The sequence below is a fragment of the Bradyrhizobium erythrophlei genome (assembly GCF_900129505.1).
GTDB classification, from domain to species: Bacteria; Pseudomonadota; Alphaproteobacteria; order Rhizobiales; family Xanthobacteraceae; genus Bradyrhizobium; species Bradyrhizobium erythrophlei_D.
On sequence record NZ_LT670818.1, the window covers coordinates 4,981,304 to 5,207,468 of the forward strand.

Annotated in this window: 217 protein-coding genes, 1 tRNA gene and 18 pseudogenes (2 of these 236 cut by a window edge); 145 read left to right on the top strand and 91 right to left on the bottom strand. The window is 59.4% G+C overall.

All coding sequences use genetic code 11. The annotated features are described in order from the left end of the window. Both B5525_RS22990 and B5525_RS22995 read right to left on the bottom strand, forming a co-directional pair. On the bottom strand, positions 1 to 259 hold the beginning of the coding sequence (locus B5525_RS22990) for an SDR family NAD(P)-dependent oxidoreductase (protein ID WP_079573689.1). 491 nt of this gene lie to the left of the window's left edge; the window shows 259 of its 750 coding nt (coding positions 1–259); the start codon lies at positions 257 to 259; its stop codon lies off the left edge, out of view. A gap of 377 nt (positions 260 to 636) precedes the next feature. Continuing rightward, on the bottom strand, positions 637 to 1,173 hold the full coding sequence (locus B5525_RS22995; RefSeq protein ID WP_079568050.1) for a carboxymuconolactone decarboxylase family protein: 537 nt from the start codon (positions 1,171 to 1,173) through the stop codon (positions 637 to 639). A gap of 131 nt (positions 1,174 to 1,304) precedes the next feature. On the opposite strand from B5525_RS22995, the gene B5525_RS23000 reads away from it, so the two are divergent. Continuing rightward, positions 1,305 to 2,372, top strand: coding sequence for an AraC family transcriptional regulator (locus B5525_RS23000; protein WP_079568051.1), 1,068 nt, complete (start codon positions 1,305 to 1,307; stop codon positions 2,370 to 2,372). Between the two features lie 12 nt (positions 2,373 to 2,384). Here the strand turns inward: B5525_RS23000 and B5525_RS23005 are convergent, their stop codons facing one another. Further along, positions 2,385 to 2,831, bottom strand: a complete 447-nt coding sequence (locus B5525_RS23005) for a hypothetical protein (protein WP_154073374.1) — start codon at positions 2,829 to 2,831, stop codon at positions 2,385 to 2,387. 619 nt (positions 2,832 to 3,450) lie between these two features. Here B5525_RS23005 and B5525_RS23010 point away from each other — a divergent pair. After that, positions 3,451 to 3,702, top strand: coding sequence for a hypothetical protein (locus B5525_RS23010; protein WP_154073375.1), 252 nt, complete (start codon positions 3,451 to 3,453; stop codon positions 3,700 to 3,702). Between the two features lie 196 nt (positions 3,703 to 3,898). Here B5525_RS23010 and B5525_RS23015 read toward each other — a convergent pair whose 3' ends face one another. After that, positions 3,899 to 4,567 carry a protocatechuate 3,4-dioxygenase gene (locus B5525_RS23015; protein WP_172899944.1) on the bottom strand — a complete coding sequence of 223 codons (669 nt, stop codon included), beginning with the start codon at positions 4,565 to 4,567 and terminating at the stop codon, positions 3,899 to 3,901. Positions 4,568 to 5,027: 460 nt separating this feature from the next. Between B5525_RS23015 and B5525_RS23020 the strand changes: the two genes are divergently transcribed. After that, positions 5,028 to 5,447: a hypothetical protein gene (locus B5525_RS23020; protein WP_079568054.1), complete on the top strand. Its 420-nt coding sequence runs from the start codon at positions 5,028 to 5,030 to the stop codon at positions 5,445 to 5,447. A gap of 144 nt (positions 5,448 to 5,591) precedes the next feature. On the opposite strand, the gene B5525_RS44230 is transcribed toward B5525_RS23020, so the two are convergent. Then, positions 5,592 to 5,750, bottom strand: coding sequence for a hypothetical protein (locus B5525_RS44230; protein ID WP_154073376.1), 159 nt, complete (start codon positions 5,748 to 5,750; stop codon positions 5,592 to 5,594). Between the two features lie 380 nt (positions 5,751 to 6,130). On the opposite strand from B5525_RS44230, the pseudogene B5525_RS23025 reads away from it, so the two are divergent. Together B5525_RS23025 and B5525_RS23030 are read left to right on the top strand one after the other, a co-directional pair. Next, a pseudogene (locus B5525_RS23025) lies at positions 6,131 to 7,355 on the top strand (ISL3 family transposase); the annotation flags it as partial. Between the two features lie 55 nt (positions 7,356 to 7,410). After that, a pseudogene (locus B5525_RS23030) lies at positions 7,411 to 7,588 on the top strand (SOS response-associated peptidase family protein); the annotation flags it as partial. Positions 7,589 to 8,040: 452 nt separating this feature from the next. On the opposite strand, the gene B5525_RS23035 reads toward B5525_RS23030, so the two are convergent. The 4 genes from B5525_RS23035 to B5525_RS46475 all read right to left on the bottom strand — a co-directional run bounded on the left by B5525_RS23035 (position 8,041) and on the right by B5525_RS46475 (position 9,716). Next, positions 8,041 to 8,220 carry a hypothetical protein gene (locus B5525_RS23035; RefSeq protein WP_079568055.1) on the bottom strand — a complete coding sequence of 60 codons (180 nt, stop codon included), beginning with the start codon at positions 8,218 to 8,220 and terminating at the stop codon, positions 8,041 to 8,043. Positions 8,221 to 8,567: 347 nt separating this feature from the next. Continuing rightward, a complete protein-coding gene (locus B5525_RS23040) occupies positions 8,568 to 9,101 on the bottom strand; it encodes a YkgB family protein (RefSeq protein WP_074281241.1) in 534 nt (177 codons plus the stop codon). Positions 9,102 to 9,294: 193 nt separating this feature from the next. Then, positions 9,295 to 9,420, bottom strand: a complete 126-nt coding sequence (locus B5525_RS47230) for a hypothetical protein (protein WP_276328788.1) — start codon at positions 9,418 to 9,420, stop codon at positions 9,295 to 9,297. 11 nt (positions 9,421 to 9,431) lie between these two features. Then, positions 9,432 to 9,716 (bottom strand): hypothetical protein, encoded by a 285-nt coding sequence (locus B5525_RS46475; protein ID WP_244567547.1) that lies wholly within the window; start codon positions 9,714 to 9,716, stop codon positions 9,432 to 9,434. Positions 9,717 to 9,732: 16 nt separating this feature from the next. Here B5525_RS46475 and B5525_RS46480 point away from each other — a divergent pair, with 16 nt between their 5' ends. The 14 genes from B5525_RS46480 to B5525_RS23115 all read left to right on the top strand — a co-directional run bounded on the left by B5525_RS46480 (position 9,733) and on the right by B5525_RS23115 (position 26,895). Then, positions 9,733 to 10,332 (top strand): helicase C-terminal domain-containing protein, encoded by a 600-nt coding sequence (locus tag B5525_RS46480; RefSeq protein ID WP_079568057.1) that lies wholly within the window; start codon positions 9,733 to 9,735, stop codon positions 10,330 to 10,332. A 374-nt stretch (positions 10,333 to 10,706) separates the two neighbouring features. Next, positions 10,707 to 11,303, top strand: a complete 597-nt coding sequence (locus tag B5525_RS23055; RefSeq protein WP_172899945.1) for an EthD domain-containing protein — start codon at positions 10,707 to 10,709, stop codon at positions 11,301 to 11,303. A gap of 153 nt (positions 11,304 to 11,456) precedes the next feature. Then, entirely contained in the window at positions 11,457 to 12,323 is an 867-nt protein-coding gene (locus B5525_RS23060; protein ID WP_172899946.1) for an FAD binding domain-containing protein, read from the top strand. Beyond that, positions 12,320 to 12,820: a (2Fe-2S)-binding protein gene (locus tag B5525_RS23065; RefSeq protein WP_079568060.1), complete on the top strand. Its 501-nt coding sequence runs from the start codon at positions 12,320 to 12,322 to the stop codon at positions 12,818 to 12,820. The genes B5525_RS23060 and B5525_RS23065 overlap by 4 nt, the downstream gene beginning before the upstream one ends. Beyond that, the gene (locus B5525_RS23070; RefSeq protein ID WP_079568061.1) at positions 12,817 to 15,255 is read left to right on the top strand and encodes a xanthine dehydrogenase family protein molybdopterin-binding subunit; all 2,439 of its coding nucleotides are present in this window, start codon (positions 12,817 to 12,819) and stop codon (positions 15,253 to 15,255) included. The genes B5525_RS23065 and B5525_RS23070 overlap by 4 nt, the downstream gene beginning before the upstream one ends. A gap of 77 nt (positions 15,256 to 15,332) precedes the next feature. Next, complete coding sequence (locus B5525_RS23075) at positions 15,333 to 15,752, top strand: SRPBCC family protein (protein ID WP_154073377.1); 420 nt, start codon at positions 15,333 to 15,335, stop codon at positions 15,750 to 15,752. A gap of 45 nt (positions 15,753 to 15,797) precedes the next feature. Further along, the gene (locus tag B5525_RS23080) at positions 15,798 to 16,586 is read left to right on the top strand and encodes a glucose 1-dehydrogenase (protein ID WP_079568063.1); all 789 of its coding nucleotides are present in this window, start codon (positions 15,798 to 15,800) and stop codon (positions 16,584 to 16,586) included. Positions 16,587 to 17,222: 636 nt separating this feature from the next. Further along, the gene (locus B5525_RS23085; protein WP_197687832.1) at positions 17,223 to 18,137 is read left to right on the top strand and encodes a haloalkane dehalogenase; all 915 of its coding nucleotides are present in this window, start codon (positions 17,223 to 17,225) and stop codon (positions 18,135 to 18,137) included. Next, positions 18,134 to 21,094 carry an FAD-binding and (Fe-S)-binding domain-containing protein gene (locus B5525_RS23090; protein WP_079568065.1) on the top strand — a complete coding sequence of 987 codons (2,961 nt, stop codon included), beginning with the start codon at positions 18,134 to 18,136 and terminating at the stop codon, positions 21,092 to 21,094. The genes B5525_RS23085 and B5525_RS23090 overlap by 4 nt, the downstream gene beginning before the upstream one ends. 18 nt (positions 21,095 to 21,112) lie before the next feature. Then, the gene (locus tag B5525_RS23095; protein WP_079568066.1) at positions 21,113 to 22,048 is read left to right on the top strand and encodes a dihydrodipicolinate synthase family protein; all 936 of its coding nucleotides are present in this window, start codon (positions 21,113 to 21,115) and stop codon (positions 22,046 to 22,048) included. A 36-nt stretch (positions 22,049 to 22,084) separates the two neighbouring features. Continuing rightward, positions 22,085 to 23,323, top strand: a complete 1,239-nt coding sequence (locus B5525_RS23100) for an MFS transporter (protein ID WP_079568067.1) — start codon at positions 22,085 to 22,087, stop codon at positions 23,321 to 23,323. 13 nt (positions 23,324 to 23,336) lie between these two features. Next, positions 23,337 to 24,578, top strand: coding sequence for an FAD binding domain-containing protein (locus tag B5525_RS23105; RefSeq protein WP_079568068.1), 1,242 nt, complete (start codon positions 23,337 to 23,339; stop codon positions 24,576 to 24,578). A 17-nt stretch (positions 24,579 to 24,595) separates the two neighbouring features. Continuing rightward, positions 24,596 to 25,855 carry an LVIVD repeat-containing protein gene (locus B5525_RS23110; RefSeq protein WP_079568069.1) on the top strand — a complete coding sequence of 420 codons (1,260 nt, stop codon included), beginning with the start codon at positions 24,596 to 24,598 and terminating at the stop codon, positions 25,853 to 25,855. After that, positions 25,852 to 26,895 (top strand): Gfo/Idh/MocA family protein, encoded by a 1,044-nt coding sequence (locus tag B5525_RS23115; protein ID WP_079568070.1) that lies wholly within the window; start codon positions 25,852 to 25,854, stop codon positions 26,893 to 26,895. Before B5525_RS23110 ends, B5525_RS23115 begins: the two co-directional genes overlap by 4 nt. Positions 26,896 to 27,104: 209 nt before the next feature. Here B5525_RS23115 and B5525_RS23120 read toward each other — a convergent pair whose 3' ends face one another. From B5525_RS23120 to B5525_RS23135, 4 genes are all read right to left on the bottom strand, one after another. Beyond that, positions 27,105 to 28,205, bottom strand: coding sequence for an alkene reductase (locus tag B5525_RS23120; RefSeq protein WP_079568071.1), 1,101 nt, complete (start codon positions 28,203 to 28,205; stop codon positions 27,105 to 27,107). A gap of 79 nt (positions 28,206 to 28,284) precedes the next feature. Next, positions 28,285 to 28,959: a peroxiredoxin-like family protein gene (locus B5525_RS23125; protein WP_079568072.1), complete on the bottom strand. Its 675-nt coding sequence runs from the start codon at positions 28,957 to 28,959 to the stop codon at positions 28,285 to 28,287. Positions 28,960 to 29,109: 150 nt separating this feature from the next. Beyond that, entirely contained in the window at positions 29,110 to 29,427 is a 318-nt protein-coding gene (locus B5525_RS23130) for a hypothetical protein (RefSeq protein ID WP_079568073.1), read from the bottom strand. A gap of 200 nt (positions 29,428 to 29,627) precedes the next feature. Beyond that, entirely contained in the window at positions 29,628 to 30,695 is a 1,068-nt protein-coding gene (locus tag B5525_RS23135) for a LysR family transcriptional regulator (protein ID WP_079568074.1), read from the bottom strand. 107 nt (positions 30,696 to 30,802) lie between these two features. Here B5525_RS23135 and B5525_RS23140 point away from each other — a divergent pair, with 107 nt between their 5' ends. Next, a complete protein-coding gene (locus B5525_RS23140; RefSeq protein ID WP_079568075.1) occupies positions 30,803 to 31,036 on the top strand; it encodes a hypothetical protein in 234 nt (77 codons plus the stop codon). A gap of 31 nt (positions 31,037 to 31,067) precedes the next feature. Beyond that, complete coding sequence (locus tag B5525_RS23145; protein ID WP_079568076.1) at positions 31,068 to 32,228, top strand: patatin-like phospholipase family protein; 1,161 nt, start codon at positions 31,068 to 31,070, stop codon at positions 32,226 to 32,228. A gap of 11 nt (positions 32,229 to 32,239) precedes the next feature. Here the strand turns inward: B5525_RS23145 and B5525_RS23150 are convergent, their stop codons facing one another. The 7 genes and pseudogenes from B5525_RS23150 to B5525_RS23175 form a co-directional block, all read right to left on the bottom strand. After that, entirely contained in the window at positions 32,240 to 32,641 is a 402-nt protein-coding gene (locus B5525_RS23150) for a hypothetical protein (RefSeq protein ID WP_079568077.1), read from the bottom strand. Further along, on the bottom strand, positions 32,638 to 33,090 hold the full coding sequence (locus tag B5525_RS23155) for a hypothetical protein (RefSeq protein WP_154073378.1): 453 nt from the start codon (positions 33,088 to 33,090) through the stop codon (positions 32,638 to 32,640). The genes B5525_RS23150 and B5525_RS23155 overlap by 4 nt, the downstream gene beginning before the upstream one ends. An 87-nt stretch (positions 33,091 to 33,177) precedes the next feature. After that, positions 33,178 to 33,249 (bottom strand): annotated as a pseudogene (locus tag B5525_RS47885) (hypothetical protein); the annotation flags it as partial. Between the two features lie 23 nt (positions 33,250 to 33,272). Continuing rightward, on the bottom strand, positions 33,273 to 33,560 hold the full coding sequence (locus B5525_RS23160; protein WP_079568079.1) for an alpha/beta fold hydrolase: 288 nt from the start codon (positions 33,558 to 33,560) through the stop codon (positions 33,273 to 33,275). A gap of 11 nt (positions 33,561 to 33,571) precedes the next feature. After that, positions 33,572 to 34,399, bottom strand: a complete 828-nt coding sequence (locus B5525_RS23165; RefSeq protein ID WP_079568080.1) for a hypothetical protein — start codon at positions 34,397 to 34,399, stop codon at positions 33,572 to 33,574. 21 nt (positions 34,400 to 34,420) lie between these two features. Beyond that, a complete protein-coding gene (locus B5525_RS23170; protein WP_079573693.1) occupies positions 34,421 to 35,608 on the bottom strand; it encodes a thiolase family protein in 1,188 nt (395 codons plus the stop codon). A gap of 619 nt (positions 35,609 to 36,227) precedes the next feature. Beyond that, a complete protein-coding gene (locus B5525_RS23175; RefSeq protein WP_079568081.1) occupies positions 36,228 to 37,211 on the bottom strand; it encodes an AraC family transcriptional regulator in 984 nt (327 codons plus the stop codon). 677 nt (positions 37,212 to 37,888) lie between these two features. On the opposite strand from B5525_RS23175, the gene B5525_RS23180 reads away from it, so the two are divergent. From B5525_RS23180 to B5525_RS23245, 15 genes are all read left to right on the top strand, one after another. Next, positions 37,889 to 38,425, top strand: coding sequence for a carboxymuconolactone decarboxylase family protein (locus B5525_RS23180; protein WP_079568082.1), 537 nt, complete (start codon positions 37,889 to 37,891; stop codon positions 38,423 to 38,425). 147 nt (positions 38,426 to 38,572) lie between these two features. After that, positions 38,573 to 38,965: a YkgB family protein gene (locus tag B5525_RS23185; protein WP_425305209.1), complete on the top strand. Its 393-nt coding sequence runs from the start codon at positions 38,573 to 38,575 to the stop codon at positions 38,963 to 38,965. A gap of 580 nt (positions 38,966 to 39,545) precedes the next feature. Then, positions 39,546 to 40,175, top strand: a complete 630-nt coding sequence (locus B5525_RS23190) for a response regulator transcription factor (RefSeq protein WP_079568084.1) — start codon at positions 39,546 to 39,548, stop codon at positions 40,173 to 40,175. Between the two features lie 113 nt (positions 40,176 to 40,288). Beyond that, complete coding sequence (locus B5525_RS23195) at positions 40,289 to 40,657, top strand: response regulator transcription factor (protein WP_079568085.1); 369 nt, start codon at positions 40,289 to 40,291, stop codon at positions 40,655 to 40,657. 290 nt (positions 40,658 to 40,947) lie between these two features. Beyond that, entirely contained in the window at positions 40,948 to 43,353 is a 2,406-nt protein-coding gene (locus B5525_RS23200; RefSeq protein ID WP_079568086.1) for an ATP-binding protein, read from the top strand. Positions 43,354 to 43,509: 156 nt separating this feature from the next. Beyond that, positions 43,510 to 44,352, top strand: a complete 843-nt coding sequence (locus B5525_RS23205) for a sensor histidine kinase (protein WP_154073379.1) — start codon at positions 43,510 to 43,512, stop codon at positions 44,350 to 44,352. 12 nt (positions 44,353 to 44,364) lie between these two features. Beyond that, positions 44,365 to 44,541, top strand: a complete 177-nt coding sequence (locus tag B5525_RS44245; RefSeq protein ID WP_154073380.1) for a hypothetical protein — start codon at positions 44,365 to 44,367, stop codon at positions 44,539 to 44,541. Then, positions 44,538 to 45,113, top strand: a complete 576-nt coding sequence (locus B5525_RS23210; protein ID WP_079568088.1) for a carboxymuconolactone decarboxylase family protein — start codon at positions 44,538 to 44,540, stop codon at positions 45,111 to 45,113. Before B5525_RS44245 ends, B5525_RS23210 begins: the two co-directional genes overlap by 4 nt. Before the next feature lie 121 nt (positions 45,114 to 45,234). Beyond that, positions 45,235 to 45,792, top strand: a complete 558-nt coding sequence (locus B5525_RS23215) for a YkgB family protein (protein ID WP_079568089.1) — start codon at positions 45,235 to 45,237, stop codon at positions 45,790 to 45,792. Positions 45,793 to 45,945: 153 nt separating this feature from the next. Further along, positions 45,946 to 46,650, top strand: coding sequence for a glutathione binding-like protein (locus tag B5525_RS23220; protein ID WP_079568090.1), 705 nt, complete (start codon positions 45,946 to 45,948; stop codon positions 46,648 to 46,650). 148 nt (positions 46,651 to 46,798) lie between these two features. Beyond that, on the top strand, positions 46,799 to 47,269 hold the full coding sequence (locus B5525_RS23225) for a 2,4'-dihydroxyacetophenone dioxygenase family protein (protein ID WP_244568068.1): 471 nt from the start codon (positions 46,799 to 46,801) through the stop codon (positions 47,267 to 47,269). Then, on the top strand, positions 47,266 to 48,093 hold the full coding sequence (locus tag B5525_RS23230) for an alpha/beta fold hydrolase (RefSeq protein ID WP_079568092.1): 828 nt from the start codon (positions 47,266 to 47,268) through the stop codon (positions 48,091 to 48,093). The genes B5525_RS23225 and B5525_RS23230 overlap by 4 nt, the downstream gene beginning before the upstream one ends. A 12-nt stretch (positions 48,094 to 48,105) precedes the next feature. Further along, positions 48,106 to 49,047, top strand: coding sequence for a D-2-hydroxyacid dehydrogenase family protein (locus tag B5525_RS23235; RefSeq protein ID WP_079568093.1), 942 nt, complete (start codon positions 48,106 to 48,108; stop codon positions 49,045 to 49,047). 53 nt (positions 49,048 to 49,100) lie between these two features. Beyond that, positions 49,101 to 50,210 carry an SDR family oxidoreductase gene (locus B5525_RS23240; RefSeq protein ID WP_079573695.1) on the top strand — a complete coding sequence of 370 codons (1,110 nt, stop codon included), beginning with the start codon at positions 49,101 to 49,103 and terminating at the stop codon, positions 50,208 to 50,210. 200 nt (positions 50,211 to 50,410) lie between these two features. Continuing rightward, positions 50,411 to 50,680 carry a hypothetical protein gene (locus B5525_RS23245; RefSeq protein ID WP_079568094.1) on the top strand — a complete coding sequence of 90 codons (270 nt, stop codon included), beginning with the start codon at positions 50,411 to 50,413 and terminating at the stop codon, positions 50,678 to 50,680. A 30-nt stretch (positions 50,681 to 50,710) separates the two neighbouring features. On the opposite strand, the gene B5525_RS44250 is transcribed toward B5525_RS23245, so the two are convergent. Then, on the bottom strand, positions 50,711 to 50,944 hold the full coding sequence (locus B5525_RS44250) for a hypothetical protein (RefSeq protein WP_154073381.1): 234 nt from the start codon (positions 50,942 to 50,944) through the stop codon (positions 50,711 to 50,713). A 125-nt stretch (positions 50,945 to 51,069) separates the two neighbouring features. On the opposite strand from B5525_RS44250, the gene B5525_RS23250 reads away from it, so the two are divergent. From B5525_RS23250 to B5525_RS23265, 4 genes are all read left to right on the top strand, one after another. Beyond that, positions 51,070 to 51,951, top strand: a complete 882-nt coding sequence (locus tag B5525_RS23250; RefSeq protein WP_079568095.1) for a LysR family transcriptional regulator — start codon at positions 51,070 to 51,072, stop codon at positions 51,949 to 51,951. Positions 51,952 to 52,107: 156 nt separating this feature from the next. Continuing rightward, positions 52,108 to 52,383 (top strand): hypothetical protein, encoded by a 276-nt coding sequence (locus B5525_RS23255; RefSeq protein WP_079568096.1) that lies wholly within the window; start codon positions 52,108 to 52,110, stop codon positions 52,381 to 52,383. A 127-nt stretch (positions 52,384 to 52,510) separates the two neighbouring features. Further along, complete coding sequence (locus tag B5525_RS23260) at positions 52,511 to 53,185, top strand: peroxiredoxin-like family protein (RefSeq protein ID WP_079568097.1); 675 nt, start codon at positions 52,511 to 52,513, stop codon at positions 53,183 to 53,185. 125 nt (positions 53,186 to 53,310) lie between these two features. After that, positions 53,311 to 54,420, top strand: coding sequence for an alkene reductase (locus tag B5525_RS23265; protein WP_079568098.1), 1,110 nt, complete (start codon positions 53,311 to 53,313; stop codon positions 54,418 to 54,420). Between the two features lie 616 nt (positions 54,421 to 55,036). Here B5525_RS23265 and B5525_RS46485 read toward each other — a convergent pair. Both B5525_RS46485 and B5525_RS46490 read right to left on the bottom strand, forming a co-directional pair. Further along, entirely contained in the window at positions 55,037 to 56,053 is a 1,017-nt protein-coding gene (locus B5525_RS46485) for an integrase core domain-containing protein (RefSeq protein ID WP_079568099.1), read from the bottom strand. 517 nt (positions 56,054 to 56,570) lie between these two features. Further along, complete coding sequence (locus B5525_RS46490; RefSeq protein ID WP_244567548.1) at positions 56,571 to 56,708, bottom strand: ester cyclase; 138 nt, start codon at positions 56,706 to 56,708, stop codon at positions 56,571 to 56,573. Between B5525_RS46490 and B5525_RS47890 the strand changes: the two are divergent. The 13 genes and pseudogenes from B5525_RS47890 (at position 56,673) to B5525_RS23340 (ending at position 68,101) form a co-directional block, all read left to right on the top strand. Continuing rightward, positions 56,673 to 57,257, top strand: a pseudogene (locus B5525_RS47890) (peptide deformylase). The gene B5525_RS46490 and the pseudogene B5525_RS47890 sit on opposite strands and share 36 nt — an antisense overlap. A 543-nt stretch (positions 57,258 to 57,800) precedes the next feature. Then, positions 57,801 to 57,947 (top strand): DUF1127 domain-containing protein, encoded by a 147-nt coding sequence (locus tag B5525_RS47895; RefSeq protein WP_172899947.1) that lies wholly within the window; start codon positions 57,801 to 57,803, stop codon positions 57,945 to 57,947. Between the two features lie 236 nt (positions 57,948 to 58,183). Then, positions 58,184 to 59,062, top strand: coding sequence for an alpha/beta fold hydrolase (locus tag B5525_RS23290; RefSeq protein WP_079568103.1), 879 nt, complete (start codon positions 58,184 to 58,186; stop codon positions 59,060 to 59,062). Positions 59,063 to 59,630: 568 nt separating this feature from the next. Next, entirely contained in the window at positions 59,631 to 61,244 is a 1,614-nt protein-coding gene (locus tag B5525_RS23295; RefSeq protein WP_079568104.1) for a class I adenylate-forming enzyme family protein, read from the top strand. A gap of 106 nt (positions 61,245 to 61,350) precedes the next feature. After that, complete coding sequence (locus B5525_RS23300; protein WP_079568105.1) at positions 61,351 to 61,641, top strand: hypothetical protein; 291 nt, start codon at positions 61,351 to 61,353, stop codon at positions 61,639 to 61,641. A 13-nt stretch (positions 61,642 to 61,654) separates the two neighbouring features. Next, positions 61,655 to 62,890, top strand: a complete 1,236-nt coding sequence (locus tag B5525_RS23305; RefSeq protein WP_079568106.1) for a condensation domain-containing protein — start codon at positions 61,655 to 61,657, stop codon at positions 62,888 to 62,890. Between the two features lie 206 nt (positions 62,891 to 63,096). Further along, positions 63,097 to 64,443, top strand: a complete 1,347-nt coding sequence (locus tag B5525_RS23310; RefSeq protein WP_079568107.1) for a glycosyltransferase — start codon at positions 63,097 to 63,099, stop codon at positions 64,441 to 64,443. A gap of 164 nt (positions 64,444 to 64,607) precedes the next feature. Beyond that, a complete protein-coding gene (locus B5525_RS23315) occupies positions 64,608 to 65,111 on the top strand; it encodes a hypothetical protein (protein WP_079568108.1) in 504 nt (167 codons plus the stop codon). Between the two features lie 650 nt (positions 65,112 to 65,761). Continuing rightward, positions 65,762 to 66,278, top strand: a pseudogene (locus tag B5525_RS23320) (winged helix-turn-helix domain-containing protein); the annotation flags it as partial. A gap of 129 nt (positions 66,279 to 66,407) precedes the next feature. Next, positions 66,408 to 66,557 (top strand): annotated as a pseudogene (locus B5525_RS23325) (cytochrome P450); the annotation flags it as partial. 30 nt (positions 66,558 to 66,587) lie between these two features. Continuing rightward, a complete protein-coding gene (locus tag B5525_RS23330; RefSeq protein ID WP_079568109.1) occupies positions 66,588 to 67,037 on the top strand; it encodes a thioesterase family protein in 450 nt (149 codons plus the stop codon). Between the two features lie 174 nt (positions 67,038 to 67,211). Further along, positions 67,212 to 67,526: pseudogene (locus B5525_RS46495) on the top strand (alpha/beta fold hydrolase); the annotation flags it as partial. A gap of 167 nt (positions 67,527 to 67,693) precedes the next feature. Beyond that, positions 67,694 to 68,101 (top strand): hypothetical protein, encoded by a 408-nt coding sequence (locus tag B5525_RS23340; protein WP_079568111.1) that lies wholly within the window; start codon positions 67,694 to 67,696, stop codon positions 68,099 to 68,101. Between the two features lie 896 nt (positions 68,102 to 68,997). Here the strand turns inward: B5525_RS23340 and B5525_RS23350 are convergent. Both B5525_RS23350 and B5525_RS23355 read right to left on the bottom strand, forming a co-directional pair. Further along, positions 68,998 to 70,035, bottom strand: a complete 1,038-nt coding sequence (locus B5525_RS23350; RefSeq protein WP_244567549.1) for an LLM class flavin-dependent oxidoreductase — start codon at positions 70,033 to 70,035, stop codon at positions 68,998 to 69,000. Between the two features lie 242 nt (positions 70,036 to 70,277). Further along, positions 70,278 to 71,111, bottom strand: coding sequence for an SDR family NAD(P)-dependent oxidoreductase (locus tag B5525_RS23355; RefSeq protein WP_079568113.1), 834 nt, complete (start codon positions 71,109 to 71,111; stop codon positions 70,278 to 70,280). Between the two features lie 139 nt (positions 71,112 to 71,250). Between B5525_RS23355 and B5525_RS23360 the strand changes: the two genes are divergently transcribed. Next, positions 71,251 to 71,583 carry a helix-turn-helix domain-containing protein gene (locus B5525_RS23360; RefSeq protein ID WP_338075075.1) on the top strand — a complete coding sequence of 111 codons (333 nt, stop codon included), beginning with the start codon at positions 71,251 to 71,253 and terminating at the stop codon, positions 71,581 to 71,583. Positions 71,584 to 71,792: 209 nt separating this feature from the next. Further along, entirely contained in the window at positions 71,793 to 72,236 is a 444-nt protein-coding gene (locus B5525_RS23365) for a TetR/AcrR family transcriptional regulator (protein WP_197687834.1), read from the top strand. A gap of 338 nt (positions 72,237 to 72,574) precedes the next feature. On the opposite strand, the gene B5525_RS23370 is transcribed toward B5525_RS23365, so the two are convergent. The 3 genes and pseudogenes from B5525_RS23370 to B5525_RS47900 all read right to left on the bottom strand — a co-directional run. Then, the gene (locus B5525_RS23370) at positions 72,575 to 73,294 is read right to left on the bottom strand and encodes an SDR family NAD(P)-dependent oxidoreductase (protein WP_079568115.1); all 720 of its coding nucleotides are present in this window, start codon (positions 73,292 to 73,294) and stop codon (positions 72,575 to 72,577) included. 75 nt (positions 73,295 to 73,369) lie between these two features. Continuing rightward, entirely contained in the window at positions 73,370 to 74,302 is a 933-nt protein-coding gene (locus tag B5525_RS23375; RefSeq protein WP_244568069.1) for an acyl-CoA dehydrogenase, read from the bottom strand. A gap of 6 nt (positions 74,303 to 74,308) precedes the next feature. After that, positions 74,309 to 74,614: pseudogene (locus tag B5525_RS47900) on the bottom strand (acyl-CoA dehydrogenase family protein); the annotation flags it as partial. 227 nt (positions 74,615 to 74,841) lie between these two features. On the opposite strand from B5525_RS47900, the pseudogene B5525_RS23380 reads away from it, so the two are divergent. Continuing rightward, positions 74,842 to 75,557: pseudogene (locus B5525_RS23380) on the top strand (IS5 family transposase). Positions 75,558 to 75,570: 13 nt separating this feature from the next. Here B5525_RS23380 and B5525_RS23385 read toward each other — a convergent pair. From B5525_RS23385 to B5525_RS23410, 6 genes are all read right to left on the bottom strand, one after another. After that, the gene (locus B5525_RS23385; protein WP_154073383.1) at positions 75,571 to 76,746 is read right to left on the bottom strand and encodes a helix-turn-helix domain-containing protein; all 1,176 of its coding nucleotides are present in this window, start codon (positions 76,744 to 76,746) and stop codon (positions 75,571 to 75,573) included. A 94-nt stretch (positions 76,747 to 76,840) separates the two neighbouring features. After that, positions 76,841 to 77,620, bottom strand: coding sequence for an alpha/beta fold hydrolase (locus B5525_RS23390; protein WP_079568118.1), 780 nt, complete (start codon positions 77,618 to 77,620; stop codon positions 76,841 to 76,843). A gap of 85 nt (positions 77,621 to 77,705) precedes the next feature. Further along, on the bottom strand, positions 77,706 to 78,494 hold the full coding sequence (gene mddA / locus B5525_RS23395) for a methanethiol S-methyltransferase (protein WP_079568119.1): 789 nt from the start codon (positions 78,492 to 78,494) through the stop codon (positions 77,706 to 77,708). Between the two features lie 385 nt (positions 78,495 to 78,879). Next, positions 78,880 to 79,809 carry a 5'-methylthioadenosine/S-adenosylhomocysteine nucleosidase gene (locus B5525_RS23400; RefSeq protein ID WP_079568120.1) on the bottom strand — a complete coding sequence of 310 codons (930 nt, stop codon included), beginning with the start codon at positions 79,807 to 79,809 and terminating at the stop codon, positions 78,880 to 78,882. A gap of 433 nt (positions 79,810 to 80,242) precedes the next feature. Next, the gene (gene blh / locus B5525_RS23405) at positions 80,243 to 81,538 is read right to left on the bottom strand and encodes a bifunctional sulfur transferase/dioxygenase Blh (protein ID WP_079568121.1); all 1,296 of its coding nucleotides are present in this window, start codon (positions 81,536 to 81,538) and stop codon (positions 80,243 to 80,245) included. 144 nt (positions 81,539 to 81,682) lie between these two features. Further along, complete coding sequence (locus tag B5525_RS23410; RefSeq protein ID WP_172899948.1) at positions 81,683 to 82,351, bottom strand: alpha/beta fold hydrolase; 669 nt, start codon at positions 82,349 to 82,351, stop codon at positions 81,683 to 81,685. Positions 82,352 to 82,548: 197 nt separating this feature from the next. Here B5525_RS23410 and B5525_RS23415 point away from each other — a divergent pair, with 197 nt between their 5' ends. Further along, entirely contained in the window at positions 82,549 to 83,205 is a 657-nt protein-coding gene (locus tag B5525_RS23415) for a winged helix-turn-helix transcriptional regulator (RefSeq protein WP_172899949.1), read from the top strand. Positions 83,206 to 83,510: 305 nt separating this feature from the next. On the opposite strand, the gene B5525_RS23420 is transcribed toward B5525_RS23415, so the two are convergent. Beyond that, on the bottom strand, positions 83,511 to 84,740 hold the full coding sequence (locus B5525_RS23420; RefSeq protein ID WP_079568123.1) for an acyl-CoA dehydrogenase family protein: 1,230 nt from the start codon (positions 84,738 to 84,740) through the stop codon (positions 83,511 to 83,513). An 892-nt stretch (positions 84,741 to 85,632) separates the two neighbouring features. Between B5525_RS23420 and B5525_RS23430 the strand changes: the two genes are divergently transcribed. The 8 genes from B5525_RS23430 to B5525_RS23465 all read left to right on the top strand — a co-directional run bounded on the left by B5525_RS23430 (position 85,633) and on the right by B5525_RS23465 (position 94,340). After that, positions 85,633 to 86,091 carry a DUF6130 family protein gene (locus tag B5525_RS23430; RefSeq protein ID WP_244567550.1) on the top strand — a complete coding sequence of 153 codons (459 nt, stop codon included), beginning with the start codon at positions 85,633 to 85,635 and terminating at the stop codon, positions 86,089 to 86,091. A gap of 58 nt (positions 86,092 to 86,149) precedes the next feature. Then, a complete protein-coding gene (locus B5525_RS23435; protein ID WP_079568126.1) occupies positions 86,150 to 87,196 on the top strand; it encodes an alpha/beta fold hydrolase in 1,047 nt (348 codons plus the stop codon). 349 nt (positions 87,197 to 87,545) lie between these two features. Beyond that, the gene (locus B5525_RS23440; protein WP_244567551.1) at positions 87,546 to 88,223 is read left to right on the top strand and encodes a winged helix-turn-helix domain-containing protein; all 678 of its coding nucleotides are present in this window, start codon (positions 87,546 to 87,548) and stop codon (positions 88,221 to 88,223) included. A 188-nt stretch (positions 88,224 to 88,411) separates the two neighbouring features. Then, on the top strand, positions 88,412 to 89,122 hold the full coding sequence (locus B5525_RS46505) for a DUF1127 domain-containing protein (protein WP_244567552.1): 711 nt from the start codon (positions 88,412 to 88,414) through the stop codon (positions 89,120 to 89,122). Next, positions 89,119 to 90,156, top strand: a complete 1,038-nt coding sequence (locus B5525_RS23450) for a cytochrome-c peroxidase (RefSeq protein WP_079568128.1) — start codon at positions 89,119 to 89,121, stop codon at positions 90,154 to 90,156. The genes B5525_RS46505 and B5525_RS23450 overlap by 4 nt, the downstream gene beginning before the upstream one ends. Next, complete coding sequence (locus B5525_RS23455; protein ID WP_079568129.1) at positions 90,153 to 92,654, top strand: two-component system VirA-like sensor kinase; 2,502 nt, start codon at positions 90,153 to 90,155, stop codon at positions 92,652 to 92,654. The genes B5525_RS23450 and B5525_RS23455 overlap by 4 nt, the downstream gene beginning before the upstream one ends. Positions 92,655 to 93,203: 549 nt before the next feature. Beyond that, the gene (locus tag B5525_RS23460; RefSeq protein ID WP_079568130.1) at positions 93,204 to 93,407 is read left to right on the top strand and encodes a hypothetical protein; all 204 of its coding nucleotides are present in this window, start codon (positions 93,204 to 93,206) and stop codon (positions 93,405 to 93,407) included. 114 nt (positions 93,408 to 93,521) lie between these two features. Further along, positions 93,522 to 94,340 carry an FAD-binding protein gene (locus B5525_RS23465; protein WP_425305322.1) on the top strand — a complete coding sequence of 273 codons (819 nt, stop codon included), beginning with the start codon at positions 93,522 to 93,524 and terminating at the stop codon, positions 94,338 to 94,340. 191 nt (positions 94,341 to 94,531) lie between these two features. Here B5525_RS23465 and B5525_RS23470 read toward each other — a convergent pair whose 3' ends face one another. Next, a complete protein-coding gene (locus B5525_RS23470) occupies positions 94,532 to 95,428 on the bottom strand; it encodes a LysR family transcriptional regulator (protein WP_079568132.1) in 897 nt (298 codons plus the stop codon). 98 nt (positions 95,429 to 95,526) lie between these two features. Between B5525_RS23470 and B5525_RS23475 the strand changes: the two genes are divergently transcribed. The 7 genes and pseudogenes from B5525_RS23475 to B5525_RS46510 all read left to right on the top strand — a co-directional run. Next, positions 95,527 to 96,366, top strand: a complete 840-nt coding sequence (locus tag B5525_RS23475) for an SDR family NAD(P)-dependent oxidoreductase (protein WP_079568133.1) — start codon at positions 95,527 to 95,529, stop codon at positions 96,364 to 96,366. A 48-nt stretch (positions 96,367 to 96,414) separates the two neighbouring features. Beyond that, a complete protein-coding gene (locus tag B5525_RS23480) occupies positions 96,415 to 96,675 on the top strand; it encodes a hypothetical protein (RefSeq protein WP_154073384.1) in 261 nt (86 codons plus the stop codon). 108 nt (positions 96,676 to 96,783) lie between these two features. After that, complete coding sequence (locus tag B5525_RS23485) at positions 96,784 to 97,410, top strand: flavin reductase family protein (RefSeq protein ID WP_079568135.1); 627 nt, start codon at positions 96,784 to 96,786, stop codon at positions 97,408 to 97,410. After that, positions 97,407 to 98,126, top strand: coding sequence for a hypothetical protein (locus tag B5525_RS23490; RefSeq protein WP_079568136.1), 720 nt, complete (start codon positions 97,407 to 97,409; stop codon positions 98,124 to 98,126). The genes B5525_RS23485 and B5525_RS23490 overlap by 4 nt, the downstream gene beginning before the upstream one ends. A gap of 260 nt (positions 98,127 to 98,386) precedes the next feature. Beyond that, positions 98,387 to 98,824 (top strand): DUF983 domain-containing protein, encoded by a 438-nt coding sequence (locus B5525_RS23495; RefSeq protein ID WP_079568137.1) that lies wholly within the window; start codon positions 98,387 to 98,389, stop codon positions 98,822 to 98,824. Further along, positions 98,821 to 100,039: pseudogene (gene hemA, locus B5525_RS23500) on the top strand (5-aminolevulinate synthase). Before B5525_RS23495 ends, hemA (B5525_RS23500) begins: the two are co-directional and overlap by 4 nt. Positions 100,040 to 101,089: 1,050 nt before the next feature. Then, positions 101,090 to 101,215: pseudogene (locus tag B5525_RS46510) on the top strand (LysR family transcriptional regulator); the annotation flags it as partial. Between the two features lie 11 nt (positions 101,216 to 101,226). Here the strand turns inward: B5525_RS46510 and B5525_RS23505 are convergent. Next, complete coding sequence (locus B5525_RS23505) at positions 101,227 to 101,934, bottom strand: TetR/AcrR family transcriptional regulator (RefSeq protein ID WP_172899950.1); 708 nt, start codon at positions 101,932 to 101,934, stop codon at positions 101,227 to 101,229. A gap of 216 nt (positions 101,935 to 102,150) precedes the next feature. Between B5525_RS23505 and B5525_RS23510 the strand changes: the two genes are divergently transcribed. Genes B5525_RS23510 through B5525_RS23530 form a run of 5 tightly spaced genes read left to right on the top strand, consistent with a single transcriptional unit; the run spans position 102,151 to position 107,057 of the window. Beyond that, positions 102,151 to 103,401, top strand: a complete 1,251-nt coding sequence (locus B5525_RS23510; RefSeq protein ID WP_079568138.1) for an FAD binding domain-containing protein — start codon at positions 102,151 to 102,153, stop codon at positions 103,399 to 103,401. A 29-nt stretch (positions 103,402 to 103,430) separates the two neighbouring features. Next, a complete protein-coding gene (locus tag B5525_RS23515) occupies positions 103,431 to 103,730 on the top strand; it encodes a DUF485 domain-containing protein (RefSeq protein WP_079568139.1) in 300 nt (99 codons plus the stop codon). Beyond that, the gene (actP, locus tag B5525_RS23520) at positions 103,727 to 105,385 is read left to right on the top strand and encodes a cation/acetate symporter ActP (protein ID WP_079568140.1); all 1,659 of its coding nucleotides are present in this window, start codon (positions 103,727 to 103,729) and stop codon (positions 105,383 to 105,385) included. Before B5525_RS23515 ends, actP begins: the two co-directional genes overlap by 4 nt. 37 nt (positions 105,386 to 105,422) lie before the next feature. Next, complete coding sequence (locus B5525_RS23525; protein WP_079568141.1) at positions 105,423 to 105,875, top strand: hypothetical protein; 453 nt, start codon at positions 105,423 to 105,425, stop codon at positions 105,873 to 105,875. A gap of 57 nt (positions 105,876 to 105,932) precedes the next feature. Beyond that, positions 105,933 to 107,057 carry an FAD-dependent monooxygenase gene (locus B5525_RS23530; protein ID WP_079568142.1) on the top strand — a complete coding sequence of 375 codons (1,125 nt, stop codon included), beginning with the start codon at positions 105,933 to 105,935 and terminating at the stop codon, positions 107,055 to 107,057. 168 nt (positions 107,058 to 107,225) lie between these two features. Here the strand turns inward: B5525_RS23530 and B5525_RS23535 are convergent, their stop codons facing one another. The 4 genes from B5525_RS23535 to B5525_RS23550 all read right to left on the bottom strand — a co-directional run bounded on the left by B5525_RS23535 (position 107,226) and on the right by B5525_RS23550 (position 110,869). After that, positions 107,226 to 107,720, bottom strand: a complete 495-nt coding sequence (locus tag B5525_RS23535; RefSeq protein WP_079568143.1) for a cupin domain-containing protein — start codon at positions 107,718 to 107,720, stop codon at positions 107,226 to 107,228. Positions 107,721 to 107,748: 28 nt separating this feature from the next. Continuing rightward, a complete protein-coding gene (locus tag B5525_RS23540; protein WP_079568144.1) occupies positions 107,749 to 109,185 on the bottom strand; it encodes an FAD-binding oxidoreductase in 1,437 nt (478 codons plus the stop codon). Beyond that, positions 109,185 to 109,661 carry a DUF1348 family protein gene (locus B5525_RS47510; RefSeq protein ID WP_079568145.1) on the bottom strand — a complete coding sequence of 159 codons (477 nt, stop codon included), beginning with the start codon at positions 109,659 to 109,661 and terminating at the stop codon, positions 109,185 to 109,187. The genes B5525_RS23540 and B5525_RS47510 overlap by 1 nt, the downstream gene beginning before the upstream one ends. A gap of 62 nt (positions 109,662 to 109,723) precedes the next feature. Next, on the bottom strand, positions 109,724 to 110,869 hold the full coding sequence (locus B5525_RS23550; protein ID WP_079568146.1) for a hypothetical protein: 1,146 nt from the start codon (positions 110,867 to 110,869) through the stop codon (positions 109,724 to 109,726). A 743-nt stretch (positions 110,870 to 111,612) separates the two neighbouring features. On the opposite strand from B5525_RS23550, the gene B5525_RS23555 reads away from it, so the two are divergent. The 3 genes from B5525_RS23555 to B5525_RS23565 all read left to right on the top strand — a co-directional run bounded on the left by B5525_RS23555 (position 111,613) and on the right by B5525_RS23565 (position 113,743). Beyond that, complete coding sequence (locus B5525_RS23555) at positions 111,613 to 112,080, top strand: DUF1348 family protein (RefSeq protein ID WP_079568147.1); 468 nt, start codon at positions 111,613 to 111,615, stop codon at positions 112,078 to 112,080. 30 nt (positions 112,081 to 112,110) lie between these two features. Continuing rightward, positions 112,111 to 112,674 (top strand): TetR/AcrR family transcriptional regulator, encoded by a 564-nt coding sequence (locus B5525_RS23560; RefSeq protein WP_079568148.1) that lies wholly within the window; start codon positions 112,111 to 112,113, stop codon positions 112,672 to 112,674. Positions 112,675 to 112,933: 259 nt separating this feature from the next. Then, a complete protein-coding gene (locus B5525_RS23565; RefSeq protein WP_079568149.1) occupies positions 112,934 to 113,743 on the top strand; it encodes an SDR family NAD(P)-dependent oxidoreductase in 810 nt (269 codons plus the stop codon). Positions 113,744 to 114,289: 546 nt separating this feature from the next. Here the strand turns inward: B5525_RS23565 and B5525_RS23570 are convergent. Then, positions 114,290 to 115,108, bottom strand: a complete 819-nt coding sequence (locus tag B5525_RS23570; RefSeq protein WP_079568150.1) for a winged helix-turn-helix transcriptional regulator — start codon at positions 115,106 to 115,108, stop codon at positions 114,290 to 114,292. A 168-nt stretch (positions 115,109 to 115,276) separates the two neighbouring features. Here B5525_RS23570 and B5525_RS23575 point away from each other — a divergent pair, with 168 nt between their 5' ends. The 3 genes from B5525_RS23575 (at position 115,277) to B5525_RS47905 (ending at position 117,787) form a co-directional block, all read left to right on the top strand. Beyond that, positions 115,277 to 115,978, top strand: a complete 702-nt coding sequence (locus B5525_RS23575) for an alpha/beta fold hydrolase (RefSeq protein ID WP_079568151.1) — start codon at positions 115,277 to 115,279, stop codon at positions 115,976 to 115,978. Positions 115,979 to 116,457: 479 nt separating this feature from the next. Continuing rightward, positions 116,458 to 117,396 carry a helix-turn-helix domain-containing protein gene (locus tag B5525_RS23580; RefSeq protein ID WP_079568152.1) on the top strand — a complete coding sequence of 313 codons (939 nt, stop codon included), beginning with the start codon at positions 116,458 to 116,460 and terminating at the stop codon, positions 117,394 to 117,396. A 244-nt stretch (positions 117,397 to 117,640) separates the two neighbouring features. Further along, complete coding sequence (locus B5525_RS47905) at positions 117,641 to 117,787, top strand: SDR family oxidoreductase (protein ID WP_154073385.1); 147 nt, start codon at positions 117,641 to 117,643, stop codon at positions 117,785 to 117,787. A gap of 49 nt (positions 117,788 to 117,836) precedes the next feature. Here the strand turns inward: B5525_RS47905 and B5525_RS44275 are convergent, their stop codons facing one another. The 5 genes and pseudogenes from B5525_RS44275 to B5525_RS47515 form a co-directional block, all read right to left on the bottom strand. Beyond that, positions 117,837 to 118,052 carry a hypothetical protein gene (locus tag B5525_RS44275; protein WP_154073386.1) on the bottom strand — a complete coding sequence of 72 codons (216 nt, stop codon included), beginning with the start codon at positions 118,050 to 118,052 and terminating at the stop codon, positions 117,837 to 117,839. After that, complete coding sequence (locus B5525_RS23590) at positions 118,045 to 118,602, bottom strand: cupin domain-containing protein (protein ID WP_079568154.1); 558 nt, start codon at positions 118,600 to 118,602, stop codon at positions 118,045 to 118,047. The genes B5525_RS44275 and B5525_RS23590 overlap by 8 nt, the downstream gene beginning before the upstream one ends. Before the next feature lie 270 nt (positions 118,603 to 118,872). Continuing rightward, positions 118,873 to 119,280 (bottom strand): hypothetical protein, encoded by a 408-nt coding sequence (locus B5525_RS23595; protein WP_079568155.1) that lies wholly within the window; start codon positions 119,278 to 119,280, stop codon positions 118,873 to 118,875. Further along, positions 119,277 to 119,411: a hypothetical protein gene (locus B5525_RS47235; RefSeq protein WP_276328789.1), complete on the bottom strand. Its 135-nt coding sequence runs from the start codon at positions 119,409 to 119,411 to the stop codon at positions 119,277 to 119,279. Before B5525_RS47235 ends, B5525_RS23595 begins: the two co-directional genes overlap by 4 nt. 98 nt (positions 119,412 to 119,509) lie before the next feature. Continuing rightward, positions 119,510 to 119,584 (bottom strand): annotated as a pseudogene (locus B5525_RS47515) (3-oxoacyl-ACP reductase); the annotation flags it as partial. Between the two features lie 841 nt (positions 119,585 to 120,425). Between B5525_RS47515 and B5525_RS23600 the strand changes: the two are divergent. Next, positions 120,426 to 121,304 carry a helix-turn-helix transcriptional regulator gene (locus B5525_RS23600; protein ID WP_172899951.1) on the top strand — a complete coding sequence of 293 codons (879 nt, stop codon included), beginning with the start codon at positions 120,426 to 120,428 and terminating at the stop codon, positions 121,302 to 121,304. Positions 121,305 to 121,331: 27 nt separating this feature from the next. Here the strand turns inward: B5525_RS23600 and B5525_RS44285 are convergent, their stop codons facing one another. The 3 genes from B5525_RS44285 to B5525_RS23615 form a co-directional block, all read right to left on the bottom strand. Then, complete coding sequence (locus tag B5525_RS44285; RefSeq protein WP_154073387.1) at positions 121,332 to 121,805, bottom strand: hypothetical protein; 474 nt, start codon at positions 121,803 to 121,805, stop codon at positions 121,332 to 121,334. 1,364 nt (positions 121,806 to 123,169) lie between these two features. Continuing rightward, positions 123,170 to 123,976, bottom strand: coding sequence for an N-acyl homoserine lactonase family protein (locus B5525_RS23610; RefSeq protein ID WP_079568158.1), 807 nt, complete (start codon positions 123,974 to 123,976; stop codon positions 123,170 to 123,172). Between the two features lie 26 nt (positions 123,977 to 124,002). After that, positions 124,003 to 124,950, bottom strand: a complete 948-nt coding sequence (locus B5525_RS23615; protein WP_172899952.1) for a crotonase/enoyl-CoA hydratase family protein — start codon at positions 124,948 to 124,950, stop codon at positions 124,003 to 124,005. A 202-nt stretch (positions 124,951 to 125,152) separates the two neighbouring features. Between B5525_RS23615 and B5525_RS23620 the strand changes: the two genes are divergently transcribed. The 4 genes and pseudogenes from B5525_RS23620 (at position 125,153) to B5525_RS23635 (ending at position 128,046) form a co-directional block, all read left to right on the top strand. After that, positions 125,153 to 125,704, top strand: coding sequence for a TetR/AcrR family transcriptional regulator (locus B5525_RS23620; RefSeq protein WP_172900112.1), 552 nt, complete (start codon positions 125,153 to 125,155; stop codon positions 125,702 to 125,704). A gap of 184 nt (positions 125,705 to 125,888) precedes the next feature. Next, positions 125,889 to 126,119 (top strand): annotated as a pseudogene (locus B5525_RS23625) (porin); the annotation flags it as partial. Between the two features lie 880 nt (positions 126,120 to 126,999). Next, positions 127,000 to 127,536 (top strand): peroxiredoxin-like family protein, encoded by a 537-nt coding sequence (locus B5525_RS23630; RefSeq protein ID WP_244567554.1) that lies wholly within the window; start codon positions 127,000 to 127,002, stop codon positions 127,534 to 127,536. 243 nt (positions 127,537 to 127,779) lie between these two features. Continuing rightward, positions 127,780 to 128,046 carry a pentapeptide MXKDX repeat protein gene (locus B5525_RS23635; RefSeq protein ID WP_079568162.1) on the top strand — a complete coding sequence of 89 codons (267 nt, stop codon included), beginning with the start codon at positions 127,780 to 127,782 and terminating at the stop codon, positions 128,044 to 128,046. Between the two features lie 1,010 nt (positions 128,047 to 129,056). On the opposite strand, the gene B5525_RS23640 is transcribed toward B5525_RS23635, so the two are convergent. Both B5525_RS23640 and B5525_RS23645 read right to left on the bottom strand, forming a co-directional pair. Further along, positions 129,057 to 129,614, bottom strand: coding sequence for a sigma-70 family RNA polymerase sigma factor (locus tag B5525_RS23640; RefSeq protein ID WP_079568163.1), 558 nt, complete (start codon positions 129,612 to 129,614; stop codon positions 129,057 to 129,059). Positions 129,615 to 129,821: 207 nt separating this feature from the next. Beyond that, positions 129,822 to 130,160 carry a phasin family protein gene (locus B5525_RS23645; protein WP_079568164.1) on the bottom strand — a complete coding sequence of 113 codons (339 nt, stop codon included), beginning with the start codon at positions 130,158 to 130,160 and terminating at the stop codon, positions 129,822 to 129,824. 350 nt (positions 130,161 to 130,510) lie between these two features. Between B5525_RS23645 and B5525_RS44290 the strand changes: the two genes are divergently transcribed. From B5525_RS44290 to B5525_RS23660, 4 genes are all read left to right on the top strand, one after another. Then, a complete protein-coding gene (locus tag B5525_RS44290) occupies positions 130,511 to 130,717 on the top strand; it encodes a hypothetical protein (protein WP_154073388.1) in 207 nt (68 codons plus the stop codon). A 104-nt stretch (positions 130,718 to 130,821) separates the two neighbouring features. Further along, entirely contained in the window at positions 130,822 to 131,172 is a 351-nt protein-coding gene (locus B5525_RS23650; RefSeq protein WP_244568071.1) for a thioredoxin family protein, read from the top strand. A gap of 7 nt (positions 131,173 to 131,179) precedes the next feature. Continuing rightward, complete coding sequence (locus B5525_RS23655; RefSeq protein ID WP_172899953.1) at positions 131,180 to 131,902, top strand: cytochrome c biogenesis CcdA family protein; 723 nt, start codon at positions 131,180 to 131,182, stop codon at positions 131,900 to 131,902. Between the two features lie 68 nt (positions 131,903 to 131,970). Further along, a complete protein-coding gene (locus B5525_RS23660; RefSeq protein WP_079568165.1) occupies positions 131,971 to 132,444 on the top strand; it encodes a DUF302 domain-containing protein in 474 nt (157 codons plus the stop codon). A gap of 84 nt (positions 132,445 to 132,528) precedes the next feature. Here the strand turns inward: B5525_RS23660 and B5525_RS23665 are convergent, their stop codons facing one another. Together B5525_RS23665 and B5525_RS23670 are read right to left on the bottom strand one after the other, a co-directional pair. Further along, the gene (locus B5525_RS23665) at positions 132,529 to 134,640 is read right to left on the bottom strand and encodes a protein-disulfide reductase DsbD family protein (protein ID WP_079568166.1); all 2,112 of its coding nucleotides are present in this window, start codon (positions 134,638 to 134,640) and stop codon (positions 132,529 to 132,531) included. Positions 134,641 to 134,771: 131 nt separating this feature from the next. Further along, entirely contained in the window at positions 134,772 to 135,476 is a 705-nt protein-coding gene (locus B5525_RS23670) for a DUF1223 domain-containing protein (RefSeq protein WP_079568167.1), read from the bottom strand. A gap of 295 nt (positions 135,477 to 135,771) precedes the next feature. Between B5525_RS23670 and B5525_RS23675 the strand changes: the two genes are divergently transcribed. Next, a complete protein-coding gene (locus tag B5525_RS23675) occupies positions 135,772 to 136,413 on the top strand; it encodes a TetR/AcrR family transcriptional regulator (protein ID WP_079568168.1) in 642 nt (213 codons plus the stop codon). 60 nt (positions 136,414 to 136,473) lie between these two features. Continuing rightward, positions 136,474 to 136,836 carry a hypothetical protein gene (locus tag B5525_RS23680; RefSeq protein WP_079573709.1) on the top strand — a complete coding sequence of 121 codons (363 nt, stop codon included), beginning with the start codon at positions 136,474 to 136,476 and terminating at the stop codon, positions 136,834 to 136,836. A 59-nt stretch (positions 136,837 to 136,895) separates the two neighbouring features. On the opposite strand, the gene B5525_RS23685 is transcribed toward B5525_RS23680, so the two are convergent. Both B5525_RS23685 and B5525_RS23690 read right to left on the bottom strand, forming a co-directional pair. Further along, the gene (locus tag B5525_RS23685; RefSeq protein ID WP_079568169.1) at positions 136,896 to 137,726 is read right to left on the bottom strand and encodes a hypothetical protein; all 831 of its coding nucleotides are present in this window, start codon (positions 137,724 to 137,726) and stop codon (positions 136,896 to 136,898) included. Between the two features lie 85 nt (positions 137,727 to 137,811). After that, positions 137,812 to 138,411 (bottom strand): TetR/AcrR family transcriptional regulator, encoded by a 600-nt coding sequence (locus B5525_RS23690; protein ID WP_338075091.1) that lies wholly within the window; start codon positions 138,409 to 138,411, stop codon positions 137,812 to 137,814. Between the two features lie 274 nt (positions 138,412 to 138,685). Here B5525_RS23690 and B5525_RS23695 point away from each other — a divergent pair, with 274 nt between their 5' ends. From B5525_RS23695 to B5525_RS23705, 3 genes are read left to right on the top strand one after another with little or no spacing between them, the layout of a single operon-like run. Further along, a complete protein-coding gene (locus B5525_RS23695; protein ID WP_079568170.1) occupies positions 138,686 to 139,393 on the top strand; it encodes a glutathione S-transferase family protein in 708 nt (235 codons plus the stop codon). A 52-nt stretch (positions 139,394 to 139,445) separates the two neighbouring features. Next, on the top strand, positions 139,446 to 140,252 hold the full coding sequence (locus tag B5525_RS23700; RefSeq protein ID WP_079568171.1) for an SDR family NAD(P)-dependent oxidoreductase: 807 nt from the start codon (positions 139,446 to 139,448) through the stop codon (positions 140,250 to 140,252). Beyond that, entirely contained in the window at positions 140,253 to 140,873 is a 621-nt protein-coding gene (locus B5525_RS23705) for a glutathione S-transferase family protein (RefSeq protein ID WP_079568172.1), read from the top strand. A gap of 80 nt (positions 140,874 to 140,953) precedes the next feature. Here B5525_RS23705 and B5525_RS23710 read toward each other — a convergent pair whose 3' ends face one another. From B5525_RS23710 to B5525_RS23725, 4 genes are all read right to left on the bottom strand, one after another. Beyond that, positions 140,954 to 141,715, bottom strand: a complete 762-nt coding sequence (locus B5525_RS23710) for a 2-keto-4-pentenoate hydratase (protein WP_079568173.1) — start codon at positions 141,713 to 141,715, stop codon at positions 140,954 to 140,956. A gap of 25 nt (positions 141,716 to 141,740) precedes the next feature. Then, positions 141,741 to 142,487: a haloacid dehalogenase type II gene (locus B5525_RS23715; RefSeq protein WP_079568174.1), complete on the bottom strand. Its 747-nt coding sequence runs from the start codon at positions 142,485 to 142,487 to the stop codon at positions 141,741 to 141,743. 91 nt (positions 142,488 to 142,578) lie between these two features. Beyond that, a complete protein-coding gene (locus tag B5525_RS23720) occupies positions 142,579 to 144,102 on the bottom strand; it encodes a solute symporter family protein (protein ID WP_079568175.1) in 1,524 nt (507 codons plus the stop codon). Between the two features lies 1 nt (position 144,103). After that, complete coding sequence (locus B5525_RS23725; protein WP_079568176.1) at positions 144,104 to 144,418, bottom strand: DUF485 domain-containing protein; 315 nt, start codon at positions 144,416 to 144,418, stop codon at positions 144,104 to 144,106. A gap of 230 nt (positions 144,419 to 144,648) precedes the next feature. Between B5525_RS23725 and B5525_RS23730 the strand changes: the two genes are divergently transcribed. Then, positions 144,649 to 145,539 (top strand): LysR substrate-binding domain-containing protein, encoded by an 891-nt coding sequence (locus B5525_RS23730; protein ID WP_079573713.1) that lies wholly within the window; start codon positions 144,649 to 144,651, stop codon positions 145,537 to 145,539. 163 nt (positions 145,540 to 145,702) lie between these two features. After that, a complete protein-coding gene (locus B5525_RS23735; protein ID WP_197687835.1) occupies positions 145,703 to 146,629 on the top strand; it encodes an Rv1681 family radical SAM protein in 927 nt (308 codons plus the stop codon). A 30-nt stretch (positions 146,630 to 146,659) separates the two neighbouring features. On the opposite strand, the gene B5525_RS23740 is transcribed toward B5525_RS23735, so the two are convergent. Together B5525_RS23740 and B5525_RS23745 are read right to left on the bottom strand one after the other, a co-directional pair. After that, entirely contained in the window at positions 146,660 to 147,505 is an 846-nt protein-coding gene (locus tag B5525_RS23740; protein WP_079568178.1) for a phosphate/phosphite/phosphonate ABC transporter substrate-binding protein, read from the bottom strand. Positions 147,506 to 147,588: 83 nt separating this feature from the next. After that, a complete protein-coding gene (locus tag B5525_RS23745) occupies positions 147,589 to 148,734 on the bottom strand; it encodes an acyl-CoA dehydrogenase family protein (RefSeq protein ID WP_079568179.1) in 1,146 nt (381 codons plus the stop codon). A 298-nt stretch (positions 148,735 to 149,032) separates the two neighbouring features. On the opposite strand from B5525_RS23745, the gene B5525_RS23750 reads away from it, so the two are divergent. From B5525_RS23750 to B5525_RS23770, 5 genes are all read left to right on the top strand, one after another. Further along, positions 149,033 to 149,881 carry a nucleoside phosphorylase gene (locus tag B5525_RS23750; protein WP_244567555.1) on the top strand — a complete coding sequence of 283 codons (849 nt, stop codon included), beginning with the start codon at positions 149,033 to 149,035 and terminating at the stop codon, positions 149,879 to 149,881. Further along, positions 149,878 to 150,582 carry a TIGR04282 family arsenosugar biosynthesis glycosyltransferase gene (locus B5525_RS23755; protein WP_079568181.1) on the top strand — a complete coding sequence of 235 codons (705 nt, stop codon included), beginning with the start codon at positions 149,878 to 149,880 and terminating at the stop codon, positions 150,580 to 150,582. Before B5525_RS23750 ends, B5525_RS23755 begins: the two co-directional genes overlap by 4 nt. 77 nt (positions 150,583 to 150,659) lie before the next feature. Next, complete coding sequence (locus tag B5525_RS23760) at positions 150,660 to 151,952, top strand: hypothetical protein (RefSeq protein WP_154073389.1); 1,293 nt, start codon at positions 150,660 to 150,662, stop codon at positions 151,950 to 151,952. Further along, positions 151,949 to 153,022: a radical SAM/SPASM domain-containing protein gene (locus tag B5525_RS23765; RefSeq protein WP_079568183.1), complete on the top strand. Its 1,074-nt coding sequence runs from the start codon at positions 151,949 to 151,951 to the stop codon at positions 153,020 to 153,022. Before B5525_RS23760 ends, B5525_RS23765 begins: the two co-directional genes overlap by 4 nt. Beyond that, complete coding sequence (locus B5525_RS23770; RefSeq protein ID WP_079568184.1) at positions 153,019 to 153,741, top strand: glycosyltransferase family 2 protein; 723 nt, start codon at positions 153,019 to 153,021, stop codon at positions 153,739 to 153,741. Before B5525_RS23765 ends, B5525_RS23770 begins: the two co-directional genes overlap by 4 nt. On the opposite strand, the gene B5525_RS23775 is transcribed toward B5525_RS23770, so the two are convergent. The 3 genes from B5525_RS23775 to B5525_RS23785 form a co-directional block, all read right to left on the bottom strand. Beyond that, positions 153,742 to 154,485 carry a class I SAM-dependent methyltransferase gene (locus tag B5525_RS23775; RefSeq protein ID WP_079568185.1) on the bottom strand — a complete coding sequence of 248 codons (744 nt, stop codon included), beginning with the start codon at positions 154,483 to 154,485 and terminating at the stop codon, positions 153,742 to 153,744. It abuts the gene before it with no gap. 150 nt (positions 154,486 to 154,635) lie between these two features. Next, entirely contained in the window at positions 154,636 to 155,292 is a 657-nt protein-coding gene (locus tag B5525_RS23780) for a TQO small subunit DoxD (protein ID WP_079568186.1), read from the bottom strand. A 216-nt stretch (positions 155,293 to 155,508) separates the two neighbouring features. Beyond that, positions 155,509 to 156,267, bottom strand: coding sequence for a hypothetical protein (locus B5525_RS23785; protein ID WP_079568187.1), 759 nt, complete (start codon positions 156,265 to 156,267; stop codon positions 155,509 to 155,511). Between the two features lie 375 nt (positions 156,268 to 156,642). On the opposite strand from B5525_RS23785, the gene B5525_RS44295 reads away from it, so the two are divergent. The 6 genes from B5525_RS44295 (at position 156,643) to B5525_RS23810 (ending at position 164,622) form a co-directional block, all read left to right on the top strand. Further along, positions 156,643 to 156,712: transfer RNA gene (locus tag B5525_RS44295), tRNA-Glu, on the top strand. Between the two features lie 777 nt (positions 156,713 to 157,489). Next, on the top strand, positions 157,490 to 157,981 hold the full coding sequence (locus B5525_RS23790) for a YkgB family protein (protein WP_244567556.1): 492 nt from the start codon (positions 157,490 to 157,492) through the stop codon (positions 157,979 to 157,981). A gap of 94 nt (positions 157,982 to 158,075) precedes the next feature. Beyond that, positions 158,076 to 160,028: an adenylate/guanylate cyclase domain-containing protein gene (locus B5525_RS23795; RefSeq protein WP_079568189.1), complete on the top strand. Its 1,953-nt coding sequence runs from the start codon at positions 158,076 to 158,078 to the stop codon at positions 160,026 to 160,028. A gap of 11 nt (positions 160,029 to 160,039) precedes the next feature. Then, a complete protein-coding gene (gene urtA, locus B5525_RS23800; RefSeq protein ID WP_079568190.1) occupies positions 160,040 to 161,314 on the top strand; it encodes an urea ABC transporter substrate-binding protein in 1,275 nt (424 codons plus the stop codon). A gap of 110 nt (positions 161,315 to 161,424) precedes the next feature. Continuing rightward, positions 161,425 to 161,925 (top strand): YkgB family protein, encoded by a 501-nt coding sequence (locus B5525_RS23805; RefSeq protein WP_079573715.1) that lies wholly within the window; start codon positions 161,425 to 161,427, stop codon positions 161,923 to 161,925. Between the two features lie 1,257 nt (positions 161,926 to 163,182). Then, positions 163,183 to 164,622 (top strand): DUF5107 domain-containing protein, encoded by a 1,440-nt coding sequence (locus B5525_RS23810; RefSeq protein WP_079568191.1) that lies wholly within the window; start codon positions 163,183 to 163,185, stop codon positions 164,620 to 164,622. Between the two features lie 286 nt (positions 164,623 to 164,908). Here B5525_RS23810 and B5525_RS23815 read toward each other — a convergent pair whose 3' ends face one another. From B5525_RS23815 to B5525_RS23825, 3 genes are all read right to left on the bottom strand, one after another. Continuing rightward, the gene (locus tag B5525_RS23815; RefSeq protein WP_079568192.1) at positions 164,909 to 165,514 is read right to left on the bottom strand and encodes a cytochrome b; all 606 of its coding nucleotides are present in this window, start codon (positions 165,512 to 165,514) and stop codon (positions 164,909 to 164,911) included. A 540-nt stretch (positions 165,515 to 166,054) separates the two neighbouring features. Beyond that, complete coding sequence (locus B5525_RS23820) at positions 166,055 to 166,309, bottom strand: hypothetical protein (protein ID WP_154073390.1); 255 nt, start codon at positions 166,307 to 166,309, stop codon at positions 166,055 to 166,057. 610 nt (positions 166,310 to 166,919) lie between these two features. After that, complete coding sequence (locus B5525_RS23825; RefSeq protein ID WP_079568194.1) at positions 166,920 to 172,439, bottom strand: trifunctional serine/threonine-protein kinase/ATP-binding protein/sensor histidine kinase; 5,520 nt, start codon at positions 172,437 to 172,439, stop codon at positions 166,920 to 166,922. A gap of 857 nt (positions 172,440 to 173,296) precedes the next feature. On the opposite strand from B5525_RS23825, the pseudogene B5525_RS23830 reads away from it, so the two are divergent. The 4 genes and pseudogenes from B5525_RS23830 (at position 173,297) to B5525_RS23845 (ending at position 177,171) form a co-directional block, all read left to right on the top strand. Next, positions 173,297 to 174,144 (top strand): annotated as a pseudogene (locus B5525_RS23830) (branched-chain amino acid ABC transporter permease). Continuing rightward, the gene (locus B5525_RS23835; RefSeq protein WP_079568195.1) at positions 174,141 to 175,385 is read left to right on the top strand and encodes a substrate-binding protein; all 1,245 of its coding nucleotides are present in this window, start codon (positions 174,141 to 174,143) and stop codon (positions 175,383 to 175,385) included. Before B5525_RS23830 ends, B5525_RS23835 begins: the two are co-directional and overlap by 4 nt. Positions 175,386 to 175,508: 123 nt before the next feature. Next, positions 175,509 to 176,490 (top strand): annotated as a pseudogene (locus B5525_RS47910) (ABC transporter permease subunit). Continuing rightward, positions 176,483 to 177,171: pseudogene (locus B5525_RS23845) on the top strand (ABC transporter ATP-binding protein). The pseudogenes B5525_RS47910 and B5525_RS23845 overlap by 8 nt, the downstream one beginning before the upstream one ends. 782 nt (positions 177,172 to 177,953) lie before the next feature. On the opposite strand, the gene B5525_RS23850 reads toward B5525_RS23845, so the two are convergent. Beyond that, the gene (locus B5525_RS23850; protein WP_244567559.1) at positions 177,954 to 178,352 is read right to left on the bottom strand and encodes a response regulator transcription factor; all 399 of its coding nucleotides are present in this window, start codon (positions 178,350 to 178,352) and stop codon (positions 177,954 to 177,956) included. A gap of 93 nt (positions 178,353 to 178,445) precedes the next feature. Further along, positions 178,446 to 179,105, bottom strand: coding sequence for a response regulator transcription factor (locus B5525_RS23855; protein ID WP_079568197.1), 660 nt, complete (start codon positions 179,103 to 179,105; stop codon positions 178,446 to 178,448). 1,297 nt (positions 179,106 to 180,402) lie between these two features. Between B5525_RS23855 and B5525_RS23865 the strand changes: the two genes are divergently transcribed. The 4 genes from B5525_RS23865 (at position 180,403) to B5525_RS23880 (ending at position 184,777) form a co-directional block, all read left to right on the top strand. Then, the gene (locus B5525_RS23865) at positions 180,403 to 182,607 is read left to right on the top strand and encodes a PAS domain S-box protein (RefSeq protein ID WP_079568199.1); all 2,205 of its coding nucleotides are present in this window, start codon (positions 180,403 to 180,405) and stop codon (positions 182,605 to 182,607) included. Next, positions 182,604 to 183,335: a response regulator transcription factor gene (locus B5525_RS23870; protein ID WP_079568200.1), complete on the top strand. Its 732-nt coding sequence runs from the start codon at positions 182,604 to 182,606 to the stop codon at positions 183,333 to 183,335. The genes B5525_RS23865 and B5525_RS23870 overlap by 4 nt, the downstream gene beginning before the upstream one ends. 379 nt (positions 183,336 to 183,714) lie before the next feature. Beyond that, complete coding sequence (locus B5525_RS23875; protein ID WP_154073391.1) at positions 183,715 to 184,143, top strand: response regulator transcription factor; 429 nt, start codon at positions 183,715 to 183,717, stop codon at positions 184,141 to 184,143. Then, positions 184,100 to 184,777: a response regulator transcription factor gene (locus tag B5525_RS23880; protein ID WP_079568202.1), complete on the top strand. Its 678-nt coding sequence runs from the start codon at positions 184,100 to 184,102 to the stop codon at positions 184,775 to 184,777. Before B5525_RS23875 ends, B5525_RS23880 begins: the two co-directional genes overlap by 44 nt. A gap of 329 nt (positions 184,778 to 185,106) precedes the next feature. On the opposite strand, the pseudogene B5525_RS47915 reads toward B5525_RS23880, so the two are convergent. Continuing rightward, positions 185,107 to 185,865 (bottom strand): annotated as a pseudogene (locus tag B5525_RS47915) (IS5 family transposase). Between the two features lie 159 nt (positions 185,866 to 186,024). On the opposite strand from B5525_RS47915, the gene B5525_RS23890 reads away from it, so the two are divergent. From B5525_RS23890 to B5525_RS23900, 3 genes are all read left to right on the top strand, one after another. After that, complete coding sequence (locus tag B5525_RS23890; protein WP_244567560.1) at positions 186,025 to 186,912, top strand: enoyl-CoA hydratase/isomerase family protein; 888 nt, start codon at positions 186,025 to 186,027, stop codon at positions 186,910 to 186,912. A 180-nt stretch (positions 186,913 to 187,092) separates the two neighbouring features. Then, positions 187,093 to 187,317: a 2Fe-2S iron-sulfur cluster-binding protein gene (locus tag B5525_RS47530; RefSeq protein ID WP_338075313.1), complete on the top strand. Its 225-nt coding sequence runs from the start codon at positions 187,093 to 187,095 to the stop codon at positions 187,315 to 187,317. 4 nt (positions 187,318 to 187,321) lie between these two features. Continuing rightward, a complete protein-coding gene (locus B5525_RS23900) occupies positions 187,322 to 187,774 on the top strand; it encodes a molybdopterin cofactor-binding domain-containing protein (protein WP_172899954.1) in 453 nt (150 codons plus the stop codon). 125 nt (positions 187,775 to 187,899) lie between these two features. Here B5525_RS23900 and B5525_RS23905 read toward each other — a convergent pair whose 3' ends face one another. The 5 genes from B5525_RS23905 to ccmI form a co-directional block, all read right to left on the bottom strand. After that, positions 187,900 to 188,133: a DUF6894 family protein gene (locus B5525_RS23905; RefSeq protein WP_079568206.1), complete on the bottom strand. Its 234-nt coding sequence runs from the start codon at positions 188,131 to 188,133 to the stop codon at positions 187,900 to 187,902. 521 nt (positions 188,134 to 188,654) lie between these two features. Further along, positions 188,655 to 189,137 (bottom strand): cytochrome c-type biogenesis protein, encoded by a 483-nt coding sequence (locus B5525_RS23910; RefSeq protein WP_079568207.1) that lies wholly within the window; start codon positions 189,135 to 189,137, stop codon positions 188,655 to 188,657. A gap of 75 nt (positions 189,138 to 189,212) precedes the next feature. Further along, positions 189,213 to 191,195: a heme lyase CcmF/NrfE family subunit gene (locus B5525_RS23915; protein ID WP_079566950.1), complete on the bottom strand. Its 1,983-nt coding sequence runs from the start codon at positions 191,193 to 191,195 to the stop codon at positions 189,213 to 189,215. 16 nt (positions 191,196 to 191,211) lie between these two features. Continuing rightward, entirely contained in the window at positions 191,212 to 191,673 is a 462-nt protein-coding gene (ccmE, locus tag B5525_RS23920; RefSeq protein ID WP_079568208.1) for a cytochrome c maturation protein CcmE, read from the bottom strand. Then, the gene (gene ccmI, locus B5525_RS23925; protein ID WP_079568209.1) at positions 191,673 to 193,127 is read right to left on the bottom strand and encodes a c-type cytochrome biogenesis protein CcmI; all 1,455 of its coding nucleotides are present in this window, start codon (positions 193,125 to 193,127) and stop codon (positions 191,673 to 191,675) included. The genes ccmE and ccmI overlap by 1 nt, the downstream gene beginning before the upstream one ends. 402 nt (positions 193,128 to 193,529) lie before the next feature. Here ccmI and B5525_RS46535 point away from each other — a divergent pair, with 402 nt between their 5' ends. From B5525_RS46535 to B5525_RS23950, 5 genes are all read left to right on the top strand, one after another. Further along, positions 193,530 to 193,676: an SDR family oxidoreductase gene (locus B5525_RS46535; RefSeq protein WP_244568073.1), complete on the top strand. Its 147-nt coding sequence runs from the start codon at positions 193,530 to 193,532 to the stop codon at positions 193,674 to 193,676. A 321-nt stretch (positions 193,677 to 193,997) separates the two neighbouring features. Continuing rightward, positions 193,998 to 195,284: a 5-aminolevulinate synthase gene (hemA, locus tag B5525_RS23935; protein ID WP_079568210.1), complete on the top strand. Its 1,287-nt coding sequence runs from the start codon at positions 193,998 to 194,000 to the stop codon at positions 195,282 to 195,284. A gap of 140 nt (positions 195,285 to 195,424) precedes the next feature. After that, positions 195,425 to 196,192, top strand: a complete 768-nt coding sequence (locus B5525_RS23940; protein ID WP_079568211.1) for a heme ABC transporter permease CcmC — start codon at positions 195,425 to 195,427, stop codon at positions 196,190 to 196,192. A 6-nt stretch (positions 196,193 to 196,198) separates the two neighbouring features. After that, the gene (gene ccmD / locus B5525_RS23945; protein ID WP_079568212.1) at positions 196,199 to 196,375 is read left to right on the top strand and encodes a heme exporter protein CcmD; all 177 of its coding nucleotides are present in this window, start codon (positions 196,199 to 196,201) and stop codon (positions 196,373 to 196,375) included. Next, positions 196,376 to 196,999: a DsbE family thiol:disulfide interchange protein gene (locus tag B5525_RS23950; protein ID WP_079568213.1), complete on the top strand. Its 624-nt coding sequence runs from the start codon at positions 196,376 to 196,378 to the stop codon at positions 196,997 to 196,999. It begins immediately after the preceding gene. Between the two features lie 469 nt (positions 197,000 to 197,468). On the opposite strand, the gene B5525_RS23960 is transcribed toward B5525_RS23950, so the two are convergent. The 5 genes from B5525_RS23960 to B5525_RS23975 form a co-directional block, all read right to left on the bottom strand. Further along, complete coding sequence (locus B5525_RS23960; RefSeq protein ID WP_079573717.1) at positions 197,469 to 197,723, bottom strand: DUF2171 domain-containing protein; 255 nt, start codon at positions 197,721 to 197,723, stop codon at positions 197,469 to 197,471. Between the two features lie 56 nt (positions 197,724 to 197,779). Next, positions 197,780 to 198,100 (bottom strand): hypothetical protein, encoded by a 321-nt coding sequence (locus B5525_RS45450; RefSeq protein WP_172899779.1) that lies wholly within the window; start codon positions 198,098 to 198,100, stop codon positions 197,780 to 197,782. Between the two features lie 102 nt (positions 198,101 to 198,202). After that, complete coding sequence (locus B5525_RS46540; RefSeq protein WP_079568215.1) at positions 198,203 to 198,469, bottom strand: DUF6510 family protein; 267 nt, start codon at positions 198,467 to 198,469, stop codon at positions 198,203 to 198,205. Positions 198,470 to 198,474: 5 nt separating this feature from the next. After that, entirely contained in the window at positions 198,475 to 199,236 is a 762-nt protein-coding gene (locus B5525_RS23970; protein ID WP_079568216.1) for a ferredoxin reductase, read from the bottom strand. Continuing rightward, positions 199,223 to 199,846: a molybdopterin-dependent oxidoreductase gene (locus B5525_RS23975; protein ID WP_079568217.1), complete on the bottom strand. Its 624-nt coding sequence runs from the start codon at positions 199,844 to 199,846 to the stop codon at positions 199,223 to 199,225. Before B5525_RS23975 ends, B5525_RS23970 begins: the two co-directional genes overlap by 14 nt. Before the next feature lie 274 nt (positions 199,847 to 200,120). On the opposite strand from B5525_RS23975, the gene B5525_RS23980 reads away from it, so the two are divergent. The 10 genes from B5525_RS23980 (at position 200,121) to ureG (ending at position 208,100) form a co-directional block, all read left to right on the top strand. After that, the gene (locus B5525_RS23980; protein ID WP_079568218.1) at positions 200,121 to 200,726 is read left to right on the top strand and encodes a cytochrome P460 family protein; all 606 of its coding nucleotides are present in this window, start codon (positions 200,121 to 200,123) and stop codon (positions 200,724 to 200,726) included. 90 nt (positions 200,727 to 200,816) lie between these two features. Beyond that, on the top strand, positions 200,817 to 201,353 hold the full coding sequence (locus tag B5525_RS23985; protein ID WP_244567561.1) for a cytochrome P460 family protein: 537 nt from the start codon (positions 200,817 to 200,819) through the stop codon (positions 201,351 to 201,353). Between the two features lie 64 nt (positions 201,354 to 201,417). After that, on the top strand, positions 201,418 to 202,695 hold the full coding sequence (locus tag B5525_RS23990) for a beta-propeller fold lactonase family protein (RefSeq protein WP_079568220.1): 1,278 nt from the start codon (positions 201,418 to 201,420) through the stop codon (positions 202,693 to 202,695). 116 nt (positions 202,696 to 202,811) lie between these two features. After that, positions 202,812 to 203,723 (top strand): urease accessory protein UreD, encoded by a 912-nt coding sequence (locus B5525_RS23995; RefSeq protein WP_079568221.1) that lies wholly within the window; start codon positions 202,812 to 202,814, stop codon positions 203,721 to 203,723. Between the two features lie 25 nt (positions 203,724 to 203,748). Continuing rightward, positions 203,749 to 204,051 carry an urease subunit gamma gene (locus B5525_RS24000; protein ID WP_079568222.1) on the top strand — a complete coding sequence of 101 codons (303 nt, stop codon included), beginning with the start codon at positions 203,749 to 203,751 and terminating at the stop codon, positions 204,049 to 204,051. Between the two features lie 9 nt (positions 204,052 to 204,060). After that, positions 204,061 to 204,636 (top strand): HupE/UreJ family protein, encoded by a 576-nt coding sequence (locus B5525_RS24005; RefSeq protein ID WP_079568223.1) that lies wholly within the window; start codon positions 204,061 to 204,063, stop codon positions 204,634 to 204,636. A gap of 1 nt (position 204,637) precedes the next feature. Then, positions 204,638 to 204,979 (top strand): urease subunit beta, encoded by a 342-nt coding sequence (locus B5525_RS24010; protein ID WP_079568224.1) that lies wholly within the window; start codon positions 204,638 to 204,640, stop codon positions 204,977 to 204,979. Between the two features lie 10 nt (positions 204,980 to 204,989). Next, the gene (gene ureC, locus B5525_RS24015) at positions 204,990 to 206,693 is read left to right on the top strand and encodes an urease subunit alpha (protein ID WP_079568225.1); all 1,704 of its coding nucleotides are present in this window, start codon (positions 204,990 to 204,992) and stop codon (positions 206,691 to 206,693) included. A 40-nt stretch (positions 206,694 to 206,733) separates the two neighbouring features. Next, complete coding sequence (locus B5525_RS24020) at positions 206,734 to 207,432, top strand: urease accessory protein UreF (protein ID WP_079573719.1); 699 nt, start codon at positions 206,734 to 206,736, stop codon at positions 207,430 to 207,432. Continuing rightward, positions 207,429 to 208,100 carry an urease accessory protein UreG gene (gene ureG / locus B5525_RS24025; RefSeq protein ID WP_079568226.1) on the top strand — a complete coding sequence of 224 codons (672 nt, stop codon included), beginning with the start codon at positions 207,429 to 207,431 and terminating at the stop codon, positions 208,098 to 208,100. Before B5525_RS24020 ends, ureG begins: the two co-directional genes overlap by 4 nt. A 70-nt stretch (positions 208,101 to 208,170) precedes the next feature. On the opposite strand, the gene B5525_RS24030 is transcribed toward ureG, so the two are convergent. Together B5525_RS24030 and B5525_RS24035 are read right to left on the bottom strand one after the other, a co-directional pair. After that, positions 208,171 to 208,521 carry a hypothetical protein gene (locus B5525_RS24030; protein ID WP_079568227.1) on the bottom strand — a complete coding sequence of 117 codons (351 nt, stop codon included), beginning with the start codon at positions 208,519 to 208,521 and terminating at the stop codon, positions 208,171 to 208,173. Positions 208,522 to 208,597: 76 nt separating this feature from the next. After that, positions 208,598 to 209,257 (bottom strand): sensor histidine kinase, encoded by a 660-nt coding sequence (locus tag B5525_RS24035; protein WP_079568228.1) that lies wholly within the window; start codon positions 209,255 to 209,257, stop codon positions 208,598 to 208,600. 517 nt (positions 209,258 to 209,774) lie between these two features. Between B5525_RS24035 and B5525_RS44305 the strand changes: the two genes are divergently transcribed. The 3 genes from B5525_RS44305 to B5525_RS24045 all read left to right on the top strand — a co-directional run bounded on the left by B5525_RS44305 (position 209,775) and on the right by B5525_RS24045 (position 212,363). Beyond that, on the top strand, positions 209,775 to 209,990 hold the full coding sequence (locus tag B5525_RS44305) for a hypothetical protein (protein WP_154073392.1): 216 nt from the start codon (positions 209,775 to 209,777) through the stop codon (positions 209,988 to 209,990). Positions 209,991 to 210,372: 382 nt separating this feature from the next. Continuing rightward, entirely contained in the window at positions 210,373 to 211,374 is a 1,002-nt protein-coding gene (locus tag B5525_RS24040; RefSeq protein WP_244567562.1) for a helix-turn-helix domain-containing protein, read from the top strand. A gap of 224 nt (positions 211,375 to 211,598) precedes the next feature. Next, complete coding sequence (locus B5525_RS24045; RefSeq protein ID WP_079573723.1) at positions 211,599 to 212,363, top strand: glutathione binding-like protein; 765 nt, start codon at positions 211,599 to 211,601, stop codon at positions 212,361 to 212,363. Here B5525_RS24045 and B5525_RS24050 read toward each other — a convergent pair. Next, positions 212,331 to 214,397 (bottom strand): annotated as a pseudogene (locus B5525_RS24050) (copper-translocating P-type ATPase). The gene B5525_RS24045 and the pseudogene B5525_RS24050 overlap by 33 nt on opposite strands. Before the next feature lie 662 nt (positions 214,398 to 215,059). Between B5525_RS24050 and B5525_RS24055 the strand changes: the two are divergent. From B5525_RS24055 to B5525_RS24080, 5 genes are all read left to right on the top strand, one after another. Continuing rightward, positions 215,060 to 216,304: an ammonium transporter gene (locus B5525_RS24055; protein WP_154073393.1), complete on the top strand. Its 1,245-nt coding sequence runs from the start codon at positions 215,060 to 215,062 to the stop codon at positions 216,302 to 216,304. Positions 216,305 to 216,773: 469 nt separating this feature from the next. After that, positions 216,774 to 217,574, top strand: a complete 801-nt coding sequence (locus B5525_RS24060; protein WP_079568229.1) for a YiiX/YebB-like N1pC/P60 family cysteine hydrolase — start codon at positions 216,774 to 216,776, stop codon at positions 217,572 to 217,574. Positions 217,575 to 218,452: 878 nt separating this feature from the next. Then, entirely contained in the window at positions 218,453 to 218,761 is a 309-nt protein-coding gene (locus tag B5525_RS47535) for a hypothetical protein (RefSeq protein WP_338075102.1), read from the top strand. 11 nt (positions 218,762 to 218,772) lie between these two features. Further along, positions 218,773 to 219,390, top strand: coding sequence for a hypothetical protein (locus tag B5525_RS24065; protein WP_338075104.1), 618 nt, complete (start codon positions 218,773 to 218,775; stop codon positions 219,388 to 219,390). Between the two features lie 1,054 nt (positions 219,391 to 220,444). Further along, positions 220,445 to 220,774, top strand: a complete 330-nt coding sequence (locus B5525_RS24080) for a DUF2285 domain-containing protein (protein ID WP_244567563.1) — start codon at positions 220,445 to 220,447, stop codon at positions 220,772 to 220,774. A 300-nt stretch (positions 220,775 to 221,074) separates the two neighbouring features. Here the strand turns inward: B5525_RS24080 and B5525_RS24085 are convergent, their stop codons facing one another. From B5525_RS24085 to B5525_RS44320, 7 genes are all read right to left on the bottom strand, one after another. Then, a complete protein-coding gene (locus tag B5525_RS24085; protein ID WP_079566770.1) occupies positions 221,075 to 221,302 on the bottom strand; it encodes a hypothetical protein in 228 nt (75 codons plus the stop codon). Between the two features lie 2,234 nt (positions 221,303 to 223,536). Continuing rightward, positions 223,537 to 223,755: a DUF6894 family protein gene (locus tag B5525_RS47920; RefSeq protein WP_425305210.1), complete on the bottom strand. Its 219-nt coding sequence runs from the start codon at positions 223,753 to 223,755 to the stop codon at positions 223,537 to 223,539. A 96-nt stretch (positions 223,756 to 223,851) separates the two neighbouring features. Further along, positions 223,852 to 224,031 (bottom strand): hypothetical protein, encoded by a 180-nt coding sequence (locus tag B5525_RS24095; RefSeq protein WP_079568233.1) that lies wholly within the window; start codon positions 224,029 to 224,031, stop codon positions 223,852 to 223,854. 74 nt (positions 224,032 to 224,105) lie between these two features. Further along, positions 224,106 to 224,405, bottom strand: coding sequence for a hypothetical protein (locus B5525_RS44315; RefSeq protein WP_154073394.1), 300 nt, complete (start codon positions 224,403 to 224,405; stop codon positions 224,106 to 224,108). A gap of 26 nt (positions 224,406 to 224,431) precedes the next feature. After that, positions 224,432 to 224,620: a hypothetical protein gene (locus B5525_RS24100; protein ID WP_079568234.1), complete on the bottom strand. Its 189-nt coding sequence runs from the start codon at positions 224,618 to 224,620 to the stop codon at positions 224,432 to 224,434. Positions 224,621 to 224,821: 201 nt separating this feature from the next. After that, positions 224,822 to 225,070: a hypothetical protein gene (locus B5525_RS24105; RefSeq protein ID WP_079568235.1), complete on the bottom strand. Its 249-nt coding sequence runs from the start codon at positions 225,068 to 225,070 to the stop codon at positions 224,822 to 224,824. A gap of 723 nt (positions 225,071 to 225,793) precedes the next feature. Next, positions 225,794 to 225,931: a hypothetical protein gene (locus B5525_RS44320; RefSeq protein WP_154073395.1), complete on the bottom strand. Its 138-nt coding sequence runs from the start codon at positions 225,929 to 225,931 to the stop codon at positions 225,794 to 225,796. 50 nt (positions 225,932 to 225,981) lie between these two features. Between B5525_RS44320 and B5525_RS44325 the strand changes: the two genes are divergently transcribed. Then, positions 225,982 to 226,165, top strand: partial view of a hypothetical protein gene (locus B5525_RS44325; protein ID WP_154073396.1) — the 5' portion only. Its footprint extends 272 nt past the window's final position; only the first 184 of its 456 coding nucleotides appear in the window; the start codon lies at positions 225,982 to 225,984; the stop codon falls past the right edge of the window.

Sequence of the window (226,165 nt, forward strand, 5' to 3'; positions counted from 1 at the left end):
TCGCGACCAAGATGTCGATCTTGCCTTGGTCCTCGCGAATTCTTGCGTAGAGTCGGTCGAGATCACGAGGGTCTTGCACGTCACCTTGAACGGTGGCGATGCGTTGTCCGATCAGAGCAGCCGCCATGTCGAGCTCGTTCTGCCGACGGCCGGTAATGTAGACAAATGCTCCTTCCCTTGTGAAGCGCTGCGCCATGGCCAATCCGATGCCACTGCTGCCGCCAGTGATAACTGCTAACTTGCCTTCCAACCTGGGCATGACGGTTCTCCAATCTGTAGTCGCCCTCACGGTGGTGACCATGCGGTTTGCGAGCGAGATAGGCCTGTCGACTATCCGATGTGGAATGAGACAGTCCGGCGATCCCCAGGGCGGACTAATCCTGAAGTTCGGGGCGCCCCCGGTTTCCTGCGGGCCCGACTCGGATTCGCATTCCCGAATGGGCAATCGCCGGCGAGCGGGAAGCTCGCCGACGACGCATCGCCATCGGCAGAGTGCCACCTTATTGCCGCGTCAGGCGAACAACGTCCTGCCTCAGGAGTGCAGCGCGCGCACAGGCGGATTTTGAGTGGTGTGGGTAATCGTGGTCATGGTCGTTATCCTTTCGGATCTGAGATCTTTGGGGGCGCATGGTCGCTTCACGCGACTGCAGGGAAGTCGATCTCGGTGTCGTTGATGCGGTTGAAGACGTTCGTGAAGGTGATGGTCGCGAAGGCCAGGCTGATCTCGACCAACTGGGCATCGCTGTAGCCGGCGGCCTTGATCGCGGCGAAATCCTCGTCGCTGACGGTGCCGCTTGACTGCGCAAGCTTGCGGACGAAGCTGACCAGCGCATCACGCTTGGGATCGCCGGTGGGTTGGCCCGCACGGATCTGCTTGAGCGCGTCCGGCCTCACGCCGGCGAGCTTGGCCAGATAATTGTGCGCGGCCACGCAGTAGTCACAGCCGGCGGCGCCGCTGATGACAAGCTTGATCACTTCCTGATCGCGCTTGGTCAGCGTGCCCGCAGCGAGAACCGTATCGACGGCGAGGACCGACTTGAGGGCGGCAGGGCCGTGGGCTGCAATGGCAGCGAATGTTTTCGGGACGCTGCCGATGGCCTTCTTGATCTGGGCATAGATCCGACCAGACGGGCCAGTGTCGGATTCGAGATTCGGGACTGAAAGACGGGACATAGTGGCACTCCTCGTTGGGGTTGGTGAACGATTGCCGAGTGACTCTATGGATCCGGGCTGAGACTTTGAACGTCGATGGGTCTCAACTATATGCTCCATCGTCTCAACTGGATTCCTTTCAGGAGGTCGCCATGGATTGGCTCAGCCGTCTGTTCGAAATGATGCCGGTACGCGGGCGCCTGGACTTGCGCTGCTCCTATGGCGCGCCCTGGCGCATCAATCAGGGGCCGGGCGAGGCGAACGAGATCCCGTACCACGCCGTGCTCGCCGGCTCCGCGATACTGGAGCACCCGGCTGCCGGTCGACCGTTGCAGCTGAAGCCCGGCGACGTCCTTCTGCTTCCCGGCAACCCACGGCACGTCATGCACGACGGCAGCGGCGCGCGAGCGAAGCCGGCGCGAAATCGCCAAGAGCTCAATCTCGTGATCAGTGAGAACGCTGGCAGGGGCGAGCGGCTCGATCTGCTCTGCGGACACTTCGCGATCGCGCCACCGCACGACCGACTTTTGCGCAGCTATCTGCCGCCACGTCTGGTCGTGCATGCGGGTGCAGCCGGCGAGCAGAAGGAGACCGCGGCGCAGCTCGCCGGCCTCGTCACCCTGATGCGCAGGGAATCGGCGGACGATCATCTGGGCGGTCGTGCGATGCTCAATGCGCTCTCGACGGCGATGTTCGCGCTTGTGCTACGGCTCGCCAGCGAGACCGAGAATGCGCCACGCGGCCTTCTTGCCCTGGCCGGTCATCCGCGCCTTGCGCCGGCGGTGGCCGCACTGTTCAACGAACCTGCGCGCGCCTTGTCACTGCCTGAGCTCGCGCAACGGTCCGGCATGTCGCGCGCCACGCTCGCCCGCCAGTTCCAGGAGAAGCTCGGGCGGTCGGCCAGCGACCTCCTGACCGACATCCGGATGACGATGGCAGCGAACGAACTGAGACGTTCATCCCTTTCAACCGGTGCGGTCGCTGAGGCGGTCGGGTATCAATCGGAAGCGGCCTTCCAGCGTGCCTTCAAGAGCCACATGGGCATTACGCCGGCGCAGTGGCGCAAGAAGCAGGAGGCGTCCGGCCGGGAGGTCTTCGCAAGGCCTGCGGGCGTAGCAGCCGACGCGAAGCCAGCGGAGACGCTTGAGGTGGATTCTCCGTCACGCGAGGGCCAGAAAGGGGCTCGGCGGTCCCCTCGAAGAGACCGCCGCGCCTTGTAAGCGTGCAGCTTGTCAGCATCCGCGGCAGATAATCAGCTTGCGGTCCAGCTCCTTGTTGAACTGCTGCTGCTGTCGCTCCCATTCCGAGACCCCTTCCGATTGAGGGACGTCGTCCCGCCGCGGTTGGAAATGACCGACCGGAGCACGCCAGGGCCGATGCGAAGTCAACGTGATCGATGCGTTCCTTGTAACAAGCGTCTTGACTTTGGCATGATCTGCGCTCGCGCTGACCGGAAGATCGGGATAGACGCTGACAGATTCGTGCTGATAGGCAGCGTGCGCAGGTGAAAGAGTTCCGACAAACATAAGACCTGCCCTTGCGGTGTTGATTGCGTGCTTCAGGACCGAGATCCGGGACATGGCGAACTCCTTTGGAGGAGGCTCGGGACGAGCAACTCCGTTGCCCGTCACCGTACTCATCCATCCAAAACGCTGAATGCCGACCGGGATCGAAGACATGCTCGTTCGTCTCGTGAGCTGGCTCCAGATCCGCTCATGGCCGCTGCGTTGGACTGTCTTTCGCTACGCTGAAGGTACACTGGAAAAAGTACAAACGCTCTCGCCTGGGCTGTCGCGCCCGGAAGGAAGAATCGCAAGTCAAGCGCAGCTAGACTGTATTCGAACAGGACCGCGGGGACGGTGCCCGATCGTAGTTCGGGAATGAACATCCGCTCCGACGCGAAGGTCGATCGCCGATGCGTCCGTTAATCGGTACGACCGACCCTAAAGAACTGATAGCGGATTTTATTTCGAGGATTTTCGGCATTGCCGAATGTCGGTAAGACCAGCTCCGTCAGTGAGCGGGCAAGTTCGCAGAGTATCGGAGTTGAGCGAGTGCGAGAGGCATACCTTCCTGGCTATCAGGGCGCCAAAGACTTACGCACAACGCTTTCGATCGACGATCTAGCCATTCCAACGCCGCGCGAAAAGGACGCTGCGCGTGCCAACCAAGCCAGGGTCCCCAACGGCCTCGCCTTGCTTGCCATCTCAGCGATTATTTAGAGGGCCGAGACCGCGGGTCAACCTGCGCCGTTGCGGTCAAGCCAGCGACCAGGCGTACGCCGCTAGGCTGAATGCCTTGAGGCGGTCCGAAAGCGCCTGCGGCAGCGTGATGTACAGGGTCTCGCCGGCGAACCTGACCTATGAGGCGCTCGGCGCCCGCGTCGCGGCCCTGGCCCGCCGGCTGCAGGCTGTCGGCGTCGGCCCGGAGACCGTCCGACATGCGCTGGAAACGCCGGAATTTCGCCTTTTGACCGATATTGTTGCAAAAGTCTTTTTGGGGTGGCGAACGAAAATTCTCCGACCCGTGGGTGCCGCGATTGAACAATGATGTGGGGGGCCACGTCGCCAAGCGCCAAACTCACAGGCGATTCTGGTAGCGTGTTTGAAGCCCTAATGATCGCGATTGTCGCTTGTTTCGTTCTTTGGCGGAAAATAAGCCGCTGCGCCTTTTGGGACTTTTGCAACAATATCTGCCAAACCGGAACTCGGTGCATCGCTGCAGCACTTGCCTTGTGCGGAACTAATTAGCCCGCGTACAGCACGATGTCGAATACCACCACTTTCGACTCTGGTTCGAACTCGGGAGGCGGCGGCAATAGCTTCGTGATGAGCAATTCCGTTCGCCCCGCACTTTGCAGAAAACGATCCGTACTGTTGTAAGGGTCGCCTTCGAAGTACATTTGGGTCACAAGTCGATCTTGCCGGCCATAAACTTCGAAGTGAATGTGCGCTGGCCGGATTGTGTTGGGACCGACAGGATACGCGGCTGGTTTGATAGTCTTGAAGCTATATCGACCCTCCAAGTCCGTGGTCAGAACGGCTGATCCTTCAAAGTTGGGATCGAGCGGCGCAGGGTTTGTATCGCTCGGATGAGTGTAGCGCCCATGAGCGTTGGCTTGCCAAATCTCGATTTTGGCGTTGCGAACGGGCTCACCCTTCAAATTGAGCACCCGTCCCATGACGTTCAGGATTTCACCCTCGGCTCGACCTGGCCGACCGGCCACTTTCGTCAGATCGATATTTTGATCAAAAGGTTTCATTGGATAGAACGGACCAAGTATTTGGCCAGGCGTGCGCTGCAAGGCCGCTTGAGCAAACGCGAACTTGGTTGAGACGAGGCTTGTGACGCCAAGTATCGCAGACATTCTCAAGATTTCCCGACGGCTGAGATCACCTATGGAGAAAGTCGCCATTGCCGAGTCCTCCTCAATTTTCGCAGCATTTTCAGTTGGACACAGGCATCCACCTGAATATTCGATATCCTCCGATCCCTGAAGTCGCGAAGAATACCATTAGGCCCGCTCACCCGCCAACGTTAATGCAAGAAAAACCAATCCTGACCGGCTCACGGAGTTTCCAGCTATTCCCCGCCTCCGCGCGTGGGAACAACGTCCGCTCCGCCACCGCGCCACATCTCGACTCTACCCAACTGAGAAGAACTCAAAGTGAGAAAATGTCTTCCGGGTTACCCCTGAAAGCGGTCATCGCTCGATGCAGTTGGCATGTCTCAAACGTGCCAGGAAGAGACGTGGCGCTTGCTCCTTCGCGTACCCCGGCAAAAAGTGTAGACTAATATGCGAGCTGCCGCCGGAGCGTGTTGCCAGGTCCTTAGCTCGCGACGACAGGTGGATCGGTTCGAGCCGGAGGGTCGCAATGGGTAGGCGGATCGCATGGGGGCTGATTTGCTTGTGTCTGCTCACAAGTTTAGCGCAGGCACAAGCCGAGCGCTGCACGACCGAAACACTTCAAGGCCGGTTTGTATTCACAGGCCGCGGCTTTATTGAGCCCGGGGAGCCTGGCATCCAACGAGTGCATTACGGCATCTTCGTTTTTGACGGGACGGGAAAGTTCTCGGGGAAGCAATCCTCCAGTCGGGGCGGCAAGATTGGCCGCGAGAAGCTGGAGGGGACCTACACGCTCGATCCAGATTGCACAGGAACGATGACTTTCGAGTCGGTTGTGAATCCGGGAAGCCAAATCCACTGGGACCTATACCTGACCGATGACCATAAGAGGGGCCATATCATTCGCATGGATGACGGCTCAATGGCGGTTCGGAGTTTTGAGAAATAGTGATTGGACGCTGACGCCCGCTAAGGGTCGGAAGCGCCGTTTTGAGCGCCGGCCGATGACTTCCGGTCTGCTCCCAACTCCGGACATCCCCAGCGCCCGTCGGCACGTCTCAAAGGTGCCGCCAGAAGCAGACATGCCACCATTTCATTCGATCACCGCGTCCGCACGGGAGAGAAGGGTCGGCGGTATCGTCAAACCAAGCGCCTTGGCGGCGTTGATGTTGAGTTCACAGTGGGAGGCCGCGACATCAATGCTTCGGCGGCGTGTGCGAACATCCGGGGCGTTCGTCGCGGCAGCTTTCATCCCTCCGAGATCGGGCTGCTCTGTTTCGCTCTGGCCGTTGTGTGTACCGATAACCTGATCCGAGTTGATGACGTGATGGAATCGCCTAAGCTGGCGGAATGATCGGGCAGCTCTGTTTCGTTCTGGCCGTCCTGGCCTCACCATTCAAGTCGAAGTTGCGGCTTGAAGCTGAGAATGCGGTGCTTCGACATCAGTTGAATGTCGTGAGGCGTAGGCTGAATGGTCGCGTCCAGCTCACGAACAATGACCGCTGGTTCTTTATCCAGCTATATCGCTGGTTTCCTTCTATCCTGCAGGTTCTCACAATCATCCGGCCCGAGACACTCGTGCGTTGGCACGGGGCCGGCTTTCGCTCCTACTGGCGTTGGAAGTCGCGCCCGTTGGGAGGGCGTCCGCAGATCCACACGGAGCTGCGCGCGTTGATCCGGCGGATGAGCGTCGAAAACCCGCTTTGGGGCGCGCCACGCATTCACGGCGATAGGCGACGAACCCGCCTGCGAACGGAGCCCCTGATCGTCGCCGGCATTGACGACTGGGCCTTCCGCAAGAACCATCGCTACGGCACAATCGTGTGCGATCTGGAGAGGCGGCGGATCGTAACTCTACTTCCAGATCGCGAGACTGCAACGGTGCGGACCTGGCTTTCCGACCATCCGGAGATCAGAGTCGTATCGCGCGACCGTGGCGGCGGCTACGGAGAGGCTGCGGCAAAGGCGCTGCCCGCTGCCGTCCAGGTCGCCGACCGTTGGCATCTAATGGAGAACGCGAGCGCGGCCTTCCTCAATGCCGTACGCCGCTCCATGCGGGCGATCCGCACCGCAATCGGTGCAACGACGATCAATCCGGAACTGCTGACTCGCGCGGAAAGGCTGCAGTATGAAGGGTATCTCCGGCGCAAGCAGACGAATGAAGCCATCATGGCGCTCGTCAGGGACGCCGTGCCTCTCAAGGAGATCGTCCGTCGAACAGAACACAGCCGTAAACTCGTTCGCCAAGTTAGTCGCGGTGAGAGTACGGATGTCTTCCGGACACGGCAAAGCACGCTCGATGCCCACTTGCCCTTTTCTGGACGCGCAATGGACCGAGGGCTGCCGTAACGGCGCAGAGCTCTGGCGTCGCTTGCAAGGGCAAGGCTTCCATGGCTCCTTGCGTGTAGTCAGCGAGTGGACGACACGGCGACGACGAGCCGCGAAGGCGACCAATCAACAACTGCAAAAAGTTCCTTCCGCGAGAACTATCTCGCGATTGATGACCACCGCGCGCGACAATCTTGGCAAAGCAGAAACAGTCACCATCGCCGCCATCGAGGCGCACGTTCCCACACTCGTCGAAGCCCGCGTGCTCGTCGAAAGCTTTCAGGCCATGGTGCGAAAGAAGCTCGTCGCAAATCTCGATCCATGGATCGCTACCGCCAGCGTGAGCCTGGTCGCGTCTTTTGCGAGTGGCATCACTCGAGACAAGGCCGCCATCCGTGCCGCCCTCACCGAGCCTTGGTCGAATGGCCAGACCGAAGGGCAGATCACGAAGCTTAAGCTGGTAAAACGCCAGATGTATGGACGGGCGAAGATCGACCTCCTGCAAGCCCGGCTGCTAGGCGCCATCTAGTTGCGCAAACCGTCATCGAAGTTGCGTCGGAGCCAATATTGCAAGCCGAATGACACACTGGACGCGCTGGCTCGGGCCCGAGCATCGCTGCCTGGTGCCGTTTCACCTCGTTTTCCGAATACGACACGATGGACGGCAAGAAGGTGCCTGTCTGGTTCGCCCCAGATGAGAGCCGCCCCCTGCTCGCCTTCGCCGGCCTGTTAACGCGCTGGACCAGCGTCCGGAAGGCGAAGGCATCCAGCCTACCCAGTGAACATCCAGAGTTGCTCGCTGGCCATGTAACCCGCCAGCAGCAGGATACCGAACGCGACGATAAGCGCTGCAGCGCCGACCTCGATCGCGCGCATTGAACCTCGATTTGAATGTCGACGAGCAGGAATCACAGCGCAGGCGTCGGTAGGGCGGCGTAGACCATCGGCCGCGCGCTGTAGGCTCAATCCGGGGCCCCGTGAGAGGCGCGGGGAGAGAGGACCGTGTCCAACGGGTCGCAGCGAAGGAAGTGCGCGAGCTTGCTGAGGCGTCTGCTCGATCCGGACGCGAAGCGCACCATGCGTTGATCAGCGATCGCGATGATATGGCGAAAAGCGCCGCCACGAAGCGCGAGGAGAAAACATCACCATGGCCGATGCTGCACCCCAGATTCCCAACTTTGGCTCGTCGGGGAGTTCGCGCTGCGCCGCGGGGCTCAGCGCTGGTGGCCGAGCCCGATGCCGAGCTGGTGCGCCTTGGCCCGAAGCGCCGGCACCGTGCGCTTCATCTGCTTCGAGATCTTGGCGATCGGCGTCTTGGCCTTGGAGTGCGCCTTCAGCGCCTTCACGTCGTCCTTGGAGTATTCGCGCCGCACGCTCTTTTTCGCCTTCGCCATGTCAGTCCCTGTTTGTTGAGGATAAGCGTCGCCAACAAACGACGGGGCAAGTCGTTCCCCGGCGGCGAGCGCTTCGCGCGTGGTTGTATACGTCCGCAACAGAGTTGCAAGGCCCTTGAAACTATCACCCAACCCGTAGACAGTGCCTGCGGAGGGGGTAGTACATGACGAAGATTATCGCGGTCATCGTGTCGGCGCTGGCGCATATCCGGTGAGCGGGCGCGCCCCTGCCAGGATGAGACGGGTCGAACCGCTCGCCGCGCCGGCCCCGATGTGCGCTGCAGAGGCAAGATACCTGGCGCCCCTGAACCCGCCAGACGCGGGCCAGAGGCGCGTTCCTGGGACCGCTAGGCGGCCAGCTTGCGGAAGGGGTGGGTGCCCCGCTGATCGGCAGAGCCGCCGGCCTCGATCACTCGGGCAACGTCTTGCTTGAGCAGGTAGACAGAGACAACCAGCAAAACGAGATCCTTCAGAAGGAAAGCCGAAACTATCGTCATCGCCGGAAAGCCTCCGGCGCCAGCATCCCACGCGTCAGGAACGAACGGCAGGACCGTGAAGGTAGCGATGAAGGTGAAGGTTGAACCGAGAGCGCCCAGCATTCCCGCTTTCTTGTTCCAGAAACCCAGAAGCAGCAACGTGCCAAAGGTCCATTCTGAGGCGCCGAGAAAAATGGCGGTGCCGCGAATGCCCAGAACCGGAATCGTCCAGAAGATAAACGGGCCGTGGGTGATTATGGGCAGCAGTCCTCTGATCTCTGCTTCGAACCATTTGTCGTACCCGAACCATGCGAAGATGATTACCATCGCGGCGCGGAGCAGGTGATAATCGAGGTCGCGCTTCAGAAGGCCCGAGCGGCCCAGCATATTGGCAAGGTAATTCATGATCTTTCTCCATGTTGGAGCCGTGAGCCCTGCGTTCCTCGCCGGCTCGTCCCGGAAACTCCTTTGATCGATTGGCTTTCGTGAGCCTAATCTATGATTCTGGATTGAAGCCTGCCATGCGCGAAGCGCTCGATAGTATGCCCGGAAGTATCAAATGGCGGATGCAGCCACGTTCGATGCCAGGCACGAGCCTTCATGTGTGGCCGCCATAATCGCGCTTCATCAGGATGAAGGCTGCCGCCAGTGTCACTTCTGGATTTCTGCTGATGCGCGGCTTGTAGTCGGCCTCCGCAATTGCCGGCCCGATGTCGCCAAACATGTGCAGCGGTCTCAGGCGCCGGTCGTCGGCGCGCTCTCGCTCCGCTCTCCGGCCGTTTCGACATCATCGCATCCGCTATCGACCTCCATCGTGTCGCTCTCACCTACGTCACGAACAAGAAGGGCGGAGATCAGATACTGTCCGCGCTTCCGGGCATCGCGGACCGACAGCATCGGGACTTCGGGCGCAGCGCGATCGTCGAAAGCATCCGCACCGACCTGATTAGCGGCGGCCGGGGCGGTCGAGTCGATCGTGCGGAAGGCCGAAAAGCAGTTCGATCCGGCGACGGAGGACATCCAGGACGCGCTGAGAATGATCGTGGCCACCTCGGCGGTCTCGCATGGAGTCGACGTCGAGAACTTCAACGCGATGTTCTTCGCAGGCATGCCCACCGCGATCGACGAGTTCATCCAGGCGAGCTCGCGCGTCGGACGCACGCATGTCGGCTTTTCGATGCTGATTCCGACGCCGCAGAACAGACGGGACCGCTTCATCTTCGAGGTCCACGAAACGTTCCACCGTTTCCTGGAGCGCATGATCGCGCCCCCGGCGATCGAGCGGTGGGCCGATCGCGCCGTCGTCCGGGTCATTCCCTCGCTCATCCAGAACTGGCTCATCGGCAAGATCTATCAGGAGCAATTCGTCGCGGACGCGGATCCGGAGAAGAAGCGGACGCGCATCTTCAGCAAGGTTTCGTTCGTGCGCTCGCTGGTCAACCGCATGAAGACGGCCGCCTTCGTCGACGAAGCCGAAAAGTACATCGCCGGCTGCGTCGGGATCGACGCCGAAGTCGGCGGCGCCGACGCGCAACGGCAGATCGTCTCCGCGATGGTCAGAGATCGGCTGCAGGAGTTCGTGAGACTGCTCGACATGCCGACGGTTGTTGGGACGAACGAAGCTCTGACGGAGTGATAAGTTTTATTCCTAACGGGAATGGAGACCTGTCCTCCGAAAGGGATTAGTCTCTCGCTCAATCGCTCGGCGAGCTGAGGCGAATCTGAGTATTTCAAATGTGAGCGTTTGTATGAGGCCTCACTTCCATGAGCCATGATTTGAACGCAGAGATGGGCGGCAGGCTCGCCTTTAAAGGGCGGCAGGTACCAGCTCAAACCAGTCTGCAACGGAGAGTCTTATCCCAAGCTTTGATGGGCCATCTCGTAATTCGTCTTTCACTAGGCAGCTCACGGAGGCGCCTCCAGAAGAAGTACAATGCGTATAGCGTCCTTCAAGTCACCGACGACCAATGCGGCGCGGAGGCGTCGAAAACGAAACGGGGAACGAACGCCATGATGGATTTTGATTTCGAGTTAGGACGCGGTTCGGGAATATCCGACAAGTTGTCTGTTTGCTCGCCAACGTTCAATACCGGGCAGATGCCTTTGCTGTCCACAGGGCGTCCTTGGCAGAGCGTGCTCATCGCCGCGTCGGCGGCGCGAACGCGATCGCCCGCTGTTGCTGAAGCAATCGACGATCACGGCAAGCTGCCGAAAGGCGTTGCGCCGCGGCCTGGCATCAAAATCATGTTTTTGCTGGTGAAGCCCGATGGAATGAGCGCGAATGAATTTCACCAATATTGGTTGGAGACTCATTCGCCCCTGGTCGTCAGAAGGTCAGACGACATGGCGATGAGGCGATATGTCCAAAGCCATCTCGTCCCGTCTCCGATGGCCGTCGGCGCCGCCGAGGCGCGCGGTTGGACGGCGAACCCGTTCCAGGGAGTCGCGGAAGTGTGGTGGGACAGCGAGGAGGCGATGGCTGCCGCGTTCTCCACGCCAAACGGCGTCGACGCAGGCGAAGCGCTTGCGGAAGATGAGAAGAAGTTTCTGGACGATCGATCGATTATCGTGATGACGCGCGAATATTTGATCTTCGATAAGACCTAGGTCGGCTCGTCCCAGTTCAAGAAGCTGCCGTGTGCGGCAGCTCCCCAGGATAGTCCAGCGAAAGACGCGCCACCGTTACGCAGCGCGTCCCAACACGGAAGGTGGCAACGGATGTTTCCCGCGAAAATAGACAGTCTGTCGAGACCGAAAACGGTGGCGGAGGCCGCAGCGCTGATAGCGTCGGACGAGGAGGGGAATGTCCTGCCGATCGCGGGCGGAATGAGCCTAATGCAGGCCATCAAGGCTCGCGTGGTCCGTCCAGGCGCGATCGTGGACTTGAATGATATCGGAGAACTCAAGGGGATCAAGGAAACGGCATCCTCGGTCTGGATCGGTGCGATGACCCGGTACGTCGAAGTAGCGACGTCGGACGTTCTCAAGAGCGGCGCCTTCGGAGCTCTCTCGGACGCAGCCTCCCATGTCGGCGATCGTCAGGTCCGCAATCGCGGCACTATCGGGGGATCACTTTGCTGGAATTACGTCGCGGCCTGCGTTCCCGTTGCGACGCTTGCGCGCGGCGCGGAGATCGAGCTCGTTTCAAAAGGTGCATCAGGCGGTGACGAGACGCGCGTGGTTTCGATCGATGACTTCATCGTCGGGCCGATGGAGACATCTCGTCGCCCGCAAGAGATCCTTCGGTCCGTTGCGCTGACCGGTCCCCGCAAGCACGTGGGAAGCGCCTATCGGAAGTGGGGGCATGTCACCGACTCGCTTCCGGTCGTCGGAATCGGCGTACGGGTTGTTTTGAACGACGATCGAACCTGCAAGGCGGCCCGGGTCGCGATCGGTGGCCTGTCGCGCGGTTCGCAGCGCTTTTACGAAGCTGAAAAGCGGCTGCTCGGAACATCGTCCAACGACCCAGCGGCAATTTCGGACGGCTTTCGTGCGGCCGCCAAGACGCTGGAAATCCAAAGCGACACGTTGGCGTCGGCCGACTACCGGAAGGTCTTGATTGAAGAACTCGGCACCTCCGTCGTCCTTTCGGCGATGGCACGAGCAGAGGAGGCGGCGGTACGATGACCGATGGAACGCAGGTAATCAGAGCGATCGTGAACGGACAGGCAGTTGAGGCCATCGCGCCGATCCGAATGCTCCTAGTGGATTTTCTGAGAGAGCGATTGCAGCTTACGGGTACTCACGTCGGCTGCACCTTCGAGGGCGTTTGCGGCGCTTGTACCGTTCGTCTCGACGGTGAAGCAGTCAAATCGTGCATGCTGCTTGCAGCGCAGATCGACGGACGCCAGGTGACGACGGTCGAGGGGCTTGCCCGTGGGGAAGAGCCCCATCCCCTGCAGAAGGCGTTTCGTGACGCTCACGCCCTTCAGTGCGGCTACTGCACGCCAGGCATCCTCATGAACATGAGCGAGTTTCTGGAACGAAATCCGGCCCCCTCGGAAAGTGAGATCCGAAGCGCGCTGGTAGGCAACATCTGTCGCTGCACCGGGTATTCGCACATCGTGGAGGCCGTCAAGGACGCTGCCACGAATATGAAGGTCGTCGAAGGGAGGGCGGCATGAGGAACGAGAAATTTGCGTGGATAGGTGAAAAGGTCCTCCGCAAGGAAGATGTGCGCCTTACGTCAGGCCGCGGTCAGTACTTTGCCGACATTCAACTGCCTGGTGTTCTACACTGCTACATCGTCCGTAGCGCCCGCGCGCACGCCAGGCTCGTCTCGGTCGACACGTCGACGGCGAAGGCCTCTGCGGGGGTTGTTGCGGTCTTTTCGGGGGAGGACATCAAGGACCAGCTGGATCCGTTGCCTCATTCGATTGTCGTGCCGAATCTGCCAGGGAAGTTTCCGCGCCATTGGCCGCTTGCGGTCGGCAAAGTGAAGTTTCACGGTGAGCCTGTGGCCGTCGTCGTCGCCACCGATCGGTACCTGGCGGAAGATGCGGGTGAACTTGTGGAGGTCGTCTACGAGGATCTTCCATATGTGGGATCGCCGGAGGCATCGAGCCGGCCCGACGCCACGGTCATTCATGACGACCTCGACAACAACGAAATATTTTCGATGAGCTTCACCGGAGGCTTCACGGAGGATTCCGTGAAAACCAACGTCGACGAGATACAGGCGATCATCAACTCAGCGCCGATCGTCATCAACAGGAAATTCAAGACTCATCGTGTCGGTGTGACACCCCTCGAAACGCGCGGCGTCATGGCAAAATGGGATCGGGACGACGGTCTGACCTGTTGGGCCACGACGCAGCGACCGCATATCGACCGCCTCGCACTGGCCGAGGTGCTCAAGATCCCCACCCACCAAGTTCGGGTAATCGCGCCGCGGGATCAGGGCGGGGGATTCGGGACCAAAGCACCATTCTATCGGGAGTCGATCCTCATTCCGTGGCTCGCGAAGACACTCGGCCGGCCCGTGCGATGGCTCGAGTCCCGCGAAGAAGGTTTGATGGTCGTTGGGCAGGAGCGCGATCAGCGTCACGAGATGACGATTGCCGCAAACAAGGACGGCAAGGTACTCGCAATGCGCGCGCGGGTAGTCGCCGATAATGGCGACGGATGTATGGGCGTCTATTGGGGCTTCGTGATGCCGGTCCTTGGTGCGGCTACGCTGCCATCCGGGTACTATCTGCCGAAATGCGATATCCAGTTGCGCTCATACGTCACTAATAAGCCGTCCCTTTCCCCGTCGCGTTCTTTCGGAAGCTACCCGGGCCGCTTTGTCATCGAACGTTTGATGGACGTTCTGGCCAAGGAGATCGGCAAGGAGCCCGCGGAGATCCGCCGCATCAATTTTGTGAGTTCATTGCCACATGTGACGGCGACCGGATGCCATCTCGACAGTGGGGACTATCTCAAGGCCTTTAACAGCCTCGTCGATACCGTCGACCTGAAGGGATTCCGGGAAAAGCAGGCGGCATTGCGCAAGCAGGGGCGCTACATCGGTCTGGGCTTCGGTACCGGCGTGGAAATCTCGGGTATCGCCTCGGATGTCTTCGTCCAGCTCGAGAACCAACCGGGATACGGGTCGGCCACGATTCGAATCGATGCCCGAGGAGGCGTCCAGGTTCTGGAAGGTGATGCTCCGCAAGGGACCAGTCACGAGACGACCTTCGCCCAGGTTGTTGCGGAGAATTTCGGGATCGACGTCGCCGACGTCGTTGTGCAGACAGGCGATACCGCCAACACGCCCTTCGGGTCAGGCTCACTCGGAGCTCGTGGTGGATCTTACACCGTGAGCGCTGTCCATAACGCGAGCCGCAACCTTCGGGACAAGATGGCCCGTGTCTTCATCCACGACCGAAAGCTGGATCTGCACGTTGGCGATATCCAGTTCGAAAGAGGATTTGTCTTCCCGGCGCTCGACCCCAATAACAGAGTGGCGTTCGCCGAGCTGGCGGATCGTATTATCATGAAGCCAGTGAACATGCCGCCCGGAGAGGAGGCAGGTCTGGAGGCCACGAACTACTTCGAGGCTGCCAAGCCGATGTTCTATTTCGGCGCGCACGCCTGCATGGTCGAGGTCTTTCCTAAAACGGGCGAGTTCAAGATTACACGCTATGTTACGTGTGAAGACGCGGGCACGGTGATCAACCCGCTCGTGGTGGAAGGGCAGATCCAGGGCGGCGTCGTGCAGGGGCTATCGAATGCGATGTTCGAGGAGTTTCTATTCGACGAGCACGGTCAGCAACTAACGACCAGCCTGGAGTCCTATAGGCTCGCCATAGCCCCGGATGTTCCTCACGTCGAGGTCACGCATTCGTTCACGCCATGTCCGCACACGCCCCTCGGTTCGCGTGGAATTGGCGAGGGTATTCCCGGTCCCGTGCCCGGCGCCCTGACAAACGCGCTATGCGACGCGCTCGCGCCGTTCGACATCGAAATCAACGAGCTGCCGATCAGGTCGGACAAGCTTTGGCAGCTCCTGCGCGCTAAGGAGGCGACAGCATTCCAGACCGTAGGCTCGAAACAGTCTGATCTGCGGAACGCGTGATCGTCTTCGGGCGATTCCAGTTCCGGACGGAGACGTCCACGGCGACGCACCAGTGCACCAAAAAGGAGGAAGCTGCCATGCCGTATTCGGCAACGTTTGAAGGTTCGACCCATCTTCCACGCACGACGATCTACTCCCGACTTGCGGACTTCGGCGGCCTCAAGAAGTACTTTCCCGAGGCTATCGAGGAGTGCGACTTGGAAGGATCGGGGATCGGGTCAGTCAGGACGATCCGCATGAAAGGGAAGGATGGTGTCATCGTCGAGCGTCTCGAAGCTCTCGTGGACGGATCGTTGATATCATACTCGATCATCAACGACGCTCCGCTTCCGTTGGAGCAATATCATTCGGTAATCGCGCTATCTGACGAGGGGGCGGGTTGCAAGATCCATTGGAGCAGCAATTGGATTGCCAAAGGGGCCCCAGAACAAGAGGTCCGGGACCTGATCGCGGGTTTCTACAGAGATATCTTCGCGGGCGTGGTACGGGTTGCGTGAGGCCCTGAAAAACAGCGGAATGCCGAAAGTGAGAAGGAAGATCGAATGGGTGATCGTCTCAAGGGCCGCAACATCGTTGTGACCGGTGCGGGCAGCGGTATTGGAGCAGGAGTCGCTGCCGATCTCGCGGATAATGGTGCTAATGTCGTTGTCGCGGATATCAACGTTGAAAACGGCGCCAAGGTTGCGGATCGAATATCGAAGGCGGGCGGCATGGCAGTGGCCGTACCGGTTGACGTTTCGAACCGAGAAAGCATCAAGAAAATGATCGCAGAGACGGTCGAAGCGTTCGGTAGCCTCGACGTGATGTTCAACAACGCCGGTATCATCCAGACCGCGTCCTATCTGGAAATCACTGAAGCAGACTGGAAACGGTTGATGGACGTTAACGGTCTCGGCGTTCTCATGGGAACACAGGAAGCCGCCAAACAAATGATCGCTCAGGGCGGCGGCGGCAAGATCATTAATACAGCCTCGATCGGGGCCAAGCAGGGCTATCCGCAGTTTGCTCATTATTGCGCGAGCAAATTCGCGGTCGCGGCGCTGACTCAAGCGGCGGCGCGCGCTTTTGCCGAACACAAGATCACGGTCAACTGCTTTGGACCTGGTGTCGTGCACACCGCGCTGTGGGATCAGCTTAATCGAGAGTTCATGGAGAAAGGTATTTCGTCCAAGCCGGACCAGGCAATCAACGACTTCAGCACCGACATCCTTCTGGGGCGCTACTCGACGCCGCGGGACATCGTCGGTGTGACGACATTTCTGGCGTCGTCGGAATCGGACTACATCACGGGCCAGACCGTGATGGTGGACGGCGGCATGGTGTTAATCTGACGAATCCTGGCACATCCAATCCGAAAGCCGGACTGTAATGCTCGACGCCGATGGATCTTGCGTTGACGTGACGCAGATCAAGAAGGGGCAAGATCCCAAGAATCTTTTGTCGCCCGCCTTCGTGAGAGTGCCGCGGCTATTGTTGCGGCGGGCGACGCCGACCTCGTCGCGTTTGGTCGCCATTTTATTTCCAGCCCCGATCTGCCTGAGCGGCAGCGGCGAATTTGCCATTGAACCGCTACGACCGGTCGACGTTTTACGGCTGCGACGGGGCGAAGCTACAGCGACCATCCGACACACGCCGAGCAGGCGCCGACGCACTCTAGTCCCGGACGGAAGCCGGTACGCGCCCGAGGACGGCGCGCCCGCGCTGGTCGCGTATCATGCCCTAGCTGAGCGAAATGACCAGCGTCTGTGCGTGTGCTGCTAGAGGGAATACACGCCCGCCCATCAGGACCAACGTGGCTCTGACGGAGTGATAAGTCTTATTCCTAACCGGAATGGAGACCTGTCCTTCGAAAGTGACTAATCTTGTGCGCGCTCGTGGATCGAGCTGAGGCGAACGCGTGCGACGTCTCTGCCTTCAGCGAAAATGCAAACATTGGCCGCCGTCCGCATCACCACGGAGATTACTTGATGCTTATTCAGCGCAATCCGGCGCAGCCTCCGATAAGTCCAGCGTTTCCGTACGAGATGAAAAGACTGCCCGTACTTGATGCCGAGATGGCCTATGTCGACGTGGGACAAGGAGAACCCATCGTTTTCCTTCACGGCAACCCGACCTCGTCCTACATGTGGCGCAACATTATCCCGTACGCACTCCCCTTCGGTCGCGTGCTCGCGCCAGACCTGATCGGTATGGGCCGATCCAGTAAATCCCCGCGCCGTGCGTATCGTTTCTTCGATCATGTAGCGTATCTTGACGAATGGTTTGAGAAGTTGGGGTTGACCAAGAACATCGTATTCGTGATCCAGGATTGGGGCGCAGCTCTCGGCTTCAATCGCACCTGCCGTTATCCCGATAGTGTAGTCGGCATCGCCTACATGGAGGCGATGGTCCGGCCTCGCCTTTGGAGCGATATGCCGCCAGAGCGCCAGCTCATCTTTCGTCGGCTGCGCAGCTCCGAGGGAGAGGACATGGTGTTGCGCGACAACTATTTCATCGAGAAAATGTTGTTTGAATACGGCGTCATGCGGAAATTGAGCGACGAGGAGAAGGCGGTCTATGCGGCTCCGTTCGATACGCCGGAATCGCGATTACCGACTCTGATCTTTCCTCGCGACATTCCCTTCGACGGAGAGCCGGCCGACATGAGCGCGGCGGTCGAGCGCTACAGCGTCTGGATGGGAGCGAGCGCACACCTTCCCAAGCTCTTCATCGACGCTTCGCAGGGCCACGGCACGGCCGGAGCGGCCCGGGAGCACTGCCTCAAGTGGCCGAACCAGACGGTGGTCACGGTCGAGGCCAAGCATTACGTGCCGGAAGATTGTCCACACGAGATCGGCGAAGCGCTCGTCGAATTCCTGAAGCGGGTTCGGGGTGGCGCATGAGCAAGAACCGGCGACCCCTTCAGGAGGCGCTCCGTAACGCGCTCGGTTCGGCGGTTCGGTTCGATACCGCCCACAAGTCCGTGTACGCGTCAGACGCCTCCAACTACCGGCAGGTGCCGATCGGCGTCGTCGTGCCGCGATCCCTGGATGAGTTCGTGAAGGGCGTCGCCATCTGTCACGAAAATCGGGTTCCGTTGCTGGTTCGTGGCGCCGGCACGTCGATGAGCGGCCAGACTGTCAACGAAGCCGTGGTTTTCGACCTGTCGGCGTCCTGCGACCGCATCGTCGAAATCGATCCCACGTCGAAGACAGCGCTCGTCGAGCCTGGCGTCGTCTGCGACTCGCTGCGATCGGCCGCCGAGCGCCACGGGCTCACCTTCGCTCCTGATCCGTCCACCCACAGCCGCTGCACGCTCGGCGGAATGATCGGCAACAATTCGTGCGGTGCGCACTCGGTGATGGCCGGCAAGACGCTCGAGAACGTCCGCGCCCTCGAGATTATGACCTACGATGGAGAACGGTTCTGGGTCGGGCCTACCAGCGAAGAGGAAATCGAAGCGATCATCCTTGCCGGAGGGCGCAAGGGGCAGATCTATCGCGAGCTCAGGGATCTGCGGGATCGGTATGCCGACCAGATACGGCAGCGCTTCCCTTCGATCAAGCGGCGCGTGTCCGGCTTCAACCTGGATCAGCTTCTTCCGGAGAACGGGTTCAATCTGGCGCGTGCGCTCGTGGGGACCGAAGGCACCTGCGCCCTCGTCCTCAAGGCATCCGTCGATCTCGTCGCCAGCCCGCAATACAGGGTTCTGCTCGTTCTCGGTTTCGACGATATCTACGTCGCCGCGGACGCTGTCCCGGACTACGAGCGCTTTCGTCCGATCGCCGTCGAAGGTCTCGATCGAATGATCATCCGAGGCCTGCAGGCGCGCGATCTCGCCCAGGCCGAAATCGACCTGTTGCCGGCTGGCGATGCCTGGGTGGTCCTCGAATTCGGCGCCGACTCGGAAAGCCAGGCGATCGAACAGGCCGAGAGCGCGGCGGCATATTTCCGTGCCAGGCCGTTCGGTCCGCGACCGAGCACGAAGATCGTGACGGATCGGATCATGCAGAAACGGATCTGGTCGATCCGCGAAAACGGCGCTTCTGCCACGCAACTGTCTATCGATCCCGAAATACCCGACCCGCAGGTAGGATGGGAGGACGCCGCGGTCGATCCACATCGACTGGGAGACTACCTTCGCGCCTTCGACGCGCTCGTGAAGAGGTACGGGTACCGGACCTCCTTGTTCGGCCATTTCGGCGACGGCTGCGTTCACGCCCGCATCACGTTCGATCTCCGATCGAAACCAGGGATCGAAAAATACAGGAACTTCGTCCGTGAAGCCGCGGAGCTCGTCGTTGCGTTCGGCGGATCGCTGTCGGGCGAACACGGCGACGGTCAAGCGAAAGGCGAATTCCTTCCGATCATGTTCGGCGACGAACTGGTGGAAGCGATGCGCCGGTTCAGGCGGATTTGGAATCCAGACGGCCTTTTGAACCCCGGCAAGGTGGTCGACGCGTATCGGGTCGACGAGAACCTGCGTGCCGGCCCGGACTACAAGGTCGTACCGATCTCGACGCACATGACGTTCCGGAGCCGGGAAGGCGACGGCTTTCAGCGCGCGGTCGAGCGCTGCGTCGGCATGGGGAAGTGCCGTGCAGCGAAAGGGGGCACCATGTGTCCGAGTTTTCGGGCCACCGGCGAAGAGCGCTACTCGACGCGCGGCCGGGCCAGGCTGCTGTGGGAGATGCTGCAGGGCGACGTGGTGCGGGACGGTTGGAAGAGCGAGGCCGTCAAAGAAGCGCTGGATACCTGCCTGAGCTGCAAAGGCTGTCGCAGCGACTGCCCGACGCACACCGACATGGCGTCGTACAAGGCGGAGTTTCTGTCCCGCTACTACGAGCATAGATCGCGCCCCCGCCAGGCCTGGTCCATGGGACGCATCGGTGATTGGGCTCCGCTCGCCGCGGCCATGCCTCGTCTCACGAACTTCATGACGAACGCGCCGGTACTCGCATCCTTCTCCAAGTGGGTTGCGGGCGTCACGCCCGATCTGGATCTTCCGAAATTCGCCGCCACCGGCTTTCGCCGCGCGTTCGAAGCGGATCAGACGGCCGCGTTTCGCGGTAAGCCGCCGGTCCTGCTGTGGCTGGACACATTCTGCGACAACTTCCAGCCGGAGGTCGCCGAGGCCGCCGTGGCGGTCCTTCGGGACGCGGGCTTCGAGCCGGTTCTTCCGAAGCGGCGCATATGTTGCGGGCGCCCGTTGTACGACTTCGGCTATCTGGATCTCGCTAAGGGCAGGCTACAGGAGATCATCGAGGTCCTCTCGCCGATGCTGGAAGCGGAGCTGGAGCGTCCTGTCGGCATCGTAGGTCTCGAGCCCGGATGTCTATCCGTGTTCAAGGACGAGTTGCCCAAGTTGTTTCCGGACGATCCCCGGGCCCAGCGGATATCGCGCAGCGTCTTCCTGTTGGGGGATTTTCTCCTCGCGCACGACTACGAGCCGCCGCGGCTAGACATCGATGTGCTCATTCACACGCACTGTCACCAGAAATCGCTGTTCGGCAATCGGGGCGACACCGCGATGCTCGAAAGGGCCGGTGCACGCACGACATGGCTCGACAGCGGCTGTTGCGGAATGGCCGGCTCCTTCGGATTCAATCCGAACCACGCCCGGCTCTCGCGCGACGTCGCTGAATTGGTTCTGGCGCCCGAGGTCCGCAAGCAGCCGGCTGGCACGGTGATCCTCACGAACGGGTTCAGTTGCCGAGAGCAGGTCAAGCACATGACCGGGCGGACCGCCATGCACTTGGCTCAGGTTCTCGCCATGGGGCTTCCGCGGAAAGTTGCCGCGATCGAACGTCCGCAGCAGGGCGAAAGCGCCTCGCCAAGTACCATCGAAAACGTCGTCTGAACGAAGAAGGAGGAACGCGTGTCGAGACGAAGGAATCGGATAGGCGGCGCTCTCGCGCCGGTGCTCACTCCGTTCGATGAGGATCGCGAGCCCGATTTTCCGGCGTTTCTCGCTCATTGTCGATGGCTGCTCGACAGCGGCGCCGGACTCGCGATCTTCGGCACGAATTCCGAAGCCGCCTCGCTTAGCACCGACGAACGGATCGCCCTGACCGAGGGTCTAATCAAGGCCGGTATCCCGGCAGACAGACTGATGCCGGGAACGGGTGCCTGCTCCGTCAAGGATGCCATCCGTCTGACGAGACATGCTGTCCAGAACGGCGCGGCGGGAGTCCTGATGCTGCCGCCGTTCTACTTCAAGAACGTCTCCGAGGAGGGCGTCTTTTCCTACTACGCGGAAGTGATCGACGCCGTCGCCGAGCCGAACCTGGCGATCTATCTCTACCACATCCCGCAACTGACCCAGGTGCCGATAACGCTGTCGCTGATCGAGCGGCTCCTCAAGCGCTATCCGCGCGCGATCGCGGGCGCGAAGGATTCCTCCGGAGACTGGGCGAATTCCAAGGCGATGATCGAGAACTTCGCCAATGAAGGCTTCGACGTCTTTCCCGCCAGTGAGGTCTTCCTTTCGGACTCGTTAGCGATCGGCGGCGCCGGTTGCATCAGCGCGACGGTGAACATCAATCCGGCCGCGATCAGCGCCCTGTTCCGCGCTCTTGACGGTGGTCGACCGACCCACGAGACGCGAGCGCTGCAGGCGCGGGTCGATGAAGTGCGAAGGACCTTCCAGTCGTTCGAATTGATCCCGGCCATGAAGAGCGCCTTGGCCCACTTCACCGGCCGAGAAGCCTGGAAGATCGTGCGACCGCCGCTCACGCCGCTAAGTCGGTCGGTCCAGTCCGACCTGCTGACGAAGCTGGCATTGCTGAACTTCGAAATGCCGGTCGAGCAATAAGAATTTAAAACATAAAAAATCTGGAGGAACGAAACAATGATGACGAACGAAGCCGTGTCTCCGCCGATGGTGGAGTCAGATGCGAGGCCGTCCAGCACGCGACAAGCGGTCGGGCTGGTTCTGCTGCTGGGCGTCTCGTACATGTTCAATGCGATGGACCGCCAGGTCTTTCCAGCGCTGCTCGGGAGCATCCGTGCGGATTACGGCCTCACGCTTCCGGAAGCGGGCTTCGTGAGCACCGTCTTCACGGTCAACGTGGCGATCTTCGCGGCCTTGAGCGGCTGGTTCATGGCCAGGTTCGGGCGCCGATATGTCCTGCTGGGCGGTCTCGTCTGCTACTCGCTGTTCACTCTGCTGACGCCGTTAGCCACCGGGTTCGTCAACTTGACGGTTCTGCGGGCGCTTACGGGTGTCGGGGAGGCGCTGCAGGTAGGAGCCGTCTTCGCCTGCATGGGCGCCTATTTCGGCGAGCGGCGCGGAGCAGCCATGGGCGCGATGCAGACGTTCTTCGGGTTGGGCGCGTTCTTGGGCCCGGTGCTCGGCACGCGGCTTGAGAGCTGGGCTGGTTCCTGGTCGGCGTCGTTCTACGCGTACGGAGTGGCCGGGATCGCCATGGCCATTGTCGCCGCGGTAGTCATTCCATTGGAGTTCACCGACGCTGGCGTGGCTCCGTCGCTCGCACGGAACGCCGAGATGCCGACCGCTTCGATCTGGACACGCAATCTTATTCTGAGTGCTGTGTCCTTTGGGTTCGTCGGGTTCTCGTTCTTCTCCTATTCGGCGCTGTACGCGAGCTACGCCCACACGGTGCTCGGTTTCTCGGTAGTGGATGCCGGAGCGGCGCTCGGCATGTACGGCATCGGGGCGATGCTCGGCGTCTTCGGCGGCTGGTTGGGCGACAAGATCAGCAACAGGAGCATCATCGGCGGCTTGCTACTGATGGCCACCGCCGGCTACGTCCTGTTCGACGGTGTGCCGCAATTCAGACTCCACCTGCTGCTGTCGCTGGTCTTCGGCCTGACGATGAGCGGGTTTTTGTTCACGCGATTCATGTCGGTCGTGCAGCGTAGCGTGGATCCGAGCCAGATCGGTTATGCGGGGGCCGTCGCTCTCGCGGCCTTCTACCTGCCGGGACCATTCGCCGGCTGGCTCTTCGGCAAGCTGGTGGAAACCGCCGGATGGTCGACCGCTTCGCTTCTGGTGGTGGTCGCACCGCCATTGCTCGGGGTCGTTCTGATGAGCCTGTACGATTTCTCGAAGATGCGGAAAGACTGAAAGGAGCTTTGCGATGACAAGGACGAACGGTTCATCAACTTCGCGCCGCGCGATCGTGATCGGCGGCTCCATGTCGGGTCTCTTCGCGGCTTCACTTCTGCGGAAGGCCGGATGGCAGACCGATGTATACGAACGCAGCGACGTCGAACTTCGGGGTCGGGGTGCCGGGATTGTCACCCATTCCGATCTCATACAGTCGCTCGAGCGAAGCGGTGCGCAATTGAAGGACCTGGGCGTCACGGTCCACGAGCGCATCGCGTTGGATTCGCAGGGCAACGTAATCGAGCGGTTACCCTACGAACAGATCGTTACCTCGTGGGATCGACTGCATCAGATCATGCGCGCCACGATCCCGCAGGACACGCACCATCTCGGTTACAATTTGAAGGCCATCGAACAGGACGCCGATTCCGTTACGGCGATCTTCGAGAACGGTGAACGCGTGACTGGCGACCTACTGGTCGGCGCCGACGGGTTTCGATCGGTCGTGCGGAATATGTTCGTTCCGGAGATCCAGCCGATTTACGCAGGTTATGTGGTCTGGCGCGGTCTTGCCGACGAGGGTGTCATTCCGAAGCAAGCGCACGCGGCGGTCTTCGACAAGTTCGCGTTCTTCCTGCCGCCCTGCAACAAGAACATCGGCTACCCGATCGCCGGACCGGACAACGATCTACGGCCTGGTCACCGTCGGTGGAATTGGGTCTGGTATCGGGCCGTCTCCAAACCCGATCTGGACGATATGCTGGTGGACGAGGAGGGCGTCTACCACGCCATTTCCATTCCGCCGCCGAAAGTCCGAGCCGACGTCATCGCGCGTCTGAAGGAGGACGCGCGTCATTTCCTGCCACCGCCGATGCGCGATATCCTTTTCTGCGTCTCCAAACCCTTCTTCACGCCGATCTACGACCTGCTGGTCGATAAGATGGTACACGGCCGCGTCGCGCTGATCGGCGATGCTGCCGCGGTGGCTCGGCCTCACGTCGGCATGGGTATCGCCAAGGCCGGCACGGACGCGGAGGTTCTCGCGGATTCGCTCGCGAGTCATCCGGACTTGCTCGAAGGCCTTGCTCGTTTCGAACGCGAGCGTCTACCGATCGCCGGGAAGGCCGTGACCCAAGGTCGCCTCCTGGGAGAATACATGCTCGATCACGCCTCGCCCGAGACTGGGGTGGACGATGCGCATTGGCGCGAATTCCATAGCATTCCGGGCATTCTCAAGCACACCGCGTCGTCCGCATTTCTTCGTTCAGCCTAGGAGCTTCGGTAGGTCACATGGCAATTCAAGATCTTCCGGTGCCCGAGTTGGCGCGCAACATGCGACTGATCGGACATACTGATCAAGGCGGCCGTCCCGACGGCGTCCAACTCATGGTTCACCGTGGTTTCGCGTACATCGGCCACATGTTCTCGAAGGGGTTCAGCGTCGTCGACGTGAAGGACCCCGCGCGGCCAAAACCGGTGCAGTACGTTCCTGCCGCGCAGAACACCTGGAACATCCACCTGCAGGCGCACGACGACCTGCTCCTCGTCATCAACGCCAAGGACATGTTCGCCGCTCCCGAGTTTCAGGACGAGAAGGCGTACTACAAGGGCGAGCTCGGACGGAAGGTCGGTACGACCGACGCTGGAAAGCGTGTGCGCGATTGGCGCGCAGGTCTTGCCGTCTACGATATCTCGCGTGGCGAAGGGCCGCGAGAGATCGGCTTCATGCCGATTGAAGGCGGCGGCATCCACCGGATGTGGTACGCCGGCGGGCGCTGGGCCTACGCCTCGGCCCTGATCGACGGGTTCACCGACTACATCTTCATCACCATCGACATGAGCGATCCCACCCGGCCCAGGGAGGCGGGTCGGTATTGGCTGCCCGGAATGAACGCCGCCGCTGGCGAGGCCGCGGTCGCAGATCCTTCGCGTCGGCAGGGCTTGCATCACCCCATCGTGCACGGAGACACCGCCTATCTCGCCTGGCGCGATGCCGGGATGGTCATTCTGGACGTCAAGGATCGCGCGCAACCGAAACTCGTCGCCCACAAGAACTGGTCGCCGCCGTTCGGCGGCGGAACGCATAACTGTCTGCCTTTGCCCGACCGCGATCTCCTCGTGGTGCTCGACGAGGCCGTGCTGGATCACCAGGAGGATGGGGAGAAGCTCATTTGGCTCTTCGATATCCGTGAGCCGTCCAACCCGGTGAGCATTTCGACCTTCAAGTCGCCTTCGGATGCGGATTATAGGGCGAAGCCGGGGCATTTTGGTCCGCACAATCTGCATGAGAACCGGCCGGGCAGTTTCGTCAGCTCGGAGCTGATCTTCACGACGTACCAGAACGCGGGTGTTCGAGTCTTCGATATCCGCGATCGCTACGCGCCGCGCGAAGTCGGCGCGTTGGTCCCGCCGGCACCGGCCAAACTGGTCGATAGCCGTCCGGGCCGGCCGAAAGTCATCCAGTCGGCGGATGTTTTCGTCGACGCGGCGGGCATAGTTTACAGTACCGACTACAATGGCGGGCTCTACGTGATGGAGTTTCGGGGATGAGTTCGTCGACGACGCGAATTCGCCCGAAAAACGCGGCCATCGTCGGACTTGGATGGTGGGGCCAGCACATCCTGCGGCAGATGATCGGCTCCGATATCGTTCGCATCGTGTATGCGGTCGGAAGCCGCGAGGAGCATCGGGCGCATGCGGACAATTTCGATGTGGCCTTTACCACGGATTTCTCGCGCGTCCTCGGGGACGTTTCGATCGATTTCGTGATCCTGGCAACGCCGCATGCCCAACACGGCCGGCAGATCGAGGCCGTGGCCCGCGCGGGCAAGCACGTCTTCTGCGAAAAGCCTGTCGGACTTTCTGTGGGGGAAGTTTCGAAGTCGCTCGAGGCGTGCCGCGTGGCCGGTGTTCGCTTCGGCGTCGGGCATGAACGCCGGTTCGAGCCGGCGGTGGAAGAGCTGCGCAGATTGCTGGTCGACGGATCCCTCGGGACCATCATGCACGTCGAAGCTTCCTTCAATCACGACAAGCTGCGCGGTATCGCCGGTGACAATTGGCGGGTGAGCGCTCAGGGCGAAATACCGCTCGCGATGACGGCCACGGGCATCCACTTGACAGACCTGTTTCTGGATCTGGTCGGACCGATCGAGACGGTGACTGCATTTCCGGCGACATGCATGTCGAACACGGGCTACGCGGACACGCTATCAGTCCATTTCGGCTTTGCCTCCAAGGCGACTGGCTACCTGAACACCGTGCTCGCAACTCCCTTCTACTCCCGGCTGGCGATTTTCGGTAGCGAAGGATGGGCGGAAGTCCGCGACTCGGCCCATCCGGACGAAGCCGGCGCGAGCACGTTGACGGTACAATCGCGGACGGGATCGCCATCGGTCGCAAAACTGTCCAGCAGGGATTCCGTGCGCGCTAATCTGGAACGGTTCGCACTTTCGATCGAAGGCAAAGCGTCCTATCCGTTCACGGAAGAGCAGATCCTGGATAACATAGCGGTCATGAGTGCCGTATCGCGATCTATTGCAGCCGGGCGGAGCGTATTGATAGCCGAGGTCCTGTCACGGCCACAGAAATAGTGCTGGTATTCGCGCCGTCGGGTTGTCGGTCCCCTATCGAAAGCGCCGCTGGGCGCGTGCGGAAATGCGCCGACTAGGCGTTTAAGGCGCAATCGCCGGTGAGCGGTCAGCTCGCCGGCGATGCATCGTTGTCAGCGGAGTGCCAGGCTCTGGCGTGGTAGGGGCAGTATCCAGCCGCACTCGCGGGAGCGATGAAGCAGCGCCACCGCTTAGGCGGCCGCCGCCTCGGCGACCGGGTAGTCCGTATAGCCTCGCGCGTCGCCGCCGTAGAAGGTCGATCGGTCATAGCGGGTGAGCGGAAGGCCCTGCCGCAGCCGCTCCGGCAGATCGGGGTTCGAGATGAAGTGGCGACCGAAGGCGACAAGGTCGGCGTCGCCGAAGGTGACGACTGCTTCTGCGGAAGCCGGAGTAAAGCCGCCAGCGGCGATCAAAGTCCGCGAGAACTTCGGCCGCAGATGCTGCGCGGCGATCGGTGACCGGCCATGCGAGACTTCCTCGGTGCCCTTGATGCGCGGTTCGACAACGTGGAGATAGGCGATGCCCAGGCGGTCGAGCTGCGTCGTCACGTAGCCGAAGGTCGCCGCCGGATCGCTGTCCGACATGGATCCGTAGGTGCCGCTCGGCGCGATGCGCACGCCGACGCGATCGGCTCCCCAGACGGAGATCGCGGCCTGCGTCACCTCCAGCAGGAAGCGGGCGCGGTTTTCGATGGGGCCGCCATATTCGTCGGTCCTCTTGTTCGTTCCGTCCTGCAGGAACTGGTCGGGGAGGTAACCGTTCGCGCCATGGATTTCGACACCATCGAAGCCCGCCCGCAGCGCCCGCTCGGCGCCCGACCGAAACTCTTCGATGATGCCTGGGATCTCATGCAATTCGAGAGCGCGCGGCATCGAGAACGGGACTTCGCCGCGTTTGGAGTACGCATAGCCCTCGGCAGCGATGGCGGAGGGTGCGACCGGCGCGTCGCCGTTGGGCTGCAAGTCGACATGCGACTGCCGGCCGACGTGCCACAATTGCTGGAAAATGCGTCCACCCTTGGCGTGGACCGCGTTAGTCACGCGCTGCCAACCTGCGATCTGAGTGTCGGAGTAGATGCCGGGCGCACCGGCATAGCCGTTGCCGCGGGTCGAGACCGGCGTCGCTTCGGAGATGATCAGGCCGCCTTTTGATGCGCGCTGCGTGTAGTATTCGATCATCAGGTCGCTCGGAATGTCGCCGGGATCCGAGCGCATCCGCGTCAGAGGCGCCATCACGACGCGATGGGACAATTTGTAGGCACCGACCTGGGTCGGCGTGAACAGCTTGGACATTGGAATGTTCCTTTCGGGTGCTTGAGTGGAAGGACAGCGGCCGATGGTCATTGCGCCCCACCGGCCGCCTCATACGCCGTCACACCTTGACGGCGGCCGCGCGCTGGAGGACCGGGATCATGTCCTCAGGCTCGGGGCGACGGGTATAGTCGGGGTTCACTTCGGAATAGAGGATCGCGCCGTCCCGCCCGATGACGTAGCGGGCCGGCATCGGCAGGCTCCAACTCGGGTCGTCGTTGAACGTCGGCAGATCGTTCTTGAGCTGCTTGTAGAGTTCGACCAGATAGTCGGGCAGGTCGAAGCGCAGGCCGAATGCGGCGCCGACCTTGCCTTTCACGTCCGACAGGATCGGGAACGAGAGCTTGTTCTGGCGCACCGACTTGCGGCTGTTAGGGGCGGTCTGCGGCGATATCGCGACCAGCGAAGCGCCGTATCTGTCGAACTCCGGCTTGGCAGCTTCGAGCGCCTGCAATTCCATGTTGCAGTACGGGCACCAGACGCCACGGTAGAAGCTGAGCACCGCCGGGCCACGCTTCAGAAGGTCGGCCGAGTTGATGACGTTACCTTCCGGATCCTTCAGCGAGAAGGACGGGGCGACATCGCCTGCCTTCTTGGCGCGCCGCGCGGCTCCCGACTCGATCAGTTCGGCGGTGGCGCGGTGCATCGTCTCGATGACCGAGCGAGGAACACTGTAGGGCGGCCTTCCGGCTTCGAAATTGGCCTTGAAGGCGTCGAGCTTGGCCTGAAGCGACATGACGGTTCTCCTTTGACGTCTGCGTGGAGGACGGCGGCGCCGCCCATTTCGTTGAACTCACGTGCAGAAGCTAAAGGAGACCGCCATACGAGGTAGCGGGCACGTCGGACTAGCGCTTATTCCGCCCGGGAATGATCGCGGCGCTACGGTTCAGCAGCCCCTGCAGATGATCAGCTTGCGGTCGAGTTCCTGGTCGAACTGCTGTTGCTGGTGTTCCCATCCCGAGACGGCTCCTTGCTGGGGGACATCTGCTTGGTGCGGTTGCCGATGGCCGACCGGAGCAAGCCAAGGCAAGCGCGAGGTCAACACGATCGGCGCACGATCTGTGGCCGCGTTCCTCGACACATCGGGGAAAATCGTGACGGTATCTTGCCGGTAGGTTGCGTTCGCCGGCGAGAGTAAGGCAAAAGAGACGGCGACCGCGGCCGCTGCGCGTACTGAGCGGTTCAGGATCGAGATGCGGGACATGGTGACACTCCTCTTGTAGGAGGCTCGGGATGAGCAGCTCCGTTGCGTGTCACCCTACTCATGTGCTTGAGACATTGAATGCCGGTTAGGCTCGAAGAAGTGCTCATTCGTCTCATGAGCTCGCGAGATGCGTCTATGGCTGCAATCGCTCGTCATGCGGTCGTCGGGCGCTTGAGGTTGTCTGACCTGGTGCGCGTCAGCTAGAGCGCGCTCTCTCGGAGAGAACGGTCGCATGGGACATCCGAGATCTCACCCGACGAGGGGACGCGGTTGACCGGGATCTCGGCCTCATGCCCCGTCCGCACCGATGAGAAACATTCCCGGCGACCGCGGCACTCGATTCGCGTCCAGCCAACCTTCGACAATAAGGTCCGATCTTCCTCGGACTTAAGCGTTAACGAACGTTCGAAAAAGTCGACGAAGGCGCGCGCCTTGGCGGTCGCCGCGCGGCCAGTCGGAAGCACCATCCATAGGTCGAGTGGCGGGAGACTCCATTCCGACAGGACCGTACGGACGGCGCCCGATCGCAGCTCGGGGCTGAACATCCACTCCGACGCGATGGTCAGTCCTGCATGGGCGAGCACCGCGGCTCTCACGCCCTCCGCAGCGGTTACCCGCAATCGGCTTTGAACGCTAACGGCCAATTCCGTACTTTCGCGCCGGAACGACCACACACTGCCTTCGCCCTGAAGATAGACGACTGCCTGGTGTTTGCTGAGTTCGCTCGGCGTCGAGGGCGTGCCCGCCCGATGGAAATAGGCCGGCGTCCCGAGCACGAGCCGCTTGCACCTCGCGACGCGGCGAGCGGTCAGCGTCGAATCCATCATCTTCCCCATCCGGAGAGCCACATCGATGCCCTCCTGAACGAGGTCGATCTGACGGTCGTCGAGGACAACCTCGAAATCCAGTTCCGGATGTTGCGCCATGAACTGCGGCAACATCGGAATGAGATGGATCCGTGCGAACGTGACCGCGGCGCAGACGCGCAATCGTCCTTTGAGACCTGCTCCCGCTCCGCGCGCGGCGAGCTCGGCCTCGGCCGCTTCCTCGAGGGCCCGCTTGGCGCGGTCGAGATAGCCGAGGCCCGCTTCGGTCGGCGTGAGCCCGCGGGTCGATCGGGTCAAGAGCTTGACGCCCAGATAATCCTCAAGCTGGGCAACCGACTTCGACACGGCTGGCTGACCCACGCGAAGCTGTCGGGCCGCTCCGGAAAAGGAGCCCGTCTCGACGACCCGTACGAACGTCTCCATCGAAGCCAGACGATCCATCTTAGTCATTCTCCGCAGGAATGAGCGATATTGCTCCGCCCTATCTGCCATGCCGGGCGGGAATTGGCCATCTCTGTACGCGTCCGAGCCCGTCGGGGAGAGAAGCTATGAACACTTTCGAAGACCAGACCGCGATGCCGGTCCGAACGGCCACAGCCAATTCCGGTGGGACGGCTCGCGGGAAAGCCATCGTGCTCAAAGCGGCCCAGACGCTGTCCGGAACGGCCAGCGATGCTCTGACGGCCTATGCTATGACGGGCAGCGCCGTGGCAAGCGTTGTCGTCGTCGCCACGCCCCATCTTGAGGTGCTGCTGCGGTGCATTTTCCATGGACGTGGATAGGCAGGCGGCGGTGGCCGCAAGGAGACTTAGAATGCCGCGACCCAATCACCATTCGCCAGCTCTCCCGGGCGCCGTCCCCGGCGAGTTGCCGGGCCAGATCGTTCTCGTGTTGCAGGGAGGCGGTGCACTGGGATCCTACCAGGCCGGTGTGTATCAGGCGCTGCAGGAGGCCGGGATCGAGCCGGACTGGATCATCGGGACCTCGATCGGCGCCATCAACGCGAGTCTTATTGCCGGAAACGAGCCACAGCACCGACTTGAGCGGCTGCACGCATTCTGGAGCCGCGTACAGCACGAGCCGCAGGGGAGCTTTCAGGGCTCGTTCCTCGGACTCGATAGGCGCTGGTCGCAGTGGAGCACGCTGACTCAGGGCATTCCCGGCTTTTTCATACCGAACCCGCTTGCCCATGCCGGGGACGCCTTTCCGCTGGGCGCCAACCGCGCTGGCTACTACTCGACGGCTCCACTCGAACACACGCTCGCTGAACTCGTGAACTTCGACCTGATCAATCAGGGAAGGCCGCGCCTGACTGTGGGCGCGGCGCATGTGCGAACCAGCCGGATGCGCTATTTCGACACCCGCGATGGCAGGCTCGACGTCAGGCATATCATGGCTTCGGGGGCTCTTCCGCCCGCCTTTCCGCCGGTGCGCATCGACGGCGAACTCTACTGGGACGGCGGCATTCTTTCCAATACGCCCAGCGAGGCGGTATTCGACGACGATCCGCGAAGAGACTCGGTTATCTTCTCTGTCCATTTGTGGAATCCGGTGGGACCCGAGCCGACGACGATGGCCGATGTTCTCAACCGTCACAAGGACGTCCAATATTCGAGCCGCATTGCGAGCCAGATCGCGCGCCTCCAGCAGACGCATCGTTTGCGTCACGTCATCAACGAGCTCGCGTCGCGGCTGCCCGAAAGCGAGCGCAGCAACCCGGAAGTCAGGGAGTTGCTGGGCTATGGCTGCCAGACCCGTATGCATGTGGTCCAATTGCTCGCGCCGCAGTTGGACCACGATGATCACACCAAGGACATCGATTTCAGCCAGGCCGGAATCCGGCGGCGTTGGGAAGCAGGTTACGCGCACACCAACGCGGTGCTCGCGCGCAAGCCTTGGGAGGGCCAGTTCGACCCGTTGTCGGGTGTCATCCTTCACGAAGCCAAGGATTTGGGGACGCTCGCCGCCGAATGAGCGGCCGCGAGTCAGGCGCCCGCGGCCACGCTCAACTGGTATAGCCGACCCGTGGCATCTAGATCCTCCACCCGCCATGCGCCGCCGACGCCGGCGATCATCCACCTGAGCAGCGCCCAAAGATCGGCGTCGATCTCCGGATCGTTCAACGGCTCCAACGCGTCGGGCAGGGCGTAGACCTCGATCCCGTCGGGAAACGGTTCTCCGCTGCGGCCGATGAAGACGAGCGCGTAGAGCATTCCCGAGGGCGCTCGCACGTAGCCGGGGCGCGACAGCGCGTTCGTGCCTAGGGAGAACTGCTTGACGAAGAACTCCCGGAATTCCGGGTAGTGTCCCACGCGATCTTCCGCGAACACGAACGCTCTTCTCTTGCCTTCGATCGCCGGATTTTCGACGACTTGGATCGCCGTCATGGCAATCTCCCCTCGATGCGGTCGAGAAATCGGTTGATCTTGCCGGCGATCTCCTCGCCGGAATCCTCCTGCAGAAAGTGCCGGCCCGTCACCAGCTCGGGTCCTTCGGCGTGCGGCAAGAGCTCCTTGAAGCGGGTCGCGAACGTCTTGTAGTCGAAGACCTCGTCTTCGCGGCCCCAGACCAGTAGCGTCGGGAGTTTCGACTTCCTCAGTTCGCGCTCGAGCCATTCGAAGCGGGCCAGGCCGCGTGCGCTTTCGTCGAGCGGGATCCAGCGCGGCCAGGTCCACGTGAGAAGACGCGATGCCGGATCGGGCAGGATGTTCTCATAGACGCTCTGGGCCTCCGCCCTGAACTTCTTGCGGTCGACGACGGAAAGGTACATCCCCCGACCTGCAAGCGCGTTGTGGCGCCCGAGAAGATAGGGGCCGACGAGGGGTGCATGCATCATGCGCCATGGAAAAATCCGCTTGTGGAATTCGGCTGGAGGCAGCGGCCAAGCCCACGTGCTCATGATGACCAGAGCGCGCACGCGGTCGGCATTTGACAGCGCGAACCCAAGGCCAGTCGGTCCGCCCCAATCGTGACAGACGACGGTCGCGTTGCGCACACCGAGCTGTCGCAGGAGGCCGGTCAGATTGGCGATGTGGCCGTCAAGCGTGTGGCCTGTTCGCGGACAGGCTTCTCGGACAGTCCAAAACCGACCATGTCCGGAACGATCACGCGCCTTCCTGCCTCAGTCAGAGGCTTGATGAATTTCCGGTACAGAAAGCCCCAGGCCGGGTTGCCGTGCAGGAGAACGACCGGATCGCCGGTGCCCTCGTCGACGTAGTGCATGCGCCAACCGTTGACCTGCTTGAATTTCGGGTCGTACGGCCATTGCTCATGCGCGAACCGCTGCGCTGTTTCCGATGCCTCCATCCCTTGCCTCCCTATCCAAAGAAAATCACGGCCTGGCCGTTGAGGCCCGGCAGCTTAACCACCGGCCCCAGAGATTGGCCGGTCGCGAAATCGAACGCGACGACTTCGTCCTGGGCCACGCAATACAGCTTCCCGTCCGATTCAAAGCGTAGGCCGCGCGGCTTCCTGAACCCAAGCCCGCGATCCGGAGCAAGGACGCGAACAAGACGGCCGTTGGATCGATCATATTCGCGGATGGTCGTCACTGCGTTCGGATCTCCAAAGGGTTGTTCACTGCTGACGACCACGTTTCCGTTTGGCGCGATCGCGAGGTCGAGCGGGCTGAGATCCGGATCTCGGACCTCCCAGGAAGGGTTGACCGTCCACTCCTGACCAAACGCCAGAATGGTGTTGTCGCCTTCGCCGCCCGGACCGATGCCAGATGCGAGAAAGAGAGTGCCGTCATGTCCGAAGGCGAAACCGCGGGGGAACGGGACCACTGCGGTTGGAAGTACGGCTTCGCTCGATCCATCGAGCGTCGGCGCAAACGCCATGATCGTCCGCGCAGCGCGCAATCCGACATAGTACCGGCCATCGGGTCCGAAATTGCCGCCGCCTGGGTTCAGCCCAGCTATCACGCCGGTCTCGCGCACCACACGCGCGTTGCCATCGAGCGCCAGAATCCGGTCCGAGCCACTGTTGAGGAAGAGCAATGAGCCTTCGACGCCGAGTCCCCGCGGGTCGATGATCCGGGCGTCTTCACTGAATGGGCCGAGCCATTTGCCGTCGGCATCGAACGCCAAGAGCTTGCCGTAACCTGAGCCGTTCGCGCCCGAGGCGCTCGTCACAAGAAGGACCATGGCAGGCTCCTGCGGTTATCCTCAAGCGATCATCTCGAGGGCCAAAGCGATCCCTTGCCCGCCGCCGATGCACATCGTGACGACACCCTTCCTGAGGCCATCCCGACGCATCGAATGAAGAAGACGGGTCGTCAGTACGGCGCCGGTTGCGCCGATCGGATGCCCGTGCGCGATGGCGCCACCCTCCACGTTCACGATCTCAGGCGGCAGCTTGAGCTCCTGCATGACCGCGAGCGCTATTGCGGCGAAAGCTTCATTGATCTCGATGCGCTCGACATCCTGATTGGTCCAGCCAGCGCGCGCCAGCGCCTGTCTGAAGGCAGGGATCGGGCCCAGGCCGAACATACCCGGCTCCACGGCAGCGATCCCATACGACACCAGCCGGGCAATTGGCGTCAGACCGCGTTTGGCGGCCCAATCCTCTCCCGTCAGCACCATCGCCGCTGCGGCGGTGTTCAAACCGGGGGCATTTCCGGCGGTGATCGTGCCGCCATCGCGGAAAGCCGGCTTCAGTTTGGCCAATGCCTCGATCGTCGCGTCCGGGCGATTATGTTCGTCGACCTGGAACGTGCTCGCACCCTTTCGCGTGCGAACCTGAACGGGCACGATCTCGCCCTCGAATTTGCCCGCGCTCTGCGCAGCGGAAAAGCGCGTGTGCGAACGCAGGGCCCATTCGTCTTGCTTTGCACGACTGATCTGGAACTTTGTGACCAGGTCCTCCGTGTGCCAGCCCGAATGCGCGTCCGAGAAGGCATCGTTGAGGCCGTCGCGCAACACGCTGTCGTAGAGGGTCCCGTCCCCCAAGCGGTGGCCCCATCGGCCGCGCGCGACCAGGTACGGAGCGGCGTCCATGTTCTCCATGCCGCCGGCGATCGCTGCATCCACCGAACCCATCAGGATTTCGTGCGCTGCGGAGACGATTGCCTGCGCGCCGGAGCCGCAGACACGATTGACCGTCATGGCAGGCACCTGGACCGGAAGTCCCCCGTGGATCGCGGCCTGTCGCGCGGGGTTCATCTTGTTGCCGGCCTGTACTGTGTTTCCCATGACGACCGTGCCGATCTCCTCCGGCCGCAGTCCAGACCGTTGAAGGGCGCCGCTGATGGCCGTCGCCCCAAGCGTGACGGCCGGAACGTCTTTCAACGTGCCGCCGAATGTTCCGATGGCGGTGCGAACCGGTTCGGCAATTACGACCGAGTGCGATGACATCATGGAAAGGCCTCCGACAAGGAAGTTGGGATGAACGGTTAGACGCTATGTGCGGGATCGCGAACCCGGCAGGGTGGTCTCTGCAATAACGATTATTCCTGTCCGGAATGGGTCGCCGCTGCTGGGTTCAGCTTTGCATCGTCTTGCGTAGTGAACGGTCCCAACTCGCCCTCAGCGGGACGTGTTAGGACCGCTTCGCCTCTCGTTTATTCTCATCGTCGCGGGTCAACGACCAGCGGGGGCTGACCATCCGCCAGTGTACACGGTTGACGGCACCTCAGGGACAGCAACGACGGCAGCATTGGCCCGGCGAAATTGTTCGCCGGTGAAGTGCGGTTGGCGGAGCTTGGGATGCTCCGTTGCGGATGCCATCCGGCTCATTGAGGTGACCGCAACCGATAGAACGACGGCGGTGACGAAAATTGAACGACGTGACATTGGACACTCCTGGGTTTGGTTGAGTAACGCTTGGGGAGTGAATCTACGGCGTCGATTTCAGACATCGAATGCCAGTTGGTCGCGTTTATATGCTCTATCGTCTCTACTTGGGCATGGCGGACTCAAGGGCTCATCTCCTACGCGATCGGATGTCCTCCGAGGGTAAAGTTACCGAATGGAGTTACTCCTGCTGGCCGTCACTGCCGTTGTCGGCTTTCGAAAATTGCCCGCCCTTTCTCCATTGGGCGGGTGTTAGCCCCATATAGCTCTTGAACGCGCGTTGGAAGGCGGCCTCGGATTGATAGCCCACCGCGTCTGCTACGGCTCCCGTTGACATGGAAGGCTTTTTCAATTCGTTCGACGCGAGCGTCATCCGGATTTCGGTCAGGAGATCGCTGGCGGAGCGGCCGAGCTTCTCCTGAAACTGGCGCGCCAGCGTCGCGCGCGACGTGTTGCAGAGACGTGCGAGCTCCGGCAGTGACCACGCGCGCGCTGGCTCGTTGAACATCGCCGCCAGCGCCGGCGCCAGACGCGGGTTGCCGGCGACCGCGAGAAGTCCGATTGGCGCGTCTTTCGCTTCGCTCGCCAGTCGCAGCACCAGGGCGAACAACGCGGTCGAAAGCGCATTCAGCATTGCGCGGCCACCGAGATGATCGGCCTCCGACTCGCTGCGCATCAGCCCGACCAAACCGGACAGTTGGGCGGCCGTTACTGTATGCGCGGTCGCGGCGATGGTATCCCCGGTGTGCACGACAAGAAGGGGTGGCAGATAGCTGCGCAGCAGACGATCGTGAGGCGGAGCAATCACAAAGTGACCACACAGCAGGTCAAGCCGCTCGCCGGTGCCGGCGTTTTCGCTGATCACAAGATTAAGGTGTTGGTGATCGCGCGCGGGTTTTGGCCGCGCGCCGCCTCCGTCATGCATCACGTGCCGCGGGTTGCCGGGCAGCAGCAGGATGTCGCCGGCCTTCAGCTGCACCGGCCGGCCGCCAGCCGGATTCTCCAGCACCGCAGAGCCGCCGACGACCGCGTGATAGGGGATTTCGTTGGCTTCGCCCGGCCCCTGGTCGATCCTCCAGGGAGCGCCATAGGCGCAGCGCAGATCGAGCCGACCGCGCACCGTCACCATCTCGAACAAGCGGCTGAGCCAATCCGCAGCGGCCATGCATCGACCTCCATTTGAGACGCTTGGGCATATATACGATCCGCGAAGACATTCAACGTCTCATCGCGGGTTCATAGCGTCGCTCCGTGCTGCAAAACCCCCAACCACGAAGTGTCACATGTCCCGTCTTTCCATTCGCAGTTTGAAATCCTCGACGGTCTCGACCGCCAAGATCTTTGATCAGATCCAGAAGTCCTTGAAATGGAGCCTCGTGCCACTTTGCGGCGCTTGCCGCGATGGCCTTTGTCTCGTCCGCGACACCTGCATCCGCTGGCGAATACTGCCGCAAGGATGTGACGTCGCAGGTGGTGTCCTGCAGTTTCGATACTCTCGAGTAATGTCAGTGGACCTCGTCGGGCCGCGGCGGCGATTGCTTCCGCGATCCGTGGCTGCCGGCCGCCGACCAACTCGCCTATGCGCCGCATGCGCTCACGCGAGGCCGATAGCGCATCACGTAGCCGACCACAATTGATGTCGGCATCCAACGCTGAGCCGGGACTAGCTCCGCCCGCGGTTCTCGCACCAGAGCCGCGGGCGTCTCTCTTCGTGAAAAGCGACCTCCTGCCTTTATGAGACGAATAAGCATATATACGAGATGAAACGACATTAAAAATCTCAATTTGGGTTCATACAATCACTCCGCAATCTTTGTTCAACCCCAACCAAGGAGTGTCACCATGTCCCGTCTTTCCGTTCCCAGCTTTGAATCCGCAACCGGCGCGACCGCCGAGATCTATGGCCAGATCAAAAAGGCAATCGGCAACGTGCCGAACACCTTTGCCGCGATAGGCGCGCACGGACCTGCGGCACTGAAGGCAGTGCTTGCTGCCGATGCCGTGCTTGCTTCGGGCAGCCTGAGCAAGCGCGATCAAGAGACGATCAAACTCGTCATCTCCGGCGTCGCTGGCTGCGACTATTGCGTCGCCGCGCACAGCCTGCTCGGCAAGCTCGCCGGGTTGAAACCCGAAGAGCTGAAGAACATCCGCGATGGCAAGCCGACAGGCGACGTCAAGCGCGATGCGTTGGTCCGTTTCGTTCGCAGGCTCGCGACAACCAGCGGCACTGTGAGCGATGCCGATTTCGCTGCGATCAAGGATGCCGGCTACAGCGACGCGCAGCTCGTCGACATCAGCCTCGCCTTTGCGACGACCGTCTTCACCAACGTCTTCAACAACATCAACGACACCGACATCGACTTCCCCGCAGTCGCGTAAGCGACTGCACGGGTCGGCGCTCAAAACTAGGAGTTACGACAATGACTTATCAATACTGCAGTCAATCCGCTTGTCGGCGCCTTACGCTGGTCCGGCCTGCTCGCAGACGATCTCGACTACCACATCGTTCGCGCTTCGATGGTGATCATGTTTCTCTTCTTCGGTTACCAGAAGTGGTGGGCCTATGAGGCCGAGCGGCTCGTTCCCTTCATCAGCAATGGTCCGCTGATCTGGTGGCTCTATCCTGTGTTCGGCCATCAGGGCGCGAGCTGGTTCTTAGGGGGCGCTGAGTGGACATTCGGCTCGCTCTTGTTCGCCGGGTTCTGGGACAAGCGGCTCGGTATCCTCGGCGCCGCCGGTTCGACCGCGACCTTCATCGCCACCGTCACGATCATCCCATTCATGCCGGATGGCTGGGACCCTGCGGCCGGATTTCCGGCGATGACGGGCAACGTCCCCTCCCTGATGAAGGACGTCGTGCTGCTGGCCGTGTCGCTCTATCTGTTGAAGCAGGACGTGGTGCGCGTTACCCAGCAATGATCCTGCGCAAATCAAATAGCCGTCGGCAAGCAACGGCTTGCCGGCGGCTTTCTGCAAGTGGAACCGGGCCCGCGGCTGGCGCGAACTTGCCGACTGTGGCGCAAGATCATATGGTGCCTGCCGCTGTTGCGAATGTGACTTTGGGCCTGATTTGACCTCCGGTTTTCGCCCGGGGTGTTACCCGCTGATGGGTGGAGACCTTCGTTCGCCGCCGGTTCCGCGCGAAGAAACCTCGGCTTTCCCATCTAGCAGTTCCGCCTCGCACGGATGTCCGGGATGCCGACGCAAGAGCGCATGAATGGTCACCGAGATTTGCAGGCCAAGGGCGTACTTTGCTTTGGCCCGTTGGCGCGAGCGGTAAAGCTGCGAGATTCTTCGCGACGCCTTTCGCAATTCCGTTCGAGTGCCGAGGTTCGTCGCGATTCTTGGACCGCTCTGCCGCCGATGGAATGTTTCTGCCTTTTGCGCAATCGACAGACGACTTTTGGCAGTGATAAAGGTCTGATACGATCATGCCTTGGTGTGATCAGGCGCAGCGACGCGACCTGATATTGAGAAGCTGTCCGCTGGGCGCAGGCTAATGGTACAAGGATCGAACGACAGGCCGGTTGTTCATATTGTCGATGACGATGAATCGTTGCGGGCTTCCCTTGAGAGTCTGTTTCGCTCGGTCGGAATACAGACTCGGACCTACGGATCGGCGAGCGAGTTCGTCGACGCTGCCAGGACCGATGCCCCGGGATGTATCGTACTTGACGTGCGGCTGCCGGGGACAAGCGGACTTGATTTCCAGGACCAGCTCATTGGCCTCGGTATTCGATTTCCTGTCATACTAATCACCGGTCATGGCGATATACCAATGTCGGTTCGCGCCATGAAGAAAGGCGCGGTGGACTTCCTGCCCAAGCCCTTTCGCGATCAGGATATGCTCGACGCGGCGGCCGCGGCAATTGAGCGAGACCGAAAGCGCCGCGCCGAATCAGGCGACACCGCACGTCTCGCCGAAAGCTTCGCGACGCTAACGCCGCGCGAGCAGCAAGTGATGATGCTTGTGACCACAGGGAAGATGAACAAGCAGGTGGCAGGAGACCTCGGCCTGAGCGAGGTGACCGTCAAGATTCATCGCGGCGCAGCAATGCGAAAAATGGGTGCACGCACTCTTGCCGATCTGGTCCGGATGGCCGATGCGTTGAAAACCATGGAACCCTGACTGGCGGTTCCTCATACCTGAGTCTGATTACAAGACGCGGTCGCGCATGTGACTAATGTCGCATTCGCCCCGCGACTCAGCGGCGATGCTCGGAATATTTCAAGGACGGCCGGATGCCTGTGACACGAAAAATTTCCATCGTTGATGACGACGATTCGATGCGCACCTCACTCATGGATTTGGTCCGTGCGCTCGGTTATGATGCTCGCGGCTTTGCTTCGGCTGAAGATTTTCTGGCGCATGGGGATGCCGAAAGTTTCGCGTGCATGATCACCGACATTCAGATGCCTGGAATGAGCGGGATCGACCTTAAAGAGCACCTGACTGCACAACAATGCTCTCTGCCGGTGATCATGATCACCGCCCGCCTTGAGCCCGGTCTTGAAGAGAAGGCTTTCGCGAGCGGTGCAATGTGTTTTCTCAAGAAGCCAATTGAATCGGAAATACTTGTAGGTTGTCTGGAGAGGGCGCTGAAAAGTTAGAGTTAGCCCTTCAATGCGACTTCTGCGGATGATGCGCCAGGAGCAAAACGGATAACGGGCGGGGTGCTCGGCCGTTTTACCTTGCTTTTTCCACGAGTTGTGCGCTCGGTTTTACCCGAAATGCGGGCCCAGCAGGGTCAGCCCAAGGTTCAAGGTCGCAGTAGCAAGCTGGTGGCCGTTGCATTCGGAATGAAATAGCGCGATTGTTAGGCTGTCGATTGCATACCGGTTCGTTTGAGCGCCATGCGGAGCCGGCAGGAAGCTTGAGCGCTCGCATCGAGAATCGTCCCATGAGCGGCTTTGAGCAACTCGGGAAAATAGTGACGAATTCGGGCGGGCTGTTGCAGCGGACCGTTGGCGATCTTCGCACCTTGCAGGCAAGTACGCTGTTGGTACCGGAGACGCTATGGACGGAAAAGCGGACCACGAACTACCGCTACCTGTTTGCGCTTTGGCTCGTTGGCGGTGCCATGATCGCGCTGGTGACCTGGGTCGGCTTTGAACTCGACCTCAAGCCAAGGGTCGTTGTCCCGATCTACTTGATTGTAATCGTTCTGCTCTCTCTGCTGGACAGCTTCATTTCGTCAGTCATCTTCTCGTTGATGGTCGCCGGCTGTCTCGACTATTTCTTCTTCGAGCCGATTTTCACGTTTCAGATCTGGGACGTGCAAGATTGGCTCACTCTGATCGCATTTTTTTTCACTTCGCTCGCAATCACGGGGTTGGTAAGGCGGGTCCGCCAGTTCGGCGAAGTGCAAAGCCAACAGGCGCGGCTTCTCGATCTCACCCACGACGCCGTATTCGTCAAAGACGTGAACAATGTGGTTCGATACTGGAATCGGGGCGCCGAAGAGCTTTATGGTTGGAAACGAGGCGAGGCGGCCGGCAAGATCACCCATGATCTGCTAAAAACGGTCTTTCCGGCTCCGCTCACTGACATCGATCAAATCTTGTCACGCACCGGCCGCTGGGAAGGCGAACTTGTCCACACGACGCGTACGGGCGAACGAGTTACTGTTGAAAGCCGGTGGTCCCTGCAGAGGGACGCGGAGGGAAAACCGATCGGTACGCTGGAGAGCAATACCGATATCACCGAGCGCAAGCGGGCCGAAACCGCGCTGCGGCGAATGCAGGAAACCTTCCTCGCCGAAGCACAAAACCTGAGCCACACCGGCAGCTTCGGCTGGAACGTGTCGAGCGGCGAGATTTTTTGGTCCGACCAATGCTACAAGATTCTTGGGTACGACCCCGCGAGCAAGCCCTCCATCCAGATGGTGCTCGATCGCGTCCACCCCGATGATATTGCGGCCGTCGGACGGGCCGTCGAGCATGCTGCGGAGAAGAAACAGGACTACGATTTTGAGCACCGGCTGTTGATGCCTGACGGCTTGGTCAAGCATCTTCATGTCGTTGCGCACCTTGTTAAAGATGAGCGCCGCGGGTTTCAGTTCATGGGCGCAGTCATGGATGTAACCGAGCGCAAGGCTGCCTATGCGGCGTTGGAGCAGAGCGAGCAACAATACCGCAGACTGTTTGATCACATGCCTATTTCGCTTTGGCAGGTCAATGTCCGCGGATTGCTCGAAATGTTCAAGGACGTAGCAGGCGCGGGCGTGGTCGACTTTCCTGCCTATCTCGACGCTCATCCCGAGTTCGTGCTGAACGCGATCGAAGTCATGGTGGTCGAGGAAGTTAATGGCATTACCGTAAAGATGTTCGGCGCCAAGGATCGGCGCGAGCTGCTCGGGCCTGCGACGCACTTCTGGCAAGCGCGACCGGACACGATCCGCCGGACGCTGGAAAGCCGTTTCCGCGGCGAGACGACATACGAGGAAAAAACGCAGGTCAATACGCTAGACGGGCGCGTGATCGACGTGCTCTTCACGGCCACGCGGACTGACGTCGGCGTCGATCTCATTGCGCTCGTTGATCTGACCGATCTTGCCCGGGCTCAGGAGGAACTCCAACAGATCCAGGCGAAGTTTGCGCATGCTGCGCGAGTTTCAACGTTGGGAGAGCTAACTGCTTCGATCGCCCACGAAATCAATCAACCCCTTGGCGCCATTGGCGCCAGTGCTGATGCGGGACTACGCTGGCTTAATCGGCCAGCGCCCGATTTCGACGAAGTGCGCTCGTCGCTTGAGCGGATGAATGCCGACGCGCGGCGCGCATCGGAAATCATCGCCAGGATCCGCTCGATGGCCGCCCGGCGGCCACCAGAGCGCGTGTTGGTGTCAATTGACGATCTGATCAGCGAGGTGTTGCAGTTTCTGCGGCACGAAGCGCAATCCCGTCGCGTGACGGTGTCGTACCATGGTGCGGCCGCGGGTCCGAAAGTGCTCGCCGACCGCACCCAACTACAACAGGTTGTCGTCAATCTAGTGGTCAATGCATTGCAGGCGACAGCACAGGCGCCTGCCATCGACCGTAAAATAGCTATTTCCACGGAAGCGGTTGATGCCGCAACCATGCGCTGTACCGTCGAGGACAGCGGCCCTGGTATCAAGCCGGAGCATCTTTCCCGCCTGTTCGACAGTTTCTTCACGACAAAGGAGGGGGGCATGGGCATGGGCTTGTCGATCTGCCGGTCGATCGTTGAAGCGCATGGTGGCCGGAGCGGCGCGGACAACAACTCGATCCACGGCGGCGCCCGGTTCTGGTTCGAGCTTCCCGCTAAGGACGCTGCTCAAACTTAACTGCCGTCACCACTTTGAATCGTCTGGCCCAGCCGATCGGCTGGATCTTTGATACCAAGGTGTTACTCCGACATTCGCTTGGGCAATAGGCCAAAAGCCACCGGATGGATAATCCTCCTCACCAGCACGGACTTCAATCGTGGGTGGAGGTTGGTTATGACCGAGCAAGTTTTTGCGGGTTTTGGAGATCAAAGCGGCGCTTTCCAGTCAAGTGACGACCATATCGGAACGGAAGAACGCAACAAGAGTTTCCGGGCAACAGCTGGCGCGACGCGACCGGTATCTTGGAACATGACGGCCTCTGCTAGGCCGCACGGAGACTCGAACTTCGAGGCGGTGCTGCTCGCCATGGCCGGGCACGATCTCCGGCAGCCACTGCAGGTCATTCAAAGCGCTCACGAACTCCTGGGGCTTGGGGTCCGAACGAGTTCCGAACTGCGCTATTTGCGGTCCGGTCAAAGCGCGATCGACCGGCTTAAGGAGCAACTGGAGCAGATCCTGACTGCGCTGCGCGTCCGAGAGTGCTCGAGGCGTCTTGAGCTCACGCCTGTACGCGTCCATCAGGTCTTGCGGCGGGCTTGCCGCGAGAATGAACAGGCCGCGCTGAGCAAGGGTGTGAGCATCCACGTGGTTTCCAGCGACGCCACGATACTGAGCGATAGCCTGCTTCTCGGCGCCGCCCTGCGCAATTTGGTCAGCAATGCAATCAAGTACACCCAACCAGGAGGTCGCATCCTTGTTGGCTGCCGGCACTCCCGTTCGGGGATCCGGATCGATGTGTACGACACGGGCACTGGAATTCCCGGTGAACAAATTCCGAGGATCTTCGAAGCGTTCACCCGCCTCGATCCCGCACAATGCGACGGCCTCGGCATCGGTCTCTTCATCGTGCGCCAGGCGCTCGGAATTCTGGGCCACCGCATCGACGTCGCCTCCACTCCCTGCCGCGGGTCTCGCTTTTCCATTTTGGTCGCGCGCGCGAAAAGGGCGCGCAACTAGGAGGAAATTATCATGGGCAATCCCGACACAATCAGCTCCAGACAACGGGATTGGCAGCTCATTTACGGCAAAAGCTTCCCATTCCTCATCGGAATGAATGATATCGCTCCGCCGCGTCTGCCGCCGCGTCGGGGAATGGATGATGGTGCGGCCATGGTTTTGGTGCTCAAAAGAGGAGAACGGAAATGATCAACGGATTCACACTTCACGAGACCGCCACTGCGCCACCAGCCTCTGCCGAGATCCTGAACGGCATCCAGAAGGGCTGGGGCTTCGTGCCCAACCTGCACCGCATCCTCGCCGAGAGCCCGGCGGCGCTCGAGGCCTACAGCACGCTCTGGGGCATTGCCGAGAAGACGGGTTTCACGCCGCAGGAGCGCAACATCGTCTATCTCGCGATCATCTACGAGAACGAGTGCACCTATTGCATGGCGGGTCACACCAACCTCTCGCGCGCGGCGAAGGTTGACAATGCGGCGATCGCGGCAGTCCGCGAAGGCCGTCCGATCGCCGACTCGAAGCTCGAGGCGCTGCGCCAGTTCGCTGCAAAAGTCACCCGACAGCGCGGCGTGGTGAGCCAGGCCGACGTCGCTGCCTTCAAGGCCGCGGGCTATGACAATCGGGCCGTGCTCGACGTGCTCGTTCTCGCCGCGACCAAGCTGATCTCCAACTATACCAACCACCTTGCCGACACACCGAACGATTCCTTCATGAAAGGCGCCGAGTGGACTCCGCCCGGCAAGCTCAAGCCCGCCGCCTGAGCGGCGTCAGAAAGCCGCCCTCGCTTCGCTGCGGGGGCGGCGTGGTCCGACACTGAAATCGACTTCCCCGCGGTCGCGTGAAGCGACTGCATGTCGACGCTTGAAACAAGGAGTTACGACAATGAACGCGATTCTCAATACGGCAATCAGTCCATTGGTCCTGATCCTGCGCCGGTCCGGCCTGCTCACCGAGGATCTCGACTACCATCTGGTCCGCGCATCGATGGTGCTCATGTTTTTCTTCTTCGGTTACCAGAAGTGGTGGCCATATGAGGCGGAGCGGCTCGTGCCCTTCATCAGCAACGGTCCGCTGATCTTCTGGCTCTATCCCGTGTTCGGCCATCAGGGTGCAAGCTGGTTTCTCGGTGTTTCCGAATGGACATTCGGCGCCCTTCTACTTGCGGGGTTTTGGGACAAGCGGCTCGGAATTCTGGGTGCAGCCGGTTCGACCGCGACCTTCATCGCGACCGTCACGATCATTCCTTTCATGCCTGACGGCTGGGATCCCGCGGCCGGATTTCCGGCAATGACCGGCAACGTCCCGTTTCTGATGAAGGATGTCGTGCTGCTGGCGGTCTCGTTCTATCTGTTGAAGCAGGACGTGGTGCGCGTCACCCAACATCAACCGGCCGTGCGGCGCTCGAAGGCCGCGGGTCTCGTTCATTCCGGACAGGAATGAATAATATTGCCCCAGGGCGGCTGCCGCCGACGCCGGCGGATGCGCAAGTTTGAAGCTGAAGCCGCCGCCTGACCGCGACCGAGGCCGCCCCTTGCCACCGGCAGGGGCGGGGCCCGGGGCCTCGCACCTGGCGGACAAGCAGAGGAGACGGAAATGATCGACCTTTACTACTGGCCTACGCCGAACGGCCACAAGATCACGATGTTCCTAGAGGAAGCGGGATTGGACTACACGATTCATCCGGTGGACATCAGCGCCGGCGATCAGTTCAGGCCCGACTTCCTTGCCATCTCGCCGAACAACCGGATGCCGGCGATCATCGATACCGCACCGTCCGACGGCGGCGAACCGATCCCCGTGTTCGAGTCGGGCGCCATCCTGTTGTACCTCGCCGAGAAGACCGGCCGCTTCCTGCCGAACAGCGTCCGCGGCCGCAAGACCGCGACGGAATGGCTGTTCTGGCAGGTGGGCGGGCTGGGACCGATGGCCGGACAGAACCACCACTTCGGCGTTTACGCGCCGAGCAGGATTCCCTACGCGATCGAACGCTATGTGAGCGAGACGAACCGTCTCTACGGCGTGCTCGATCGTCATCTCGAAAGCCGCAGGTTCATCGCCGGCGACGACTATACCATCGCTGACATGGCTTCCTATCCCTGGGTCGTTCCCTGGAAGCGTCAGCAGCAGAATCTGGACGACTTCCCGAACCTGCGGCGCTGGTTCGACATCGTGCGCGCGCGCCCCGGAACGCAGCGGGCCTACGCCAGAGGCGAGCCGTACTCGGGCCGTCCCGCCGTCACCGAGCAAGGGAAGAAGATCCTGTTCGGACAGACCGCCGCAAGAGTGCCGGCAGTCTGACGACAACGAGCCACAAATCTGCCGACGTTCATTTTGCGTGTTGGAGGCTAAAATGACAACGACGTCTTCATCGAAGCAACAGCAGGCGCCCGAGCGCCGTTCCATCGATCAGAGCAAGATTGCTTATCAAAAACCCCAGCCCACCGGCATGGTGCCGGATGTATTCGTCGGCTCCGCGCTGGAACTTGACGGCGACGAACGTGAATGGGTGCCGCAGTCGCCGACCGTCGCGTTCAGGCCGCTCGTGCTGAACGTGACCCAGGGCTACTACATCAACATCCTGCGGGTCCGGTCCTCGGGCGTGCTGTCGCGTCACCGCCATTCCGGACCGGTGCACGCCTTCACGCTGCGCGGAAGATGGCGCTACCTTGAGCATGACTGGATCGCGACGCCTGGCGACTATGCCTTCGAGCCGCCCGGCGAGACGCACACGCTCGTCGTTCCGGATGACGTCAAGGAGATGGCCACGCTCTTTCACGTGACGGGTGGATACACCTATGTCGATCCCTACGGCGAGGCGCTCGGATACGAAGATGTTTTCACCAAGCTCGAGCACGCGACCAGGCACTATGAAGCCGTCGGGCTCGGCAAGGACCATGTGAAGAGGATCGTCCGATGACGAGGCGCGAGACCGTCGATGTCGGCGGCGTTCCGATCAGCTATCTGACCGCCGGCAAGGGCGGTTCCCTGGTTCTCCTGCTTCATGGCACCTACTGGAGCCGCGTGTGGCAACCCGTGCTCGACGGCATCGCCGCGGCGGGCCTTCGCCCGGTGGCGGTCGATTTCCCAGGCTTCGGCCGCTCCGGAGGCGAACTCACCCTGAGCGAGGCCTCGGTCCCGGGTCTCTCCGCCTGGTTGGTGCGTTTCCTCGAAGCGCTCGGGCATGAGGGGCCGGTCATGGTCGCCGGCCATGACATTGGCGGAGGGGTGGCGCAGCATCTGGCGCTCGCTGGAACCGTGGAGGTCCCGCGCGTGGCGGTGGTGAACGGCATCATGTACGACTCATGGCCGGTGCCCGGCGTTGCCCGCTTCCGGGATCCGGCAGTGGCCGCCGCGACGACGCGGGATGATGTACTGGCCGCGCGCCGCGTGTCCGTCGTAAAGGCGCTCGGGCGTCCGGCAAGCGAAGCCGAGATCACCGAGTATCTCGAACCCTGGACCGACCCGCGGGTTGCCCGCTCCTGGTTGGCGCTCGCGGGCGCCGCGGACCACCGCTACACCATGGAGATGCTGCCGGCTCTTCTGCAGTCAAAGACGCCCAAGCTTCTGGTGTGGGGCGAGGACGACCCATTTCAGACAATCGACTATGCCGAACGCTACGCTCGCGAAATTCCGGAGACGAGGCTTGTACGGATCAAGTCGGCCGGCCACATTCCGATGGAGAATGATCCCAAGGTGGTGGCGGGAGCGCTGGCCGACTTCTTTGCTGCCAAACGAAGCTGACGGAGGAAGCCCATGAAGGTTGCGATCCTCGACGACTACCAGAACGTTGCGCTGCGGCTTGCTGACTGGTCGGCCGTCCGGCGGCACGCCGAGATCACCGTGTTCAACGACCACCTGGCTGATGCGGCAGCCGTCGTCGAGCGCCTGCGCCCGTTCGACGCGATATGCGTCATGCGCGAACGCACGCCGCTTACGAGGGAGATCCTGCAGCAGCTCCCGAACCTCAAGCTGATAGCGTCGACCGGACCGCGAAACGCCTCCATCAACATCCAGACCGCGACCGATCTCGGCATCGCGGTCACAGCGACCGGCTATGACTCCACACCCACCATCGAGTTCACCTGGTCGCTGATTCTGGCCAGCATACGAGGCATCGACCGGGAAGCCGCTTCGCTCAAGGCCGGGGGATGGCAAACGAGCCTCGGCTCAAGCCTGAGAGGTAGAAGCCTGGGTGTCGTCGGGCTGGGAAACATCGGAACAGAAGTGGCGCGCATCGGCCTCGCGTTCGGCATGAAGGCGATCGCCTGGAGCCAGAATCTCACTGAGGAGAAAGCAAGGGTCGCCGGCGCCACCCTCGTGGACAAGCAGACGTTGTTCCGCGAGGCCGACATCGTGACAGTTCATCTCGTCCTGAGCAGTCGTACCAAAGGGCTGATCGGGGCACCCGAGTTCGCCCTGATGAAGCCGACGGCGAGATTCGTCAACACATCGCGTAGTCCGATCGTCGACGAGGTGGCTCTGATCGAAGCGCTGCAGGCGCGCCGGATAGCCGGGGCGGCGGTCGACGTATTCGAGGTCGAGCCGTTGGGTCCAGATCACCCCTTCCGGAGGCTGGAGAACGTCCTCGCGACGCCTCACATCGGCTACGTAACCGAAGATCTCTATCGGACCTTCTACGGCGACGCCGCGGCCAGCATCGCAAAATGGATCGAGGTTAACGCAACGGCCGCATAGGCCTTTGCGACGAGCAAAATTTCTTATCAATACGAGGTCCAGGAATCATGAGCATGAGCAACCAGGGAAAGATCGTTCGGAATAAGGTGCTGGTCACGGGTGCAAGCGGCCTGCTGGGCGTCGCCGCGATCGAGAAGTTTCTTGCCGCGGGCTGGGAGGTGGTCGGCGTCTCGCGCCGCAAGCCCGAGCTGCCGAGCGGCCGCGACGTCCAGTTTCTATCCGTCGATCTGCGGGACGAGAAAAAGGCCCGCGCCGCGTTCGAGCCGCTGACCGACATCACCCACATCGCCTACACCGCTCTGCACGAGAAACCCGAGCTGGTAGCCGGCTGGTCGAGCAAGGAACAGATCGAGACCAACAACGCCATGCTGCGCAACGTGGTGAGCCCGATCGTGCACACCGCATCCAATTTCCGGCACATCAGCATTCTGCAGGGAACGAAGATCTATGGCGTGCACCTGCACCCGATCCCTATCCCGGCCCGCGAACGTGACGCCCACAGGGATCACCAGAACTTCTTCTTCGACCAGGAGGCCTATGTGCGTGAGATGGGCGCCCAGCACGGCTTCAACTATACGGCTCTACGCCCGCAGCTCGTCACCGGGCCCACCCCAGGCGCGTTGAACGTAGTCCCCGCCATCGGAGCCTACGCGGCAATCCGCCGCGAGAAGGGTGAACCGTTCGGTTTTCCTGGCGGTCCGTCGTTCGTCTGGGAAGCCGCCGATGCAGACCTCGTCGCGGACGTGATGGTCTGGGCTGCGCAGTCGCCCCAGGCGGCGAACCAGGCGTTCAACATCACTAACGGCGACGTGTTCGAGTGGCGCAATGTGTGGCCGGCCATGGCCGAAACCCTCGGTGCCGAAACCGGACCCGACATGCCAACGAGCGTGGCAGCATACCTCGATGAAAACGCGGATGTCTGGAACCGGATCGTCGCTAAGTACGATCTTCGCTCGCGGAACCTGCGGGAGCTGGTTGGCCAAGGGGACCAGCATGCGGACTTCGCGTTCGCTTATGGCGCGCCGGAAGGACCTCGGGCCTTCGTGAGCACCGTCAAACTGCGTCAGGCTGGGTTCACAAAGACAGTCGATACCGAGGACTCGTTCCGCAACGCACTGCAGTCTCTGATCGACCACAAGCTCTTGCCGTCAGCCGCGAAGTAGTTCCGGATGCTCGGCTCTCACCGATGCCGCTCCGCAAAGTCGCCGATCGCAGCCATTGATAGCGAAAGCGCCAAAGGGTCTTGCTTCGAATATGTACCGAGACTGACATGACGATCGCCGGATGCTGCCATCATGGAAGGTGAGAGACCCCCGAGCTTAGTCCGCTTGACCTTGCGATCGCGCCAAACGGAAATATCGTCGTGAGCAGCGAGCATCCGTTCGGTGCGGCCAATGCGGTGACGACGATCCGCGAATATGACCACGCTGACGGGCGTCTCGCGCGGGTGCTTGTTCCAAAATCTGGTGCGCGGTTTCAGAAGCCACGGGGTTTGCGCTTCGGGCCGGATGCCCGGCTCTATTGTGTGGCTCGAGACGAAGTCGTCGGTTTCGATTTCGAGACTGGAGAATGTCTCGGCGCCGTTGCGAGGCTGCCCCGCCTGAACGGCCAGGCCGTGCTCTTCTTTCCATGAGCCGAGCCATTCGCAAGGAGATGCCGCCGGCTATCCCTTTCCGTGGAAGATGCAGCGCACGAACACCTCGAGGTGCGGCGTGACAAGCACCACCAGGGTCGCGAAGGCGCTGCCGGTCACCGCGTAGGCATGGAGCGCATCGGCAATGCTCAGGTTGAGCATCCGTACCGTCCCGGCGACAACGCTCATCGTGCGCCGCCGGGAGCGGAAAGCGGATGACGGTGCCTCGTAACGGTCAGCGTAAGATTGTCTGTAGTTGGTCATCGGTCGTCTCCGTCGCGGCCCAAGCACCCGCTTGGGTCGCGAGAAGGCATGGTCAATTTTCCGCGGTCGTGGCAGACAGGACGTGGCAATATTGCTCATTCCCAGGGAGAATAGGGATAACGACAATGGATCGCTTGGCTTCGATGGAGACTTTCATCCGGGTGGTCGAGACAGGGTCCTTCTCCGGTGCCGCACGGCAGCTTCGCGTCGGGCAGCCGGCGGTCTCCAAGACCGTCGCGCAGCTCGAAAACTATCTGGGCGTCAAGCTGCTCACGCGCTCGACGCGCGGACTGACACCGACCGAGGCGGGACTCGGTTATTTCGAGCGCGCCAAGCGCGCGATCGAGGAGGCCGATGAGGCGGAACTCGCCGCGCGCGGCGCCGGCACCGGGCTGAAGGGACGATTGCGCGTTTGCGCCGCCGTTACATTTGCCCGCATTCACCTCATTCCGCTGCTGCCGCAATTCCTCGCACAACACCCGGACCTCGATCTGGAAGTCGTGCTCGACGACCGTCAGATCGACCTCGTGCAGGAGGGCATCGATCTGGCGCTGCGGATGGGAAAGCTGCTCGATTCGGCGCTGACAGTCCGCCGCATCGCTCGATGCAAGCGACTGGTCTTGGGTACGCCCGAATACTTCGAGCGTGCGGGTACCCCCGCAACGCCAGCCGATCTCAGCAAGCATCAGGCTGTCGTATATCTGCAGGGCGAAGGCAGCATCTGGTCGTTCCGGCGCGACAGCTCTGAAGCTGCGGTAAAGGTCCAAAGTAGGTTGAAGGTGACCGCGGCCGAAGGCGTCAGAGCCGCAGTGCTTGCCCATGCTGGGCTTACCATTTCGTCCGAATGGATGTTCACGCCGGAGCTGCGCTCGGGCGCCGTGCGCGCGGTGCTATCGGAATGGAGCCTGCCGCCACTCGATTTGTGGGCGGTGTTTCCGACCGGGCGAGCCGCGACAGCGAAAGCGCGGACTTTTGTTGATTTCTTCGAACGTAGCTTCAACCCGTGACAAGGATTTAGCCGAGGCGCCGGCGTTTCCGGCGCAGATGAGACGAACGAGCATCTATTCGATCCCGGCCGGCATTCAACGTCTCGGCGCGATCAGTCAAGGTGACACCAGAAGCGGAATTGCTCATCCCGAGCCCGCGAGAGAAGGAGTGTCATCATGTCCACCCAATCAACGAAGCATTCGACGAGTGTTGCCGCGGCCGTCGCGGCCGGTGTTGTCCTGTTCAGCCTGCTTTCGCCGGCAATGGCGGCGTCCGATCAAAACAACCCAGCCGTTCTGACCTCGCATTCGCCCTGGCTCGCGCCGACCGGTCATCGGCAGCCTGCAAGGCCGGACGTTTCCCAGAACGAGGTTCTGTCGGCCTGGGAGCGCCAGCAACAGGGTCTTGATGCCGAACTCGATCGAAAGCTGATCATCTGCCGCGGCTGCTGAAGTCTCTATTCCTGAGCGGAATAGGGTCTAGTCCGACGGCCTCGCTACCCTCCATGACGATCTGCTTTAGGTTCTTTCGCGTGAGTTCGATCCATAAGCCCACGCGAAACCCAAAGGGGTACCGACCATGTCGCTGCAAGCCAAACTCGATACGTTCAAGGCCGATTTCGAAGCCGGCAAACCGCCCTACAGCGTTTCTCGTTCCGTGATCGAGACCATGCATCGCGCCACCGCCGAACTGATCGCCTCCGGCGCTGCGCAGCGTGCCAAGAAAGCTGGCGACGTGGCCCCATCGTTCCTGCTGAAGGATCCCGAGGGGAACATCGTCAGCTCGGACGAGCTTTTGGAGAAAGGCCCGCTGGTCGTCAGCTTCTATCGTGGCGTCTGGTGCCCCTATTGTAACATGGAGTTGCAGGCGCTGGAGGCCGCCAAGCCGGCGTTCGACAAGTACGGCGCCTCGTTGCTCGCAGTCTCGCCGCAGACCGTGCCGAACAGCCGCAAGTCGATGCGCCAGAACAAGCTCACCTTCCCGATCCTGTCGGATGCGAAGGGCAAGGTCGGTGCCGCGTTCGGCCTGCGCTTCGAGCTGCCCGACTATCTGGTGGAGCTCTACAAGGGATTGAAGAACGATCTGCCCACGTTCAACGACGATCCGAGCTGGACCCTGCCGATGCCGGCCCGCTACGTGATCGGCCAGGACGACACCATCCTCTATTCCGAAGTGAACCCCGACTACACCCGCAGGCCCGCGCCCGAAGAGATGATCCCGGTGCTGCAGCGGGCCGCCGCCGTCAAGGTGTGACGACGACGATCAACCACTCGAAAAGCGCAATTGCGATCCCGTCGCGCTTCCCCCGAGGCGGCCGATGGGGCGCACGACGCAAAGCGACCATCGGCCGCTGTCACTCAAACCGACAGGAGACAACAATGAGCACACTATTCTCGCCGCTAAAAATTGGTCCCTATCAACTCGCCCATCGTGTCGTGATGGCGCCGCTGACGCGGATGCGCTCTGATCCAGGTGACATTCCGAGCAACCTGATGGTCGAGTACTATTCCCAGCGCGCGTCGAAAGGAGGCCTCATCATTTCGGAGGCGACGCCCGTGTCGATCCGCGGCAACGGCTACGCCGGCGCACCGGGCATCTATGCGGACCGTCAGATCAAAGGATGGCGGCGCATCACCGAGGCCGTTCACGCCAAGGGCGGCCGGATCTTCCTGCAGCTGTGGCATGTCGGCCGCCAGTCGCACACCGATCTGCAGCCCAATGGCGAGGCGCCGGTCGCGCCGTCCGCGATCGCGGCAGAAGGCTATGCCTATACCAAACAGGGCGACGTCCCGTTCTCGATGCCGCGCGCGCTCGCGCTCGAGGAGATACCCAGCATCATCGAGGAGTTTCGCGCCGGCGCCGAGCGCGCGCTGCGCGCTGGTTTTGATGGCGTCGAGATTCACGGTGCGAATGGCTATCTGCCCGATCAATTCCTCCAGGACGGCGCCAACAAGCGCACGGATGAATATGGCGGCCCCATCGGAAACCGCGCGCGCTTCCTCCTGGAGATCACGCAGGCTGCAATTTCGGTGTTCGGCGCCGATCGCGTCGGCGTCCGCATCGCGCCGAACGGCACCTATGGATCGATGTCGGACAGCAATCCCGCAGCTACCTTTGGCTACGTAGTGACCGAGCTAGATCGGTTGGGCATCGCCTACCTCCACGTGGTCGAGCCGCGCATCAAGGGCATCGAGGAGATCGGCAAGGGCCAGGCTCCTATCGCCGCCCAGCACCTGCGGCAAAAATTTAGCCGCACCCTGATCGCAGCCGGCGGTTTTACTGGTGAGAGTGCCGCGGCCATCGTTGCGGCAGGCGACGCCGATCTCGTCGCGTTCGGTCGCCACTTTATCGCCAACCCTGACCTGCCCGAACGGTTTCGGCGCAGTTTGCCTTTGAACCGCTACGACCGCTCGACGTTTTACGGCGGCGACGGGCGAGGCTACATCGACTATCCGACGCACGCCGACTTGGCGACGGCGGCAGTCTAGTTTCGGACCGAAGCTGCGGCGCGCCAGAGCACGGCGCGCCCACACTGGTCGCGCATCATGCCATAGCTGAAACAGACGACCGGCGGCCTGTCGGTGTGCTCGGCTATTAGGACGAACGAAGCTTTGACGGAGTGATTAGTCTTATTCCTAACGGGAATGGAGACCTGTCCTCCGAAAAGGGTTAGTCTCTCGCTCAATCGTTCATCGGGCTGAGGCGAATCTGAGTATTGCAAATGTGAGCGTTTGTATGAGGCCTCACTTCCATTAGCCATCATTTGAACGCGGAAATGGGCGGCAGGCTCGCCTTTAAGGGCGGCACGAAGAGGTAACAGCTCAAACCGGTCTGCGACGGAGAGTCGATGATCCCAAGCTTTGATGAGCCATCTCATAATTCGCCTTTCACCAAGCAGCACGGAGGCGCCCCCAGAAGAGGTTCAATGCGTATAAGCGTCCTTCAAGTCACCGACGACCAATGCCGCGCGGAGGCGTCGAAAAAGAAAATGGGAACGAACGCCATCATGGATTTTCATTTCGAGTCAGGACGCGGTCCGGGAATATTCGACAAGTTGTCTGTTTGCCCGCCAGCGTTCAATACCGGGCTGTGTGTACCGAAAACTTAAACACGGGCGTAGTGGTGATGAAGTCCGCCAAGGATGGCGCGTGAACTGATCACACCGGTTCGCTGAACCGGGCGAGACACTGGTGTATCCTTGTTCAAGGATCGATGAGTTCTGACGCGGTTGTAATAGTCCGCATAAGATCGCAGGATTCGGCGCAAATGCATCTCGCCCAAGACAATGATGTGGTCCACACACTCACGTCGGATCGATCCGATCAGCCGTTCGGCAAAGCCGTTCTGCCAGGGCGAGGCTGGTGCGGTAGGCTTGTCCCGGATGCCCATGGCGCGCAATCGGCGTGTGACGATGGTGCCATAAATGCGATCCCGATCGCGGATGAGGTAGTCCGGAGCCTCATCCCAAGGAAACGCCTCCGTTATTTGACGTGCAACCCATTCTGCCGTCGGATTTGCTGTGACGTTGATCCAGACAAGGTCTCTGCGGTCGAGCCGGACAATGACGAAGGCATAGAGCAGGTCGAAACCGATAGTTGGAACAACGAACAGGTCCGTGGCGGCAATGTCCGGCGCGTGGTTACGCAAGAAGGTTCGCCATCCCTGGCTGGGTGGCCCCCGTCGTTTGACCATGTACTTGGCGACGCTCGACTGCGCGATCTCAAACCCGAGCTTGAGCAGTTCGCCGTGGATCCGTGGCGCACCCCAAAGCGGATTTTCCATGCTCATCCGCCGGATCAATACGCGCAGCTCCGTGTCGATCCGCGGTCGCCCTCCCTGTGGGCGCGACTTCCAACGCCAGTAGCAGCGAAAGCCGGCCCGATGCCAACGAACGAGCGTCTCGGGCCGGATGATCGTGAGGACCTGCAGGATCGACGGAACCCAGCGGTAGAGCTGGATAAAGAACCAGCGATCATTGTTCGTAAGCCGGACGCGACCATGCAGCTTACGCCTCAAGACCATCAACTGATGTCGAAGCACCGCGTTCTCAGCTTCAAGCCGTAACTTCGACTTGAATGGAGAGGCTAGGACGGCCAGAACGTAACAGAGCAGCCCGATCATTCCGCCAGCTTAGGCGATTCCATCACGTCAGCAACTCGGAAGAGGTTTTCGGTACACACAGGCCTCTATCTTGAGATTTTGTCTTTAAGTGAAAGTACTGAGACACTGACCCCTGAGGGCTGCGGTCTGTTCGTCACGGCTTGGGCGCCATATTCGTCCTGGTGCAGCCAGCCATGAAAAACGGGCACGCAAGTCGATAAGGCGCGCAAGAACCGCTGCGTCACCTGATTTCGTGCGAGGCAGCATCGCTATGAGCGGCCGAAGACGCGAATGTTCATCAGTTGATTCCAACTCCGACATACCGCTCCAACCCCAGAGCGACTGCATGCTGCCTGCGTTTCCCGATTTGCGCAGAACAGAACTCATTCCCAAATATGTAATGCAAAACTCGCGAAATCAGTACGTTTGTTGATTCGCGTAATGAATGACCACAGTTGGCGCGCAAAGCGGCCGTTCATACGCAGACAGCATCCAACGACGGGCGCGACCCAGTCGTCATGTCCCCCTTCGCTGCCGTTCACGAAGCAACCTTGGCGACGCCCATCTGCTGGAGCAGTGTCAGATTATCTTCGATATGCCAGTTGTCGATGATGCGGCCGTTCTGGGTCCGCTTTTGGTAATGCCAACCCCATCTTGCGCGTCGCCATTGCCGCATTCGGCGCTCCGTAACGGCACACGAAGTGTACGGCAAGAACTGTTCGGCACTCCCGCGCTTCACGAACTGATCGATGTCATGCGTGTGACGCTCGGGGGAAATGGCGTAATTGCCGTGCCATTACGCCTTTTCGTAATTGAGGACACTCAAGATCGGATGGGCCATCTGACTCCCAAACAGCAAAAGGCTCGGAATCGATATCCGTTCCCGTTTGAGGCAGTCATCAATCCGATCTGGTACGCGACTTCCCCGGAGATGGTGATCGAGACAGAGGGGTGTCTCAGCATTCCCGGTTTTAAGGCGGACGTTTGCCGCTACTAGGCGATCGAGGTTGAAGGATTTCAGGCGAATGGCCGGCGGAAAACTTGGTCCGTCAAAGGATGGCCGGCGCGCATCTTTCAACACGAAAGCGATCACCTTGACGGACGGCTGCTTACCGATTGCATGCTTCCAAGAACGCTCACTTCGACCGAGCCGCACGGTACAGGTGCTTCGTCCAACCTACTCCAACGCCTCGCCATTTCGATCCAACCGCCCAAGGAAAAATGAAGGGGATTTGTGTGAATCGATGTGACCCCTCACTTGCCGCGAGACGCCGGTAGCCGCGCGATCATCGTGCGCAGTGTCCTTCGGCACTTCTCGGCTGGTGCCGATCTCGATATTTTCGATAAGCGCGCGGAGTAGGGAGAGTCGATCTAGCCAGTGAAAACCGACGTTTGAACGGCGTCGAAGATCTTCGCTTCATGGAATTGCTGCCGATGCCGTTGATCGCGAGCGTCCATGGACCTCAACCTGTTTGGCCGCACCTGGTTGGTGAATCTTAGTTTCGATTCCCTCCGGCTACGTCTCGCGCATTGGCTATGTGTTCGCGCTGCCAGTTGAGCCATTCTAAGAATGATTAGAATGTGGCGCCGCGAAATTACGGCCGTAACCGTATTCTCCACGCCAGTGATGATCCCGTAACTGCCAGTCGTCAAAGCTTCGCGCCTGTTCAGGGAGAATCTTATGTTGCCGAAATGCCAATCCTCTTCGTCGCCTTCGTTGGGCGCCTATCAGCGAACCCTAACCACGTCTGCGGGCAGTCTTCGAACGATGCTCGTCGAGCGCGGGCGCCGGGAGCGAGAGATCAAAAAGGCCGTCGCTGCCTTGGCGAAACTCGATGACCGGACATTGCGGGATATCGGCATTCCTCAGCGGTCGCAGATTGAGCAGGTCGTGAGGTACTGCCGTGATTGCTGACGTGGTCAGCTATGCAATCGCCGCATTCGGCTTCATCCATGCAGTGCTTGGCTTGTTCGTCTCCGACTAGCCTTGAAATTCATTCAGCGCGAGCGAGGGTTGAAGGGGTGATGCGCTTTCGGCTGCTGCCTCGGTGGGACGGTCAAGACGTTGAAGCGCCACCAGCAACGCCGCGCATCCGTGGGCTAGAAGTTAATGACTCAAGGCATCTCACTTCTTGGTGACGGGAGGGGAACATGAACGCTGACCGGTTAATCGAAGAATGGAGGCAGCAGGGCCGTGTTCTCGAGGTCGAGGGGGCGAACACGGTCTTGTGGCGGATGGGCCAGGGAGAGACCGTTATTTGTGTTCATGGGGTTCCCACTTCTGGCTTTCTTTATCGAAAGCTTCTGCCGGAATTGGCCAGCCGCGGGTTTGAGGGGATCACTCTTGATTTACCGGGATTAGGTCTTGCCGATCGGCCGGCCGATTTCGATTACAGCTGGAGCGGGTTCGCCACGTGGTATCTGAAAGCCATCGACGCGGCAGGTATAAGAGATTTTCATTTTGTGGTTCACGACATAGGGGGGCCTGTCGGTTTTGAAATCATCCGGCGCGTTCCCAGTAGAATTAAGTCGCTCACGGTTCTCAATACGCTCGTCGATGTGAGCCAATTCCGGCGGCCGTGGGTCATGGAGCCTTTTGCCTGGCCGGTCGTCGGCTGGCTTTGGTTACAATCCGCGCGAACTCCGATGTTTTACGTTCTCAATAAAACGTTCGGCACGCGCAACATCAGCAGAGCAGAGTCCGCTGCTTATGCCCAGCTTCTCTTGGGGCCAGATAGCGGACGAGCGTTCCTCCAGATTATGCGGAGCTTCGAACGGACCCCCGCTTTTGAGCAGGGTATCAAGGCCGCTCTGAAGGCGCGAAAATTCCCGGCCCAGATCATTTGGGGCAAGGATGATCCAGCTTTGAGAATGAAAAAATACGCACCTTATTTGCTGAAGGCTTTGGATACCGAAAGCTACCAGGTGGTTTACGGAAAACATTTTTTGCAGGAAGACTCTTCCCCCGCGATTGCGTCTTTAATCGCCAGATTGACCAGCGCGTCGGGTAGTGCTGCGGAATCGCCGTGAAACCCCTCATTGCGAGCTTCTACAGCGCACTTCGTGACGATCGCGGCAGTCGAGATGGGCGTCGAGCGTCCGCTGATGGCGGATATTGTTGAAAAAGTCTTCTTGCGGCAGGGGACTCAAGTTCTCCGAGCCGTAGGCGCAATGATCGATTAATAATGTGGGGGACTACACCGCCGCGGGCCAAACTCACAGGCGATTCCGGTAACGGATTTGCGGCGGCATTGATCGACGATTGTCGCTTGTTTCGTCCTTTGGCGGAAAATCAGCCGCAGGGCTTTTTTGGGGCTTTTGCAACAGCATCGGCAAAAGCGGACACTCAACCGCAAACGAAGGCTCATGACTAGTAGCGAGCGAACAGAGACCTATCCGAATCTCTAACTGGTGGGGAATTGCAAGCAATACGGTCGCGTGGAGGCTTCGCGTTTCCGTAGCAGCGCCGTCTCGCCTAGTGTTCGCCTCGTGTTTGTTCGCTGGCCTACAATCGCAACCGTTTTCCCGAGACTGAAATAGCGCGGTAGCGCGGCCCGGCCAATTTGGTGCCTGCCATCAGCAACGGGAGACCAGCCAAATGAAAGTGACCCCAGCAGGTGCTTTGATGCACCAGGTGCAAACTCGGCCAAAAAGTGCGGCATTTGTCTTTCACGAAGAAGTGTGGACCTACGAGCGGCTTGCGGTCGAGGCCGAAAGCCTGGCGCGCGGAATGTCGGTACGCGGCATCGGGCCGGGGGATCGCGTTGCCATTCACATGGTGAACCGGCCCGAAATGATCGTCGCCTATTATGCCTGCTTTCAATTGGGGGCGATCGCGGTACCATTGCGAACCGCATTCAAATTCGCTGAACTCGCTCCCATTCTGCGCCGGCTGAGACCGGCGCTCTACCTTGGTGAAATGAGCCTTTACGATAATGTCGCCGCGGTTGACGCCTCGATCCTGGCGCTTGACAAGCGCTTTGTCGTCAAAGGAACCTTCGAGGACGACGGTGTCCAGCCGTGGGAAGCCCTATTCGACGCCCCCGGTAACGAGAGTTTGTCGACCCCACCGGGTTCCTATAAACCATCGGTTCTGATCACCACATCCGGAACTACCGGCGAACCCAAATTCGTCGTTCATACGCCGGCGACACTGGCCGAAACGACGGACCTGCTGATCAGGAATTGGGGATTGTCGGACGGCGATATCATGATCGAGCCCTTGCCGCTGGCGCATATGAGCGGGCTCATCACGTCGCTCGCCTTCATTCAGTTCGGCGCCCTTTTCGTCCTGCTCGAAAGTTTTGACGCGGATATCGTCCTCGACACCGTCGAACGCCATTGCTGCACCTGGTTGGCCGGTTTTCCGGCCCAATATGCGGCAATGCTTGGGTGCCAACTGGCCCGGCCGCGCAATCTGAAGTCCTTGCGAATCTGCCTGACCGGAGCGGATACCTGTCCGGTCGATCTGCAGGAGCGCGTCACCGCGACCTTTGGCGCTCCGCTCTACAACGTCTGGGGTGCAACGGAAGTCGTGGGATCTCTGACCTTCGGCCTGCGACCCGGACCGGTCGTGCGGGTCCCCAAGGGTGCGCGGATCCGGTTGGTCGATGCAAAAGGCGCAGATGTCGGCAACGGTGAGGTTGGCGAACTCCTGATCCGCGGCGGAAACGTCTTCGACGGCTACTGGAACGATCCGAAAGCAACCGGCGAAAGCCTGAGGGCCGGCTGGTATCACACCGGCGATCTGATGCGGCGCGGCGAGGGAGACGAGCTCTGGTTCGTATCCCGCAAGAAGGACATTATCATTCGCGGCGGCACCAACATCTCACCCGTCGAAGTGGAGCAGGCGCTGGTCGCCTCGCATCCTGCGGTCAGGGAAGCCGCGGTGGTTGGCATACCGGATGCCGTACTCGGTCAACGCATGGTCGGTTTTGTCAAGCTCGCAGACGGAGCCAAGGACACGGTCGTCTCCGAAATCCTGGGCAATGTCGCGACGCGGCTTGCATCCTACAAGGTGCCCGAGAGCCTCGAGATAATCGACGAACTGCCCCGCAACGCGCTGAGCAAGGTCGATCGCAACGCGCTGCAGGCCATCGCGGCCAAGACCGACCAGGCCGACAAAGCTGGCCCTGCGCTGATTGAAGCGATGGCGTTGCAACCTAAACAGCCCGACGCGCGGCTGCCCAGTCGCGTGGCTCGGATCAGCTAGGTCCCTCCACACAGGATTCCATGTGAACCGAAAACGGCTGACGTCGGCGACATCACGCGCCGACTCACGCCGAGACGATTTGCGCCGAACCCGGGAGATCTAAATCATGCGAAACTTGATCAGGACAATTGTGTTGCTGGCTATCTTCGGCAGTCGCGCGACGATTGCGCAGACCGTTGGAAGCGCGACATCGTCGGCGCAGTCCGCACGTGCAACCGCACCCTCTCTGCTCGTGCCCTCATTGCTGACGCAAAATACACCATTGATCGGCGCGCCGGTCGGCCACCGCCAACCGCATGCGCGTGACGTTCCATCCGAGAACCCCGGCGATCTCGAGCATATCGGGGAGGAGGATGCAGCCGTGGATCGCAAGCTCAATATTTGCCGCGGCTGCTGAGGTTATTGGCTGAATGCCCGTTGCAAATCGTATCCGCCCGCTTGGCTGCTGCGAGAGGTTCTTCCGTCTTTATTCGCTCGCCTTTCCCGTACATTTCTGTCTCGTCGCTCAAATCGGAGGCGCGTTTGATGCGGCCAGGCTCAGCGCGGCGTTCGATCAGGTTCGCAGGCGGCATCCCGCGCTGAGGGTCTGTATCGTTGACGATGCAGAAACCGGACCGGCGTTCCATGAAACCGATAACTCGATCGAAGTCCATGCGGCTCCGGTTGACGCAGACATCGACTGGCGCGGGGTCGTCGAAAGTGAACTTACTCTGCCTTTCGACACGACGCCGGGGCCGCTCATGCGGGCGACGGCTTTGTGGGCATCCGACGGCGCTTCGATCGTCCTGACGTTTCATCATGCGATGGCCGACGCGCTGTCAGGAATTCGTGTTCTCGACGATCTCATGCGTGCTCTCGCCGGCGAGCATCTCGACGCACTGTCGCCGCTTCCTCCCCTTGAAGAAATGCTCGCCATTTCCGCCGCCAATTCGCCCGTCCCGCAGCATACAGCGTTCCGTACTAATATCTCGCCAGCCTCCGAGCGGGTTGCACAAGCGTCCGATAAGCTCGCCGTGAATATCGCGATCTTGGAATGGGACCAGAAAGAGACCGCCCGCCTCATACAGTGCTGCAAGGAGAACGGTACGACGGTACATGGCGCAATCTGTGCTGCCGCCTCACGTCACCTCCCACCTTCCGACGCCAATGCAATAAGGCTGCACTGCCCTATGGACTTGAGTAGGATCGCGTCAATTGAAGCCGGCCACTGCGGCGTCTTTATCGGCGCCGGCGTCGTCGAGATCCCCGCGGCGCGCCAACAGTCCCTCTGGCGCGATGCTCGCGAAATTGTCGATCGCTTGCGGGCGGCGAGATCGCCCGCGGCGGTGACAGCAATGCTGCAATGGATAGCGGCCGAGTTTCCGCCGACGGCCGGCAGGCAGGAGGTAGAGGAGTTCTTTGCTTCCCAACCGCAAAGTGCTGCAGTCATCTCGAATCTCGGCGTCCTGCCCCTTGCGGTAGATTATGGGCCGCTGACGCTCAAGGCGATCTGGGGGCCGGCTATGTTGACTAATCTTCCTGCCGATCGGCAGACCATAGGCGTCAATACGTTCGCCGGCCGGCTCCGTATGGTTCATCAGAGCTACCAGCCGATCCCTGGCCTTCTGGACGCGATCCGTCGGACTCTTCTCAGCTCCTGTGCCTAGCGTCGCGGCCACAATCGGAGCGCGTCGCACCCGATTCCCATATTGATTTGTACCGTCGCAAAGCCATCACACATTGCAGCCGTAACCGTTTCGCGCTGCCGCGAAGCCGAGGCGTAACAGCGATCCTCCACCCTGTTCTCTGCTTGAGCCGACCCGTCGGACATTTCTCGGATGGGAGCTCTTTCCGGCAACCAGGAACAGGTCACATGAAAATCCTCATCGCTTCGACGCCCGCCACGGGCCATCTCAATCCGCTGCTTGCGATTGCACGCATCTTGATGGCCGAAGGCCACGAAATAGCTTTTCTGTCGGGCAGCGTTCTCCGCAGCCGCATCGAAGCCATCGGGGCGAAATTCCACGCCCTTCCCAAGGGGGCGGACTTCGATCTGCGGGATTTCGACTCGGTGGCTCCCGAACTGAAAAGCATAGCCCCGGGGCTCGACTGGTTACGCGTCGCTCTGGAGCGAGTGTTCGTCGACCCCATTCCTGCTCAGCACGAGGGTCTGCTGCAGGTTTTGCGGGGCTTCCCCGCCGACATCATCATCGCCGACGACATGCTGTTCGGGGCAGTGCCGATGCTGCTCGGACCGCGGTCGAAGCGGCCTCCCATCGCGCTTTGCGGCACCTCGTTCTTGCACTGGCACCGTGAAGATGGGGCTCCGCATTTTGTCGGCTTACCCCCTGCAACGACGAAACAGCAGTGCGACCACTACGCGGCGATGTATCGTGAACACGACAGAATAATTTATCAGCCCGTGGCTGATCGCCTGAATCGATCGCTGGCAACCCTGGGCGTCGGACCGTTATCGACGACCCTATTCGATTCCGTGGTCGAGCTTGCCGATGCTTATCTGCAGCTGACGGTTCCAAGCTTCGAGTTTCCGCGCGCCATTCCGGCCTCGGTACATTTTGTCGGCACGCCTCCGATCATTCCTGGTCAAGCTCCGCTGCCATCCTGGGCCGATGAGCTCGACGGCTCGCGCAAGGTGGTGCTGGTGACGCAGGGAACGGTGGCCAATCACAATTTCGGCCTTGTGATCGGCCCGACGCTACAGGCGCTTGCGCACGAGCCCGATCTCCTCGTTGTCGCCACGACAGGCGGGCGCCCCATCGACGCCATACCAGGACCAATTCCGGACAATGCGCGCCTTTCCCAATATCTGCCGTTCGAATGGATACTGCCGGAGGTCGACGTGTTCGTCACCAACGGCGGTTATGGCAGCGTCAACCAGGCGATGAGCTTTGGAATTCCCCTTGTCACCGCGGGGCTGACCGAAGACAAGGCCGACGTCAATGCGCGTGTCGCATGGTCCGGTGTCGGGATCGATCTTGCGAGCAACGAGCCAACGCCACAGGCGTTGCGCGAAGCCGTTCGGACCGTGCTCGACAAGCCCGATTATCGTCGGCGCGCGGCGGCGATAGCTGGCGAGTTCGCCGGTATCGACACGCAATCCGAAGTGCTTCGGATCGTTGGCCAACTGTCCCATGGTTCAAAGCAGGCGGGCTCGCAGCGAAGTCGGGCGAGGGCAGTCAGTCGTCAGTTACAAATCTAGCTCGATAAGCCCACGTCGAGATCGCTATTGCGTCGGCCTCAGCACTCATTGGGATCGCCGGTTTTGCATATCGCGGATGGGTCGCGTCTGACCCATCCCGTTTGCCGGCATGTTCCATGACCTGAAGCTATCCATCATCGCTCAAATGATTCGGGGAATCTACCATGCTTGAATTGCTTGGCCCGGCCATGTCGATCACCACAGCCGCGCTGCTGGCGCAGTCGAGCCTTCGAAGCTGGAGGGCAGAGAATAAGTTCTTGAAATGGGGCGGCACCGTCTTGTCCGCTTTGTTCTCAGGCGCCGTATCCCTGATAAGCGTCATTATGCTCGTCGGACTCATCAAGCTGCATGCCCGCAGCGCGCCCGTCTCCGAGTTAAAGGTCGCCGGCACGCCCGAACAGATTGCACTCGGCCAGGCGATATCCGACGGCTTCTGCAGCGGTTGCCATTCACGAGCCGGCACGCTCACCGGCGGTCTCGACCTCGCCCAGGATCTTCCACTGCCGATCAGATTGTTTGTGGCCTCCAACCTCACTCCTGCCGGGCAACTTAGCCACTGGTCGGATGGAGACATTTTTCGGGCCATTCGCAACAGTGTCGACAAGGATGGGCGCTGGCTGATCATCATGTCCTACACAATGAACTCCGGGCGATCTAAGAATATCTGACACACATGCCGAACGCTTGAGCCCTTTGCACAATGGCGCAATCCATGGATTGCCGATTGCCGTCGCGACCATCGCCGGCGCCTCAGAAGTCGACCATGCGCTGATCGGCGTCGAAGCGTCGCGCCAGAACGGAGGCTGTGGAGCTAATTCGGCACGGTCTGCACCAATGCGACTCGATCGCGCGATGCGTTCCGGCGCAGGACCGTCACAACGGCCGATGGGCTGATCGTCTTCGCCGATGCCGCTTCGAAACGCAGTAGCTGTCGAAACGCGAGCCGGCAGCTACCGCAGCGCTATCGGCAAAATTCCTGATGAAAGCACCGCCGGCCAGCGGATTGTAAGCATAGAAGCGGATGCCATAGTTGCCGAGGCATTTGAACAGTTCCGGTTCAACCGCACGCGTGATCGCGTTGTACAGTCCCTGCTAGACGCTCGGCCTTATCCATCCATGGCGCGCGGCTATTTGTCATCGCAGCAATCCTATCCTTTTTTACAATCCATTCATCGTCTAGACTGGTATCAAGATCAAATTGGCGTCGACCGCAGCGCGGCGCGATGCCAGCCGGCCCTGCATCGATGGCGGAACTCCGCTGATCCACCGTTCCGTTACGCGACTGCCTGGCCGTAAATCTTCCGAATTTATCCGTTGGGAAATTCGTTCCCACTCGGATGTTCCGATTATCATCACGACTGGCCATCGTCTCGACGAAATCGATCGCATCGTCGGCCTCGAACTCGGGGCGGACGACTATATTGTAAAACCATTCAGCCTCAGGGAACCGCTCGCCCGCCTACGTGCCGTATTGCGGCGGCAGGAAATGGAACGGGTTGCACGAACGCGTGATCCGGAACGAGGCGGATATCGATTCGATGGCTGGCAACTCGAACGGCGTGGCCGAAGACTGTTCGATCCCAATGCGACGCCGATCGCGCTGAGCAAAGGCGAGTATGCGTTGTTGCTGGCCTTTCTCGAACCGCCTCAGCGGCTGCTGTCGCGGGAACACTTGTTGCAGGCCACCCGAATTCACGAGGATAATTTCGATCGCCATCGATGTCCAGGTCTTGCGGCTGCACCGCAAGCTGGAGACCGATCCCAGTGCACCGCGCGTGATTCAGACCGAGCGCGGCGTTGGCTACGTGTTCGCGCTCCCGGTCCAACCAGTCTAAAAACGGTTAAAAGGTGGCGCCATGCGATTACGGTTGTAACCGAATTGTCGACGCCTGTGATGATCCCGTAACTGGCAATCATCAGAGTCTCCGTGTCGATCGACGGAGAATCTCGTGTTGCCGAGGCGAGGGCTGGGGCTGGCGGAGCTGCAGCTCAAGATCGTGTGGGAGGAGATCCTTAAGCGCTTCGACACGATCGAGGTCGTGGGTCCGCCCAAGCGGGTCTACTCCAGCTTCGCTAAAGGTTATGAAACGTTACCGGTGCGGATTCCCGGGTGATAGATCCGCCCGAAATGAACAGGGGATGCCATGTACTCCAAGAGACTCTATGCGGGCTGGGGCGATATGGACTTCAATGCACATATGTCCAATACGGCGTACCTTAATAAGTACGGCGATGTTCGCATGATGCTATTTGCCGAGAACGGCTTCCCAATAAGCGAGTTGGCGCAACTGACGATCGGTCTGGTCGCCATGAGGGATGAGTTGGAGTACTTCAAGGAAGTCAACCCGATGCAGGAGCTCATCGTAACCGCGGCGCTGGCCGGGTTGTCCGATGACGGCAGCCGATGGGCGATACGCCACGAATTTATGCGCACGGACGGTAAACTGTGCGCCCGCGTTACAAGTGTTGGCGGCTGGTTGGAGCTGAAGGCCCGGAAACTTGTTGTGCCACCAGAAGACATGCTGGCCGTGACGAAAATGCTGTCTCGGACTGAAGATTTCAGCACTTTGCCATCGAGCATCAAAGCGAGCTGACCGGCGTGGATCATCGGGAATGATATCTGTAATGAACATTGCGCCGGCTTGAAATGAGGACGTAGCGTACGTCGGGCAGATTTGTCTCGGATGCCGCAAACGAGCGGCCACCACTGACCGGTCGGCATCCTCACTTGATGAATCGATCCCTTCTAATCGAATTGGAGAAAATCGATGTCTGAAGAAATCAATCCTCGTCGCCGCCGCTTCTTCGGTACAGCGGCTGTAGCGGTCGCTGCCGCTCAACTCGGTTTGATGGGATTTGCAAACGCGCAATCAGCCAAACCGAACTCAGCTCTGCCAACCATCAAGCCTCGCACGAACAAGTCCTTCGGTGCGCTGAAGCAAATGGACGCCGGCGAGCTCAACATCGGCTACGCCGAGGCCGACCCTGCAAAAGTGCCTGCCGTCATCCTGCTGCATGGCTGGCCCTACGACATCTACAGCTTTGTTGACGTCACGCCGATGCTGGCCGCGGCGGGCTACCGCCGGCACCGAATGGCAACTACATTGCGCTCGCGAAATGCGCGGCATCATCCGGACGATGAGAGGTGCGGGGCGACCGGTTCACGCCGGCGTTCTTTAGAGATCGACTTGACCCGCAGGCGGCTCCCCAAGTACGATATTGTCCGCTCATACGACGCGCGGGGATCAAAATGAAGGCTTCCATTTTAAGCTTCCGCGCCGCCGTGCTCATGGTTATTGCCGGCACGATTTGGGGCATCGTGATGGGGATCAGCCAGGATCATTCTACCATGCCAGCCCATGCGCACCTTAATCTGCTGGGGTGGGTGTCTCTCTTCCTCTTCGGCATCTATTATCACTTGCACCCGGCGGTTGATCTTAACCGTTTGGCTTTGGTGCAGGTCTGGATTTGGATTGTTGGCACGATCGTCTTGACGATCGGTGTGGGTCTAGCGCACTCAGGACACGCAGTCGGCGAGCCGATAGCCGCTGTATCTTCGCTGGTTGTTCTCGCCGATGCGCTGCTCTTTGGCTGGCTCGGTTTCCGCCGCGAGCCGGCTGAACTGGCTGGCCCGCGATCGACTGTGCCTGCTGAGTAATGGGTTCTAAGGGCCGCGCCATAACTGCGCCTTAACCGCAATCCGTCACCATCTCGGTGACCTTCTGGTGGCCATTGTGCGTGAGATCCGTCGCTGGCGCATCAGCGGCGGCTTATTCATAGGGTTGGGGGTCCCATTGAATTATCAAGCGTTCACGAACGATAGCCTCACCCTGATGTACGAGGGCGTGCGTGGCGCCCTGGCATCTGATGATACGACTAAGGCGCAGGGAGGGGAAACCAGATTTCGCGTCCGCGAGACGCCCGACCGGAAGTAGCCCGCTGCGGATCTCGATTCTGAAATGCTCAAGCGTGAATGTTTTTCGAAGTCATCGATTGGTCGGAAGATCAGGCGCAGCTTCCGTTCGAGTGATGAAGCGTTTCGAGCTTCGGTCAGCACGGCGACGGCTTTTTTGCTGGCGTCCGGACGATCAGAGGTGAGCGGCCCGCGGCTCAGGCAACTCGCAGGCCGCTACCCTATGGCCGTTGCCGGATTGCTGATTGCGATTTCAATCAGCTGCTGACGCACGAGACCCCGGACGCGGTGGCGGTCCCGGTGCATCAGGATTCGCCCCTAGTCAGTCCTTCCGCAGCGGCGGCGCAATCACGTGACGAAGCCCGGCCTCCTCGGTGTTAATGTCGATCCGCTAGGCGAGGCGTTTAGGATGTGCCATCGGCGCTCTGCAGCCTAATTGTGGCAGTAATGTCATAGCGCTCTGTTGCGGGGCGACATTGTGTCTGCACCGCGCATGATCCTAGCATAGCGCAAGAGATCGCCGTCGAGGGAGGAGCCGTCACGCGGAGGCTCTTGCCAGGGGCGTTCTGTCCAGTAGATTGCGATCTGCCAGGTGGTCGCTAGTTGACCGGTATCAACGTTCATGAGTGGCCACACCGAAATCAGCGCACGTAATCAAGCGGCAGCCCGTCGAAGTGTGGCATAATTTCCGAGGCGATCGCCGAAGCGGTTCGAAGGGAAGCATTGAGCGGCAGTGTTCCGAAAGCAATTTGGCAAAGAAGGTAGCTGATACCTGCGTCCGATGCCTGCGCCGCCAGAGTCTTGCGGACGGTGGATGCCGATCCGGCGATCGAAAATCCTATCCGCCCAGCCTCATCGAACGTGGTCGGCAGCATTGGCGGCATTGGCAGGTCACGCTGCCTGGAAAGGTGGGTAAACGTGTTGAACCATCTTTCGTAGGCTGGAGCAGCCAAGGCGCGAGCCTCTTCGTCGGATTCGGCGATGACGATCTGGCGGACCATACCTAGGAGCGGCATGATGGCTTCGGGGGTTGCCTTGGCCTGCCAGCGGGAGCGGTAGGCATCCGTGATAGCGCGAACGCGGTCCACGACACCAACGGAGACGATGTTCACACCATTGTCGGCAGCCCAAGCAGCAGTCTCCTGCTGCATGGTGCCGACCCAAAGCGGTGGGTGCGGAAGCTGGACGGGAGATAAAGATATCGGAACATCCTGCAAGTCAAAGTGGCGACCGTGATAGCTAAGCGTACCACCGGCCATGGCCTGAAGAACGACGTCAGTCGCTTCACGATAGCGACTCTGCGCGTCGCCGGCCTCCACGCCAAAGAAACCGAGCTCGACCGGTGCGGCGCCGCGGCCAATACCCAGCTCGACCCGGCCGCCGCTCATCTGGTCGAGCATGGAGATTTCTTCGAAGGCGCGCAGGGGATGGTACAGGTTCAGCAGCATCACCAGCGGTCCAAGGCGCAAGTGGGTGGTCCGCTGCGCCATGGCAGCCAAAAACAGATTTGGTGAGGAAGCAATTCCATGTGGCGTACCATGGTGCTCGGCCACGTGATAGGCCCGGAAGTGGGCCGCCTCGCAAGCTTCCGCGAGCCGAAGGCGCTCTTCATATTGGCTCGCCAGACCACGGCCCGCATCGTCCATGTGATCAAACACGCCAAACTTCAGAGGCTGCATCGTGTTCCTACGCATTTTAGAGAACTTGCCAACCTCCCGGAGCCACAAGACGCGAGCGGCTGAGCTCGCGTTCTACTACCCCACTTTGCGTGCAATCTGATTACAGAATCGGGCGCGCGGGCGCTAATTGGTTACAATGGTAATAGCTTCCACGTCGCAACCAATAACGAGAGAGGCCAGCGGATAGGTGCCGGCCTGCAAGGAGCGCAAGAACAGGCATGGCAGCGGCATGCATGGGGCGACTATGCCACGGTAGCGGAGCGGCTCAATTTCTCCCATCGCGCGTCGGATGCACTCCGGCAGGCGTCTGCGCCGGTCCCCATTTCATAGGAGTCCTCACCTGCTAGGATGCGCGCCGGCATGTCGCCGAGCTTCGCCACCTTAAGGATCATCGCCGCAACGCCGGCTGGGTCGTGTAGGAAAGAAGCATAATCCCGAGAACGCATCGTGCTGACCGTAGCCCCCACAGTGTTGTCATAGGCCGTATCGAATGGCGCGACCTTCGAGGACGCAGCTTCGGCGAACCGCGTTCGCATCGCGCCGGGTTCAACTGCTGTGACCTTGATACCCAGCGGGGCAACTTCCAGTGCCAGTGTCTCGGCCAGCGCCGAGACGGCGGCCTTAGACGCATAATATATGCCCGCGCCAGGCGTCGCGATGCGGGCGCCGATCGACGAGATCAGGATGATCCGGCCTTGCCTCTGCGCACGCATGGTTGGCAATGCCGCCTTGCAGGCGTGGATGGCGCCCATGAAATTCGTGTCGAATTGCTGCTCGATAAGATCAAGCGGCATATTCTCGATCGAACCCACGCCAGCGAAGCCGGCATTATTGACCAGAACGTCCAAGCGCCCAAAGCGCTCGATGGTTGCCTCAACAACATCGCGTGAGTTTCTTCCATCGGTCACTTCCAGCCGCTGTGCGAGCAGCTGGTCAGGAAACTGTGATGCCAGATCGTCCAGCGTCCGAGGGTGGCGAGCCGTGGCGACGACATTATGGCCTTCGGCCAGCGCCGCTTCCACTATCGAGCGCCCCAAGCCAACAGAGCTGCCGGTTACAAGCCATGTCTCTTTCATAGATACCTCGGTATTGAATGATTACCGTGGTGTAGATAGATGCCTTGTTCTATCTGCCAAGAAGGCACGTTGCTGATACCGAGGGCACAGGATTGTGATCGAGAATGGACGTTACCGTTTCACGGATGACTGCGATCGGGTGGCCGACATTTTGCGCCGCGTGGGCGACAAATGGAGCGTGCTCGTCGTTGTCCTGCTCGAACTCGGCCCACGACGGTTCAACGACCTCAAGCGCTCGATTCCCGGCGTTTCGCAACGTATGCTTACGCTGACCTTGCGCAATCTAGAAAGCGACGGGTTTGTCGAGCGCACGGTCACGCCCAGCATACCTCCACACGTTTCCTACGGGCTGACCGATCTGGGGCAATCGTTAAGCGTACCTGTCAGGGCCCTTTGCGCATGGTCTTTAGCAAATATCGATGCCATCGATGCCGCCCGAGAACGGTTTGAACTGAGCGCTGCCGATAAATGAGCTTAGACGTCCCCTGTATGCGCTCCGCGCTTGAGCGTGGACGGGCAGAAAGCCACCCGCAGTAGGGTCTTGCCTAACCTGAGCGACTCGGATTCGTTTCCCAGAGCGCTATCGGCTCGGGGGTGATGATGCCTGATCTGTTTTGGTTGTCCCATACGCAATGAGATATGGCCAACGGCCTACCGTCGGAATGAGCCGCCGCGAGGAGTATGGAGGCAACGCGGCAGGCGATCGTGAAGGCGGCACGTCAGCTGTTCAGCGAGCGCGGTTATTTTGCGACCAAAGTGGACGATGTCGCCGCCTTGGCACGAGCAGGGCCCGCGACCGTCTATGCGGTGTCGGGCGGCAAGCAAGGGCTGCTGCGCACCCTGACGGAAACCTCGACCACAGATCCGACCATCGAGGCAACCATCGGAAGTATTGAGAAGCTGGACGACCCCTCGGCTATTCTCCGTCTCGTTGCGGCCACCGTTCGAAGTATGCGGGAGCAGTTCGGCGATATCATGCGCGTGCTGCTCAACACCGCGCCTCACGACAAGGCCGTTCGCGAGAGCTTGGCCATTGCTACGACCCGCTACCGCAACGCGTTCGTGCCAATCGCCCAGCGTCTTATGGATCTGGGCGTCCTGCATGAGGAACTCGACCTGAACTAGGCCGTCGACGTGTTCTGGTTCTATTTCGGCTATTCCGGACTCTTTACCCTGCATGACGAGAACGGGCGGAGCTACGAGCGGGCCGAACACTGGCTCTGCGGTGAGGCCAGCCGGGCTTTGCTGCGAGATCGTACGCCGCATTAAGCGAACTCCCCTCACTCAGCATGGCGCCGAGGCAACGTCTGCTCGATCGATATTCAGGTCGTCACGCGGTGTGGCGAGCGGCGGCCAAATTGATTGCGGTCCTCGCTGTCGCACAGCCGGCGCTTTCCGCGGCCGCGATCAACCCCGTCGCCCTGAGGTCGCCTAACGCAGTGGAAAAGGCCCAAACGTCCCTGCTAGATCGTATGGTGACCGGCCGCTTGTCCTCCGTCGACGTGGAGAATTTCCCCAGTCACGAATCCCGCCGAGTCCAGGTACATTACCGCGTCCACGACGTCCGACATTTCTCCCATTCGGCCCATCGGGTGTAGCGAGGCCAGGAACTGATACGCCTCGAGCGGATTCATCGGGGTCTTGATTATTCCCGGCGAGACTGCATTCACGCGCACGCCATTTTTGGCGCACTCTATCGCGAGCGATTTTGTCGCGGCGTTCAAGGCACCCTTGGTGAGAGATGCAAGCACAGCCGGCACGCTGGACATCGGCTGGTCGACCAGACTGGTCGTGACAGTCACGACATGACCACTTCCTTGCTTCTTCATGATCTCTATCGCCCGCTGGGTCATGTGAAAGAAACCCGTGACATTGGTGGCCATATAGGCAGCGTAGTCGTCTTTCGAATAGGCGGTAAACGGCTTGGCCATGAACATACCGGCGTTGTTGACCAGCGTGTCGATACGATCGAAGCGATCCAGCGCTTCCTTGAACACCAGATTCGCGGTCTTCGGGTCGGCCACATCTCCCTGCACCGTCGCGATATCAGAATCGGCGGCAGGCTTGATGGATCGGGACGTTGCAACGACCTTATAGTTGCGGCTTCTGAACGCCTGAACAAGCGCTGCACCGATCCCTTTCGATGCTCCCGTTATGACCGCCACCCTTTGTGCTGTGCTCATGACTTCGCCGATCTATTGACTAGCTATACCGAAAGATTAGGAGGGAGGCCGACGTCTGACCACACCTGTGACGCTTCAAGCCGCACCGCTCGCGAGCAGAGGCTCGTAGTCCGGTCGCTTCAGCATGGAATGAAGCTGACGCCGTCGGACGCCAATATTGCCACCGTCGAAGATCGGAAGCGCGAGCGCGTCCTGCAAAAGACGTCCCAGCGGGGCTTCATGGTCATAGCTGTCGATGCCGACGACGCGCATCAGATCGATGATCACTCGAACCGCCGTCTCCGAGCCATAGATCTTGGCCTGTATCGCAAGCTCGTCGGCGGCGGGAGACTGCGTGTCAACGGCATGGCATGCGCGCCAGCTCAGATATCGCGCCGCTTCGATCGTCATCTTCGCATCGGCCAATGCGTATCCGACCGCCTGATGCTCGATGATCGGATGAACGCCGCCGCGCCGCTCAGTCCGGGCGAAGTGCAGAGCGAAGTCGAACGCCGCCCGCATCAACGCCACGCCGAAAATACCGACCAGCGCCGCGGTGCCGGTAAAGCTGGCAGCCGTCAGGGCGAGGCCGCCACCTTCCTCCCCGAGAAGATTGTGCCGCGGCGCAGAGACGTTCTCTAAACCGAATTGCGGCGTGAGATGCGCGCGGTGACCCACGGACTCGATTGCCCGCTCGAAGACGATGCCAGATGCAGGCCGTTCGACCGCAATGATGGAAATCGCTTTCTCGGGTGGAGCGTCAGGCGCGGTCCGGCACACCACGCATAAGATATCCGCACCTTTACGATCCCACCCGGTCGCCGAGGAGACCCATTTCTTCCGGCCATTGATGACCCAGCGGTCGCCGTGAAGTTTGGCAAAAGTACGCACGCCTTCGCCGGGCGGCGGAGAAGCGGCGTTGGCGCTGCCTCCCGGTTCGCTGGAGCAGAAGCCGGCCAACGGCGTTCCGCTCTTCTTCAAGAACGGAGCCAGCATCCGGCCACACTGCTCCGGCGTGCCGCCCAGCAAGATCGGCAAAAGACCAAGCACCGTTCCGAGCATCGTCAAGGTGACGCTCGCATTCACGCTGTAAAATTCCTCGGCCATAATGGCCATGTCGATCAGGCCGGCGTTCTCGCCGCCCGCAGGTTGCGGAATGCATTTCCTCAAAAAGCCTGCGACGACCATGGCTTCGTATACGGGCCTGGTCGCAAGGAAACGCTCCTCCGCCGTCGGCAGCAACTCGGCCGCCCTTGCCCCTGCAAGCACTTCCGTCGCAAACCGGCGGGATTCAAGCTGGAGCTCACGTTGCGGTGACGTTAGCGTAAAGTCGATGGCCATGGCGACTTTCCTGAATTTGATAGGTCATGTCTGTTCCGTAATCCGCTATCGGATCGGAGCAGGAAAGTCTCGGATGCTGGCGCCCGATTTCTTGGCCTATGGCGCACTAGATGGTGTGGACTCTAAGGATTCCCTTTTAGGAGCAAATCAGATTCAAGGCTGCTTTTTGGGAGGCAGTCTTGGGTGCGATGGACCGGTTGGTTTTGAACGACGCGGCGTGGGAGCGGATGGCACCGCTGATCATAGGCCGACCTGACCAGAAAGGCTCTACCGGACGCGACAATCGGATGTTCGTGGAAGGTGTGCTGTGGATCGTGCGCACGGGCTCGCCCTGGCGTGATCTTCCAGAGGCGTTTGGAGACTGGAACAGCGTGTTCCGGCGCTTCAGCAGATGGAGCATCAAGGGTGTTTGGTGGCGGATCTTCGAGGCGATGTCCTATGATCCGGACTTCGAATATCTGATCGTCGATTCCACCATCGTCCGGGCGCATCAGCACGCCGCCGGGGCGAAAAAAGGGGGTCCGAAGATCAAGCGCTCGGCCGCTCACGCGGTGGTCTGAGCACCAAGATACATATGGCCGTTCGGGGTTTGGGATGTCCTGTGCGGTTCACGCTGACCGCAGGTCAGAAGGGCGATGCACCGCAAGCCGCCGCATTGATCGAGGGATTACCCGCCGAGGTCGTCATGGCCGATACGGCCTATGACGCCGATCACTTGCGCCAAGCCATCGCCGCCAAGGGGGCGCTCGCCGTCATCCCAAACAACCCGTCGCGAGCGCTCAAATATCCGCTCGACAAGCATCTCTATGCCCAGCGCCATCTGGTGGAATGCTGCTTCTCAAAACTCAAGCAATTCCGCCGCGTCGCAACCCGCTTCGAAAAGACCGCCCGAAATTACCGTGCCGTCGTCACTCTCGCAGCCATCATCTTATGGATGCGATAAGTGTCCACACCACCTAGGGCGCGACAGCCGTGGTTCGTCCGGTGGTTGAAGTCATGGTTTGACGAAACTCGCGGGGGCTTGCGCCATTGCTGCGCTTGAACAGCCGGTTGAAATGCGAAATATCCCGAAAGCCCGCAGCGAATGCGATTTCGGCGATCGTCCTGTTTTGCGAATCGCCGAGCAGATCGCGGGTGCAGACAAGAATCCGCTTGTGGTTGACGTGCTCGCCAACCGACCGACTTGTCTTGGAAAACAGCTTGTGCACGTAGCGCTCCGAACAATGAAATTTTCGCGCGAGCGTCGTGGCGCTCAGACTGGGGTCGTCGCTGTGACGATCGATGTGATCCAGCATCATCGACAGCAGCACGGGTGCATTCAGCCGCTCAAACGGCCCGCCCGCCAGCACATCAGATGCATGAGAAATGAGGTCGACGATGTGGCCGCCGCTAAGAGCCGCAAGCGGCAAGGACACTTGCGAGTTGAGACAAAGCTCCGCATAGCCGGAGAGAGTGCGGGAGAGGGCGCGGCCGGCTTCTGTCACAGACAAGGTCAGCCGCGGCCGCTCGGAAAAATAGCGCGGCAGCAGGTGTCTAGGGACGGCAAAACAAAATAGCTGAAAATCGCGACCATTGGCGATTTCGAACGGCTCGGTCGTGTCGACGACGGCGAGATCTCCAGGCCCGCAGATCTGCTCGTGACCACGCTGCGCGTAGCGGCCCACCCCTTCGAGCTGAAGATTAATGAAGCACAGCTCGTCCGTGCTGCGCGCGATGTGCGAACGCAGCCGCAAAACCCGGTGCTTGGTTGCAGTGACGCGGGAAATCCGGATCGGAGTAGCGTCAGTCCTGGATATCGTCCCTTGGAAAGGATGCTCGGCTATTTTGCGCGGCTCCAGCCGGACGAAAGCGTTCGCGAGATCGTCAGCCCAACTACCAAAGGGTTGATCCATTTGACACTGTTTTGCCGACCACTCCATAGGCGTCCCAATAAATGCTGCTGTATATGGGCAAGCCGCTTCACGCTTGCGTCCGGACCCTGCTTCGAACACTCCGTCATAATCTTGGGTCTGGTCGGCCAGCGTGTAATATAAGTTCGCAAGCAGCTCGGTGGCGACGGCCAAATCGTTGAATTTATCGAACGGATGGCTTTCCCAGTAGTTCGATGCAGGCCGTGACCGCACCTGGGTCATTTTTCCACTGGTCACCACCTATAGCCAGCCTGTTGCCCTCGATTCATGCTCGCCACAACCTTCAAGTTCGCCTGTGAATAATGCAGCTACGGAACTATGGCACCTGGGTGCGATAAAATGCCTCCAGCATGGAATTGATTTGAGCTGGGGCAAGTAGTGTCGAGAAGTGACCGACGCCCAGAGCTTGACCAATTTTAAGCTCCGGGCATAGTCCTTGAAATCGATGCACGTTTGCGATTACGTTTTCCGAAGCGATGTAAGCAATTGGCGCCCCGACTGCACCAGCGGCGGATGTCGCATCATAACGGAAGATGTGATCGACTAATGCCGGCGCCAGGACATGCTGTGGCGTGCGACTGATCACCTGGCCGATGTGCCATCTCAGAGTTGAGTCATCCGTGGGAAGGAACAACAGTGGCTGCAACGACGCGAGCGCAACCAAGTAGTCCGGTCTGAATAGCGCATCTGAGATCGGACGCAGATTGTCGATAAAGGCGGGAGATGGGAACAGCACGCTGTCGATCATCACAGTTGCCGCAACGTGTTCAGGATGCCGAGCCACAAACTGTAGCGCGATGGTTCCTCCCATGCTATGGCCCACGACAATAGACTTAGGAAGAGTTAGCTCTCGACATAGGTGAGCCAAGTCATCGACGAAGCCTTCGACTGTATAGTCTTGGATCGGTGCGCTGCTGGCACCGTGGCCGCGCAGGTCCACCGCTATCGTCCGCTGGAAGTGAGAGAAGTGCGCCTGCTGGGGCGCGAAAAACGTATGATCGCATCCCCAGCCGTGGACAAATAACATCGGAGGCGCAGTACCACTGCCTTCATCCTTAAAGTAGAGGGCAACATCATCTCGATTTAGCTTCTGCATGAGAGCGATCCTAGTGTTTGACGTCGTGCCGACAACCGACCGGCGAGCTTCACAGATCGCCGCCGTGCTGATTGATAATTGCGGTTCAGAACAGGCCCGGCAGAAGCATTGCCACGCGGGCGCGATAGTGGCGATACTGGTCGCCAAACGTCGCGATGAGGTCGCGTTCCTCCAGTGCAATACCGATAAAGATATAGATTGTAGTGGCGGCAGCGAACAGCAGGTGCCCGAACGTCATGACGGGCGCAGCCCAGAATGCGATCAGAAAGCCGAGATAGATCGGATGCCGGACGACGCGATAGAGACCGGGCGTCTTGAAGCCGATGCCGGGGATGGCGCGGCCGACCGCGTTGAGCACTACCTGCTTCACGCCGAATAATTCGAAGTGGCTGATCAGGAACGTGCTGTAGAGCACGATAAGCCAGCCGAATGCGGACAATGAATACACGAGCGCGGCAGCCTTGGCGTTGCCGATCCGCCATGCGACCTGCGGCAGCGGCTGCCAAAGCGCGAACAGCAGGATGAGGGCCACGCTGGCGCAAAGCACGTAGGTGCTGCGCTCGATCACGGGCGGCACAACCTTCGTCAGGATACGCTTGAAGCCGCGGCGCGCCATGCCGCTGTGCTGGATCGCGAAAATGGCGAGCAGTACGAGATTGACGGCTACCGCATGCATCGGCGGTGGCGGCATTATCTCTCGAACGGTGTCGACGGTTTTTGGCACCGCCAAACCGCCGACGAAGCCGATGGCGTAGAGAAACGTGAAAAGGAAGATGATGTACGAGATGGCGCCGTAGGCGAGGCTCAGGAATCGCCCAAGCGGGCCGAACCGGCCCGCTGACGCGTGTGATTCGGGAACGTTGGCTTTAGTCATGGTATTCTCCTTCTGGTGTAATTGCGACAACGTGTTGAACGTACATGGGTGCACAACAGCGACGTGTCCGCTCAGGTGGCTTGTGACAGGGATACTCGACGTTGCTCCACAGACTAGCCACTTTGACGGCTATCTGAGATCTCACCGCGCTGCCATTCTCCGCACTGGATCGAACGGGTTTTGGGCGGACTCCAAGGGAGCCGTGGCTGCGCTTCGCGCCTAGCCCCGCCAAGACGACGTCTCGCTTGCTCAACTTCATGTTCAATGTTCTGCCAGGCGGCCGACGAGGCGCAGTTTCGGAAAATATCGGAATGGCATTCAACGGCATTCAACTGCTTTTTTGGTATTCAGAAAAAGACGCTACAGATGCATTGCATCACCATCGTCAGGGTAGTGCCTTCAGTAGCGCGCGCACCAGCAGGACAGAATTCGCCGCTGCGAGGTCCTTGAAGTCGTCGAATGAACTATGGCCGGGCTCACCGCCTGCAAGGTCCGACAAGCTTCGGACGGCAACAAAGGGAATTTTGTTTGCATAGGCAACATGGGCTATTGCCGCGCTCTCTTGATCTACAGCGTCGGCATGGAATGCTTTGTATACGTAATCCCGAAAGACACTATTATCGACAAAGGCCTGACCTGAGACGCCATTGCCCCCAATGATAATCCTAGGTTGACGGTCCACGCATTTTCGATCGGTTGTGCATCTGTTCAGTTGAACCCTGCTGGAGACCGTCTTGACCAGAGCCATGAGTTTTGGATCGACGGGAAACCAAACGCGGTCCTCCGGATCAAGGGGAGCTTGGGCAATTTCTACGGGTTGCGGGAAAATCATGCCGAAATTTTCGGTCTGAGCCGGTTTGGCAAACTTGGGAAGACTGTAGTCGGATCCGACATTGCGAGCGAAAACAGCTTCGAGGTATTCGCTCCAATATTCCGGCACGACTACATCTGCGATTTCGAGGTCCGGATTTAGGCCACCGGCAACGCCGGAGAAGATAATCCGACTGACCCTAAAATGGTCGAACGCAAACTGAGTTGTCATCGCAGCATTGACCATGCTGATGCCGCTCAACAACAGCAGAACGGGTTGGCCCTCGGTTTCGCCTGTGACGTATTCGACGCCGTTAACGATCCGACTTTTGCGATTTTTCAGGGCGGCTCTAAGTTCTGTCCACTCCGGCTTGAACCCGGATATCACTGCCGTACGGCTGGTGGTATCGATCTTGTCGCCCGCATGAGACAGGCTGATGGTGCTCAATAGCGTCCCGCCGAATGCGACGGTAAAACCTACGATCAAACCAAGCCTGTACCTCAAAGCGGCCTCCCCTCGTGATGATCGCCTATCATGGCGTGAGCCCGACTTCCGTTATGTTTCAGTTCGCAAGTTTTATCTTACGATTGTAAGAATGCGCGGAGATGGACGGCGGTCGAATATTTGACTAAGCGACCACCTTGCCAGCGAGGCGCAGCAAGTGATTGTTTCATCAACTCGAGCAATCGGATGCGCCCCCAGGGGCCGCCGCATCAAGGCTAACCACGCGCGGATGCTTCCGCTGCCGGCAGCAGCGCGGCATTGTGGGGACGAAGCGGTTGTAGGTTGTGTGCAAAAAAAGAGCCTCCCGTGATAACCGCGGATAGACAAACATCGCGAATAACAAGACTGTGCCAGAAGATTTCGCGGATCGAATGTTATGTAATATTCGGCGTTATCCCCGCCGCCAGCTTTGGAGTTCTGTTTGGTCATGGCGTCACCACACAGCACCGGGAAGCACATCGAGCGGGATTTTGAGATAGCTCCGGCCGTTGTCCTCCGGGGTCGGGAGCCGCCCGCCGCGAATATTGACTTGCAGTGCCGGCAAAATGAGCTTCGGCATCGGCAAGGTCCGGTCGCGCTCCTGGCGGAGATCGACGAACCTATCCTCCGTCTTGTCAGCGATGTGCGTGTTCGAGCGTTTCTGTTCGGCTACAGTGCTTTCCCAGCGCGGATGGCGGCCGCCCGGCTGGTAATCGTGCCCGGTGAACACGCGCGTCTCATCTGGCAATGCAAGGATGACCTGGATGCTCTTCCAGAGCTGCTTGGCGTCACCGCCCGGAAAATCCGTGCGGGCCGTACCGCTATCCGGCATGAACAACGTGTCATGCACGAAAGCAGCATCACCGATCAGATAGGTGATCGAGGCGAGCGTATGGCCTGGCGAGAACACGACCTGCGCAGCGAGCGAGCCGATCTCGAAACGCTCGCCATCCGCGAACAGGTGGTCCCAGAACGGCCCCTCGCTCGATACCGACGGCCAGTTGTAGATCGTGGCCCAAAGCTGCTGCACATCGCGCACGTGATCGCCAATCGCCATCGGCGCCCCGGTCTTCCGCTGGAGGTAAGGCGCGGCCGAGAAATGGTCGGCATGGATGTGTGTGTCGAGAATCCACCCGACGGTCAATTCCTGCTCGGCGACATAAGCCAGAATAGCATCAGCGCTCCACGTCGCGGTCCCGCCCGACCTCTCATTGAAATCGAGCACCGGGTCGATGATCGCGCATTTCGCCGTGGCGAGATCGGAGACGACATACTGGACACTGGACGTCCGGGGATCGAAGAAGCCCTTGACGGTTGGCCGTTGCTTCCCGCGCCGGGCAATCCACTGTTCCGCCACAGTGAGGTCGAAACCGAATCTTTCCCCGAACGGGCGAATGTCCTTGGGGTTCATCCGTCTGTCGAGCACTTCACCGATCGCGTAAAGTGTCAACGAACGCGTGCCGCTCCCGCAGTGGGCCAGTACAGGTCCGGGCGAATCGGCGACGGCTTTCTGAAAAGCCCGCACATCGGCTTCTGTGATTTGAGGAGAAGTGACAGGGATGAAGCGGTAGCCGAGGCCAGCGTCTTCTGCTGCGCACTTTTCGGCAGCAGATCCCGGTTGATGCGGCTCCTCTCCGTTGGGATGATTGTTGATGACGGCCGTGAAACCGTCCTCCTTGAACTGCCGGAATGCCCCGGGCGAAGGTTGCTCGGCAACAGCAAGGTTTTCCGAAATCCGAACCAGGCTCATTCCGGGCTCCTTTCACAATAACGATATCCTGAGCAGGCATTTGAGCACGTGGTCACGTGCTGAAAAGCTCACGACGAGCAGATGTTTTCCGTTGTACCTGTCGGCACTTCCGTCGCTCCAGCAAACGATGGCGGCGGCCGCTCTCTATGTGTGCTGCAGCAGCAGGGCCGTGAGCTCATTGGGCATGTCGAGCGTCACATCATGCCCGCATGCAAGCTTCTCCAGCCACCAGCGGCGCTCTCTTGCCTTGGCGTAAAACTGGCCGAAGGGACCATCATGGCCACTCGCCAGAATGTATCCGATGTTTGCGATGCCGTCGCAGGCGGCGCTGAGCCGCGCCGGCGCTTCACAACTGGACAGCGGATGCATCGTGCACTGACGGTCCACCCAGGCGGCGTCCGCCGCATTGACCGCGAAGACCGATGCCGGTATCGGCGGAATCTTCCAGCCATCGCCGTGGGCCACAGCCAGTTGCCGCATGCTCTCGCCGCTATCAGGCAGATAGTCGAAAAGCGCTTTGCCGTTCTCGGGAACGAAGGCGTCGAGATAGACCAGCGAGCGAATCCGGTCCGGCATCCGGTCGGCGACGTGGCGCGCGACGATACCACCGTAGGAAGCTCCGACCAGGACGATGTCGCGCAGGTCCTCCCAAATCATGAGATTGGCGACATCCGCGACATGGGTGTCGAGGCCAACGTCGCGGCTCAAGAGGTGGGAGCGTTCTCCGAGGCCTGTCAGCGTCGGCGTGAACACCTGGTGCCCGCGGCCGCCAGCAGGCGACGCACGCGGGTCCAGGTCCAGCTGCCACGCCACGCGCCGTGGATCAGGATGAAATCGGTCATTGCGGAGTACTCCTTGCGATGTAGGCGCCATGACACGAGGCGACCTGAACGTGAAAGAAACGGTGCCGCACATCGCGACGCCGCGCCGACATGTGGACAGGGCGCCTCGCCCTGCCAAGTCTGTTTTTCGTACTGGCAGGTCCGGCCGCCGGTGACTACATGGGGCGCATGTCAGCAAGCTATGGTCAGTTCTGCCCGATCGCGAAGGCATCAGAGATTTTCGCCACCCGCTGGACTCCGCTCATCGTGCGCGAACTGATGGCTGGCGTGCACTCCTTCAACGACATCCATCGCGGCGTGCCGCTGATCTCGCGCGCCGTCCTGGTCGCGCGGCTGCGTGAGCTCGAGGACTATGGTGTCATTGAACGCCGGCCGCGCGCCGACGGCGCCGGTCATGAGTACTGGCTCACGCCTGCCGGCGAGGGCTTGCGCGCGGTAGTGGACGCGCTCGGCCAGTGGGGAATGACCTACACCCACGACCGGATCAAACGTACCGATCTTGATCCCGCCCTCCTGATATGGGGATTGCGCAGGCGTGTCGATCTGAGTGCGCTGCCGGATCGCCACGTCGTCCTGCGCTTCGAATTTTCAGGCGTGCCGGCGAGCCGCACGAAATTCCGAATCATGTGGCTGATCCTCGGCCGATCCGGCGTCGATGTCTGCATGAAGGACCCGGGGTTTGCCGTCGATCTTACACTTCGCGGCAATATCCGTGATTACGTCGAAGTCTATCTTGGCCATACCAAATGGCGCGACGCGGCCGGCACTGCAGCTCGATGGCGATCTGCAGATTGCAAGAGCGTTCCCTGTGTGGCTGCGATTTGAAACGGTAAGCGGCCGGAATGCTCCAGCCCCGCATTTGGCTGCTCGGCCTGTTCCCGTTCAGACCGATCATTCCGATCGGCTGCTGCCCCGCCCCCGCGGAATGCGGGCTTGATCGCCCGGCGACCCGCGCGACGGATCGCAGGCGCGCACGGTGCGTAGTCACGATAGGTCATCCGACCGGGGGCTGCCGGCGCTCTCCCCGAACATCCACGGCCCGTCTGTTGAACAGATTTCGCGCAACAAGACTCGCACGCAACAGCCCAATCGGGAATCCCCAAACGGATTCAAACGTCAGACTTTATCCACTAGATCATTGCCATCTTAGACGGTTGCCCGCAGCGGAGCCGGCCGTACAGTTCGAGGCCACGGGCTGGCACCAGCAATCCGTGCAAGGTTGCGACGCGAAGATCGCGCCAAACGCGTCCCAGAGGATTGGCAGCCCCTGCAGCCGATCCGCCATAGGCTGAAGTGATTGTGTCCGCCGCTTCCGTAAGTAGCCGGGTAGCGAATCCAACGTCGCGCCTGACGCGGGCGCGGTCGAGCATCGGCATATATTCACTCGCAGCCTCTGCGTTTCGATCGAGGTCTTCGGCCGCGCGCTGCACAACGAGATTCGCCGCATCGATCTTCGCGGTGATCTCTCCCACCTGCAGATGCGTAACGGCGGATTCAGCCATCATTTCATTCAGGCCGTAAATCATGCGGCCGGGCAATCGGTCGAGGAAGAGTTCAAGGGCAGTCTGCGCAGCACCCAGAAGCGGAAACAGCTGCGAAATTGTCAATAGTGGATCGGCGGCGGTGCGATAGAGCGGCGCATTGGCTAGTGCAGCTTGGGTATCTCCGACTAACAATCCTGACGCAGAGGTTACTCGCTCCTCCGGTATGAACACATCCCGGACCGAGACGCCGGAACTACCGGTTCCTCTGAGCCCCATCGCGTCCCAATCGTTCAGAATTGTGATGTCTTCGATGGGAACGAGAGCGAAGCCGTGATCCGTAACATTCCCGGCCTCGTCCACCAGGGGTATAGCGAGCAAATCCCAATTGGCATGATAAACGCCAGAATTGAACGCCCATTGGCCGTTCTCGATGACGTAGCCGCCTGATGCTTTAATCACCTTGGCCTTGACAAGGGCCGCGCCGACGCATCCCCGGAAGCCCTGAGGCGTAGCGGACAATTGGTCTGTAACGTGTTTTGGGTAGAGCGCATAGAGTCCCCATGCAGCATTGTTCATCAAGGCAGCAACCCAGCCAACTGACAAATCGCCGCGCCCGAGTTCGGCAAGCGCGGCCTTCCGTGTGTTCACATTGACTTCAAGACCGCCGTAGCTACGCGGCGTTGAGAGCTTTAACAGCCCGGCGGCTTCGACGCGCTCGAAAAGGCTGGCAGGAATTCTGCCAAGAGTGTGGATTTCCTCTGAGCGGGCGCGAAGCTCCGGAACAAGATCCCGGGCACGCGTTACGATCGTTTCATTCACGCCCGAATCAAAGCCCCGCGGCGAGTGTCGGTTTGCTATCTGATGCGTCGTGGTCATCTCAATCTCCCAATTGATTGCCGGAGCGAGAATGGCCAGGCCGTGCTACCGCGAGATTTCAGCCTTGGAAATTAGCGTTACGATCGCAACCGACGCCGCGATTTCGTTCATTTATCAAAAATGGGAGAGTAGCGCGTTGCCGACTCGACCGGAAGACCGACCTCCGTAATCAGTGGATGGACGACCAGACGACCCCGAACTCTGGATCTTATCATCGTATCGAGAGGCCGAACGATCCGATTCAAAATGGCGCCGCGTTTGCTCCGCGAGTATGTGGTCATCCGTGTGTATCGGCTTCGCGTTTCGGCGCTGATTGACACAACAAGCCATTGAAATCTTTGCGATCGAAGAGGTCACTGCGTGGTGCCGATTCAGAGCGGCAACGCCCGCTCTCGATTACAATACTGTGCCCTCGGTATCAGCAGCGTGCCTTCTTGGCAGAATAGAATAAGGCACCTACACCACGGTAGTCATCAATACCGAGGTATCTATGAGTATCGACCGCGGCGAAGCGCACCAGCCCCTATTCCAAAGCCACGCGGGGCAACATCGACGTCGTGATCAACATCGTCTGAGCCGGAGGCCAGGACCGCGAAGCTGGGTCGAACGGAGCTATCACAAGCTCATCTATTTCAACGAAGTCGACAAGGGCGGCCACTTCGCGGCGTGGGATGAGCCGGAACTCTTCAGCACCGAGGTCCGGGCGGCCTTCACTTCAGATCTCTGCGCTGAGGGCTCATCGCTTTAGCGGTCGCAGTTCGGGCTGACGAGCCAAGCCTGAAATCTGGAGAAGAGGTGGGCTTTCGACGCAGAGAAAGCCCGCACTCTCCCAACTCAATGCTCGGGGCTAAGCGGCCGCGCCCAAGCGGAAAATTCTCCAGGAGAACTAACGGTGAAAGCAGCTCTCATGACCTTGATAGCAGCGACCGCTGCTCTCTACGCGTCCACCACCATGGCTCAAACCGCGGGCGAGGTGCTCGGGCCGGCCGGCGTCGTACCGCTCACGACCCCGCAGCCCCCGGCGAAGATCATTGTCGATGCGCCCTTGGCCGAACCACTCTCCCACGGCATGGTCTTTATCCAGTATCGTGCCGAGAATCTCCGGATCGTACCGGTGTTCGGCCCAAATGCCCTCGGTGTGTCGCCCCGCATCGGGCACATCCATGTCATCGTGGATGATGCGCCGTGGCACTGGGCTGATACCAGCGGCGAGCCCCTCATCCTCGTCGGTCTTCCCGCGGGACCGCACAAGGTCCAGATCATCCTGGCAAACGCGAACCATCAGCCCCTTGACAAAGCCGTCGTCGAATTCGTGGTCCCGGCGGGGGATGCCACGAGCGGCCACCACTGACCGTTCTTCATCCCCACTTGATGAATCGAGCTCCTCTAACCGAATTGGAGAAAAATCAATGTTCGAAGAAATTAATCCTCATCGCCGCCGCTTCTTCGGTACGGTGACCACGGCCTTTGCTGCCGCGCAACTCGGCTTGATCGGATTTGCGAACGCGCAATCCGGCACCGCAAAACCGCTGCCTGCGATCAAGCTAGGGACGAATACGTCGTTCGGCACACTGAAGCAGATCGATGCCGGCGTTCTCAATATCGGCTATGCTGAAGCTGGCGCTCCCGATGGTTCGCCGGTCATTCTTCTGCACGGCTGGCCTTATGACATTCACAGCTATGTCGATGTCGCGCCTTTGCTGGCATCTGCGGGTTTTAGGGTGATCGTTCCCTATCTCCGCGGCTATGGCACGACGCGGTTCCTTTCCGGCGATACGTTTCGAAACGGCCAGCAATCGGTCATGGCGCTCGACATCATCGCCTTGATGGACGCACTCAAGATCCAGAAGGCAGTCCTCGCTGGTTTTGACTGGGGCGCGCGCACGGCTGACATCTTGGCCGCCCTCTGGCCCGAGCGGTGCAAGGCTCTCGTTTCCGTCAGCGGCTATTTGATCGGCAGCGTCAAGGTCAACCAGCAGCCGCTGCCGCCGCAGGCCGAATTGGCATGGTGGTACCAGTTCTATTTCTCCACGGAGCGCGGCCGGCTCGGCTACGACAAGAACCGCCGCGATTTCACAAAGCTCATTTGGCAGACGGCGTCACCGAAATGGCATTTCGACGATGCAACGTTCGAGCGCTCCGCCGAGGCCTTCAACAACTCGGATCACGTCGCGATCGTGATCCACAACTATCGCTGGCGGATCGGCCTGGCGGCCGGCGATCAGCGATACGATGATCTGGAAGCGCAACTGAGCGCGGCTCCGGTCATCACCGTGCCCACGATCACCCTTGAAGGCGATGCCAACGGTGCGGCGCATCCGGTGCCTGCGTCTTATCGCAACAAATTCTCCGGCAAGTACGAGCACCGGCTGATCGAAGGCGGCATTGGTCACAATCTGCCTCAGGAAGCCCCGCAGGCCTTCGCTCAAGCCGTCGTCGACGTCGGCAACGCATGACCAAACGCGCCCTACAAGGCGCTTAACTACGCGGGCAATCGGCTACTGGCCCACGTGTCTAAGGCGATGCCAGGAAGTGCATCCCCTGCGGACGGAAACAGGAGCAGCTGGTGCCCCAGAACGGCCGTCGCCAGGCACCTGGCTGTTTTGTTGGCATGAACGGCTAGATCACCGCCCTATTGATCGAATGGCATCGGAGAAACCGCAGATGAACCATGGTGGCGTACCGTCGAGCGGCGAAACGAGTGGGTCCGGTAGAAGCGGAATCGAGGTGTTTAGCCCATCGGGCCAAAGGGTTAGTACCGAGCGAAGCCAGCCGACATGCCTTGTTGTCGAAGACGACCACACCATGCGGCACCTGGTGATGAACTACCTTGGGGAACACCACATCCGGGCGATCTCGGCCTCCGGACGAGATCAAGTAGCTGGCTTGCTTGTCCGCGAAGAGCCGAATCTAGTGATCCTCGATCTGCGGCTCGGCCAGGAGGATGGGCTCGATCTGCTCCGCGAGATCAGGTCACACTCAGATGTTCCCGTGATCATCACCACGGGTCATCGTCGCGACGAGATCGACCGGGTTGTCGGGCTGGAATTAGGCGCCGACGACTACATGACGAAGCCTTTCGGTCTGAGAGAACTTCTAGCGCGCATCCGGGCGGTGCTGCGTCGGCGGGAAGCTGGCCAGGCAGCCGTCCAGCGCGACCAGGAAAGAGGGCGCTGCCGATTTGGCGGCTGGCAGCTTGACCGGCGCATCCGGCGCCTCACTGATTCCAGCGGAATCCCGGTTGCACTGACCAAGGGCGAATACGCGCTTCTGCTTGCGTTTCTCGATGCTCCGCAGCGACCGCTTTCCCGCGAGCACCTTCTGCAGGCGACCCGGATCCATGAAGATGTCTTCGATCGTAGTATCGACGTGCAGGTACTACGGCTGCGGCGCAAGCTGGAGACCGATCCGAACGCGCCGCGCGTCATCTTGACCGAACGCGGCGTCGGCTACGTGTTTGCGCTGCCCGTCGAAGCACTCTGATGATGGCCTGTCGAACACACCGGCAAGTGAATGCCGGCCGGGTTCCGCGATGCGCGCCATTGTCCATGTCCGGAACCAAAGAAGCGGCGCGCCGCGTTACAACTGTAGCCTTAATCTCCAACGCTCGAATTTGGCGGCAACATACGCAAGGCAGGGTCTTCCGAGCTAATAGCTTTCGGGAGAGGTCAATGCAGTTCGACAAGCAATTCCATGGCGGCCGATCGCCGGTCGTCCTTACCGGGCATGAGGCGAGCAGATATTCGACGGAGATCAGCGCGCTCCCGGTGTCGTCCGAGGATGATGCCACGCGGCGCTCAACCGTCGCGGCAGCGGCGCGGTTCATTGTGAAGGCTGCCGCGGGATTTGCCGCGTGCGCTGAAGTCGCAGTTCCGGACTTCCTGCCCACGGTCGTGTCCTGGACATTTGCGCAGGCTCTCGCGGGCTGCGCTGCCTATGGCGAAGCGATGTATCCAGGCTTTGTGAGCGTGGGTGAATCCGTAGATCAGCGCGATCCGGCGCGCGGCACGCCATCCGAGCACGGAAATCCGAATCAGCTTCAGAGCCGGACATCCGGTCTGAGTGAAATATCCCCGATTGCAAACGACGGGATCAGAGGACGCGCGCCGTTTTTGGTATCGCGTCAGACTCGGTCCAGCGCAGCTGCTCTTGTGAAGACCGAACACATCGAGCGATCGGAGAGGACGCACGCCGCTGTTGCGGGGTGGAGCACGTCTATCGCGTCGTTTCTTGCGAGCCTTCGATCGAGAATCCGCTGCGGGCGAGACAGCCGCCTGACGATTGCCAAGCTGCGGTCTTTGGACGATCGAAGGCTAAGAGATATCGGAATTTCCCGCTCCGACATCGAACACCTTGAGGGCCGTGGAGATCGTTGCGAATGACACAATTGCGGTCGCCGGTCTCGTGTCGGCGTCACCATTTGGAAATTACGTCTGCGCGCGGGCTGGTGGTGCCGGCCGTTTCGCGCGCGGGCCGGCGGTCGCTGTGGATCTGCCTGACGCTACTACTGCTGGCGATTGGAGCGGCTGCGCAAGCTCCCGATTCCGAGCCCTCGGGCGCGAAGCCGTTGGCCGATCAGGAACCGATAACACCGATTCCGCCGCCGCCCGTGGCCGAGCCGCGGAAGCTGGCACTTGGAGAGCGTCTGTTCGGTGACCATCGCCTGTCCGCCGATGGAAAGCTCGCGTGCTCGTCCTGTCATGACTTGCGAAGCAATGGTGCCGGCGGCGGCCAAACCGTGGCCCATGACGGGTCGAAACCTCCTTTCGACACTCTGACTGTCTTCAATGCTGCACTCAATTTTCGAATGAATTGGGAGGGCAACTTTCGGGACCTCGGGGCACATGTCGAGTCGTCATTGGAAAATCCGGTGAACATGAGGACGAGCGTTGATGAAGTCCTTCGCAAGCTCAACGCCGATCCGCAGATGGTGCAACAGTTTCGCGCGGCCTACGGGCGTACGCCGGATCGCGCCAGCTTCCTGGACGCCCTGACGACCTTTGAGAGATCGTTGCTTACGCCGGGAAGCCGATTTGACCGCTGGCTCGGTGGCGAGGCGTCGGCGCTTTCGCCTGGCGAATTGGCGGGCTATCAATTGTTCAAATCGCTCGGCTGCAGCTCTTGCCATCAGGGCGTGAATGTCGGCGGCAATCTCTTCGAGCGGCAGGGGGTCTTCCGCCCACTCGTGCCGGGGAAACCCGAGATTGTGCGAGTACCGAGCCTGCGCAACGTCGCGACAACGCCGCCTTATTTTCATGACGGCAGCGCACCGACCCTCGAGGAGGCCGTGCGCAAGATGGCGGCAGCGCAGCTTGATCGGACGCTGACGGATCAACAAGTCGATTCCCTCGTTGCGTACTTGAAGACACTGACCGGGACCTATCGCGGCCGAGCCGTCGTCGGGGCGTCTCAATGAAGGTAACTCCGGCCGCGGCGATCGTATCCCTTCTCGTGCTGCTGCTGACTTGGCTGTCGTTGCGCGCCATCAACCCAGAAGCGGAACTGTTCGATCTTGCGTTCGCGGCGCTCGACCGCTTCGCAATGCTGGAAAGCGCGCTGTACCGCGATGTCTTCACGGCGCGCGCCGGCACATTACGCAACTACGATCCATTGGTCCGTGAGATCAACGAACTGCACGAATCTCTTTCTCGACTGCGCGAGACTGCCGCAATCGATAGCGAGACGACAGCAGCCCTCGATCAACTTGTGGCGTCAGTCGACCAGCAAGAGAAGTTGGTCGAACGCTTCAAGAGCGACAACGCGCTGTTGCACAATTCCCTTGCTGTTTTCGGGCGGTTCAGCGTCCGTCCGGTCTCATCGGATCTGGGCCCGACAATCAGCGCCGCGGCTGCCGCGATGCTTCACTTCACGCTCGATACCTCGTCGGCAGCTGCGCGCGACGTCCAAGACCGGCTGGATGAACTCGGAAACCGGGCTCGCTCATCCGGCGATAGTGAATCCGTGGAAGCATTGTTGGCGCACGGACGCTTGCTTCATGACCTTCTGCCCGCAGTCGACAACACGTTGACGGCGATGCGCGCTTTGCAGCGAAATCGGGACCAGGACTCGCTCCGCGCGATGATCTTGATGCGCCAGGGCATATCGAGGACGACGGCACGACAGTACCGTCGGCTGCTCTACGGCACATCGCTGCTTCTGGTCGGGTTTCTGGTTTATCTTGGCCTGCGGCTGCGGACGCGGGCGAACGCACTTCAGCGCCGCGCGGCGTTCGAGCACGTGCTCGCGGGTATTTCAATGCGCTTCATCAACGCGCCGTCGCAGAATATCGATGCGGAGATCGTAAGAGCGCTCGCCGATATGGTGAACTGCATCGGTAGCGACCGCGCCTATTTTGTGTTGTCTGGGCCGACGCCGCGGCTGCACGTCTGGTGCAGGGCAGGGATGAGCTTTTCGCCGGGCTGGCCGGAAGCTGCGCCGGTGCTCGCGGCCCAACTCGGCCCGTCCGCCGATGGAATTGTCCATGTTCCACGCGTCAGTCGGATGCCGCCGGGAGAAAATAAAGACGCGTGCGTGGCCCTTGGCATTGGGGGATGGGCGTGCGTGACGAACGTCGATAAGGACGGTACCCGCGTTGCGCTCGGTTTCGATGCGATGGGCCGGCCTTGTCGCATTACCGCTTCCGGCGAACTCAGTCTTTTGCGCATGGCTCTCGATGCCATCGTCTATGCTGTCGAACGGCACACCATGGAAAAAGAACGTTCACGGCTGGAGACGCGCTTGCAGCAGGCCCAGCGCATGGAAACGGTAGGTACGCTCACCAGCGGCATCGCCCATAACTTCAACAATATCCTGGGTGGGATTCTCGGCCATTCGGAAGTGATTGAAGAGCATCTCGGTCCGGACGCCCGGCCGCTTCGCAATCTCGATGCGATCCGCCGCGGAGCAGAGCGGGCGCGCGATCTCGTCGATCAGATTCTTACATTCGGACGCCACCGCGACGCGCGTCGCAGGCCTTTGAGTGCCCGGGCTGTGATTACCGAGGCGGCGTCGCTGCTGAATGTGTCCCTGCCGCCCGGGATCGATCTCGTGATCCACGAACCGCCGGTGACCGCCGTCGTGTCTGGCGAGCTGGCGCAATTGCAGCAGGTGATTCTCAATCTCTGCAACAATGCAGCGCAGGCGATGGAAAATTCCGGACGCATTGAGGTCGAGACCGAGGTGCACGAAGTCGCCGACGGGCACTTGCTCACCCATGGCGAGCTTCAAGCGGGCCGATATGTGCGAATAGCGGTGAGGGATACCGGCCGTGGCGTGGACAAGCTGACTCTGGCTCGGCTCTTCGAGCCTTTCTTCACAACACGTCCGACCGGGAACGGCCTCGGACTGGCAACGGTACATGAAATCGTACGTGACCATACCGGAGCGATGAACGTAGAGAGCACGGGCGAGGGCAGTCGTTTCGAAGTTTGGTTGCCCTGCCTGGCGACGGCCACGCCGGGGCTGGATGCGCCGGTGCGTCCACTGGGATTTGGCGAGACAGTGCTGATTGCTGCCAGCGATAGCGCGCGATTACTGAGGGACGAAGAGATTTTGGCGGCGCTCGGCTATGAGCCGGTCGGATTTACAGCTGCCGACGCGGCGTTGGCCGCGTGCCGTGCCGCTCCAGAGCGGTTCGATGTGCTGATCGTTGGCCATCTCGGGTCGACCAAATCGTCGCTCGAATTGGCGGCTGCGCTGCACGAGGCCGCGCCCCATCTGCCAATCGTGCTGGCGACGAAATCGACGGATGAAATAAAAATCAATAGTCTAATGTTATCCGGCATCGCCGACGTTGTGCATTGGCCCTTAGTTACCGCAGAAATCGCGGCGGCCCTCAATCGCTGTTCGCAACTAACCGGGCCAGAAGCGAAGCCACCGCCGAACTCCTCGCACGGAGCATATTGGCTGGCTTAGTGAACCGATCGCGGTGGAGGCCGATGCTCCCTCATATTCCTAGCAGACGCTCCCAGCGAACGCCGACGCCATCTCCACGATACCCTCCGCGCCCAAGAAGAAATATTCGGGCCGGTGACGGCAATCATCCCTTGGACAGATGAAGGCGATATGCTCCGTCAACTCGATTGGGGCCGATCTCAGGCAGGAGATTCGAATTAGCTCCTACCGCAGAGGACGATTACAACCGTAACGACGCAGACATCATTGTGTAGTGCACTTGGTGTTCGGTAAAACGGAACGTAGTCGGCTGAGCCCATGAGTATCACGCCGGAGCAGCATAGCTAATGAACAAAGTTTGCTCTCTACGCTCAACCAGGAGGGGGAGTCTACTGTTGGAGGGCCTTGACTTGACGCTAAACATGACACGCATCACGTTCTATTGTGGATGACGATCAGCATTCAAAAGGCCGGAGCGCCCTCGACGAGATGATAGTTAGCAAAGGTGAACTAGTGTTCTGATCGACAAATCAGTTACATTCTTGCTGACCTTTAGACGAGGAGGCGAGAATGGCCAAGGGGCGAGCTGTCGCGATCGTACTCGATGATGTGGAGAAGCGCGAGCTGACGGCTCTGACGCGCAAGCACGGCGCGCCGCAGGCTCTGGCGGAGCGGGCGCGCATTGTGCTGGCGGCATCGAGCGGGCTCAACAACAAGGAGATCGCTGCCAAGATCAATGTCTGCGCTGCGACGGTTGGCACGTGCCGGCAGTGATCGAGATAGCTGCGGCCGAGCTCAGTCAGGCTCTGCCGGCGGGTTGAGGGTCGCGGCTGTGGCCCAGGCAAGGACTATATCGAGCTGCACCTGGAGCATCTCGGCGCCGCCATCCTGCACGAGCGCTTGCCGGGCATCAGCGAGACCGCACGGATCTTCGCCGGTGTGGACGTGACGCGACAGCCGATTCCGGTGCTGCCGACCGTGCACTACAACATGGGCGGCGTGCCGACCAATCTGCACGGCGAAGCGATCACCAAGCGCGATGGCGATCCCGACGCAGTGGTGCCGGGGTTGATGGCGATCGGCGAAACTGCCTGCGTCTTCGTCCACGGCGCCAACCGGCTTGGCTCTAACTCGCTGCTCGACCTGATCGTGTTCGGGCGCGCCGCGGCGCACCGTGCGACGGAATCAGTCAAGGCCGGCGAGGGCCACGCGCCGGCGCCGCACACGGCGACCGAGCGTGCCATCGCCCGGCTCGATCGCATCCGGTTCGCCAAAGGCAGGATCGGGGCCGACGCGATCCGACTCGCGATGCAGCGGACCATGCAGCGCCACTGCGCGGTGTTCCGCACCGGTTCACTCCTGGATGAGGGCGCGACCAAGCTGGATGAGGTCATAGCCATGATGCGCAACGATCTCGCCATAGCCGACCGTTCGATGACCTTCAACACCGATCTGACTGAGGCACTCGAACTCGACAACATGCTGGCGCAGGCGAGCGTCAGCATTCGTTCCGCCATCGGTCGTACGGAAAGCCGCGGTGCCCATGCGCGGGAGGACTTTCCCAAACGCAACGACGAGAGTTGGCTCATGCACACGCTGTCATGGCTTGAAGAGGACGGGCGCGTGCGGCTCGACTATCGGCCCGTGCATCTGCAGCCGCTCACCAATGAAGTGGCGACCATCCCGCCGAAAGAACGGGTGTACTAGTCCGCTAGTAGGCGTTACGCCAATCGAGTTGATAGGGATGCGTCTGGTCGAGATCTCCACCTGGAGCATCGCCCATGTCTTGCGGGACTCAATCGACGTGGATCACGGGAAACGACGATCAACGCGATGAACCTCTGCAGGCAGATCTTTGCGCCAGATAGCGCCGTTCCCACCTAAATCGTAAGCGGCTGTTACTCCGCAAAGACGGCCTTCAACCTCGGCGCCGCAAAGTCGAGGAAAGCACGGACCTTGATCGGCAGAAACCGGTTCGCCGCGTAGACGAGATTGACCGGCAGCGGTTCCGGCTGGAATTGATCGAGCAGGGTCGTAAGATCTCCGCGCTTCAGGGCTGTCTGAAAGTGATAAGCGAAAGCCGAGGTAATTCCAATGCCGGCGCAGGCGGCGTCACAGGCGGCTTCTGCGCTGCCGACCACGAGCCGTGCGCGTACGGGCACCGCCACGGCCGCCTTGTCCTTGAAGAATGTCCAGACATCGGGCGACATGAATCCGGCATAGGTGATGCAGTCATGCCCAGCGAGATCGTCCGGCGTGCGCGGTGTGCCGTGGACTGCGAGGTAGGCCGGACTGGCGCAAACTACGCGACGTGACGTGCCGACGCGGACCGCAATCAGGCTGCTGTCAGGCAGCGAACCGATGCGTAAGCCGAGGTCGATCTGCTCCTGAAACAAACTCTGCACGCGGTCGGCGAGGAGCAAGCTCGCCTTGATATCCGGGTAGGCCTTGAGGAAATCCGCGAGGATCGGGATGAGGTAAGCGCGGCCGAGCCCGACCGGAGCGGTTATGATCAACTCTCCGGTCGGAGCAGAATATTCGCCGGATGCGGCGCGCTCGGCTTCGGTCACATCAGCTAGAATTCGTTTACACGCTGCAAAATAGGAGCTGCCTGCATCGGTCAGGACCAGCTTGCGGCTCGACCGGTTGAACAGCTTCGTCCGCAGATGGGACTCGAGCTCGGAGACCTTGCGGCTGACCGTTGCGAGCGGCGTTTTCAGCTGCCGCGCCGCAGCCGACAGGCTGCCGGTCTCGACCACGGCCAGGAAGGTGGACATCGACTCCAGGCGATCCATGGGCCCTCTTCCATTTCATGGAAAGATAGCTCTCAACTTTACCGTATAGCGCCACATTTCGGAAGGACGTAGCTCTGGCCCAGCAAAGGAGAACGTCCATGAGCACCACAACCAAAGGCACTGCCCTCATCACCGGCGCATCCGCCGGCATCGGAGCAATCTATGCCGACCGTCTGGCCAAACGTGGTTACGACCTGATCCTGGTCGCCCGCGACAAGACCCGTCTTGCCGGCCTGGCCCAACGCCTGAGAAATTCGACCGGCCGCTCCGTTGATACGGTCGCAGCCGACCTGAACGCCAAGCCGGATCTAGCTAGGGTCGAAGCGATCCTGCGCACGAACCCAGACATCACGCTGCTGGTCAATAATGCCGGCGTCGGGGCCACGGCGCCGTTGCTCAATGCCGACGTGGAGAAGATGGACGACATGATCCGCCTCAATGTCGGCGCGCTGACCCGTTTGACCTATGCGGCGGCGCCACGCTTCGTCGCACGCGGCTTCGGCACCATCATCAACATCTCGTCGATCGTCGCGATCTCTCCCGAAACGCTCAATGGCGTTTACGGTGGCAGCAAAGCCTACGTGCTGGCTTTCTCGCTCTCGCTGCACCACGAGCTCGCCGACAAGGGCGTGCGCGTCCAGGCCGTGCTGCCAGGCGCGACCGCGACAGACTTCTGGGACGCCGCCGGTGTGCCGCTGCACCATCTTCCGGCCGCGATCGTGATGTCCGCCGCCGACATGGTCGACGCCGCACTGACCGGTCTCGACCAGGGCGAGGTCGTCACCATTCCCGCGCTCGCCGACAAGGCCGACTGGGACACATACGAGGCCGCGCGCCGCGCGATGTCCGGCAAGCTCTCGAGCGCTGTCCCGGCTCCCCGATACAGCGTCGGAGCGAAAGCCGCCACGCCAAATGCTGCCGTAGCGTCCGCGAAGTAACTTCAATCACCGTAACCCAAGGAAAGTAGAACCAGAGGAGATTTAGCCATGAAACGTCTAGTGCTGTTTGCCGCCGCTACCCTCGCCATCGCGAATGGAATTGATGTGGCTACCGCTGCCGAGCGTCCGACTTATGAAACGGCGGGCTTTCCGATCACCGCGCACCAGGTTTCCGTGCTGGGCGCGGCACATGTTCAGGAGGCTCCCTCCGTCCCCGCGCTGACGCTGGGTGGCATGCCTGCCTTGCCCAATCAGATACTGATCTTGACGGCGCACAAGCGGTCTTCCGGAAGCAAACCACAAAGCTGACGACTAGTGCGCAAACAAAGACTCAGAGCGCGAGGGTGATTCAACATGATCCCATCGCGTTTTAGCGCCGACCGGATCAACCAGGCAACCTGAGGATCGGAGGAAGCCGTGCAATTCGATTTCGAAAAGATGAGCGGGCTCGAACGCTACAGATTGCTGCTGGCGACGGTTTTGCCCCGACCGATCGCGTGGGTCACGACGCGTGGTATCGCCGACGCAATCAACGCCGCGCCGTTCTCGTTCTTCAATGTCTTCGGCAGCGACCCCGCGACCCTCGGTATTGGCATCGGCAGCAAGAGACCGGCTGAGCCAAAGGACACCCGCGCCAACATTCGCGCTAACGAGCAATTCATCGTCAATCTGGTGCCGTTCGCGCTGGCCGAGCAGATGCGCATCACGTCGATCGCGTTTCCCAAGGGCGTCGAAGAGCCGAAGGAAGCCGGGCTGTCGCTGGTGCCCTCCGCGCGGGTCGGAGTTCCCCGCATCGCCGAAGCGCCGGTCTCGATGGAATGCACCTTCATGCAGGAAATCGCGCTCGGCAGCTTCAGTCTAGTGCTCGGCAAGATCCTGATGGTGCATGTCCGAGATGTAGCCGTGACCGATGCGGCACGCCAGCATGTGGATGCCGAAAAGCTTGACCTGATCGGCCGCATGGAAGGCGGCTGGTACACGCGCACGCGCGAGCGTTTCGAAATGCCGGCGATCGCGCTCGAGGATTGGAAAGGAAAGCCATGAACGGGCTATTGACGAAGGTTCTGGACGCGCACGGCGGCCTTGAGCGCTGGCGCAGCTACAACAATGTTGAGGCCACCATTGTCAGTGGCGGCGGCTTCTTTGCGTTGAAAGGCGTCCTGCAGGATGCCAATCCCCGGCGCATGACCGTATGGCTTCACGAGGAGCGGTCGTCAGTCACGCCTTATGGCGCTGCGGATCAACGCACCATATTCACCCCCGATCGCATCGCAATCGAGAAGCTCGACGGCACGGTCGTTGCCGAGCGGCGCATGCCCAGGGATTCGTTTGCCGGGCACCAGATGCACACGCCCTGGGACCCTCTGCATCGCGCCTATTTCAACGGCGAAGCGTTGTGGACGTACCTTGCAACGCCCTTTGCCTTTGCGATGGATGGCGTCCGCGTCGAGGAGACCGCGCCTTGGCAAGAAGGCAAGGAGACGTGGCGGGTGCTGCGTGTCTATTTTCCTGGCTCGATAGAGACGCATTGCCAGGTTCAGGATTTCTTCTTTGACGACAAATTCGAGCTCCGCCGCCACGACTACAGTGTCAATATCGCCGGTGGCTTCCCGGCCGCGCAACTGATGCTGGAATATACCGAGGCCAACGGCATTCGCCTGCCGAGCAAGCGCCGCGCCTATACGCGCGGCCCCGACCGGCGTCCAATCCTGGATATGCTGATGGTATCGATCGACATCAGCGAGATCGCCTTTTCTTAGGCGGCTCTCAGGGAATGTGGTCAATGCACAGGGATAAGCCTTCGCCACGATTTGCCAAGATTTGCATTGCTTCACTCGCACCGACGCTCCTTGTCGGATACCAAATTGCCTCGCGGAGGCGGACAGCTTCGCAAGTGCTTGGCCCCGGCGCCCCTCCCTTCGCCGCGGCTTACTGCGGCCGGTCCTTTCCCCCCGGAGGACCGGCCGCTCCCTCCTCAGGGCTGTTGGATCATGTTTAGCAACTCGAAGAGAGCCAAGTCATGCAGACCATGAGCCCGACCGACAAAATCTGGAGCCGCGAAGCCGGCGCGGTAGAAAAACGCGATCTAGGGTCTTCCTTGAAGCGAGGATTTTGCGGCCGTTGCCCGCGCTGCGGCGAAAGCAGGTTGTTCGGCGCCTTTCTGAAGGTCGACAACCGCTGCTCTGTGTGCGGGCTTGATTTTACGCCGCATCGCGCTGACGATCTGCCGGCCTATCTCGTGATCGCCATCGTCGGGCATATCGTGGTTCCTGCCGCGCTGTTGATCGAAACCGACTACTCGCCCCCGGTGTGGCTGCAGCTTGCGATCTATTTGCCGCTGACGGCGCTGATGTCGCTGGCCCTGCTCCAACCGGTGAAAGGCGCGGTCGTCGGACTGCAATGGGCGCTGCGCATGCACGGCTTTGGCGACAAAGCAGCTGAGGGCATTGCTCCATGACCTATGACCATTTCTTTTCCGCCGCGCTTGCCCGCCTGCATCAGGAACGACGCTACCGTGTGTTTGCGGATCTCGAGCGCCTCGCCGGTCGCTTTCCGCACGCAACATGGCATTCCCGCGCCAGGTCGTGATCTGGTGCCCGAACGATTACCTTGGGATGGGCCAGCATCCGAAGGTGATCGGTGCGATGGTGGAAACAGCGACCCGGATGGGCGCAGGCGCCGGCGGAACGCGCAATATTTCCGGCACCAACCATCCGTTGGTTGAATTGGAGCGTGAGCTCGCCGATCTGCACGGCAAGGAAGCGGCGCTGGTTTTCACCTCAGGCTATGTGTCCAACGAGACGGGTATTGCGACGATCGCCAAGCTGCTGCCGAACTGCGTGATCCGCTCGGACGCATGGAACCACAATTCGATGATCGAAGGCGTGCGGCGCGCCGGCGTGGATAAGAAAATCTGGCGGCATAACGATGTCGACCACCTCGAAGAAGTGCTCGCGGCCGAGGCACCCGAGCGGCCCAAGCTGATCGTGTTCGAGGCGCTCTACTCGATGGATGGCGATGTCGCACCCGTGAGCCAAATCTGCGACTTGGCGGAACGTTACGGCGCCATGACCTATATCGACGAGGTCCATTCGGCGGGCATGTACGGCCCGGCCGGCGCCGGCATCGCCGCGCGGGAAGGGGCCTTGCACCGCATTGACGTGGTCGAGGGCACGCTGGCGAAGGCCTTCGGTTGTCTCGGCGGCTACATCGCCGCAAGTGCCGACATCATCGACGCCGTGCGTTCCTACGCGCCGGGCTTCATCTTCACCACCGCGCTGCCGCCGGCGGTCTGCGCCGGCGCGACCGCAGCGATCCGGCACCTCAAGACCTCGCAATGGGAGCGCGACCGCCATCAGGAACGCGCGGCGCGGGTCAAGGCCGTGCTCAAGGCTGCAGGCCTGCCGGTGATGCCCAGCGAGACGCACATTGTACCTGTTATGGTGGGTGATCCGGAAACGTGCAAGGAAGCAAGCGATCTCCTGCTCGCCGAGCACGGCATCTATGTCCGGCCGATCAACTATCCGACCGTCCCGCGCGGTACCGAACGGCTGCGCATCACGCCGACGCCCTATCACGATGACGGGCTGATCGACGTGCTTGCTGAAGCGCTGGCCGACGTTTGGGGGCCCTCGGGTTGCGACTTCGATATCCCACGCTCGCAGCAGAATGAGCTGATCGCAATTCAGCTACGTGGAGTGAAGAGGAGCTTCCGAGAAGTGCTGGTCCGGCGGAATGTCCGCTTGGGATTGGGCTGCGAAGCCCTACCTCTCCGCCATCGATTTCGGGCAGCGCAGAAGTCCCTCAGAAACGGGAGCATTCTCAAACGCTGGAAAAATGACGGTGGAGCACCACGGTGGAGTACCTGGCCGACCCAAATTGCCAACATTGAGACGTTGCTCAAAGTGGAATCACGTCTCACGTTCGTCCGGGTCTCGAGTCGGCGCGGCCGCCGGAGATCGCGGTGACAGGGCGGGAGACGCGCGGGGCGTACTGGCGGCAAGTTCGGGTCTCATTCAGGCAAGTCCCGCGACGGGCCGGTCGATGCAACACATCTGCAACATGATGAACCGAAGCTATTGAAATTGTTTAGCTGGAAAAGGTTTCCTAAACCGTAGGTCGGGTGTCTGCAGATCGCAACTGCCGACTATCGCTGCCCTCAAAAGAGCTGCGTTCGCGTCCTCATCGTAAGGGGCCGCTTATGGAAAGACTCACACAAGAAAGCCGCGACGATGGATGATCTTGCACTCTATCACCACTATGGCGCTCGGGGGTGAGAGGGCTGTGCTCTCAAATCTCTGATTTTAGACGAGAATTTTGCAACCGTAACGAGAATCCCTCCCTCTCCGCCACCATAAAATGGCTTCGAGAAAGCCCCGTAGAATAAGGCCTTTCTGCACGCCCGGGTTTGCCGGTGTAGCCCCCGGGTGTAGCCCCAAGGGTGGCCGTAATCTGCCACGACGTAGGCTCCAGAGGCAATAGCTCTCCTCTGCAGATCGTCGAGGCCCGGGTTGAGGCAGGCCACGAAGCGTCGTTCTGAGGACCTCGCCAAGAGCTATTTTCCGAAGCCCGGCACGGACTGCGAAAGGGACGACCGCGGCTAAGGGCGCAGTCGCGCCGCGCGGAGATTCTCAAAGGCAGCTTTCAAAGCGGCCCTTCGACGTCAGCCAAGTGCTAACAGCGGAAAAGTCCGGGCTATTCGCTTTGTTATTTGCTTGTCGGCTATGCGATCTACCCTCCGACGCGCCATCTCGCCGTCAAGGTACGTTTGTTCATCGATTTTCTCGTCGAGCGTTTCAGTGCGGGTCCCGAAGCAGCCATCGGCCGGTCAAGCACGATGGACGCTTAAAACCGGCCAAATCAAACTCTCGATTTCGCCGGCAGGATGCACCGGATGCCACTGAGAAAGGTCGTTACCTTAGCGTCGATGATCGAGTTCACGTCCGCTTCCAGAGGCATCCCGTAGATGAACTGGCGAACACCCAAGTAGAAAATCGCCGCGTGAAGACCCCACACCATCTCAATTTCCAAAACGGTGATTGGAAGTTGGGCGATAGGAGGACGGCCGTATTCGGCTCGGATCTCTACGATCACCTTCTCAAAGACGCGTTCGCGTAACATTTTTAGGTAGCGGGCATTCAATCCAAGATCCTTGAGGCCCGCGAACATGAACAGGCGGATCCACTCATAAGTGAGGATTGCTTCCGCGTACTCGCGATAGAATTGGGTAAGCCTTGACTTCAATGGTTCGGCTCGGTCCGTGATCAGCTTTCCCCACGACGCCTTCCAGCGGCCGACGAAGACTTCCTGATAGACGCGCTCGATAAGCGCTTCCTTCGTGGGAAAGTATCGGTAGAGCAGGGGTTGGGTGATCCGCAGCCGCTTCGCGAGTTCGCGGGTTTGCCCTTCGAACCCGCATTCGGCGAAAAACGCAACAGCTTCTCGCGTGATGATGGCCTCGCGTTGGGTCGGATCGAGTCGTGGTGGCCCTCTGGTTGCACTTCGCGGACGGGCTTTGGCGGATGGTTTCACGACTGATTCTTCGGTTGGAGTGGACGCTTTCGGCATTTGTACATCCAATCGCCTAATTTTGCTCAATCGATCCAAGCAACGGATTTTGCCCCAAGAGAGGGCCTCGCTGTTGGAAAGGGGCAGTTCCCATACTGTATTTATCAATTGATAAATAATCGTTGACTTAGCGCAATGACATTGCCATAATTGATCAAGCGATAAATAAGCGCGTCTCGAGCGGATTCGGCGAACAGCCGAAAGGGAGGAGAGCTCATGAACAATGGTCGCGGGAAGGCGCGTACTGAGCCAAGGGCGGTGGTGATCGGCGGTTCGATGGCCGGCCTTTTCGCCGCACTGCTGTTGCGGCGGGCGGGGTGGCAGGTGGACGTGTATGAGCGCATCGGTGCGGAATTGGCCGGCCGAGGCGCAGGTATCGTTACCCATAGGGAACTATTCGATGTGTTGGCCAGGGCCGGCATCGATACCGCAGCGGCGGCCCTAGGGGTCAGCGTGCCCGGTCGGCGCGTATTGGACCGCGATGGGCGGGTCGCGGGCGAACTCGCGCTGCCGCAGGTTCTCACGTCATGGGGCCGCCTGTACGGTATGTTGAAGGAGGCGATTCCGGCCAATTGCTATCACCACGGCCAGAACCTCGTCGAAGTGACGGAACATAGCGATCGGGTTGTCGCGCGGTTCGCCGATGGCACGCAGGCATCCGGAGATCTGCTGATAGGCGCAGATGGAATCTTCTCCACGGTGCGGGCGCAGTGCGCGCCCAATGTTCGCCCTGTCTATGCCGGATACGTCGCGTGGCGCGGGCTTGTCAACGAGCAGGACCTGTCGCCGCGGGTACGCGCCGAACTATGCGATTGGTTCGCCTTCAGCTTGCCGCCCGGCGAGCAGATGCTCGGCTATCCCGTTGCCGGGGCCAACGAAGAAACGGGCGTTGGTCAGCGCCGATTTAATTTCGTATGGTACCGCCCCGCCGATGCCGATCATCGGTTGGCTGACATGCTTACCGACATGGACGGCGTCCGACACGAACTGTCGATCCCCCCGACAAAGATTCGAGCCGAGATATTCGCAGTAATGCGTCGCGATGCAGAGCGATTGCTCGCGCCCCAGTTCGCTGAGGTCGTTCGGCTGACGTCGCAACCGTTCATACAGGCGATCCTCGACCTCGATACGCCGCGTATGGTGTTCGGAGCGAGGACGGTGATCCTCGGGGATGCCGCTTTCGTGGCAAGACCTCATGTTGGCATGGGAGTGACCAAGGCCGCGGCCGATACGATGGCATTGGTCGATGCATTGCAGACACATCCGACCAATCTGCAGGCTGCGCTCGCACAGTTCGAGTCGGCGCGAATTCCTTTCGGGGCCGCCGTCGTCAGGCGCGCCCGCCACCTCGGCTCATACATGCAGGCGCAGATCGCCACTCCCGAAGAACGGGCGACGGCAGAACGGCATCGCATCCCTGAGGCCGTGATGGCCGAAACGGCCGTAGCAACCGGAATCGCCGCCTAAGCGGCCTAAGCAGAGAGGGAGGTACACCAATGGACCCGCTACAGATCCAAGATCTTCCTGCGTTCAGGCAACTTGCGAACGAGCGCACACGCTTCGGCGCCGGCATGTCGATCGGCATGGCTGCTGCCTACTTCAGCTACATCCTCACCATCGCGTTCTGGCCGCGATTGCTCGGACTTCCGCTGTGGAACGGAACGGTCATCACCTGGGGATTTCTGATCGGCGTAGGACTCATCGCGCTTGGGTTCGTGCTGACAGCCGTCTACGTCGGGCGGGCGAACTCCCGCTTCGATCATCTCAGCCAACGTCTTCTGGAGGAAGTACAATGATCTCGCGACAGACTTGCGGTCCACTGCTCGCAACCGCGTTCGCCATTCTTTCTGATCCGGCGAGAGCGGATGCACTGACGTCCGCACTCGGTACGAGGCAGTCGTTGAACGTCACGGCGATCATTATGTTCCTGGGCTTCGTCGTCGTCAGCCTTGGCGTGACTTTTTGGGCCGCGAGGCAAGGTACGAGTACGGCAAAGGATTTTTATGCCGCGGGAGGCGGTCTTAAGGGATTCCAGAACGGGCTCGCGATTGCCGGCGACTACACTTCGGCCGCGACTTTCCTGGGGGTTACTGCGCTCGTCTACACTTCGGGCTATGACGGCATGATTTATGCCATCGGCTTCCTAGTCGGCTTCCCAATGATCCTGTTCCTGATCGCGGAGCCGCTTCGCAATCTCGGCCGCTATACCTTTGCCGACGTGGTGGCCTATCGATTGTCCGAAGTCCCCGTTAGGGCGATTGCGGGAGTAAATACCCTGGTGATCGTCGTCTTCTACTTGATCGCCCAGATGGTGGGCGCAGGGAAGCTCATCCAGTTGTTATTCGGGCTGCCGTATGTCTATGCGGTCGGCATCGTGGGCGGGCTGATGATGGTGTACGTGACGTTCGGAGGCATGCTCGCCACGACGTGGGTGCAGATCATCAAGGCTGTACTCCTCATGTCTGGCTCTGCCCTGATGTCGTTCCTGATTCTATGGCATTTCGGGTTCAGCCTTGAGGCGCTGTTTCGGGAGGCGGTGACGTTGCACCCGAAAGCTGCTGCGATCATGGCGCCGGGCGGTCTCGTTAAGGATCCGATATCGGCGATGTCGCTTGGGCTTGCCCTGATTTTCGGCACCGCCGGGCTTCCGCACATACTCATGCGCTTCTTCACAGTGCGCAACGCGCGCGACGCCCGCACATCAGTGCTGGTCGCGACCGGATTCATATCAGTGTTCTACAGTCTGCTGTTCGTTCTCGGCTTCGGCGCCATTGCGCTGGTCTCGGCGAATCCTCAGTTCAGTGATGCTGGGGGTGGGCTGATAGGGGGCGTCAACATGGTTGCCTTGCACCTGGCAGATGCGGTCGGCGGGTCACTCCTGCTCGGATTTATCTCGGCAGTCGCGTTTGCGACTATTCTTGCCGTCGTATCCGGCTTGACGCTCGCCGGTGCATCCGCTGCCAGCCACGATCTCTACGCCCGAGTGATCCGCAGAGGTCGTGCGAGCGAGCGCGAGGAAGTGCTCGTGTCGAAGGCTGCCGTCGTTGCGATCAGCCTTCTCGCGATGGGTCTCGGCGTCGTGTTCGAGAACCAGAATATCGCATTCATGGTCGGACTGGTGTTTGCAATCGCAGCGAGCGCCAACTTTCCTGTCATCCTCCTGTCGATCGTGTGGCCGGATCTGACGACCAGGGGAGCAGTAAGTGGATCGCTCGCAGGTTTGCTCAGTTCGGTGGGCCTCGTCGCTCTCAGTCCCGGAGTGTGGACAGCGACCCTCAAGTTTGGGCCTGCGCCATTTCCCTACGACAATCCGGCGCTGGTCTCCGTGCCGCTCGCGTTCGCGGTGTCTTGGGCCGTGTCGGTGCTGGATCGCAGCACCGCTGCCGCGGTAGTCCGCGCATCATTCGGTGCGCAGCATGTTCGCGCACAGACCGGACTGGGTATCGAATAGAGCCATCAATGGACAACTTAGAACAAGGAGAACGGTGATGACCGCTATTGCGATCGAGAAGGCCGCGTCGGCCTGGCCCAACACCATTCGCAAGGAGTTCGAGGCAAATCAACTCAATGGTCACGTCGGCACTCGGCTCTTGTCCGAAACCGATCGCGTGCGCGTCTGGGAAATTCGGCTCGCTCCGGGTGAGCGGATCGGATTTCATCGGCACGTGCTCGACTATTTCTGGACTGCCGTCACCCCTGGCCGGGCCCGGTCGCATACGCAGGATGGCTCCGTTATCGAGGCGACCTACGCGGCGGGCGACACGCGTCACTTCGTGTATGGCGCAGGTGAATACAAGATCCATGATCTTGAAAACGTCGGTGATACCGATTTGTGGTTCACCACTGTCGAGTTTATCGACAGTGCGAACGAGCCGTTGGAAATTAACGCCGTCACCGATCCCCGGTCAGATTCTCAGCCTGCCGGGACGCGGCGCATGTAAACGTCCCGCTTTCTGCCAAAACGAAACTCGGCTTCACTGAATAGGCAGTTCGCTCCAATGCACTCCCTCAAAATCGCAATTGCAGGTGGCTCGCTCGGCGGCCTCTTCGCGGCAGCCCTGCTTCACGCCGCAGGCCACGAGGTGACGGTCTTCGAGCGGTCGAAGCACGGTTTGGAAGGCCGTGGCGCGGGTCTCGTCGGCCAGCGTGAGATATTTGCGATCCTGAGAGCCGTTGGTTGCGAGCATGTCGCGCGAATTGGTGTCGTCGCACGCGAGCGAATTTTTCTCGACCAGGGCGGTCAGATCGTTGAGCGTCATGAAACGCCCCAGATGCAAATCTCATGGGACATCTTGTTCCGAAGCTTCCGTGAGCGACTTCCGGACCGAAACTATCTGCAGGGGCGGGAGGTCGTGTCTGCCAGCGAGCATGGCGGCGCGGCCTATTTGACGTTTTCGGACGGCATTACCGTAGAGGCCGACCTCGTGATTGGCGTCGACGGAGTCGGGTCGATTGTGCGCAGGGCAGTCGCAGGTGATGCTGCTGCGCCGGTATACGCGGGATACGCGGCGTGGCGCGGTCTTTACCCGGAGGTCGACTTGCCGAATTCAGCGGCAGAAACGCTGCGCGAGCGCTTTGCATTCTTCAATATGCATCGGTCCCACATACTTGGATACCTGGTTGCCGGTCCCGATGGCTCTCTTGAGGCAGGCCGTCGTCGATACAATTGGGTTTGGTATCGGACACTGTCGGATGCGGATGGCTCGCTCGCGCGCGAGTTAACTGACGCCTCCGGACATGTCCATCAGTACTCGCTCCCAGCAGGTGCTATGCCGGACGCGGCGCGCGACGATCTCGTCAGGGTTGCCGAACAAACTCTTCCACCGCAATTTGCCACTGCCGTCTCTGCTGAAAGATCACCTTTCATCCAGGCCATATTCGACTATGCCGCGCCGATAATGGTGACCACGCGCATTGCATTGCTTGGCGATGCCGCCTTCGTGGTTCGCCCCCACACGGCGATGGGGGTTTCCAAGGCAGCGGGCGACGCGCTTGCGCTGAGCTATGCGCTTGCTCAGGCGGACGACCTCGCTACTGCGCTTGCCGCGTATGATGCGACCCGGCGGTCGGCAGGCAACGAGATCGCAGCGTATGGACGCCGACTCGGGGCGTCATTCATCTAAGTTTCCCGTTGGAAGGTCGGCGTCGCCTACTCCGCGGACGACCGCTTCTGGCGCAAAGCGGCCGTTCGTCGACCACTCGAGCTTCGTGGCTTTTGACGTTCCGAGTTATGGTAACGGCGCCGGCGCGCCAGTTCAGAAGAACAGCGATAAACGTCCGCTGCGGAGACGTTACTCAACGATGGGCGGCCCAACAATGCCTGATCCGAATGGTTCGACTACAGTAGATAGCTCTTCCAGAGACAAGCCGACAAGCTTGGGGTAAAGCTCTTCTACTCCACCTGGTGAAAAGAAGGTCGACATGCGGATCGGAGAGTTCGAACGATTCCTCCACGCGTGATGTGCGCCTGCTGGAATAACCACAATTGAGCCGACGGAGGCATTGAAAACGTCGCCGTCGATGCTGAAGGTCACCGTCCCTTCAAGGATGTGAAAAATTTCATCTTCCGCATGGAAGTGCATAGGTGTTGCTGTGCCTGGCGCCGCGATATTTTCCATAATTGCATAGCGGCCATTTACCTGTGTTCCGTGAACCCGAATACACAATTGTTCTCCGGGGATTGCCTCAAACCATTTGATGCCGTCATGGTGACTGACAATAGCTGCACTGTGTTCGGGTGCATTATCAGATCCAAACTCCGTACCGAACTTGTGGGGATCATTCATCGATTTTCTTTCCCTTTAGGAGTGAACTCTACGCGCGCGAGGCCGGCGCAGCGCTTCTTGCCTGCCTGTGAAGGCGTGCGAGTTGCTCCACGGCGGCAGGATTCTGATCCGGCGGCAGCGGGATTGCGGAACTGAAGGCGTTGCCGGGATCGTAGCGCCGCTTGACCATGGCCAGCCGTTCGGCGTTGGGACCAAAGCTTGCGGCCGCGCGGTCCGCCTCGCGCGCGCCCAGCAGATTCGGATATCCGCCGGGAAAGGCGATCCGCTTGAAAGTCTGCCGCGTGTCGCGGACCCAGTGCCGATGCCGGCGCTCTTCCAGCCGGTCCGACCGGTCGGGGAACGAGGCGAGGATTTCGATCAGCATGTGGTCGCGACGAAGGCCGAACGCCGTCGCCTCCACCGGCACGCGGGAGGCCGCGCCTCTGAATTCGTGGGTCAAGATCGCGCACCCGGCCGATACGGCTTTGGCCATGGCCTCGACGAGGATTTCGGCGGCGTCCTCATTGAGCACCGGAAGCGAACAGGTTTCCATGAAGACCCGCTGCCCGTTCACGATAAAGGGATCGAAGACCGAGAGCGAAGCTCCGTAGCGGACCGCGTCCACGCTGTTGTCGAGCAGCGTCCCAAGCTTGAGCAAGGGAGCGATATGCGCGTCGCCGCCGCCTTGCCGACCCGACCATGTCGGCACCAGAAGGATCACCGGCGCGCCGTCCGGCCCGGCGACCGCGCAGACCTGGACGGTCAACTCATCGGGCAGGGAAGGCGCTATCTCGGCAAACCGCCGCAAAACCGTCCTGGCTTCAGAGAAAGGATAGACCAGCACGCCCGAGACGACGTTGGGCAGCTCGTGCAGGCGAATGCGCATCTCCGCCACCACGCCAAAATTTCCGCCGCCGCCACGCAGGGCCCAGAACAGATCCTCTTCGTTGCCCGGCTCCGCGGTGACGATACGCCCGTCCGCCAGAACAATGTCGGCGGCGATCAGGTTGTCGAGCGCAAGACCGAAGCGGCCGATCAATGGCCCATAGCCGCCGCCCAAGGTGAGCCCGGCCATGCCGACCGCGCTGCATGAACCGGTCACGGCGGCAAGCCCAAGCGGATCGGTCGCCGTGAGGACATCGACGGCGCGGGCACCTCCCGAAATGCGCGCACTGCGCCGGTCGGGGCTGACATGCACATCCCTCATGCCGCGGAGATCGAGCACAAGTCCGTCGCACAAAGCGCGGCCGGCCCAGTCGTGTCCACCGCCGCGCACCGACAACGCGAGACCGGCGGAACGCGCGGCGGCGATGGCGAGCCGGATGTCCGCCATCGTGCGGCAATGAACGACCATGCGCGGCATCAGGCCGACCGGTTTGGCCCAGATCGCCGTCGCGGCGGCGTAACGGTCGTCGCCCGGCCTCGACGTGCGACCGGGGAGTTGTCCGCCAAGTCCTCGCAGTGTGCTTTCGATCAGATCAGTCATTATCTTCCGAGCTCCTCTGTCTCGTTTGGTTGAAATGCCCCCTCCTGTTGCGCGGCAAACGACGACTTGCCGGGTAAGGCACAACCGGTCGTGGCCGGCTGGCTATTCGATCTGGCTTCAGGCCGACCGACTGCGAGCGAGTGACCGTGCCGCAGCATGACTTCGGCGGCATGCAGCACGTGTGCGGCATCAAAAGCCGCGGCCGGGCTATTGCAGGTCACAGCGATCACGACCCTGACGAGCAAATGAATAGACCAGCGCACGGCGGCCCGCGCGGAGCTGCCGCCTTTCAAGGCGGTAATGAAACAGGAGGCGCGTGGCTCGGCGGCTGCCGCCGGCACGCCGGACAAATATGTCGACAATTGAAAAATCTCCGCACGCTGTCCGCAAGCCGGCGAATTCCAGGCGTCCTCCGCCATGCGGGCCTTCTGGGCGGCGGACTCGCGGGTGAAAGGGGGAAGCGGCGGACGAGACATGCAACGGCTCCTTCTCCATTTGTACCGATAGGTACATCGTGTACCAATCAGTACAAAGCACGTCAAGCCCAAATTTCAGCTGGGGGCGAAAGTTTGCAGGTGTCCCGTCCCGGCGGTGCGGTTTCGATCGCAGCGACGATATTGCGGGCGTGATATTGAAAGAGATCGAGCAGCGGACGCGCAGCCGGTCCGCGCGAGTCCGCCAGGCCGAGCCGGCGTGCGATGCCGGGTTGCAGCGATCTGCTGAGACGGTCTCCGGCCCGGCCTGCGAGCAAGTGCAAATGACACCGCACTAGCCACAAGAAGCGGTGCGCCTGGACCAGCCGGGACGGCTTGAGCGGCATTGAGCGCGCCGAGGCGCAGGCGTTGGCCCATAGCGCGCGCTGCAAGTCTCTGAGGCCACCGGGGCCTCGCTTCAGGTCGGGCTCGTCCTCCAAGGCATGCACATCGCGCGGTGCATGGCGAGGTGTGGGCGACAGAGCGCTGCCGACCGCGTCCCGCCAGCATCCCGCGTCGGGTCCGGCGAAACGGGCCGCAAGCTCGGCATCGAGGGCAGCAAACAGGCCCTGGCAGCCCCATAGGTGCCGCCGGTCGACCAGGCCGGCAAGCACGGTGTGATTGTCCTTGGCAAGCTCAAGGCACTCCTGGACCGACCGCGCTGCATGATCCAGCACGAAGCCAAGATCCCAGAGGCAGCCGACCACGGCGCCGATGCAAGCTTGCGTCGCCGGCGCGACAGTTCCGGATGCGCTGCTTTCGGGGAGGAGAAAGAGCAGGTCGAGGTCGGAGCCGGGGGCGAGTTCTCTCCGTCCGTAGCCGCCCGCCGCAATCGCGGCGAGTGGGGCGACCATGCTCCGATCGCGCATTCCGCTGGATATCGATGCAACGTGGAGCAACCCGATCACGACGCTGTCCGCCAGACGCGTCCTGTCGCGCAGATAAGCCTCGACTGAACCGCCCGCCTCAAGGCGCTCGCGCAAGATCTCGTGCGCCCGCGTTACGAGCAGGCGCACGAGCTTCACTCCACGCAGCCCCGTTAGCGGTCCGGTTTCGCTGGCTAGTGCGCGCAGCGCGTGCCGGATCTCTGCGGTCGGCACTCTATCCGGCGTGGCTTCGCCGACGGCCGCGCTTGGAATGCCGGAAATAGGGCCAATTCCTTGCCACCCTTCAGTGGATCCTGAGGGGGGCGCCATGAGAAGTCTCTTCATCTTGGCCGCTCCTCGTTGCTCGCAGGGCACAGCTTTGCTTTTGGCCCGACTGCCGAGGTTGAAGTAGCGCGGCTAGTCGTCGAGTGACGTCGCGAGTTGAACCAGTCTCTCGGGTAAACAGCGGGACGGAACATCTGCAAGCTTCTTACGTTGTACCGATAAGTACATCGTGTACCTAACGGTACAAGTTTGTCAAGTGCGAAGTCTATGCTCCCCGATATGCGCCGCCCTGAGGGCATAAGGTTTGAAGTTTGCGCCCTAATCCGCCTTCATGGCGATGCGCAGGGGCTTCGGAGCGGACCGCGCGGCTCCGAGCTGGCACTGGTCCGAGCAACGCGGCACAGCGGCACCAAACGGAGCAAGGCGCGCGCCAGATTTTCGATCGCTTGGTCGCTACCGGCGGCAATTTCATCGGTACCTGCCGATACCCATCAGCTCAGCAGGTGCCGGCGAGCTCATGCCACAGATCGCGAGGTTTGGATTTGTCCGCCATGTTCAGACTTGATCGACCGCGCGCGCAGGGATCTTGCGTCGCGAACTGGCTTGTTCGACGACATATCAATGACGAAGACGTCGATACCACGGGATGCGCGGTAACAAGGGACCGCGCCTTTGGCTGCATAGTATGTTTTCCCAACATTGTGCAGCTTTTTTCGCCGCGGCTGAAATTTGGGCTTGACGTCTTGTACTGATTGGTACATGATGTACCACTCAGTACAACCAGGGTATTAAGGAGCCGTTACGTGTCTGGTCCTCCACTTCCCTCTTTCACCCGCGAGTCCGCCGCCCAGATGGCCCGCATGGCTGAGGACGCCTGGAATTCGCGCGATCCGGAGCGGGTGGCGCTGGCCTACACCGAAGACAGCCGCTGGCGGAATCGCTCGGAATTCCTTGAAGGCCACTCCGCGATCGTCGCGTTCCTGACACGCAAGTGGCAGAAGGAACACGAGTACCGGCTGATCAAGGATCTCTGGGCGTTCGACCGCAATTTCATCGCCGTGCGTTTCCAGTACGAATGGCATGACGACGCCGGACAGTGGTTCCGCTCCTACGGCAATGAGCAGTGGGAATTCGACGAGAACGGTTTGATGCGCCGGCGCGAGGCCAGCATCAATGATATGCCGATCGGCGAAAGCGAGCGCCGTTACCGGTGGGCGGCGCCCGGCCCGCGCCCCGCGCATCACCCGGGCCTCGGCACCAGCCCGAAGTAACAAAACTTGAGAGGGTGTTGAAGGAAAATGATGGCGAGGTCGATTGCCGAGCGTGCTGATGTCTTGCCGCAACTGGCGGAAGTGTTTCGAGCCCATGGCTATGAGGGCGCGACGCTGTCGCTGATTTCGGACGCGACCGGGCTCGGCAAGGGCAGCCTCTACAATTTCTTTCCAGGCGGCAAGGAGCAGATGGCGATGGAGGTTCTGACCTCCATCGACCGGTGGTTCGCCGACAACATCTATACGCCGCTGCGGACATCGACCGATCCGGCAAAGGGCATCGCCGACATGTTTGCGGCGGTCGATGATTATTTCCGCTCTGGACAGCGGGTGTGTCTGGTCGGCGCAGTGGCGCTCGGCGCCTCGCGCGATCTGTTTGACGACAAGGTCAAAACCTATTTCGCGGGCTGGATCGATGCGCTCGCAGCCGCGTTGCGGCGGCTCGGCGATGACAGAACCGCCGCACGCCAGAAGGCGGAACAAGCGGTGCTGGAAATTCAGGGCGCGCTGGTGCTGACGCGCGCGCTCGACGATATGAAGGTGTTCTCCCGCGCGCTGGCAGACTCGCGCAAGCGGTTGATGAATACAAAATAGCGGCGCTGATGCGATATTTTCGAACGCCTCGGCAACGATATCGTGCAAAATCGTACAGTGGCGCGCCCGACACGATTCGAACGTGTGACCTTTGCCTCCCAAAGCAGACCCAAGCCGCACAGCCACAATCGGCAACCCGTTTTAGGCGTAACCAGGATTCCCCATTTCCGTAATCGTGATGTAACGACACCCGTTCTTTTAGCGGCGTGGCGTTCGTTCATGTCCTGGACATCGGACAACATGGAGAGGATCTTCCGCTATGGATTTGCGATTGCAAGGAAAGCGTGCGTTGGTCACGGGTAGCAGCATCGGCTTGGGAGAGGCGATCGCGCGAGCCCTTGCTGCCGAGGGTGTTGCTGTTGCGATCCACGGACGCCAACCGGAACGTACATTCGCCGTTGCGGCAGAAATCGAGGCTCTCGGCGGCAGAACAGCCGTTGTTCTCGGAGACCTCACGGTCGAACATGAAGCGCATAGCGTCGCTAACAGCGCGATCAAGCAGCTAGGCGGTATCGATATCCTCGTTAACAACGCGGGTGGACCAGGCGATAGGCTGTTCTGGGAAGAGACGCAAATCCGAGCTTGGACCGAGTCTTACGAGCGGAACGTTCTGGCTGCTGTAAGACTGATCAATCATCTTCTGCCGTCGATGCGGCAGTCTGGCTGGGGAAGAATTGTGAATGTCTCGAGCGTGGCTGGTGTGATGCCCCAGCCTACCGGCCCGGAGTACGGAGCAAGCAAGGCTGCGATCAACAATCTCAGCCTGTCCTTGACCAAAGCGCTCGGGGCATCGGGAGTGACGGTTAACACGGTTTCTCCCGGCATGATTCTCACGCCGAAGCTGGAAAAAGTACTTCGTCAGATGGCAACTACGAACGGCTGGGTTGCCAGCGGTGCTTCATGGGAAGAGATCGAGCGGGTTTTTTTGAAAGTTTCACAGGTTCCCCTTGGCAGAATTGGTCGCGTTGAGGAGGTCGCGCACGCCGTCGTCTTTTTGTGCAGTTCGCTTGCCAGTTACATCACCGGCGCGGACTTACGAATTGATGGCGGGGTTGTACCAGCTCTATAGAGCGGCCAGCCTGGAGTACCTTAAGTTACGGGACGGCGCGATTAACGATGCGCTGTTGAGCAGTCATCGCTAAAAATTTTAAAGACCGCTGATGCGCTTCGCGCGCTTAGACGTGAGGGGCCACATCGTTTCATACCAAAGCAACCACCGACCTTCGTATTGGTCCCGGAAAGCCTTGCGGCAGCAGGAGCATCCAAAAATCCACCTTGGCGCGATTTTCGGCGTCGTTCGATTTTCGACTTTTGCAACAATATCGGCACGAAACCGACATGACCGGCCCGGTCGGCGATGTCCGGTCTTGGGGGTACAACGGAAGTCGCATTTCCCGGCCTCGAGGTCGCCTTTTGACCCGGAGCGGTCCTCGGGGCGAACTTGAGGTCGGGCTGGTCCGCGCATCTTTGCTGGCCCATGGAAGTCGGCGGGGACTCGAGACAAGCAGACAGGCCGTTGATGTCCCGGGGGCGCCAACAGGTCCCGGCTCGAGATCATCCTCGCTCCAGGGATAGATGCACCGAGCCAAGGACGGCACTACCGTGCAGGCGCGTCTTATGCGCGCTTGCGATTTTGCGCTCGCGGGCTGCCGGGCGATCGGGCCCGTATTCCGCGGGGGTGGGACGGCAGCCGATCCGAATGATTGGTCTGAACGGCAACCGGCCGAGCAGCCAAGTGCGGGTCTGGAGCATTCCGGCCGCTCACCGTTTCAAATCGCAGCCAGACAGGAAATGCTCTTGCAATCCGCAGATCGCCATCGAACTGCAGCGCAGTGCCGGCCGCGTCGCGCCATTTCGTATGGCCAAGATAGACATCGACGTAATCACGGATATTGCCGCGGAGCGTAAGATCGACGGCAAATCCCGGATCCTTCATGCAGACGTCGACGCCGGATCGTCCGAGGATCAGCCACATGATTCGAAATTTCGTGCGGCTCGCCGGCACGCCTGAAAATTCGAAGCGCAAGACGACGCGCCGATCCGGCAGCATGCTCAGATCGACACGCTTGCGCAATCCCCAGATCAGGAGGGCGGGATCAAGATCGGAACGTTTGATCCGGTCGTGGGTGTAGGTCATTCCCCACTGGCCGAGCGCGTGCATTACCACGCGCAAGCCCTCGCCAGCAGGCGTGAGCCAGTACTCGTGGCCGGCACCGTCGGCGCCGCGCGGCCGGCGTTCAATCACACCATGGTCCTCTAGCTCACGCAGCCGCGCGACCAGGACTGCCCGGGAAATCAGCGGCACGCCGCGATGGATGTCGTTGAAGGAGTGCATGCCAGTCATCACTTCGCGCACGATAAGCGGAGTCCAGCGGGTGGCGAAGATCTCGGATGCCTTCGCGATCGGGCAAAACTGACCATAGCTTGCTGACATGCGTCCGATCTAGTCACCGACAGCCGGATTTACCAGTCCGAAAAACAGACTTGGCGGAGCGAAGCGCCCCGTCCACATGTCGGCGCGACGCGGCGATGTGCAGCATCGTCTCTTTCACGTTCAGGTCGCCTTGTGTCACGGCACCGACATCGCACGGAGTACTTCGCAATGACCGATTACGTCTTAATCCACGGCGCGTGGCATGGTAGCTGGTGCTGGGCGCGCGTGCGTCGCCTGCTGGCGGCGGCGGCGGGGCACCGGGTGTTCACGCCGACGCTAACGGGTGTCGGAGAACGCTCCCATCTCTTGAGTCGCGACGTCGGCCTCGACACCCATGTCGCTGATGTGGCCAATCTCATGATTTGGGAGAACCTACGCGACATCGTCCTGGTCGGACACTCCTACGGCGGTGTCGTCGCACGCCACGTCGCTGACCGGATGCCGGACCGGATTCGCTCGCTCATCTATCTCGACGCCTTCGTTCCCGAGAACGGCAAAACCCTTTTTGATTACCTGCCCGACAACGGCGAGGGCGACCGGAAACTGGCTGTGGCCCATGGCGATGGCTGGAGAGTTCCGCCGAGACCAGCGTCGTTCCTCGCGGTCAATGCGGCAGACGCCGCCTGGGTGGATCGTCAGTGCACGATGCACCCGCTGTCCAGCTTTGAAGCGCCGGCGCAAATCAGCGGCGCCTGCGACGACATCGCAAAAATCGGATACATTCTGGCTAGTGGTTTTGAAGGTCCTTTCGGCCAGTTTTACGCCAAGGCAGGAGAGCGCCGCTGGTGGCAGGAGGAGCTTGCATGCGGGCATGATGTGATGCTCGACATGCCCAATGAACTCACGGCCCTGCTGCTGCAGCGGACGTAGAGAGCGGTCGCCGCCATCGTTCGCTCGAGCGACGGAGGTGTCTGCAGGCCTTGCTTGCGTCGGCCGTCGGGGGCACACCGGGAATCGTCTGCTCGTCGTGAGTTTGTCAGCACACGACCGACGCACTGGGCTTTCTGCCGCGGTGCATGAGTCTGAAATTGGCACGAACCGGACCAACGGCGATGTCCCCTGTACTTCCGCTGATGAGGGATAAGCGGAAGTGACCCGATTGGCTGATTTTGGTAGGGATTGACCCATATGCGACATCGCCATTCTGAAGGCGCGACCGCCCCACTTCCACAGCACAGCTTTCGGTCGGAGACCGCAGCATATGCAACTTATGCAGCATATTGTGTCGGAGATTCTGCGTAAGAACCTGATCACAATTCATCACGTCCCCGCGACCTCGCCCTCTCGGACCCCAGCAAGATGTTGCCAGAAGCTATAAACACAGCCTTCAGACCGAGACGGAGGCGATAATGCTTCAGAGCGACGATGTTGGCGGCGCGCCTCTGCTGGATTTCGAGGCGTGGCGAGCGTTGCTCCGATCGAATTGCGGGCGCGACGTCGAGGTCACGGCGCCTAACGCCTTTGCCGGTTGGAGGCGTCCCTTCAATGTATGCGGGCTTGAGGCAACTTCGGTAAAGATCAGGTGGGGGTCCGCGGACCCCGGTTGCTCTGATCACCGGGTAGAGCGCTACCGGGATGTTCGCTGCGATGGCGCGGATCATTATCTCATAATCTTCCAAGTCGCTGGGCAGACTGCAATGACCCAGATGGATCAGGAGGCACTACTCGCTGTAGGCGACGTTGCGCTCGTCGATGCGGCGCGACCGGTGACATATCTCTTCTCGGGAGAATGGCTGACGCTTCGGCTGCCGCGAAAATCGGTGCGGTCTCACTTCGGATTCGAGCCGCAAGGGGGTGTTGGCAGACAAAGAACGCGCGCCAGTCGTCTGCTCTTCGACCTCATTCGGAATGCCGATATGGAAGCCGCGTCACCGTCCGCCGATATCTACATGCAGTTCGCCGTCTATGACCTCGTTGGCGCGCTATTTGCGCCGTCTGATCCGCGCTCCCTGGCACGTGGCTCGGACAAATTGTTCCAACGCATCTGTGGCGTCATCAAGGATGGTTTTTCCGATCCGGATTTCGGGCCCGTTGAGGTAGCCGCCGAAGCCGGCGTCTCGTTGCGCTATGTGCAAAAGCTCCTCACCGAGCGCGGCACGACCTGCAGCGAATTCATCTATTCGAGCCGGCTTGATCATGCCGCCCATTTGCTCCGCCGCCGGGCGTTGCTGGGTACGGGCGAGCCTCTCAGCGAGATCGCCTACGCTTGCGGCTTTCGCGACTATGCGCATTTCGCGCGGAGATTCCGCAAGCGGTTTGGCTATTCGCCGCGTTGGACCGCACCATAGAGCGGCACATCAAACCCAATTCCGACGACCGGATGCTCGACCTGTGCTTTTTCAGCCAGACCCGGGAAGCCATTAGGGCCGCGCCGGAAGGCCGGCGCGGCCTAGCGGTCGCCAAAAGCCGACACAGGCCCGTCGGTAAGCCTGACATTGCTGGCCTTTGGCTTTCCGTTGAATGTGATGGCCTCATAAACGATCCGCTGGCCCTTTTTGATCGTCGCTGGACGCCTTGTCGAAGGCGGCCGTTATGAATCTGACTCGGAGCAACAGCCCACTCCTTCGCCCAAGGATAAAGCTAGGAAACATCGCCTACGCGGCGGTGTTCTTAGCGTCCGAAGAGTCCCGCATGATCACTGGCCACATACTCCCCGTGGACCGAGGGATTGGCGACTGAAGCTCAACTATTCATCGATAATGGGCTGGATCGTCATCACCGTCCCGGTTTAACGGGCCAGTCTTTCGGCCTGCGCGGCAAGATGGCGCGCCACGCGGACGTTGAGCCAGTGATGGATTCGGGCAGTCAAATAGATGATTTCGATAGTCATGGCATAGTCCTCTGCAACTCCCAGGGCTCGAGGGCGATCAGCCAACGAACCCAGGCGACGCCGTTCCGTAATGGCGCTTTCGAGATAAACGTCCGCTGCGGAGACGTTACTCATCGATGGGCGGCCCAACAATGCCTGATCCGAATGGTTCGACCACAGCAGATAGCTCTTCCAGAGACAAGCCGACAAGCTTGGGGTAAAGCTCTTCTACTCCACCTGGTGAAAAGAAGGTCGACATGCGGATCGGAGAGTTCGAACGATTCCTCCACGCGTGATGTGCGCCCGCTGGAATAACCACAATTGAGCCGACGGAGGCGTTGAAAACGTCGCCGTCGATGCTGAAGGTCACCGTCCCTTCAAGGATGTGAAAAATTTCATCTTCCGCATGGAAGTGCATAGGTGTTGCTGTGCCTGGCGCCGCGATATTTTCCATAATTGCATAGCGGCCATTCACCTGTGTTCCGTGAACCCGAATACACAATTGTTCTCCGGGGATTGCCTCAAGCCATTTGATGCTGTCATGGTGACTGACAATAGCTGCACTGTGTTCGGGTGCACCGAACTTGTGGGGACCATTCATCGATTTTCTTTCCCTTCTTCTTTGACCGATCCGCGATCCGGCCATCCTCGAACCATCGATTCCGGGTTGTAACGCCCGCACCATTCTTTGCCATCTCCCGGCCGCAATTTCCGAACCGGATTACCGTCGTGCAGATCGAACTTAGGTCGCCGGAAGTTGAACGTCGTGAGCCGACGACGCACTTTCGACAGGACCAGCCCGCACTGTGAGAAATTCGGTTACGGAGTTATTTCGGAATGCCGCTTCCGCGTTACGGATGTAGCTTTGTGGGTTAAAATGGCTGCCGACGTCAGTTATGGGGATTTTGGGTTGATGGGGCGCCATGGTGTGGCTCGACTATAAGTTTAGAGCCCTTTACTCAGCGGGCACAGTCGATCGCGGGCTTGCCAGTTCAGCCGGCTCGCGGCGGAAAACGAGCCAGCCAAAGAGCAGCGTATCGGCGAGAACAACCAGCGAAGATACAGCGGTTATCGGTTCGCCGACTGCGTGTCCTGAGTACACTAGACCCACACCGATCGTCAGGACGATCGTGCCAACAATCCAAATCCAGACCTGCACCGAAGCCAAACGGTTAAGGCCAACCGCCGGGTGCAAGTGATAATAGATGCCGAAGAGGAAGAGAGACACCCAGCCCAGCAGATTAAGGTGCGCATGGGCTGGCATGGTAGAATGATCCTGGCTGATCCCCATCACGATGCCCCAAATCATGCCGGCAATAACCATGAGCACGGCGGCGCGGAAGCTTAAAATGGAAGCCTTCATTTCGATCCCCACGAGTTCGGTTTAATTGATTGCGCGTTTGCAAATCCCATCAAACCGAGTTGAGCGGCAGCGACCGTTACAGCCGCTGTACCGAAGAAGCGGCGGCGATGAGGATTGATTTCTTCAGACATCGATTTTCTCCAATTCGATTAGAAGGGCTCGATTCATCAAGTGAGGATGCCGACCGGTCAGTGGTGGCCGCTCGTTGCATCCACTGCCGGGATTAGTTGGCAACAATGCCATAGCCGATCTCGCGGAAGCCTTTGACCAAACTGGCGCCTGTGCCCTGTGAGGCGCCGGTAATGACCGCAACCTTCTGAGGCCAAAATCGTTCTTCCTATGGTTGGCCGGGCGAGAACTTCGATGGCTTCCGACGAGCCGATCGGCAAGGTGACTTGCTTTGTGATCAGGCCAGGCGGCGGATCTGACGGAAATCATGATCGAATTGCTTGGCCGTGGCTTTGCTACGGTTGCTGCGGCGATGCTCTCGATTGAGACTGAATCGATGAGATGCGCGATAGGTTCACTTGTCGTGCCTTGCATAGATTATTTCCAGTTTTGATGGTTGATGTTTTGTGTTTGGATTGGGTTGCGGGGGGAGGCTCGGGGAGCGCAAACTTGGTGGCGCTTGGAATGGATGCCGGTTCGAGCCGAGCAACTCTTCGCGCCAAGAACAAGCGGCAGTTTCCTAAGCCCCTTCACGGACCCTGTAGCGATTAGCTGCGGCACCTGGGACCATGATGCCTTCGATCAGCGAGAACTGCCCATTGATCTGCCCGCTTGCGAGGAAATTTCTCATTTTTACGCCTGAAAAAGGGGTAAGTGGTTGGGCTGTGGCTGTGAACGGCCTGAGATTCGGCATAACGGCTCCCGGTTTGACTCGTGAAAGACGCCGCGATTGAAGCATGGCTGGAAAAGCCCGTTTGCCGTTTCCTGCCGTTCTGTATCGGATTCTGTTGCATTTTGCGGTACACGGGGCATTCCAGGCTTGCCGTTGCGTGCAGGGCGCCCAACATAGACTGCAGCCGTCTCCGAGGCTCGACAATGTTGGATTTGCTTATCGCTGCCGCTCATCAGCGCGGCGCCGTTTCCCAAACCGCCACGCAGCGCGGAAACGGCTCGCCATCTCCGGTTCCGCTCACGCCATGACGGCCCAGCGCATCTCTGCAATCCAAGAAGGTCAGCTCCAACCTATGTTCGGCGGAGCGCTGGAAATCCCCTCGCCATCGCCGACCTTGCTCATCGAAACTCACCGGGGCGAGGCGGGCCGTGCATACACGCGCATCATCCCCCGGCATGTGTTGACCCTGTTTCTCGAACCTGCAGCTGTGTGGCATTCGGCTGACGGTGCGTCGACATCGCACATTTTCATTCCTGCGAACACTGTTGTCATGTCATTGCGGGGACGGTCAGAAAGCGTGCTCTGGCTTGACCCTGCGCAAGTGTTGGTGGTGGAGGTCAGCGATCGCGCGCTGGCGGAGGCCGCCGGCACGCTGTTTGACGCGCAAAGTTTTGAATTGATGCCGAGCCCAGGGGTGCAGGATGCGCGATTGTCTGCGCTTCTCCAAGCGCTTCATGCCGAGCAGGTGAGCGGTTATGGCTCTGGCCGGCTATTTGTTGACGGTATTGAGCAGGCTCTTGCCGCGTGCCTCGTCAGCCGCTACAGCACCCGTCGTCCAAAGCGCCGTGTGCGAACCGGGGGCCTGTCTCCATCGCGTGCGAAGCGCCTTGTTGACCACATCCAGGCGCATATCGGCAGCCCTTTGCCGCTGGACGAACTCGCTGCCTGCGCGGGCTTAAGTTCGTCCTATCTATCCCGAGCTTTTCGGGAAACTTTCTCAGTGACACCACACGATTTCGTGCTCGACATGCGCATCAAGCGGGCTATGGAATTGCTGGCGCAGCCAGGCAATTCGATTCTGGACGTCGCGCAACTCTGCGGCTTCCAGACCCAGCAGCATTTCTCGCGCATCTTCCGGCAGCGGGTTGGAGTATCGCCGGGGCAATTCTGCCGCGAACTATAGCGCCCGCTGGCGATTTCCAAACACTGCTCAAAAGTGCAATGATCCTTGGGGCATTCGAATTCTCTTAGTACATGTCAGCCAAACATGCTCATAAGCTATAGTGATCGAATGAAGCGACACGAATTCATCAGCACGCTTGCTGCCGTATAGCATCCCGGACCAAATTTGGTTGATCGAATAACGATGTTTTTTGTTGCAGTGCATGGGTCTGCTTGTGGCAGATATTGTTGCAAAAGTATTTTTCGGGTGAAGCGCGAAAATTTTAAAGACCGCTGATGCGCTTCGCGCGCTTAGACGTGAGGGACCACATCGTTTCATACCAAAGCAACCACCGACCTTCGTATTGGTCCCGGAAAGCCTTGCGGCAGCAGGAGCGTCCAAAAATCCACCTTGGCGCGATTTTCGGCGTCGTTCGATTTTCGACTTTTGCAACAATATCGGCACAAAGCTGACATGGCCCCGGGCGTGAGCGATGTCCGCTTCTGGGTGAAGAGCAGACATCGCTATTTCAGCTAATCCTCAATGGCCGCTGTTGGCGCAAAGCGGCCGTCCATACGCAAACAGCATCCCGTGACTTATATCCCCGCGATTTATATAAGGAATAGGAGAGTCTATCAGTCTGGAATCAGGCTCGGGGGGCGCCGCGATTTTCGCGGCGCTTGAAAAGGCCGATGTTCAATTCCAAGATGATTGCAAGCGGCTTGGTGTCGACGTCGGCGTTCGCAAGCTGCCGAAGTAGGCAGCGCCGCAAGGGTGATTACTCCTGACCAAGCCTGACTCAATCTCAAAATTCTGCTAGGATCACAGACGTGTACGAAAGGATTTCCAATGAAAATATCCTTTGCACTCGTGATCGCTACGACGCTGGTTTTCTTTCAGATGCCCGCTCGTGCCAGCACCATTTATCCTACCCAGCGGTGGTGTCGCGTATACGATGACACTTCGTTTATCGGAATTCCGGGTCAGTGTGGAACGATCCTGCCACTCTACCCGCGCAAACTGTACGTGCGATCTTCGAGAACGCCATCGTATCATAATTACCCAAACTATAATTGCCCATAGCAACGGCGGTGCATCACCGGCGACTTCTAAAAGTAGGTGACCGTGTTCGCTGGGAAGCCACGACAACCGATCTCGGTACAGTAGTCGAAACGACTTGGAACGGTGTCACCATTGATTGGGATGACGGCAACAGGACTTCAATTCAGCATAACGACATGGCGCGCGTAGAGCGGTTGCCGATGAAGGTGCGAGGGTATCATCTCATTTCAAGGAAATGATTCATATGAAAAAGCCTAAACGAGAAGACATCGTCACAGAAATCAAATGCCCCGCGTGTGAAGGCACTGGACTTGCCAAAGTAACGCAACCGGTCCAGCCGGGGCGCAAAATATATCCACCACCCTGTAAGGAATGTTCTGGCAAGGGACGGATTGAAGCGCCGCGTTCCTGAAGAGGTCTTGGTCCGCGCCTCATCGGCAAACACATGGCCGTGCCTTGGATGTCGATCCTGATCGGGTGATGCATAACATATTTCCGAGTGAGCGGCCGCCCTAGCAACGAGGCTTACGACCGCTGCATCGATTCGCTGACCCTTTGCGGCGTGCTGGCTGGGCGCATCAGACCGATGGTTCGGCCCTTGAGGATTTGGCCGCTTCCTTGCGTCTGCGCGTGGCGATATGCTCGACTGGCGTCGGCACCTCTGCTGCGGGAGCAGCACGCAGCGGGGAGGCGGCGATGGCGTCAGCTCTGATCGGCAAGCAGGCCGTCGTGATCGGCGCCGGAATGGGCGGGCTCACGGCCGCGGGGGCGACGAAACGTCGACAGTGCCAAACTCGGAAGTCGGGAACGAGCGCCCTTATCGGCTAATCGTAAAACTTTGGAGCATGCCGACGTGCATCGCTCGACGATTTGTCGTGGTTGATCCAGAGCTGGGCGTGCTTCTCATCCGCGATGCGCGCGAGCTTGTCCATCGAGTCCAGCGACATCTGGCGATCGGTGTTAAAACCAGGAACTCTCCGGTTGTCCCAGTTCGATTGAAAATGGACGGCATCGCCGGTCAACAACACATAGCCTGTCTTGTTCAGATGAACGAGCAGCGATTGGTGGCCAGCGGTGTGGCCCGGTGTCGACAGGATCGTCAAACTGCCATCGCCGAACAAATCCTTGTCGCCATCGAGGAGTTCAGTCTTATGATCAGGGCTGAACTGCTTTTGCGGCGACGCCATCGCGGCCTCCCACTCGCGTCTTTGCATGATCAAGGTGGCGTCGGGGAATGCGTCGACATTGCCGATATGATCGGGATGGATATGCGAGATCGCAACGTAGTGAATATCGCCCGGCTTTACCCCGATCGTGGCTAGTTCGGCGACCAGCGGCTGGCTGCGGTACCAGGTCTGCCGGAGTGGCGGCACAGCCTGCCCCTGCCGCAGGGCTGCAAGCCGATCGGTGATCCCGGTGTCCCACAGCAGATAGCCTTGGCTACTGTGGCGGATCAGGTAGCAGTTGTCGGAAAAATCGATTGGCACGCCAATATTGACACCCGGAGACCACAACGACTGATCTTCGGCGTGCGCAAAGCCGCAGTCGATGACGTAGAGGCGTTCCACTTCGCCGGCCCGCACTGAGACCGGCGCAAGCAGAAACAACGCTATCAAGAGCAATCGTCGCATCGCTTTTCTCCATCGTTGTTGCCGGATTAGCGGCCGACGTAGACCGGGCTGCGCTTCTCCTGAAGCGCGCGGAAATACTCCTGGCGATCTTCGCTGCGTGAGAGCCGGCCGAACTCCGGCTGCAACGACAGCAGCGCCACGCGCTCGCCCTCGCGGAACACGCGCCGCGCAGATCCGAGTAGCGCCTGGACGCCGAGCGGCGCGTAGGAGGCGATTTGCCTGGCGATGTCGACGGCGCGATCGAGTTGCTGACCGGATCGCGTCACGACCTGCACCAGCCCCATCCTATAGGCTTCGTCGGTGTGCCAGTCCTCACCGGTCAGCATGTAGCGCATCGCGTTGCCCCAGCCGGCCTCGCGGACGAAGCGCACGGTAGCCCCGCCTCCGGGAAACGATGCCGCGGTCACTTCGCCTTGGTTGAAGATCGCGTCCTGCGCCGCGATGCGCAGATCCGCGGCGAGGAACAGTTCGTGCGCCACGCGCGTCACATGCCCTTGCACAGCGACGACGAGTGGCTTGGAGCGCTCGGGACCCGCGGTCGCAACCGGATCGATGAAATTTTGCGGTGTCTGGAACGGTCCGTTGCGAAGAGCAGCTCCCCACGATGCCTGGTCGAGGCCCTTTGAGAAATCCGGCCCCGTGCCGTGGAGCACGGCGACCTTCAGATCGTCATCGTGCTCGAACTGATAGTAAGCTTGGCCGATCGCTGAGAAGGTCGGGATATCGATGCGATTCTGCGCGTCGATCCGATCGATGCCGATCAGCAGCACACCCTTTGCCGGACGGTCGAGCGCCACCGTCGGCTTTGTCTGCAGCTGAGTGGCTGCTGTGGCCGCGACGGCCGGTTGCGATTGGGCACGCGCCGGGCCAGCGGTCAGCCCAACCGTGGCCGCTGCGCCAGCGAGCGCAAGAACATCCCGCCGACCGAGGTCGGCCGCCGGCTTCCGTTCAAGCTTCTGCTCATCAACGATCATGGCGCCTCTCCCTGCTGGCCGCCCAAATCGCCACACGCATAGCGGCTCTTGTGGTACAACAACGTACCATGTAAGGTACGATACCGTACCAGTGCAAGGAGATTCTTTGTCGAACACGAAAAAGCGATCAGCGGCCGGTGTAGGCTTAGCGCCCGACGGCCCGCTTTGTGACCGCATCATCGGCGCAGCGTTCGGAACTTTCATGGCGAAAGGCTACGCCGGCACCAGCATGCTGGAGATTGCAACCCGCGCCAAAATTTCCAAGCGCGACCTTTATGCGGCCTTTCCCAGCAAGCAGGCGGTGCTGCTCGCCTGCATCACGAGCCGAGCCGCACGCATGCGGCTGCCGCCGGATTTGCCCGCGCCGACGAGCTGCGAGATGCTGGCGACCACGCTTAGAGTGTTCGGCGCAACCGTCATCCGTGAGGTGTGCGAACCGGCCGCCACATCGATGTACCGGTTTGCGATCGCGGAAGCCGAGCAGTCTCCCGATGTTGCTGCCGCGCTCAGTGCCAACCGCTTCGTCAACCGCCACGCGCTCGAGGAGCTGCTCGTTCGGGCCCAGGCCGCAGGCGTTTTGGGCGCAGGTGATCCGCCGCGAATGATGGAGCAGTACTTTGCGTTGCTGTGGGGCGATCTTCTGGTTAGCCGCCTGCTCGGTGCTGCCAGCATTCCGACCCGCGTCGAGATCGAGCGCAGAGCGGCCGAAGCGACCGCCGGGTTTCTCAAGCTCTATTCCGGAGGCATGAGCTGATCGCTGCAAACCTCCATTGGGTGCTTCCCCCGGGGTAGGGGCTTCTGTCCAGCGTAACGACGAAAAATACTGATGTCGGGTGTTCGAGTCGCTGCTCCGACCCGCCCCCGAATTGGATCGGCTACCGGTCGAGGAGGGTCGTCAATTCCACGCCCTCGTCAGCGACGAACACGGCGGTCAGTTCGGCCGGCTCAGCACGATCGATCTCAACGATCAACTTGCTAACGCCAACGGTGTGGCCGGGGGGCGACAGACAGTCTATGCGGCGGCCCTGAACTGGTACGTCTATCGCAACGTCCGGTTCATGTTCGACTATCTGCACGGCGACGTCGCCCGGCAGATAAGTGCGATCAACGCGCGCGATGCCGGCTCGAAGTTCGATGCGTTTGCGATGCGGACCCAGGTCGCGTTTTGATAGCTCTAACAGTAACAACAGAAAATGAGCCGACCGACCCGCGGCGGACGTGCGCCACCTTCCGCGTGTCACCAGGAGCAGGCAGCGATTACGAGCGCCAGCTGGCGACCAACGAATACATGGGTGTGTCGCGCGCTTGTCGCGGTCACCTATTCAAGTAGTCGGCCGCAATCACATCGAGGTTATCTCGGTAACGCAGCCGGCTGTCGGCACGAAATTACAAGCACGGTCGCCGATTGTGAGTGTTGCCGTCGGAGACCCGGCACTTATGCGCAACGAGCCCACTATCCGGAGAACGTTGATCACAAAATTAAGGCTTCTCGCCGCGGCTTCAATGTTGTCATCAGTATTCGGGGGTCCGGTTTTCGCGCAGGCCGTTATCCAGGAACCTGGCGTTTACACCAAAAATTTTCCTAACGGAGATTTGGGTATCGGATCCCTGCCGCCTTCACACGAAGCGATCGCTACGGCAAACGCCAAAACAACGGTATAGGCTGCGCCGATCGGCCACCGGCAGCCGCGCGCCTCCGACATTCCCTCATTGGGATCTGGGCGAAAGGCCTCGCTGGGTCTCGATCAGGAAGACGCCGCCGTTGATCGCAAGATCAACAGCATCTGCCGCGGATCTTAAGCCGGCCGCTTGCATTATATAGCGAACGATCTAAAACAAAAGTGGATAGCCGCAAGTCGTAATCGCTATCCTGCACGGTAGGAAAATTGCCCGTGGCACTAACTTGGAGATTCAGCGATGGGACTTGAGGAAGAGCTGGCGGCTTTTCGCGCCGAATTTGAACGAACCGCGCCGTCGGGCAGGGCTGCGCTTTACAGCGCCAAGATTGAGGAATTGCGCGGGCGGTTTTCGCTAAAGGACGCGCTCGCTGTGGGCGACGAGGCGCCGGACTTCACCCTGCCGGATTCGAGAGGGCGCCAGGTTTCGCTTGCCACCGTGCTGCGGGCCGGCCCCGCAGTGGTGACCTTCTATCGAGGTGGCTGGTGTCCGTATTGCAATATTCAGCTTCGCGCCTACCAACGCGCGCTGCCGGAGATTGCCGCGTTCGGCGGGCAGATCATCGCGATATCGCCTCAACTTCCGGACGGGTCATTGTCCGTGGCTGCAAAGAACGCGCTCGAATTTGATGTCCTGAGCGACCCTGGCAACGTGGTCGGGCGCAGCTTTGGTCTGGTCTATGCGCTGCCGGAAGAATTGCGTGCGGCGATGCGGCTGAACGGCAAGGCGCTTCCCGGTATCAACGGCGATGAGAGCTGGGAATTGCCGCTGCCGGCGACGTTTGTCATCGCACAAGACCGCCGCATCGCCCTCGCTTATGTCGACGTCGATTACCGTCGTCGCTTGGCGCCGGAAGACATCGTCGCCACGCCGCGCTTGCTGGCGCGGCCAACTGCCGGCCGCGCATGAGCGTCGATGCGCCAGCCGAGGTCGCCGTTATCGACATGGAGCGCAGCTGGCGGGCGAAAGCTTGGCCATATCTCAAGCTATCCGGAGTAGTGGCGCAGTTCGTGGCATTCACGCCAAGTTGACGGACCGTGCGCTTCTCCGACAAGGTAATTTTGCAAGCTTAGTAACGGAGCGACTATCGGTACCGTATTGAGTGGGACGACCAACGTCGTTCCAAACCAGCCCTTGAAAGGATATGGAACCATGAAGAGCTCTTCTCGTGCTTTGCTTCTCGTTTCCGCCGTCATCATCTCGCTGGGAGCAGCGTCTGCCCCTGTTGCGTTCGCGCAAGACAAGATGTCCCACGAGACCATGAAGAAGGACAATGCGATGTCCCATGACACCATGAAGAAGGACGATGCGATGTCCCATGACGCCATGAAGAAGGACGATGCGATGTCCCACGACACCATGAAGAAGGACGATGCAATGTCCAAGGACGCCATGAAGAAGGATGAGGTGAAGAAGTGATCCCACTCTTCGTCCATCGGCGAGTAGAGTAGAGCGCCCGATCCCCCACTCGCCGTAGCAGGCTCGTTCGCCAACCGAACGGGCCTGCTTTCTTTTGCCTGGCCGAAAGATCGCGGCCGAAAATATGTGCTTACTTCCGCTAAATGCTTTGCTCGGACTGCAAGTAACTAATTCGCCGCGAGATGAAGCTCCATATCGTTTCCACTTTCCTGCTCTCTTGGCTGTTCGAAGCGCACCGAAACATCTTTCTATTTAAATCAATCGATCCAAAATGCAAGGTTCGTCACATCGGAGTGATCTTGTAACAGCAATACCTGCAGGCCCGAACCTATGTCATAGGCGCAATCGAGCGCTTGCATCAAGGAGCGGAACCATGTCGCACAAACTGGCTATCACAATTGCTATTGTCTCTTCATTGACGGCAATCGCCTCATCCCCAGTGGCAGGACAGATTGTCTCCGACAGAAATTACCGGCCGAGCGGCGTGGCTGCGAACCGAGCGCAGCTCAACGCCGCGTCGGCTGTGCCGTTGTCCGCGTTCGCCTTCGACAATTCCGGACCGCGGCCGGTGGTCACCACATATGGCAGCGCAGCCAATGGACCATACCAAGGTGGCCCTCACCCCAGGTGAAATAGTCGATCACATGAACGCCTGAGTGATAACTGGAAGCGAACGACAATGACCGCATCAACCTCGCTTTTCTCGCCGGTCGATCGCCCTTGCCGTCGCTTTGGCCAGTGTGGCGTCGCTGGCGATCAGCGTTCACGCCGGACTGAGCACGCGAGCGCTCGATGCCGCGAAGGCCATCGCAACTGGGCAGAGCGGCGATGCTGAGAACAAAGCTTCGCCGATCGCGTTAGTGATCGGAAACGGTCACTATGACGCGCGTTGCGATCGCGCGCTCCTCCGATGGCGGGCAGGTCCCGTCGGTGTCGTCGTCGCTGTCTGCAGACGTGCAGCTGGTGATGGGCGGCGCGGATAGATCGGCTGAGCCGGCTGGCAGCTAAACTCACTCGTTCCGCAGCTTGGCAGCGAGCCTGGCCAATCCACGGTGCAGAGCCACGCGCACCGCACCCTCGCTCATCGCAAGTTTCACAGCGGTCGCCTTGATCGAGTTGCTCTCTACGGTGATCGATTGCAGAACGTCGCGCTGACGCTTTGGCAGGCTCTTGAGATGCACGGTCACCTCGCTGGCCCTAACAGACTCCGCGACGGGTTCGCTGGCGATGGTTTCCGTGAAATCGTCGATATTGACGAAAACGCGCCGACCGCGTCGGCGCAACGCATCGACCAGCTTGTTACGCGCGATCGCAAACAACCACGGTGAGAACGGAGCGTCTGAGTCCCAAGTATGCCGCTTCAAATGCACTGCGAGCAAGATGTCCTGCACGATATCCTCGGCTTGATCGAGGGGCTGTCCGGCTCGCGCAAGGCCCCGGCGTGTCACGGCACGCAGGACCGGTGCGAGAGCCTTAAGTAGATGGCGATAGGCGCCGCTGTCGCCTACATTGCCCCGCCGCATAAGGTCTCCCCATTCGTCTTCGTCTTCGTGTTCGCGCACACGCATTCCTGATAAATGGCTCGCTCACGTTTTCCAATTTGCAACGGAAATCATCGATCACGAGACATTTTTTGTACGGCCACGACCTTGATGTCGGGAGCGGTCAAATCCGGACGAAGGCACCGCGACGACAAGCGTCTTAGCGGTGCTTCCATGGAATGGCCGGCGAGCTTGCCGAGCTTTTGGCATGGGCGGTTTGTTGAAGAGTTATCATCAGTCGCCTGGGAGGACGTTCTCGCGAGTCATGCCTCCAAATGGCTTCAGCGCGATCTTGGAGAGTTCGTTGTACATCTCGGCGATTCTCTTCGACTCCGCGACGAATGGTTCGTAACCCGCTTTCGTATATTCGGTGCGGATTTCGATGGCTTCTTGGAGCGATTTGGCGCTCGCCAGTTTTTCGAAAAATGCGGCGCCTTCCTTAAAGGATCTTTTGGCATAGTCGGCGTGGGCTGCCGCGATCGCGTGGAAGTGCTTTGCGAGGTCGCCGGCGGAAGCCATAGTTGCTTCGCCATGCTGTTTGAGGTGATTTTGATATTGTTCGATGCTGTTCATGATAAACCCCCGTGGGTTAGCCGTTGAGCTTGCGGCTCGTTGAACGTATGGCGGTCGTTGTGGCAAGCCGTGCAGGCACGCAGATCGCCTCAGAACCAGGATGTATGCGACAAAAACGGAAAGGTCCGGCGTTAATCGCGAGCGCCAGCCCTTTCATGTTCGGTGGGTTCAACTCAGGCCTGCGGGTGCGGTGATGCTCGGTGGCTCCGGCGATCTGATGTGAAGATGCCGAAACTAGGGTCGCACCGAGAATAGTTATAATTGCCTTTCGCATCGTAATCTCCCTCCATCAGGCACTTTGTTGCCAAGCGGAAGCGCCTCGCGTTATGCGCCTCGTGTTGGGAGGTACGATGGGCGATACGGATAATTACACCTCAGTGATCACGAAGCGGCGAGCAGATATTGGTCAAGGAAGTCTCCGAACGGATATTAAGCGCCGTGCTGCATTAGGGCATCTGGTTGGCAAAGTTGGACGAGCATGGAGGGTCGGTGCGGGCTTCCAATTTGAACTTTTCGGCTGGTTGGAACCTTTCACGATTATTTTTTTGATCCCGTAACGTTTGGGCATTTTCGCTCGAATTGGAATGTGGGGGTTTCCATCTTGCTCGAGGTGCCAGCAATGCCAAAGAAGCTGATTTCCGCTCTGTCAGCCGTTGTCGTCATGTCCGTACTCGCATTTGGAGCGCGCGCGGGGGAGAAGCTGAATTACGATGCCAAGTCCTTCGCAGCAGCGCAGGCTGCCGGAAAATCTATTCTGGTTGAAATTCACGCAACGTGGTGTCCGACATGCAAGGCGCAAGCGCCGATCCTGAGTGAGCTTGAAAAACAGGATAAATTCAAGAATTTGATGGTCTTTCGGGTGGACTTCGATTCCCAGAAAGATGCGGTCAAAGCTTTCGGAGCCCGAATGCAGAGCACGCTGATTACGTTCAAGGGCTCCCAGGAGACAGGCCGCTCAGTTGGAGATACGAACCCCAGTTCAATTGCGGCCTTGCTCGACAAGACGACCTGATGCACAGATGTCGATTATTGGCTTGGGACTCGCGTTTCTAGCGGGCGTACTTTCAATCCTGTCACCCTGCGTGCTGCCGTTGCTGCCGATTGTTCTGGGCGCGGCTGCTTCGGAGCACAGGTGGGGACCGCTCACGCTTGCCGGCGGGGTCTCCGTGTCCTTTATCGCCATAGGGTTGTTCGTTGCCACAATCGGCTTTGCGCTGGGCTATGATGTTGGCTGGTTTCGAGACATTGCCGCTATCGGTATGATCTTGATTGGTGCAGTCCTGCTTGTGCCTCCACTCCAGTTGCGCGTCGCGCTTATTGGCGGACCCATTAGTGACTGGGTCGACCAGAGTTTTGGCGGCTTTTCGAAATCAGGGCTGGGTGGTCAGTTCGGCGTAGGTCTCCTTCTCGGGGCGGCATGGAGCCCCTGCGTGGGGCCAACACTCGGTGCAGCATCCGTTTTTGCGGCACAAGGTAAGAATCTTGGCGCTGTGGCTTTGACGATGCTGACTTTCGGTCTTGGTGCGGGGTTACCACTTGTGCTGCTTGGGGCGGTGTCTCGTGAGCTCCTGTTGCGCTGGCGTGGCGGCATGTCGGCTACCAGCAAAGCGATCAAGGAAACCCTCGGACTGTTCTTGATCGGAATAGGCCTGTTGGTCGTAACGGGTCTCGACAGATCATTGGAAGCCGGGCTCGTTGATATTTCTCCGCAGTGGTTGACGAACATTACGACTCGCTTTTGAGGGTGGCAGGGTAATACCTCGCTGATGACCGAGTTTTTTCAGATCCAGCGGCACGGGAGAACAATAAGATGACAAAGATCTTGATTGTAGCGGCGATTGCGCTCGCGATACCTTCCGTTGCCGCGTCCGCGGACGATGGACTTGTCACCAAACCAAGCAGGCACTCGGTTGAGGAAACAATCGATAATTTTGAGGCTGCGATCAATGCGCAGGCCGCTGGAGGCTGGGTCGTTTTTGGCCGGATCGATCATGCCGGCGTTGCCAAAAAGGCCGGGCTGGACATGCGCCCGCGGACGGTCATCATATTCGGCAACCCCAAAGCGGGCACGCCCCCGATGACCAAGAGCGCTACACTGGCAATCGATCTGCCGATGAAGGCCCTCGTCTGGCAGGACGATCAGGACAGGGTCTGGCTCACCTACAATACCAGCGAATACAACGCAAAGTATGTGTTCCCGCGCCACGGTGTTGCTACCTCCGGCGACGTATCCAAAGCTCTTGAAACCTTCCTGACTAAGGTAACCGACCAGAGTACTCAATGATTCCTGCCTCGCGCCTTGCATAGCCCCGGGGTCGAAGATTCCGAGCACGCGTTCAATCGATGGGGCACATCACCACGGCCGGAATTACGGGGCGGACTCCTCAGATTTGCGATTGTCGTCTTGAACTGAAGCTCGATCTATCGCATGCAAGAGGGCACTCGTGGTGAGCAGTTCGGGAAGGGCTTCGCCCTGTGGCCGCCCCGGTCCGTAAACCACGTCGAAAGGAATACCGTATCGTCCGAAGCGACGAAGATAATCTGCGATCAACGGATTCGTTCGGCTCCAGTCGGCGCGCATTCTAATGACGTGTGACTGTTGGAACCGCGAACGAACCTCCGCATTTTCCAGCACTCTCAACTCGTTGACCTTGCAGGTCAGGCACCACGTGGCGGTGACATCCACCAGTACGGTATTGCCGTTGGCGATGAGCCCGGGCAGTGCATCCAAATTGAACACCTGCCACTCGCGTCCCGGCGCGGGCTGCGAAACTGAAGCAACCGCGGACAAACTGAAGACGAGGGGCATGATAGCCAGGCCGGCGGTAATCCATCCGGATCTGCGCGACGCAAGGGCGGCAATGTGGCCTTTGACCGGGGCACTGATCGAGGCTCGATAACCGAGCAAGCACGCCAGCAGAACGGTCGTGATTGCCGTCATCCACGCACCCGCTATGCTCCAGAGCACGAAGATCAGCCAGACCGCCGTCCCCAACAGCAAGATGCCGAGAAATTTCCGCACAACAAGCATCCACGGGCCCGGACGTGGAAGCCAACGAACGCAGCCAGGAAACAACGCGGCAACCCAATAGGGCAGGGCCATTCCGATGCCGAGACACAGGAAAATTGCAAAGATTTCGGACGGCCCGCGCGCCAAGGCAAAGCCGACCGCTGTTCCGACGAACGGCGCGGAGCAAGGCGTTGCCAGCAAAGTTGCGAACACGCCAGCGAGGAAAGCCTCGAGCATGGGCCCGCCGGCCCGCTTGGACGCAATAGTCGTTATTGAACCTGGCAAGCCGATTGGAAGCCATTCAAAAAAGCTCGCCGCGAACAAAACCGTCAGCACCGCCATTCCCGCCAGGAACCACGGCTGCTGAAACTGTATGCCCCAGCCCAGTGTTGCGCCGGACCATTTTAGTCCGACCAAGGAAGCGGCCAGCAGCAGGAAGCTAGTCATGATGCCGGAAGCCGTTACTGCCGACCCTAAACGAACATCGCGCAAATCACCGCCCGCCTGTCGGGTGAATGCAAAAAGCTTGATCGAAAGCACCGGAAGCACGCATGGCATAAGATTGAGGATGAGGCCTCCCAGTAAGGCTGAAAGTAGCGCGGCAAAAAATGCTGAACTATGCTCTGGGATCGTTGCGCCGGCGGGCCCCTTGAATTCGGCGGTCCGATTTTCGTCGACTAGCGTCAGCGTCAACGGACGGTCAGGAGGTGGCAACGTGGCGAGTCGAACAGTCAGACGCGCAGTCTTTCCAGCGTCCTGCAGCTCGACCTTCGGCGCCGGTGGAATTCCGTTCCCGGCGCCTTCGACAAACAGGTCGGGCCGGATAAAAGCCCCGGATTTGCTTTGAAGGTCGACCACCAGCGTTGGTTCTGATGCGGTGACCACGAAGCGGGTGCGGATAACGTCGATGCCGGCGGCATCCGGCGAACCCGGCACCTGCTTTTGAGCTGAGTTGATCAACACGGACTCCGCAGAAGGGCCTACGGCTCCGGTTGACAACGGCAGAGTGAGTTCAGCCTGAAGGGGTACGCAGATTTCCGAGCACGCGGCGTACTCAATCGACGCTTTGACCCGGACCGAGGTGTGAGCTTGTTTTAGATGTAGTTTCACCGGAAGAACCACGTCGTTTTCGTAGACGCTGTTCTGCAATTCCTCGATGACGAGACGATGTGGGGCAGGCCAGGAAATGTCAGCGCCTGAGATATCTTCTGAAGCAGACCAGTCGACCGTTGGTGGGATGCCCGCGTCTCCCGGGGTTCGCCAATAACCGTGCCACCCCTTGGCAAACCGGAATTCTAAGCCTGCTTCGAGGGTTGAATCGGCGGCGATATGATCCGTCGCGGTGATCAAGCGCACCGCCGCCCGGCTGTCCCCCACCCAATTGGTGGCGGCAGCATGGGCGGCGTTGCCGGTCCACATGATGAAGCCGACCGAGAGCGCCACGAGAGTGGGGAAACGAGCGAGGGCCATGATGCGTTTAGGACAGTGTTGATGTTAATCTAAGATATTGTCGAATGACGGCCGGCACGCTCCAGCAAGCGCGCGCGTGCTTCGCGTTTGCGACAGAGCTGGCCGGCTCGTACACCATATGCGTCAGGCGATCAGGTCGAGCCGTCCGACAGCCTGGAAGCTCCAATGATCTGACCATCGGCCGCTTCGAGCACAACGGCGACGTCCTGGCCTTCGGGAAATCGCTCGTTGATCTGAAGCGGGGCTCCCGACCACTGCCCGACCGAGCGGATCGATCTGACGATGTTCGCCTCTTCCAACGTTCGACCACTATTCTCTCCGCGGCCGATCGCTGTCGTATGGTCATGGTCAAAGCCGATGAGAAGGATCTTGCCGGTGCCGCTGCCGGAGCCGACCTGGATGGAAACCTGCCCCCCGCCGCTCTTCGTGACGCTGACCGACGCGGCGGTGCGACTTTCGCGTTTCGCCTTTTCGATCGCTGATCCGACATCGTGGCGATGCGAGCCGACCAGTCCGGCGGCGCCATCGACGACGATCTCCGGCGTATAGGATCCGTCGCCAAAACGATGGCCATATTGGTCCTGACGATCCGTGGCGGATTGCAGCGAATACGGATCCTTCCACCCCAGACGGTCCCAATAGGTTACGTGGAAGGCGAGCGGCAAGATGTCGCGTCGATCCCTGGATAGTTCGTTCAGGTAGGCGTTTGCCGGCGGGCAGGACGAGCATCCTTGCGAAGTGTACAGCTCGACGACGATAGGCCGTTCCGCGGCAACGGCGGCGGCAGGATACAGACCCGCGATAAGTCCAAGTGTTGTAATCAGGCGCGACAGCATGACAATCCTCCTGTGTTGGGTTCATCCGTATTCGCAATCGCGGGCCGCTTTGTTACGCTTTGATTGCCGTCGCGAGTGTCTCTTGAGCAGGAGCATCGGGTTTGGCTAAGCGCAGATTTCGGTCGGATTGGCCGAATTCGCTTGTTTGGAGGGCTTTCGGGTGCGTTCCGCAGGTGCGCGACAGGCTGCAGGGTGGGCTTCACACGAAATCTTGAAAATGCAGTGCCTCTAGGTTTCGCTAACGACTTCAAGATTCCGCAGCGGGTGACCCGCGCACCCTTGAGCCGCGCAGGACATGCCTGCGAACTCTTCTTGCCAAATTAGACCAAATGGTCTAGTAAGCGGCATGAGAAGCAAAGAGTTTGATCCTGACGATGTTCTGCAGGAAGCGCTGAAGACATTCTGGCAGCAGGGCTTCGAAGGGACCAACATGCCTGAATTGCTGAGTTCGATGGGTGTCGGACGCGCCAGTTTTTACAACGCGTTCGGCTCCAAACGAGAGGTGTTTCTGCGAATCCTCGATTTGTATTTCGAGACGGTGCGCGCTCATCTCGAAGGCTTGATCTCGGATGTAAGAGATCCCCGGGCCGCCGCCGCATTGCTGATCGACGGAATCCTTGCCGTCGCGAAAAGCCCGCAAGCCAATGCGACGGGTTGGCGCGGCTGTCTGATCGGAAATACCGCGCTGGAGCTCGGCGCCAACGATGAGGAGATAGTCGCTAGATTGAAAATCGGTGTCGAGATTCTTCGGGCGTTGTTCAGGAACGCAATCTCCTTGCCCTCGAGCGCCGGCGTTAGACGTTCGAAGCGCGAGATCGATCAGCTTGCCCTGCAGCTTGTCGCCAATGTTCAGGGCCTGTTGGTTCTGGCGAAGTCCGGCCTATCGGATGCCGATATCAAGAGCGCGCGATCCGCGATGCTTGCAATGATCAGGTAAATGCAGCCGTCACAAGGCTCACCGCTGCACTCAAACAGCTCGTCAAAGGGAGGGGAAAACATGAAAGTCATTTCCGATACGGCGCATGGAATACTGGACTATTTGACTGTCGCGATTTTTGCCCTGGCGCCTAGCATTCTCGGCCTTACCGGTTTCGCTGCGCTCGTCTCATACGCGCTCGCTGCCATTCATCTTGTCATGACCCTTTTTACGAACATGCCGCTTGGCGTTTTCAAGATCATTCCAATGCGGCTCCACGCGCTGGTGGAAATGCTTGTCGGACCTGTTCTTGTGGTAGCCGTGCTGGTGTTGCCGACCATTCTCGGAGATAAGCGAGAATTCTTTTTGGTTATGGGACTGGTGATCTTGGCGGTCTGGTTGCTGTCAAGCTACGGTCGTCCAGTCGCCGCTCAGTCGACCTGACCGGCGGATCTCGCAACTTCGCTCGCAATACGACCTTCGCTGACCAGGATTGGGCGAACTTAAGCACTACGGGTTCCGTCCGTGGCAGTGCGGATCAGCGAGCAGATTCCAGTCATGCGCGAAATCGGATGATCGACAAAGCGACGGCAGGAGGCCAGCGCCTGCTGGAGCGAGTCTGGAGGAGTGGATGGCCTGAGGTGTTGAGCGAGCCCGCTGCCGTACGACCGCGCCAGGTCGCGGATTGAACGGGTCAATGTGTGCAGTTGGCCATTGGTCTCCAAGGGCACGAGCATCGTTCGCACCAGCGAGAGGTATGTCGGCCAATAGCCGAGGTGCCGATACATGCTTGCGATCAATGATTTGTCCGTATCCTCGCCGAAGCCGTTAAGTTCTTCGATCAGACGCACCACTTCAGGCTTCAGTGATTGCATCGGTGGCAATTCTGGCAATTTTATTCCAAGCGGTCGCGGTGAACTGTCCAAGGGCCTAACCGTGTCCTGCTGAGCTGGTTCAAAATGCATGACCAGCGCGGAAAGCGCGACAAGAGCAAGGGCGTTGGTATAGTGGTAACTGTCGAGGATATCCCTGATCCTCGCTGCATCGTCATTGCTCAATCCGGCAGCAGCAAGGGTGTCGCGGGAAAAGGGCGGCACCACGGGAAGGTCGATCGCGCGTCGTACGGCCTCAGCATAGCCAGGGGCGGGCCCTCGATAAAGCGGCTTTGCGGTAATCCACGTCCATTCGAGAGCGCCCGGTATCGTCGCGAGGTGGCGCCAGATCAGATTGACGATGCTTGTCCCGAGCACTTTGCGAATGTCGGCATAGATTTCAGCGACCTTGCCTGTCGCATCCGATTCCAGAATCGACGGCACGCTTTCTTTCCCTTGCATCGAGTCCTCTCAAGTTCATTCTGGCGGCGGCCACCTTATTTACTCCATCGATGGATCATCGATATGGACAGGCAATAGCTGTCTCTTAACTACCAGCCGGCCGTTTTCTTTTACGGGGACGTTTCGTTGGATCGGCATTATCGAGCAACGCAAACACCGGCCTCACCAGACCCTCCAGAAGCTTGCGGTCAGGTCGAACACGCGCAAGCACCCGAATTCCAAGTAGAACATTCAGAAGGAGTCTTGCGAGGTCCTCCGCCGATTGTGCTTTCGGAATGGTCTTGTCACGCTGGCCCGAGGCGACGCATCGAAGAAAAAACGATTCCACCTCGCCCATGAACGTGGCCACGATCTGCCGGAGTTCTTCGTCATGCGGCGCGCTTTCGAGCGCAGAGTTAACCAGCAAGCAACCCCGCCGCTGCCGGTCATTCAGGGATCGTTTGATGATTTCCTGCAGAAACGAGACGATCGCATCCCGCGGGGGAAGGCTGTGCTCGAGGCGGCGTGTGCGCTCGCGGAAGGTCTGGTCGAGATAGCGATTGAGCGAGCGCTCGTAGAGAGTCCGCTTGTCGCCGAACGTATTATACAAGCTAGCCCCGGCGATGCCCATCTCGTCGGCCAAGTCGCGCACGGAAGTGGCCTCATAACCGCGAAGCCAGAATTGCTGGATCGCCGCGTCCAGCACGGCTGCCTCATCAAACTCTCGCGGCCTAGCCATATTATAGTGCCCTTCCATTCACCACGTCGGCTTACCGGGAATAGCAATACCTCCTGATGCGGCCGCTTTAAAATGCCAGTCTGCAACGTAGCCGCTTTTCCGATCACAAAAGCGTGCTGTTGCCAGAAGTTTCCTCTGATGCAATATAGAACGTGTGATCTAAAACGCAAAGGGCAGGATCGTCCGATGTTGCCTATGACGCCTTCGCGAAAACCTCGCTGAGGGCGACGGGAGAAAGTGCATGATACGGTTCTACTTCCATCCAACACCCAATCCCGCAAAAGTAGCCCTGATGCTCGAAGAGACCAGCTTGGCCTACCAGCTGGTCCCGATCGACACCAGCAAGGGCGAACAGCACAAGCCGGCTTTTCGCGCCATCAATCCGAACGGCAAAGTCCCCGCCATCGTCGACACCGATGGGCCGGGCGGCAAGGAGGCGCGGGTGTTTGATTCGGGCGCGATCTTGCTTTATCTCGGTGAGAAGACAGGACGTCTGATCGGCTCACCGGCCGACAGGCCGGAATTGTTGTCATGGCTGTTTTTCATCGCGACCGGGATCGGACCGTTCTCGGGACAGGCCGTTCATTTCCAGCATGCAGCGCCGGAAAAGCTCGGCTATGCGGTGAACCGCTATCGCCGTGAAATCGAGCGTCACTATGAGGTGCTCGACAAGCATCTCAAAGGACGAGACTTCATCGTGGGGAAGGAGTATTCGATCGCCGACATTTCGGCGTGGGGCTGGCTCGATCGGGCGCCCCGCGTATTGCCCGGCGACACCGATCCGCTGAATGTCTTTCCGAACCTGGAGCGCTGGTTCCGCGCGATCGATTCTCGGCCGGCAGTGGCGAAAGCCCGCGCGGTCGGAAAGGACCATGCGTTCAAGAAGGAGGTAGACGAAGAGACCCGGCGCGCGCTGTTCCCGTCGAATTACCCCAAGATAGTGAGTTGATGTTTCGATCCCCGGTCTCTTCAAACGTCCACATTCTTAAGCGAACTCAACGATGAATCTTCGAGCAAAACGGGCCCTCATCACGGGAGGCTCCAGCGGAATCGGTTTTGCGATTGCGGAAGCCATGTTGGCCAAAGGCGCGCACATTGTCATCACCGGCCGGCGGCCGGACATTTTGGGCAATGCGTCGGAAAAGCTTCGCGCAAGCGGCGGACACGTTGACTTTGTCGCCGCGGACGTCAGCACGGAAAAGGGCCGAGAAACGACACTCAAATTTGCCCTCGAAAAGCTCGGCGGTCTCGACATTCTGGTCAACAATGCGGGCGGTGTCAGGGCCGGCCGGCTGGAGGATACAAGCGAAGCCGAGATCCGAACCATGATCGAGGTTGACCTGATGGCACCGATCCTGCTCACTCGCGCGGCGTTGCCAAATTTGCGGGCAAACACCGATGGTCTCGTCGTCAACATCACATCAGGTATCGCGCTCGTTGCCGCGCCATTCTACGCGACCTATGCCGGTGTCAAGGGTGGCCTTGCGAAGTTCGGCGAATCGCTCCGCCGCGAACTGAAAGGCGAGGGCGTGCATGTCATGACAGTCTATCCGGGAGCGACGGATACACCCATGATGAGCTCATCAAAGGCCGGGCCTGAGTTGGGCTTCACCCGCGAACCGGCCGCCGCGGTCGCCGATGCGGTTATCGCAGGGATCGAGGAAGATGCCTTTGAGGTCATTCGCGGCGGCGAAGCGCGCGCCAAGATGATCGTCCTCAATCGCGAGGATCCCGCGGCGCTCGACAAGCGTTTCCTTGATCTCAAGGCCGCACTCAGCGAGGCGGTGCGCGATCATTCGGCGCTGTGAATGCTCAGGATTTGGGGCCGGACTAACTCAATCAATGTTCAAAAGGTGCTCTGGTGTTGCCACGAACTCAGCCTGGATTACGAACGGATCGATGCAGGAAGTGACTTCGGGGTGACCGACACCCCGGAGTATATGGCGATGAATCCGAACCGCCTCGTCCCTACAATCGACGATGGTGACATCCGGCTTTGGGAATCGAATGTGATCGTTCGATATCTCGCACAAAAGCATAACTATGGCCGGCTCTGCCCGGCTGATATCGCAACGCGGTTCGACGCGGAGCGGTGGATGGATTGGCAAGCAACCGTGTTCTGGCCCGCACTGCGCCCTTTGTTCATCGCCTTGATAAGGGCACCGCCGCGGCAACGTGACGCCACTGTTATTTCAAAGGGCGAAAGTCTCTCCCTGTCCGCTCTGCGGATACTCGATGCCAGGCTCTCCAGCCGTACCTTCCTTGCCGGTGATGTCTTTTGCATGGGCGATATTCCGGCTGCAGCGACCGTTCATCGTTGGTATGCGCTCGACATACACCATCCTGATCTGCCGAACGTATTGCGTTGGTATGATTTGATAAGAGCGCGACCGCCTTTTCAGCGGATCGTTATGACGCCGCTAAGCTGAAAACGCGACCGGATCCATCTGTCAAATGGCTCGCGCGGTTGCCTCGCGACGGTACGATTGCGCGAAGCTGCAAGGCGGAATCAAGAGATTCGGCACTCCACGTATTTGCGGTCATCGATCAGGACCATCACGTGGTCACCAGGTTTTACCGGATTCAGCCCAAGCGGCGTTCCTGCCAACACGAGGTCTCCAGGTTTCAATGAGGCGCCAAAGCGGCCGAGGTCGTCGCGGAGCCATTCGATCGCTTCGGCAGCGCCACCTCTCATCGCCCACAACGCTCCGGCATCGATAGTTACGCCGTTGACGGCAACGGACAAGGTGCGGGCGGCCGTCCAATCCTCGAGCGTCAGAGCTGTGTGGCGGTTCGAGATCACCGCGCCGGCGTTGATCCCGTTGTTGGCGACGAGTTCTGCGAGCGTCTTCCGCGGCCCGCGAAAGACGAAGTGATGCAGTTCGATGACTGGGAAAGCCGCCTCTATTCCACCATTTGTGCCGATGCGAACAGCCATTTCGCCCTCGATCGCGAGATTGGTGTAGGCGTTGTATTGCAGCGTTTCTCCGGAATTCCTGATTTCACTGCGGAAAAGACGGGCGTGGATCGGACCGCTCATGCCGAATTGCTCTACCACGCCGGACCCGATGCAGCCGACTTTATATCCCACGACGGCGTCGCCGGCCGCGCGGCGCAGACGCGCAACTTCCATCTGAACAGCGTAGGCCTCGTCCAGCGTCAGCGAATCCCGTGCCTCGGCAAAATAGGTTCCAGGCGTGCGCCTCTGGTACTCCTGCCATTGCCGCGCAGCCAAAGTCTCGAGTACGGAACGGGATTGTGCGTTCGCCATCGCCTAGACCATTCGATCCGATCCGCTAACTCGGGATCGACGCCAGGATTTCGACCAGCGCGGAGAGCCCGTTGACACGATAGTCCGGCTCAAAACCCAGCTCATCCATCTGCATCCGGAGTGCCCTGAACATAGTCAGCGGTGCGACGAGATCGCTTTTCCGGCAGGCCTCGGCGACGGCTAGGGGCGTCACCCGCTCGATCCACGCTACCTTTAGTCCGAAGGCCTTGGCGCCGCAGGCGTCGAACGGATTTGAGGACACGAACAGCACGTCGGCAGGCGCGACCCCGAGATTCGTTTCGATCAGCGTGTAGGCATCCGGGGCAGGCTTGAAGATTTTTTTGGAATCGACGCTGATCGTGGCATCAAGGATCCGGTCCAGCCCCGTATTGCCAACGAGCGAATTGAGCATATCGGTGCTGCCGTTCGACAGTATCGCGAGCTTGCGACCCTTCATTGCCGCGAGCGTTGCCTTCGCGTCGGGATAAAGATCGAGATGGGCGTATTTGCCCATGATACGCTCGAACACTCCAGGATCGTTCTTCAGCCCGAGGCATCGCAGCGTGTAGGCTAACGACTCGCGCGTGATGATCGAGAAGTCCTCATAGCGCTGCATCAGCGATCGCAGCCAGGTGTATTCCAGCTGCTTCAGACGCCAGATCTGGGTGATGATCTCGCCATATCCGGGGAAGGCTTCATCAGTGATCGCGGCTGCCGATTGGATATCGTAGAGGGTGCCATAGGCATCGAAAACAACAGCTTTGATCGTCACAGGCGCACCCTTTATCTCACGGGTTGTGGAGTAAAACCGATCGGCCGCGATGAACCGCGGCTGACTTCTTTCAGCAAGCGCAGCTGCCCATCTACCCCGGCGCGACACCGGTGTGAACCTGAAGCAGGAATGCGTCGAAGCGTTTTTCGTTTTCTGCGTCTCGCCCCGAGATCAGCGTGCCCAACACGGCGCCGAGGAACCCCAGAGGCAACGAGACGATCGTCGGATTGACCAGAGGCCAGAGCGCGTCGGCGCCGCGCATCGCCGGTCCGATCATCGCCAGCACAACTGAAGAGATGAGGCCGACCGCCATGCCGCCGACTACGCCACTGGTATTGAACCTCCGCCAGAACAGCGACAGGATCAACACGGGGAAGTTGGCGCTTGCGGCTACGCAGATTGCAAGAATCACCAGCACTGCGACATTGACGCCCTGCGCGAGAATTCCGAGTGCAATTGCAAGCACGCCGATGACGACGGCAGCGATGCGTGCAATCCAGACTTCCTGTTTGCCGTCGACCTGCCCGCGTTTGAGCCAGTTAACGTAGAAGTCGTGCGCAATGGCGCCTGACGTTGACAGCGTCAGTGCCGAGACCACGGCGAGGATCGTGGCGACCGCTACAGCGGCGACGAAGCCAAGCATCAGGTCTCCGCCGAAGCTGTCTTTTCCACCGCCGAGATACTGCGCAAGAAGCGGTAGCGTGAGGTTGCCGCCCTTGTCGGCAGCGCGGATTGCGTCTTGACCGACGTAATTCGCCGCAGCCAATCCGAACAGCGTCGTACCTGCGAAGAATGCGCCGGCGAGAAACATCACCCATACCACGGAACGGCGGGCCGTCTTGGCGTCGGGCACGGTGTAGAACCGCGTCATGACATGCGGTAGTCCCGCCAGTCCGAGCGTATAGCCTAGTCCGAGCGATATCTGGTCGAACGGGTTTTTCAAGTAGTTCCCGGGCAGCAGATATTTGGCGGTGTATTTCTGTTCGGCATCGACGAACAGCGTCAGCGGATTGAAGTGCACCAGAGACAGGATCATCACCAGGATGATCGCTCCCGCGCTCAGCATTAGCACCGCCTTGACGATCTGCACCCAGGTCGTCGCCAGCATACCGCCGAAGGCAACATAGACGATCATGCTGACGCCAACGAAAATTACCGCCCAGTCATAGGAAATGCCGGTCAGCAATCGCACCAGCACGCCGGCGCCTGCCATCTGCGGCATCAGATAGGCGAAGTTAACAACCACCGTTCCTGCAATGGCAGCAAGCAACGAGGTTCGCGTCTGCATCCGGCTGCGGATGACATCGCCGAGAGTATATTTTCCGGTATTGCGCATCGGCTCCGCGATCAGAAACAGCACCGTGCAAAAGGCGACCAGCGGGCCAAGCGCGTAGAAAGCGCCGTCCATGCCGTAAAGCGCCGTGAGCCCGGTGAACCCCAGGAAGGCCGCGGCGCTACACCAGTCGCCGGCCAGCGCAAATCCATTTTGCGCCGCGGTGAGCTGGCTGTCGGCGGCGTAGAAATCGCTCGTGGTATGCGTGCGCCTGGCGGCCCAATAGGTGATGCAGAGGGTGATCAGCAGAATGACGATGAATAAGCCGAGCGTGAGGTTCATCTCAATTTTCCCGCCCGGAGATCTCCATCGCAGCCCTCGCGGCGAGTGGATCGAACTTGCCGGCGGCGATGCGCCCGTAGACGATCGCGAGCGCCCATGACAGAAGATAGTTGAGCGCGATCAGCGCGAAGCCCAGATTGACCGAGCCGGCGATCTTCATGCCCATCAGGTCCTTGGCAAAACCGGCGAATACGGTCAGGCCGATATAACTGACTATGAATATGATCGTCATCGGCACCAGATACTTCAGCTTCTCGGCGATCAACTCCTTGACCGAGGCGTGCGCAGCCTCAAGCGATGTCCCGTTGCGAGCCATGAGTTCCCTCCCGCGCTTTTGTCATCAAATCGCGTCCTTCACGCTTTCGGCATCGACCGTGGGATGCGCGGAAACGCGGGGCGATTTGCGTCCCGCGTTGCAGCGGGTTGGCCAGTCCCTGCGCGTCATCCTGCGCAAAGCGGGCACTACGCCTTTACGGGCGGTTTCTGAAGTGGCAAAATGAATAATAGCGATGATCGATATCGTATCTATCGATTATGGAGATCTCGATGAACTTCGATATCGACTGCCTGCGCTCGTTTCTAGTCATCGCCGACACCATGAGCTTTTCGCGCGCGGCGGAAACCGTCGGTCGCTCCCAATCGACGATCAGCCAGCAGATCGCGAAACTCGAAACACAGGTCGGCAAGGCGCTGCTGACGCGGCGCAAGGGCCGTGTGATCGAACTGACCTCGGAGGGCGGCAAGCTCGTGCAATATGCGCGGAAGATTCTGCTACTCAACGACGAGGCCTATGCTTCGATGTCCGATGATGTGCTGGCCGGTTTTGTTCGTCTCGGCGTGCCACTCGATTTCTTTGGACGCGATTTTACGACATGGCTGGCGCGCTTCAAGAACAAGCATCCGATGGTGGGACTGGAGGTCGAGGCCAATCAGTCCGAAAACCTGATGAAGCGGAGCATGCGCGGCGAGTTCGATCTCGCCTTCTTCAAACAGGAAACCGGGGCAGGGAACGGCATCGTGGCCTTGCGTGAACAACTGGTCTGGGTCAGCGGTCCGAATTACTCGGGCGACGACAACGAGTCAGTGCCGCTGATCCTATTTCCCGAAGGCTGCGCCTATCGCCGCTTCGCCATCGCCGCGCTGAAGGACCACGAGCGGTCCTGGCATCTCAGTTTCGTCAGCCCGAGCTTTGAATGCCTCAAGTCAGCGGCGGTGGAGGGAATGGGGATTACCGTCCTCGCCCGAGCGCTGGTTGCGCCGCCACTGCGGATCGTCCGTCACCGCACGCGTCTGCCGCAGCTGCCAACGGTGGAATTGGTCTATTCTCAAGGCCGGCGCAGCAATTTGCGAGTCGTCAGCGAGCTGGCTCTTTATTTGGCGGATAGTTTGACCAATGCGAGGCCTGGGAAAGCGGCGACCTTGGCTCTGCAGCAATAAAGATGCTAGGCTACGAACGCAAGAACCGTAGCCCGATCAAACTATAGTGCATTGCATGCGAACGAACGCAAACATTGAACTCGACGCCGGCACCAAGACGTTTGCTTCTGGCCTCCTGCCGGATTTGATAGCCACGTTGCGCCGCAGCCGTAAGGGCGATCTCGTGGCCGTGATCAGCGGCGATCCAAGTATCGGCCCCGAGCTCGATGCATGGTGTCGCTTCACCCGCAACAGTTTGGTCGGCACAGCAGTCGAAGACGGCCGCACCAGATGGGTGCTGCGGTACGGAGAGGCCCCTGAGAATGTGGGAGAAGATCGGCTCGTCGGCTCTCGCCTATGGCTTTACACCAACTTCGACTGCAACTTGAGCTGCGACTATTGCTGCGTGCGCTCGTCACCCAAAGCTCCGCGGCGGGCGCTTGGTATCGAGCGGGTTCGACGGATCGCTGTCGAGGCGGTGGAGCTCGGCGTGAGCGAGATTTTTGTCACCGGCGGTGAGCCGTTCCTGCTGCCGGATATTGGCGAGATCCTTGCCGCCTGCGCTGCGGCTGCGCCGACCACGGTCCTCACCAACGGCATGCTGTTTGCCGGACGTCGGCTCGAAACGCTGCGCGCGCTGCCGCGCGAGCGCGTGACTTTGCAGATTAGCCTCGACAGTCCAACGCCGGGGCGCCACGAGAGCCATCGTGGAATGGGGACATGGGCCCGCGCCTGGAAGGGGATCGAGCGGGCCGGCGCCGAGGGATTCCGGGTGCGACTGGCGGCGACAGTGTCGACTGACACGGAGGCCGAAGAATTCCGCGGCTTTCTTGACGCCCATCACGTGAGCGAGGAGAACCGTGTGATCAGGCGAATTGCCCTGCGGGGCTCCGCCGCACAAGGCCTCGCCTTGGCAAAGGCAGACTTGATTCCTGAGGTGACGATTACGGCGGAAGGCGTGTTTTGGCATCCGGTCGGAGCTGAGGATGACGATCTGCTGGTCAGCCGCGAAATCTTTCCACTTGCCGAATCCTTCGCGGCCGTGCGCCGCGCCTTCGAGCGCGAACATGAGCATCAGCGCCGGTTGGCGATGATTTTCAATTGCGCCTGATAAAGGGCGGCCGGGTTTTGGCGCGTTAATCTAGGCCGAAGGCTGCGTCAAAAAGCCTTGGTGTGCCGATGCCTTTCGCAACTCGGCATACGCCGCAAGCTGCGGCGCAATCCATTGATGCAGCCCTTCTGCCTCGAGCACAGGCCGATGCGCGGGGTTGTCGTAACTCATCCCAAACAGTGCTTTGGCAAACTGCTGCTCCAACGAGGGGTCGAGATCCGAACGAGCAGTAAACATGCAGTGATTAAAAGGCGGCGAGGTCCAGATCTCCGTCAGCGCGCCTTCCGGCACCAGACGCTCGGTACGCACGGCATTCCAGAAGGGGCTGCCGATTGTGCCGGCATCGGCGCGGCCGTCGAGCACCGCGCGAACGACGTCGGACTCGCTTGTGCCCGTGTCACCATGCTTGCCGAGGTCGGTATCGAAGCGCAGCGTCCGGTAGTCTTTCCCCTCAACCAGTCCCTCGTGCTGCAGAAAATAAACCGGAAGGATTGCCGCATGGCCGCTGTCGCGGCTGCCGAGGGCCAGGGTGCGGTTTTTGAGATCGGCAAGCGTAGCGACAGGCCCCCCGGTGACCGCGACGATCTTGCTGGTCCAGCCCACATCAGTATCGCGCATCGCGATTGGTCGGCAACGGTGGTCGCTCCAGGCATCGGCCTGGATATAGGCGAGGTTCGTATTCCATCCGATGTCGATGCGCGGCAGCGGCTCACCGGGCATCGCGAGGAGGGCAGCGACCTGCGCCTCATAGCTCTGAAACAGCACTACCTCGACGGGTAGACGCGCCTCCTCGTGAAAGTAGCGTCGCATGCCCTCCCAGATACTGACCACCTTCGGATGGTATGCGACGGCACCTAACCAAATCGTTCGGCTCATGATTGCTTCTCGCCTATCAAGCTCTACGTCCAATTGTAATCAATCGCGATCCGAGCGCTGCCAGCGGCGCAGCGCTTCCTCACTCAGAACAGCGGCATTCCCAAAAGTGCCTTGCCGATGAACTCGCGCAGCACATCGCCCGTCGGCGCCATAACGGCGCCCGCATGGGCATCGCGGAACAATCGCTCGATGGCCATATGCTTGGAAAACGCTGCGCCTCCGCACACCCGCATTGCCGCCGAGGTGACAGCGATTGCAACATCACCTGCCGACGCCTTAGTCTCAAGCACGCGCAGCATGGTGGTATCTCGGGGACGCTCGAGGTGATCGACGAGATCGTCGATCCGCGCCGCGAGCCCATCAGTTTCGATCTGCATCGTAGCAAGCTGCGCGCGGAGCGTTGGCAGGCTCTCTCCAAGGCTCTGACCCAAATGCTCGAAGCGAGCACTCTTGAGATGAGACACGGTCCCCGCCACCGCCGCCCGGCAAAGGCCCAGCGCGACTGCCGACGTTCCGAGGCTGAACAACGGAAGCACGATCTCCAGCATCGCCTTGAAGCCGGCGCCGTCATCGGTCAGCTGCAGACCGGGCGCCACCTCGCAATCATCGAGCATCATCGGCGCGGAAGCGTTGGCGCGCATCCCAAGACCATCCCATGGGCCCGCGACCGATAGTCCGGCCGTGCCGCCGGCGACGAGATAAAGGGTCGAATCCGTGGGAGTCTCACCTTCAGGAGCCAGCGCAGAGACAACATAGCTTTGCGCATAACCGGCGCTCGTTACCCATGATTTTTTGGCCGTGAGGTGCACATTTACAGCGTTGCGCTTTGCTCGCGATACGGGCGCCCAGAAGTGGCTGCGCGATCCGGCTTCGCTGAATGCCAGGGTGGTCAGGTGCTGTCCGGCCGAAATGTCCTTTAGCGTCTGCGCGACCGTGGCACCCGGACGGGCCGCCGCAATTGTTGCGGTAGCGCTCACATGCATCAGGTAAACCATCGCGGCGGACGCGTCCGCCTCCGCGAGTGTCGCGATGACGGCCGCCAAGGTTCGCGGTCCCAGGGCCGAGCCACCCACCTCCGGGGGCAGCATGATCCCCAGCAATCCGGCCGGACCAAGGGCCGCGATTGCCTCGGACGAAAATCGACCTTCCTTGTCGTTTTGCCTGGCCGCTGGCGCGAGAATGCGATCGGCGATTCCTTTGGCATTCGAAACTGCGATCTCGTGATTCATGACGACCTCGATAACTAAGCGCTGCCTACCTCGTTCGAAATTGCCGAACCCGCCTGCTCTTGATGCTCCGGGACCCGCACCATCGGATCAACCTAGCCAGCTTCGGGCACGGCAAACGATGGCCGCTCCGGTGGCGGGTGCGGGCACTGGGTCGTCGATATTTTTAGCTACTACGGCCTTCAAAGTCATCTTGTTACATCACTCGAAGTTTATTTTTTCATGACGCCGACCAGAGCTTTTCTCGTCCGAGCCGCAGCAAGCGGCCAGTGCTTGCTCGCTGTCGAGGAGGACGCTACCAATGGCCGGGGACTGCAAAAACGAGGCTTGTCTGGTGATGGCGGTCAATGACGGCGGGGTCCCGCCCATCCTCGCGCAGAAACATTACGCCCTCCCGTCGGCATTTACGCCGGAAAATCTGCTGCGCGAAGCGCGCAGGCAAAAGCAGATCGCACGCTCCGGCATCCCCGATATCTGCGTCCTCGACCCTGACGGCGACATATTGCGCAGCCTCCTTGCTCGTGGCGAGGCCCGGCTTGAAGCGGGATGGGCCTGCTATCATACCCAGCTCTACTCCTTCAGCCGCGGTGGCTTGGATTTCGGAATTGTCGGCTGCGCCGTCGGCGCCTCATTCGCGGTGCTGATCGCCGAGGAGATGTTCGCATCAGGCTGCAAGCTACTGATCAGCGTCACCTCCTCCGGACAGATCGTGCCGATACGGCCGCCGCCATATTTCATCACCATCGAACGCGCGCTGCGCGATGAGGGCACCAGCTATCACTATATGGCGGCGTCCGACTACTCCCACGCCGATGCCGGATTGATCTCGGCGCTCAAGGGCGCATTCGAGGAATTTCCCGTCCCGGTCCTCGCGGGCGCGACGTGGACAACAGATGCGCCGTTCCGTGAAACCCAGCTGGCGATCGATGCGATGGTCAAAAGGAATCTTATGGCGGTCGAAATGGAAGCCGCCGCGCTCTATGCGTTTGCGCAGGTCCGACAAAAGCCTGTGCTGTGTTTTGCACATGTGACAAATCAAATGGGACGGATCGACGGCGATTTTGAAAAGGGCGAGGCGGACGGTAGCCGTGACGCGCTGCAATTGATTGCGATCGCCGCCAAACGCCTGCGGTCCCGGTTCCTGCGATGAGCGTCGCGGCGATCGGGATCATTTGCAAGGCGCCGCAGCCCGGCCTCTCAAAGACACGGCTTGCGACGGCCATTGGCGCCGAGGCCGCTTCCGAACTGTCCGCGTGCTTTCTGCGCGACGTCGCCGTAGCAATCGAGGGGGTACCGGAGGCGCTCGGCAGGCGCGGCTACGGCGTTTATGCTCCGGCGGGAGCGGAACACAACATGCGGCAGCTGCTTCCAGCTGGGTTCGAGCTGCTGTTACAGGCTGGCGACGATCTCGGGCATGTGCTGCTTGGCGCGGCGCGTACGCTTCTCTCCTCCGGGCACGACTGTATCCTGCTGGTCAATGGCGACAGCCCGACCCTGCCTCCCCGTTTTCTGGTCCAGGCTATTGAAACCCTGCGCGAGCCCGGCGACCGGATGGTGCTCGGGCCAGCGAGCGACGGCGGCTACTACCTCATCGGGCTGAAACATCCGCACCGGCAACTATTTACGCAAATCGCATGGGGAACGGACACCGTAGCTCGCAGCACCTGCGAGCGCGCTGCCGAAATCGGGCTTGCCACGACGCTGCTTCCGGAATGGTACGATGTCGACGACCTCAAAACGTTGCGTTGGCTGCAGGACGAATTGGCGGGCCATTCGACCCGCTTTCGTGCTGGCGGATTTGCTCCGGCGAGCCGTGCCTTTCTCAGGGCCGCGCCCGAGATAAACCCATGACGCCAACGCCGGGGACTGTTGCGAGGCACTTTGGCCGACTGGCGCGCTTCGCCGACAACGCGTCTCCGCAGCTGCGGTTGGCCGGCATCGGTGCCGTCCTTGCCGCCCTGACCCTTGTAACCCCCTTCGCCTTCGAGACCGCCGGTGACAATGCCTACATTGCTCTGACCATCTCCGCAGGTCTGCTGACGATCGCGGCAACTCGCGTGGTCGAGCGCGTACCGCCGTATCGCGCGCTATGGCTGATCTTTGGACTTGGAATCCTGCTCAGAGCCTATCTGCTGCTATTCAACCCTCTACTTTCCAGTGACATCTATCGCTACGTCTGGGACGGCAGGGTTCAGGCTGCCGGCATCAATCCCTACCGCTATTTCCCTGCCGACCAGGCACTGGCGTTTCTGCGCGACGCGGCGATCTTTCCTCACATCAACCGGGCCGATACTGCCGTCACCATCTATCCTCCGGTGGCGCAATTTTTCTTCTTCATGGTCACGCGGATCGGTGAAAACGTGACCACGATGCGTCTCGCGATGCTGGGCTGCGAGTTCGTCACCGTTGCACTGATCATGCTCCTGCTCCGGCGCATGAGCCGCCCGGTGACGCGCGTGATCGCCTATCTCTGGCATCCGCTGCCCTTGTGGGAGATCGCCAACGGCGGTCACGTCGATGCGCTCATGGTTGCGCTGATGCTGCTCGGCATATGGATTGCCCTGACCGGCCATGCGCTGCGCGGCGCCGCCTTGATCGCGTTTTCGGTGCTGGTAAAGCCATTTGCGGCGCCGGTGCTCGCCGGGATCTGGCGCCCGTGGGATTTCAAAATGCCGCTCGTTGTGATCGCCGCCATCGCGCTTTGCTATCTTCCCTATTTATCGGTCGGTTGGGGCGTTCTCGGATTCCTGACCAAAGGCTATCTCACGGAAGAGGGGATCAGTGCCGGCTACGAGCTCTGGCCATTGTTGCTCTGGCGGCTTGTGTTTGGCGAGCATCGGGGGGATGTTGTCGGCTACGCCGTGCTGGCCGCGCTGGTCCTCCTGTTCGTGGGGCTCTCGGTGGCCCGCCGCTCTGATCGCACCATCGCCTCCAGCCTTGCCGACATCAACTTGCTGTTACTCATCACCCTCCTGTTCCTGTCGCCCAACTATCCCTGGTATTTTCTCCTGGTTACGCCGTTTGTTTCCCTGGGTGGCTCCCCGCCAACATGGGTCGTTTCGATCGGAGCACTTCTGCTGTCCGAACAACTCGATTGGGATTTCTACATCCCAAGAATGGTGACCAAATCAGTTCTGTTCGGGGGCCTCTTGCTGGCCTGGGCCTGGATGGCCTGGAGGAGCCGCATGCAGCGGGTCGCAGACGCGGGGGCATCGCCATGAGCTCTTCCGGGGAAGCACCGGGCTCGCACATCGATCCGCGCCGCTATCACGAGTCGGTCACGGGCGAGCGCACGGAGGTCGCCCAACGTCCGCCGGTCTGCCTTTATCTGGAAGTGACCAACCGCTGTAACCTGCTGTGCACGACCTGTCCCCGCACTTACGAGGAGCTGGAACCGCCGGCAGACATGAGCTGGGAGCTGTTCGCGTCGATTGTCGACCAGGTTCCCGATCTCGCGCGGGCGGTTCTGCACGGCGTTGGCGAGCCGATGCTGGTCGCAAATCTGCCGCGGATGGTTAGATACCTGAAAGACCGCAGCGCTTACGTCCTGTTCAACACCAATGGAACGGTCCTCAGTGAGCGCAACGGCCGTGCGCTGATCGACGCTGGACTTGACGAACTGCGGGTGTCGCTCGACGCGTCAACCCGCGAGAGCTTCAAGGCGATCCGCGGCAGGGATTATTTCGGCCGCATCCTCCGCAACGTGCGTGCGTTTCGCGAGCTGCAGGAGCGCGAGGGACACACTGCGCCGCGGGTTTCGGTTTGGCTTACTGGCCTCAGAGAGACCGTCGAGCAACTTCCTGCATTTGTCCAAGTTGCGGCCGAGATCGGTGTCAAAGAGGTCTACCTGCAACGGCTGGTGTTTTTCGCCGAATCCGCCATTGGCAAGGCACAGCCGGATCAGGCCCTGTTCGCGCGCCTGACGCAGGAAGAGGCGGTCTATCTGAAGCAGGCCGAGGATCTGGCGCGCTCCCTTGGCGTGACCTTCAGCGCGTCGGGCGCAGCGAGCGAGCCGGGCTTAAGCCTGAAAGGCAGCGGTGACGGTTCGCCGTGGTCACTTTGCCGGCGGCCGTGGTCGTTGATGTATTTCACAGCCAATGGCCGGGCCTTGCCGTGCTGTATCGCGCCGTTTTCGCAACACGGTTACGACAACTACACGCTCGGCCATGCCGGGCACCAGTCCCTGCACGACATCTGGAACGGGAGCGCGTATCGGGACTTTCGTACGGCGCTGCTTTCAGAGAAGCCACCAGAAAGCTGCGCCAATTGCGGCTTGCGCTGGAGCCTGTGAGCGAAGTGCCCGTCGTCTCGGCGGTAATTCCGTGCCTCGACGAGGAAACAGCTATCGGTAAGGTCGTGACTGCGGTGCTGGCACAGAATGTGAGCGAAGTCATCGTTGTCGACGGGGGCTCGCGAGACCGTACCGCCGAGCGGGCAGGGGCCGCCGGAGCTCGCGTCATTGTCGAGCCGCGCCGCGGCTACGGTCGTGCCATCCAGGCGGGCATTGCCGCTGTGCGGGACGATGCCGACATTCTCGTCTTCCTCGATGGCGACGGCAGTGATTCTGCGGAGTTCATCTCTGATCTGGTGTCGCCGATCACAGCCGGACAAGCCATCTTCGTTCTCGGCTCGCGGGTACGTGGTCCACGAGAGCCCGGCAGCCTGGCGCCACAGCAACTCGTCGCGGCCCATATCGGCGGGCTCCTCCTGCGCCTCGTCTATGGTGCAAGCTTCACTGACCTGTCGCCGTTTCGCGCTATCCGGCGGGATGAATTCATACGCCTCGGCATGAAGGAGCAGACCTATGGCTGGAACCTGGAAATGCTGATGCGGGTCGCGGCCGCCCGCTTGCCGGCACTGGAGATCGCGGTCGGGCAGCGGTGCCGGATCGGCGGGGTATCCAAGGTCTCCGGCAATCTCGCCGCCGGCATCAAGGCGGCCTGGTCCATCGCGGCGACGTTTGTTCGCCTCGCGCTCGAGCTGCGACGCCAGCCACCCTCCACCATGTGATCAGCGCGTGCCGGCACGATCTCCACAAGCAACGATGTCGCGGGGAGATTTTCGACCAGCTTCCTCCGGTGGAGAGAACACCGCCAGGTATCCGCCATCGCCTGCGAGCTGATGTGTGGCGATCTCGCGATAGCCAACCGCAGACAGTTCGCAACGCAGGAGCTCAATTGGCGTGCCATGCTCCGACGTCGGACGCTCGAGGTCGACAATTCCGACCCACGCGCCTGGTTTCAAGGCGGGCGCGAGATTATAGAGGAAGGCGTAAGGCTGGGCTATCTCGTGATACATGTGCACGAGGATAGCGGCATCGAGCGAGGAAGCGGGCAGACGCGGATCGTGTGGTTCGCCGAGCGCGAATTTGACGTTAGTGAGCTTCAGACGCTCCGTTCGCTTGGCGAGTTCGATGAGGTAATTCCGCGTGACGTCCTCGGCGACGACGGAGCCGGTGGAGCCGACGAGAGGCGAGAGCCGGACCGTGTGGTAGCCGCTGCCCGCACCAATGTCGCCGACCGTCATGCCTGGCTTCAGTTCAAGAAGACGGGCGATCTCACCGGCCTCATTCAAGGAGTCGCGGTGCTCCTCAGCGGAGCGGCTTGGGCTGACGATCTGCGCAACCGGGCGCTGGGGTGAGGGGAATTCCTTTGCCGGGGCCCCGGGCGGAGCCAGGTAGCCGATGTCGGCGGCGTATGCCTGAGTTGCGCCCAGCGCCACAATTAGCGCCGCTGCGCGGGCCGGTGCCATCATGTGCCTGCCAAGCATGGGGGCGGAGTCCGGTTTTACGACCGATGACCACTAGAGCGCGGTGAGACTAGGCTGAATCGCCATCGCGCTCTAGATTCTTGATCGAGCATGATCTCTTCGGAAAACCGGTATCCACTTTTTCCGGATCATACTCTAACCCGAGATGTGGAAGAACCAGCCGATCAGGCCTTTCCCGTCGCGCACAGCGGGGACTTTGCGGCGCAACCAGGCATCAAGGCCGAGACTGCGGCCGGTACCCTCGACCACGAACAAGAACATCAGCAAAGCCAGGAACATGTAGGTCCAAGGCCACTCGGACGGATTGCCATAGAGGCCGATCCAGAGTTGCAGCGTATAGGCGAGGGCCAGCACGCCCACGAACCGCACCGCAAGCCCAAGCATCATCGATCCAGCGAACACCAGCTCGGCAAGAAAGACGATCGGCCCAAAGATCCTCATGTGAGGCAACACGACGTCCTTCATGAAGGTGCGATGAAACTCGAAAGCCGCGTTGGTCGATTCCTGTTCGGTCCAGTATTGCAGACCGTCAGACACCGGCAGCGGCAGTTTCCACAACATGCCCTGGAACCACATGCAGCCGATCAGGACTCGGACCAGCCAGACTCCAAGGTGCCGGCCTGTGCGTTGCGCCGAATCCTCCTGCCAATTCCGGAACGCCACGGCAGTGCCGGCGAGCAGCAGCGCCCAGAACAGCACCAGGATCAGATAGCGCCAGTTTCCCTGATGGAGATAATCAGTCGTCGTCGCGGTCAGGAAATGCCAGACATCGGTGAAGGGATTGGTGGGCATGTGCGGGTGCTCCCAAGAATTGAATAGTTAACGTACCCAGCGGCCAGCGGACAGGGCGCATCGCCGCGCGAGCGATCGAAGGGGGCGCCGGCCTGGTAGAGCTGATTTGACGTTCACGACCCTCTTTCCGCAATTCCTGCGCCGCGAACGTCCAATCCAAAACTCCACCGGCCTACTACGGCGTAGAGCGTACAGTTGTTACGCCAAGCACCGGCATCACTGCGCGTTGATCCAGTTTTTTGATCCCGTCAGTTTGACCGACACATCCGAAAACCAAAGCCGAAAGGGCTTTCCGTCCAGCGTTCCGTGATGATCCATCGAGATCAGGAGCGGCCCAGCCTTCTTGTAATCCGTATAGTTTGCCATCACGAGCTTGGGTGGCGGGGTCGGAGCGCCACGGTGGTAGACGATCTCCTGGATTCGCTTGTCGGTGCCAATGTAGAGGTCCCAGGTGTCGCCGGGTTGGTAGCCACCGTCCGAAGGGTATTTCGCCACGACCCGCTCAGCGGAACCGTCGCCGACGGGCAGTTTCTGCATGCCCTCATCAGTCACCGGCACCCCGTCCCATAGGACGTGGAACGCGAGCAGCAGCCAATACTGATCGTTGGAGAATGCCGGATCGACTTCTTTCTTGGTGTCATCGCTTTGGCTGCTGAGCTGCGAGCGCTGATAGTTAGCCTTTGCCAGTTTGCCTTCCTTATCCTTTCCCTCGTAAGAGATCGTGTCGGTCTTCGGGCTCCATTCCCAAGAGCGAGAAAGCTTGGCACCAGGAAATTCTGCATTGAATTTGTAGCGGATTGACTCGATTTTCCCGAAGGAATCAAGGCCGTAGGTCTTGGCGATTTGTTTGGCAATCGGTAGGCTCTGCTGTGCCTCCGATATTTCAGGGAGGATCAACAGCATGCTGGCGGCGACAAGGCCGATCATATTGAGCCGGCTCATTTCACGGAGAGTCTGAGTACGAACACCGCTCATATCGAACTCCTTAGGCTTGGGTACACTTGCGTTGACTGAGCTAACGCTCGGTTTTCTAGATAACGTTCGCACAGAAAGCTGCAAATTGTCCGTTGTGTTTTGTTAGAGGTTTTTGATGCTGTGGCACAGCCGAATGAGGGAACACCGACTAAGTGATTGATTCACTGGTGGGACTCGAACCTGCAATCAGACCGTTTTGAGCGGCGGGATAACGATCGGCTTCGTTGATTTAGCTGTCTTTTTGTTTCAATCCGATCGCGTTCATTGCGCTTCGGTTGGGTCGTTTCTGGTGCGAAACTGGTGCGGTCACGCCTGCTCGAGCAGACGAGCCGGGATTGACATCCGTAGGTCTCCTTCGCCGAACTCTCTTCACGATGATCATCAAGCGGATCGACTTGGCCCTCTCAAGGCTGAAACAGGGGTTCAATTCCCCTAGGGAGCGCCAATGATTTCAATAACTTAATCACTTCGTCGCCTCTCTTCTGCCTCTAGGTAGAGGACGATTGTATTCCCCGGGCAAAAGAGCGCCTGCCTACAATTACCGATCTTTTGGCTTTCTTGCCGTTTTAGTGCGCCTCGGCGAGCCCGCCAGCGATTCAGGGAGATCGCGTCCAGCTACAACAAAGTGATTCTCAATTTTCTCCTCAACGCCATCGAGGCGATGAGCGGAATGAGCGAGCGATCTCGGGAATTGCTGATCAGCACCGCAAAAAGCGACGTTGGGGTTGTCGGCTCGGTGTGGGATTCAGGTCCGGGGGTTTGACAGCCCAAAGTGTCGAACGGTTGCCAAAGTCTCTTTACACTACCAGGCTCGGCGGCTTGGGGTTGGGGTTGTCGATCTGCCCCTCGAGCACAGAAGCGCATGGCGGAAGCTTGTGGACGAGCGCCGATGAACCGGAGCCGAATTGCAATTCACATTGGCAGCGTAGCAGATGCATACGGTCCACGAAAGAAACACCGCATTTTGGCTAAAGCTATGTCACGAACCAAAAAGACGACCAAAAGACGCATCGCTATGCTCCGAGTTGTCAGATGAGGAGCACGATACGGTGGTCAGAACCCTTGAAGAAGAACTCCTGAAGAAATAGCGCGGGCGATGATCACCGGCGAAGGGCCCATGTCCGCGCGGGTTGTGACTTGTAGCGGACGCGCGGTCGGAAGCGGCGGGTTTGTTCGAGAAGTAAATCTCCGATCGAAAAGCAGTGCGAAAATGAGCGCGCTTATGAACACCGAACTCAATTCATTTGTGGGCAAATTACGTCAGTCTAGTCTACTCATGACGGACCTCGATTACCATGTCGTACGCGCCGCGATGATAATCATGTATTTCTTCTTCGGTTACCAGAAATGGTGGCCGTACGAGGCCGAGCGCCCTGTTCCCTTCATCGGCAACAGTCCGCTGATCTCGTGGCTGTACCTTGTGTTCAGCCACCAGCAGGCCAGCTGGCTTCTCGGGGTATCCGAATGGACCTTCGGCGCGCTACTGCTCGCTGGTTTCTGGGACAAGCGGCTGGGCATCCTCGGCGCAGCCGGTTCGACTGTGATTTTCATAGTAACGGTCTCGACCATTCCCTTTACGCCCGACGGTTGGGATCCCGTAGCCGGATTCCCGGCCATGACTGGCAATGTTCCATTCCTGATGAAGGATATCGTGCTGCTTGCAGCGTCGCTCTATCTCTTGAAGCAGGATCTTTTTCGCGTGACGCAACGATGAACAGGAGTCTCGCGGCTCTCGCGCTTTTCGCCAAGGGCACGGCCGGCCCTAACCAAACCGGCCGGGCGAACGAGTTAACAGAGATAGAGTGGCTATGGTGACCCAGGAGGTTCAACTCAAAGAGCTCGTGCGGCCAAGTGGTCGGTTGACGTTGACATTTCGGGCCTCAATCACCCTCGCGGTGATGGCGTTCATCATTGCTTTGGCAGCCCTGCTAATTGCTATTCAGGTCCGGGCTCTTCATTGGGCAACGAAGGAGGCTGCATCCGCCTATATGGACGCGACGAGCACGAAGGCATCGGGACGCCTTCAGACGGAGATAACCGCCATAGCGTCGTTGGTGCGTGTGCTGGCGACTAGTCCCAGCGTAGCCGGATTAAAAGAGAGTGCCGAGACCGGCCCGGCGATCGCCCTATTGAAGGCCTCATTGCAGGAACTACCCCAAATTGACAGCATCTGTGTCGGCTTTGAGAATGGCGCTTGGTTGCAGGTCCAGCGCATTAGTGACCTGAACGAGGAGCAGCGCGAGAGGTTACGCGCGACACCTCACGCTGACATTGCCATCAGTTCGATCCGCCCCGGCCCTCGGGGCGAACTGCCCATGCGACGCATTTTTGAGGACCAGCAGGGCAACGATGTCGGACAACTGGATCTATGGAAATATGGATACGACGCCCGTAAGCGGCCTTGGTATCACGACACGATCGAAGCCGACCAGTCGCTCGTCTCCTTGCCCTATCTTTCGCCTAGCATCGGCTCACCGGTGATTCCGATTAGCGCCCCACTGCGGGGGAAGGTGCCGGGCGTCGTTGCAGTCAATCTCAAGCTCGATACTTTCAGCGATTTCGTGCAAACGCAGCGGCCCGGAAAGCATGGCATCGTCTTGATCTTCGACTCTGCCGGTTCGCTCATCGCTCACCCCGATTTTGCACGACTCGTTGCCGGCGCGATGACACATCCGTCCCAACCGCAATTGCCCAACATCAAGGAGATCAACTCGGGGGTCGCAGCGGCTGCGTTGCGGGGAGCGCACGGCCGCGAGTATTACGATGGAGATATCCGTGACGACGACGGCAATGATTACCTGTTCAGGTTGGCAAATTTCCCTCTGGGCGAGCCGCACAGCGCGAGCATATTGTTGCTAGGAGCCCAAAGGGACTTTGCCCAGGATATTCGCAGGCTCCAGTTCACGGGACTAATACTTGCAACTATTGCTGCCGCTGCCTTTATTCCCGCCGTTTGGATATTTGGCAGCCGAATGTCTTTATCCCTGAAAGCTTTAACGGCTGAGGCCGTCAAGCTCCAAAATCTGGCTGAGCCTGCATCCAAACCGGTAGTATCACGTATCAGGGAAATTCACGAGCTAGGAAGTGCAATGAGCCTCGCGCAGCGCGCGGTATGGTCGTTCGCCCACTTTGTTCCCAAAAAACTCGTCCAGCGTGTCATCGATAACTCTATCGCTGTGGAGCTTGGCGGAGTCCGAGAGGAGATTACAATCCTGTTCAGCGACGTTCGGGATTTTACGGCCATCGCCGAGTCCGCCGATCCCGATGCTCTTATGCACCAAATGTCGCGCTATTTCTCGGCACTTGCGGAAGCGTTCCTCGCCGAAGGTGGAACAATCGACAAGTTCATCGGCGACGCGATGATGGTGTTCTGGAACGCACCCAATCCTCAGCCCGACCATGTTGAGCGAGCCTGCCGGGCGGCTGTTGCGGCCAGATTGGCTTGCGAAAAGCTCAATTCTCAGTTCGAAACTGAGGGTCTTAAGCCATTCTTCACACGGTTTGGCATTCACGCCGGGGATGCCGTGGTTGGAAACCTCGGCTCGACGGAGCGCATGAATTACACGGCTCTCGGGAATACGGTAAATCTCGCAGCGCGCCTCGAAGGTCTAAACAAGCAGTTTGGCACTACCATCCTCGTGAGTGAAGGCGTCTACCTGCGGGTTTGCCATTGCTTCCAGTTCAGATCCATCGAGTCAGTCGTCGCGAAGGGCATGACAAAGGCAACCCGCATTTTCGAGCTGATCGGGGCGTCGACGTGAAATCAACTTCAATGCTACGAGGTGTCTTGCCAAGATTGTTCGGTTTGTGGCTGGCGTCCGTCGTTTCAGCAGGTCACGCAAGCGAAGACACCATCGAGGTCGGAATTCTGCATTCTTTGTCGGGTACCATGGCGATTAGCGAGTCGGTACTTGAGAAAACCGTTCTCATGTTGCTCCAAGATCAGAACAAAAAGGGCGGCCTGCTCGCACGGAAGTTGGAGCCGGTAATAGTTGACCCCGCGTCCGATCCGGACATGTTTGCAAAAGACGCGAGGGAATTGCTTTCGAAGAAAAAAGTCGCGGTTGTGTTCGGCTGCTGGACATCTACGTCCCGCAAAGCTGTTCTGCCGATCTTCGAACGGCTGAACGGCTTACTCTTCTACCCGGTGCAATACGAAGGCGAAGAGAGCTCACGAAACATTTTCTATACGGGAGCGGCGCCAAATCAGCAGGCAATTCCGGCTGTTCGATATCTAATGAGCAGGGAAGGAGGCCAGGTCCGCAGATGGGTTCTGCTTGGCACCGATTACGTCTATCCGCGCACGACCAACCGAATTCTGAGCGCGTATCTCGCCGAAAAGGGCGTATCGCCAGACGATATTATGACTATTTATACGCCATTCGGCAATTCCGATTGGCGGGGGATCGTCGACAGGATCAAAGCCTTTGGTTCGGAGGGAAAAAAGACCGCGGTGATATCAACCATTAACGGAGACGCTAATACGTACTTCTATAGGGAGCTCGTAGCCCAACATGTGGACGCCAATGAGATTCCAGTCATGGCGTTCTCCATTGGAGAGCGCGAATTGCGCAGCGTAGGCATTGCTCCCGTCGGGCATTTGGCGGCCTGGAACTACTTCCACGCGGTCAACTCACCAGAAAACAAACTGTTCGTGAAAATGTGGGCTGACTTCAACGAGCAAGGAGACGTAATCACAAATGACCCGATGGAAGCCACCTTTATTGGCTTCAGAATGTGGGCGCAAGCAGTTGTTCAAGCGGGCACTACCGATGTGGATGCGGTCCGGCAGGCCATGTACGGTCAGAGAATCAAGGCGCCGAGCGGCTTCGATGTTGTGATGAATTCCAATCATCATCTTTCCAAGCCGGTCATGATAGGCAAAATAAATTCTTCCGCGACTCTTGATGTCATTTGGCAGTCAATCAATCCGGTCCGGGCCGAGCCTTGGAGCAGGTATCTCCCCGACAGTGCAAAGCGTACGGCCGATTGGACCTTTCCTTGGGTCTGTGGGGGCTGCATTGAACCAGCATTCCATGACTGGTGACGGTCCGATCTTTGGTGAGCTACGGAGCGAGCCTCGCCGTTGGATATTGTCAAGTAGAGGTCTGCAAAGGTGATCCAGTCGTGGGGAATAGGATGAGGAGGAACGACATTATGAAACAGTTGAACCAGCTTATTCTTTATGTTTCGAAAACCGCCCCGTTTCGGAGCGGTCTTGACCGTCATTTGATTCGTGCTGCAATGGTTTTTACGTTCTTTGCCTTCAGCATCCAAAAGTGGAGTCAGTACACCGCGGAGATGCTAGTTCCCTTGATCGGCCATAGCCCCGTCGTCTTCTGGCTGCTCCCAGCCTTCGGTGTTCGCGGCGCGGGCTTCTTCCTCGGGACGACCGAAACGATCTTCGGCTCTCTCATTTTTCTTGGCTATTGGAGCCCGAGGCTTGGCATCCTGGGCGCACTTGGGTCGATCGCAACCTTCATCGGTACCACGAGCATTATTCCTTTTCTACCCGATGGCTGGGCCAATGAGGCGGGTGGATTTCCGATCATGACCTTGCCACTCGGCTTCTTGATGAAGGACGTTCTGTTCCTCGCCGCTTCATTTTATCTGCTCAAGCAGGATCTGACACGTGCGGCGGAGTTAACACGCAGTTGATCGCGAGATCCAAGAAAAGAGCCCGTTTACCGAGCGAATCAGTAGAGTTTTCGATCCAACCATGCCTCGAACATCGGTAAGTTGGTTCTACCCGCCATACCTCGACGCCAACCGTGGAAGTGGCATGGGCCCTGATAGTCAAAAGCCGGAAACTGAGCCATCCCGGCAAGATCGGGCTGATCGACGTCGTGCACAACGTCCAGCCCACCGTGCCTGAAGGGCAAAGAGCCGGCGCAGCGCCGACGGTCAGCGTAGTTAGCCAAGCAGCGAGCTCTTCGATCGAGAGTTTCACGTCATCGCCAGGAAAGCCGAACTGTTAGCAGATAACCACTGTGGTCCAGCCTAATGGTGAGGAATGTTTGAATATTCCCTTTGCTGGGAAACTCCGTAATTGCAAAGGACGAGGCTGGGATCAATCTCGACGTAAAGCTGACGCCGGCTCCTTGAAGTCGAACAGGACTGATCTGCTCCGCTGAAATCGTTCGCCGACATCTCGGCAATGCTCCTTTCAGGGCTTGATGATCTGCGCTTCCGCGAACCTGCCTTTCAGTTACGGAGCCTTACCCGGTCGCATTGACCAACGAACACTCAACGATGAAGTCAATTCGCGACCGACGAAGAAATAGGCAAACGGATCAGTCGCTAACTGATTAGAGAATTGCACAAACGGAATCGGTTAGCTTACTGATAAGCGAATATGCAAAACGGAGTCAGTGATCGACCAATAAGCAAATCATACAAATGGAGTCAGTCGAATCGCTGATAAGCTTTCATACGAAACGGAGTCAGTCGGTGCACTGATAAGCAAAGTCGCGAAATGGAGTCAGTCGCAGACTGCTAAGCAAATACGTCAAAGCTTATCAGTTGTTGAATGAGCGCTTCTGGGCGCAAGGCGGCCTCAACTGCATCGCTATGCTCGCCCAACTCCGATACCATCAGCTTAGGCATCCGCGTCCTGGCGGCTCGTCGGGAAACTGTCCAATGATGGGCTCCTAGCGTTTTCCGATCGAGTCTAAATTGTGGCGCCACCGGCCGGTTTGAGGACAGCGCATGAAAAGCATCGTCGTAATCGGAACGGTTCTAGCTTAGTATGCTGCAATCAATGCCCAGGAGCAGCCATCGCGATAACCTTCACGTCGATGGCTGTCGCATTGGAGAACTAGGGCGGCAAATATCCAGACAAACCCGACGGCTCAGTCGACGTCGTCGAGGCGATGTATTAGAATTGTTGCTCCTGCTCATTTGAAGACGCCGAAAATGGCTCCCTCGCGCGCCCGTGTCCGTTTTGCGGTTGCAGCACTTTCGGCTGTCGGCGCGTTTCATGCCGTCGGGCATGCCGCGTCGCCGGTGCCCGACAGAGTGTCTCTCAGCGACTCGACGATTACGTGGAGTACCGTCAAGTACGCGACCAATGCGGAGAACGGATTCGTCAACGGGTCGCTCGACAAGAAGACCATCGTCGATCGCACGTTCAAGGCCCACGTGCTTGAGAACCGTTATCTGAAGGTAACGCTCCTGCCCGAATTTGGCGGGCGCATTCTTTCCATTATTTACAAGCCGACCGGCCACGAACAGCTTTATCGCACAGAAGTAGGCGTGCCTTACGGGATCAAGGGCGGCACTTTTTATTACGACTGGCTGATGGTGTATGGCGGCATCTTCCCGACGTTCCCGGATGCCGAGCACGGCAAGACGTGGTTAAAGCCGTGGGAGTTTAAGGTGGTAAAGGAGACCGGCGGTGAAGTGACGGTATCGATGTCCCTTAAGGACGATTTCGAGTATTCCGCGGCACCGGGGAAGTTTAGGAGGGGCTCAACGGGCATCGAGGCGACTTACTATGTCACGCTGAAAGCCGATCGCGCCGCGCTTGATACGCGTGTGGTGCTGAAAAATCCGCAACCCAAGACGATCACATACGAGTACTGGACGTGCGCGACGCTCGCGCCGGGATCGGACCCGAAAAATCCCAAAGCCACCGGCGGCGCCGAGATCATCGCGCCGATCCAAGCCTATAGCACGCCCGACTGGTCGGCCAGTCTGTCCGACGGCGACAAGAAGGAGGGCATAGGCAAGAGCCGTTTCGAAAAACTGCGCTACTTCAAGAATTGGCCGACGATGGGTATCGCCTACGCGGCGCCCAATATGCAGGCCGGCAATTTCTGGGGCGTGATCAATCACGACAACGAAGAGGGGATCATCCGCATCGCCGACAATACGGTCACACCGGGCCTGAAAATGTGGACGTGGGGATTTCCGTCGTTTACGAACGAAACCGACGCACGCAAAGACCCGAACCCACAGCGGCCTTACGTCGAATTATGGGCGGGCGTGTCGGACGAGTTTTTCCACAGCGCTAAATTTCCCGCACTGGGCGAAGTATCGATTCCGGAAACCTACAGCCCGACAGTCGGCATGAGCAACGTGACGCATGCAAACGAGAACATCCTGATCAATCTTTCGGCCGAGGCGTCCGGCGTGAATCTTCAGTTATTCAGTAGCGAACCGGCCACGCCGTTGCGCGTAATGTTGAAACGCGGCGACACCATATTGTTTAATGAAGGCGTGAAAGCCGACCCAAAAAACGGAAATCGCATTTCCGCGATAATTCCTGCCGGCGGCAACGGCGAACAGGTACAGCTGATAATCACGACTGCGGAAGGTAAGGAGCTGATCGCGGCCGAGACAAAAGTAAAATAAACTCCTGCCGGCACCCGTTTGCGGTGAACCGACGAATGAAAAGCAGCGCTGATCTGCAAAAAACAGGAAACTCAAGTGCTGTGCATCTGCTACTTGGCCACACCAAGCTGGAGAACTCTGTTCGCTATCTCGGGGATCGAAGTGGATGATACTCTGTCGATCTCAGGACAGCTCGAACCGTGAGCACAGCACGAGGGTCACTCTTGCGCGTGTGAGCTTGCGATGGATACGAACGGCCGCTTCCGCGCAAAGCGGCCGTTCATCAACGAACTGGCTGAAGCGCTGATCATCGTGTTCCGGACCGACAATGGTTCTGGTTGTCATGAGAGCGCCTGCCGTGATCCGATACCGATCCGGCGCGCCGTCCAAAGACTGGAATCATTCTGGCCAGCATGGTGTCCCGAAGCACAAAATGGTGGAAAAGCGCCGCCGTCACGTGGAGAGAAATCAGCGCTAGAAGCGACCAAACAAAGAAAACATGAACGTGGTATGTCATCGCGCTGACCGGATGTCCGATGGAAAAGCTAGAGCCGAGACGATCGATGTTCGGCAGCCTAGGAACGGCAGTGCATCCCACCTCTGACGCGACGATCCAGCCGGTCAGTGGCGTCAGCAACATCAAGGCGTAGAGCGTCCAATGCATGGACTCTGCGACGACCGTAGAAATGCGAGAGCCGCCGCTCTCCACCTCGGGCCATGGCAACAGCGTCCGCAGGAAGAGCCTGACAACCACAAGACCCAGCACGGTGAGGCCGGCGTAGGCGTGCGCGACGAATGCCTCCTGGCGCGGACCATTCCCATAGCCGAAATACAGCGCTAGGATCATTGCCAAGGCTGCGGCCCAATGAGCGATGACCGAGGCGATATTGGGCCGTTTGAAGGGTTGGATCATCGGTATCAATGGGTATTTGGGGAGTGAATTGTGCAGCGATTATCGCGTGCGATTTGACAAAAGCGGCCTGCCATCGATCGCGCTGCCCCGCCCCAACCGAGACCCGGCCGCGACGGGTTAGTCCCGTACGCAGGCGGTCTTGTGGTCGAGATCGAACGGCTCTGGCGAATGTGCCGAGCGGCCGTCGCCTCACACTAGGTTGCCTCTTTTCCTTCAAGCTTCTGGGCGAGCCATCGACAGTCAGCAATATAGTGCGGCTTATCGATCGGAGTTTGCTTGAATTTGCTTGAATTTGCGCAAAAATTGCATGATTGAACTTCTCATTGGTCACGAGTTGACTAGGAGCCTCGCGACGGCGCAACGGAAGATTGCGGCCCGCCGACGTAGTGCCAGGCGGATTCTTTCACTAAAGACAAGGCCCACGAACACCGCGCCAAGGTCCGTTCCTGGCACTTTTCGGACCTGACAGGCTCACCTGATCCGTTCTTGAGGGGCAAAGCAGACATCCCCGTTCCGTTACTGGCGATTCGAAGTCCGTGTTCAGTAGCGCTTGACGCCGGCGGTGTGATTTCGGCGATGCGGCCGTACCGACACACGTACTCCCCACGCGTCGCCGAGCGGTGCCTGCGAGGCCATTGTACCCGAAAATCCGCGGCCATCGTTCGAATAGATGGAGAAGGTCGGGTCCTGGGCTGCGGCCGCGGCGGGCTCTGAGATCGCGTCCCATGCCGAGGCGGGCGTCGCAAGGAGCGCGGAAAGAACGAGCGTCGCGCCCAAAAATTTGAAGCTGGTCATGCCATCCGCCTTGTTACTGGCGCGCAACCCATGCGCGTGCTGTCCATTGACATGACTGACAGTTGGGCGTTGGCATTCCCCTCGCGCAGGGGTGGCGCAATCACGCTTCGGCGATCGGCGCGTGATGTCACACAGGATCGGAAGGTTTGCGCGACCCTTCAGGGGCCCCAGGAAGACCGCGCCATCGACGAAGCGCAGCTCCGGCGTCGCAGGAGTAAGCCATGATTGGAAAACCGTCCGCGATGGTTACGATCATTTTGGTAGAGCTTGCTGCCTTGGGCGGCCTAGCGCCTTGCGGCGCAGGATAGGTACACGCTGAAATTGGGCGAGCTCGCGTTTTCTGATTTCAGAGGATCGTCGGCTCCCATGTCCATCGTCGCAACGCCATCTGCCGAACCGTCATCCCATCAATTGATTAGACTGGGGCACTATTCCCCATCCCCATCTCCGCATGGTGCACCTGCGGAAAGAGACTAAGATCTTTATCGCCAAATCCACATTTCAACTTGGACCTTGGCGGTCGACCCGGTATGAACGGGCTACGTTTTCACCCGCACGCCCGGGTGAGGGCAATCGGGGAAGCCAATTCGCTAAACGAAGTAAGTATCTGCTACGCCGTCACCGTGAATTGAAATACGGCCCCCCGCGGTTCATTGGCGCTCGCCCACAATCGTCCGCCGTGCGCTTCAATGATCGAGCGGCAGATCGACAAGCCCATCCCCAAGCCGCCGGGTTTGGTGGTGTAAAAGGACTCGAACAACCGTTCGACGCTCTCGGGTGTCAACCCCGGACCTGAATCCCGCACGGAGACGAGAACCCCAGGGTCGGCCTTTGCGGTGCAGATCTGCAATTCCCGCGGTCCCTCGCTCATTTCGCTTATCGCCTCGATGGCGTTGATGAGCAAATTGAGAATCACTTGTTGCAGTTGAACACGATCTCCTTGAATCGCCGGCAGGCTCTCCGCAAGCTGAGTTTGAGCTGAAATCCCGTTCTTCTCAATTTCCCGGCTGGTCAATGCGATAACCTCCAGGATCACTTCGTTGATCTCCAAGCTATCCTTGTGCGGGGGCGCCTTTTTGACGAGGGCGCGGGTCCGGTCCATAACTTCACCGGCCCGAATGCCGCTCTCCATGATGAGTCCGAGCGCCTCCCGGACCTCCTCTAGATTTGGCGGATGGGCGCCGAGCCACCGCATAGCGGCATCGGCGTAGGTGACTGCCGCCGCGATCGGTTGATTGATTTCGTGCGCAATCGAAGCCGATAATAGCCCCATCGTTGCGACGCGGTTCGCGTGCGCGAGCTCCATTTGCACTTCGCGGTATCGCCGCTCGCTCTCACGGGCTTCTGCTTCCGCCCGCTTACGCTCGGTCAGGTCGAGTACGAAACCGACACCCTCATTCGGCCTTCCGTCGAACAGGGTTGCACCGACCAGCACCGGCACGCGACTCCCATCTTTCCGGAAATATTCTTTCTCATATGGTTGCGCAGTTCCACTCATCTCTAGCTGTGCTGCCCGAAGGTCGTCTGCGCCGCGCCATTCGGGAGGCGTCAAGTCCCTCCAGCTCAAACGGCCAGCGATAAGATCGCCGCGGTCATATCCTATGATGCGCAGATAAGCGTTGTTGGCATCAATGATCCGACCGTCGGCACACCACTTAAAGATGCCTATGATATCGATGTCGACCAGCCGTCTTATCTTCGCCTCGCGGTCCTGCAGATCATCATAGAGACGGATGTTCTCCAATGAGATCGCCGCCTCGGATGCTAAAAGTTTGAGGACGACGATCCGGTCGGGCGTGAAGACGTGCGGGGCCAAGTTGTTCTCAAGGTAAAGCACCCCAACCAGTCTGGTTTCCTTGAGCAGCGGCACGCAGAGAATTGAACGTGCGTGATGCCCTTGAATGTAATCGTCGGCGGAAAACTGTTTATCGCCTGCGGCATCGTGCAGAAGAACGCTCTCTTTCTTCCGAACGACGTAGTGGAGCACCGACAGTGGAAGATCCGCAGCGGTTACGCTCCCTTGCCGCGGACCGACTGCCACCGTATCGCTGCTTGTCGTGGCTTCCGCCTGTATTCGATGCTCGTCGTCTCGCGCAAGGATCAAGAGACCTCGCTCAGCACCCGCGTGCTCAACTGCTGTACGCATGAGCGTGTCGATCAGCTTCTCTAGGACGATCTCGCCCGATATGGCTTGTGAGAGTTTTATTACGGTAGCAAGGTCCAAATGCTCGGCGGGTGTCAGGATCGTGCTCGTCGAATCGGGCAGGGGCTTCTTATCTCTGAGGTGCGGATACAGCATGTCGAGTTGCCGTACCTTGCCATCGGCCCCCCATTGCAGATAGCAGTCGCGGGCGTCCCGCAAATACGTGTCTGCAATTTTGTCGAAGCCACGTGCCTTGTAGAAGCGGGACGCGAGTTCGTTGGCGAGCGCCTCATTGTGGACAAAGCCGTTTGCTCGCGCCGAACGGATGGCCTGCTCGTAGAGCCGCTCGGCATCGAGCTCGCGGCCTTCGATCCGAGCGATCTCCGCACCCACCAATGCGGCACGGTTTTCGAAATTCTCCGGACAATTCTCCTCCCACACCTGGAGCTGCCTATAGTGATTTGCCAGAGCTTCAAAATGCTGCTGTCTCCGGTCGAAAGATGCGGGATCCCAGCATGCCGCGTGAGAAAGCGCGCTATAGAAGTGAAATTCTGCCGTTTCGAATTGTGATGGTGATGTCCAAAGCAGCCGTTTCGCCCTCAATGAGGCATCGAGGGCCGAAGCATAATCTCCGGCAAAGAAGCGGGCTTGTAGTTTTCGGATCAAATACCAGCACTCAGCCTCCGCCACAACCAGACCACTTGAAAGATGTTGTTCAAAATGAAACTCATCGAATTGCTCATCGTTGAAAACGCCGAATTTCGCGGTCAACCCGCGGAGGCTCAGGATTAGTCTGAGCTGGGCCGTGATGTCGTCGACAATGAGACCGAAGCCAAGCTTCCGGGCAAACTCGAGTCCCTTCTCGGCTTCATATTGCACCTCCGCGAGCTGATCTCCGGCCGCCAAAAGATTTGTGACTAGGTGGTTGCAGCTATAGGCCGCGAAGGTAAGGTCACCGATTTCGTTTGCGGCATCGAATGCGCGACGCACCAGATTACGGCCGGCCTGGACATGTCTCGCCCAGGGGATGACCATATTTCCAAAACACATATAGGTTCGAGCCTGAAAGCGCTTCAATCCATGTTTTTCGACCAACTCATAGCCGAGTCGGCCGAAACGGAAGCCATCCTGATAGTTGTTGAATCGCGGTCCAGCAATGACGGCAAGCCATACATATGCAAAACATGACCCGTCGCTATTGCCGTGCTCGAGGCTGAGATTGACCATATGGCAAATGACAAGCGAAGATAGGTTTTCGTCGGTAAAATATGCCGCCGACATGACCTTTGTCAGAACATCCATCGTCGAGAGAGAGGCGGTGTCGCTCATTAAAGGGAGCTCGGTAAGGGCATCGATCGCGCGCCTTCCGAGCAGCGACCAGATCCGATCGTATTCCTGTAGCACGTCCTCGTATGTTGGGTGCGGCGACCATTCGACGCCTACATGTCGCAGATAGTTAAGGCAGACTGCAACTGCGCGATCGCTCTGATCAAGTATCGTATACAGATCAACCTGCAGACACGTGATGATCGCTAGTTCGATCGTGTTTGCGGCGCGTGATGAAAGCATCGTCAAGCGATCCGCTGCCGCCGCCGACTGGCCAGAGAGAACCTCGCATTCGGCTCGGTCCAATTCCAAAGTGAAAATGAGCTCGCGCCTGCGCTCCCAGGCATCGTGGGCCAACAATGCTCTGCCGGCAATGAGATATCCAAGCGCTGAGGTGTAGGCCGTGGATGCCTTGGCACGCTTGCCTGCGATCAGGTTGAGCTCGGCCACATGCTCGCGTTCGTCTCGCGAAGTGATCATTGTTGCGCCGCGGTTGAGCTGATTGACAATATCGAAGATCGCTTTCTCTCTCTGCTCTGGAGGGATATGCGTCACTAGCAGCCGCCCTATTTGAAGATGAGCTTCCGTGCGCGACGGTTTCGAGATTAGGGAATATGCTGCTTCCTGAACACGGTCATGTAGAAACTTGTAGGAAACTGTCGAGCGAAAGATGAGGCCCGCTTGGACCGCTTCCCAAAGCTTGTGGTGCATTTCCTCCTGCGTCTCCTGGTAAACCATCATAAGCAGGGCGAATTCCGCGTTGTTGCCCAAACAAGCGAGTTGCTGCAAGGCGTTCTGGGTTTCGACGGCTAGCCGGCTCAACTTTTCTACCATAAGGTCCACCACATTATGGGTGTAGCCCTTAGCGTGAATCTGAGCCAACTCCCAGGACCATCGAGAATCGCCATGATCGAAGTTGAGTAACCCCTCGTCGGCAAGCGAAGAAATAAACTGAATAGCGAAAAATGGATTGCCGTTAGTTTTTTCGTGGACCAATTGTGCCAACGGAGCCGCGCGCTCAGGCTCGCAGCGGAGAGTATCCCCAATGAGCTGTTCCAGGTCCTCACGGACCAGCGGTGTGAGGACGATCTCCTGCACTGCCGCTCCAGTTTTTCGAATCGTTTCGAGCTTGCGCATCAGCGGATGGGTGGAATCGACTTCGTTGTCTCGATAGGCGCCAATTAACATCAGGTGCTGCACATCCGGCTGAGTCAGCAGGTCCTCGAGCAAATCGAGCGTTGCCGCGTCGAGCCACTGCAAGTCGTCGAGGAAGAGAGCAAGCGGATGCTCCGGTCGTGCGAATACGCTGATGAATCGCCGGAACACCACCTGGAAGCGGCGCTGCGCGTCCTGTGGCGGAAGAATAGGGACCGGCGGCTGTTCTCCTACGATGAGGTTCAGTTCAGGGACGAGACCGACAATGAGCAGTGCGTTCGGGCCGAGTGCCTCTTGAAAAGCGTCGCGCCAGACGCGCAGCTCGGGTTCGCTCTTGCTTAGGAGGGAACGGACAAGGCTCTGAAACGCTTGGGCCAACGTGGCATATGGGATGTCACGCTTATACTGCTCGAACTTACCCGAGGCAAAAAGGCCGCGCGACGGAACAAGCACCTTGTGCAGCTCATTGACGACAGAGGACTTACCGATTCCGGAATAACCAGAGACGAGCACCAATTCCGGCCTGCCACTCGCTACGACGCGGTCGAAGGAGGCAAGCAGAGTCTCGGTTTCGGATGCTCGCCCATACAGTTTCTCGGGAATCAGTAGCCGGTCTGGCGTGTCGTGCTCGCCAAGCGGAAATTCGCCGATGTGGCACCGAGTTTCCCATTCGGCAAGGCAGCGTCGCAGATCACTCTCGACGCCGGCCGCCGTCTGGTAGCGTTCCTCAGCCGTCTTGGCGAGCAACTTCATGATGATTGCGGAGACGGGAGTCGGAACATTCTCTAACCGCTCGCTTGGCGGTGTCGGCTTTCTCGCGATATGGCAGTGAACCCATTCCATGGGATCGGAAGCCGTAAACGGAAGACCCCCAGTCAGCATTTGGTAAAGCGTGACTCCAAGTGAGTAGAGATCGCTCCGAGAATCGATCGAACGGTTCATCCGCCCGGTCTGTTCTGGCGCCATGTAAGCGAGGGTTCCGGCGAGGAATTCGGGGAGATCGGCTGACTGGCGCTCGCGCGGAAGGCGCGAAGCGATACCAAACCCGGTCAGCCAAGTTTGGCCGGTCACGGAATTGACAAGGACATTGGTCGGCTTGATGTCCTTGTGAACGAGACCACCTTTATGTAATCGGCCAAGCGCGGCCGCTAAGGCGACCGCGAGGCGCAGGAATGTTTTAATCTCCATGCGCGGACCGATAAGGCGGTCAAGCGGCTCGCCCCCCGGGTCCTTAAGCATGAGTATAGTCTGCCCGCGCTCGCGCACGAGCTCCAACGGTCGCGCCGCCCATGCATCGTCCAAATCGTCCTTAACCTCATATTCATGCGTGAGACGATTGAGGCTGCCGGGCGTCGGGTGCTCCGCGACCGGAAGCATTACCAGGACAGATTGCCGATCGCCATTGGCACAGGGGCGCCATCTTCTGCAGAAGAGGCGTTCGCCGTCCTCCCACAACACCTCGGAGCCAATATCGCCATTCCCGCTGAACCAAGAGGAAGGGTCCATCTGTCAACTCCGCGGACAGGCCAAGCCGGCGCCGGCCCGCCGTATATTCGGCGTGGCTCGTGTCCGCGCTCGTGATGACCGCCAGAATAACGCCACGTCACGCTCAACGCTTGCGTGTCAATTAATCTCCCTGCTCGATGCCGTCTGTGCGCGCAAGGCAACTTGAATTGAAAGGCCGCGCCTTTTGACTGTGTTCCCGGTGGCCCACTGCGCCCGATGACGTCGCTCCCTCACTTGCCATCCGCATCACTGGCGTTAAGAATTCAATCTTCGAGCTCCCAAATCAAGATCGGAATGATGTTGTCGTCAACTAGGCGCTAGATCTTTGATCATTCCAGTTCAATATCAGGGTTCGATTTCCACTCGTCGTGCTGAACAGTGATCTCATATGTCCTGCGAAAGCTAGAAACGCGGTTGCGCCGTTCTGTCATGAAATATCAAGGTCTCGCTGCCTTCGTTCTTGCCAAGAGCGGTCGGGTAGGGCCCTGAAATCCATCCGGGCGTGGTGAGCAAACTAACGGGTAACATCGCACCTCCCTCGTCAAAAACGCCGGGCGCATCGAATTTTTGCTCGGCCAGCTCATACGAACTGAAGCGAAATCCTCCTCTTCGACCTAATCCATCCGAACGTCCATCTTATTAGAAAACGCCGGCGGTCGCCCAAATTTGAACCTGCATCGGCGTCCAATTTTACCTCTTTGAGCGACGAGTCTGAGTGGTAGCGCTCGCGCGTCGGCAGGTTCGTCTGTATACCTAAGGCGCTATCGCCGCGAGCGACAAGCAAGAACACTCGGCGGCGCGAGCCACTGCGGTCGGTTCACAGGCTCCTCTCCGATTTCCCAACAGGTGACGGGGGTATGGAAAGCGCGCTGAACGCCACCTTCGAAGTCCTGACCTTTGGGGCCGTCGTCGTCCTCGTGGTATTGGGACTCGGCATCATCGCCGGAATGATGGGCATCTTCAACTTCGCCCATGGCGAGTTTGTTTTGCTCGGCGCCTACACCACATATCTCGTTTATAGCTTTGGGGCGCCGGTTTGGCTCAGCATGCTCGCGGCGCCCCTTGTGGTGGCGGCCATTGGCTTTGTTCTCGAGCGCCTTGTTATCCGACGCTTTTATGCCGCTCCCGTTGCCGCCATGCTCGGAACCTACGCGCTCGGCCTTATCATTCGGGAGGGCGTGCGCAGCCTCATCGGCTCGGTGCCGGAGCCGATCGTCGGCTCGCTCGCTGTCGGGGACGTCCAACGCTCGCGTTGGCGGTGCGCCATCGTCGTTATCACCGCCCGTGGTGACGATCGCCAGCTACCTGCCGCTAACCCGGACCTCCTTTGGGCTGCGCGTCCGCGCGGCACTCGAGAATCCGTCTCTCGCCCGCGCGTCCGGCATCTCAACCAACGTTCCTCTATGCCGTCACTTTTACGTTCGGCGCGGCCCTCGCCGGCCTCGCTGGCGCACTGGTAGTTCCGATGTTCTCGCTTTTTGCCGATCTCGGCATCCGCTTCCTCATCCTAGGCTTTTTCGCGATTATGCTGGGAGGCATCGACACGTTCGAAGGATAGCTGGCGGGCGCCGCTGTAGTCGGCGCGCTGAGCGCGGCGCTACCCTGGGTAGTAGCGCCGGTGCTGGCCGATATCTTGATCCTCGTCATCGTTATCGTTTTCGTCAAACTTAAGCCGGGAGGACTGATTGCGAAAAGGAGAATATGAACCATTGCAAGCAAATTAACGTCAGCGGCATCTCTTCCTTGACGGGCCGGCGGCGGTTTCTACAGAACACCGCCTGGATGAGCGGGGTGCTCGCGACGGGCATCAGCAGCTGGGCCATTCGACCTAGCTCAGTGAATGCGGCGGCGGCACCGATCAAGGTCGGTATCGCTACCGACCTCACTGGCGCCATTGCCTATGAAGGCATAGCCAATGCCAACGTCGCCAAGATGGTGGTGAAGGACATCAACAATGCCGGCGGCATTCTGGGTCGCCCGATTGAACTCTTTATCGTAGACACGGCCTCCAACGAATCGGTCGCCGTCGCCAATGTTCGGAGACTCATCCAGCGCGACAAGGTTGACGTCGTGCTGGGTGGCATCACCAGTTCGATGCGCAACGCCATCAAGGATGTTATCGTCACGCACGGGAAGACGCTCTATATTTATCCAGAGCAATACGAGGGCAAGGAATGCACGCCCCACATCTTTTGCACTGGACCGACCCCGGCGCAGCAATGCGACCAATTCATCCCCTGGCTAATAAAGAACGGCGGCAACCGCTTTGCGCTCCCGTCCGCAAATTACGTGTGGCCGCACGTCCTCAATGAATATGCCCGCAAGGTCATCGAAAACAACGACGGTGAGGTGATTTTCGAGGAGTATTATCCGCTCGACCAAATAGAATACGGCGCTACCGTCAACAAAATAATGACCAACAACGTCGAAGTGGTGTTCAACACCATTATCGCGCCTGGCGTAGGACCTTTCTTCAAGCAGCTCTACCAAGCCGGCTTCAGCAGGCGCGGTGGCCGTCTTGCCTGCGTCTTTTTCGACGAGAATGCCCTCAACATTAACGAACCCAACGAAATCGAAGGGCTGGCCAGTTGCCTCGACTATTTCCACGCAGTGACAGCCGAAGATCCGGCCAGTGCAAGGATCCAGGCGCAATACGACAAGGAATTCCCCGGCAAAATCTTTTTTGCGGCAGGAAGCGCTGCGACGGGCATGTATCGGGGCCTGAAGCTGTGGGAATTGGCGGTGAAGGAGGCGGGCAATCTCGACCGCGAGAGTGTCGCCGCGGCGCTCGACCATGCAAAAATCAGCGAGGGACCCGGCGGACCTGCCGAAATGGTGCCGGGTAAGCGTCACTGCAAGATGAACATGTATACGGCCGTTGCCAAAAACGGAAATTTCGAGATTGTCGCGCGCAGCGAGGGTCTCGTCGATCCGAGGGAGTGCTGAACGCTGGCTGACAACACGGCAGCAGCGCCGTCGAGTATCACCGGCTCGCGCCGCAATCGCCGGCGGCAAGTGATTCCCATACTCGAGATCGTGCTCCTTGTCGTGTTTGCGGCGGCCCCAATTATGCTTGAGGACTATCTCACTGTCTTCGTTACGCGCGTCTTCATCCTCGCGCTGCTAGCGCTTAGCTTCGATCTCGCGTGGGGGTACTCCGGCATCATGAGCTTCGGGCAGGCTCTGTTCTTCGGGGCGGGGGGATACGGCGTGGCCCTTCTGGCTCGCGACCTCGAAATTGCGTCAAGTCTTGCCCGCTGCGCTTGCCGTCGGCCTGATTTCTTCGTTTGCCGTCGGCGCGCTCCTGCTGCTCGGGCGCAATCCGCGGACAACGATCTTCGTCGCGTTGGGCACCCTCACCGGCTCCTATATGGCCGAGCGGTTGGCGCGCGGCTGGTACTATATCGGCGGGGCAGAATGGCATCCCTTCCATCCCACCGATGACAGCCGGTGGCTACGAATTTTGCCGAGGGCGCTGCTATTATTATCTCGCCTTCGGCGTGCTTGTGATCGTCTATCTGGCGGCCACACCGGTCGGGCGAGCATGCGGCGGCCTCAGCCTCAAATTCCAGATCACCAGCGTGCTCCCGGCGCTTACAGTGTACGACAACGTGCTTCTTGCGCTGCAGGCGCAAAGCTCGATTGCCAGCCTAATCTTTTCGCGTACGCGTGAATCGCTTCATGAGCATGTTATGCACCTGCTCGCACAGTTTCACCTGGCTCAGCGGTGCGCGGAGCGAGCAGCCGCCCTAATCCATGGCCAGCAGCGATGGCTCGAAATCGCTATGCCTCTCGCGTGCACGCCGCACCTGCTCTTGCTCGACGAGCCGACTGCCGGGATAAGCCTAGAGGAGCGACGCATCACGGCGAGTTGCTAATGCCGATCAAACGTCACAGCTCGCTGGGGATCGTCGAGCACGACCTCGATTTTATCCGCAATATTTGCGATGTTCTCACTGTCCTCGACCAAGGCAAGGTCATCGAAAGCGGAACAGTCAGACATATACAGAGCGGCCGGAACGTGCAGGAGGTCTATCTTATTCCTGTCTGAGTTGGCGTTTCTCCAAGTCCGCGACCTGTGCGTCTCATACGGCGTTAGTCAGGTGCTGTTCGATGTAAGTCTGGCGACGCCAAGACATGGCGCCATAGCGGTACTTGGTCGGAACGGCGCCGGCAAATCGACGTTGGCAAAGACAATTGTCGGCGAACTCGCCCCCCGCCGGTAGCATCGCCCTGAATCGTCAGGACATCACGCGGCTGCCGACCGAACGTCGAATTCATACAGGCCTAGGCTACGTGCCGCAGGAGCATTCGGTCTTTAACCGACTGAGTGTGCGCGAGCACCTTGAGGTGGGTGCGCTCACGAACCGAGACCGGTCAGCGATCGATCAGGTGCTCGCCTGGTTCCCCAAGCTCGACGGCTCGATCAGCCACACTTTCTGGTGGGGAGCGCAAAATGCTGGCGATCGGCCGTGCCATCTCGTCTAGTCCCAAGCTCCTACTGCTCGACGAGCCGACTGAGGGCTTGTGGATCGGTGTTGTGGAGGAGATCGCCGAGTGTTTGCGAAATCTTGTCAAAGATATCGCTGTCGTTATTGTCGCGCAGCATCTCGAGCTCGCGCTGGGCGTAGCGGACTACGCTTATGTCCTCGATCGAGGTCGAGTCGCTCCTGAGGATCGATCGGCTGCCGTGCGCAAAGATCCAATGCTTCTACAGCTTCTCGCGCCCTAAGCGAACGTCGCGTTGCAGCAAGTTATGACAGCGTCAATGTCCTGCAGCGCAAGCCCAGCAATATAGCGAAAGCTTCCAGCGATCTGGGTGAGCTCTGAGATAGCGAGTTAGTTCAACGTCGGGCGGATCAAGCGCGAGGTGATCGAGCCCTGCTTGGCTCGATACAAGGGGCCGCCTCATCAAAACGACGGGCGATGGCGTGCTCGCAGACCCCGCCAACCATAGGCGAGCATCGAAAAGGCTCGATGCTAAAATTTACCAGTCCGGTCGCGGCTAGCGTGTTTGATACCCGCAAGTCCGTGTGGGCGAGACTGCTATGGCTCAGAAGCGCATTCAACGAAGGTTAGCCGCCATCTTGGCCGCCGACGTCGTGGGCTACTCCGCGCTCATGGAGCGAGCGGAGGAAGCCACCTACGCCGAGGATGAGCATGGACGCAGCACTTGAGCGTCAAAGCAGCGGAAAGCGGCGACTCGAATTCTCAACGGGGGCTATGGAAAGTCGCGGCTGGACACTGGTGGAAAACGAAAATCGCAAGTTGATAAAGCGTGCCAGGCGCGTCGATGCTCTGCGGCGGCTGACGAGCTTGAGGTTGCGGTCGCTTGCAATAACTGGGACCTACAACTCACTAAATCGAGGAATTGCCGACCTCGCATGAATAGGACCAGCTATAGCGGCCGCCCGACCACGTGGTGCAGTGTTTCAATTGACGCTGCGCTCGCTCGTGTCCGGCAGGGGAAATAGGGTGTGACATTCACGTCGCGATGTATGACCGTATCATCTGCTACGTGGCCTTAGAAGGTCCCTTGGGCCTGCTCAGTGCCGCTTGCAGACAGTCAGCCACACGGCTCCCCTGCAGGTCGAGCGGTTTATGCAGGAAACAGACGGCCCCCGCGTTCATTGCTTTCGTTCGAACGACGTCGTTCGGGTAGGCAGTTATGAAAATAATGGGTATGTCGAAACCCAACTGAGATAAACGTTCCTGAAGCTCGAGGCCGCCCATATTCGGCATTTGTACGTCCGCAATCAGACAGCGAGTTTCTTTCACCCACGACGATCGCAAATACGACTCAGCGGAGGCAAATGCACGGCCTGTGAGCCCGAGTGATTTCACGAGCTTCTCTATAGCCCCGCGAAACAAATCGTCGTCATCCACGATCGATATGATGGGAACCTCTGCCAACCGTTCGTTCCGCCATCGGTAGAGAAGCACACTGCCCACCACAGGGTGCCACGACCCGGTCATTCGGGATATACTACCTGGGTTTTAGTTTTCCTATTGTTCTTGCCCCCGAATTCCGAGGTTCTCGGCAATGAGCACCAGGTCGGCCAGTGATTTCGTGCCCATCTTTCGCATCACATGACCACGGTGAATCTTAACGGTCATTTCGGTTATGCCGATTCTGAAAGCCACCTCCTTGTTCATAAGGCCGGCTGTCACCAGCGCCATAATTTGACGCTCACGAGGTGTCAGCGACTGAAACCGGGCTTGGATATCCAAATTGGACTGCTCTTCTCTACGATGCTTCAGATCGCGTTCAAGAGCCCGGGTCACGGCGTCAAGCATCTCCTGGTCACGAAACGGCTTTGTTAGGAAGTCGACTGCGCCGGCCTTCATTGCCTTGACCGACATTGGAATATCCCCATGACCGGTAATGAAGATGATGGGTATCTTCAGCCCTAATCGACTTAGTTCTGCTTGCAGGTCGAAGCCGCTCAGCCGAGGTAGTCTGACATCTAAGACCAAGCAGCTGGGGACGGTAGGTAGTGGATGTTCCAGTAGTTCCGTTGCGGATGCGAACGTTCGTACGCTCAGTCCGACCGAACGAAACAAACTGCTGAGTGCGCCGCGGGCGAGCGGATCATCGTCGATCACAAGTACAGTTGGCTCGTCCGCAGCTGGGACGGTTGAAGCAGTAGGCTCGCCTTTTTTCATAGCGCGAGTTTCCGTTTCACATAGGGAAAGTTCCGTTTTGACCGAAGTTCATGGTCATTGTACCAAGACCGTGTGCTAGTCTATGGACGCGTAAGTCGCTCGCGCCCTTCGTTTCAAGCGAGAAGCAATTGACAGGGCGTAGTAACTCGCAAGCGCCGGCAAATAAGCCTGCAACTGCCTCCGAATAGGAGAGGGCCATGTAGTGGACAACAATCGCGACCGTAGCTGCGAAGGTCCATGCTGCGAACGCGGTTCGGCCGAAGCTCGGCAGTTTTTCGATACTAGAATTGTGCCGGACAACCAATCGGTCTCTGATCATCACAGCGCCGATCGGTGTAACGAGGGCCCCCAGCAAGTTTAGCCAGTCGAGAAACAAGCTCCAGACTCCCGCAATGCCTGCGATACGCCTTTTCTCACAGAGGCGTGACCGATTATAATGCTGTCGGAAATCCGAGGGCAACGTATTTAGCGGACAGTTCCGATCCGCACGGCTCCAATTTACTACGCGTTGCGAGAAACTTCTTGGGTCCAATCGATGAGTGGACCCGTGGGCCCAAGGCCCCCGGTGCAAAGGATTTGTGCAGGCCGTCACGTTGACCTCGGGAACTCCGATCCACTCCAGGTTATTTCCGTTTCGATTGTTTTGTTGATTCTGTTCAGATTTTTTTTCAGCACCTCCGGGAGGAATGGGTTGCCCGCCAGGTAAGATAGCGGCCAGTTTGGGGAAGATCGCAAAAGCCAGCTTCTCGAACAGGCCGCTCGATAGCGTGCCTGAATGTTCTCTCTGAATTGTGAGGGCAGCGAGGTCCTGAAGGATGCGGCAATCTGTGGGCACGTCTGCGCTTTAGGGGTGCGTCCACATCTGACCCCGCACAGCCAAGTCCCAGTTCGAATGGGTTCTGGCATGCCACGGCGGGCTAAAAAGAGACTTTAACAAATTATCAACGACCGTGCCAGCCCCTCCAAGCGGCTCCACGAAGGATAGTAGCAGGCCTTCAATGGTGCATCCAGTGTCGACTTTCCGGTAGTAAGATGTACGCTATCGCGAAAGTTGGATCGGAACGCTTCGATTCATTGGTTGGGCGGTTCTGTTATGATCAATCGCTGCCGTTCAAGGGAGACGCCCGCAACAAGGCCCTTCGGACCCGAGTAGGATATGCGCCTGCTCTGTGCTAGATTCATGCTACGTCGCACGGGCAGAACCGACGCGCGTCGAAAGGAGATTGGCATGTACTTGAGGACAAGCGTGAAGGTAAAATAGTCTCTGCGCGGATACTGGACACGAGATCAGCTACAAATGACTCGTTTGAAGTCCAAGTCGAAGAAGAAAACGCGGACGGTAATCGGACGCTCAAATGCAGCGCGCCAAAGAGAGCGATATTCCAAGACTAAGATTGTGGTCGATGATCGCCACGTAGATTCCTCTAAACTAAGCGGAATTCGGCAGGGCCAAGGGGAGTCCTGGGACCAAGGCAGCCTGACGCCCGAGCGGATCCACAGCGTAAAGAAAAACATTGTGGCTCAACGACGAGCCCAACGTCGTCGCATGGGCGAGGTTAGAACCGCTTCGGAAGCCCTTTCGCACGAAATAGACCAGTATAAACAAGTCCTGGACCGATCGCGGTTGCACCTCGAGGTCCTGCATAAATTGCCCGCGGTCGCATGGACAGTTACGCGGCATGGCAGCTGCGACTTTGTGAATCAATTCTATGTGGATGCGACCGGCCTGTCGGCGGATTATTGCACGGCGCCGCTCAAAACGTGGAGAAAGACTCCCAGCGATCTTCCGCCTTTTCTTTCCGTTTTGCATCCGGACCATAAGGAACGTGTGTCCCATATATTTTGGGACGGCGTCCGATCAGGCGGAGGCTGGACGTTTGAGGCACCATTTCTTCATGCAGACGGCTCCTATCATTGGCACTTTGACCGTGCGGTCCCGGTGCGAGACGCCCAGGGCAAGGTTCTCCGGTTCGTCGGCTCTAGTTCCGATATCCAGGAGTTGAGGTCGGAGAGGGACTCGCTGGTGGACAGGGAGAGGCGCCTTCTCGCAATCATCGATGGTAGCCCCAACCCGATCTTTCTTAAGGACCCTGATGGTCGCTTTTTGCTGGTCAACAGAGAATTTGAAAGGATCACCGGCGTCTCCCGCGATCAGATTATTGGTAAAACTGAGGATGACCTATCTAAATTGCGCGAAGCGGGCGCGCTTCGAACGAACGATCGAGATGTGCCCCGGTCGGGCGAGGTGATGCTCGAGGAGCTTGCTACAACCGATATAGGTCCACGCTGGGGCGCAGTTCGGAAGTTCTCAATCGTCGATGGGGACGGTCGAATCTATGCGACCGCCCACATCACGACGGATGTCACAGCACGCAAAAAGGCGGAGGAACACCTCCGCCTGGCCGAGGACCAAACGCGGTTGATCTTGGATTCCTCCCTCGACGCTGTCATCACGATTGACGCGCGTGATACAATTACCGGCTGGAGCAAAAGCGCCGAAGACATATTTGGATGGTCCTGCGAGGAAGCGGTCGGCAAGCGCATCGTGGATACGATCATCCCCATGCAGTATCGCGAGGCTCATTTGCGAGGGTGTGAGCATTTTCTCGCTACCGGCGAAGGCGCGATACTAAACAGACGCGTCGAGATAGCGGCGCTCCATAGGGCTGGACATGAATTCCCCGTCGAGCTGACTGTCACTGCTATCCGGCTGGAATCTTGGCACTTCACCGCCTTCGTGCGCGACTTGACGGATAAGCGACGAGTAGAGGAGGCGCTCCGCGAAGCGCGGGAAGAGCTGACCCGGGTGACCCGTCTTACCGCGATGGGGCAACTGTCTGCGTCCATCGCTCACGAGATCAACCAACCTCTGACCGCCGTTGCGGCCAATAGCGATACGTGCCTCTACTGGTTGAGCACGAAGGAGCCGGATCTCGCCAAAGCGAGGGCAGCTGCCCAGCGGTTGGCTAAGGACGCGCGGCGCGCGAGCGAGATAATCGCCCGCATTAAGGCGTTGATGAACAAAACCCCGGTTGAAAAGGCCCCGCTCGATATTATGGACGCGATTCGTGATGTCATGAAGCTAACGCAAGGGGAATTTCGCAAGCATCGCATTACGACGCTTGCGGATCTGCACGACTCGGTTCCGCGGATCAACGGCGACCGTGTCCAATTGGAGCAAGTCATTCTGAATCTCGTATTGAACAGTATCGACTCAATGATGCTTGTGGAGGATCGTCCAAGGACCCTTTCGATAAGATCTCGGGTGCTGGATGACAGAATGGTTGAGATCTCATTCCACGACACTGGCGTTGGACTCGATTCGACCGTGGTCGATCGACTCTTCAATGCGTTCTTCACAACGAAACACAATGGAACGGGTATGGGCTTGGCAATTTGTCGTTCGATAATCGAAGCCCACGACGGACAGATTTCGGCGACCCCGGGCGCTCCATTTGGAGCAGTTTTCCAGTTCAGCTTGCCCACTGCAGATGGACCATGAATGAAAGTGACCAGCCCATCGTTGCCGTCATAGACGACGACGAATCCGTCCGCGAAAGTTTGCGTGGGCTTCTGGAAACGATCTCCTTGCAGGTCGCGCTCTTCAGGTCAGTTGAGGCGTTTTTGGGCGCCAACCCTCCGGTACTACCGAGCTGTATCGTTCTGGATGTTAGACTTCCAGGAGCAAGCGGGTTCGAGCTGCAAAAACAGCTAGTCGCGGCTCACGTCGATACGCCGATTGTATTCATCACTGGCCATGGCGATATCCCGATGTCGGTGCGAGCCATGAAAGCAGGCGCAATAGAGTTCTTGTCAAAACCTTTCCGGGAGCAAGAGCTACTCGATGCGGTACGCCAAGGGATCGAACGCCACCGTGCGCGCGCCGCGCAACGACGCGCTTGGGCGCAAATCCACGAGCGATTTGCGGTCTTGACCGATCGCGAAAAGGAAATCATGGCCTTGCTTGCAGGGGGACGCGTAAGCAAGCAGATTGCCGGCCAACTTGGCGTCAGCGAAGTGACTGTCCGCGTTCATCGTAGCCAAATCATGCAAAAAATGGGCGCGCGCTCGCTGACGGATTTGGTACGAATTGCGGACCGGCTCAAGACGGATGACGAAAACCCCTTGGACCCGGTCGCTGAAGGCCCCTACGATGGGCCGCCTCGCACGAGCCGCACGGTGAAGCGCGTCACAAGGAAACAGAAAGGTCGCGGCAATCTCGCGAAGTAACTTTCTGACTATCCCCGGGTAACCCATTGATGTGATTGTGGTGCGTTCCTCTCCGAGCCCATCACAAGACTTAGATGGCTCCTCCATCTGGCGACACATTTTGCCCGGATTGCCTCAGCTTCGCATCGCGCTCCCAATGAGTCCGCTGCCAGGCCCATGGGTCCGCGCCAGCTGTGGATGAACTGAGGCCGGCGTTTTGCTTATGGCCGGATAAGCGAAGAGGCGCAGCCTCTGAACTCGATCGTAGTTTGCCTAAACGATACGAAAGGACTTCCCTTTCATTGTTTATTTGCGACTACAAAATGGTAGGGGCCGAAAGCCGGCTGTGCGAGTTAAGCTACGCCAATTAAGTCAACAGCCGCGAACATGGAGAACTCCGTTGAATACACTGGAGCTAGTGGCAATCGTAGATGACGACGAGAACGTTTTGATAGCGATGCAGGGACTCGTCGAAACATTCGGTTACCGAACTGCTGCCTTCGGATCAGCGAACGAATTTCTGACGTCGGATGCGATAAATGAAGCCGGCTGTCTGATTGTCGATGTGCAAATGCCTCAAATGAGCGGGATCGAGCTTTTTCATACGCTCATGGCGACCAGATATCCGATGCCTGCGATATTCATCGCGGCCAATCCGAATCCCAAGGCTGAAAAGCGACTGCTCGAAGAAGGAGCAATCGCCTATTTGGCCAAACCTGTTCGAACGGAGGCCCTGCGTGCAAGCCTCCGTATGACATTGTATCGACTACCAGGGAGTGACAGTCATGACAACGATTGGCGAAACTGCCCGCCGCATCAGCACCGCTGAAGTCATTGTTGAGCCCATCGTCTACGTAGTTGACGATGATTGCCTCATCCGTGGGATGCTCAGCAGCCTGTTTCGATCGGTTGGCTTGCAGGTTCGGTTATTTGAGTCCGCTCGAGAATTGTTGCAATCTGAACTGGACGATGCTCCCAGTTGTCTGGTTCTCGATATCAGAATGCCTGGTCTGAGTGGCTTTGATCTTCAAGCTGAATTAGCTAAATCCAATATTAGGATCCCAATTATCTTTCTGACCGGGCACGGGGATGTTTCAACGTCGGTAAGGGCGATGAAGGCTGGCGCGGTCGACTTTCTGACCAAGCCTTTCCGCGAGCAGGACATGCTTGATGCGGTTGCTACGGCGCTCGAGCGCGATCAGAAACGGTCCAATGAAGAGAGATCCCACTCGGACCTCCAAGATCGGTTCGCCTTATTAAGCGACCGCGAGCGCCAGGTTATGGCATTGGTGACGGGCGGCCTTATGAACAAGCAGGTCGCGAGCAAGATCGGTATAGCCCAGCAGACAGTGAAGCTCCATCGGGGCAACCTGACGCGAAAAATGCGCGCCAAATCGCTGGCCGATCTGGTTCTGATGGCGGAAAATCTCGGGATCCGTGGACGGGAGAAAGAGCAGAACTAGACGGTAGCTGATGGGCCAGGGCGGTCTGCCCAGGTAACGATAAGATAACCTGTTATGGCGCAAGCAGCAAAGACATCGTTGTCATTCCTGGAGCAGCACCTGTCTGGTGCGCGGGGCAAGGGTAACCCTTGCTCATCAGGGCTCCAATCTGTCACGGTAGACAGTTCGACCAAATCCCTTGCACTACTAAATGGATCGTGCCACCGACCGCTAGTTTCCAGGAGCGCTGATCCAGGGAAAAATGAGCCGCATGCTGAGATGCGGCCATTTTCGGGCGTTCCTCCTTATCACTTGGGTCGCACCATTGCTTAACCTAGGGTCGGGACTCATTAAATCCACCATACAAGAGCGGCGATCAGACAGACAGAGGCCAAGTAGTTTCGAGCCAGTCTGTCATAGCGTGTTGCGATACGGCGGAAGTCCTTTAGCCTGTTGAATGCAGCTTCGATGCGCCAGCGAAGCTTGTACAGGCGTTTGCTGAAGCGGAACGGTTGCTTCCTGTTGCTGCGGTTTGGAATGACCGGCCTGGTTCCGCGTTCATCCAGTTCTTCGCGCAATTCGGCGCTGTCGTAAAGCCTTGTCGCCAAGCATACGCTTCGCCGACTTTACCCTGCGGATCAGGCGTTCTGCGACCGGGCAGTCGTGGGCTTCACCTCCGGTCAACAGAATGGCGATGAGGCGTCCTTTAGCATCTGCGAGTGCGTGGATCTTCGTGTTGCGCCCTCCGCGCGAGCGGCCAACAGCCTGCTTCTGCTCCCCCCTTTTCCGCCCGATGCCGAGCGGTGCGCTTTGACGTGTGTGGAGTCGATCATCTGCGTGTCTGTGGATCGTCCGTTCCCAGCAAGGTCCCGGAACAGGTTTTCCCAGATGCCACGCCGCGCCCAGCGTACGAAGCGGTTATAGATCGTCGTCGGTGGACCATAAGCTTCCGGGCAATCGCACCAGCGGCAGCCGCACCTGAGCACGTGCACGATCCCGCTGATCACGCGTCGGTCATCGGCGCGCTCGACGCCACGCACATCCTTCGGCAAATGCGGCTCAATCCGTGCCCATTGCTCGTCGCTCAGCCAGAACAGATTTCGGCTCATCAATTCTTCCCCCAATACGAATCAATATCGTATTGTTCAAACAGAAAAATTAATGAGTTCTGACCCTAGTACGTGCACGCTGATGATGCTTGTGCGGCGTTGCTTCACCTAGTTCAGTTTTGTGTTGATCTGTGCACTTGGCCCAGTTCAAAACTGTTGATGGTCGAGAACCACAAGGTCGAAAAAATTAGAGCAATCCAGGTCAATTCATCTGCGCAAGAAATCGTTAGGCTTGCGCGCAGACTTGGCCGCCCATCTAAAAAAGTTGAAACAGGATGGATTTTCACCATGTCCCGCTTAGAAGCTTATCGCGACGGATTCCCGAATGCTCGCCTGAACCGTTCGAAAACAGGCGTGCTTGAAGTGGCGCTGCACACTGATGGCGGCACGGTGGTGTTCAATGGGTATACCCATGAACAGTTCGTCGATCTGTTTCACGCGATCGCCTCCGATCCAGATAACCGCGTCGTCATCCTGACCGGCAGCGGCGCAGCGTTTATGGAGTCCATCAGCCCTGAGGGCTTCGACTTCTTCACTCCGCAAGGCTACGATAAGATCTATCGCGAGGGCAAAAAAGTTCTCATGAACATCCTTGACATCGAAGTGCCGCTCATTGCTGCGGTGAATGGCCCGGTACGGCTGCACTCGGAATACATCCTGCTCTCCGATATTGTCCTGGCCACTCCGTCGACCGTTTTTCAGGATAAGCCACACTTCGAATTTGGCATCGTTCCCGGGGATGGCGTCCATCTGCTGTGGCCGGAAGTGATTGGCACGGTACGGGGCCGCTACTTCATATTGACCTGCCAGGAGCTCGATGCGCAGACGGCCAAGGAATGGGGCGCGGTCAATGAAGTTGTGCCCGCCGACAAGCTGCTTGCCCGCGCCCGCGAGATTGGAGAAGAGCTCGCAAAGCTGCCGCCGCTCACCACGAGGTACACACGCATCGCACTGACCCAGAAACTGCGACGCATCATCGACGAGGGCGTCGGATACGGGCTCGCCCTGGAGGGCATTAGCGCTGCCGATGTGGCGAGGGCCAAATGAGCAAGACACCGAAACCCGGGTCCGACGACGCTGCGACCGGAAAAACGTCCAGTGGGAATACAGGCATCGAGTGTGCCTGTGAATCTGACGGTCAACGGCCTAGCTCACGCGATTACGGTTGGGCCGCGCATGACGCCCTGGCGGATGAAGGCATTATGCCGGTTTGAGCTTCGCCCCGCAATGCTCCACTCGCTCCAATTGGCGTTCATCGAGCACGACGGATTCCAATGCGGTCTCTGCACCGCGGGCCAGATCATGTGCGGGGTCGCCATGATCGAAGAGGCGAGGGCCGGTTGGCCAAGTGCCGCGACGGCGGATCGCTGGCGAAAAGATCTGAACAACACCTACGCTGAACTCCTCGCCCGCAACGGGGCTCTCATGCCTTGCAGCCGAAGGTGGCTGTGATCCGGTGGAGGAGGTGACCGGCCCTAAAGCAATCTGCAGCTTCTCCACCGTGTTTGCAGAGGTGCGCGTCAACCCTGACCTTGGGCTCGTGCGCCTGAACCGCTTCGTCGGCGCCTATGACGCCTGGATCATCAATCGCAAGACGGCGCGCAGCCAGGCGATTGGCGGCATCATCTGGGGGGTAGGTCAGGCCCTGCTGGAACAGTCCGAGACTGATCCGGCATCGGGCCAATTCAGAAACCGCAACTACACCGGCTACCTCGTGCCGACCATGCGGATATTGCGGAGCTCGATGTCTTATTCGTCGGCGGTTTCGAAAGAGGCGAGCCCACTGGGCGTTAAAGGTCTTGGCGAGCTGACGGCTGTATCGGTAGCGCCGGCCATTACCAATGCGGTCTTTCACGCGACCGGCAAACGTATTCGAGACCTGCCGGTCACCGTGGAGAAGCTGCTGTGAGAGATACGGTGCCACGAAGTGAACACATGCGACCGTGATCGACGAGGAGGTCAAGGCAGGATCAGTAGCTTAGGAAAGTGCCGACGCGGCGACTATCTCAGCCACCGATGCGAAATGGTAAGCTCTCAATTCGGCTTGCCGAGTACGAACGCGAACGGAACCACGAAGATTTCGACGCCAACATCGTCGCTGACGTGCAGGACCCAATCCCGGCAATGCTTTGCGCTATGCGCCATGATGAGGGACCGCACAACTCCTGCAGCGTGGTCACGCGCCTCAACGAGATTGTCTACAGCGGCGCCGTATTGATCAATCAATATCCCTCGGTCACAGGAACAATGGAAATAGACGTGGGTCACATTCTGCCTCCCTCGATTGCATTCGGCATGAGGTTCAAGATCGAAGACCTCCTTTCAACGTTGGCAATCCACAAGGCCGGTCCGGCTGTAAGACAAGGCCGTCGTAGGGTATTGGCCAAGACCTAACCTGACTTGTCCATTTCTCTCGCAGGTGTGTCGATCGTGCTATTTCTGGTGTTTTTGACGTGTTGGCTAGTCACTATCGCATTAGCGGGCCGGCAATCCTTGGCCCTCCGCGGGCCGCTGCCGTCGTTTTGTTATCGCCTCGGTGGCCGTCGCGCGACGCGAGCTGCGTCCTGCTTCAGCAAGTAGAGCGACACGGCAAACTGAACGACCGCAGACGATCCGCTCGCCCCGTGGATCAGTAATGCGAATTTCGTCGTTGAAAGCGCCTACGATGCCCGGTGACCTGCCGCATTTGATTCACGACAGCTGATCAGCCGGACAAGTTTTTGCGGATGGATATCATGGCCGTGGCGGTCGGCGGTATCTTGCTCCGACATCGGGAAATCATCGCCTGCCTACGCGCCGTCCAATTGCGAGTCGATAGCCTTCAGCTTCAGTTTCTCGCCTTCCGTCAGCGCCGCAGTCTCGGGAAGCCCCGGGTGCGCGGACCGGCGCAGGACCGGGAAGACGATCGCAAACAGGCCGATGATCAATATCGCGAGCGGCGCGGCCCACAGGATCGCCGTATGCCAGCTCATCCGGGGCCTCAGCAGCACGAACTCGCCATAGCGCGCTACCATGTAGTCGACCACCTGGGTGTCGCTGTCGCCGGCCTTGAGGCGCTCGCGCACCAGCAGACGCAGATCGCGCGCCAGCGGCGCTTCGGAATCGTCGATCGACTGGTTCTGGCAAACCATGCAGCGCAGATCGTGCGAGATCGCGCGGGCGCGCGCCTCGAGCTTCGCATCGGGGAGAATTTCGTCCACCTGGACGGCATAGAGCGGCGGCGCACTGAACAGCGCCAGCGCCACCAGAAGAAACCGAACGCTCCGGACCATTCGACGTCCTTTAACCCGGGCCCAAGATCCTGTCCGAACTGGCCGCGGCGCGACCGCCCCGCGAGATGAAGAAATTCATTCCGCGGGCTGCGCCACGATCTTCGCCGCCGGCTTCGGCGCGCCGATCCGCAACCTGCGGTCCGACAATGACAGCGCGCCGCCGAAGGCCATCACCAGCGCCCCGAGCCAGATCAGCAGCACAAACGGCTTGTGATAGAGGCGCAGCGCGATCGAGCCGTCGGCATTGCTGTCGCCGAGCGAGAGATACAGCTGGCTGACACCGCGCGTCAGCAGCGCGGCCTCGGTGGTCGACATGCCATCGCGCGACGGGAACACCCGCTTCGACGGCTCCATGATTCCGATCACACTGTCTGCCTTGCGCACCGTGAAGTGCGCGGCGGTCTCGCGGTAATTCGAGCCGTCGCGGCTGACCATGCCGTCGAAAGTCAAATCGTAACCACTGATGGAAACGCTCTGCGTCGGTTTCAGCGCGATGATGCGTTCGCTTCCCCAGGTGCTTGCGCAGACAATTCCGATCATCGTGACGCCGAGTGCAAAATGCGCCACCGCCGTGCCCCAGGCCGAGCGCGGCAGACCGGCCGCGCGCCGTCCGATCTTTTCGATCGACAGGCTGCGCAGATCGACGCGTTCCGCGACGTCCGTCAGAGCGCCGGCCATCACGAACAAGGCAAGGCCAATACCGAACGGCGCCAGCACGGCTTTGGTGCCCGCGACGGCGAAGGTCGCGGCGAGCCCGACCATCGCGACCGCGCATGCCGCGAGCAGGCGCTGCGCGACCCCATAGAGATCGCCGCGCTTCCATGCCAGCAAGGGCCCGAACGGCACCGCGATCAGGAGCGGGATGAACAGCGGCCCGAAGGTGAGGTTGAAGAACGGCGCGCCGACCGAGATCTTGTCCCCGGTGAGCGCCTCGAGCACCAGCGGGTAGAGCGTGCCGACGAACACGGTGGCGCAAGCGGTCGCCAGAAACAGGTTATTGAACACCAGCGCGCTTTCGCGCGAGATCGGCGCGAACAGGCCGCCCTGCTTGAGCAGCGGCGCGCGCCAGGCGAACAGCGCGAGGCTGCCGCCGATGAACACCATCAGGATCACCAGGATGAAAAGGCCGCGCGCCGGATCGTTCGAGAAGGTATGGACCGAGGTCAACACCCCCGAGCGCACCAGGAAGGTGCCGATCAGCGACAGCGAGAAGGTGAGGATCGCCAGCAGGATGGTCCACACCTTGAGCGAATTTCGCTTTTCCATCACCACGGCCGAATGCAACAGCGCGGTGCCGGCGATCCACGGCATCAGCGACGCGTTCTCCACCGGGTCCCAGAACCACCAGCCGCCCCAGCCGAGTTCGTAATAGGCCCAGTAAGAGCCCATCGCGATGCCGAGCGTCAGGCACATCCAGGCGAGCAGCGTCCACGGCCGCACCCAGCGCGCCCACGCCGCATCGATACGGCCTTCAATCAGGGCCGCGACCGCAAAGGAGAAGGCGATGGAGAAGCCGACATAGCCGAGATAGAGCATCGGCGGATGCACCGCGAGACCGAAATCCTGCAGGATCGGGTTGAGATCGCGGCCCTCGACCGGCACCTCGGCCAGCCGCCGGAACGGATTCGAGGTGAAGAGGATGAACAGATAGAAGGCGCACGCAATCCAGGACTGCACCGCCAGCACGTTGGCCTTGAGCGTGGACGGCAAATTGGTTCCGAACCACGCGACCAGCGCGCCGAACAGGGACAGGATCAACACCCACAGCAGCATCGAGCCTTCATGGTTGCCCCAGACGCTGGTGAACTTGTAGATCAGCGGCATCTGCGAATGCGAATTCTCGAACACATTGGCGACGGAAAAATCCGAGATCACGTAGCAGTAAGTGAGCGCGCCGAAGGCGATGGCCACGAAGGCGAATTGCGCCAGCGCGGTCGAGTCGGCGAGCTTCATCAGCGCCACGTCGCCGTTGCGGGCGCCGACGACCGGCGACCACGACTGGATCAGCGCCAGCGCCAGCGCCAGTACCAGCGCGTAGTGACCGAATTCAGCGATCATGACGAAGACTCCCGGTTCATCTCGCGCTCTGCTTGACGGGCGCCGCGGTTTCCTGCCAGTGCCCCTGCTTCTTCAGGGTATCGACGACTTCGCGCGGCATGTAATTCTCGTCGTGCTTGGCGAGCACCGTATCGGCGGTGAAGGTGCCGCCCGGCTCGACATGACCCTCGGCGACGACGCCCTGTCCTTCGCGGAACAGGTCCGGCACGATGCCGCGGTAGCTGACCGGGATATCCTTGTTGCCGTCGGTCACCTGAAAGCGGATCTGCAGATTGTCGCCACGCTCGAGGCTGCCCATCTTCACCATGCCGCCGAGGCGGACGCGCTTGCCCGGAGCGGCCTTGTTGTCGGCGATGTCGGTCGGCGAATTGAAGAACACGATCGAGTCGCGCAGCGAGTTCAGCACCAGTCCCACCGCGATGGCGAGGACGCCGAGGCTCGAGCCGATCAAAATCAGGCGCCGCTGTTTCCGTGTCATCAACCTTCCAGTCCGAGCTCTTTGGTCAGTTCGCCGATACGGCGCAGATTATCACTGTTTCCGGCAAGCGCATTGCGGGCATTGGCGGCCGCGGTCAGCGCCTTGTCACGCTCCCCTAGCACAGAATAGGCCTTGATCAGGCGGAGCCAGCCATCGACATCGGAACCGTTTTCGGCCATGCGCTGGGCAAGCCGCGCAACCATACCCTCTATCATGATGTTGCGCTCGGTCGGCGCCATCTGCGCGGCGGCGGCGACCTGGTTCGCGTCCGGCCCCACCGGCGCGACGGCGATCGCCGACGGCGCCGGGCCGGCGCCGGCCGGACCGGCCGCGCCCGGACCGGAAGCGACCTCGGCCTCGAGCCCCTGAAGACCCTGGTCGAGCCGCTGCAGCGCCTCCTGGTCGCTGGCCAGCGCCGCATGCGCATCGGCAATGGCCGCCTTGACCTTTTCGGTCCTTCCCAGCACCCGATAGGAGCGCACGAGCTGGATCCAGCCCGGCACGTCGGATCCGTCGTTCTTCAGGCGTTCGGCCAGACGCGCGACCATCGCCTCGATGGCGTCGCCATTGTGCTCGGGTGGCGCGACCGCCGCCGCTGCGGCCGGCGCCGCGAACGACGGCCCCTTCTCGTCCACCCGCGCCAGCGCAGCCCTGACCATCGGCAGCCACTCCGCGCCCTCACGGGCGCTCGAGATCAGGGCGGTCCATCGCTTCGCCGCCTCGTCGCGGCGGCCTTCCTGCTTGGCGCTGAGCCCGAGATAATACTGCGCCATCACATCTTCGGGATCGGCGGCGTTGGCGCGCTCGAACAGGCCCTTGGCCTCCGGGGTGACCGCGCCATTGGAGGCCACGACGATGGCTTCGCCGAGATCCCCAAGCCGCGCAGCATCCGGGCCGAAGATCTCCAGCGCGTTGCGCCCCGCCCTGACGCCGTCGTCGAAGCGTCCGAGACGGAGATAGACCGGCGCCAGCAACTCCCAGCCGCGCCCGTTCTCGGGATTGGCTTCAAGATACTTCTCGACCTCGGCGACGGTCTGCTCGATCCCTTCGGGAAGCTGCTTTCCGCTGGCCTCCGCATTCATCGAGACGGGCACCAGGTTCGGCGATCCCAGCGAAAGATAGACAAGGCCTGCGCCGAGCGGCAGCACAATGATCGCGGCGGCGAGCGTCGCCCAGCGGTTGCGGAGGGCCGGAGCAGGCGCAGCGACGGTGCTTACGACCTTGGCGGCCTCCGCGGCGACGATCAGGCGGCGCGAGACCTCGATCCGCGCAGCTTCGGCCTCCACGCCGCCGATCAGGCTGGCGGCCTCGTCGCGATCGATCTCGTCGAGCTGGTCGCGATAGACCGCGACATCGCTTCCCGAACGGACGGACTTCTGACGGCGTGCGAGCGGCCACCAGACAGCGGCCACCGCGCCAAGCGTCATCACTGCAAGGATCGGCCAGAGGATCATCTAGTCACTTTACCCAGTGCTGCCCAAGCAGCCTTGTTTGCCAACGCGGATACCAACCAGATGATTTATTCCAGCTAGGAATAGCGAGGAGCTAGTCAATGCAGCGAATTCGTTACGCATCTGTTGCGCAACTCATTTCTGTTCACAGCACCTAAGCTCACCTTAAAAAACGGGCCGCGGACGGGCCTTGCGGCCCGAGTCAACAGGGAGCAATTGCCCGATGTCGGGCATCTTCTTTCTAATCCGCGTACGCCTTGCGTGCTTGTGCTGCCTTGTCGCTCTTAACCAGTTCTTGCGCCAATTTACTCTGCCAAAGCCGAAATAGCACCTTCCCGCAGATCGTTGCAGGATTAGATCCAGGCCCGTGGCAATTGCGCCACTTATGCCGCCACCAAGGCGGCGATACGCTCCTTCGCTCGGGCTTGGGCTATGGAGCTCAAGGATCGAGGTATCCGTGTTAACGCTCTTTCGCCGGGAACTGTCGACACGCCGATCCAGTTCGGGAGCAAGGAAAAGGCAGACGACGCCAAGGCATTCTTCTCTGGATAACGCCCCTCGGTCGTATCGGCAGGTCCGAAGAGACGGCATCGGCCATTTTATTCCTCGCTTCGGACGCGAGTAGTTATTCTGCTGGGTTCGATTGGGTGGCGGTTGGCGGCATCGCGCAGGTTTGAGTTAGGAGGTTCGGCCCGCCGGCATTGCGCAATCTCCGCGAAGTCCGAGCAATACAGCAACAGACGGCATCCTCTAGCTCGATTACCGTGCCGGTTGGGTAGCTTCGCTCCTACCGTTGGCCCGAATAGCATGGCGGGGAGTATGCGCGAGTATTAGCGAGGTTGAACCTGCATCGATTCCAGCTCCAGGTGCACCATGAATTATGACGCGTATTTCTGCCAGCGACTCGATGAACTGCGTAAGGAAGGTCGGTACAGAGTCTTCGCCGATCTGGAACGCAAGGTAGGCAGGTTTCCTCGCGCAACACTCCGTTCCGCCTTCGGGAAAAAGGAGGTGACGGTCTGGTGTTCTAACGACTATCTCGGAATGGGACAGCATCCAGTCGTGCTGGCAGCTATGCACAAAGCACTCGACAGCTGCGGGGCGGGTGCCGGCGGTACACGCAATATATCGGGCACCAATCACTACCATGTCCTCCTCGAACGCGATCTGGCCGACCTTCACCAGAAAGAGGCAGCACTTCTGTTTACTTCAGGCTATGTCTCGAACTGGGCTGCGCTTGGCACGCTCGCGTCGTGCATCCCGGGTTGCGTCGTGTTTTCTGACCAACTGAATCATGCTTCTATGATCGAAGGCATTCGAGGTAGCCGTGCTTCGGTTAGGATCTTCGCACATAATGATCTCTCGGATCTTGCGCGTAAACTCGCTGAGGTCGACGCTGATGCGCCCAAGCTGGTAGCGTTTGAATCGGTCTATTCCATGGACGGGGATATCGCACCGATCGCGGAGCTATGTGATGTTGCCGAAGCATATGGGGCCATGACCTATTTAGACGAGGTGCATGCTGTAGGTCTTTATGGATCGCATGGTGGTGGCGTGGCTGCGCAACAGGGTTTGAGCAATCGGCTGACTGTGATTGAAGGCACGCTGGCTAAGGGCTTTGGGGTCGTCGGCGGCTATATCGCAGGTTCGGCAGCATTGTGCGACTTTGTGCGTAGCTATTCGTCGGGCTTCATTTTTACGACGGCTCTGCCGCCACACGTCGCGGCTGGCGCGCTGGCGAGCGTGCGCTATCTCAAATCAAGTTCGACGGAGCGGGAAGCCATGCACAGCCGAGTCGCCTCGCTCAGGAATCGACTCGATGACGTTGGCGTGCCGCATCTGCGAAATCCCAGTCACATTGTGCCGGTAATGGTAGGAAACTCCGACCTCTGCAGGCAGATCAGCGATGTCCTGCTGAATGAATATGATATCTACATTCAACCCATAAACTACCCAACGGTCCCGCGCGGAACAGAGCGACTTCGTATCACCGCGTCACCTTTTCACTCCGAGGCGGATATCGAACACCTAACTACTGCGCTCGCCGAAATCTGGTCGAACCCTTGGTCGAGTATTTCTCGTTTCGCGACGTTCCTGGCACAGGGTCGTGTAGAGAGAGGGCAGCGTTTCGCAGCGTCGGCCTTCCAACGCCTCAGGTAGCGGAAACAATCGATGTCAGTTGAACCATGGGCGGCTTGTTGGAAAGTTTTCTCCAACATTGTTTCGAGTCTATCAACGCTATCCAGCAAGAGCGGGAGGCAGCGAAGGTCCGTGGCGGTTGCGACTGGTGTTGGGGAGCCATGACGCTAATCGACTTTGCCAATCCGACTAGGTTCCTGTCGCTGACGGCGCGGCTGTTGCCCTTTCTCGCGGCGGCAACCACTATCCTACTCATGGTCGGCCTCTATCTGTCGGCGGCCGCACCGGACGATTACCAGCAGGGCGCGACTGTCAAAATCATGTTCGTCCACGTGCCGAACGCATGGCTGTCGATGTTCGTCTGGGCTGTGATGAGCACATCCGCACTCGGCACCCTGGTGTGGCGGCATCCGCTCGCTGACGTCGCCGCCAAGGCCGCAGCGCCCATCGGCGCCAGTTTCACCTTTATCGCGCTCGTTACCGGCTCTCTGTGGGGCCGGCCAATGTGGGGCACCTATTGGGAATGGGATGCGCGGCTGACCTCTGTGCCGATCCTGCTCCTGATGTATCTGGGCCTGATGGCGCTGTGGCGAGCGGTGGAAAGTCCCTCGCGCGCCGCACGTGCTGCCGCGGTGCTGACCCTGGCCGGCGCGATCAATCTTCCCATCATCAAATTCTCGGTCGACTGGTGGAACACGTTGCATCAGCCGGCCTCGGTGCTTCGGATGGGTGGACCGACACTCGATCGCACCTTCCTGATCCCGTTGTTGGTGATGGCCAGCGGCTTCACGCTGCTGTTCGTCACGCTGCACGTGGCCGCGATGCGCAACGAAATCCTGCGGCGGCGTGTGCGCACCCTTCAAATGATGCAGGCATGCTCCTCGTCAAGCGACGTGAGCGCGGCTTCGCCTGCCTCGCAACCGGCATAACGCTCCATGTCGCTCGGACCCTACGCCTCCTTTATCGTGACCTCCTACCTAGCGGCTGCATTGGTAGTGGCGGTGCTGACCGCCTGGATTGCGATCGACTACCTCAACCAGAAGCGTCGCCTGCGTGAGCTCGAGGACAGCGGGGTAGTCCGGCGCTGCGGGCGCCGCGCGACGGAGCCGTAGATGACCGGACAGGTGACATCCAAAGCAAGCCCGCAGCGCCGCTCATGGCTGATGGTGCTGCCGGTGATCGTTTTTCTCGCGCTGGCCGCTTTGTTTTGGCTCCGGCTTGGCGATGGCGATCCCTCGCGGATTCCCTCCGCCTTGATCGGACATCCCGCGCCTCAGACGTCGTTGCCGCCACTGCAGGGCTTGCTCAGCGACGGCGCCCAAGTGCCGGGGCTGGATCCGGCAAAATTCGAGGGCAAGGTCAGCGTCGTCAATGTCTGGGCGTCCTGGTGCGTGCCCTGCCATGACGAGGCGCCCCTACTGACCGAGCTTGCCAAGGACAACCGACTACAGTTGATCGGCATCAACTACAAGGACGCTCCCGACAACGCTCGGCGCTTCCTCAGCCGCTATGGCAACCCGTTTGCCTCGGTCGGCGTCGACGGCAACGGCCGCGCGGCGATCGAATGGGGTGTCTATGGCGTGCCGGAAACGTTTATCGTCGGCCGCAATGGCGAGATCACCTACAAACTGGTCGGCCCAATCACGCCGGACAACATAGACAGTGCGCTCATGGCCGAGATCGACAAAGCGGTCAATGCAGCTTCGATCTCGCGAAAACTCTGGTCAGCTGATTAGGCGCCAGGTTCTGTCCTAATTAGGACACTCGCTCTGACACATTAGGACGCTCCATTAGAGTGTACGCCTTTGGTCGCTGGCCTCGTGGCATCGTTGGCGCAAACTCCCGCTAGGTGGTAAGCTGAAGCCTCACGATGTGATCGCCAGGAGGGCCTAGCTATGAATCACTTTGCAATCCCATCCATCGCCCTCGTACTCCTACTCTGGGTCGCACCAGCTTCCGCCCATGGCTGTCATCACGGTCGGCAATATACCGCTAAAGAGGGCTGGCATAGACATGGAACGCAGTGCGAGCTGCGCCACGGAATCGGGGTCAAGCACAAGGCGGCGCGGCAAGCCGCCGACACTCGTGACAGGGAATTAGGACGCTAATCTGTTCAGGGGCTCTTTGTGGAGAGATTCATAAACCTGAATGACATCCTCTCGCTCCTCCGGTTTCAGATATTCCGCCTCTCGCACCTCAAGTTTGTTAGGTTGGCTCCCCCGATTTTTCCTCCTCGAAGGTAACAGCGGTGGCCGCGACCGCCGACAGCCTCACCGTCCGGCCCTCGATATCAGCGACCAGTCCTAGGTCAATATGGTGATGATGCCCCTTGTGCCGTCCTTCGCCGCTGTCGGCCTTGGCCAGCCTGATCCTGCCCGCTATTATGCGATCCACAATTCCGATGTGAACACCATCGGCTCCGACCACCTCCATATTCTTCTTGATCCGACTTTTCGTCATGTCTCTTCTCTTCGTCTCAGAGTTTGTGCTTTGCAGAACTTCCTCGAGCCGTTTTATCATAGTTCAATCCGCGCTTCCTGATCGGCAATACGCTGCGCCACCAGATCATCGTCTGCAGCACCGGAGTAGGCGGCCGGCTGCCCGATCAGCTCGACGGTTTTCCCTTGCGACAGCGATCTGGTCGTCGATGTCGGCAGTATCGGCGATGATGTCGGGCATGAACACTCCTCTTTGAGCTCGACCGGCGGTGCAAAGATAAATGCGGCCGGCCGAATATCGACCGGCCGCAGCGAACCGGTCTGGGGGCGGGAGGAAACACCGGGCGCCCGTAAAACTACTCGGCGAGCCCGATCGACGCTTTCTCGATATTGCCGCAACTAGAGTTCATTTGCGGCAATTCGGAGAGGTGCATTCGCCCTTGCGCTCTCCATATATGTATACTTGTGCCGGCGGCGACATCAGCCGGTTTTGCACTACCACTAGAATCGCAGGTATCGCGCGCCGGTCATCTCGAGCCACAGACCGCGCGGCGTATCAACCGCTCTCATCAGGTCGCTCTCGCAGTCTGCACACTTCAAGACCGCACCCATCGGAGATGCATGCAAGGTCAGGGATCCCACGCCGCTCACGCAATCGCATGAATCGCATCGAATCTTCGCGAGTGTGATATCGGGAATGAAGATCCGCTGCAGGAGACTTGCCGCGACATTGCCCTCGAGCAAAAGATCGGAGACGTTATTAGCCATGGTATCTATCCTCCTGATGGACCGAATCGCTCTGTCTTGATGCTGAGAGGGTCAAATCCTATTTCTACAAGAAGACTGGCAGCGGTCTCGACGAAGGTGGTGGGACCGCAAACATAGATCGTCGGGTTATCTGCGGGTGGAAACCAGTTTGCTGCAAGCAAGCCTTTATTGATTCTTCCCCGGTGGCCCCTCCAGTCCTTGGGTTGCTGGCGGGTAAGCGCGTAAACAAGGCGAAAGCTGGAATCACGGCTTATCATCGCCTCGAGCTCGTCTCGGTAGACTATATCTTCCCAACTTCTAGCCGAGTAAATCAGTAAGGCCGGAGGGCGGCTTGGCAACCTGTCGCGGTGACGAAGCATCGACATCAACGGCGTAATACCCGTTCCACCAGCGAGAAGATAAACCGGCCTCCTTGCGGCGCCGGTCCAGACGAAATATCCACCGATAGGTCCCCGAAGCTCAAGTTGGTCGCCGACGCGTAGCTCATCAAGAAGATAGGGAGAAACCTCGCCATCTTTCATTCGCTCGACGGTCAACGCAAGCAATTCGTCTTCAGGTGGAGAGGCGATGGAATAGCTGCGCTGCGCTTGATAGCCGTCCTCGGCTGTGAGCCTGATGTCGACGTGCTGGCCCGACAGGTGTCCTGGCCAGTTGGCTGGCTGCAGCATGAGACTCTTTACGCGGCTCGTTTCCGCCACGACGTCGCGCACCTGAGCCAATTGCCACTCAAGCCGTTTAGGTGGAGAAGCGGGATTAATCTCCGTCATATCTCTGCTCTTTCCAGGGGTCGCCGTAGTTGTGATATCCCAGTGACTCCCAAAAGCCGCGCTCGTCCTTCGGCATAAATCGGATCCTGCGCACCCATTTCGCGCTCTTCCAGAAGTAAAGATGCGGCACCAACAGGCGAGCTGGCCCGCCGTGAGCGGGCGGGATCGGTAGGCAGTCATAACGCGTAACGATCATACCCTTGCCCCCGATCAGATCAGCAACAGGGACGTTCGTTGAATAGCCACCGTCGCAATGAGCCATGACATAAGGTTCGGGAGGCTCCGAAAGTCCGGCTGCTTTGAACAGATCATCGAAGGTGACGCCCTGCCAAATCGTATCGAGCTTCGACCATTTCGTGACGCAATGAATATCAGTCTTGACGGTAGTCTGCGGCAGCGCTTCGAATTCGGCCCAATTCCACACCCGGAGAAGAGAACCGCCAAGTTGAAGAGCCAAATTCCAGTTTGCCCCTTTGGTTTGTGGCGTTGGGCCCGCCGAAAGAATCGGGAATTCGGGTGTCAGGTACTGCCCGGGCGGCACACGATCCTTCGTCGTTTGCTCGTTTCGCTTCGACCTAAACCCGCGAGAGATGTGAGCCTCATCGTCCATGGAATCATACCTTTCTTCGCCGTGAGTGCGCCGCGCGAGAAGGACTGCGACGCATTTATCCGGTCGCCCGCCGATCGGTCGGCCTACACTTGATGCAAAAGCCTTCACCTGTCGATGGGCGCTAAGCCAAATGCATCAAGATTGAAAAAGCGAGCGCAATCGCCGACGAGCGCGGCACTCACCAGTACGGTATCTCCTGTCTCACTCACGATGGGAAAGCTCATCGGCCGTCGACGCGACCTCGCGTCGGGCCAAAGTCGCAGGAGAGAAAGAGATGCGTATCGGATTTCGGACAGCCGCCGTCGTCGTTATGAGTAGTGCGGTCGCGACGACCTTGTTCTTTGGATCGCTCAACAATAGCAATGCGCAGACTGCGCAGACCAGGACTCGTTACTTGCCCGAATACACAGCCGACGGGCAGCTTCTTCTGCCGAAGGACTTCCACGAGTGGGTCTACGTAGGGTCCCCGCTTACGCCGAATGCGCTGAATGACGGCCATGCTGGTTTCCCGGAATTTCACAACGTCTACATCGAGCCGGGTTCGTATGAGATCTACAAGAAGACCGGTCAATTTCCCGAAGGAACGATCCTGTTCAAGGAGCTTCAACTTACACTGCCTGGCGAGAACCCAGACGGATCGCGAACCGAGCCCTCGGGAAGAGGCTATTTCCCTGGGCCTTTCAACGGCGCCGATGTCACAGTCAAAGATTCCAAGCGTTTTGCCGAAACTAACGGATGGGGATATTTCAATTTCAATCATCATGAGCCAAAGGCTCCGATGGCGAAAGTGAAGGCGAAGGGGGAATGCGCGTATTGCCACATCGCAAGCGCGAAAAAGGATGAGGTGTGGACCCAGTTCTATCCGCTGTTGGACAAGTGACGTGCTTCTTCACTCAACTGAGGGTGGCACAGGAAGGACTGAGTCATGAGAGCCATTCGAGTCTTTAGTCTCGGCATTTCGGGAATTGGAGTGATCATTGCGATCGCGGCGCTCAGTTCAATGCAGGCGACTGCGATTGGCGGCGCCTCGCAAACGGAAGCTGCGGTCGACGCGGCGGGTAACCTGCACGTTCCGCGTGACTATCAGACCACCTATCAGCAGCTCGGAAGCTGGGCCATAGCGGCTGATGAAGGCCGAGGCGCGAAGCAGCTACACGTCGTGCTCGCATCACCGGGATCAATCGAGGCCTATCGCAAGGACGGCCGATTTCCCGACGGAACGGTGCTTGTGAAAGAGGTGTTGGAAGCCGCTACGAAGGAAATGACGACCGGTACTGTCAGCCACGCCGAGAAGTTGAAAGGCTGGTTCGTCATGGTGAAGGACAGTGCCGGCCGCTATCCCGGCAACGCTTTGTGGGGCGATGGGTGGGGCTGGTCTTGGTTCGACGCTGCCAACCCCACAAAGACAACATCCACCGACTATAGAGCGAATTGCAAGTCCTGCCACGTGCCGGCGCAGGCGACGGATTGGATCTACGTCGATGGATACCCTGCATTGAAGCGATAGAGGGGACGCTTCGTGGAGAGTCTCAGACCTACCCCTTAGTCAAACCCAACCAAAGGAGTGCCAGATGGCGAAAGAGGCAATGATGATGAAGGACATGTCCATGGCAAAAGGACACCCCGGACATCTCTACATTCAAACCAACGAAATCGAGAATGCAATTATCCACTACGAGCGGAGCGCGACTGGTGCGCTTACCGAGGTAGAGCGGATCGGCACGCGTGGTGCAGGCTCAGGCGAGTTCAAGCCGATCAGCGGCCAAGAAAGCGCACCCAACGCGTTCGAAGGTGCGGGAAGCGTCATCATCACGCCGGATCGGCGCTTCCTGTTTGCGACCAATGGCGGCGACAATTCGGTTTCCACCTTCCGTATTGCCGACGACGGCCAGCTTACCCTGGTGGACGTCAAAGCCACCGGCAATCCGGTTGAAGGACGGAGTGGCACCGCCAAGTCGCTGGCCTTTTCTCCAAAGACCCGCACGCTCTTCGTGCTGCACTCGTTCGGCCCCGACCATCTCCGGCTCATGTCCGTCGACGTCGAAGGCAAGCTCAAGCTGCGTCCGGAACGGTACACGGTCAACACCTATAGCAAGCGGAACCGCGTGGCCACCATGGTCGTGGTCTCGCCCAATGAGAAGTTCGTCCTTGTCGGCACCACCTTCGATGAGCCGATCGCTCTCACCGGCTTGTATCCGGACGGCTCGCCCATTCTCTGGGTCCAGCGCGCTGGCGGCGCATTCCACTCAATTGCCTCGAATGCGCCAGATCCCGACGGCCTCGCCGTATTCCCTCTGGAAAAGGACGGCTCTCTCGGGACCGCCAGGTTCCTCGACGCGGGAGGAGGCTCTCCGTTCTACATCGCCTTCCTGCACGGCCGGCCGGATACCTTTGTCGTCGGATATGCCGTCAGTGACGGGTGCGCCATGGCCACCATCGGCGAGGACGGCACGGTCAAATTCGGCCCGCTGGTGAAGATCGACACGAGCGCAGGCCTGCCGTCCGAGCTGTGCTGGGCGGTAGTCTCCCCTGATGACCGAACAGTGTACGCGACGAACTTCGGCTACAGCAACATCAGCAGCTATCACATCAACGGTCGCGGCCTGGAGATCGCTAAGGACCCCGCGTGTCCGAAGGTCCCGGGGGACGGCACTGCCAGGGGACTCAACGGAACCGTGACCAGCGGCCCTAGCGACAACTGGCTCACACCGGACGGTGCCTATCTTTACCAGATTTACGGCAACGCCTCGAAGCTCGTGGGTTACGCCACTCAACCGGATGGTTCGCTCAACGAGATTACCAGCGTCAAGATTCCGTACAACAGTCCGCAGGGGCTTGCGGGATTCTGATTCCACTATCGCAACACGGGCTCGGGCGTGACCGGCTTGGCCAATTGTCACGCCCACCTCGTTTTGCCAGCGTCAACCGCAACCTCAGCTAACGCGCTCAGGAGTTTATCGACGCGATGTTCGAAGCAACGCACCAGCGTAATCCTGGCGAGGACTCGGGTCATCCTGGAGCCTTCGGCGCGCACGGAGGAAATGTGCGCGACGTCGATCTGGAGCGAGCCAACGGAGTTGGCCGGATCGTGCTCGTTGGTTCAGAGAGGGGTACCCGAATCGCCGATGTTTACCAGAAGTTTCCCATAGGCCTCGTATTTCCAAGGATCGGCGACGATCTGGTGAAAGAGGCCGTCATCATAAACTCGTCAGGCGGCATTGCCGGTGGAGATCGGCTCGAAATTGAAGTGGTGGCGCTCGACAATGCGTCGGCCGTGGTCACAACGCAGGCTGCGGAAAAGATCTACAGGGCACTGGATCGACCCGCGCTGGTTGCGACAAAGTTGAAAGCGTGCGGAACGGCAAGGCTGGCTTGGCTCCCGCAAGAAACAATCGTCTTTAATCAGGCGCGCATTCGTCGCCAGACGGAGATCGATCTTTGCTCAGGAGCCGAGCTGATTGCGCTCGAATGGTTGGTATTCGGTCGTGCTGCGCGCGGAGAGGAAGTCGTTAGTGGCCACATATCGGACAGTTGGCACATCAAAAGGGATGGCCGCCTCATCTGGGCGGATAGTTTCCGCGTCTCAGATGAGGTGTTCGCGCAGCTGCCCAGAAGGGCACTGCTCTCCAATTGGAAGGCCGTTGGAACGCTCATCTATTTCGGACCTAGTCTTGATGCACGGCTGAGGATTTTGCGCGAGATAGCGGCTTCGCTCGATTGCCGGTGCGCCGCCACGATCGTCGACGCGATCATCATTGTGCGCGTAGCCGCAGCAGCAAGTGCCGATCTGAGGCGTGGGCTGCGTAGCTTGCTGGAGCAATTCAGTCGAGAGCTTGGAGCGGGCCCGTTCGGGGTGCCGAAGATGTGGTCGTGTTAGTGGCCGTTACGGGACGGAGAAAGCCTTGAATCTTACACCGCGGGAAAAGGACAAGCTAATGATAGCTGTCGCAGCGATGGTTGCGCGAGGGCGGCTCGCGAGAGGCCTCAAGCTCAATTATCCCGAGAGTATCGCACTGATTGCGGACTTCATCCTGGAGGGAGCGCGCGACGGGAAATCGGTCGCCGAACTCATGTCCGAGAGCGGCCGAGTACTGTCTCAGGACCAAGTCATGGAGGGCATTCCCGAAATGATCCGCGAGATGCAGGTCGAAGCCACATTCCCCGACGGAACGAAGCTTGTGCCGGTACACAATCCGATTCGATAGGAGCTCTCGATGCGATTAGTCCTGATCTGCATTATATTGTCCGAAGCGTTGATCTTCCCGGCCTGCGCCCATTCCGGTGTAGGGCCTGGCAATTCGTTCAGTTCCGGAGTTGCGCATCCTCTGAACGGGGCAGACCACCTCATCGCTATGACGATGGTCGGCCTCTGGAGTGTGTTCACCGGTGGCCGTGCCGTTGTGGTATGGCCGGCAACCTTCGTGGCAGCGATGTTGGGCGGCTTTGCAGCGGCGAGCTCGGGTTTGCAAATGGTTTTCGTCGAGCAGGCCATCTGCTTGTCGGTCGTCTTGCTGGGAGTGTTCGTTGTGTTCGGAGTACGGGCGCCGGTAGCCCTGGGGGCCGTGATCGTCGGTCTCTTCGCGTTCTTCCATGGGCACGCTCATGGAACGGAGGCGGCCGCAGCCAGCAGGCTTATCCCCTATGCCGCAGGTTTCGCGCTCGCAACCTCTGCGCTCCATGCTGTCGGCATCGTAGCTGGTTTCTGCTTGCGGAGCACGCTCGGAAGGCTCTTGCTGCGCGCGGCGGGTGGATGCGCGGCCGTGGTCGGATTGTCGTTATTGGGAGGCTGACGTGATCCCTGGCGAGATCTTTCCAGCATCCGAGGAGATTGTCCTGAACAAGGATAGGGCAGCTATCTCTATTGAGGTTGCCAATACCGGAGATCGACCTATTCAAGTGGGTAGCCACTATCATTTCGCCGAGACAAATGCGGCTCTCGCTTTCGATCGGAACGCCGCTGTCGGTTGTCGCCTCGATATCCCGGCCGGGACGGCCGTGCGATTTGAGCCGGGGCAGTCCCGCGAAGTTTCATTGATCCCTTATACCGGTGCCCGCGTAGTCTATGGCTTTGGCGGCCGGGTGATGGGGCCTCTGCCGCCCGTAGGCGGCACTTCGGCTAATTCTGGCAATTGAGGTAACGAAAATGCCCCACATAATGCGCCGCGCCGCCTACGCGCAGATGTTTGGCCCGACGGTCGGGGACAAAGTTCGTCTCGCAGATACTGATCTGCTCATCGAGGTGGAGAAAGACTTCACGACCTATGGTGAGGAGGTAAAGTTCGGCGGCGGGAAAGTCATTCGTGACGGCATGGGACAATCGCAACGTACGCGCAGCGAGGGAGCGGTTGATACAGTCATCACCAACGCCCTGATTCTTGATCATTGGGGGGTCGTGAAGGCGGACATCGCTATCAAGGATGGGCTCATTTCAAGGATCGGGAAGGCCGGCAATCCCGATGTGCAGCCCAACGTCGATATAATCATCGGACCTGGTACCGAGATCATCGCAGGAGAAGGCAAGATCATCACCGCTGGGGGTATCGACACCCATATACACTACATTTGCCCGCAGCAGATCGAGGAGGCGCTCTATTCAGGTCTAACAACTATGATGGGCGGGGGAACCGGACCGGCGGTAGGTACGGCGGCAACAACCTGCACGCCAGGCCCTTGGCATATCCAGCGGATGCTCGAGGCGGCCGATGCTTTCCCGATGAACCTCGGTATTTTCGGTAAAGGTAACGCGAGTCTGGCCGCTGGCCTCGTTGAGCAGATCGAAGCTGGTGCGTGCGGCCTCAAGTTGCACGAAGACTGGGGCGCGACGCCCGCTGTTATCGACTGCTGCCTTTCTGTCGCGGACGACATGGATGTGCAAGTCCTGATCCATACCGACTCGCTTAATGAGGGCGGTTACGTGGAAAAAACCATCGCCGCATTCAAAGGCAGAACGATCCATACGTTTCACACTGAGGGCGCCGGAGGCGGACATGCGCCGGATATCATAAAGGTGTGTGGCGAAGGGAATGTTATCCCGGCTTCGACAAATCCGACGCGGCCCTACACGGTGGATACGCTCGATGAAGCGCTCGATATGCTTATGGTTACACATAATCTCGATCGTCGAATTCCGGAGGACGTCGCCTTCGCTGAGAGCCGCATACGCAAGGAGACGATAGCCGCGGAAGACATTCTGCACGATCTGGGAGCACTCTCAATCGTCTCGTCAGACAGCCAAGCGATGGGGCGCGTCGGTGAGGTGATTACCCGTACGTGGCAGACAGCCGATAAGATGAAAAAGCAGTTCGGGAGGTTGGCTGAAGAGAATGGTGGTAACGATAATTTCCGAGCGCGGCGCTACGTTGCGAAATACACGATCAATCCCGCGATAGCCCAGGGCATTTCCACCTACATCGGCTCGATTGAAGTCGGGAAGCTCGCAGACATCGCAATCTGGGATCCGGCCTTTTTCGGCGTTAAGCCCGACATGGTTCTCAAATCCGGCACGATCGCTGCGGCTATCATGGGCGATCCTAACGCTTCTATTCCCACTCCCCAACCTCAATACTATCGGCCGATGTTCGGCGCGTTCGGCCGTTCCCTGGGCAAAAGTTCGGTGACCTTTGTCAGCCAGGCTTCGCTGGAAAAGACAAGGCAGCTCGGGCTTGCGAAGCAACTGCTTCCTGTCTCGAACACGCGCAAGATCGGTAAGCATTCGATGATTATCAACAACGCGGTCCCTCACATGGAGGTCGATCCGGAAACCTATGAGGTGCGCGCAGATGGCCGGCTGCTGACGTGCGAACCCGCGAAGGTGCTGCCAATGGCTCAACGCTACTTTATGTATTGACATGCCGACACGTACTCACAACGCGCAATGGACGAGCATCATGACGAGCGAGGAGTTCCGGTGTTCGCCTCTATCATTCTTGCGACTGCAAAGCTGGCTTTCGCCGACCTTCCCGAATGGCGCCTACAGTTACTCGCACGGTCTCGAATGGGCTGCCGAAGCTGGTCACGTCCATGACCGCTCAAGCCTGGTCGATTGGCTCGAGGCGGATCTTTGTTACGGATCCGGACGCAATGAAGCAATCTTTTTCAGCGAGGCATATCGCAGCGCAATCGACAACGACCGGGTTAAACTGATGCGGGTCGCGGAGCTGGCGGCGGCCGCCCGCGGGACATCGGAATTCGGGCTTGAATCGTCGCAGCAGGCGACCGCTTGCCTCAACACACTCCGCCAAGTGTGGTTCGATCGGATCCTGGATTTCTTCTCGGACATGCAGTTTCAACCGGTCCTGGCCGTTGTCCTCGGCGCTCGCTCGGCAAGGGAGCGGATTCCGGTGCGCCTGGCGCTTCCGGCTTTTCTGCACAGCTACGTTGCCAATTTGGTAACCGCCGGCGTGCGGCTAATCCCCCTCGGGCAAACCGACGGTCAACTCGCTATCGCGGAGCTTGAGAACGCCATATTGTTCGCAAGCGCGCAAGGAAGGTGCGCCACGCTCGACGACCTGGGTTCAGCGGGATTCATGGTCGAACTCGCCTCCATTGCGCACGAAACCCAGTATACGAGGTTGTTCCGGTCATGAAGACGGTTGAAAGCGAAAAGCGGCTTCTCCCCAACAGGTCCGCTCCCGCACATCACGGCCCGCTCCGCGTCGGGATCGGGGGCCCAGTCGGCTCGGGCAAGACCGCGCTTATAGAGGCTTTATGCAAGCATCTCCGGGATTTCTACGACCTCTATGTGATAACCAACGACATTTACACCAAGGAAGACCAGCTCATCCTGACCCGCGCGCAAGCGCTACCGGCAGACCGCATCATGGGCGTTGAGACAGGCGGCTGCCCGCATACGGCGATACGTGAGGACGCCTCCATGAACCTCGCCGCGATCGAGGATATGAATTTGAAATTCCCGCAAGCAGATCTGTGTTTCGTGGAATCGGGTGGCGACAATCTCGCGGCAACCTTTAGTCCCGAGCTCGCGGACTTGACTATCTACGTGATCGACGTCGCCGCAGGTGAAAAGATCCCACGCAAAGGTGGCCCCGGCATAACGCGCTCCGATCTGCTCGTGATCAACAAGATCGATCTGGCTCCCTTGGTGGGTGCCAATCTTCAGGTTATGGAATCAGACGCCCGACGAATGCGAACTACGCGGCCGTTCATTTTTTCCAATCTGAAGTGCGGACAGGGGGTCGATGAAATCGCCGGCTTCATTCTCGAGAAGGGCGGGTTGGCCGCAACGACCCTCTAAGCTTGAAGCTTGCTTACCCGGCAACTCCACTCCACCAGCGAGTTCGATCTCCTGATGCGGTTTGTCCGGATTATCGACTCGTAGTCCCACCGCTGTCACGGGCAAGCTTTGCGGCGTTGAGTGCTTCGGTCGCGCCGACGTAGCAGATGGGTTGCTTGTTAGCATCGTTGATCATGCGCCAGAGAACGCCCTTCGCGCTCACTTGCCGATACTGCGCGTACCAGGCGTCCCTACCTTCCGGCGTTTTGCCGGGGAAAGCACGGATATCTTCGCTGCCCAAGCAGAGCGTGACGGCGCCTGGAGGCGGAGCATGGCAGCCGAATTCCCTGCGAGCTTCGCGGAAGTTCAACACCTCGGCACCTTGAGCCTTACGCTCGGCATTCTTTTCGGCCCAGAAGACACAGAAATAAGCATCAGACATTTGGTTGGCTCGTTGCCGTAGGCTCAAGCAGCGAGGGACCGTCTTTAAGACAACCCGACCGCTCCTCTCGCGGTGCCTATGATGGATCGATTTCAACCCGAAGGCGACAAAGAAGGCCGACCGGAGCGAAGTCCATTTCGACCCGTGCACCAGACAGCACTTTTGAGATGAGGCGGAGGCCAAACCCCTCGTGCCGGGGCTTGTGCACCTCTGGTCCACCGTGCTCGCGCCACTGCACGGCGAGAGCGTGATCCCCACCATCGGAACGAACATCCCAAAGCACTTCAACCGCTCCGGACGTAGACGCCAGGGCGCCGTGCTTGCTGGCGTTAGTCGCGAGTTCGTGAAAGATCATGTGAAGCGATAAAGCAAGGCGTGGTTCAAGCACGATGTCGGGTCCGGCGACAAGGATTCGATCGCGCAGAAAGGTGACATGTGGCTTTAGGGTTCGTTCGAGCAATTCCGCTAGAGAGACGCGATTCTCTCGCGCGCCCTCGATCAGGTTGTAGGCGTCTGATAAATTTACGAGCCTGGCCATGAGAGCGACGCGATAGTCGTCTGCCGTGCTGGCCTCAGTATTCTTGACGAAACATTGAACTACAGTGACAAGATTGCGAATACGATGCTGAAGTTCTTTGGCCAGCAGTTCAAGTGACGCGTTGCGCTTTGAAAGCGCAACCTCATAAGCCGGAATTGCCGTCGCGCTTTCAAATGAATCGGAGATGGTCGGTTTCATATGTTTCACTTGTTGCGGGGGGAATTAACACAATGTTGCTAACAACCGCGACAGATGGTCAGCTTTCTATCGAACCAAGCGTCCAGAAGCCTCTGCCTCGCGTTAAAAATCGTGGCGCGCTCTTGTACGGCCTCTTCTCCGGCGGAGTTCGGAGCAAAGGTGCTCCCGCGTGGCTGTACGCGAACGTTCTCAGCCAGGCCTACGCCCGCCCCTGGTGGCGTAACCGAGGCTGGTTCGGCCATTGCAGCTAGAGGTGTGACAGTGAAGGCCAGGAGAACCGTAACTCGTGAAAGTAAATGCATGATCGCACCTTGGAAGATAGACGACCCATTCTCATCGCACTGAAGTCACTCTCTAAGTGGACGAGACCGGCTGAATGGGCTTGGGTTCGCGCGCGCAACGAGTGACCTGCGGGTGCTTATTCCGCGCCATTTTTTGGATGTGTCCACTATGAATCGACTTGCTGCGACACTGCCGCATTGGCGTCAGAGGGACGCCATTGCGAAATTGCCTGCCTATGATGATTGTTTATGCGCGTGGTGCAGTGCGGCTGTCGCTGATTGCATGGTCAAGACAAAACCTAGCGCCGCACAGGTGGCTTGTGGTGCTGCTGATCTCTCAAACATTTCCAAACCTCACTTTAGTGGGGACGAAAGTCCCGCGTATTATGGGCGGACTCGATCCTGCCTGCTATTTCAGGATTGTTGCGGTTGAAGAGATCTTGTCAGATTAACGCGCGCTGCGAACATACTCCCGCTGCTAGGTAGGATCGGCTCCGTGCCGCTGCCATCGAAAATTTCTCCCAGGTTCCAGTCACTTCGCGCTGAAATTCAATTTGAGTAGCGGCTGTAGCGTTTCCTGGCGACATAGTGGCAGTGTCGCGGATTGATAAATTGCCGAGCCCAGCGATCGAGGTGGCGTAGCCAGCAACTGACAATGCAATTGCCTCTCGACGGCTATAGCCGGGGAAGGGCCAAGAATGGACGTTGGTTTGTGTGACTAAAACCAAAAGGGAACTGGGAGTAACCTAGGTCGGAATAGGGCGGTGCGGAGCTCGGGGTTATAATCTCGGATAGGTAGCATGTCGCATAAGAAGCAGTCAGTAGGTGAAATCGATGATGACGAGCACGCCGAGCGTAAGCCCCGGAAGAGTAAACTCGCCAGATGGTGGTACAGATCGAGCTGAAGTTGACTTTCGAGATTTGGAGCAGATCAGACCGCCGGTCGGTATCAAATCCTGGCAGTCAAGTGACGATAGGTTTCTTCATCCCACTGTCCAAATTGCGCCGGTCGATTCCGTAAAGCGTCTCGGTACTGGTCGTCCCGGTTGGTTCGTGGAGAACGTACATGCGCCGATTGGAAGGAGGGTCGAACTTCAATTTCAAGGTCCTGTTCACCTCTTGGCAATGTACAATGAGGGAGGCCGCCGGGACGGGGAAACTTCAATTGACGGATTTGCGCCGTCCAAGATTCGGAATGTTGCGAAGAAGCTTACGTTCGTCCCGGCCGGTTGCGGCTATCGAGAGTGGCTTGAAACCGCCGCGTCCACCCGCTTGACGTTTCTGTATTTGGATCCAACCGTCCTCCGAAACGATGGAGGAGACGACTATGCGGCGAGAATACATTTCGAGGACTCCGGTGTTTGGGAAACCGCAACCAAGTTGAAAAGCGCGATCGAGAATGGGCAAGCAAAGAGAACGCTCTACCTGTCCGCTCTCTCTAGCGTGCTCGCAATTGAGCTGTCCCGCTGTTACGATAACGCTGCTCGTGATACGGCCCTGAATCGTGGAGGCCTGGCTTGTTGGCAAAAGCGAGCTGTCGTGGGCTATATTGAAGAACATCTAGGCGAACAGATTTGTCTCAGTACGCTTGCGCAACTCGCCCGTCTAAGCCAGCACCATTTTTGTCGGGCCTTCAAACAATCTTTCGGGGTTCCGCCGCATCATTACCACGTACAAAGGCGCATTGAACAAGCCAAACTGCTCTTGGCAGATCGATCAATCTCGATCACGGACATCGGGTTTACGCTTGGCTATTCTCAAACGAGCTCGTTCAGCGTGGCCTTTCGCAAAAATACAGGCTGGACACCGAGCGAATATCGCAGGGAGTTCAAATAGAGCGACAACACGCGTCACCTCTCGCGGGAGCTGCTTAAGCCCGACCTAAGTTGGGCCAAATGTTCATTCCCGGGCGGAATAAAGCCTAATCCACCGACCTCACTACCGATCGCCAAAGTCTCCTTTAGGTTCTTCGCACGAATTCGACGAACGCAGGCCGCCTTTTGGCCCCCGGGGGCGGCGTTTGCAGCTTCGCATTTGGCGAACAAGCCAAGGAGACCAAAATGATCGACCTCTACTACTGGCCCACGCCGAACGGTCACAAGATCACGATGTTCCTGGAGGAAGTGGGAGCCGACTACACGATCCATCCGGTCGATATCAGCGCCGGCGACCAGTTCAAGCCCAACTTCCTCGCCATCTCGCCGAACAACCGCATGCCGGCGATTATCGATACCGCGCCGGCCGACGGCGGCGAGCCGATCGGGGTGTTCGAGTCAGGCGCCATCCTGTTGTACCTGGCCGAGAAGATCGGCCGCTTCCTGCCGAAGGACGTCCGCGGCCGGAACACCGCGACGGAGTGGCTGTTCTGGCAGGTGGGCGGACTGGGACCGATGGCCGGACAGAACCACCATTTCGGCATTTACGCGCCGAAAAGGATTCCTTACGCGATCGACCGCTACGTGAACGAGACGAGCCGTCTGTACGGCGTTCTCGACCGCCATCTCGAAAACCGCGCGTTTATCGCCGGCGACGACTACGGCATCGCCGACATGGCTTCCTATCCGTGGATCGTTTCCTGGAAGCGCCAGCAGCAGAATCTGGACGACTTCCCGAACCTGCGGCGCTGGTTCGACACGGTGCGCGCGCGCCCCGGGACGCAGCGGGCCTACGCGAAAGGCGAGCCGTACTCGAGCCGCCCCACAGTCACCGAGGAAGGCAAGAAGCTCCTGTTCGGCCAGACCGCCAGTAGAGCGCCGGCAGAGGAGAGGCGTATGAGCCCAGCCCGACCGGCCCTATTTTGTCTCCCGCCCGGCTTCCCGGCGTAGTTCAAGCAAGCTTGCATTAATGGCCACGATGATCGTGCTCAGCGACATCAGAGCTGCGCCGATGGCCGGGCTGAGGAGGATGCCCCAGGGATAGGCGACACCGGCGGCCAGCGGAATGGCGATGACGTTATAGCCCGTCGCCCAGAGAAGATTCTGGACTATCTTCCTGTACGTTGCCTGCGAAAGCTCCAGGATTGCAAGTACGTCCCGGGGGTCGCTGCGCACGAGGACTACGTCCGCCGACTCGATCGCTACGTCCGTCCCCGCGCCAATCGCGATGCCAAGGTCGGACTCGACCAGCGCCGGCGCGTCATTGACGCCATCACCGACCATGGCCACAGCGAGACCGTTCGCTTTAGTCTCCCGTATTCTTTGCACTTTCTGATGCGGCAAAGTTTCGGCAAAATACTCGTCGAGTCCAAGTCGCGCGGCGACGGACCTGGCGACCTCTTTCGTGTCGCCAGTGACCATCATGCACCGTATACCCGCCTCCTTTAAACGTGAGACCGCATGGAAGGACTCTTGTCGGATTACATCGGCTAGAGCGATGGCACCCACTAGCCTGTCGTCGATGAGTACGTAAACCACCGTATTTCCGTCATGGCCGAGTTGCTCAATCCGCTCGCTTCGGACAGCAAGCCCATGCTCTCGAATACAGCCGGGGCTCACAACCTTGACGGTACGCCCGTCGACCGAGCCTTGGGCACCGCGTCCCGGCAGACTCATGAACGCCTGGCCGGATTTCGGCTCGATGCGGCGTTCCTCGGCAGCGCGCACCACGGCTCGGGCGATCGGATGTTCCGATTGAGTTTAGACACCGATGGCCCAAGCAAGGACTTCATCTTCGCGCAGGTCAGCCAATGCAACCACCTCCGACACGCCGAAGCGACCCTCGGTTAAGGTTCCGGTCTTATCGAACAACACAGCGCCCAGGGTACGCGCGCGCTCGAAGGCGGCGCGATCGCGGATGAGAAGGCCGCTCTCCACCGAGAGTCGCGTGCTGACTGCCACGACTAGCGGCACAGCGAGACCGAGCGCATGGGGACAAGTGATGACCATCACCGTAACCATTCGTTCGAGCGCAAAGTCGAAGGCTTGACCAAACCAAAGCCACAGAATGAGCGTTGCGGCACCTAGCAAGAGGGCAATGCAGGTCAACCAAAGCGCCGCGCGATCAGCCAAGTCCTGTGTGCGAGACCGCGTTTCCTGGGCCTGCCTGACGAGACTGATGATCTGATGCAGATAGGTTTCATCGCCGGTCTTGTGTACCTCAAGGATGACGGCGCCCTCGCCATTGATCGCTCCGCCAACTGCGTCCTGCCCCTCGATTTTCTCGACGGGGCGTGACTCCCCCGTCAGCAGCGCTTCATTGAAACTTGATCGGCCCGTGAGGATGATACCGTCCGTCGGGACGCGTTCGCCCGGCCTTACCAGGATGCGATCTCCGGGGCGTAGCGTCGCAACAGGAATGTCTTCCGCGTGGTCATCCGCCCCCAAGCGGTGCGCTGTCGCGGGCAGGAGCTGCACCAGCTTTTCCAGGGCTCGCGACGCTCCAATGACTGACCTCATCTCGATCCAATGCCCGAGAAGCATCACGTCGAGAAGACTTACCAATTCCCAGAAGAACACCTTGCCAGGGAGGCCAAATATGACCGCGCTCGAATAGGTGAACGCCACGGTGATCGCGACGCTAATCAGCGTCATCATTCCGGGCTGCATGTTCGACAGTTCGCTGACAAGTCCTGAAAGGAACGGCCAGCCGCCGTACCAGAAAACGACGGCAGAGAGGCCAAAGAGTAGGTAAGAGTCGCCAGGGAAGGCGATCCAGTGCAAGCCGAGAAGGTTTTGGATCCCAGGTGAAAGCGCGAGGACCGGAAATGTCAGTACGAGCGAGACCCAAAACCGATGCTGAAAATCGGTGACCATCGCCGCATGGTTATGTCCAGCATGGACGTGATCTATAAGAGCATGCTGCATGGATCCGTAAGTCGTCGGCTCGCGATCGCTTCGTTGCCTAGGTACGACCGTGTTCATTGGGCAGCCCGTCGCTCATGAGTGGACGATGCGTTAATAGGGATCGCATGGTGACGTCGTTCGTTTTGTTGGTTGCCGGGCCTTTTACAGGAACCCGCGCGAACCCGCTGTAGGTTGGTTGCTACGATTGTTTCAGCGTTGCTAAAGAAGCCGCGTACCTACCGCAGCGCCTTGGATTTAGCGCCATTGGAGCCGTATCGCTGCTCGCGATGTGTTGATCGATCAGGCCGGTTTTCCCTCGCGCTGACGCCGCTTCCTGTCAACGTGGTTCGACCAGTTTGCGGCCGGCACGCCCTGCTAATCAAGTCCAGCCGCACCTTGCTTTCCGGCGTGCCTGCTTGCGCAGCCCTGCCGTTTCCGCCGGTTGGACATGGAGAGAGTCCCGCTCGCGACCTGCATCGGTGCTGGCAGCATACGGGGAGCTCCTGCCGTTGGCTGCTGTGACAATCGGGACAAGACTGCGTCGAGGGAAGCAAGATGGCAAAAGCGGTGGCGTTCAGATGCGCCTACGATCAGGCACAAGATTGCCATTCGCGCCGCCGCTCATATTCCGACGATGTGGAATGATGGGACCGGGGTCGGCAGCGATTTGGAAGGCGAGTAGTGGTCGTGACTGGCGAATCGACGGGCATCGACGGGGCGATACGATAGAGGTGAAGATCATGCTTGCCGACTCGCCTGAACTCAATATCGGAAACACGACGTTCATGCTTGTATGTTCAGCATTAGTGATGCTGATGACACCCGGCGTTGCATTTTTTTACGGAGGTCTAGTCACAAAGAAGAACGTACTGACTGTTATGATCCAAAGTTTCGCGTCTTTGTGTTGGACAACAATACTTTGGTTCTGCATTGGTTATTCGATGTGCTTCGGACCGACTTGGCACGGCGTGACTGGTGATCCAACATATTTTGCCTTTTTGAGAGGCGTTAGCTTGAATACAATTTACACCGGAAATAACTCTGGCATTCCTCTCGGGTTGCATTTTGTATATCAACTGATGTTCGCAATTATTACGCCTGCTCTAATTACTGGTGCGTTTGCTAATCGGGTAACTTTCAGTGCGTACTTGCTCTTCCTCACTGCCTGGCTGATTTTCGTGTATTTCCCGTTCGTTCACATGATCTGGAGTCCGGACGGTTTGTTTTCAAGAATGGGCGTGTTGGATTTTGCTGGCGGGATTGTTGTACACACCACAGCTGGGTTTGCAGCTTTAGCCTCAGTGATATTCGTAGGGCGTAGATGCGATAGCACTGATGCACCCCACAATGTTCCATTAATGGCACTAGGTGCGGGGTTGTTGTGGTTTGGCTGGTTTGGCTTCAATGCTGGATCAGAAGTCGGCGTAGATTGGGTAACCGTTTCATCCTTTGTCAACACGCAATTGGGAGCGGCTTTCGCTGGATTCGCTTGGCTTGTTTTGGAATGGGCCAACGTTCGGCGGCCCAATTTTGTCGGCCTCATGACTGGTGCGGTTGCTGGTCTTGCGGCCATTACCCCAGCTGCCGGTTATGTGTCCTTCGCTATCGCATCGGTAATCGGCTTTTCGGCCGGACTGGGCTGCTATTACGCCGTTGCGATAAAAAAGGTCTTTGGGTGGGATGACGCGCTAGACGTGTGGGGAGTGCATGGTGTCGGCGGGGTTCTCGGCGCCATCCTGCTCGGAGTATTCGCTGCGAAAAGCTGGAATCTACACGGTGCGGCAGGTTTATTGTCCGGTGGCACTCGGTTCTTTCTTTGGCAGTGCATTGCCGTCGTTGTATCGGCGGCCTGGGCGTTTGCCTTTAGCTACGCGGCGCTATGGCTGATTAACTGCGTCACTTCGGTTCGCGTGGATGAGGAAACAGAGAAGCTGGGGCTAGACGCTGGTCTCCTTGGAGAAGCGGCCTATTCGGAGGACCGATGACCGTCTGTTCGGCATTGTAGCCCTGGATGCGCGAGAAATAGATCGGCAGTCTCTATCCTGCACCGCCCCCGATTCAGACGAACAGGACGCGCATCCCGCGCATACCGAGCATGATCACCGTCGCAACGATCCCAGCGACGACCGCACCGCCGATCACGAATAGATCGGCGAACGCTTTGCTCATGCCATGCGCCGTAATGACCGCACGCCCCCAGCCGCGAAAGGCGGTTCCGACTTGATGGGTGCGTCACTCCAGTTTGCGTACCTTTCTGATCGCGACCAGGCCCAGGGTGGCCGATCTTAAACCTAGGTATGCTCTTCTCAACCCAATGTTACGTGTTGGATCAACCTCCGTGCAATGGTCCAGTCCATCTCTCTATGATTACACTTTAATTTAGGTGACCGAACGACAGTTGAGGCGTCTGGCACCGTCCTACGGGAAAACACCAAAAAAGGCGAGGAGCGAGTCATGGGCCGGATGTTCGACCTTGTCGGACGTTTGATTGCCGGGTTACAGAAGCCGGCCAACTGCGAGCCGTTCACTCCGAACGATTTGACGGGCTTACGCGACACCCTTCGACCCGGTGATGTTTTGCTGGTTGAGGGCAAAGGTCGTATTTCTGGCAGCATCAAATATCTCACTCAATCGACCTGGTCGCATTCAGCATTGTATGTCGGGCCGATGGCCGGCGTCGCAACCGACGGCGAGCCCCATGTCCTGATAGAAGCCAATATCGACGAAGGTGTCGTGTCGGCGCCGCTATCGAAATATCTGCATTGTCAAACCCGCATCTGCCGGCCGGTGGGCCTGAGCGAAGCGGACTGCGAAAAAGTCTGCCGCTACGCCTCCGAACGCATTGGTCTCGGCTACGATTTCAAAAACGTCGTCGACCTGATGCGCTACCTGTTCCCATGGCCAGTGGCGCCGCGTTGGCGCCGTCGAACGATTGCGCTCGGGTCCGGCGATGCTGGCCGCATCATCTGTTCTTCGCTAATTGCGCAAGCATTCGATGTCGTGCGTTACCCGATCTTGCCCAAGATCACGCACGTCGAAAGCCAGACGTCGTGGCGCGAAACCGCCGAGATCCGCCACTCGTCACTTTACGCGCCGCGCGACTTCGATATTTCGCCCTACTTCATGGTGGTGAAGCCCACGCTCGCGCGCGGATTCAACTATAAAGATATGCATTGGGCCGATCTTCCCGAGGTTCACACCGGACAGGTCACGCTCGCTCCAGAGATCGAAGACGCAATCGCGGAAGTAGCCTAAACCCGAATTGCCCGGATGAGGCACTGAGTTGCAGGGCGCTCACGTCGTTTCAAACATGGGGCTCAGTTCTTTGTTCTGGACCGAGCGAGGCGGCGATGGCGAACCCGGCAGCCTAAGCGCACTGCCGTTGTCAGTCGCCCCACGAATTGGCGGCTGGTGCGATCGCCGTCTCGTCGACCACAAATCAATCTGGAGATTGATATGTTAAAGCCACGCCTACAATTGATCCATTGCTCGAACGGCATCCGACCGGAAGCAAAGTACCGGCAGCGTGGCCGTAGCTTTCGACCTTTGGTCATTCATGGCGGCGCGAGAGCGAGATCCGCGCCGAGAGAGAACTCATGGGAAGCTGCGCTTGAACTGATCAATCTTGGTTTTTTGATCTCCCAAGTCAATTGCCTTGCCTTCTTGCGAGCGAGTCTAACAGTTCTTGAGGCCTACAATCGGACTGATCCTGAAATGACCAGGTAGAATCGCATTGTGCCTCCCCCCGATGTGTTGCGGCCCGGTGGGTGGCGGACACAACCGCGCTCTCGCGGATCGTTCGCATCGACCGTGCTGCTCGATCCGTCCGCACCCTTCCGCGCAGAAGTCAACTCGCTAAAGAGCCCTCGGCGCCACCGTCGTATTCCTTCCCCGATTGCTCTCAACACGGGCCGCGGGACAGTGCCGGCGAGGGTCATGTCCGTTCGGGTAATAGGCGCGGGGTCCGACTACCTAGTAGGACATCAAGCAGCAAAGCCCTTATGAATTGCCCTGCTTTGGTACCGTCCCTCAAGGGGCTGCGGGCTATTTGCCCAAAGGGAATACTCTGCAGTGTCTGGCGAAGCCTCATGCTCCCCATGGAAGGTCGAGCCGATCTCGGAGGAAGTTATTCCATGGACGAAGATATCTTGCGCAAATTGGAGGAACGTCTCGGACCGCTCCGTGCGAGACAGCGATTGGGTATCGAGACGGACCATGAGGCGAAAATCTTCGGCAAAGGTCTGCTCTCCTTTCACGCAAAGAATTGGTATCCGGTCCATTCTGTCATTCGAAACGCACTGAAGCTGACCGGTCTCGATTGGCGCGGATGCCGGAATACAGGACGCATTCTCGTCAAGCGCAATGACATCTTGTTCAAGGAGTTGCCGGCGCTTTTTGACGGCTTCACCATACTCCACCTTAACGACATGCATGTGGACTGAACAAAGCTGCCATGCAGCGCCTGATCGAACTCGTCGGCGACATGCGTTACGATTTATGTGTTCTAACCGGCTACTATCGAGGGAAGAATTGTGGACCGTTCGAGGCAACCTTGGACGGCGTCGGACGAGCGCGGGCTCATCTAAAGGAGCCCGTTTATGGAGTGCTGGGCGATCACGATACCATCCAAATGGTTCCGGGGCTGGAAGCCATCGGAATACGGATGCTGCTCAATGAGAGCGAGGTGATCGTGCGCGGTGATCACCAGATCTATCTAGCGGGAATCGATGACGCGCACTGCTTCAAGGTCGACAATATCGAAAAGGCTGCATCGCAGATACCGTCTGGCAAGTTCTCCATCTTATTGTCGCACACACCGGAAATCTATCGCCAGGCGGCTCATGCCGATTTCAATTTGTTGCTGAGCGGACACACGCACGGTGGCCAGATCTGTCTGCCAGGATCTATTCCGATTATACTTGACGCAGTATTGCCTCGACAGATGGGGGCGGGAGCTTGGCAGTATCATAACATGACTGGTTACACCTCTGTGGGTGCTGGATCGAGCGTCGTTCCTGTTCGTTTCAACTGTCCGCCGGAAATCACCCTGCATTGCCTTCATTCGGGCTAACGTCGCGCTAATATGGTTCGTCGCGCAGGTGGGCCGGGCACCTGCTCGAGGTTTTCGACGGCTCCCACGAAGTCGCTCTTCGCCTCACCGTCACGCCCGAAAAACGTTCGAAAAACGGGGGCAAGCCGTTTTCAAACTGACACGGCTGCGTCATAAATCGTTCAGCCCGTCGTAATCAGACGCATAACAATCGACTGGCAAGGCCCGGCGCGTGACCGACGGGGGCACGCAGCCGGGCCGCCATAGTTGGCGGCATTCAGCGCGGGTCCGGCCGGTATGGTGAAATACCAGACAGTCGGCCTAGACTACGTGGCTCTCCGGAAGGAGTGCCTCCACGCTGTTCGGCAATGGCCCGGTTGCGAGTCCATCGGCGGCATTCAAATCCTTCGAGGTTGGCGGCCTGCGACCTTCTCCGTCAAGATAACGCTGTACGGAACCGCTGACGTGAGGACGGCCGATCGCGCGATCGCTTGCGTCCAGCGCGAGAAGCGGCGGCAATTTCATCTGATCGAGTAGTGCTGCCCAGCTATCCTGCTGTCGCCCACAGCGTTACACCGATCAGCAGCACCGTCAGAATCCCTGGCATCGCAATTCGCGTCTGGAACTTCTTGCCGGATTAGAAGCTGTTTCCGCATTTCGGTGAGGCGCGCTCGGCAATATTCCTTGTAAAGCACGTCAAATAGCGCGGGCATGATCGAACCCCCGTCGTTTGAAACACTGCCGCAGGATCTAACCGAGCATCGTTTCAAACCGACGTCGCCGCTCCACCAGAAATGGCTTCGTCGCCAACAGATTGGTTTCGTCGGAACCGCTCCCACGAAATGATCCGCTGAAGGGGCCGTCTAACGCGGCAGGCGCCGCGGGGGACGCGCTAAGATCACGTTGGGGGTTCTCTCTACCGCCGCCCGGCCAAACCGCTCCCCCGTGCCCCCCCTGCCGCGATCGTAGCTTTCCGCAGCCGGCGGCCAACGGAAAATGCAGTTCGCTCCGCCGTCATCAATATGCCGTGGAGCCCAAGGCAGGTTGGTGGATCCACAACGTCGCGAGACCGTCCATGCAGATGCCGCCGCTTGATCCAGATATCGCCGATACTGCGCCCTCCGATTCCGTTTTGACCGTTTATGACGAGCAACACATTGTCACCTATCTGCGCCTGCTCGACGCGGACGCGGAGGGTGCCGACTGGCGTGACGTCGCACGAATAGTGCTGCATCGTGATCCGGAATCCGATCGCACCAGGAGGGCTTTCGAGAGCCACTTGGCCCGCGCAAAATGGATGGCGGAGTTCGGTACCGCGGATTGCTCCGCGGTACCGATCGGCGGACCTGACGACTCGCCGGCTGCGATGCAACGCTCGATCTTGGCCTGCACCTCCGGCGTTTAATCACCGCGCGGCGCTCGTCCTCTGCGGTGCGCTGGATGCCGTGCTTGGCGTTTGCCCACGCGCCGCGTCAGCGACCGCAGGCGGGCCTATCAGCGCGAAGAGGCACAACGTTTGTGAGCGCTGTCCCGGAGGCGGGGTCCGGACCGGCTTGGACCATTCCGTCGTCTCTTACGAGGAATACGGGGCGTGGATCGATGGCAAGGCGATCGAATAATGCCTGAAGTTCGGGCCGGAGTCCGTCGCCGCGCAGAGTAGCGATAGAGTGGAATTTCCGCATGATGTGCTCCCAGGGCGCTGGTATTAGGCCGCCCCCTTGAGGACGTAGTCGCCTGGCACGCACTTGATGCGGGCAACGTTCCACTGGTCACCGCTGAACATCGAGCGGCGCTTCCAGTCTGCGATCGCAGGCTGCGATAGCATGCAAGCCTGCATGGGCATCTCGTCCTTGACAACGATTTCCTCACGGCAGACCGGCTGCGGGATGCTGGCCAGCGTGTGGCACATTAGGGCGACGACGGTGATTTGCATGTTGGTCTCTACTGTGCCGGGCCGAAAATGAAGATGCCCGATTCTGTATCCACAAGCGTAATCACAGAGAGATAGAAGGGGAATTGTGCGGAGGTTTGATCCGTACCGTTACTTGGTTGAGAAGAGCATACCTAGGTTTAGGATCTGCCACCTGTACGAGGTCTTTGCGGTGCCGATGCCTCGACCTCGCGCGGCAGCGACGCATAGTTTTCGCTGACTGTTGCCTTCGCACAACGTTTTCAGCTCGAGTTCGCAAGGAAGTCGTTTCGTTGCGTCCTCGACCAACGCCATCGTGCCCTCGTTACGGATCGTGCCGCGGGGATGTCAATCGGCTTATTTTGAGCGAGGCCTCGCAATGAGTAGGGGGCTACGAGGCCTCGCCGGCCGCGCGCGCCAGGGATTGAGCCGCGCACAGCCTGATCAAAGCAATCCCGCCGGCGGAGTACCGTTCCAAGGAACGGATGCAGCTTTCCGGAGTTGGCTCATCACTATCGGATCACCTTCCCCCAAGGCCCGATAGCAGAACGGCTCCGGCTTGCCCCCATCGCTGGAGCCGTTCGCTTGTCGGCCGCCATGTGAGACGGGCACGACACGCCCAAGAACGCGGCCGGCCGCCTCGCATGAGGGGATCACGGCCGGCCGCGCGGGCCAGGCGCACTGGGGACGCTAGAGTCTGGCCCATCGTGAAACTAGGCCGTCGGGGCGCCGGCGGCATGGGGTGTCGAGCGCGAGGCTGTGGCGAGATATCGAGAGCGGCCGCCGGGGGGCTTATTGGAGGAGGGTGTTCGCGGCCGCTCCGACTGTGCGCACGGGGCGACCGAAGCACGCAGCCTTCAGACAAATGATGATGGAACCGGCGAAGTCATCGGCCACACGCGGATGTGATGGCGTGGTCGTAAGGATTTTATTCCCATTCATGTTTGTGTGTGGTCCCCGTTCTCTCAGGGCCCAGCGGGTATCTCGATCGCGCCGGCCCTCGACACCGCTGCGGCGGTAATCATCCCGCTGCGATTTGGGCGATTACCTGGGCCGAAGTCGCCGAAGAGTATAATGCCCTGACCCACAATGGCGACGATCAAGGCCACGATCACGGGTAAAACTGTGCTGTTCTGCATTGTGGAGTCGCTTCAATTACCTGACTCCGCAGGTAGTGTGCATTGCGGTATTCGACGATCAACCGGCGTTCACAATTTCGGGGGGAACACCGACGTTTCCGACGCATTCCCCGAAATCCTTACCCGACGCGCCGCAAATGGTGTTTGTCTGAGCTAGAAGCGCGTCACCTTGCTATCGATCAGCGCCTGGATCTGAGCCTGTGTTGGCGCCGCCGGCCTGAGGGTCACCACCTTGCCGCTGCGCTCGGGCCTGACGACACCTTCGTCACACCCAGATCGCACATAGACCCAGCGGCGGAAGGCACCACTGCCACGCTGCCGCCGTGCCAGTCCTAGCGATACCAGGGACCCGTGCGACTCGAGTCTTCTCCAGCTGCCCGCAGTGCTTCAGCTCGAGAGACAGGACATCCCGCAGAACGCGATCCACTGAGACCTCGGCGACGCTCGCCGGCGTGGCTGCTAATCATGCTTTCCGCGTTTGCTTGTCCCTTTGTAAGTTCCACCATACCCCTACGGATTGGAAAAGTTGCAAGGAGTCGGGCTGTACATAGGGCCGCGATCAAACCCGTAGCAGCCGACTATCGGACCAGTAATCGAACCGAATGCCACGAACGGCGGTGGCAAATAGGTAGCTGTTGTTTGCTGTAGGGGCGATTTGCGACAGCCGCGCTGCGCGTCGCAGTCAATCGCCGAAGCGTTCTGCGGCGACAAAACGGCAAGCGCGAAAACCGGTATGATCCAACGCAATGCGGCAACGTACTCCATCAAACTGGCTCCCATCGTCACGCCCCGCTTCCTAGTCCCCCCGTCTTCTTAACTCTGTCAATCAGCCGTGCTCTTGTACTTCGATGTTGATTGGCCTGCTGGGCAAAATCGGGTTTTCGCCCAATGAACGCGGCAGCTCAATTTACCAACCCGACCGGATGCGCTGCAAACGACAAACACGGCGAGTTAGACACGCGTGCGCCAAACGCCGCCGCGAATACCAACCAGTGCGGCCAGCCCGCGTTGGCCGCGTAACAGTTTTATCGGCAAGCCGAACACGGCCCGACGTTACCGACATAGCGTTGGGCCACGCTGCATCACGAACGGCGCGAGCGTCGTGAATTTGCTTGCGGGTTAGTCTGACTTCGGCGATGAGACCGGGCATTCGAAGACTGTATTGCCATGCTCATCAACAACGCGCACTAGACTTGATCCGCAAAAATCGCCGCCCTTTCTTAATTCTTCAGCAAGGACCTTAGCGTGACGTCTCGCGGATTCAAGAGTCGGCAGACTACGTCCCAGTTCGTCGGGAAACAGTTCTGAACCACCAACGATGTGAAAGAAATAACGCATCGCGCCGCAATAATGCGAGCGATGGTTGGCATCTAGTGACAAATGAGTCAGTTAGTAACAGATAAGTCAGGTTTGGGCTGGATTAAAATGTGTCCATTATCCCCGCGTACTCAACGATATCTCGTGCTTCGCCGCCATTACCGTGGTTGCACCAACGGTTCGCCTCAATGCCTTGGCGATTCTCGCAGCTCCCCGTTTTTCTTTGGCCATGGCCTTCAACGTGCGTAGATCGTCCTTGGTCCATGCGCGACGAACTACTTCTTTCTTTTTTGGCATTCACCGGCTCCTTGAGAACCGGAGTTCTATTACTGCAAAGTTTGTTCGAAATGTGCCATTGTTGGTCGGCTAGTTCAACCCTTCGGTGGATTTCGTTTATGAAACTCCACTTGGGGAGCGGACTCAACTAACAGGCAGCGTAGCTCATCGATCTGGCAAGCGAAATCCATCGCTTTTGCCTTCAACACTTCCATCGCATGACCCCGATGACCTTCCAACTCTGCAATGCGTTCGTTGAAGGCGTCCAATTCATCTTCTAATTTCTGAATTTCGTGCTGGATCGGAAACTGCCGAGCTGTAACTCTACCAACGGCTGGTGGCTGCTTTGGACGCGTAGCTAGCCGGTTGCCGGTTCTTTGCCGCTGTGTGCTCATGGTCCCCCCGAATCGCAAGCAGGTAACTACTTTATCACTCGCAGCCCAACCCTGTGCTCGACCCGGTTCATTGCTGCGGCCAGTTCTTCCGTGTCCAGAACTGCGATGAGTTGGGTGATTATTTCGTCCGCATCACTCGTCGACGACTCAAGATGTTCGGCGACAATCAGACCGACCTGACGCAACGCGAAGAAAATTAGCTCTTGATCGGTCATGAAAGATCACGGCTTTATAAAAATGACGGGGCCGCCGGGGCGGGGACACCGACGGCCCCTATCGCGTGAGTTAGAAATGTGGCCGGTGACTTGGGGGGCAGTCGGTCAACTCTGCGCGACGGTTGATGATAGCTCGGGAATGTCAAGCATCAACGAAACTCGCTGCTTAACCTAACTAGTAAAGCTTACTGGCGGTGCACGTCACAACGCACTCAAATCATCTGGCACATCACCGAACTTTCGCAACACAGTTGCATCGCGAAAATCGCCGGTCGCCGGATCGCCAGTGCGACTGAAAGCGACCGCACCGGTACGACCGAATACGTTCCAAAGACCCTGCGCACTTTCTATCGCGGCTGCAGGATTTGGACATTCAACGGGTTCACCGACAACGACGTTGCCGTCAGTAACATCGAACGGCAACGCCACGAAATATGTAATTCCGGCCATGGCCTGACTCCTGCCGGCTCACGCAGCCGCAGGGCGGTTATATGCTTTGGATCGAAATGTCAAAGTCGATTGATGCATTGCGGTTGCATCAGCTTGCCTTGGCGGCATTTCGGTGCGCGATGAGAACGGAAATGAGTTCTTCGTAGCACCGATCAAGTCGACTGTTCGAGAGGGTCGACTGCACCCGGAAAGGCATGGATCAGCTAACCGCGTCTAAGGGTGCCGCTCAGCGTAAACCTTAACTGAGTTGGCGCTGTTGCGTTGTCATCGGGCCTGCGTGCATCGACTGCTGAAGTGGTCTCTTCTGCTTGCGCCACGAGAGCTGCGCTCGCTCAAGCTCGTGCCAACGCTCGGCCTGTGCAATCCATTTGCCCCGATTGTGAGGCTCTAACCTCGCCCGCTCCAAGCAATACAATTCCATTATCGTGCAATCATTATCACTCATCATCGGCCTCCCTTATCCACAACCTTATTTCTTTTTGTTGCGTCAGAGTCATTACGATTATGAGTCAGAACTATTTTCCGATTCGTCCACCAGCCGGCACGTAGCGCCGCCCGATGCCAGGCTCCGCACGCAGGCCCGCAATCCTTCGGGCGGGTACGCTGATCGAGGCTATAGATCAGGCTGAGCGCAACGACGCTCGCGCCCCGAAGGTGATTTTCCCTCTCCTGTTTGCTTTTGCGGAGACCTACAAACCGGCCTAAGATTAGTTTTTAGGCTGGTCAAAGTGACCACTCGAGCCTTCTCAGGAGTTCGAAGAAGACCTCGATCGCATCGAGCAGCACCTTGATGAGGCGCGCAGAGAACGTGGCGAGCTTTAGAGCAAGCGCCCCCGAAGGCACTGAAAATTGGGCGGGCATCGGTTTATCGAGCGGTACTATCTGTGCCGTGAGGCAGTGGGAGCGAAACCGTGTTTGGCTGGTTTAAATCCGAGAAGCGGGAGCGGCGGAGGAAAATTAAACTTGATCGCAAACACCTTGAAGCAAGGTCGCGGCGCTTTCTGAAAAGCTACCTAAACGCAGATGAAACGCGAAAGGCTCAATTCTATCGGGCTGTCGAAGAGGCGTCTAAGCAATGTCAGCCAGTGAAACCAG

Coding starts and splice junctions, on each gene's coding strand:
- B5525_RS22995 (WP_079568050.1), bottom strand. CDS start 1,173: ATGTCCCGTCTTTCAGTCCCGAATCTCGAATCCGACACTGGCCCGTCT.
- B5525_RS23000 (WP_079568051.1), top strand. CDS start 1,305: ATGGATTGGCTCAGCCGTCTGTTCGAAATGATGCCGGTACGCGGGCGC.
- B5525_RS23005 (WP_154073374.1), bottom strand. CDS start 2,831: ATGTCTTCGATCCCGGTCGGCATTCAGCGTTTTGGATGGATGAGTACG.
- B5525_RS23015 (WP_172899944.1), bottom strand. CDS start 4,567: ATGGCGACTTTCTCCATAGGTGATCTCAGCCGTCGGGAAATCTTGAGA.
- B5525_RS23020 (WP_079568054.1), top strand. CDS start 5,028: ATGGGTAGGCGGATCGCATGGGGGCTGATTTGCTTGTGTCTGCTCACA.
- B5525_RS44230 (WP_154073376.1), bottom strand. CDS start 5,750: ATGAAAGCTGCCGCGACGAACGCCCCGGATGTTCGCACACGCCGCCGA.
- B5525_RS23035 (WP_079568055.1), bottom strand. CDS start 8,220: ATGGCGAAGGCGAAAAAGAGCGTGCGGCGCGAATACTCCAAGGACGAC.
- B5525_RS23040 (WP_074281241.1), bottom strand. CDS start 9,101: ATGAATTACCTTGCCAATATGCTGGGCCGCTCGGGCCTTCTGAAGCGC.
- B5525_RS47230 (WP_276328788.1), bottom strand. CDS start 9,420: ATGTTTGGCGACATCGGGCCGGCAATTGCGGAGGCCGACTACAAGCCG.
- B5525_RS46475 (WP_244567547.1), bottom strand. CDS start 9,716: ATGTCCTCCGTCGCCGGATCGAACTGCTTTTCGGCCTTCCGCACGATC.
- B5525_RS46480 (WP_079568057.1), top strand. CDS start 9,733: ATGATCGTGGCCACCTCGGCGGTCTCGCATGGAGTCGACGTCGAGAAC.
- B5525_RS23055 (WP_172899945.1), top strand. CDS start 10,707: ATGATGGATTTTGATTTCGAGTTAGGACGCGGTTCGGGAATATCCGAC.
- B5525_RS23065 (WP_079568060.1), top strand. CDS start 12,320: ATGACCGATGGAACGCAGGTAATCAGAGCGATCGTGAACGGACAGGCA.
- B5525_RS23070 (WP_079568061.1), top strand. CDS start 12,817: ATGAGGAACGAGAAATTTGCGTGGATAGGTGAAAAGGTCCTCCGCAAG.
- B5525_RS23075 (WP_154073377.1), top strand. CDS start 15,333: ATGCCGTATTCGGCAACGTTTGAAGGTTCGACCCATCTTCCACGCACG.
- B5525_RS23080 (WP_079568063.1), top strand. CDS start 15,798: ATGGGTGATCGTCTCAAGGGCCGCAACATCGTTGTGACCGGTGCGGGC.
- B5525_RS23085 (WP_197687832.1), top strand. CDS start 17,223: ATGCTTATTCAGCGCAATCCGGCGCAGCCTCCGATAAGTCCAGCGTTT.
- B5525_RS23090 (WP_079568065.1), top strand. CDS start 18,134: ATGAGCAAGAACCGGCGACCCCTTCAGGAGGCGCTCCGTAACGCGCTC.
- B5525_RS23100 (WP_079568067.1), top strand. CDS start 22,085: ATGATGACGAACGAAGCCGTGTCTCCGCCGATGGTGGAGTCAGATGCG.
- B5525_RS23105 (WP_079568068.1), top strand. CDS start 23,337: ATGACAAGGACGAACGGTTCATCAACTTCGCGCCGCGCGATCGTGATC.
- B5525_RS23110 (WP_079568069.1), top strand. CDS start 24,596: ATGGCAATTCAAGATCTTCCGGTGCCCGAGTTGGCGCGCAACATGCGA.
- B5525_RS23115 (WP_079568070.1), top strand. CDS start 25,852: ATGAGTTCGTCGACGACGCGAATTCGCCCGAAAAACGCGGCCATCGTC.
- B5525_RS23120 (WP_079568071.1), bottom strand. CDS start 28,205: ATGTCCAAGCTGTTCACGCCGACCCAGGTCGGTGCCTACAAATTGTCC.
- B5525_RS23125 (WP_079568072.1), bottom strand. CDS start 28,959: ATGTCGCTTCAGGCCAAGCTCGACGCCTTCAAGGCCAATTTCGAAGCC.
- B5525_RS23130 (WP_079568073.1), bottom strand. CDS start 29,427: ATGTCCCGCATCTCGATCCTGAACCGCTCAGTACGCGCAGCGGCCGCG.
- B5525_RS23135 (WP_079568074.1), bottom strand. CDS start 30,695: ATGGATCGTCTGGCTTCGATGGAGACGTTCGTACGGGTCGTCGAGACG.
- B5525_RS23140 (WP_079568075.1), top strand. CDS start 30,803: ATGAACACTTTCGAAGACCAGACCGCGATGCCGGTCCGAACGGCCACA.
- B5525_RS23145 (WP_079568076.1), top strand. CDS start 31,068: ATGCCGCGACCCAATCACCATTCGCCAGCTCTCCCGGGCGCCGTCCCC.
- B5525_RS23150 (WP_079568077.1), bottom strand. CDS start 32,641: ATGACGGCGATCCAAGTCGTCGAAAATCCGGCGATCGAAGGCAAGAGA.
- B5525_RS23155 (WP_154073378.1), bottom strand. CDS start 33,090: ATGATGCATGCACCCCTCGTCGGCCCCTATCTTCTCGGGCGCCACAAC.
- B5525_RS23160 (WP_079568079.1), bottom strand. CDS start 33,560: ATGGAGGCATCGGAAACAGCGCAGCGGTTCGCGCATGAGCAATGGCCG.
- B5525_RS23165 (WP_079568080.1), bottom strand. CDS start 34,399: ATGGTCCTTCTTGTGACGAGCGCCTCGGGCGCGAACGGCTCAGGTTAC.
- B5525_RS23170 (WP_079573693.1), bottom strand. CDS start 35,608: ATGTCATCGCACTCGGTCGTAATTGCCGAACCGGTTCGCACCGCCATC.
- B5525_RS23175 (WP_079568081.1), bottom strand. CDS start 37,211: ATGGCCGCTGCGGATTGGCTCAGCCGCTTGTTCGAGATGGTGACGGTG.
- B5525_RS23180 (WP_079568082.1), top strand. CDS start 37,889: ATGTCCCGTCTTTCCGTTCCCAGCTTTGAATCCGCAACCGGCGCGACC.
- B5525_RS23185 (WP_425305209.1), top strand. CDS start 38,573: ATGTTTCTCTTCTTCGGTTACCAGAAGTGGTGGGCCTATGAGGCCGAG.
- B5525_RS23190 (WP_079568084.1), top strand. CDS start 39,546: ATGGTACAAGGATCGAACGACAGGCCGGTTGTTCATATTGTCGATGAC.
- B5525_RS23195 (WP_079568085.1), top strand. CDS start 40,289: ATGCCTGTGACACGAAAAATTTCCATCGTTGATGACGACGATTCGATG.
- B5525_RS23200 (WP_079568086.1), top strand. CDS start 40,948: ATGAGCGGCTTTGAGCAACTCGGGAAAATAGTGACGAATTCGGGCGGG.
- B5525_RS23205 (WP_154073379.1), top strand. CDS start 43,510: ATGACCGAGCAAGTTTTTGCGGGTTTTGGAGATCAAAGCGGCGCTTTC.
- B5525_RS44245 (WP_154073380.1), top strand. CDS start 44,365: ATGGGCAATCCCGACACAATCAGCTCCAGACAACGGGATTGGCAGCTC.
- B5525_RS23210 (WP_079568088.1), top strand. CDS start 44,538: ATGATCAACGGATTCACACTTCACGAGACCGCCACTGCGCCACCAGCC.
- B5525_RS23215 (WP_079568089.1), top strand. CDS start 45,235: ATGAACGCGATTCTCAATACGGCAATCAGTCCATTGGTCCTGATCCTG.
- B5525_RS23220 (WP_079568090.1), top strand. CDS start 45,946: ATGATCGACCTTTACTACTGGCCTACGCCGAACGGCCACAAGATCACG.
- B5525_RS23225 (WP_244568068.1), top strand. CDS start 46,799: ATGGTGCCGGATGTATTCGTCGGCTCCGCGCTGGAACTTGACGGCGAC.
- B5525_RS23230 (WP_079568092.1), top strand. CDS start 47,266: ATGACGAGGCGCGAGACCGTCGATGTCGGCGGCGTTCCGATCAGCTAT.
- B5525_RS23235 (WP_079568093.1), top strand. CDS start 48,106: ATGAAGGTTGCGATCCTCGACGACTACCAGAACGTTGCGCTGCGGCTT.
- B5525_RS23240 (WP_079573695.1), top strand. CDS start 49,101: ATGAGCAACCAGGGAAAGATCGTTCGGAATAAGGTGCTGGTCACGGGT.
- B5525_RS44250 (WP_154073381.1), bottom strand. CDS start 50,944: ATGACCAACTACAGACAATCTTACGCTGACCGTTACGAGGCACCGTCA.
- B5525_RS23250 (WP_079568095.1), top strand. CDS start 51,070: ATGGATCGCTTGGCTTCGATGGAGACTTTCATCCGGGTGGTCGAGACA.
- B5525_RS23255 (WP_079568096.1), top strand. CDS start 52,108: ATGTCCACCCAATCAACGAAGCATTCGACGAGTGTTGCCGCGGCCGTC.
- B5525_RS23260 (WP_079568097.1), top strand. CDS start 52,511: ATGTCGCTGCAAGCCAAACTCGATACGTTCAAGGCCGATTTCGAAGCC.
- B5525_RS23265 (WP_079568098.1), top strand. CDS start 53,311: ATGAGCACACTATTCTCGCCGCTAAAAATTGGTCCCTATCAACTCGCC.
- B5525_RS46485 (WP_079568099.1), bottom strand. CDS start 56,053: ATGATCGGGCTGCTCTGTTACGTTCTGGCCGTCCTAGCCTCTCCATTC.
- B5525_RS46490 (WP_244567548.1), bottom strand. CDS start 56,708: ATGCGGCAATGGCGACGCGCAAGATGGGGTTGGCATTACCAAAAGCGG.
- B5525_RS47895 (WP_172899947.1), top strand. CDS start 57,801: ATGCTCGTCGAGCGCGGGCGCCGGGAGCGAGAGATCAAAAAGGCCGTC.
- B5525_RS23290 (WP_079568103.1), top strand. CDS start 58,184: ATGAACGCTGACCGGTTAATCGAAGAATGGAGGCAGCAGGGCCGTGTT.
- B5525_RS23295 (WP_079568104.1), top strand. CDS start 59,631: ATGAAAGTGACCCCAGCAGGTGCTTTGATGCACCAGGTGCAAACTCGG.
- B5525_RS23300 (WP_079568105.1), top strand. CDS start 61,351: ATGCGAAACTTGATCAGGACAATTGTGTTGCTGGCTATCTTCGGCAGT.
- B5525_RS23305 (WP_079568106.1), top strand. CDS start 61,655: ATGCCCGTTGCAAATCGTATCCGCCCGCTTGGCTGCTGCGAGAGGTTC.
- B5525_RS23310 (WP_079568107.1), top strand. CDS start 63,097: ATGAAAATCCTCATCGCTTCGACGCCCGCCACGGGCCATCTCAATCCG.
- B5525_RS23315 (WP_079568108.1), top strand. CDS start 64,608: ATGCTTGAATTGCTTGGCCCGGCCATGTCGATCACCACAGCCGCGCTG.
- B5525_RS23330 (WP_079568109.1), top strand. CDS start 66,588: ATGTACTCCAAGAGACTCTATGCGGGCTGGGGCGATATGGACTTCAAT.
- B5525_RS23340 (WP_079568111.1), top strand. CDS start 67,694: ATGAAGGCTTCCATTTTAAGCTTCCGCGCCGCCGTGCTCATGGTTATT.
- B5525_RS23350 (WP_244567549.1), bottom strand. CDS start 70,035: ATGCAGCCTCTGAAGTTTGGCGTGTTTGATCACATGGACGATGCGGGC.
- B5525_RS23355 (WP_079568113.1), bottom strand. CDS start 71,111: ATGAAAGAGACATGGCTTGTAACCGGCAGCTCTGTTGGCTTGGGGCGC.
- B5525_RS23365 (WP_197687834.1), top strand. CDS start 71,793: ATGGAGGCAACGCGGCAGGCGATCGTGAAGGCGGCACGTCAGCTGTTC.
- B5525_RS23370 (WP_079568115.1), bottom strand. CDS start 73,294: ATGAGCACAGCACAAAGGGTGGCGGTCATAACGGGAGCATCGAAAGGG.
- B5525_RS23385 (WP_154073383.1), bottom strand. CDS start 76,746: ATGACCCAGGTGCGGTCACGGCCTGCATCGAACTACTGGGAAAGCCAT.
- B5525_RS23390 (WP_079568118.1), bottom strand. CDS start 77,620: ATGCAGAAGCTAAATCGAGATGATGTTGCCCTCTACTTTAAGGATGAA.
- mddA (WP_079568119.1), bottom strand. CDS start 78,494: ATGACTAAAGCCAACGTTCCCGAATCACACGCGTCAGCGGGCCGGTTC.
- blh (WP_079568121.1), bottom strand. CDS start 81,538: ATGAGCCTGGTTCGGATTTCGGAAAACCTTGCTGTTGCCGAGCAACCT.
- B5525_RS23415 (WP_172899949.1), top strand. CDS start 82,549: ATGTCAGCAAGCTATGGTCAGTTCTGCCCGATCGCGAAGGCATCAGAG.
- B5525_RS23420 (WP_079568123.1), bottom strand. CDS start 84,740: ATGACCACGACGCATCAGATAGCAAACCGACACTCGCCGCGGGGCTTT.
- B5525_RS23435 (WP_079568126.1), top strand. CDS start 86,150: ATGTTCGAAGAAATTAATCCTCATCGCCGCCGCTTCTTCGGTACGGTG.
- B5525_RS23440 (WP_244567551.1), top strand. CDS start 87,546: ATGCGGCACCTGGTGATGAACTACCTTGGGGAACACCACATCCGGGCG.
- B5525_RS46505 (WP_244567552.1), top strand. CDS start 88,412: ATGCAGTTCGACAAGCAATTCCATGGCGGCCGATCGCCGGTCGTCCTT.
- B5525_RS23450 (WP_079568128.1), top strand. CDS start 89,119: ATGACACAATTGCGGTCGCCGGTCTCGTGTCGGCGTCACCATTTGGAA.
- B5525_RS23455 (WP_079568129.1), top strand. CDS start 90,153: ATGAAGGTAACTCCGGCCGCGGCGATCGTATCCCTTCTCGTGCTGCTG.
- B5525_RS23460 (WP_079568130.1), top strand. CDS start 93,204: ATGGCCAAGGGGCGAGCTGTCGCGATCGTACTCGATGATGTGGAGAAG.
- B5525_RS23470 (WP_079568132.1), bottom strand. CDS start 95,428: ATGGATCGCCTGGAGTCGATGTCCACCTTCCTGGCCGTGGTCGAGACC.
- B5525_RS23475 (WP_079568133.1), top strand. CDS start 95,527: ATGAGCACCACAACCAAAGGCACTGCCCTCATCACCGGCGCATCCGCC.
- B5525_RS23480 (WP_154073384.1), top strand. CDS start 96,415: ATGAAACGTCTAGTGCTGTTTGCCGCCGCTACCCTCGCCATCGCGAAT.
- B5525_RS23490 (WP_079568136.1), top strand. CDS start 97,407: ATGAACGGGCTATTGACGAAGGTTCTGGACGCGCACGGCGGCCTTGAG.
- B5525_RS23495 (WP_079568137.1), top strand. CDS start 98,387: ATGCAGACCATGAGCCCGACCGACAAAATCTGGAGCCGCGAAGCCGGC.
- B5525_RS23505 (WP_172899950.1), bottom strand. CDS start 101,934: ATGCCGAAAGCGTCCACTCCAACCGAAGAATCAGTCGTGAAACCATCC.
- B5525_RS23510 (WP_079568138.1), top strand. CDS start 102,151: ATGAACAATGGTCGCGGGAAGGCGCGTACTGAGCCAAGGGCGGTGGTG.
- B5525_RS23515 (WP_079568139.1), top strand. CDS start 103,431: ATGGACCCGCTACAGATCCAAGATCTTCCTGCGTTCAGGCAACTTGCG.
- actP (WP_079568140.1), top strand. CDS start 103,727: ATGATCTCGCGACAGACTTGCGGTCCACTGCTCGCAACCGCGTTCGCC.
- B5525_RS23525 (WP_079568141.1), top strand. CDS start 105,423: ATGACCGCTATTGCGATCGAGAAGGCCGCGTCGGCCTGGCCCAACACC.
- B5525_RS23530 (WP_079568142.1), top strand. CDS start 105,933: ATGCACTCCCTCAAAATCGCAATTGCAGGTGGCTCGCTCGGCGGCCTC.
- B5525_RS23535 (WP_079568143.1), bottom strand. CDS start 107,720: ATGAATGATCCCCACAAGTTCGGTACGGAGTTTGGATCTGATAATGCA.
- B5525_RS23540 (WP_079568144.1), bottom strand. CDS start 109,185: ATGACTGATCTGATCGAAAGCACACTGCGAGGACTTGGCGGACAACTC.
- B5525_RS47510 (WP_079568145.1), bottom strand. CDS start 109,661: ATGTCTCGTCCGCCGCTTCCCCCTTTCACCCGCGAGTCCGCCGCCCAG.
- B5525_RS23550 (WP_079568146.1), bottom strand. CDS start 110,869: ATGAAGAGACTTCTCATGGCGCCCCCCTCAGGATCCACTGAAGGGTGG.
- B5525_RS23560 (WP_079568148.1), top strand. CDS start 112,111: ATGGCGAGGTCGATTGCCGAGCGTGCTGATGTCTTGCCGCAACTGGCG.
- B5525_RS23565 (WP_079568149.1), top strand. CDS start 112,934: ATGGATTTGCGATTGCAAGGAAAGCGTGCGTTGGTCACGGGTAGCAGC.
- B5525_RS23570 (WP_079568150.1), bottom strand. CDS start 115,108: ATGTCAGCAAGCTATGGTCAGTTTTGCCCGATCGCGAAGGCATCCGAG.
- B5525_RS23575 (WP_079568151.1), top strand. CDS start 115,277: ATGACCGATTACGTCTTAATCCACGGCGCGTGGCATGGTAGCTGGTGC.
- B5525_RS23580 (WP_079568152.1), top strand. CDS start 116,458: ATGCTTCAGAGCGACGATGTTGGCGGCGCGCCTCTGCTGGATTTCGAG.
- B5525_RS47905 (WP_154073385.1), top strand. CDS start 117,641: ATGAATCTGACTCGGAGCAACAGCCCACTCCTTCGCCCAAGGATAAAG.
- B5525_RS44275 (WP_154073386.1), bottom strand. CDS start 118,052: ATGAGTAACGTCTCCGCAGCGGACGTTTATCTCGAAAGCGCCATTACG.
- B5525_RS23590 (WP_079568154.1), bottom strand. CDS start 118,602: ATGGTGCGGGCGTTACAACCCGGAATCGATGGTTCGAGGATGGCCGGA.
- B5525_RS23595 (WP_079568155.1), bottom strand. CDS start 119,280: ATGAAGGCTTCCATTTTAAGCTTCCGCGCCGCCGTGCTCATGGTTATT.
- B5525_RS47235 (WP_276328789.1), bottom strand. CDS start 119,411: ATGTCTGAAGAAATCAATCCTCATCGCCGCCGCTTCTTCGGTACAGCG.
- B5525_RS23600 (WP_172899951.1), top strand. CDS start 120,426: ATGACGGCCCAGCGCATCTCTGCAATCCAAGAAGGTCAGCTCCAACCT.
- B5525_RS44285 (WP_154073387.1), bottom strand. CDS start 121,805: ATGTCTGCTCTTCACCCAGAAGCGGACATCGCTCACGCCCGGGGCCAT.
- B5525_RS23610 (WP_079568158.1), bottom strand. CDS start 123,976: ATGCGACGATTGCTCTTGATAGCGTTGTTTCTGCTTGCGCCGGTCTCA.
- B5525_RS23615 (WP_172899952.1), bottom strand. CDS start 124,950: ATGATCGTTGATGAGCAGAAGCTTGAACGGAAGCCGGCGGCCGACCTC.
- B5525_RS23620 (WP_172900112.1), top strand. CDS start 125,153: ATGGCGAAAGGCTACGCCGGCACCAGCATGCTGGAGATTGCAACCCGC.
- B5525_RS23635 (WP_079568162.1), top strand. CDS start 127,780: ATGAAGAGCTCTTCTCGTGCTTTGCTTCTCGTTTCCGCCGTCATCATC.
- B5525_RS23640 (WP_079568163.1), bottom strand. CDS start 129,614: ATGCGTGTGCGCGAACACGAAGACGAAGACGAATGGGGAGACCTTATG.
- B5525_RS23645 (WP_079568164.1), bottom strand. CDS start 130,160: ATGAACAGCATCGAACAATATCAAAATCACCTCAAACAGCATGGCGAA.
- B5525_RS44290 (WP_154073388.1), top strand. CDS start 130,511: ATGGGCGATACGGATAATTACACCTCAGTGATCACGAAGCGGCGAGCA.
- B5525_RS23650 (WP_244568071.1), top strand. CDS start 130,822: ATGTCCGTACTCGCATTTGGAGCGCGCGCGGGGGAGAAGCTGAATTAC.
- B5525_RS23655 (WP_172899953.1), top strand. CDS start 131,180: ATGTCGATTATTGGCTTGGGACTCGCGTTTCTAGCGGGCGTACTTTCA.
- B5525_RS23660 (WP_079568165.1), top strand. CDS start 131,971: ATGACAAAGATCTTGATTGTAGCGGCGATTGCGCTCGCGATACCTTCC.
- B5525_RS23665 (WP_079568166.1), bottom strand. CDS start 134,640: ATGGCCCTCGCTCGTTTCCCCACTCTCGTGGCGCTCTCGGTCGGCTTC.
- B5525_RS23670 (WP_079568167.1), bottom strand. CDS start 135,476: ATGCTGTCGCGCCTGATTACAACACTTGGACTTATCGCGGGTCTGTAT.
- B5525_RS23675 (WP_079568168.1), top strand. CDS start 135,772: ATGCCTGCGAACTCTTCTTGCCAAATTAGACCAAATGGTCTAGTAAGC.
- B5525_RS23680 (WP_079573709.1), top strand. CDS start 136,474: ATGAAAGTCATTTCCGATACGGCGCATGGAATACTGGACTATTTGACT.
- B5525_RS23685 (WP_079568169.1), bottom strand. CDS start 137,726: ATGCAAGGGAAAGAAAGCGTGCCGTCGATTCTGGAATCGGATGCGACA.
- B5525_RS23695 (WP_079568170.1), top strand. CDS start 138,686: ATGATACGGTTCTACTTCCATCCAACACCCAATCCCGCAAAAGTAGCC.
- B5525_RS23700 (WP_079568171.1), top strand. CDS start 139,446: ATGAATCTTCGAGCAAAACGGGCCCTCATCACGGGAGGCTCCAGCGGA.
- B5525_RS23705 (WP_079568172.1), top strand. CDS start 140,253: ATGCTCAGGATTTGGGGCCGGACTAACTCAATCAATGTTCAAAAGGTG.
- B5525_RS23710 (WP_079568173.1), bottom strand. CDS start 141,715: ATGGCGAACGCACAATCCCGTTCCGTACTCGAGACTTTGGCTGCGCGG.
- B5525_RS23720 (WP_079568175.1), bottom strand. CDS start 144,102: ATGAACCTCACGCTCGGCTTATTCATCGTCATTCTGCTGATCACCCTC.
- B5525_RS23725 (WP_079568176.1), bottom strand. CDS start 144,418: ATGGCTCGCAACGGGACATCGCTTGAGGCTGCGCACGCCTCGGTCAAG.
- B5525_RS23730 (WP_079573713.1), top strand. CDS start 144,649: ATGAACTTCGATATCGACTGCCTGCGCTCGTTTCTAGTCATCGCCGAC.
- B5525_RS23740 (WP_079568178.1), bottom strand. CDS start 147,505: ATGAGCCGAACGATTTGGTTAGGTGCCGTCGCATACCATCCGAAGGTG.
- B5525_RS23745 (WP_079568179.1), bottom strand. CDS start 148,734: ATGAATCACGAGATCGCAGTTTCGAATGCCAAAGGAATCGCCGATCGC.
- B5525_RS23750 (WP_244567555.1), top strand. CDS start 149,033: ATGGCCGGGGACTGCAAAAACGAGGCTTGTCTGGTGATGGCGGTCAAT.
- B5525_RS23755 (WP_079568181.1), top strand. CDS start 149,878: ATGAGCGTCGCGGCGATCGGGATCATTTGCAAGGCGCCGCAGCCCGGC.
- B5525_RS23765 (WP_079568183.1), top strand. CDS start 151,949: ATGAGCTCTTCCGGGGAAGCACCGGGCTCGCACATCGATCCGCGCCGC.
- B5525_RS23775 (WP_079568185.1), bottom strand. CDS start 154,485: ATGATGGCACCGGCCCGCGCAGCGGCGCTAATTGTGGCGCTGGGCGCA.
- B5525_RS23780 (WP_079568186.1), bottom strand. CDS start 155,292: ATGCCCACCAATCCCTTCACCGATGTCTGGCATTTCCTGACCGCGACG.
- B5525_RS23785 (WP_079568187.1), bottom strand. CDS start 156,267: ATGAGCGGTGTTCGTACTCAGACTCTCCGTGAAATGAGCCGGCTCAAT.
- B5525_RS23790 (WP_244567556.1), top strand. CDS start 157,490: ATGAACACCGAACTCAATTCATTTGTGGGCAAATTACGTCAGTCTAGT.
- B5525_RS23795 (WP_079568189.1), top strand. CDS start 158,076: ATGGTGACCCAGGAGGTTCAACTCAAAGAGCTCGTGCGGCCAAGTGGT.
- urtA (WP_079568190.1), top strand. CDS start 160,040: ATGCTACGAGGTGTCTTGCCAAGATTGTTCGGTTTGTGGCTGGCGTCC.
- B5525_RS23805 (WP_079573715.1), top strand. CDS start 161,425: ATGAAACAGTTGAACCAGCTTATTCTTTATGTTTCGAAAACCGCCCCG.
- B5525_RS23810 (WP_079568191.1), top strand. CDS start 163,183: ATGGCTCCCTCGCGCGCCCGTGTCCGTTTTGCGGTTGCAGCACTTTCG.
- B5525_RS23815 (WP_079568192.1), bottom strand. CDS start 165,514: ATGATCCAACCCTTCAAACGGCCCAATATCGCCTCGGTCATCGCTCAT.
- B5525_RS23820 (WP_154073390.1), bottom strand. CDS start 166,309: ATGACCAGCTTCAAATTTTTGGGCGCGACGCTCGTTCTTTCCGCGCTC.
- B5525_RS23825 (WP_079568194.1), bottom strand. CDS start 172,439: ATGGACCCTTCCTCTTGGTTCAGCGGGAATGGCGATATTGGCTCCGAG.
- B5525_RS23835 (WP_079568195.1), top strand. CDS start 174,141: ATGAACCATTGCAAGCAAATTAACGTCAGCGGCATCTCTTCCTTGACG.
- B5525_RS23855 (WP_079568197.1), bottom strand. CDS start 179,105: ATGAAAAAAGGCGAGCCTACTGCTTCAACCGTCCCAGCTGCGGACGAG.
- B5525_RS23865 (WP_079568199.1), top strand. CDS start 180,403: ATGACTCGTTTGAAGTCCAAGTCGAAGAAGAAAACGCGGACGGTAATC.
- B5525_RS23870 (WP_079568200.1), top strand. CDS start 182,604: ATGAATGAAAGTGACCAGCCCATCGTTGCCGTCATAGACGACGACGAA.
- B5525_RS23880 (WP_079568202.1), top strand. CDS start 184,100: ATGACAACGATTGGCGAAACTGCCCGCCGCATCAGCACCGCTGAAGTC.
- B5525_RS23890 (WP_244567560.1), top strand. CDS start 186,025: ATGGTCGAGAACCACAAGGTCGAAAAAATTAGAGCAATCCAGGTCAAT.
- B5525_RS47530 (WP_338075313.1), top strand. CDS start 187,093: ATGCTCCACTCGCTCCAATTGGCGTTCATCGAGCACGACGGATTCCAA.
- B5525_RS23910 (WP_079568207.1), bottom strand. CDS start 189,137: ATGGTCCGGAGCGTTCGGTTTCTTCTGGTGGCGCTGGCGCTGTTCAGT.
- B5525_RS23915 (WP_079566950.1), bottom strand. CDS start 191,195: ATGATCGCTGAATTCGGTCACTACGCGCTGGTACTGGCGCTGGCGCTG.
- ccmE (WP_079568208.1), bottom strand. CDS start 191,673: ATGACACGGAAACAGCGGCGCCTGATTTTGATCGGCTCGAGCCTCGGC.
- ccmI (WP_079568209.1), bottom strand. CDS start 193,127: ATGATCCTCTGGCCGATCCTTGCAGTGATGACGCTTGGCGCGGTGGCC.
- hemA (WP_079568210.1), top strand. CDS start 193,998: ATGAATTATGACGCGTATTTCTGCCAGCGACTCGATGAACTGCGTAAG.
- B5525_RS23940 (WP_079568211.1), top strand. CDS start 195,425: ATGACGCTAATCGACTTTGCCAATCCGACTAGGTTCCTGTCGCTGACG.
- ccmD (WP_079568212.1), top strand. CDS start 196,199: ATGTCGCTCGGACCCTACGCCTCCTTTATCGTGACCTCCTACCTAGCG.
- B5525_RS23950 (WP_079568213.1), top strand. CDS start 196,376: ATGACCGGACAGGTGACATCCAAAGCAAGCCCGCAGCGCCGCTCATGG.
- B5525_RS23960 (WP_079573717.1), bottom strand. CDS start 197,723: ATGACGAAAAGTCGGATCAAGAAGAATATGGAGGTGGTCGGAGCCGAT.
- B5525_RS46540 (WP_079568215.1), bottom strand. CDS start 198,469: ATGGCTAATAACGTCTCCGATCTTTTGCTCGAGGGCAATGTCGCGGCA.
- B5525_RS23970 (WP_079568216.1), bottom strand. CDS start 199,236: ATGACGGAGATTAATCCCGCTTCTCCACCTAAACGGCTTGAGTGGCAA.
- B5525_RS23975 (WP_079568217.1), bottom strand. CDS start 199,846: ATGGACGATGAGGCTCACATCTCTCGCGGGTTTAGGTCGAAGCGAAAC.
- B5525_RS23980 (WP_079568218.1), top strand. CDS start 200,121: ATGCGTATCGGATTTCGGACAGCCGCCGTCGTCGTTATGAGTAGTGCG.
- B5525_RS23990 (WP_079568220.1), top strand. CDS start 201,418: ATGGCGAAAGAGGCAATGATGATGAAGGACATGTCCATGGCAAAAGGA.
- B5525_RS23995 (WP_079568221.1), top strand. CDS start 202,812: ATGTTCGAAGCAACGCACCAGCGTAATCCTGGCGAGGACTCGGGTCAT.
- B5525_RS24005 (WP_079568223.1), top strand. CDS start 204,061: ATGCGATTAGTCCTGATCTGCATTATATTGTCCGAAGCGTTGATCTTC.
- ureC (WP_079568225.1), top strand. CDS start 204,990: ATGCCCCACATAATGCGCCGCGCCGCCTACGCGCAGATGTTTGGCCCG.
- B5525_RS24020 (WP_079573719.1), top strand. CDS start 206,734: ATGACGAGCGAGGAGTTCCGGTGTTCGCCTCTATCATTCTTGCGACTG.
- ureG (WP_079568226.1), top strand. CDS start 207,429: ATGAAGACGGTTGAAAGCGAAAAGCGGCTTCTCCCCAACAGGTCCGCT.
- B5525_RS24030 (WP_079568227.1), bottom strand. CDS start 208,521: ATGTCTGATGCTTATTTCTGTGTCTTCTGGGCCGAAAAGAATGCCGAG.
- B5525_RS24035 (WP_079568228.1), bottom strand. CDS start 209,257: ATGAAACCGACCATCTCCGATTCATTTGAAAGCGCGACGGCAATTCCG.
- B5525_RS44305 (WP_154073392.1), top strand. CDS start 209,775: ATGATGATTGTTTATGCGCGTGGTGCAGTGCGGCTGTCGCTGATTGCA.
- B5525_RS24040 (WP_244567562.1), top strand. CDS start 210,373: ATGATGACGAGCACGCCGAGCGTAAGCCCCGGAAGAGTAAACTCGCCA.
- B5525_RS24045 (WP_079573723.1), top strand. CDS start 211,599: ATGATCGACCTCTACTACTGGCCCACGCCGAACGGTCACAAGATCACG.
- B5525_RS24055 (WP_154073393.1), top strand. CDS start 215,060: ATGCTTGCCGACTCGCCTGAACTCAATATCGGAAACACGACGTTCATG.
- B5525_RS24060 (WP_079568229.1), top strand. CDS start 216,774: ATGGGCCGGATGTTCGACCTTGTCGGACGTTTGATTGCCGGGTTACAG.
- B5525_RS47535 (WP_338075102.1), top strand. CDS start 218,453: ATGGACGAAGATATCTTGCGCAAATTGGAGGAACGTCTCGGACCGCTC.
- B5525_RS24065 (WP_338075104.1), top strand. CDS start 218,773: ATGCAGCGCCTGATCGAACTCGTCGGCGACATGCGTTACGATTTATGT.
- B5525_RS24080 (WP_244567563.1), top strand. CDS start 220,445: ATGCAGATGCCGCCGCTTGATCCAGATATCGCCGATACTGCGCCCTCC.
- B5525_RS24085 (WP_079566770.1), bottom strand. CDS start 221,302: ATGCAAATCACCGTCGTCGCCCTAATGTGCCACACGCTGGCCAGCATC.
- B5525_RS47920 (WP_425305210.1), bottom strand. CDS start 223,755: ATGCGTTATTTCTTTCACATCGTTGGTGGTTCAGAACTGTTTCCCGAC.
- B5525_RS24095 (WP_079568233.1), bottom strand. CDS start 224,031: ATGCCAAAAAAGAAAGAAGTAGTTCGTCGCGCATGGACCAAGGACGAT.
- B5525_RS44315 (WP_154073394.1), bottom strand. CDS start 224,405: ATGAGCACACAGCGGCAAAGAACCGGCAACCGGCTAGCTACGCGTCCA.
- B5525_RS24100 (WP_079568234.1), bottom strand. CDS start 224,620: ATGACCGATCAAGAGCTAATTTTCTTCGCGTTGCGTCAGGTCGGTCTG.
- B5525_RS24105 (WP_079568235.1), bottom strand. CDS start 225,070: ATGGCCGGAATTACATATTTCGTGGCGTTGCCGTTCGATGTTACTGAC.
- B5525_RS44320 (WP_154073395.1), bottom strand. CDS start 225,931: ATGCCCGCCCAATTTTCAGTGCCTTCGGGGGCGCTTGCTCTAAAGCTC.